212 protein-coding genes, 2 tRNA genes, 1 other RNA gene and 4 pseudogenes (1 of these 219 running past the window's edge) are annotated in these 227,999 nt (G+C 61.4%); 121 read left to right on the forward strand and 98 right to left on the reverse strand.

Annotated elements, in window-relative coordinates; genetic code table 11:
• Positions 1 to 204: 204 nt before the first annotated feature.
• Positions 205 to 1,086: a helix-turn-helix domain-containing protein gene (locus ASD31_RS22885; protein WP_156392774.1), complete on the reverse strand. Its 882-nt coding sequence runs from the start codon at positions 1,084 to 1,086 to the stop codon at positions 205 to 207.
• A gap of 83 nt (positions 1,087 to 1,169) precedes the next feature.
• Here ASD31_RS22885 and ASD31_RS22890 point away from each other — a divergent pair, with 83 nt between their 5' ends.
• Both ASD31_RS22890 and ASD31_RS22895 read left to right on the forward strand, forming a co-directional pair.
• A complete protein-coding gene (locus ASD31_RS22890; RefSeq protein WP_056339504.1) occupies positions 1,170 to 1,421 on the forward strand; it encodes a hypothetical protein in 252 nt (83 codons plus the stop codon).
• Positions 1,422 to 1,463: 42 nt separating this feature from the next.
• Positions 1,464 to 2,741: an ArgE/DapE family deacylase gene (locus ASD31_RS22895; protein WP_056339507.1), complete on the forward strand. Its 1,278-nt coding sequence runs from the start codon at positions 1,464 to 1,466 to the stop codon at positions 2,739 to 2,741.
• A gap of 698 nt (positions 2,742 to 3,439) precedes the next feature.
• Here ASD31_RS22895 and ASD31_RS25635 read toward each other — a convergent pair.
• Complete coding sequence (locus ASD31_RS25635; RefSeq protein WP_082520675.1) at positions 3,440 to 3,733, reverse strand: type II toxin-antitoxin system mRNA interferase toxin, RelE/StbE family; 294 nt, start codon at positions 3,731 to 3,733, stop codon at positions 3,440 to 3,442.
• Positions 3,730 to 4,038 carry a type II toxin-antitoxin system RelB/DinJ family antitoxin gene (locus ASD31_RS22905; protein ID WP_056339513.1) on the reverse strand — a complete coding sequence of 103 codons (309 nt, stop codon included), beginning with the start codon at positions 4,036 to 4,038 and terminating at the stop codon, positions 3,730 to 3,732. Before ASD31_RS22905 ends, ASD31_RS25635 begins: the two co-directional genes overlap by 4 nt.
• A gap of 388 nt (positions 4,039 to 4,426) precedes the next feature.
• On the opposite strand from ASD31_RS22905, the gene ASD31_RS22910 reads away from it, so the two are divergent.
• From ASD31_RS22910 to ASD31_RS22955, 10 genes are all read left to right on the forward strand, one after another.
• Positions 4,427 to 4,723: a hypothetical protein gene (locus tag ASD31_RS22910; protein ID WP_156392775.1), complete on the forward strand. Its 297-nt coding sequence runs from the start codon at positions 4,427 to 4,429 to the stop codon at positions 4,721 to 4,723.
• A gap of 2 nt (positions 4,724 to 4,725) precedes the next feature.
• Positions 4,726 to 5,859 carry a JmjC domain-containing protein gene (locus ASD31_RS22915; RefSeq protein ID WP_056339521.1) on the forward strand — a complete coding sequence of 378 codons (1,134 nt, stop codon included), beginning with the start codon at positions 4,726 to 4,728 and terminating at the stop codon, positions 5,857 to 5,859.
• 112 nt (positions 5,860 to 5,971) lie between these two features.
• A complete protein-coding gene (locus tag ASD31_RS22920) occupies positions 5,972 to 7,249 on the forward strand; it encodes a DUF4135 domain-containing protein (protein WP_156392776.1) in 1,278 nt (425 codons plus the stop codon).
• 109 nt (positions 7,250 to 7,358) lie between these two features.
• On the forward strand, positions 7,359 to 7,802 hold the full coding sequence (locus ASD31_RS22925; RefSeq protein WP_056339531.1) for a RusA family crossover junction endodeoxyribonuclease: 444 nt from the start codon (positions 7,359 to 7,361) through the stop codon (positions 7,800 to 7,802).
• Complete coding sequence (locus ASD31_RS22930) at positions 7,802 to 8,455, forward strand: HepT-like ribonuclease domain-containing protein (RefSeq protein ID WP_056339534.1); 654 nt, start codon at positions 7,802 to 7,804, stop codon at positions 8,453 to 8,455. Before ASD31_RS22925 ends, ASD31_RS22930 begins: the two co-directional genes overlap by 1 nt.
• Before the next feature lie 412 nt (positions 8,456 to 8,867).
• Positions 8,868 to 10,493: an anti-phage dCTP deaminase gene (locus ASD31_RS22935; RefSeq protein WP_056339537.1), complete on the forward strand. Its 1,626-nt coding sequence runs from the start codon at positions 8,868 to 8,870 to the stop codon at positions 10,491 to 10,493.
• Complete coding sequence (locus tag ASD31_RS22940; RefSeq protein WP_156392777.1) at positions 10,490 to 11,029, forward strand: hypothetical protein; 540 nt, start codon at positions 10,490 to 10,492, stop codon at positions 11,027 to 11,029. Before ASD31_RS22935 ends, ASD31_RS22940 begins: the two co-directional genes overlap by 4 nt.
• 725 nt (positions 11,030 to 11,754) lie before the next feature.
• Complete coding sequence (locus ASD31_RS22945) at positions 11,755 to 12,336, forward strand: hypothetical protein (protein ID WP_156392778.1); 582 nt, start codon at positions 11,755 to 11,757, stop codon at positions 12,334 to 12,336.
• Positions 12,326 to 12,673 (forward strand): hypothetical protein, encoded by a 348-nt coding sequence (locus ASD31_RS22950; protein WP_056339544.1) that lies wholly within the window; start codon positions 12,326 to 12,328, stop codon positions 12,671 to 12,673. The genes ASD31_RS22945 and ASD31_RS22950 overlap by 11 nt, the downstream gene beginning before the upstream one ends.
• 2 nt (positions 12,674 to 12,675) lie before the next feature.
• The gene (locus ASD31_RS22955; RefSeq protein ID WP_156392779.1) at positions 12,676 to 13,785 is read left to right on the forward strand and encodes a DUF4417 domain-containing protein; all 1,110 of its coding nucleotides are present in this window, start codon (positions 12,676 to 12,678) and stop codon (positions 13,783 to 13,785) included.
• Positions 13,786 to 14,652: 867 nt separating this feature from the next.
• Here ASD31_RS22955 and ASD31_RS22965 read toward each other — a convergent pair.
• Genes ASD31_RS22965 through ASD31_RS22975 form a run of 3 tightly spaced genes read right to left on the reverse strand, consistent with a single transcriptional unit; the run spans position 14,653 to position 20,545 of the window.
• Positions 14,653 to 18,270: a DEAD/DEAH box helicase gene (locus ASD31_RS22965; protein ID WP_056339553.1), complete on the reverse strand. Its 3,618-nt coding sequence runs from the start codon at positions 18,268 to 18,270 to the stop codon at positions 14,653 to 14,655.
• A gap of 2 nt (positions 18,271 to 18,272) precedes the next feature.
• Positions 18,273 to 19,409, reverse strand: coding sequence for an aminotransferase (locus ASD31_RS22970; protein WP_320409414.1), 1,137 nt, complete (start codon positions 19,407 to 19,409; stop codon positions 18,273 to 18,275).
• Positions 19,394 to 20,545 carry an RHE_PE00001 family protein gene (locus ASD31_RS22975; protein ID WP_056339556.1) on the reverse strand — a complete coding sequence of 384 codons (1,152 nt, stop codon included), beginning with the start codon at positions 20,543 to 20,545 and terminating at the stop codon, positions 19,394 to 19,396. The genes ASD31_RS22970 and ASD31_RS22975 overlap by 16 nt, the downstream gene beginning before the upstream one ends.
• A 422-nt stretch (positions 20,546 to 20,967) precedes the next feature.
• Here ASD31_RS22975 and ASD31_RS22980 point away from each other — a divergent pair.
• Both ASD31_RS22980 and ASD31_RS26865 read left to right on the forward strand, forming a co-directional pair.
• Positions 20,968 to 23,104, forward strand: a pseudogene (locus tag ASD31_RS22980) (hypothetical protein); the annotation flags it as partial.
• A gap of 1 nt (position 23,105) precedes the next feature.
• Positions 23,106 to 23,382, forward strand: a pseudogene (locus ASD31_RS26865) (hypothetical protein); the annotation flags it as partial.
• A 254-nt stretch (positions 23,383 to 23,636) separates the two neighbouring features.
• Here ASD31_RS26865 and ASD31_RS22990 read toward each other — a convergent pair.
• Entirely contained in the window at positions 23,637 to 23,840 is a 204-nt protein-coding gene (locus tag ASD31_RS22990; protein WP_210168920.1) for a hypothetical protein, read from the reverse strand.
• 336 nt (positions 23,841 to 24,176) lie between these two features.
• Here ASD31_RS22990 and ASD31_RS22995 point away from each other — a divergent pair, with 336 nt between their 5' ends.
• On the forward strand, positions 24,177 to 25,022 hold the full coding sequence (locus ASD31_RS22995; protein ID WP_056339563.1) for a hypothetical protein: 846 nt from the start codon (positions 24,177 to 24,179) through the stop codon (positions 25,020 to 25,022).
• A gap of 417 nt (positions 25,023 to 25,439) precedes the next feature.
• Positions 25,440 to 25,904, forward strand: coding sequence for a hypothetical protein (locus ASD31_RS23000; RefSeq protein WP_156392782.1), 465 nt, complete (start codon positions 25,440 to 25,442; stop codon positions 25,902 to 25,904).
• Positions 25,905 to 25,914: 10 nt separating this feature from the next.
• Here ASD31_RS23000 and ASD31_RS23005 read toward each other — a convergent pair whose 3' ends face one another.
• On the reverse strand, positions 25,915 to 26,313 hold the full coding sequence (locus tag ASD31_RS23005; protein ID WP_056339569.1) for a helix-turn-helix transcriptional regulator: 399 nt from the start codon (positions 26,311 to 26,313) through the stop codon (positions 25,915 to 25,917).
• 135 nt (positions 26,314 to 26,448) lie between these two features.
• Between ASD31_RS23005 and ASD31_RS23010 the strand changes: the two genes are divergently transcribed.
• On the forward strand, positions 26,449 to 27,807 hold the full coding sequence (locus tag ASD31_RS23010; protein ID WP_056339578.1) for a hypothetical protein: 1,359 nt from the start codon (positions 26,449 to 26,451) through the stop codon (positions 27,805 to 27,807).
• 2 nt (positions 27,808 to 27,809) lie between these two features.
• The gene (locus ASD31_RS23015; RefSeq protein ID WP_156392783.1) at positions 27,810 to 28,040 is read left to right on the forward strand and encodes a hypothetical protein; all 231 of its coding nucleotides are present in this window, start codon (positions 27,810 to 27,812) and stop codon (positions 28,038 to 28,040) included.
• Between the two features lie 45 nt (positions 28,041 to 28,085).
• On the opposite strand, the gene terL is transcribed toward ASD31_RS23015, so the two are convergent.
• From terL to ASD31_RS23030, 3 genes are read right to left on the reverse strand one after another with little or no spacing between them, the layout of a single operon-like run.
• A complete protein-coding gene (gene terL / locus ASD31_RS23020; RefSeq protein WP_056339588.1) occupies positions 28,086 to 29,552 on the reverse strand; it encodes a phage terminase large subunit in 1,467 nt (488 codons plus the stop codon).
• Between the two features lies 1 nt (position 29,553).
• Positions 29,554 to 30,330, reverse strand: a complete 777-nt coding sequence (locus ASD31_RS23025) for a DUF5681 domain-containing protein (protein WP_056339590.1) — start codon at positions 30,328 to 30,330, stop codon at positions 29,554 to 29,556.
• The gene (locus ASD31_RS23030) at positions 30,323 to 31,921 is read right to left on the reverse strand and encodes a site-specific DNA-methyltransferase (protein WP_200952252.1); all 1,599 of its coding nucleotides are present in this window, start codon (positions 31,919 to 31,921) and stop codon (positions 30,323 to 30,325) included. The genes ASD31_RS23025 and ASD31_RS23030 overlap by 8 nt, the downstream gene beginning before the upstream one ends.
• Positions 31,922 to 32,343: 422 nt before the next feature.
• Here ASD31_RS23030 and ASD31_RS26870 point away from each other — a divergent pair, with 422 nt between their 5' ends.
• Genes ASD31_RS26870 through ASD31_RS23045 form a run of 3 tightly spaced genes read left to right on the forward strand, consistent with a single transcriptional unit; the run spans position 32,344 to position 35,177 of the window.
• A complete protein-coding gene (locus tag ASD31_RS26870) occupies positions 32,344 to 32,958 on the forward strand; it encodes a DUF3489 domain-containing protein (RefSeq protein WP_056339593.1) in 615 nt (204 codons plus the stop codon).
• A gap of 3 nt (positions 32,959 to 32,961) precedes the next feature.
• Entirely contained in the window at positions 32,962 to 33,465 is a 504-nt protein-coding gene (locus tag ASD31_RS23040) for a DUF2924 domain-containing protein (RefSeq protein WP_056340654.1), read from the forward strand.
• Positions 33,462 to 35,177 carry a recombinase family protein gene (locus ASD31_RS23045; RefSeq protein ID WP_056339596.1) on the forward strand — a complete coding sequence of 572 codons (1,716 nt, stop codon included), beginning with the start codon at positions 33,462 to 33,464 and terminating at the stop codon, positions 35,175 to 35,177. Before ASD31_RS23040 ends, ASD31_RS23045 begins: the two co-directional genes overlap by 4 nt.
• A gap of 335 nt (positions 35,178 to 35,512) precedes the next feature.
• Here ASD31_RS23045 and ASD31_RS23050 read toward each other — a convergent pair.
• The 3 genes from ASD31_RS23050 to ASD31_RS23060 form a co-directional block, all read right to left on the reverse strand.
• Positions 35,513 to 35,589 (reverse strand) — tRNA-Met (locus tag ASD31_RS23050).
• Positions 35,590 to 35,743: 154 nt separating this feature from the next.
• On the reverse strand, positions 35,744 to 36,940 hold the full coding sequence (gene mnmA / locus ASD31_RS23055) for a tRNA 2-thiouridine(34) synthase MnmA (RefSeq protein WP_056340657.1): 1,197 nt from the start codon (positions 36,938 to 36,940) through the stop codon (positions 35,744 to 35,746).
• Positions 36,941 to 37,084: 144 nt separating this feature from the next.
• Positions 37,085 to 37,828, reverse strand: coding sequence for a helix-turn-helix transcriptional regulator (locus tag ASD31_RS23060; RefSeq protein WP_056340660.1), 744 nt, complete (start codon positions 37,826 to 37,828; stop codon positions 37,085 to 37,087).
• Positions 37,829 to 38,337: 509 nt separating this feature from the next.
• Here ASD31_RS23060 and ASD31_RS23065 point away from each other — a divergent pair.
• Entirely contained in the window at positions 38,338 to 38,613 is a 276-nt protein-coding gene (locus ASD31_RS23065) for a DUF1153 domain-containing protein (RefSeq protein WP_037099805.1), read from the forward strand.
• A gap of 321 nt (positions 38,614 to 38,934) precedes the next feature.
• Here ASD31_RS23065 and ASD31_RS23070 read toward each other — a convergent pair whose 3' ends face one another.
• The gene (locus tag ASD31_RS23070; RefSeq protein ID WP_056339599.1) at positions 38,935 to 39,285 is read right to left on the reverse strand and encodes a hypothetical protein; all 351 of its coding nucleotides are present in this window, start codon (positions 39,283 to 39,285) and stop codon (positions 38,935 to 38,937) included.
• A 442-nt stretch (positions 39,286 to 39,727) separates the two neighbouring features.
• Between ASD31_RS23070 and ctrA the strand changes: the two genes are divergently transcribed.
• The gene (gene ctrA / locus ASD31_RS23075) at positions 39,728 to 40,426 is read left to right on the forward strand and encodes a response regulator transcription factor CtrA (protein ID WP_056339603.1); all 699 of its coding nucleotides are present in this window, start codon (positions 39,728 to 39,730) and stop codon (positions 40,424 to 40,426) included.
• 210 nt (positions 40,427 to 40,636) lie between these two features.
• On the opposite strand, the gene ASD31_RS23080 is transcribed toward ctrA, so the two are convergent.
• Positions 40,637 to 40,999 carry a response regulator gene (locus tag ASD31_RS23080; RefSeq protein ID WP_056340663.1) on the reverse strand — a complete coding sequence of 121 codons (363 nt, stop codon included), beginning with the start codon at positions 40,997 to 40,999 and terminating at the stop codon, positions 40,637 to 40,639.
• 99 nt (positions 41,000 to 41,098) lie between these two features.
• Positions 41,099 to 41,758, reverse strand: a complete 660-nt coding sequence (gene chpT, locus ASD31_RS23085; RefSeq protein ID WP_056339606.1) for a histidine phosphotransferase ChpT — start codon at positions 41,756 to 41,758, stop codon at positions 41,099 to 41,101.
• A 326-nt stretch (positions 41,759 to 42,084) separates the two neighbouring features.
• Between chpT and ASD31_RS23090 the strand changes: the two genes are divergently transcribed.
• Positions 42,085 to 42,630, forward strand: a complete 546-nt coding sequence (locus ASD31_RS23090) for a DUF1134 domain-containing protein (RefSeq protein WP_244483960.1) — start codon at positions 42,085 to 42,087, stop codon at positions 42,628 to 42,630.
• A 152-nt stretch (positions 42,631 to 42,782) separates the two neighbouring features.
• Positions 42,783 to 43,970 carry a hypothetical protein gene (locus ASD31_RS23095; RefSeq protein WP_056339608.1) on the forward strand — a complete coding sequence of 396 codons (1,188 nt, stop codon included), beginning with the start codon at positions 42,783 to 42,785 and terminating at the stop codon, positions 43,968 to 43,970.
• A 19-nt stretch (positions 43,971 to 43,989) separates the two neighbouring features.
• Here ASD31_RS23095 and ASD31_RS23100 read toward each other — a convergent pair whose 3' ends face one another.
• Complete coding sequence (locus ASD31_RS23100; protein ID WP_056339610.1) at positions 43,990 to 44,817, reverse strand: TrmH family RNA methyltransferase; 828 nt, start codon at positions 44,815 to 44,817, stop codon at positions 43,990 to 43,992.
• A gap of 12 nt (positions 44,818 to 44,829) precedes the next feature.
• Positions 44,830 to 45,213, reverse strand: coding sequence for a DUF6476 family protein (locus ASD31_RS23105; RefSeq protein ID WP_056339613.1), 384 nt, complete (start codon positions 45,211 to 45,213; stop codon positions 44,830 to 44,832).
• 30 nt (positions 45,214 to 45,243) lie between these two features.
• Between ASD31_RS23105 and ASD31_RS23110 the strand changes: the two genes are divergently transcribed.
• From ASD31_RS23110 to rpoH, 3 genes are all read left to right on the forward strand, one after another.
• Positions 45,244 to 46,272, forward strand: a complete 1,029-nt coding sequence (locus ASD31_RS23110; RefSeq protein ID WP_056339616.1) for an RluA family pseudouridine synthase — start codon at positions 45,244 to 45,246, stop codon at positions 46,270 to 46,272.
• A 92-nt stretch (positions 46,273 to 46,364) separates the two neighbouring features.
• Entirely contained in the window at positions 46,365 to 46,622 is a 258-nt protein-coding gene (locus ASD31_RS23115) for a DUF2171 domain-containing protein (RefSeq protein ID WP_056339619.1), read from the forward strand.
• 225 nt (positions 46,623 to 46,847) lie between these two features.
• Positions 46,848 to 47,753: an RNA polymerase sigma factor RpoH gene (gene rpoH / locus ASD31_RS23120; RefSeq protein ID WP_056339622.1), complete on the forward strand. Its 906-nt coding sequence runs from the start codon at positions 46,848 to 46,850 to the stop codon at positions 47,751 to 47,753.
• 68 nt (positions 47,754 to 47,821) lie between these two features.
• Here rpoH and ASD31_RS23125 read toward each other — a convergent pair whose 3' ends face one another.
• Together ASD31_RS23125 and ASD31_RS23130 are read right to left on the reverse strand one after the other, a co-directional pair.
• Positions 47,822 to 50,107, reverse strand: a complete 2,286-nt coding sequence (locus tag ASD31_RS23125; RefSeq protein WP_056339625.1) for a hypothetical protein — start codon at positions 50,105 to 50,107, stop codon at positions 47,822 to 47,824.
• A 62-nt stretch (positions 50,108 to 50,169) separates the two neighbouring features.
• Positions 50,170 to 51,468: an adenylosuccinate synthase gene (locus ASD31_RS23130; RefSeq protein WP_056339633.1), complete on the reverse strand. Its 1,299-nt coding sequence runs from the start codon at positions 51,466 to 51,468 to the stop codon at positions 50,170 to 50,172.
• Between the two features lie 206 nt (positions 51,469 to 51,674).
• Between ASD31_RS23130 and ASD31_RS23135 the strand changes: the two genes are divergently transcribed.
• Positions 51,675 to 52,571, forward strand: a complete 897-nt coding sequence (locus ASD31_RS23135) for a DMT family transporter (RefSeq protein ID WP_156392784.1) — start codon at positions 51,675 to 51,677, stop codon at positions 52,569 to 52,571.
• A 103-nt stretch (positions 52,572 to 52,674) separates the two neighbouring features.
• On the opposite strand, the gene ASD31_RS23140 is transcribed toward ASD31_RS23135, so the two are convergent.
• From ASD31_RS23140 to tolQ, 14 genes are all read right to left on the reverse strand, one after another.
• Complete coding sequence (locus ASD31_RS23140; protein ID WP_056339640.1) at positions 52,675 to 53,175, reverse strand: GNAT family N-acetyltransferase; 501 nt, start codon at positions 53,173 to 53,175, stop codon at positions 52,675 to 52,677.
• 73 nt (positions 53,176 to 53,248) lie between these two features.
• The gene (gene serA / locus ASD31_RS23145) at positions 53,249 to 54,844 is read right to left on the reverse strand and encodes a phosphoglycerate dehydrogenase (protein ID WP_056339643.1); all 1,596 of its coding nucleotides are present in this window, start codon (positions 54,842 to 54,844) and stop codon (positions 53,249 to 53,251) included.
• A gap of 70 nt (positions 54,845 to 54,914) precedes the next feature.
• Positions 54,915 to 56,093 (reverse strand): phosphoserine transaminase, encoded by a 1,179-nt coding sequence (locus ASD31_RS23150; protein ID WP_156392801.1) that lies wholly within the window; start codon positions 56,091 to 56,093, stop codon positions 54,915 to 54,917.
• Positions 56,094 to 56,232: 139 nt separating this feature from the next.
• Positions 56,233 to 57,039 (reverse strand): outer membrane protein, encoded by an 807-nt coding sequence (locus tag ASD31_RS23155; protein ID WP_082520680.1) that lies wholly within the window; start codon positions 57,037 to 57,039, stop codon positions 56,233 to 56,235.
• 191 nt (positions 57,040 to 57,230) lie between these two features.
• A complete protein-coding gene (locus tag ASD31_RS23160; RefSeq protein WP_056339648.1) occupies positions 57,231 to 58,052 on the reverse strand; it encodes an outer membrane protein in 822 nt (273 codons plus the stop codon).
• A 215-nt stretch (positions 58,053 to 58,267) separates the two neighbouring features.
• Entirely contained in the window at positions 58,268 to 59,620 is a 1,353-nt protein-coding gene (gene glmM / locus ASD31_RS23165) for a phosphoglucosamine mutase (protein WP_056339652.1), read from the reverse strand.
• Positions 59,621 to 59,930: 310 nt separating this feature from the next.
• Positions 59,931 to 61,871, reverse strand: coding sequence for an ATP-dependent zinc metalloprotease FtsH (gene ftsH, locus ASD31_RS23170; RefSeq protein ID WP_056339655.1), 1,941 nt, complete (start codon positions 61,869 to 61,871; stop codon positions 59,931 to 59,933).
• Between the two features lie 116 nt (positions 61,872 to 61,987).
• On the reverse strand, positions 61,988 to 63,328 hold the full coding sequence (gene tilS / locus ASD31_RS23175; RefSeq protein ID WP_056339659.1) for a tRNA lysidine(34) synthetase TilS: 1,341 nt from the start codon (positions 63,326 to 63,328) through the stop codon (positions 61,988 to 61,990).
• Positions 63,318 to 64,343 (reverse strand): tol-pal system protein YbgF, encoded by a 1,026-nt coding sequence (gene ybgF / locus ASD31_RS23180; protein ID WP_056339662.1) that lies wholly within the window; start codon positions 64,341 to 64,343, stop codon positions 63,318 to 63,320. The genes tilS and ybgF overlap by 11 nt, the downstream gene beginning before the upstream one ends.
• A gap of 183 nt (positions 64,344 to 64,526) precedes the next feature.
• A complete protein-coding gene (gene pal, locus ASD31_RS23185) occupies positions 64,527 to 65,051 on the reverse strand; it encodes a peptidoglycan-associated lipoprotein Pal (protein ID WP_056339665.1) in 525 nt (174 codons plus the stop codon).
• A 176-nt stretch (positions 65,052 to 65,227) separates the two neighbouring features.
• A complete protein-coding gene (gene tolB / locus ASD31_RS23190) occupies positions 65,228 to 66,532 on the reverse strand; it encodes a Tol-Pal system beta propeller repeat protein TolB (protein ID WP_056339668.1) in 1,305 nt (434 codons plus the stop codon).
• A gap of 38 nt (positions 66,533 to 66,570) precedes the next feature.
• Positions 66,571 to 67,644, reverse strand: coding sequence for a hypothetical protein (locus ASD31_RS23195; protein ID WP_056339672.1), 1,074 nt, complete (start codon positions 67,642 to 67,644; stop codon positions 66,571 to 66,573).
• A gap of 10 nt (positions 67,645 to 67,654) precedes the next feature.
• Positions 67,655 to 68,107, reverse strand: coding sequence for a protein TolR (tolR, locus tag ASD31_RS23200; RefSeq protein ID WP_056339676.1), 453 nt, complete (start codon positions 68,105 to 68,107; stop codon positions 67,655 to 67,657).
• Positions 68,108 to 68,134: 27 nt separating this feature from the next.
• On the reverse strand, positions 68,135 to 68,851 hold the full coding sequence (gene tolQ, locus ASD31_RS23205; RefSeq protein WP_056339679.1) for a protein TolQ: 717 nt from the start codon (positions 68,849 to 68,851) through the stop codon (positions 68,135 to 68,137).
• A 309-nt stretch (positions 68,852 to 69,160) separates the two neighbouring features.
• On the opposite strand from tolQ, the gene ASD31_RS23210 reads away from it, so the two are divergent.
• From ASD31_RS23210 to ligD, 3 genes are read left to right on the forward strand one after another with little or no spacing between them, the layout of a single operon-like run.
• Entirely contained in the window at positions 69,161 to 69,433 is a 273-nt protein-coding gene (locus tag ASD31_RS23210) for a hypothetical protein (protein WP_056339682.1), read from the forward strand.
• A 27-nt stretch (positions 69,434 to 69,460) separates the two neighbouring features.
• Positions 69,461 to 70,303 (forward strand): Ku protein, encoded by an 843-nt coding sequence (locus tag ASD31_RS23215; protein WP_056339686.1) that lies wholly within the window; start codon positions 69,461 to 69,463, stop codon positions 70,301 to 70,303.
• Positions 70,304 to 70,312: 9 nt separating this feature from the next.
• On the forward strand, positions 70,313 to 72,934 hold the full coding sequence (gene ligD / locus ASD31_RS23220; protein ID WP_056339688.1) for a DNA ligase D: 2,622 nt from the start codon (positions 70,313 to 70,315) through the stop codon (positions 72,932 to 72,934).
• A 2-nt stretch (positions 72,935 to 72,936) separates the two neighbouring features.
• On the opposite strand, the gene ybgC is transcribed toward ligD, so the two are convergent.
• On the reverse strand, positions 72,937 to 73,380 hold the full coding sequence (ybgC, locus tag ASD31_RS23225; protein ID WP_056340671.1) for a tol-pal system-associated acyl-CoA thioesterase: 444 nt from the start codon (positions 73,378 to 73,380) through the stop codon (positions 72,937 to 72,939).
• 122 nt (positions 73,381 to 73,502) lie between these two features.
• Between ybgC and ASD31_RS23230 the strand changes: the two genes are divergently transcribed.
• The 3 genes from ASD31_RS23230 to ASD31_RS23240 are packed head-to-tail and all read left to right on the forward strand — an operon-like array spanning position 73,503 to position 76,488.
• Positions 73,503 to 74,723, forward strand: a complete 1,221-nt coding sequence (locus ASD31_RS23230) for an NAD-dependent epimerase/dehydratase family protein (RefSeq protein WP_056339691.1) — start codon at positions 73,503 to 73,505, stop codon at positions 74,721 to 74,723.
• Positions 74,720 to 75,592, forward strand: a complete 873-nt coding sequence (locus ASD31_RS23235) for a glycosyltransferase (protein ID WP_056339694.1) — start codon at positions 74,720 to 74,722, stop codon at positions 75,590 to 75,592. Before ASD31_RS23230 ends, ASD31_RS23235 begins: the two co-directional genes overlap by 4 nt.
• Positions 75,589 to 76,488: an NAD-dependent epimerase/dehydratase family protein gene (locus tag ASD31_RS23240; RefSeq protein ID WP_056339697.1), complete on the forward strand. Its 900-nt coding sequence runs from the start codon at positions 75,589 to 75,591 to the stop codon at positions 76,486 to 76,488. Before ASD31_RS23235 ends, ASD31_RS23240 begins: the two co-directional genes overlap by 4 nt.
• Before the next feature lie 3 nt (positions 76,489 to 76,491).
• Here ASD31_RS23240 and ruvB read toward each other — a convergent pair whose 3' ends face one another.
• The 5 genes from ruvB to ruvC are packed head-to-tail and all read right to left on the reverse strand — an operon-like array spanning position 76,492 to position 79,433.
• Positions 76,492 to 77,532 carry a Holliday junction branch migration DNA helicase RuvB gene (ruvB, locus tag ASD31_RS23245; protein ID WP_056339700.1) on the reverse strand — a complete coding sequence of 347 codons (1,041 nt, stop codon included), beginning with the start codon at positions 77,530 to 77,532 and terminating at the stop codon, positions 76,492 to 76,494.
• 40 nt (positions 77,533 to 77,572) lie between these two features.
• On the reverse strand, positions 77,573 to 78,190 hold the full coding sequence (gene ruvA, locus ASD31_RS23250) for a Holliday junction branch migration protein RuvA (RefSeq protein WP_056339704.1): 618 nt from the start codon (positions 78,188 to 78,190) through the stop codon (positions 77,573 to 77,575).
• Positions 78,191 to 78,203: 13 nt separating this feature from the next.
• Complete coding sequence (locus tag ASD31_RS23255; protein WP_056339706.1) at positions 78,204 to 78,617, reverse strand: type II toxin-antitoxin system VapC family toxin; 414 nt, start codon at positions 78,615 to 78,617, stop codon at positions 78,204 to 78,206.
• A complete protein-coding gene (locus ASD31_RS23260; RefSeq protein WP_056339710.1) occupies positions 78,617 to 78,865 on the reverse strand; it encodes an AbrB/MazE/SpoVT family DNA-binding domain-containing protein in 249 nt (82 codons plus the stop codon). Before ASD31_RS23260 ends, ASD31_RS23255 begins: the two co-directional genes overlap by 1 nt.
• Before the next feature lie 55 nt (positions 78,866 to 78,920).
• The gene (gene ruvC / locus ASD31_RS23265; RefSeq protein WP_056339712.1) at positions 78,921 to 79,433 is read right to left on the reverse strand and encodes a crossover junction endodeoxyribonuclease RuvC; all 513 of its coding nucleotides are present in this window, start codon (positions 79,431 to 79,433) and stop codon (positions 78,921 to 78,923) included.
• Positions 79,434 to 79,601: 168 nt separating this feature from the next.
• On the opposite strand from ruvC, the gene ASD31_RS23270 reads away from it, so the two are divergent.
• On the forward strand, positions 79,602 to 80,603 hold the full coding sequence (locus ASD31_RS23270; protein ID WP_056339715.1) for an LLM class flavin-dependent oxidoreductase: 1,002 nt from the start codon (positions 79,602 to 79,604) through the stop codon (positions 80,601 to 80,603).
• 48 nt (positions 80,604 to 80,651) lie between these two features.
• Here ASD31_RS23270 and ASD31_RS23275 read toward each other — a convergent pair whose 3' ends face one another.
• The 3 genes from ASD31_RS23275 to ASD31_RS23285 all read right to left on the reverse strand — a co-directional run bounded on the left by ASD31_RS23275 (position 80,652) and on the right by ASD31_RS23285 (position 82,964).
• Positions 80,652 to 81,398: a YebC/PmpR family DNA-binding transcriptional regulator gene (locus ASD31_RS23275; protein WP_056339718.1), complete on the reverse strand. Its 747-nt coding sequence runs from the start codon at positions 81,396 to 81,398 to the stop codon at positions 80,652 to 80,654.
• A gap of 152 nt (positions 81,399 to 81,550) precedes the next feature.
• Positions 81,551 to 82,375 (reverse strand): TIGR00282 family metallophosphoesterase, encoded by an 825-nt coding sequence (locus ASD31_RS23280; protein WP_056339721.1) that lies wholly within the window; start codon positions 82,373 to 82,375, stop codon positions 81,551 to 81,553.
• Positions 82,353 to 82,964: a 5-formyltetrahydrofolate cyclo-ligase gene (locus tag ASD31_RS23285; RefSeq protein WP_056339724.1), complete on the reverse strand. Its 612-nt coding sequence runs from the start codon at positions 82,962 to 82,964 to the stop codon at positions 82,353 to 82,355. The genes ASD31_RS23280 and ASD31_RS23285 overlap by 23 nt, the downstream gene beginning before the upstream one ends.
• 390 nt (positions 82,965 to 83,354) lie before the next feature.
• Between ASD31_RS23285 and ASD31_RS23290 the strand changes: the two genes are divergently transcribed.
• On the forward strand, positions 83,355 to 83,567 hold the full coding sequence (locus ASD31_RS23290) for a LuxR C-terminal-related transcriptional regulator (protein WP_056339727.1): 213 nt from the start codon (positions 83,355 to 83,357) through the stop codon (positions 83,565 to 83,567).
• Here ASD31_RS23290 and ASD31_RS26140 read toward each other — a convergent pair.
• Complete coding sequence (locus ASD31_RS26140) at positions 83,562 to 83,861, reverse strand: hypothetical protein (RefSeq protein ID WP_156392786.1); 300 nt, start codon at positions 83,859 to 83,861, stop codon at positions 83,562 to 83,564. The two genes, ASD31_RS23290 and ASD31_RS26140, sit on opposite strands and share 6 nt — an antisense overlap.
• A 24-nt stretch (positions 83,862 to 83,885) precedes the next feature.
• On the opposite strand from ASD31_RS26140, the gene ASD31_RS23295 reads away from it, so the two are divergent.
• Entirely contained in the window at positions 83,886 to 84,764 is an 879-nt protein-coding gene (locus ASD31_RS23295; protein ID WP_056340674.1) for a LysR family transcriptional regulator, read from the forward strand.
• A gap of 20 nt (positions 84,765 to 84,784) precedes the next feature.
• On the opposite strand, the gene ssrS is transcribed toward ASD31_RS23295, so the two are convergent.
• The 3 genes from ssrS to ASD31_RS23305 form a co-directional block, all read right to left on the reverse strand.
• A non-coding RNA gene (gene ssrS / locus ASD31_RS25640) (6S RNA) lies at positions 84,785 to 84,942 on the reverse strand.
• Positions 84,943 to 85,001: 59 nt separating this feature from the next.
• A complete protein-coding gene (locus ASD31_RS23300) occupies positions 85,002 to 85,379 on the reverse strand; it encodes a cell division protein ZapA (protein WP_056339730.1) in 378 nt (125 codons plus the stop codon).
• A gap of 30 nt (positions 85,380 to 85,409) precedes the next feature.
• Positions 85,410 to 85,682 carry a DUF4164 domain-containing protein gene (locus tag ASD31_RS23305; protein WP_056339733.1) on the reverse strand — a complete coding sequence of 91 codons (273 nt, stop codon included), beginning with the start codon at positions 85,680 to 85,682 and terminating at the stop codon, positions 85,410 to 85,412.
• 353 nt (positions 85,683 to 86,035) lie between these two features.
• Here ASD31_RS23305 and tkt point away from each other — a divergent pair, with 353 nt between their 5' ends.
• The 4 genes from tkt to ASD31_RS23325 all read left to right on the forward strand — a co-directional run bounded on the left by tkt (position 86,036) and on the right by ASD31_RS23325 (position 91,562).
• Positions 86,036 to 88,018, forward strand: a complete 1,983-nt coding sequence (gene tkt / locus ASD31_RS23310; protein WP_056339735.1) for a transketolase — start codon at positions 86,036 to 86,038, stop codon at positions 88,016 to 88,018.
• Between the two features lie 76 nt (positions 88,019 to 88,094).
• The gene (gene gap / locus ASD31_RS23315) at positions 88,095 to 89,105 is read left to right on the forward strand and encodes a type I glyceraldehyde-3-phosphate dehydrogenase (RefSeq protein ID WP_056339738.1); all 1,011 of its coding nucleotides are present in this window, start codon (positions 88,095 to 88,097) and stop codon (positions 89,103 to 89,105) included.
• 210 nt (positions 89,106 to 89,315) lie between these two features.
• The gene (locus ASD31_RS23320) at positions 89,316 to 90,515 is read left to right on the forward strand and encodes a phosphoglycerate kinase (RefSeq protein WP_056339742.1); all 1,200 of its coding nucleotides are present in this window, start codon (positions 89,316 to 89,318) and stop codon (positions 90,513 to 90,515) included.
• Between the two features lie 126 nt (positions 90,516 to 90,641).
• Complete coding sequence (locus ASD31_RS23325) at positions 90,642 to 91,562, forward strand: PhzF family phenazine biosynthesis protein (protein ID WP_056339744.1); 921 nt, start codon at positions 90,642 to 90,644, stop codon at positions 91,560 to 91,562.
• A 30-nt stretch (positions 91,563 to 91,592) separates the two neighbouring features.
• Here ASD31_RS23325 and ASD31_RS26400 read toward each other — a convergent pair whose 3' ends face one another.
• Entirely contained in the window at positions 91,593 to 91,748 is a 156-nt protein-coding gene (locus ASD31_RS26400; RefSeq protein ID WP_156392787.1) for a hypothetical protein, read from the reverse strand.
• A 190-nt stretch (positions 91,749 to 91,938) separates the two neighbouring features.
• On the opposite strand from ASD31_RS26400, the gene ASD31_RS23330 reads away from it, so the two are divergent.
• The 3 genes from ASD31_RS23330 (at position 91,939) to ASD31_RS23340 (ending at position 94,301) form a co-directional block, all read left to right on the forward strand.
• The gene (locus tag ASD31_RS23330; protein ID WP_056339748.1) at positions 91,939 to 93,210 is read left to right on the forward strand and encodes an MFS transporter; all 1,272 of its coding nucleotides are present in this window, start codon (positions 91,939 to 91,941) and stop codon (positions 93,208 to 93,210) included.
• Positions 93,207 to 93,395, forward strand: coding sequence for a DUF1192 domain-containing protein (locus ASD31_RS23335; RefSeq protein ID WP_056339751.1), 189 nt, complete (start codon positions 93,207 to 93,209; stop codon positions 93,393 to 93,395). Before ASD31_RS23330 ends, ASD31_RS23335 begins: the two co-directional genes overlap by 4 nt.
• A 387-nt stretch (positions 93,396 to 93,782) precedes the next feature.
• Positions 93,783 to 94,301 carry a DUF1465 family protein gene (locus ASD31_RS23340; protein WP_056339755.1) on the forward strand — a complete coding sequence of 173 codons (519 nt, stop codon included), beginning with the start codon at positions 93,783 to 93,785 and terminating at the stop codon, positions 94,299 to 94,301.
• Between the two features lie 89 nt (positions 94,302 to 94,390).
• Here the strand turns inward: ASD31_RS23340 and ASD31_RS23345 are convergent, their stop codons facing one another.
• Entirely contained in the window at positions 94,391 to 95,752 is a 1,362-nt protein-coding gene (locus ASD31_RS23345; RefSeq protein WP_320409415.1) for a PLP-dependent aminotransferase family protein, read from the reverse strand.
• Between the two features lie 154 nt (positions 95,753 to 95,906).
• On the opposite strand from ASD31_RS23345, the gene ASD31_RS23350 reads away from it, so the two are divergent.
• Positions 95,907 to 96,770, forward strand: coding sequence for a DMT family transporter (locus ASD31_RS23350; protein ID WP_056339761.1), 864 nt, complete (start codon positions 95,907 to 95,909; stop codon positions 96,768 to 96,770).
• A gap of 127 nt (positions 96,771 to 96,897) precedes the next feature.
• On the opposite strand, the gene rpmE is transcribed toward ASD31_RS23350, so the two are convergent.
• Positions 96,898 to 97,119, reverse strand: coding sequence for a 50S ribosomal protein L31 (gene rpmE / locus ASD31_RS23355; protein ID WP_056339764.1), 222 nt, complete (start codon positions 97,117 to 97,119; stop codon positions 96,898 to 96,900).
• 215 nt (positions 97,120 to 97,334) lie between these two features.
• On the opposite strand from rpmE, the gene ASD31_RS23360 reads away from it, so the two are divergent.
• Complete coding sequence (locus ASD31_RS23360; protein WP_413813831.1) at positions 97,335 to 99,134, forward strand: ABC transporter transmembrane domain-containing protein; 1,800 nt, start codon at positions 97,335 to 97,337, stop codon at positions 99,132 to 99,134.
• A gap of 90 nt (positions 99,135 to 99,224) precedes the next feature.
• Here the strand turns inward: ASD31_RS23360 and ASD31_RS23365 are convergent, their stop codons facing one another.
• The 7 genes from ASD31_RS23365 to ASD31_RS23395 form a co-directional block, all read right to left on the reverse strand.
• Positions 99,225 to 100,868, reverse strand: a complete 1,644-nt coding sequence (locus ASD31_RS23365) for an FAD-binding dehydrogenase (RefSeq protein WP_056339767.1) — start codon at positions 100,866 to 100,868, stop codon at positions 99,225 to 99,227.
• A gap of 113 nt (positions 100,869 to 100,981) precedes the next feature.
• Entirely contained in the window at positions 100,982 to 102,013 is a 1,032-nt protein-coding gene (locus ASD31_RS23370) for a peptidoglycan -binding protein (RefSeq protein WP_056339771.1), read from the reverse strand.
• Positions 102,014 to 102,016: 3 nt separating this feature from the next.
• Positions 102,017 to 103,114: a MotA/TolQ/ExbB proton channel family protein gene (locus tag ASD31_RS23375; protein ID WP_056339774.1), complete on the reverse strand. Its 1,098-nt coding sequence runs from the start codon at positions 103,112 to 103,114 to the stop codon at positions 102,017 to 102,019.
• A 158-nt stretch (positions 103,115 to 103,272) separates the two neighbouring features.
• Entirely contained in the window at positions 103,273 to 104,073 is an 801-nt protein-coding gene (locus tag ASD31_RS23380; RefSeq protein WP_056339777.1) for an inositol monophosphatase family protein, read from the reverse strand.
• A gap of 69 nt (positions 104,074 to 104,142) precedes the next feature.
• Positions 104,143 to 104,706, reverse strand: a complete 564-nt coding sequence (gene efp, locus ASD31_RS23385) for an elongation factor P (RefSeq protein ID WP_056339780.1) — start codon at positions 104,704 to 104,706, stop codon at positions 104,143 to 104,145.
• 103 nt (positions 104,707 to 104,809) lie between these two features.
• On the reverse strand, positions 104,810 to 106,072 hold the full coding sequence (locus ASD31_RS23390; protein ID WP_156392788.1) for a tetratricopeptide repeat protein: 1,263 nt from the start codon (positions 106,070 to 106,072) through the stop codon (positions 104,810 to 104,812).
• A gap of 9 nt (positions 106,073 to 106,081) precedes the next feature.
• Positions 106,082 to 106,735, reverse strand: a complete 654-nt coding sequence (locus ASD31_RS23395) for a thiamine phosphate synthase (protein ID WP_056339783.1) — start codon at positions 106,733 to 106,735, stop codon at positions 106,082 to 106,084.
• Positions 106,736 to 106,838: 103 nt separating this feature from the next.
• On the opposite strand from ASD31_RS23395, the gene ASD31_RS23400 reads away from it, so the two are divergent.
• Positions 106,839 to 107,633, forward strand: coding sequence for a sulfite exporter TauE/SafE family protein (locus ASD31_RS23400; protein ID WP_056339785.1), 795 nt, complete (start codon positions 106,839 to 106,841; stop codon positions 107,631 to 107,633).
• Between the two features lie 130 nt (positions 107,634 to 107,763).
• Positions 107,764 to 108,024, forward strand: a complete 261-nt coding sequence (locus tag ASD31_RS23405) for an ArsR/SmtB family transcription factor (protein ID WP_056339788.1) — start codon at positions 107,764 to 107,766, stop codon at positions 108,022 to 108,024.
• A gap of 187 nt (positions 108,025 to 108,211) precedes the next feature.
• Here ASD31_RS23405 and ASD31_RS23410 read toward each other — a convergent pair whose 3' ends face one another.
• Positions 108,212 to 108,385: a YdcH family protein gene (locus ASD31_RS23410; RefSeq protein WP_082520697.1), complete on the reverse strand. Its 174-nt coding sequence runs from the start codon at positions 108,383 to 108,385 to the stop codon at positions 108,212 to 108,214.
• Between the two features lie 212 nt (positions 108,386 to 108,597).
• Between ASD31_RS23410 and ASD31_RS23415 the strand changes: the two genes are divergently transcribed.
• From ASD31_RS23415 to ASD31_RS23440, 6 genes are all read left to right on the forward strand, one after another.
• On the forward strand, positions 108,598 to 108,801 hold the full coding sequence (locus ASD31_RS23415) for a YdcH family protein (RefSeq protein ID WP_037099988.1): 204 nt from the start codon (positions 108,598 to 108,600) through the stop codon (positions 108,799 to 108,801).
• A 79-nt stretch (positions 108,802 to 108,880) separates the two neighbouring features.
• A complete protein-coding gene (purE, locus tag ASD31_RS23420; protein ID WP_056340685.1) occupies positions 108,881 to 109,345 on the forward strand; it encodes a 5-(carboxyamino)imidazole ribonucleotide mutase in 465 nt (154 codons plus the stop codon).
• Complete coding sequence (locus ASD31_RS23425; RefSeq protein WP_056339793.1) at positions 109,342 to 110,391, forward strand: 5-(carboxyamino)imidazole ribonucleotide synthase; 1,050 nt, start codon at positions 109,342 to 109,344, stop codon at positions 110,389 to 110,391. Before purE ends, ASD31_RS23425 begins: the two co-directional genes overlap by 4 nt.
• 184 nt (positions 110,392 to 110,575) lie before the next feature.
• Positions 110,576 to 110,701 carry a type B 50S ribosomal protein L36 gene (ykgO, locus tag ASD31_RS23430; protein WP_034855034.1) on the forward strand — a complete coding sequence of 42 codons (126 nt, stop codon included), beginning with the start codon at positions 110,576 to 110,578 and terminating at the stop codon, positions 110,699 to 110,701.
• A 161-nt stretch (positions 110,702 to 110,862) separates the two neighbouring features.
• Positions 110,863 to 111,474 carry a hypothetical protein gene (locus tag ASD31_RS23435; protein ID WP_056339796.1) on the forward strand — a complete coding sequence of 204 codons (612 nt, stop codon included), beginning with the start codon at positions 110,863 to 110,865 and terminating at the stop codon, positions 111,472 to 111,474.
• A gap of 83 nt (positions 111,475 to 111,557) precedes the next feature.
• A complete protein-coding gene (locus tag ASD31_RS23440; protein WP_320409416.1) occupies positions 111,558 to 112,586 on the forward strand; it encodes an alpha/beta hydrolase in 1,029 nt (342 codons plus the stop codon).
• Between the two features lie 116 nt (positions 112,587 to 112,702).
• Here the strand turns inward: ASD31_RS23440 and pyk are convergent, their stop codons facing one another.
• Positions 112,703 to 114,142: a pyruvate kinase gene (gene pyk / locus ASD31_RS23445; RefSeq protein ID WP_056339803.1), complete on the reverse strand. Its 1,440-nt coding sequence runs from the start codon at positions 114,140 to 114,142 to the stop codon at positions 112,703 to 112,705.
• Positions 114,139 to 114,552: a DUF1036 domain-containing protein gene (locus ASD31_RS23450; RefSeq protein WP_056340688.1), complete on the reverse strand. Its 414-nt coding sequence runs from the start codon at positions 114,550 to 114,552 to the stop codon at positions 114,139 to 114,141. The genes pyk and ASD31_RS23450 overlap by 4 nt, the downstream gene beginning before the upstream one ends.
• 258 nt (positions 114,553 to 114,810) lie before the next feature.
• Between ASD31_RS23450 and ASD31_RS23455 the strand changes: the two genes are divergently transcribed.
• From ASD31_RS23455 to cueR, 5 genes are all read left to right on the forward strand, one after another.
• Positions 114,811 to 115,605 carry an N-formylglutamate amidohydrolase gene (locus tag ASD31_RS23455; protein WP_056339806.1) on the forward strand — a complete coding sequence of 265 codons (795 nt, stop codon included), beginning with the start codon at positions 114,811 to 114,813 and terminating at the stop codon, positions 115,603 to 115,605.
• Between the two features lie 21 nt (positions 115,606 to 115,626).
• Positions 115,627 to 115,932 (forward strand): DUF1244 domain-containing protein, encoded by a 306-nt coding sequence (locus ASD31_RS23460; protein WP_056339808.1) that lies wholly within the window; start codon positions 115,627 to 115,629, stop codon positions 115,930 to 115,932.
• Between the two features lie 131 nt (positions 115,933 to 116,063).
• Positions 116,064 to 116,327 (forward strand): DUF2312 domain-containing protein, encoded by a 264-nt coding sequence (locus ASD31_RS23465; RefSeq protein ID WP_056339810.1) that lies wholly within the window; start codon positions 116,064 to 116,066, stop codon positions 116,325 to 116,327.
• Between the two features lie 243 nt (positions 116,328 to 116,570).
• Positions 116,571 to 119,066, forward strand: a complete 2,496-nt coding sequence (locus tag ASD31_RS23470; protein WP_056339814.1) for a heavy metal translocating P-type ATPase — start codon at positions 116,571 to 116,573, stop codon at positions 119,064 to 119,066.
• A 12-nt stretch (positions 119,067 to 119,078) separates the two neighbouring features.
• Positions 119,079 to 119,522: a Cu(I)-responsive transcriptional regulator gene (gene cueR, locus ASD31_RS23475; RefSeq protein ID WP_056339817.1), complete on the forward strand. Its 444-nt coding sequence runs from the start codon at positions 119,079 to 119,081 to the stop codon at positions 119,520 to 119,522.
• Between the two features lie 339 nt (positions 119,523 to 119,861).
• On the opposite strand, the gene ASD31_RS23480 is transcribed toward cueR, so the two are convergent.
• Together ASD31_RS23480 and ASD31_RS23485 are read right to left on the reverse strand one after the other, a co-directional pair.
• Positions 119,862 to 121,703: a DUF882 domain-containing protein gene (locus ASD31_RS23480; protein ID WP_056339820.1), complete on the reverse strand. Its 1,842-nt coding sequence runs from the start codon at positions 121,701 to 121,703 to the stop codon at positions 119,862 to 119,864.
• A 182-nt stretch (positions 121,704 to 121,885) separates the two neighbouring features.
• Complete coding sequence (locus tag ASD31_RS23485) at positions 121,886 to 123,424, reverse strand: sigma-54-dependent transcriptional regulator (RefSeq protein ID WP_056339823.1); 1,539 nt, start codon at positions 123,422 to 123,424, stop codon at positions 121,886 to 121,888.
• A gap of 200 nt (positions 123,425 to 123,624) precedes the next feature.
• Here ASD31_RS23485 and ASD31_RS23490 point away from each other — a divergent pair, with 200 nt between their 5' ends.
• From ASD31_RS23490 to ASD31_RS23505, 4 genes and pseudogenes are all read left to right on the forward strand, one after another.
• The gene (locus tag ASD31_RS23490) at positions 123,625 to 125,487 is read left to right on the forward strand and encodes a M3 family oligoendopeptidase (RefSeq protein ID WP_056339826.1); all 1,863 of its coding nucleotides are present in this window, start codon (positions 123,625 to 123,627) and stop codon (positions 125,485 to 125,487) included.
• Positions 125,488 to 125,815: 328 nt separating this feature from the next.
• Complete coding sequence (locus ASD31_RS23495) at positions 125,816 to 126,973, forward strand: aminodeoxychorismate synthase component I (protein WP_056339829.1); 1,158 nt, start codon at positions 125,816 to 125,818, stop codon at positions 126,971 to 126,973.
• A gap of 440 nt (positions 126,974 to 127,413) precedes the next feature.
• A pseudogene (locus tag ASD31_RS23500) lies at positions 127,414 to 127,875 on the forward strand (aminotransferase class IV family protein); the annotation flags it as partial.
• Complete coding sequence (locus ASD31_RS23505; protein ID WP_056339834.1) at positions 127,876 to 128,172, forward strand: YciI family protein; 297 nt, start codon at positions 127,876 to 127,878, stop codon at positions 128,170 to 128,172.
• Between the two features lie 68 nt (positions 128,173 to 128,240).
• Here the strand turns inward: ASD31_RS23505 and hppD are convergent, their stop codons facing one another.
• A complete protein-coding gene (hppD, locus tag ASD31_RS23510) occupies positions 128,241 to 129,356 on the reverse strand; it encodes a 4-hydroxyphenylpyruvate dioxygenase (protein ID WP_056339837.1) in 1,116 nt (371 codons plus the stop codon).
• A gap of 123 nt (positions 129,357 to 129,479) precedes the next feature.
• Between hppD and ASD31_RS23515 the strand changes: the two genes are divergently transcribed.
• Entirely contained in the window at positions 129,480 to 129,956 is a 477-nt protein-coding gene (locus tag ASD31_RS23515; RefSeq protein ID WP_056339841.1) for an Lrp/AsnC family transcriptional regulator, read from the forward strand.
• Positions 129,957 to 129,964: 8 nt separating this feature from the next.
• On the opposite strand, the gene ASD31_RS23520 is transcribed toward ASD31_RS23515, so the two are convergent.
• A complete protein-coding gene (locus ASD31_RS23520; protein ID WP_056339844.1) occupies positions 129,965 to 130,414 on the reverse strand; it encodes a MarR family winged helix-turn-helix transcriptional regulator in 450 nt (149 codons plus the stop codon).
• A 71-nt stretch (positions 130,415 to 130,485) separates the two neighbouring features.
• Here ASD31_RS23520 and hmgA point away from each other — a divergent pair, with 71 nt between their 5' ends.
• The 5 genes from hmgA to omp10 all read left to right on the forward strand — a co-directional run bounded on the left by hmgA (position 130,486) and on the right by omp10 (position 135,937).
• The gene (hmgA, locus tag ASD31_RS23525; RefSeq protein WP_156392790.1) at positions 130,486 to 131,841 is read left to right on the forward strand and encodes a homogentisate 1,2-dioxygenase; all 1,356 of its coding nucleotides are present in this window, start codon (positions 130,486 to 130,488) and stop codon (positions 131,839 to 131,841) included.
• Between the two features lie 230 nt (positions 131,842 to 132,071).
• A complete protein-coding gene (locus ASD31_RS23530) occupies positions 132,072 to 133,088 on the forward strand; it encodes a fumarylacetoacetate hydrolase family protein (RefSeq protein ID WP_056339846.1) in 1,017 nt (338 codons plus the stop codon).
• 10 nt (positions 133,089 to 133,098) lie between these two features.
• Positions 133,099 to 133,755, forward strand: a complete 657-nt coding sequence (maiA, locus tag ASD31_RS23535) for a maleylacetoacetate isomerase (protein WP_056339849.1) — start codon at positions 133,099 to 133,101, stop codon at positions 133,753 to 133,755.
• Positions 133,756 to 133,946: 191 nt separating this feature from the next.
• Positions 133,947 to 135,398 carry a homospermidine synthase gene (locus ASD31_RS23540; protein ID WP_056339852.1) on the forward strand — a complete coding sequence of 484 codons (1,452 nt, stop codon included), beginning with the start codon at positions 133,947 to 133,949 and terminating at the stop codon, positions 135,396 to 135,398.
• 167 nt (positions 135,399 to 135,565) lie between these two features.
• Complete coding sequence (gene omp10, locus ASD31_RS23545; protein ID WP_056339855.1) at positions 135,566 to 135,937, forward strand: outer membrane lipoprotein Omp10; 372 nt, start codon at positions 135,566 to 135,568, stop codon at positions 135,935 to 135,937.
• 45 nt (positions 135,938 to 135,982) lie between these two features.
• Here the strand turns inward: omp10 and ASD31_RS23550 are convergent, their stop codons facing one another.
• On the reverse strand, positions 135,983 to 136,804 hold the full coding sequence (locus tag ASD31_RS23550; RefSeq protein WP_056339858.1) for a helix-turn-helix domain-containing protein: 822 nt from the start codon (positions 136,802 to 136,804) through the stop codon (positions 135,983 to 135,985).
• 134 nt (positions 136,805 to 136,938) lie between these two features.
• Between ASD31_RS23550 and ASD31_RS23555 the strand changes: the two genes are divergently transcribed.
• From ASD31_RS23555 to ASD31_RS23580, 6 genes are all read left to right on the forward strand, one after another.
• A complete protein-coding gene (locus ASD31_RS23555) occupies positions 136,939 to 137,337 on the forward strand; it encodes a hypothetical protein (RefSeq protein ID WP_056340694.1) in 399 nt (132 codons plus the stop codon).
• Between the two features lie 218 nt (positions 137,338 to 137,555).
• On the forward strand, positions 137,556 to 139,499 hold the full coding sequence (locus tag ASD31_RS23560; RefSeq protein ID WP_056339861.1) for a 5'-nucleotidase C-terminal domain-containing protein: 1,944 nt from the start codon (positions 137,556 to 137,558) through the stop codon (positions 139,497 to 139,499).
• A 127-nt stretch (positions 139,500 to 139,626) separates the two neighbouring features.
• Positions 139,627 to 140,658 carry a ferrochelatase gene (hemH, locus tag ASD31_RS23565; protein WP_056339865.1) on the forward strand — a complete coding sequence of 344 codons (1,032 nt, stop codon included), beginning with the start codon at positions 139,627 to 139,629 and terminating at the stop codon, positions 140,656 to 140,658.
• Between the two features lie 131 nt (positions 140,659 to 140,789).
• Entirely contained in the window at positions 140,790 to 141,797 is a 1,008-nt protein-coding gene (locus tag ASD31_RS23570) for an SPFH domain-containing protein (RefSeq protein ID WP_056339868.1), read from the forward strand.
• 3 nt (positions 141,798 to 141,800) lie between these two features.
• Positions 141,801 to 142,262: an NfeD family protein gene (locus tag ASD31_RS23575; RefSeq protein ID WP_056339870.1), complete on the forward strand. Its 462-nt coding sequence runs from the start codon at positions 141,801 to 141,803 to the stop codon at positions 142,260 to 142,262.
• Between the two features lie 90 nt (positions 142,263 to 142,352).
• Positions 142,353 to 143,864 carry an outer membrane beta-barrel protein gene (locus ASD31_RS23580; RefSeq protein ID WP_056339873.1) on the forward strand — a complete coding sequence of 504 codons (1,512 nt, stop codon included), beginning with the start codon at positions 142,353 to 142,355 and terminating at the stop codon, positions 143,862 to 143,864.
• Positions 143,865 to 143,900: 36 nt separating this feature from the next.
• On the opposite strand, the gene galU is transcribed toward ASD31_RS23580, so the two are convergent.
• On the reverse strand, positions 143,901 to 144,788 hold the full coding sequence (galU, locus tag ASD31_RS23585) for a UTP--glucose-1-phosphate uridylyltransferase GalU (RefSeq protein WP_056339876.1): 888 nt from the start codon (positions 144,786 to 144,788) through the stop codon (positions 143,901 to 143,903).
• Between the two features lie 301 nt (positions 144,789 to 145,089).
• Between galU and ASD31_RS23590 the strand changes: the two genes are divergently transcribed.
• Both ASD31_RS23590 and ASD31_RS23595 read left to right on the forward strand, forming a co-directional pair.
• Complete coding sequence (locus ASD31_RS23590; protein WP_056339879.1) at positions 145,090 to 146,310, forward strand: lytic murein transglycosylase; 1,221 nt, start codon at positions 145,090 to 145,092, stop codon at positions 146,308 to 146,310.
• Between the two features lie 133 nt (positions 146,311 to 146,443).
• On the forward strand, positions 146,444 to 147,652 hold the full coding sequence (locus ASD31_RS23595; RefSeq protein ID WP_056340697.1) for a DUF459 domain-containing protein: 1,209 nt from the start codon (positions 146,444 to 146,446) through the stop codon (positions 147,650 to 147,652).
• A gap of 39 nt (positions 147,653 to 147,691) precedes the next feature.
• Here ASD31_RS23595 and ASD31_RS23600 read toward each other — a convergent pair whose 3' ends face one another.
• From ASD31_RS23600 to gltB, 3 genes are read right to left on the reverse strand one after another with little or no spacing between them, the layout of a single operon-like run.
• The gene (locus ASD31_RS23600) at positions 147,692 to 149,146 is read right to left on the reverse strand and encodes a glutamate synthase subunit beta (protein ID WP_056339882.1); all 1,455 of its coding nucleotides are present in this window, start codon (positions 149,144 to 149,146) and stop codon (positions 147,692 to 147,694) included.
• Between the two features lie 28 nt (positions 149,147 to 149,174).
• Entirely contained in the window at positions 149,175 to 149,420 is a 246-nt protein-coding gene (locus ASD31_RS23605; RefSeq protein ID WP_156392791.1) for a hypothetical protein, read from the reverse strand.
• Between the two features lie 50 nt (positions 149,421 to 149,470).
• The gene (gene gltB, locus ASD31_RS23610) at positions 149,471 to 154,192 is read right to left on the reverse strand and encodes a glutamate synthase large subunit (RefSeq protein ID WP_056339889.1); all 4,722 of its coding nucleotides are present in this window, start codon (positions 154,190 to 154,192) and stop codon (positions 149,471 to 149,473) included.
• 509 nt (positions 154,193 to 154,701) lie between these two features.
• Between gltB and ASD31_RS23615 the strand changes: the two genes are divergently transcribed.
• Positions 154,702 to 155,748 carry a threonine aldolase family protein gene (locus ASD31_RS23615; protein ID WP_056339891.1) on the forward strand — a complete coding sequence of 349 codons (1,047 nt, stop codon included), beginning with the start codon at positions 154,702 to 154,704 and terminating at the stop codon, positions 155,746 to 155,748.
• A gap of 72 nt (positions 155,749 to 155,820) precedes the next feature.
• Here ASD31_RS23615 and ASD31_RS23620 read toward each other — a convergent pair whose 3' ends face one another.
• Positions 155,821 to 156,312: an Hsp20 family protein gene (locus tag ASD31_RS23620; protein WP_056339893.1), complete on the reverse strand. Its 492-nt coding sequence runs from the start codon at positions 156,310 to 156,312 to the stop codon at positions 155,821 to 155,823.
• 501 nt (positions 156,313 to 156,813) lie between these two features.
• Between ASD31_RS23620 and ASD31_RS23630 the strand changes: the two genes are divergently transcribed.
• Together ASD31_RS23630 and ASD31_RS23635 are read left to right on the forward strand one after the other, a co-directional pair.
• Positions 156,814 to 157,794 carry an alpha/beta fold hydrolase gene (locus ASD31_RS23630; protein WP_056339899.1) on the forward strand — a complete coding sequence of 327 codons (981 nt, stop codon included), beginning with the start codon at positions 156,814 to 156,816 and terminating at the stop codon, positions 157,792 to 157,794.
• 119 nt (positions 157,795 to 157,913) lie between these two features.
• Positions 157,914 to 158,750 carry a CatB-related O-acetyltransferase gene (locus ASD31_RS23635; protein WP_056339902.1) on the forward strand — a complete coding sequence of 279 codons (837 nt, stop codon included), beginning with the start codon at positions 157,914 to 157,916 and terminating at the stop codon, positions 158,748 to 158,750.
• Between the two features lie 33 nt (positions 158,751 to 158,783).
• On the opposite strand, the gene hisN is transcribed toward ASD31_RS23635, so the two are convergent.
• Positions 158,784 to 159,557 carry a histidinol-phosphatase gene (hisN, locus tag ASD31_RS23640; protein WP_056339905.1) on the reverse strand — a complete coding sequence of 258 codons (774 nt, stop codon included), beginning with the start codon at positions 159,555 to 159,557 and terminating at the stop codon, positions 158,784 to 158,786.
• A gap of 93 nt (positions 159,558 to 159,650) precedes the next feature.
• The gene (locus tag ASD31_RS23645; RefSeq protein WP_056339909.1) at positions 159,651 to 160,535 is read right to left on the reverse strand and encodes an N-formylglutamate amidohydrolase; all 885 of its coding nucleotides are present in this window, start codon (positions 160,533 to 160,535) and stop codon (positions 159,651 to 159,653) included.
• A 194-nt stretch (positions 160,536 to 160,729) separates the two neighbouring features.
• On the opposite strand from ASD31_RS23645, the gene cpdR1 reads away from it, so the two are divergent.
• The 5 genes from cpdR1 (at position 160,730) to ilvD (ending at position 164,244) form a co-directional block, all read left to right on the forward strand.
• Positions 160,730 to 161,092: a response regulator CpdR1 gene (gene cpdR1, locus ASD31_RS23650; RefSeq protein ID WP_018327941.1), complete on the forward strand. Its 363-nt coding sequence runs from the start codon at positions 160,730 to 160,732 to the stop codon at positions 161,090 to 161,092.
• 106 nt (positions 161,093 to 161,198) lie between these two features.
• Positions 161,199 to 161,273 (forward strand) — tRNA-Val (locus tag ASD31_RS23655).
• 288 nt (positions 161,274 to 161,561) lie between these two features.
• Entirely contained in the window at positions 161,562 to 161,900 is a 339-nt protein-coding gene (locus tag ASD31_RS23660) for a tudor domain-containing protein (protein ID WP_244483947.1), read from the forward strand.
• Positions 161,901 to 162,057: 157 nt separating this feature from the next.
• Positions 162,058 to 162,210, forward strand: coding sequence for a hypothetical protein (locus ASD31_RS26405; RefSeq protein WP_200952253.1), 153 nt, complete (start codon positions 162,058 to 162,060; stop codon positions 162,208 to 162,210).
• Between the two features lie 192 nt (positions 162,211 to 162,402).
• Positions 162,403 to 164,244: a dihydroxy-acid dehydratase gene (gene ilvD, locus ASD31_RS23665; protein ID WP_056339916.1), complete on the forward strand. Its 1,842-nt coding sequence runs from the start codon at positions 162,403 to 162,405 to the stop codon at positions 164,242 to 164,244.
• 193 nt (positions 164,245 to 164,437) lie between these two features.
• On the opposite strand, the gene ASD31_RS23670 is transcribed toward ilvD, so the two are convergent.
• Both ASD31_RS23670 and ASD31_RS23675 read right to left on the reverse strand, forming a co-directional pair.
• Complete coding sequence (locus ASD31_RS23670; RefSeq protein ID WP_056339920.1) at positions 164,438 to 164,836, reverse strand: VOC family protein; 399 nt, start codon at positions 164,834 to 164,836, stop codon at positions 164,438 to 164,440.
• 45 nt (positions 164,837 to 164,881) lie between these two features.
• Positions 164,882 to 165,328, reverse strand: a complete 447-nt coding sequence (locus tag ASD31_RS23675; RefSeq protein WP_056339924.1) for a MarR family winged helix-turn-helix transcriptional regulator — start codon at positions 165,326 to 165,328, stop codon at positions 164,882 to 164,884.
• Positions 165,329 to 165,399: 71 nt separating this feature from the next.
• On the opposite strand from ASD31_RS23675, the gene ASD31_RS23680 reads away from it, so the two are divergent.
• The 18 genes and pseudogenes from ASD31_RS23680 (at position 165,400) to ASD31_RS23765 (ending at position 190,658) form a co-directional block, all read left to right on the forward strand.
• Complete coding sequence (locus ASD31_RS23680) at positions 165,400 to 166,131, forward strand: DUF899 domain-containing protein (RefSeq protein ID WP_056339926.1); 732 nt, start codon at positions 165,400 to 165,402, stop codon at positions 166,129 to 166,131.
• 41 nt (positions 166,132 to 166,172) lie between these two features.
• On the forward strand, positions 166,173 to 166,661 hold the full coding sequence (locus ASD31_RS23685) for a DUF1579 domain-containing protein (protein ID WP_056339929.1): 489 nt from the start codon (positions 166,173 to 166,175) through the stop codon (positions 166,659 to 166,661).
• Between the two features lie 58 nt (positions 166,662 to 166,719).
• Positions 166,720 to 167,493, forward strand: a complete 774-nt coding sequence (locus tag ASD31_RS23690) for a VOC family protein (protein ID WP_056339932.1) — start codon at positions 166,720 to 166,722, stop codon at positions 167,491 to 167,493.
• 93 nt (positions 167,494 to 167,586) lie between these two features.
• A complete protein-coding gene (locus tag ASD31_RS23695; protein WP_056339935.1) occupies positions 167,587 to 167,973 on the forward strand; it encodes a VOC family protein in 387 nt (128 codons plus the stop codon).
• Between the two features lie 122 nt (positions 167,974 to 168,095).
• On the forward strand, positions 168,096 to 171,425 hold the full coding sequence (locus ASD31_RS23700) for a DUF2126 domain-containing protein (protein ID WP_056339938.1): 3,330 nt from the start codon (positions 168,096 to 168,098) through the stop codon (positions 171,423 to 171,425).
• 6 nt (positions 171,426 to 171,431) lie between these two features.
• Positions 171,432 to 173,837, forward strand: a complete 2,406-nt coding sequence (locus ASD31_RS23705) for a circularly permuted type 2 ATP-grasp protein (protein ID WP_056339941.1) — start codon at positions 171,432 to 171,434, stop codon at positions 173,835 to 173,837.
• A 140-nt stretch (positions 173,838 to 173,977) separates the two neighbouring features.
• Positions 173,978 to 174,856: a transglutaminase family protein gene (locus tag ASD31_RS23710; RefSeq protein WP_056339943.1), complete on the forward strand. Its 879-nt coding sequence runs from the start codon at positions 173,978 to 173,980 to the stop codon at positions 174,854 to 174,856.
• Between the two features lie 247 nt (positions 174,857 to 175,103).
• Positions 175,104 to 175,534, forward strand: a 431-nt coding sequence (locus tag ASD31_RS27135) for a pilus assembly protein TadG-related protein (RefSeq protein ID WP_413813835.1), incomplete at its 3' end; no start/stop codon positions are given.
• Between the two features lies 1 nt (position 175,535).
• Positions 175,536 to 176,379: pseudogene (locus tag ASD31_RS23720) on the forward strand (vWA domain-containing protein); the annotation flags it as partial.
• Positions 176,380 to 176,640: 261 nt separating this feature from the next.
• Positions 176,641 to 179,106: a glycogen/starch/alpha-glucan phosphorylase gene (locus ASD31_RS23725; RefSeq protein WP_056339954.1), complete on the forward strand. Its 2,466-nt coding sequence runs from the start codon at positions 176,641 to 176,643 to the stop codon at positions 179,104 to 179,106.
• Positions 179,103 to 181,313: a 1,4-alpha-glucan branching protein GlgB gene (gene glgB / locus ASD31_RS23730; RefSeq protein ID WP_056339957.1), complete on the forward strand. Its 2,211-nt coding sequence runs from the start codon at positions 179,103 to 179,105 to the stop codon at positions 181,311 to 181,313. The genes ASD31_RS23725 and glgB overlap by 4 nt, the downstream gene beginning before the upstream one ends.
• A gap of 115 nt (positions 181,314 to 181,428) precedes the next feature.
• The gene (gene glgC, locus ASD31_RS23735; protein ID WP_082520682.1) at positions 181,429 to 182,688 is read left to right on the forward strand and encodes a glucose-1-phosphate adenylyltransferase; all 1,260 of its coding nucleotides are present in this window, start codon (positions 181,429 to 181,431) and stop codon (positions 182,686 to 182,688) included.
• Between the two features lie 3 nt (positions 182,689 to 182,691).
• Complete coding sequence (glgA, locus tag ASD31_RS23740; protein ID WP_056339965.1) at positions 182,692 to 184,131, forward strand: glycogen synthase GlgA; 1,440 nt, start codon at positions 182,692 to 182,694, stop codon at positions 184,129 to 184,131.
• Positions 184,132 to 184,135: 4 nt separating this feature from the next.
• Complete coding sequence (locus ASD31_RS23745; RefSeq protein ID WP_056339970.1) at positions 184,136 to 185,764, forward strand: alpha-D-glucose phosphate-specific phosphoglucomutase; 1,629 nt, start codon at positions 184,136 to 184,138, stop codon at positions 185,762 to 185,764.
• Between the two features lie 767 nt (positions 185,765 to 186,531).
• A complete protein-coding gene (locus tag ASD31_RS23750; protein ID WP_056339974.1) occupies positions 186,532 to 186,768 on the forward strand; it encodes a hypothetical protein in 237 nt (78 codons plus the stop codon).
• A 244-nt stretch (positions 186,769 to 187,012) separates the two neighbouring features.
• On the forward strand, positions 187,013 to 189,019 hold the full coding sequence (gene glgX, locus ASD31_RS23755; protein ID WP_056339977.1) for a glycogen debranching protein GlgX: 2,007 nt from the start codon (positions 187,013 to 187,015) through the stop codon (positions 189,017 to 189,019).
• 78 nt (positions 189,020 to 189,097) lie between these two features.
• The gene (locus ASD31_RS23760) at positions 189,098 to 189,586 is read left to right on the forward strand and encodes a MaoC family dehydratase (protein ID WP_056339980.1); all 489 of its coding nucleotides are present in this window, start codon (positions 189,098 to 189,100) and stop codon (positions 189,584 to 189,586) included.
• Positions 189,579 to 190,658 carry a DUF2332 domain-containing protein gene (locus ASD31_RS23765; RefSeq protein WP_056339983.1) on the forward strand — a complete coding sequence of 360 codons (1,080 nt, stop codon included), beginning with the start codon at positions 189,579 to 189,581 and terminating at the stop codon, positions 190,656 to 190,658. Before ASD31_RS23760 ends, ASD31_RS23765 begins: the two co-directional genes overlap by 8 nt.
• A 268-nt stretch (positions 190,659 to 190,926) precedes the next feature.
• On the opposite strand, the gene ASD31_RS23770 is transcribed toward ASD31_RS23765, so the two are convergent.
• Genes ASD31_RS23770 through ASD31_RS23785 form a run of 4 tightly spaced genes read right to left on the reverse strand, consistent with a single transcriptional unit; the run spans position 190,927 to position 196,095 of the window.
• The gene (locus ASD31_RS23770) at positions 190,927 to 191,502 is read right to left on the reverse strand and encodes a sarcosine oxidase subunit gamma (protein WP_056339985.1); all 576 of its coding nucleotides are present in this window, start codon (positions 191,500 to 191,502) and stop codon (positions 190,927 to 190,929) included.
• Entirely contained in the window at positions 191,495 to 194,488 is a 2,994-nt protein-coding gene (locus ASD31_RS23775; protein WP_056339987.1) for a sarcosine oxidase subunit alpha, read from the reverse strand. The genes ASD31_RS23770 and ASD31_RS23775 overlap by 8 nt, the downstream gene beginning before the upstream one ends.
• Entirely contained in the window at positions 194,485 to 194,829 is a 345-nt protein-coding gene (locus tag ASD31_RS23780) for a sarcosine oxidase subunit delta (RefSeq protein WP_056339990.1), read from the reverse strand. The genes ASD31_RS23775 and ASD31_RS23780 overlap by 4 nt, the downstream gene beginning before the upstream one ends.
• A 12-nt stretch (positions 194,830 to 194,841) precedes the next feature.
• Positions 194,842 to 196,095, reverse strand: coding sequence for a sarcosine oxidase subunit beta (locus ASD31_RS23785; RefSeq protein WP_056339993.1), 1,254 nt, complete (start codon positions 196,093 to 196,095; stop codon positions 194,842 to 194,844).
• Positions 196,096 to 196,504: 409 nt separating this feature from the next.
• Here ASD31_RS23785 and rpsU point away from each other — a divergent pair, with 409 nt between their 5' ends.
• Together rpsU and ASD31_RS23795 are read left to right on the forward strand one after the other, a co-directional pair.
• Positions 196,505 to 196,756: a 30S ribosomal protein S21 gene (gene rpsU, locus ASD31_RS23790; protein WP_320409418.1), complete on the forward strand. Its 252-nt coding sequence runs from the start codon at positions 196,505 to 196,507 to the stop codon at positions 196,754 to 196,756.
• Between the two features lie 299 nt (positions 196,757 to 197,055).
• Complete coding sequence (locus tag ASD31_RS23795) at positions 197,056 to 197,943, forward strand: tetratricopeptide repeat protein (RefSeq protein ID WP_056340700.1); 888 nt, start codon at positions 197,056 to 197,058, stop codon at positions 197,941 to 197,943.
• Between the two features lie 21 nt (positions 197,944 to 197,964).
• Here ASD31_RS23795 and ASD31_RS23800 read toward each other — a convergent pair whose 3' ends face one another.
• The 5 genes from ASD31_RS23800 to ASD31_RS23820 all read right to left on the reverse strand — a co-directional run bounded on the left by ASD31_RS23800 (position 197,965) and on the right by ASD31_RS23820 (position 202,778).
• A complete protein-coding gene (locus tag ASD31_RS23800; protein WP_056339997.1) occupies positions 197,965 to 199,170 on the reverse strand; it encodes a sensor domain-containing diguanylate cyclase in 1,206 nt (401 codons plus the stop codon).
• Positions 199,171 to 199,319: 149 nt separating this feature from the next.
• Complete coding sequence (locus ASD31_RS23805) at positions 199,320 to 200,720, reverse strand: NAD(P)(+) transhydrogenase (Re/Si-specific) subunit beta (protein WP_056340000.1); 1,401 nt, start codon at positions 200,718 to 200,720, stop codon at positions 199,320 to 199,322.
• Positions 200,721 to 200,730: 10 nt separating this feature from the next.
• Positions 200,731 to 201,141 (reverse strand): proton-translocating transhydrogenase family protein, encoded by a 411-nt coding sequence (locus tag ASD31_RS23810; RefSeq protein WP_056340003.1) that lies wholly within the window; start codon positions 201,139 to 201,141, stop codon positions 200,731 to 200,733.
• Positions 201,142 to 201,202: 61 nt separating this feature from the next.
• Entirely contained in the window at positions 201,203 to 202,360 is a 1,158-nt protein-coding gene (locus ASD31_RS23815) for a Re/Si-specific NAD(P)(+) transhydrogenase subunit alpha (RefSeq protein WP_056340007.1), read from the reverse strand.
• Between the two features lie 193 nt (positions 202,361 to 202,553).
• Complete coding sequence (locus tag ASD31_RS23820) at positions 202,554 to 202,778, reverse strand: aa3-type cytochrome c oxidase subunit IV (RefSeq protein ID WP_056340010.1); 225 nt, start codon at positions 202,776 to 202,778, stop codon at positions 202,554 to 202,556.
• A gap of 358 nt (positions 202,779 to 203,136) precedes the next feature.
• Between ASD31_RS23820 and ASD31_RS23825 the strand changes: the two genes are divergently transcribed.
• Entirely contained in the window at positions 203,137 to 203,895 is a 759-nt protein-coding gene (locus ASD31_RS23825) for a gamma-glutamyl-gamma-aminobutyrate hydrolase family protein (protein WP_056340012.1), read from the forward strand.
• Here ASD31_RS23825 and ASD31_RS23830 read toward each other — a convergent pair.
• The 3 genes from ASD31_RS23830 to ASD31_RS23840 all read right to left on the reverse strand — a co-directional run bounded on the left by ASD31_RS23830 (position 203,892) and on the right by ASD31_RS23840 (position 206,510).
• Positions 203,892 to 204,863 carry a 2-hydroxyacid dehydrogenase gene (locus ASD31_RS23830; RefSeq protein ID WP_056340015.1) on the reverse strand — a complete coding sequence of 324 codons (972 nt, stop codon included), beginning with the start codon at positions 204,861 to 204,863 and terminating at the stop codon, positions 203,892 to 203,894. The genes ASD31_RS23825 and ASD31_RS23830 overlap by 4 nt on opposite strands.
• A gap of 25 nt (positions 204,864 to 204,888) precedes the next feature.
• The gene (locus ASD31_RS23835) at positions 204,889 to 205,917 is read right to left on the reverse strand and encodes a LacI family DNA-binding transcriptional regulator (protein ID WP_056340017.1); all 1,029 of its coding nucleotides are present in this window, start codon (positions 205,915 to 205,917) and stop codon (positions 204,889 to 204,891) included.
• Positions 205,918 to 206,015: 98 nt separating this feature from the next.
• Positions 206,016 to 206,510 carry a MarR family winged helix-turn-helix transcriptional regulator gene (locus ASD31_RS23840; RefSeq protein WP_056340019.1) on the reverse strand — a complete coding sequence of 165 codons (495 nt, stop codon included), beginning with the start codon at positions 206,508 to 206,510 and terminating at the stop codon, positions 206,016 to 206,018.
• A gap of 92 nt (positions 206,511 to 206,602) precedes the next feature.
• Here ASD31_RS23840 and ASD31_RS23845 point away from each other — a divergent pair, with 92 nt between their 5' ends.
• From ASD31_RS23845 to ASD31_RS23865, 5 genes are all read left to right on the forward strand, one after another.
• Positions 206,603 to 207,394 (forward strand): creatininase family protein, encoded by a 792-nt coding sequence (locus ASD31_RS23845; protein WP_056340703.1) that lies wholly within the window; start codon positions 206,603 to 206,605, stop codon positions 207,392 to 207,394.
• Positions 207,395 to 207,457: 63 nt separating this feature from the next.
• A complete protein-coding gene (locus ASD31_RS23850) occupies positions 207,458 to 207,754 on the forward strand; it encodes a type II toxin-antitoxin system Phd/YefM family antitoxin (protein ID WP_056340706.1) in 297 nt (98 codons plus the stop codon).
• On the forward strand, positions 207,751 to 208,143 hold the full coding sequence (locus tag ASD31_RS23855) for a type II toxin-antitoxin system VapC family toxin (protein ID WP_056340022.1): 393 nt from the start codon (positions 207,751 to 207,753) through the stop codon (positions 208,141 to 208,143). Before ASD31_RS23850 ends, ASD31_RS23855 begins: the two co-directional genes overlap by 4 nt.
• 83 nt (positions 208,144 to 208,226) lie before the next feature.
• Positions 208,227 to 209,354: a CobW family GTP-binding protein gene (locus tag ASD31_RS23860; protein WP_056340025.1), complete on the forward strand. Its 1,128-nt coding sequence runs from the start codon at positions 208,227 to 208,229 to the stop codon at positions 209,352 to 209,354.
• Positions 209,354 to 210,343 carry a WD40 repeat domain-containing protein gene (locus ASD31_RS23865; protein WP_056340029.1) on the forward strand — a complete coding sequence of 330 codons (990 nt, stop codon included), beginning with the start codon at positions 209,354 to 209,356 and terminating at the stop codon, positions 210,341 to 210,343. The genes ASD31_RS23860 and ASD31_RS23865 overlap by 1 nt, the downstream gene beginning before the upstream one ends.
• 78 nt (positions 210,344 to 210,421) lie before the next feature.
• Here the strand turns inward: ASD31_RS23865 and ASD31_RS23870 are convergent, their stop codons facing one another.
• The 3 genes from ASD31_RS23870 to odc2 form a co-directional block, all read right to left on the reverse strand.
• Positions 210,422 to 210,865, reverse strand: a complete 444-nt coding sequence (locus tag ASD31_RS23870) for a glyoxalase superfamily protein (RefSeq protein ID WP_056340032.1) — start codon at positions 210,863 to 210,865, stop codon at positions 210,422 to 210,424.
• Positions 210,866 to 211,322: 457 nt separating this feature from the next.
• On the reverse strand, positions 211,323 to 211,913 hold the full coding sequence (locus tag ASD31_RS23875; RefSeq protein ID WP_056340035.1) for a GNAT family N-acetyltransferase: 591 nt from the start codon (positions 211,911 to 211,913) through the stop codon (positions 211,323 to 211,325).
• 86 nt (positions 211,914 to 211,999) lie between these two features.
• Positions 212,000 to 213,133, reverse strand: coding sequence for an ornithine/lysine decarboxylase (gene odc2, locus ASD31_RS23880; protein ID WP_056340038.1), 1,134 nt, complete (start codon positions 213,131 to 213,133; stop codon positions 212,000 to 212,002).
• Between the two features lie 539 nt (positions 213,134 to 213,672).
• On the opposite strand from odc2, the gene ASD31_RS23885 reads away from it, so the two are divergent.
• The 5 genes from ASD31_RS23885 to ASD31_RS23905 all read left to right on the forward strand — a co-directional run bounded on the left by ASD31_RS23885 (position 213,673) and on the right by ASD31_RS23905 (position 216,889).
• Positions 213,673 to 213,891, forward strand: coding sequence for an antitoxin MazE-like protein (locus ASD31_RS23885; protein ID WP_244483949.1), 219 nt, complete (start codon positions 213,673 to 213,675; stop codon positions 213,889 to 213,891).
• A complete protein-coding gene (locus tag ASD31_RS23890) occupies positions 213,888 to 214,220 on the forward strand; it encodes a type II toxin-antitoxin system PemK/MazF family toxin (protein ID WP_056340042.1) in 333 nt (110 codons plus the stop codon). Before ASD31_RS23885 ends, ASD31_RS23890 begins: the two co-directional genes overlap by 4 nt.
• 18 nt (positions 214,221 to 214,238) lie before the next feature.
• Entirely contained in the window at positions 214,239 to 215,138 is a 900-nt protein-coding gene (locus ASD31_RS23895) for a LysR family transcriptional regulator (RefSeq protein WP_056340045.1), read from the forward strand.
• A 96-nt stretch (positions 215,139 to 215,234) separates the two neighbouring features.
• On the forward strand, positions 215,235 to 215,876 hold the full coding sequence (locus ASD31_RS23900) for a DUF1007 family protein (protein WP_056340048.1): 642 nt from the start codon (positions 215,235 to 215,237) through the stop codon (positions 215,874 to 215,876).
• Positions 215,870 to 216,889: a nickel/cobalt transporter gene (locus tag ASD31_RS23905; RefSeq protein WP_056340052.1), complete on the forward strand. Its 1,020-nt coding sequence runs from the start codon at positions 215,870 to 215,872 to the stop codon at positions 216,887 to 216,889. The genes ASD31_RS23900 and ASD31_RS23905 overlap by 7 nt, the downstream gene beginning before the upstream one ends.
• A 12-nt stretch (positions 216,890 to 216,901) precedes the next feature.
• Here the strand turns inward: ASD31_RS23905 and ASD31_RS23910 are convergent, their stop codons facing one another.
• From ASD31_RS23910 to ASD31_RS23925, 4 genes are all read right to left on the reverse strand, one after another.
• Complete coding sequence (locus ASD31_RS23910; protein ID WP_056340055.1) at positions 216,902 to 217,117, reverse strand: hypothetical protein; 216 nt, start codon at positions 217,115 to 217,117, stop codon at positions 216,902 to 216,904.
• Positions 217,114 to 217,806: a GNAT family N-acetyltransferase gene (locus ASD31_RS23915; RefSeq protein WP_056340058.1), complete on the reverse strand. Its 693-nt coding sequence runs from the start codon at positions 217,804 to 217,806 to the stop codon at positions 217,114 to 217,116. The genes ASD31_RS23910 and ASD31_RS23915 overlap by 4 nt, the downstream gene beginning before the upstream one ends.
• A gap of 125 nt (positions 217,807 to 217,931) precedes the next feature.
• Positions 217,932 to 218,711 carry a tellurite resistance TerB family protein gene (locus ASD31_RS23920; RefSeq protein ID WP_056340061.1) on the reverse strand — a complete coding sequence of 260 codons (780 nt, stop codon included), beginning with the start codon at positions 218,709 to 218,711 and terminating at the stop codon, positions 217,932 to 217,934.
• A 149-nt stretch (positions 218,712 to 218,860) separates the two neighbouring features.
• Positions 218,861 to 219,499, reverse strand: coding sequence for a 2-dehydro-3-deoxy-phosphogluconate aldolase (locus ASD31_RS23925; protein ID WP_056340064.1), 639 nt, complete (start codon positions 219,497 to 219,499; stop codon positions 218,861 to 218,863).
• Between the two features lie 178 nt (positions 219,500 to 219,677).
• Here ASD31_RS23925 and ASD31_RS23930 point away from each other — a divergent pair, with 178 nt between their 5' ends.
• The 4 genes from ASD31_RS23930 (at position 219,678) to ASD31_RS23945 (ending at position 222,338) form a co-directional block, all read left to right on the forward strand.
• A complete protein-coding gene (locus ASD31_RS23930) occupies positions 219,678 to 220,145 on the forward strand; it encodes a CYTH domain-containing protein (protein ID WP_056340066.1) in 468 nt (155 codons plus the stop codon).
• A gap of 57 nt (positions 220,146 to 220,202) precedes the next feature.
• Positions 220,203 to 220,895, forward strand: coding sequence for a helix-turn-helix transcriptional regulator (locus ASD31_RS23935; RefSeq protein ID WP_056340069.1), 693 nt, complete (start codon positions 220,203 to 220,205; stop codon positions 220,893 to 220,895).
• Between the two features lie 68 nt (positions 220,896 to 220,963).
• A complete protein-coding gene (locus ASD31_RS23940; RefSeq protein ID WP_056340072.1) occupies positions 220,964 to 221,320 on the forward strand; it encodes a VOC family protein in 357 nt (118 codons plus the stop codon).
• 73 nt (positions 221,321 to 221,393) lie between these two features.
• Positions 221,394 to 222,338 carry a rhodanese-related sulfurtransferase gene (locus tag ASD31_RS23945; RefSeq protein ID WP_056340075.1) on the forward strand — a complete coding sequence of 315 codons (945 nt, stop codon included), beginning with the start codon at positions 221,394 to 221,396 and terminating at the stop codon, positions 222,336 to 222,338.
• A gap of 46 nt (positions 222,339 to 222,384) precedes the next feature.
• Here the strand turns inward: ASD31_RS23945 and ASD31_RS23950 are convergent, their stop codons facing one another.
• The 4 genes from ASD31_RS23950 to ASD31_RS23965 form a co-directional block, all read right to left on the reverse strand.
• Entirely contained in the window at positions 222,385 to 224,586 is a 2,202-nt protein-coding gene (locus ASD31_RS23950; protein WP_056340078.1) for a putative bifunctional diguanylate cyclase/phosphodiesterase, read from the reverse strand.
• A gap of 121 nt (positions 224,587 to 224,707) precedes the next feature.
• Positions 224,708 to 225,265 (reverse strand): NADPH-dependent FMN reductase, encoded by a 558-nt coding sequence (locus ASD31_RS23955; RefSeq protein ID WP_056340712.1) that lies wholly within the window; start codon positions 225,263 to 225,265, stop codon positions 224,708 to 224,710.
• A 64-nt stretch (positions 225,266 to 225,329) separates the two neighbouring features.
• Positions 225,330 to 226,703 (reverse strand): GH1 family beta-glucosidase, encoded by a 1,374-nt coding sequence (locus ASD31_RS23960; RefSeq protein WP_056340081.1) that lies wholly within the window; start codon positions 226,701 to 226,703, stop codon positions 225,330 to 225,332.
• Between the two features lie 217 nt (positions 226,704 to 226,920).
• A protein-coding gene (locus ASD31_RS23965; protein ID WP_056340084.1) for a Gfo/Idh/MocA family protein crosses the window boundary here: on the reverse strand, positions 226,921 to 227,999 show its 3' portion. Its footprint extends 103 nt past the window's final position; the window shows 1,079 of its 1,182 coding nt (coding positions 104-1,182); the start codon falls outside the window, past its right edge — the gene reads right to left on this strand; it ends in the stop codon at positions 226,921 to 226,923.

Raw genomic sequence — 227,999 nt, forward strand, 5'->3', positions numbered from 1 at the left:
GGGGTTCGCTAAATCTGCTCGTCTTCATCAAAATCTCCTCGTTCATAAAGCCCGAGAAAATTCTACTTTTGAAGCCCGTTAATTTGCGGGGGGATTACCGAAGAGGCGAATGTTCCATGCCTCAACGAGCATTTCGCATCGCTTTTATACCCCTCGCCCGAATGGGCCCCAGGATGCTGGGTAAATGAGTCTGCCATTCAAGGGTCAGACTTCTTCCGTCTCAAGCACGAAATTGCCTTCGGGGATACGGTTGCGTATCATCGAGCGAATGTTCGCGTCGATCGCCGGGTCTTCTCGATCGAAAAGGCCACACGCGCGAAGCGCCTTGCGCCGGTCGATGGAGCGGCCGAGATATTCGAAAAGTACGATGGAAGCGGCTGGTTTGCGTCCACGCAGCAGGGGCATACCAGTCTGAACGCCAATCAGATAGTGCAGACTCGATTGATAACTGGGATATAAAATGATCTCCGTTACGCTGCTTCGGACGACCGTCTCATATTCGAGTGCAAAAATGCGATCCCCAAGAAAAAGCAGAGCGGCGGAGTATCTTGACGTCTTGACACCTTGACGGCCCGGAATTTGAAGCCGCTCAATGCTTTTCCAGTAATACCGGCCATTGCTTTCGTAGAGCGCAACGAGACATTTGATAATCTTTCCGGCATGTCCGAAGGAATAGAAATATCTGAAATAATAGCCCACATACCGTCCGAGATCACCGGAGCGTTGATAGAGTTGCTCGATATGAAACATCAGATCTGTCGAAGCATGCTCAATGGGAGGACGACGGCGCAGGCCGACAATTTCGGCGAAACGCTGATGGTCCATTAGAAGCTCGGCCTCGCTCACGCCAAAGAAGTCGCAAATGCGTCTCAGATTTCGCCTCGACGGCAGAGACTGTCCGCTCAGATATTTGTTGAACTGCTGGCGATTGATTTGCAGGCGCCGGCATACCGATGCGATGGAAGGATGATAGCTACAGAGGAAAGCGAGATTTTGCGTGAAAGATTCTGGCTGCATTGCAAAAATACATACCCGTGGGCCAGCGATGTCAACTCGCGCTCGGTTTCTCGCTTTTAGATCGGTCATTCACGCATATGAAATATGTCTCAATGGTTTAAGCGCGCCTGAGACCAGTTTCGCTCGCTCACTCTGATGGCGGCCTCGATACGATGCTCGGCTGGAATCACTACCGTACGAAGCCGGCCTTCATCGCCATGGCCAAGAGCCTCACCTCAAGCACACGCGCCGCCCTCCGGCACCAGCGGGCACGGCTGGACCTGCTCCTCGCACCCGATCTGCGCCGCCCTGACCTGACGAAGACCATCGTCAAGGCAACCGCCGATACCGTGAAGCCCGTTCCGGTTGAGCCCGTCGATGATAAACGTGATAGCGGCCGAGCATTTCCTGCAAAAGTGTTCTAGGTTATACCGCGCGCCATCAGAGAACTCCAGATCAGGACTGCCATGACATCCGCGACCGATCGCATCCTCGCCGCCGTTGACCACCTCTTCGAGCGTGAAGTGGAATTTCTCGAAGAACTGGTTCGCTTTCGCTCCCTGCGCAATGAGGAAGCGGCTGCGCAGGATTTTCTTGCGAGAGAGCTGGAAAACCGCGGTTTCACCGTCAATCGCTTCCGCACCGATGCCTCCAGAATTGGAGAGCATCCCGCCTTCTCTCCCGCCACCGTTGCCTATGATGAGAGCTGGAACATCGTCGCCTGTAAGGCCGCGGCAGGCGGCGGACGCTCGCTCGCCTTTAACTCCCATGTCGATGTGGTGCCAGCAGGAAGCCCCCAACGGTGGCGCACTCCGCCTTTCGAGCCCAACCGCCGGGGCGACTGGCTGTATGGCCGTGGCGCGGGTGACATGAAAGCCGGACTCGTTGCCTCGATTTTTGCGATTGATGCCATCGCCGAGGCGGGGCTCACCGTGTGCGGCGACGTACAGGTGCAATCCGTCGTGGAGGAGGAAATCACCGGCAATGGCGCGGCGACGGCCTTTGCACTCGGTTTCACCGCCGATGCCGTCCTCAGCCCCGAGCCGACCGACGAGCAACTCGTGCGGGCCAATGCGGGCGTGATCAAATTCCGGTTGGAAACGAAAGGTCGCCCGGCCCATCCACGCGAGCCGGACTCGGGTCAGAGCGCTATCGACCTGATGATACGCCTGATCGGCCGTCTAAGAGAACTGGAATGCCGCTGGATCGCCGAACGGGAGAATAAGCCCCTGTTCCACAATATTGCCAACCCGGTGGCCCTGACGATCGGCACCATCAACGGCGGCGACTGGATCGCCTCTATCCCGAGCGACTGCGTTGCGGACGGTCGGATCGGTTTTTATCCCGGCGACGACCCAAAGGACCGCATTGCCGAATTCGAGGCATTCGTCAAACATGTTCAAGCGGAGGACCCGGCCTTTGACGGCGAGCCGCTGGTTACGCTCACCTGGGTCGGCGTCACGCATGCCGGCTACGAACTGGCTGAAGGAACGATGGCCGAGGCGGGCCTAAGAACCGCACACGCGATTACCCATTCCGGCGATGCTCTGCCCGCATATGTCATGGCCTGCTATCTCGATGCAGCCATCTTCTCCGTACACGGAAATATTCCGTCACTTGTCTATGGCCCAATTGCAGAAAACATCCACGGCATCGACGAACGGGTCAGCCTGCCGTCTCTGCGCCGCGTCACCAAAACCTTGGCGCTCTTTGCTGCAGACTGGTGCGGCGTGATGGAGGCTTGAGCTGGCGAGAGGAACATGAGTCCGCGCATCGTCCCATTTGCCTCGATGGAATGCGGATCGAAGACCACTCCAAACCTTATCCAACGATCGCTAGTTGTGAGCTTTCAGGAGGTTGTCCATTCGGCACGGATTTAGGAGACTGGAGTTATCACACCTCAGCTTTTAAGAATCGCTCCGAATGAACATTGACTAGATGCCCGGCTGACGCCTTTGCGCCGAGAATGGCCGTGGCTGCCATGAGCGGCCGGTTGCCCCAGGCACAAGCTACCCGCATCTACAGCGTTTCGCCAAAGTTCGTGTCGCGCCGGGTCGGGCGGTTTAGGATACAAGGGCGCGCCGGGATGATGGATCTTTCATTCGGCTCAAAACCAGTCCGCGACAGACGGAACAGGTGCTAGTCGAGCGCATGGTCGGAATTGGTCGCCAACGCCTGACTGGATAGAAGGATCGCCGCAGGAGCTTTTAACACAGCGCCGGTGGAAAACCGAAAAACCGTGGCCGACAGCCCCGGCGCACGAGTCCACTCATAAACCGGCGATCGCCGCACGGGCGCTTTTGGGCGGTTGGATGTGAAGCTCGTGAAGGATCCGAACTGCCGGTAGCTCTGACGCCCTAACGCGCTGAGAAATCAAGATTCTTGCTCGGATCGAACGTATCCTAAAGTTGTCACAAGAAATGACGAATTGATGAGCCGCATGTCAATCTTCCGGAAGAGCATCCGGCCATCGCTGCGCCCCATGGAGGACACGCAGTACTCGGACTGTCGTCTCCGTCACTTCGTAGGCGACGACATACGGCGTACGAGGAATGACCAGTTCGCGTGTCCCCGGGATCCGGCCAGGACGCCCGCTTTCGGGAAAGTCCTGAAGCCGACTGGCTGCGGCCACAATCCGTTCATCGACTGTGATGGCGGCGGTCGGATTATCGGCCTCAATATGCGTGAATAGACCGTCGCGATCAGAGAGCGCGAAGGCGGACCAAAAGAGTTTCACGTTTTCAGGTCGCCTGCCCTGCACTTGGCCGCTGCTCGGCGCTGGGCGAAATGCGCTTCCGCCTCATGGTCTGGAACGTCGGGCCGAGTATCGTTCAGCGCTTCCAACACCTTCGACCGGAACCAGGCGTCATGTCCCTCGCTGCTGGTCACGAGCTCAAGCGGGAGAGAGCCTTCGTTTGCAGTTCGGGTCAGCAAGATCCGCACGGCATCCGACACCGTCAGCCCCATGCTTTCGAGCACGGCAGATGCGCGGTCGCGGACTTCGGCATCAATACGGGTCTGAACGAGTGCATTTGCGGCCATAAAGCGATTCCTCTGCTTAGTACAATGTAATGCAAACGAACGACAAATGCTAGCACTCGCCATAGGATTTGAGATGCTCTCATAAGGCCCCCTGATCGAACAGTCGGCGGATGAACCGATCTGAGCAACCTCTCGCCTTGAAAGGATACGAACCAGCGTCTCCTCCTCGAATTCTCGTAAGTAGCTGATTTACTTGATTTTCGTGGCGGAGCGTTAATTTGCAACAGACTTTCGCGCATAACCAAATTTCTTCGATCAGTTATGACAAATATATGCGCTGTAAACTGATGCGCTTCAAAGCGCGGTGTTGCGCGCGCAGCGCAATTTTTTCTTGTATATTTTGCAATTCCGGTCAAAAGTATCTTTGCAGCTATTGGGGAGATTATCTGTGACAAATCCGACAATCGACGAAGCAAAATTGAGAATGGCTAAGCTTATCGTTCGTACATGGAGGGATGAGAAGTTCCGGGAGCTGCTGGAGACAGATCCGAAAGCCGCTTTCGATGAAATGGGCGTGCCGACACCCGCTGACAACGTTACCTTCAATGTGCACTTTGCTAGTGCCGACAACTATCATCTCGTGATTCCTGCAGCGCCAAAGGTGCTCACACTCGACGACGCCGATCTTATTGCAATTGCAAGGTCGGGCGAGCAGTTGGTATTTCCGAGCGTACTTGCCTGCTAAAAATGCAAGCGCGCTGGGAGGATCGGGACAACTTTCTCGACGAAACTGCCGCTTTGGTCACAGGCTTTCCTGGGGTTACCTCGGAACTACCGCAAGGTTGGTTCTTCGACCTAATTTGGCAAGTCCGTGACCGCATTGAAGACTTTCTCCAGGTGTCTAAGGACGGCGAGCAACTCTTCAAGACGGCCTCCGTTTCACATTCAGATTCCTTCGCCTGGGTGCAGGATGCTTACCAGCGTGGCTATTCTATAGTCATCGCGCATCTCGATCGGATATCACCTGCGGTGTCCAGAATCTGTCACGACCTTTCCATTCAACTCAACGGAAGGGTCGCTGCTTCGGCATTCTTGACGCCGCCCGGAAATGTGTGTTTTCCGGTTCACTTCGACACCGCAGACGTTTTCATGCAGCAGCTCAACGGGCGGAAGCATTGGAAGATTGGCTCTCCCATCGTTGAATATCCGCTTGAGGAGATGAAGCAGAGGGTGCCTGACACCTACGACGCCTTTTATCTACAACATCAGCTGACCGCAGGAGAAACGTTATATATGCCCCGTGGACACTGCCATGAGGGCAAGGCTTACGCTGACGCGCCATCACTGCACATTTCGTTCACTTACACACCTCCTTTGTTGGTTGATTTTGTAAAAAGCCTCGTAGACAGCGTAGCCACGACCGAGCCAGTTCTTAGACGAAGGCTGACGGATCACAGCACGATCAACGCCCTAGAAGTCTTGCAACGTCTCAGTGCGAAGCCTCCGAGGCTAGCTTTTCAACGCCCGTCCGCTATTGCTGCCAAAAGGCGGCATGTGGATCAGGTTGTTGCGCCACTCTCAGTTCGAGAGACTGAGAAGTCAGCTGGAACGTTTAGACTTCTATCACGTCCAATATTCTATGAGGTCGACAACTTCGAGCAGACGCTCTTGATATACGCGCCTAGTTTCGACAATCCGCACGGCCGATCTTATCGTGGTCCAACTCTCAGCATTAGCGCGTTGTTCGAGCCACTTATCTCGGCCCTTAACGCCTGTAGCGGATCTTTCAATTCTGAAGCTTTCGGAGACGGTTATTCTACCAATGCAGTGGAAAGGATTCTGCAGTCTTTAGTAGACTGCGGTTGGCTTTCACGTGTTTAGCGAAATTGATGACGCATTGTACTCAGAGACTGCTGCCAACTTAAACGCCAAGATTGGCGGCGAACGGCTCCCCCCGCTCCTGAAGTTCAACGCAGTGGAACTGAGCTCCTGCTTGGCTGATGAACTTAAGTCGACATTCTCCGTTCTCGGCACGATGGTCGATGGAGGGCTGGCAATTCCACATAGCACTTTTACCGCGCTAGTAAGTTCCAAAATGAAGACACGTTTCGTTCAGGATTATCTCGACGACCTGGAGCGCCTAAACGCGGCTATTTGCGACTTTGGATACTTTAGAGATCGACGGCGGCTTCAGCACTTGCAAGCAGCAGCCGAGGCTCATGACGGAGGGAAACGGACAACATTATTGCGCATTGCCGGGGATGAATTCTATTACAAGCCAAGAGGTTCAGGCGTAAAGAGGTTATGCGAGCAAGCTATAGCTTCAGATGCTCGTCTATCAAAATGTTTGGCAACGCCGCGTGTGGTCGAGTATGGGTCTAGGGATGATTACATTGAGCGAGCTGTTGCTCATACGAAGCAAATTAGTGCCGTAAAGTGGGACGATGTTGGATATACCTTTAGTAGGCTTGTGGCGGTTGGCTCGTCCGACCTCCATATAGAGAACATAATCGTCGGAGAACAAAAACTCCACCTCGTTGATGTCGAAACTTTCGTGGGACGAAATACGATCATCAATCCTGAAGACGAGGCTTTCTTTGTGTCTGGGGGAACATACGAAGGGCTCCTAAAGCACCTCATCCTCAGAACATTGTTCCTTCCCAGGATTTCGTTTGACGGCTCCTCAAGAATAGGCTTCATCAACGGCTCGACGACAGCTGAGCTTCGCCCCACATTCCATCGGCATAGGGACTTGGTCAATCTCAGTGAGGCCCGTTCGATAGCAGCACCGAACCGCGGAACCCTGTCAGATGTCGATCCTGACGCATTCCTGTCGGGGGTGGCCGATGGTTTCAATACATCTGCACACTGGGTTGACGCAGTTGCAAGTTTGGTAAACCCGACGAACGTTGCGGTCAGGTTGGTATTGCGACCGACGAGGCTGTACGCAACGCTGCTTGCAATGCTTCACGTTGGTAGCTTCGATACCCGGGCAACTCGTTACAGCTTCATCTCGTCAAAACTGACGGGGATTTTCCCTGCGGTTAATGCGCGGCAACGCACCATCCTGGACTACGAAGCAACGTGTTTATCATGTGGTTACGTGCCAACGTTCTTTCAAACAACTGGCGACCTATCACTGATTTTGGGGTCCGGACAGATGATTGATAATTACTTTTCCACCTATCTTTCAGAGGACCTCGTCAGCCGTGGCAAATTTATGGAAGCTAATTCAAAAGCAGCCGTGTCGTTCATCAAGCAGCAGTTGTAGTTTATGGTCGTTATTATTCCCTCTCGGATATTTTCCAACGTTTATTGATGCCCGCCTGCCGTTGCGTACTTGGCATGCTAGGAATCGTATTTGACCCCAGGACCTCAGCTTGGAAGACGAACGACTGTTTCCATTTGAATTCCATCTCGAAGGAACCCCTGTTTCGCTTCAAGGGCGACCCGCATCGAAAGAGCGATGGAAGGGTGAAGTTGCAGCCGCCGCTCAGTCTAGACGTGATGAGACCGTGGAGTGGGCATATCTCGAACCGGAGCCGCTTGCTCTCACAATTTACTATTTTCCTATCGCGCCGATGGGCGGTGATGTCGACAACATAATTAAGCCTATCCTAGATGGATTGATCGGAATTCTCTATCTCGATGACAAGTCGATCGAGAGAGTAAGCATCCAGAAATTTGAACCCGCCGGCGGTTGGCAATTCCTGGATCCAAGCGAGCAGCTCACTGTTGCATTGGATATAGTGACAGCTTCCGAAGTCCCCACGCCAGTTGTATACGTACATGTTACCAACGATTTAAGTTGGAGGAGTATCTAATGACCCTGAGCTCACAGTCAGCAATCGAATTCGAGCGGAAAGCGCTGGAGAAACTTCGTGATCAGTACGAGGCGAAGGGCTTCGAGTTCGTGATGCATCCGGGTAAGGAACTCACCCCACCTTTCCTGGGCTCCTATCAGCCGGACGCGATTGCATTGAAAGACAACTGCAAAATTGCGATCGAGGTAAAACAGCAATACAGCCCATCGGCCGAGCGGAGTTTAAGCCAGATACGCAAGCTCTTCGAAGCGCACCCCGAGTGGGAGTTCGTCATCAGCTATGGCGGAAATGATCCTCAAACGACAGTAGTGATGCCACAGGCTTCGCCAGCATTGATCGCCCAGCGCCTTTTGGAGGTGAAAGCTCTCTCCGAACAGGGAAATCATCGGGCAGCGTTCGTGTTAGGATGGGCGCTGCTGGAAGCATCGTTGCACCGTCTTCAAGGTGAGGAGGGCAAGCGGCCGCGTTCGCCTGGCACGGTTGTCGAGACGCTCGCCAGTTTGGGCTACCTCACACCCAAGACCGAGCGCCAGTTGCGCCCGTTGATCGCGCTCCGCAACCGTATCGTCCATGGCGATCTGGAGATCGAACCGACCGGCGACGACGTCTCAGCAATTCTGGACGCTCTCAGACAGGCACTCGCGGACGAGTAGCGGCTCTGCGCGATGTCAATGCCGCGTGGATTCCCTCCGAAGTGCCGAAGTAAAATTCCCCATTTATGCCGACGTGGACGCTGGGTCGGACTCTAATCAATTCTGGATGAAATTCTCAGTGGCAGGTCAAAGTAAGGATAACTGACAAACGCGGCGAGCGACACATCTTCCTCTTCGAGTCGTTTTCAAACACATATGATTGTCTCACCTTAGCCACATACAAGCGGCCTCATGCGAGGGTTCTCGGGTTTTAAAAACATGGTCTAGAGCTGCTGCTTCGTGTGCATGGTAGCCGAGCCAAGTACGAAACTCTGGCAGTATTTCCAAAGCAACAACTTCTACGGGATGACATTTTTCTTCCAGCGTGCAAACTTCGCTAGAACGAAACTATGCTGGTAGGCGGAGCAGTTGGATGGGTAATGTCGAGGCGATTCTTTTCGGAGACAGGGATACAGCGGACGGGCTTGCGATCGATATCGTCGGCCGGTCTCGGTCTCGCGAATTGTTCTTCGCCGTTGTCGGCCCTGTGGGAGCGGGGGGATCGCGTGTCGTCAACTCACTTAAAAGAAGTGGAGAGGAAGCTGGCTATCAATGTGAGGTCATAAAGGCCAGCGAGCTAATAAAGGGTTGGGCCGCTGACAATCGCCCAACCGAAACCATCCCTTCCTCGAGGACACTTTCCGTCGTCGAGCAGATGCAAGACTTGGGTGACGAAATGCGGCGGCGCGACACCGCAGCGGTCGCTCGAGATGTTATGCGCGAAATTGCCAAGAAACGAGCGGACGCTCAGAAAGTTAAGTACGTTCGCGGCGAAGCCGTCATACCGAATGATGTAAAGCGAATATACTTGATTGACTCCATTCGCCATCCCGCCGAAGTAAATGTCTTGCGACGGACGTATGGAAATTCATTTGCGCTTGTTGCTGTCGTCTGCGAGGAAAACGAACGAAAGAAGCGCATACTAGGGAAATATTTTACAATCCCAGAAAGTAGCATTCCGGAGAATGTTAAAAGAGTGGAGGAATTCGTCAAGCGAGACGCGGATGATGTGAGTAAGAAGCATGGACAGCACGTAACTGAAGCCTTTCACGAAGCCGATTTCTTCATTGATAATACAGCGCACGACGTTAATGATGATCACCATCTCCTAGATGAGAAGTGCGGCCGCCTTATCGACATTATCTCGCATTCCAAAGTCGTTCGCCCGACGATCGAAGAAACCGCAATGCATCACGCCCATTCTGCACGTGTCCGTAGCGCCTGCATGTCGCGGCAAGTTGGGGCGGCCGTTCTTGATGATGGCGGCACAGTAGTGGCCACAGGCGCTAACGAGGTGCCCGCTGCTGGCGGGGGAGTCTACGGGGAAGCGGGGGGTGCCGCTAACCGGCTCCACGACGACCGGTGTGTTTTCCGCTCATCTAGCCCATATTGCAGCAGCAACCGCGAGCAAAACAGAATAATTGAGGAATTGATTTCAGCGATCCCGGAACTTGCCGCTGTCACTGATCGTGCAAAACTCGCCGCAAATCTCCGCCAAACGTCTGTCGGTGGACTTATAGAGTTTTCGCGGGCGGTACACGCCGAAATGGACGCGCTATTATCGGCTGGCCGCGAGGGAGTATCGACTGTCGGAACGCGCCTGTTTGTCACCACGTTTCCGTGTCACTATTGTGCCCGCCATATCATTAGTGCAGGCGTTTACGAAGTGCAGTACATTGAACCTTATCCAAAAAGTTTGGCGACGACACTTCACAGCGACGCGATAGAGGTCGATGAGGCCAAATGGATACCTCCGCGCCGGCAATCCATGGCGGAGGAACGTGACAAGAGCCGTAAAGAGGAGGCCATCCTTGGAAAAGTTCTCTTTAAACCATTTGTAGGTGTTGCGCCTCGGCTATATCTTAGAGCTTTCGAGAAGACTTGGCGCTTGAAGGACAAACAAACTGGGGAATTCAAGATGGAGCCGCCGGAGTGGGGCGACGAGTGGTCGTCACTGACTGTTGGCTATCCCGAGCTCGAGGCGGCGTTGACGAAGTGAAGAAAATACTGTCGCATCTCAGATTGGTCGCCTCTGACCCCGCGCTCACGCGCGCAGTCCAGGAAAGAGTGACTGTCGGGAAGCGCAAGCTAAAATTTGAAGAGCAGCTTAGCTTTAACCTCGAGGGAGAGGTTCAGGAAAAGCGAGTGATCCTCATTGCCATGGCTCCGCTTCATGGAAGACGGTTCATGGAATTGATTGCCTCCATTAAGCCCAAGGTTGTCCTGGACACGAGACATGCAATCAGATTCGATTTGCCTGGTACAAGCCGATCTTACGTATTTGCGAGGTTTGCCAGCATCCACGCTTACTACGCGAAAGCGCATATCCCATGGCACGAGCTCCGAGCGGCGGACTTCATGCTGGAGCGCGGCCCACTCTCGAATAGACTGCACCATGAAATTCTCGAAAGGGAGGAGGACTGTATCATGGTGCTCCTACCCGATGCAGAGCATCTGGGGCTGTTTCGATCTTATCTTAATCGACAGCTCTCGACTTCATCAAAGATGGATTGGAGGATCGAGGAGGCTGTTTAAGGCTGCCTCGTATTGATTTCACGGTCTACGCGCCACGCAGGGCTCTTTCGTACTGGATAATTGGTCCGTAACCATACGCACGCTTTGAAACGATGAATCGTGGGACAGTTGACCGGTACATAGCAAGTCGCGGAAATTACGATCAATTGTCACCCTCGTCCTCGCAGCCAGCGACTGCCTTCCGCAAAGGCTTGCCGTCCTAGATATCTTCGGCCGAAAAGGTCGTCTCCACAGTCAACATGACTGCCGCCGGCAACGATCGGCGTAAGAGGATCCATCTCTCTTCCTAATCCAAAAACAATGCTATCTTCGCGGGAAACGAAGGGTTGCATGTTCTGGAAGAAAAGGCAGGAGCAAGATGTGGAGGCGCCCGAACCTGTCATGCCACTGGAGCCGATCGAACCGCCACCTCAGTCAACGCAAGCTGAGCTGGGGAAAGCCGCGAAGGAACTGGCGGCCTCGCTCCGTGCTTATCCGCGGCGACCAACTACGCTTGCCCTTCACCAAGCACCATACCGTGGCAAATTGTGTCGCGATCGTCATCATCTATGTGCCTCCAGAGACAATCTTTTTCCTACTGGTGGATGAAGACACGAAGCCTCGGGGACACCGTGTTAGCTCAAGTCCCCAGTTTTGGCTAGCAAAGAGAAGCACCATCCCGTCCTTGACTTCCGCGAAGCATACCTCATATATCTCACGTGCAATACGTGAGAAGGATGAGTAGAATGAGAATTTCCCTGATGCAAATTTCCGATGACGCTGTGCTTGCGGGCGCGATGAACGGGAAAGTGGCTTTTGCGGAGATGATAAAGACCATCCCCGACGAGGCTGTCGCCCCCCAGCCTCTGTTTCTGGACTTCGGCTCGGTACAAGTGGCTACCGCGAGCTATCTTCGTGAGTCAGTTTTCGCGTTGAAGTCTTATCTGCGATCGAAGAATTCGTCATTCTACCCTGTGATTGCCAACGCAAATCCCGAGGTTTGGGACGAGCTTTCCGTAATCGCGAGCGCAAAGAACGATGCAATTGTCACGTGTTCACTATCGGATGAGGGGGTTGCGACAAGTATCGATCTCCTCGGAAACCTAGACCCGAAGCAACAGATGACGTTCGAACTTGTATTGAAGTTCGATGAGGTAGACGCCAACTCCTTGATGGAACAATTCGGAGAGAGCGAGAAAACTAAAGGCACGACAGCTTGGAACAATCGGTTGGCCAGCCTGGCGTCGCGAGGAATCATTCGAGAATTCTCGAAGGGAAGATCTAAGTTCTACCGGCCTCTTTTGATGGAGAGCATTCATGGGAATTGAATTTCTTACTCGTACACGCAAGACCATTACAAAGCATATCGATCGGATGCGAGTAGAGCTGGCGACGCCCGATTTGTTCACACAACAGCCTGCCGAATTGCCGCGTTGCGCGATGCTGACCCTGAGAAAGGGCGCCATTGTAGAGATAGGTGATCAGCTAGTGTTGGAAGCGACGAGGTCGTCGGTCACCGCTCATCGGAACAACGTCGCCGTTGGCAACTACGATAACCCGAGTGCCGACATACTGGAATCACTTGCAAAGACCGGTGGCACCGCAGGGGGCGTCGTTCGCCGCGTGATGAAAATTTCAGGTAAAGCAGAGGTGTCCCTTTGCTAGATATGCGCAGCAATGAGGTCTTGCTTCGAGCCCTGACTGATGACCCATATCGCTACTCGCTGGCACTCGGATGCAGTGGCTGCCCGAACTTCGAACTCTGTGGCGGCTTGTCCGTCCGCGATCCCATTCTGGATTGCATGGATTTATGTTGCGGACGGCCTGACGAATGCACAAATGTCTGCGCTAAAAGTCCGGCTCGCTACGTCGATCAGAAGCGAGAGGTGCTTGGGTTCAGTCTTTCCAACATCACGCGCGTGCCTGGACACTATCAGCCCTTAGTTCACGATGTCGTTCCACTAATATACCATGGCACCGGCCGAGATCGGGCGGCAACCGGAGCGATTTTTGCGTTGCGACTCCGCGATTTGGTCAGATTCTCAAATGCGACACTCAGGTATCAGACCCGCGAGGAATTATGCGCCGCGTTCAAGATTGATCATTCCGCCTCCATCATACTTTCCGGCGTTGATCACGATGATGACATAGAACCTTGGTGGACGCTCGGCGCGCTGCGTACCTCGCTGATCCGGCAACTTTGCGATCTACAAATCCAGCTCGTGACATCGCCGAACTTTAGCTTAGTCCTTGATAAGCCACGAACCGATGACCTTCACGCAATGAAGCGAATTGCAATTTTGTGGAGCGAGTTTGAAGAGAACGGGATCGCTTGTGCTCTACATGTAAATTCAAGAACTTTCCAGGACTTTGATCGCTGGGCCACCTTCGTTAGCGAAAGGCCCGAGATACAGATTATTTCATACGAATTCATCACCGGGGGCGGCAGGAAAGATAGGCGTGATTTCCACATTCGCGGTCTTCGTCAGATTGCCCAGGCCGCTGATAGGCCGATCGATATTGTGGTCCGCGGTGATCCGGACGTCGTCGCGCAACTGCGGCCGCATTTCAGAAGCGTTATTTATATAGATACCACTGCCTACATGAAAACGATCAAGCGACAACGCGCAGCACGCTCGAACAATAACGCGCTGGACTGGGTGTCGACAACAACCACCCACCCTAGCCAGGTCGACAACATGTTGCAGCACAACATCAGTGAGAGCGCGCTATTCTTAAGGGGTCGCTTCTACGATCAAGCCGATTGCAGCCAATAGGTGATCCATAGAGACTCTGAACATCGATCTGCTTGAAGATATCTCGTTAGCGCTTCAAACTGGTTCTATCGGGCCGCAAGACCTTCCACCGACGGCGGCGCGGTCACTGGGTGCATTTCTCGAGCTCACTCACCTGTTTCCCGACCACGTCCAGGCCAACGCGATCTCAAGCTGGCTTGACCGCCGTCATTTTTGGCGGTTTGCGGAACGCGAGCAGGCTTGGTTTTTCGAAGAAGGACCGCAATTGGGTTTCGTGCCCATGACGGCCTTAAGCGCGAGCAGCACAGTTTGGATTGACGCGGCAAACCGAATCAAGCGGCTCAGCGTAGCTGCGGGCTTCTCTGTCGATCACAGCGGAAAATTCGTGGCCGCCTTGTCGGAACTGATCGGAAACATTATTGATCATAGCCAACGGCCAGAGACTGGCTATATCGCCTTCCATATCGAGCCACGCAGGCTCGAGCTCATTGTCGCGGATCGCGGAGTAGGTATCCTTACAAGTCTAAATTCTAATCCAGAGTATGCAAAGCTGTCTGACCACGGTCGAGCTATCGAGCTGGCTCTTTCCGAAGGGATCTCCAGGTATCCGAAGGAGGACGGGCACGGGTTCGGCTTTCGACCACTATTCGTTGGTCTTGCGAACATCGCACGCTCGTTGCGATTTAGATCGGGCGATCATTGCCGGGAGGTGGCGCGCGATAGTGACGGCCCTCCGCTATCGAGAACCTATGAACTCGCAGTTTTAGACGGCTTCTTCTGTGCGGTTACATGCGAAGTCTGATTTGTATGGCCGTCACTGGAGGAAAGGCTATACTCGAGCCGTTGGCGGAGAGGTGAAGCCCGGCGTAGCTGTCCTCAGTGGCGCTGTCACTGACGGGCTGTAAAAACTCGAGAAACCGTGACATCTCGATCACCGACAAAAAGTTCGAAATCATCCTTTTGAACATGTGTCACCAGATCGAAATCGTCAGTTTCCGTGCGCGCCAGCCTGAAGCCGGCCGGATCGAGCCAATCCACGCCTCCCTCTGTGTCGACAGGGATAACGGGGTAGCGACGCTTGCGACCATCGGTTCCGACCAAGATCGCGGAATCCGGCAATTCGTCGAAAAAATCCTCAAAACCTGCAGGGAGGCTTCCCTCCCATTTCAAGAACAGTTGCGGGTCGATTTTGCTTTCGGCGTCGTCAACATATCCTTCTGTCGAAAGCCAAGCATCGAATTCCGCTCGTCTATTCGCGGCTTGCTCTCGCGTCTTGGCGAGGCCTTGGGCAAGACAAAAAGCCACGAACGGGTCGAGGGTACCCCATCTCAGGAGTTCGCGCGCCCAAAACGCAAACCACGGCAAGCCGGTCGTTTCGCGCCAGTCCTCAAGCGCCGGAACTTCTGCGTCATCGTCCGCAGCGCTGGACCATCCCTGGGCAACCACTGCCCCGATAACCGTGCCGAGCCGGAACTCGAGATTATCAGAGACGAACCGTTGCCAGGCACGGAGCGAATCGGCACCAGGTGCAACCGCGCCGGCTGATCTCATCCACCAGGCCAGGACATCGTTCCAGTTTTCGAGCAACCTCTGATCCGTCTGCGTTTGTCGCACACGGAAGCCGAAACCCCGGTCATCTTCGATCAGCTGCCCTATATCTTTGAGCACCTGAAGTCGGGCTTCATCGCTGGAATCTCCGTAGTCCGTCGCGTCTGATAGGATGGTCTCGATGTCATCGGCGACAGCCGCAAAACGGCGGCCAACGTATGGTGTGAACCCGTACTGGTAGAGGCGCTTTCGTTCTTCAGCGTCGGGATAAATCGTCTCCACGATCGCTCTACCCCGCCGGATGAAGGCATCCTCCATCCATTGCTCCTGAGCGGCAGCAACCTTGGTAAACGTGCGTTGCCAGAGACTGACCAGAAAGGCTTCCGCGGCAGCGCCGTCTAGTTCCTGTCCATCTGCAAGCTCGAGTTCCTCGAGTGCGGTCAAAAGGAAGCCGTCCAGCTCATCCAGACTATCAGCCAGTCGGGCTGCCGGCGTCGTCGCCGCCACGCCGGCGTTTGGACTGATCGCTGCGGGCGTTATCCGATCAAGCCAATCCAGGAAGTTGGACTGCCGAACGCCAATCGATGCCGCGCGTTGGGCAATTGCATCGAGCAAAAGTGCCAGTGGGCTTTGTACCGCACCGTCTTGCCGCTCTTCTCGTACAACCTTCAGCAACAGATTGTCGTAGTCTCTCTGCATTTGTCGTCGCTGCCGGTCCTGCGTCGACCGGGCGGACGCCCTTTGACTTGAATTCGCTTGCGGTACAGCGACAAGCGTCATGCCTTCAAGGCCACTCGATGCGCCCGGGCGCCCGGCGCGCCCAGCAAGATTGCGAAATTCGGAGACTGAGAGAGGGGTGATCTCGCGCGTATCATTGACGACATCGAACGACTCTCTCCGCAGAGACGTTAGAAAAATAATGTCGAACGGGAGATTGACCCCCTCCGTGAGGGTCGCTGTCGCCACGGTGATTGGGCAAATGCGCTTGTCGATCAGCTCGACCATGAGGCGTCGGAGGCGCTGCGGCATCTGTCCGTGGTTTGTCGCGATACCGCGATCGAGCAGGGCTAGTTCGTGAGAGTCTTCGCCACAATAATCTATCGTTGCATCCCGCGCCTCTTGGAAAATGTCACCTAAGCGTCCGTCCGGGACCCTGAAGGGTGGAATGCCAGACCACTCATCAAGCTCCAACGCTTTCCGATACCATCGCATCGTCTGTTCCGGTTCTTGCAGAACCGAAATCAAGATGCGCCGCTCGGTCTCAAGAAGGTGCAGTGCCGTCCAAAGGACTGACAACTCATTGAAACGAAAGAGACTTTGTTGCCATTGGTTTGGTAGATAAGGCATGACTGGCGTGCGCAACGGGAGATAGACCGGCTGGTCTCGGTCCCGCACGAACAGCCTTCGGCCATTCAGGATTTCGAGCGACACGCGGTCGGACGCCCTTGGGGTCGTTTCCAAGACTCCTATCAGCTGGCGTGTGCTGCGGTACCGCGTGCCGATCGCCACGGCGTCCTCTCGATTTTCGATCCATTTTGCGACCGGTGGTGCCGCACCGCCGGCGACCGCCGTCAACGCGATGCGGACAATGTCAGGGGCTCGCGCCAGCAACCGAGACACAAAGCTTTCGAGGCGAATTGCGCGGTTGCCGTGTTCTGCGAGGTCAGCTTTGGTTCGAGCATCATCCACGGCAACCACTTGATGAGCTTCATCGATGATCAAAAGCCGCAAGCGTGCAAGGAGAAGAGGGCCGACGTATCGCATAAGTGCCTCTGCCTTTTCGACGGTGGCAATCAGGACAGTCGGAGTTTCAGCTTGCAGCCAGTAGTCGGTAATTCCCCAATCCGTTCCGCCGTAAAGGCCGGTGATCGTTAAATCTTCACCAAGCTCGCTCTTCAGCTTCGCTTCGACTTCACCTGCGAGCGCGCGCGACGGAACGAGATAAAGCGCAAGAGGTGACGTTTCCAGACCTGTCGGGAGCAGCAGCTCCTTGACGAGGGCCAGGTTGGCAACAAGCGTTTTGCCGGAACCCGTAGGCGTGCAGAGAGCAAAAGATGTTTCCTTCAAGAGACGATCAAGCCCGGCGCGTTGCGACGTCCACAAAATGCCGCGCCCGCGGCTGAATTGTCCCCGTGCAAATCGGCTGAGACGTTGACGTCTGCCCGGGTTGAGCGCCGACAATTCGACGATCGGCCTATGGATCGAGGCCTGCATGTAGCCGTTCGCCACCGCACGAAGAAGCGTAATCAGAAGCGAGCTGTCCTCACTGAAGGTGCGAGTTGCCATCTGCTCCATAGCATCGAGCTTGCGCATCGCCCGATCCAGTCTTTCGGTCTGCCCTCGTCGAAGCGTATCGGCGAAGAGGCCGAGAACCCGAACCAGTTCGACCGTGAAATACCATGACATTCCACCTTCACTCCCGGCGTCCAGGAGACGTCGCGGAGCAGCGTCGTCGGTCAGGTCTGGATGACGTGCCCAGAACGCTGCGACGCCTTCAAGGACGCCATCGAAGTCAGCTCTCAGAAAAGCCCCATACAACCGCGTTCCATCGTCCAGCATTTCGACTTCGCCTATGACACCGCTTGCCATCGCTGGAAGACCGCCGAGCTGATAAGCGGCCGCAGCGAACAGCTCGACAGGTGCGGTCGTCGTGGTTCGGTCATTGGCTCTTGAAAGCCATTCCAGAAGCTCACCGGCCCGCCTGTAACACTCGATCGCGCCAGCGGATTCCTGCCCCTCGACTTCGCGATAGATCTCCGCGACGTGTAGAAGACGCCGCGCATCGGCGAGTTCGAGCAGCGACTCATTGGTGCCCCATTGGATCAGCGGCACCTCCCAAGCGGTCTGCAGGCATCGGACGAAGGAGCGAGCCTGCCGGGCAGATAGAACATTCTCGATGCCGATTTCTGTTCGAACGGTGTTTGCGACTTCCAATCGCTCTTGATCGCGTTCAGCCATGATCACACCTTCCAGAGAAGATCGTAAATTTCATCGATGAGGTCTTCGCCATCCTTCAGGATGACTTCGACGACCTGGAGGTCGTGCGGAGACGTATATTCTTCCGGGATGGTTTCCCACGTAAGCAACGCCTCACCCTCTCCTCGTTTCGCTTTGCCGTTCCCAACGATCATGATGAGATTTGTGCGAGCAATTGGGACGGGATTTCTCAACACCAAGGCCTTGTCCATGGAAACGATGGCTGCGGCGTGGCCATCTCGGTCACGCTCCCTCAAAAGCCTCTGCAGCTGCCGCACCCCGTGCGGGACATCGATATCACGGTTGATCTCAGCCCATATTCCGCCTCTACGCGTCCGCTGACCGTTACGCTTGTTCGTCTTCCACTTTCCCAGCATCAGCGTTTCGACCTCGGCGTCGCTCAGTTCGCCTCTCCACTTTGCTTCCCCGACAATCAATCGAACAACCGCGCCACGGTCGTCGAGTTTGAGGCCAATAAAATCTGACCCTAACCGCCCAAAAACTGCACGTTCGCGCTCAGCGTCTCGAGCCAGATCAAACAGGTATTTTTCAACGTCAGCGTGATATCGAAACAAGAAAATCGGGACCGACCATTCGTGGCCGCCTACGAACTCATAGTTTTCTGTGACCAAGCCGGCCATCACCTCTCCAAACAGCCCGCGTTTAGCAGTATCGGGGAGGCACCCGGGATAAAGGAGAGACGCGTCGTCATCTTCATCAGCGTCCGGGTGAAGGGATATCCCGATCTCCCCAGCGAAAAACTCACGGGCATCGCGGTGGGCCGACTCGAAGTAAGGCCTGAGTTGGTTACCGAGATCGCTGTCCCTCGCTGGTTTTTCAACGAGGAGCAAATGCCCGTATCTGCCGTCAACTGGATCAGACTCGAAGTTTTGAAGCCATCGGCTCAATGCACGCGATGGCGGTCTGCAGTCATGCATAGGCTTGAGGCCTCTCCCAATACAATCTATACGATAGGCAATAATGAGGTTTGCTTGTCTTTTGAAGAGCAAATTAATCTTGTCGCACGCTGGGATTTTTTCGCATTGGTCAGGAAAGTCCGCCAAGACGAAGCAACGTTCGCTTGCTGCCGCAAAGTCCGAAAAATTCAAATGATACCCCACGCCCGAAACCTCCCCCTCCCCGTCATCTCTCTGAGGCCGAGCTCCGCAACAATCCGCCGCGCCGCCTGCGGCGTGACCCCGAGGGTTTTCGTGACCGTCCCGGCATGAACGAGCGGAGTCGCCATCACGAGATCGATAAGCTCCGGCAACTTCGATGAAACCCGCCTCCCCTGCAGTTTCCGCTCTATCATTTTTCGCGCCAGCGCCAGCCGGTCATGTTCCTTCAGCCCAATCTCGGCGGCCGCGATCAGCCCATCGGCGATGGCCAACAGCCGGACCTCTCGACTGTGGTGCCGGCGCCGATCGACGGGGATGGTTTTGAGGCCAACGTTGATGGCAGCTAAATGCGCGCCGGTCGTGACGCCGGCCTGGCGCAGGATCGAGGCTGCGAGGTGCCGGCCAAGCCAGGGCGCATGCTGCAGAACGTCGAGCGTGTTCCAGGCATCGAGAGCGACGACGGCTTGCAGCGCCGGCGGCAGATTTTCGGCGTGGCGCAGCACGGCGCGCCATTCCTCTAGCCGCGCGTCCTCGTCCCAGTCGAGATCGTAGACGAGCGGGTCACGATCCCGCGACCGATTTGTTGGTGCGATCGCCTCCTGCAGTACGGCTTCCGAGCGCGCCAGGACCACATCGATGGCGGCCAGCTCGGCGTCGAGGACGCTGGCGTCGTCGCCGTGCTCCCCCTCCCCTTCTCCAGCCAGATCGACTTGTACCGCGGCGCCTTGGCTCTCGACGGTGCCATCACCAAATGATGCTGCAGGCCATGCCTGCCCGGCAACGACGTTGTGCCTGCGCAGGCTATGAAGACCTTCGGGGCTGAGCGCCCAGCCGGGCGGCTGCGCGGCGATGCGCCGGCGGGTGCGCATGACGTCGCGGGCGATGGTCAGCTCGTGTGTCGGCGTACGGATATCGTGGTTGGCGTCGTGCAGGACGAGGTCCTCGAGATGGACAAGCTCACCGTCGATCCACAGCGAGGCGCAAGCGTCAGCGAAATTTTGCCGCTCGAGAAAGCCGGCGCCGACCGGCGAGCGAGCAATGCGCTCGTCGAGCCGCGTCTGGGCAATACCCGCGTCAAAAGCGGGCCGAACCAAGTTTAAAATGGGCAATTTCGCGAGATCGTAAGCCATTGAATTCATAGTAAATGATTTGCTAAAGGAACGCTATCTCAATATTAAGGTTCCTCACATGGTATGATTGACGGTTGATGGTATAACCATCGATAAGTATAGATTATCGATGTTTATACGGCCTATTTTCGAGGTAACGATTGACGCCCGTGCGCGAACATACAGAACTATTCAGTCTCCTATGTCGGAACGAGAATTTTGGAATCAAAATGTACTCACATCAGTCGGTTTAGAACTTCCGCGCATTCAAAAGGGACCGGCAAGAGGCATCATCATGACCACCTGCCGCACGATCACCTCAAGGGACTGAACCTCTCCGCAATTCCCCGGCCCCGCTTCGCCGTCCCCCGTGATCGAGTAATCCTTTTTTAAACGACAGCTCCTATTCCCGCTCGCCCTCGGCACTGGTGCCGAGAGAATGGAATGAGAGCATGCCAAAACCCGATCTGTCATCACGTCATTTTCAGCGAAGAATTTCGAACTTTTGCGAAGTGCGCATTGCGCCGATCGCGTCAAAGCGGGCGCTGGAGAATATCAGGCCCTACCTCGTCAGTCTCGTCGTCTACCGCAAGTCACCGCCACTGGTGAACGGCCGCATCGCCTGGATGACGATCGCAGCTGCCTGTGGGATCGAAGATGAATTGACGCCGGATCTGAAAAAGCAGTTCCGCATCGCCCTGGACGCGATCATCCGGTGGCTCGGCGCGCCACGTATTGCGGAGGACGATCAGCCGATGAAGCAAGCCCCACGATCAAAACAAACTGATCAACGTCGGTCCGCGACGACGGCGCCCTCCACCCGAACGCCGCGGCGGATCGGCGGCGACGAACCTGATGCTCGGCTCGGGTCGGCGCAGAAGGGACCTGAGGCCAAGCCGATCTTGCCTTTTCCTGATCCGCTATTCGAAGCGACCAAAGATCCCGCCGATTTTCAGGAGTCGCTTGTTTATCATATGCGCAGGTTCGGTGAGAGCTACTGGCAACTCTATCGCGCCGTCATTCGTCTGGGCGAAACCTTCGACGACAAGACCCTCCTGTCGTGGGTCGAGGGCGATCGCGTGCCACGATCCGTTACGAGTTTCGGGATCCTGTCGCGCATCGAGCAACGATACCGGCTGCCGGCCGGATATTTCAAGGGGAAGCTGCCGCACCAATCCCGTTCACTTCACGGTCATGATCTGGGCGACATCAGCCCGGCCGAGCGTCGGCGCCTCGCATGGCATCTGCCGGACGATTTCAGCAGCCTGCCCTTCGCCAGGCGGGAGGAAATCCTCGAATGGGTGCGCCGGGTCATCATCTCCGGTTCGACAGACTATCGGCGCTACCAGGCCGCAGCGGTCAAGCAGCGTTACGCCATCCGCTTTCCAGGCATCACCTATGGCGGGGGATCGCTGTCGCCTCGATCGCAAAGCCTGACAATCAGCACCAACCAGAATGCTGCGGAAACCTTCGAAGATCCCGATCTCCTGTCAGGCGTCGTCGATGCACCGCCGCGGTTGGCCATGGAAATGGCTGACCTGATCCGCTTCAAGACCTCGACGCTGACGGCGATCGGGTTTCAGAGGAACGGCGTATGGGGAGAGGAAACGGCGTCGCAGAAGATCGAGCATCTCGGTCTGATGTTCGGCGCCCTCGCCGCCTCGCCTGCCGGCGCCGTAAAAGGACGCGGCGTTCCCCTCGGTCAACTCACCTTCGGCCTGCTGATCTTCCCGGGCGTCTGGGACTGGTATCTGCAGTGGCGCGAACAAAGGCGTGGCTTCTATACCAAGTGGGAAGAGGATATGCTGATGGTGGCTCAAGCCCTGACCCGTTCAGAGGTTGGCTGGATCCGCCAGCATCCGGAGCTGTTGAAGACTGTCCAGCCGATCGAAGGCCTGGTCGCGCCCGAGGAGATCGAGTTCGCGGCGCGCGACTGGCATGGCGCCTGCGATGCGTTTCATCGCCATGCCGCGAACCGATCCAAGGAGGTCCAACGGGTCATGCGTGTGCACCGCGATCCCTTCGAGCCGATACGAAATACTGATGCGCATGCCTGACGAGGATCGCTATCCACGACCTGCCGCAGAGGCCGTTCGCTCCTTCCTGATGCTTCGCCTGGGCCTGCATCTAGGGCTTCGACAAAAGAATCTGCGCCAGCTTCGCGTTTGCCCGCGCGGCCATTTCCCGACATCTGAGCGACGGCTCGAAGATATGAAGTGCGGCGAGTTGCGGTGGATCGACCGAGAGCACGGCTGGGAGGTGCTTATCCCCTCAGTTGCCTTCAAGAATTCCGGCTCGTCCTTTTTTGGGCAAAAGCCATTCCGGCTCATCTTGCCGGATCTGCTTGATCTCTACAAATATCTTGAAGCCTATATCGATCGCCATCGCGGGGTGCTGCTCGGCCCGGCAAAGGATCCCGGCACACTGTTCGTCAAGACAGTCAAAACGACCAGCCTCGACGCGGCCTACGATTCCACCAAATTCTACGAAGCCTGGCGAACCGTGATCCAGCGCTATGGGATCTACAATCCCTATACCGGTCGCGGCGCCATCAAGGGTTTGCTGCCGCACGGACCACATAATGTTCGGNGTTCTACGAAGCCTGGCGAACCGTGATCCAGCGCTATGGGATCTACAATCCCTATACCGGTCGCGGCGCCATCAAGGGTTTGCTGCCGCACGGACCACATAATGTTCGAGATATCCTGGCGACCCATATCCTCAAGCAGACGGGATCCTACGAGCAGGCAAGCTACGCCATCCAGGATACGCCGGATGTCGTGCAGCAGCACTATGGTCGGTTCCTGCCGCAGGACAAGGCGGCACTGGCCGCGAAGATTCTGAACCAGGTCTGGGAGGCTGCTTGACATCAGAAACCAGGTGGNGTCCTACGAGCAGGCAAGCTACGCCATCCAGGATACGCCGGATGTCGTGCAGCAGCACTATGGTCGGTTCCTGCCGCAGGACAAGGCGGCACTGGCCGCGAAGATCCTCAACCAGGTCTGGGAGGCTGCGTAGTCACAATGGGATGCGTGCGGCTCGCGGCCCGCATCCGCCGCCCAGGAACCGACCTTCGATATGCGGCAGGCAGTGTTTTAGGTGTCGAATGACGCGGCAACCGCTAGACTTCGATCCCGGTGAGCAAAGGCAATGCCGGCGTCGTGGCACTATCGGCCGGCTGCGTCTTGGGCCTGCGCACATGGGACTTACTCTTCTTCGCTTTCGGCGGCGGGCCTTCCGGCGCCGTCAGTTCGAGTTGCTCGACGCGAGGCAACAAGGTCTCGGCAGCCGGGTCCGACCTGTCGGTGTTACGAGATGTAGGCACCAGCTCCGTCGCGGCGTGCTCCGTTGACACGACAACAGTCCGTGGTTTTGGGCTCGTGGATTTTGGGGCTGCCCGTTGCTGCGGGGCGTCGGGCTCGACATAGCGGGAATAGCGAATCATCGGCGGTGAGCCTCCATAATGTTCTCTAATCGTTCTCATTTGAAGAGGAAGGTGTCAACGCGAGAAGTTAGCTCTATGACCGGCGAGCAATCGATCCTGCGGTATCTCTCGACAGCGGGAGGGAACGACTCCAAGCCCCCGGTCAAACAAGCGCACTGGCGTCTCCCAACCTGTTAGACCACTATGAACGCAGACACTTAATCGTTAGGGGCCAGCATGTCGTCACGTTTCATTCGCCAGCGCCGGCTATTTTCTGCGCTTGCTGCTGCATCGGCCATGGTTGCCATTACGGTTCCGAATGTTCCTGCGGCCGACAGCGAGTGTAGCGCTCGAGGCGCCGACATCGTCAGGCAAGCCTACCCCGAGGCTGAGCAAGTTTCCGAACGGGAATTCAAGGTTGGAGGCCAGACCATCACGCTGACGAAAGATCCGGACGACAATCCACATCAGCTGATCTGCAAGACGTGGCCTGCCCGCCCCGAGTTCACGCTCGTCGCGGTCCCTCTCATGACCAGCCAAACGGCGGATGGAAACGAAGGAGATATCGAACTCCTGGTTGTCGACAGCGACAGTCTCAAGCTGAAGCACCGGCTGCGCCTTCCAGACCTTCTCACCGACGATGCCGTCTTCGTCTCAGGCGTGGCTTTTGACACCGCATACTATCGCATCTCGGAAAGCGAGATCGCCTTCGGCGTGCGTATTGAACGGCGCGGAAGCTCAAGGCCCAATCCATTTGGCGAAACCACCTTGTGGCTCTTTACCATCGACAACAAGGAACTGAGACCTGTGCTCGATAACATTGTGGTCGCTGCGCACCAGGGCGAATGGGATACTAATTGCGCAGGGGAATTCCAGACGATCGAGCGCAGGCTGGCCATGGGGCGCCCGCAACCAAACCGCTATTCCGACATCCTCGTCTCAGAGCGGAAAATAAAGACTATAAGCACGTTGGGCCAGGACGGAGAGTGTGTGGATGATAAAGACGCGATCACAACTTCCCGTCGTCTGCGCTTCGAAGGCGGCGCCTATCAGGTGCCGGAAAACATCAAAGGGATAGACTAAATGCACCGCGGGATCGCAAGTGACCGAGCCAACATGTGCGGTTCACCGTCAATAATTGCTCTAAACCGCACGCCCCGTCTGTATTTCATAATGATTGATAAGATTGCAGTATCAACCTATTACCAAGTCCAATCCATACATTCCGACCATTTTTCATCAGCGCCAGTGGTGCAAGATCGAATGTCTTCCGTCGTTTCAAATCGTACGACGTATTGTTTGATCAAAGGACATCATAACGGTCACTGCATGATTTTCCCGAGCGGAGCGCCGACAAGTAGTCGTTGCCTCCGCTGGATACCCCAAGAGCTCTTGGACGCCAGTGACGCTGCCCGCAGCTCGCGATGACGTCAAATCACTATCAACTTGACCATGAAGCAGACTTCGTCATTGCTGTCGAAAGAAATAACGGAGTTCGACATGAAGAACCTGCGCAAATGGCCCTGGGGTATTCTGCCCGCCTATAACGGCTTCTCCCACGAGGAACGCGTGCGAGGATGGCAACTGGTCGGTTGGTTCATTGATAACGGCTGGAAGCCGAAAGCGGCGGTATGCGCAATTTCTGGATCGACAGAGCGCGTTCAGTATCACAGCGAGAACTATTACGGCTGGACACCTTATGCGCTGAACCAGCAGGTGCACTTCGCGCTTCACCAAAGGTTCAACCGTCCGAAGCGATGGCTGGAGATTGTCGAGCGGTATGCAGTGACCGGCGAGGAATGGTTTGCAAAGCTCGCGCTTGAGCCGATTGATCTGGCTGGAAACTTGCGTGCTGAGCATGGGCCGGACGTAGCCGATATCTGGACGAGAGCGCCCCTACCCCCGAATGTAAGCATCCCACGCCATCAGATTTATACGATGCCCGAAACGGCGCCCGTCACGTGACCTCGCCTTGTTATTTTACCTTTGCCAGCGCCTCGATCTGCTGAGCAGCGATCGCAACGCCGTTGTCGCTCAATGCACGGACCGATAGAGCGATCTTCGCTTCGTTGTCGGCACGCTCGCGCGAGATTTTGCGTGTGTCCTGCGACGCGTCGATGATCTCCAAAACGGAGAGATCAAGAACCCGGGCGAGTTCGAGCAGCGTATCGAGCGCCGGCAGTTGTTTTGCCCGCTCGATATTGGAGACGCTCTCAGGCGTTTTAGCGATCTTTGCGGCAAGCTGCTCCTGGGACCAGTTCAGAGCGGCCCGGGCCGTCCTCACCTTGATTGCGATCGACTGTCTTAGCAACTCTGTCATGGCGCCGAAGATGACTTCGGCAAGAGGACTTGACCATGAAGGCGACTTGAGCATTGGTCACAACCATGAAATCGACTTCGGATATCCAGAGCTTACCGAAGTCGCCATGGAGGGACACATGATGATGCGAGACATTTGCCTCAGGTTTTTTGCCGCCGAACGGGTCTGCACCTCGTTGGAGGCGATCTGATGCAGGCTCTGCTTATTCCCGCCAGCGTCGATGCTGATCTGTCGCCCAACCTAGAACACCAACCGCAGACCGGCGTCACGCCCCTGCCTCTTGTCGCTGCTCTCGCAAGTGCTCCAACAGCGCTGCCCTTCCGCCGCCAGGCAATGACGGCGATGCCAGGCGGCTATGACGAGAAATGGCTGCAGGAATTATTGTTCGCCCATCCGGCGCTCATTCCGCTCGACCGGATCGAAATCGGTGCTGGCGGTGCGGGCGAGGTAGTGCCCTTGTGCAGGGAACTGACGCTCAGCCGCGAAGGGGGCGTCGTCTATCTTGATCTGCTCTGCGTGACCCGTGCCGGCCGCCTCATGCTGATCGAATGCAAGCTCTGGCGCAATCCGCAGGCACGGCGCGAGGTGGTCGCGCAGATCCTTGAATATGCCTCGCTCCTAAAAGGCTGGAGCTATGGTGATCTGACGGCGCGGCTGAAACAGCAACGCAAATGGCAAGGCGCCAATCCGATCTTCGACCACGCCGCAAAAACATGGGCTGATCTCGATGAAGCTCGCTTTGTCGATGCTGTCTCACACTCTCTGGCGAGCGGTGACTTCCACCTCGTGATTGCCGGTGACGGCATTCGCTCGGATGTGGAAGCATTGGCCAATCACATCAACAGCGGCCATATGGGACCGGCGCGTCTTAGCCTTGTCGAAATCCAGCTTTGGCGATCGCAGTCCGGCGAGACCATGGTGGTGCCTTTTGTCCCGACACGCACTGAAGTCATCGAAAGCCGGGTAATCGTCACCGAAGATGGCCGAGCCCTGCCCGTCAAGGATGTCCGCGTCGATGGCATGCTGGTCGGCAAGGCGGCAGACAGGGATCGGGCATCCTCCGATGCCGATGCGGTGGTTGATCCTGACCGTGCGGCACAGCGGGATCGCAACAAGGCCTTCTGGGATCACTTTATCGACACCACGCGCTTTGATCATCCCGATCAGCTGCCAGCTTCCCATGGCGGCAACAACTGGGTGCGCATTCCGCTCGAAGCGCCGATCCGGTGGCTGACCGCCTACCGCGCCAGCAACAATGTCATGGGCATCTTTGCCCGGCTGACGGATGAACCGGGCCGGCAGCTCGCCGCGATGATCGAAGATCAACTTCGCGGCATGCGCGCCGAAAGTGGCCTCGATCTGCAGGTGAAGATACAAACGGAAGAACCGTTCAAGGCGGAGCTTGGGGTCACAACGCCGATGACCGACAGGACGGAAGAGCAGCAGCTTGGCTGGCTGGCGGAAACGGCCAACCGGATGGTGACGCTGCTACGGCCGAAGCTCTCCGCATGGAATGCGCTACGGGATGGGGACACGGTGGGAGCTTGATGATGCCGCGGGAGGTGGAAGGCGGCAGAACCGCGAGGCAGCTGACTATCGAGATCGAGCCGGACCTGCGCCTCCTCAAAGGGCTGCTGACTGTGCTGCGCTATCTCGGGGAACGGGACGCCTCGGACATGATTGATCCGGCGGCCATCGCTGCCATTACCATCCCGGCGGAAGAGGCTGTGGATCGGATAATGGCGATGCGCCGGGATATCTGTCTCGGCCGGGGAACATAACCGCGCCGGCGCCCCGGTCTTGCCCCGCTGTCCGCGGCATCCTCTTCAATATCCGTTTCTGGCCTTCGGCATGAGATAGCGACGCTCGCCCAGGAATTTTAGGAACTGCGTCATGCTATCGACCATGTCGTCGTATTTGCCGACGGGGAACGTGCGGCACTCGTGTTCGAACTCGGCAAGCCATGGCGCTTCTTGCGGAAGCAGGAAGGGCTCGGCCTCAAGCCGATGGATATTGCTGTCGAAACGCAGCGTCTTGCTATCCTTCGGTGTCATCGAAACGATGTGCTGACGCATTTTATGTTCCCGCATCAGCTGCGTGTAGAGTGGCCTGCCGCTGGCGGCGTATTCCACCAGTACCTTGTCGGCTTTCCAACGGTTGCGCATAAAGATGACGCGGCTGAGCAAGGGCCCGAAATCAAGACGCTCGCGAAACACATTGAGTAGGTACCATTCCCCCGCCATCCGCCCCCAGGTGGTACAGGCGCTGTAGTCGCTTCCAACCTTCTCGGAATCCGCCGTATCCCAACTTTGCACGATCAGGTCGAGATCATCGAGGTTGGGCATCTCCTCATAGGTACCCCAGACCTCCCAGTCGATGCGGCCACCGCCATCCGGCGTCGGGTTCTGCAGATACTGTGCCGAGAAGTGATAATTGCCCAACTCGCGGCGCATCTCTTCAAGGAGAGAAAGCGACTGGCTCTGCGGATACAAAGCCTCCCCCTTGCGCCGCTGGTAGACACGACCGTTGCCGATCTCGATCGTCTCGTCCTCGGCCGCAATTGCCGGCAGGTTGAGATGGAGATAATTGCCGGTCGCCATCAGATTGGCCGCGACGTCATCTTCATGCAGCCGCTGCTGGATGGCGATGACGCGGCCGGACCGCTGGTCGTCGAAGCGGGACAGCAGCGAATTGCGGATATAGTCCTTGGCCTTGTCGCGCTCGGTCTCTGACGTCGCGTCTCCCGCCTTCATCAGGTCATCGATGATGATGACGTCGGCGCCGTGGCCGGTGATGGCCCCTTGAACTGAGGTGAACTTGACGCTCCCGCCCTTGGTGGTTCTGAGCTCTCCGCCGGCAACGGCAAACTGCGTCTGCGGAAACAGTCCGCGATAGAAGGGCGATTCCATCACCCGGCGAAGCTGATTGAGGATCTCCACTGTCAAAATCTGACCGTAGCAGGCGATGACGATCTTGGTCGCCGGACTATGCCCGAGCAGAAAGGCCGGGAGTGCCACGGACGAGCAGATGGTCTTCAGGTGCCGGGGCGGGATGGTGATGAGTAGACGGCGGGTATCGCCACGCACGACCTTGGTCAGCGCATGGCAGATCGCCTCGACATGGAAGTTCGGGATAAAGGCGATACCGCGATGGTCATGCAGGACGTCGAAGGCACCCCAGGTGAATCCGAACAGATCGTCGCGCTGATGGTCGAGGACCTGCTGGCGATGAAGCTTCGCCAGCAGGTCCTGATTGTCTTGCCGTGTGAGGGCGCGTTCGACGAGCGCGTTCATCTCAGATGATCTCGTCGTCGTTGTCGAGACGGTCGTCATCGACGGTATCGGGACCGGACTGTTCTGTTGCCGGCGTGGAAGGCGGTGTGGACTCTTCAGCGTTCGCAGGCAAGACCGCGGGGCCGAAATCAAGCTTCAGGAGATCATCGATATCCTCGTCCGAGAAGCCCATCTCCTGATACTGCATACGCCGCATATGACTGAGCAGGCGCGTCTGGCCATCGGTTAGCACGACCGCACGACCTTCGGCCGTCTCGGCAGCCGAGCCTTTTTGCAAGGAAGCGTCGTCGAAACCCATAAGCTTGAGTAGGTCGTTGCGGACACGCATGATCGCTTTCGCTTCGCCAGAGGCGGCCTTCATGGCGTCCTGCTCCAGTATGACCTGGAACAGCGGCATCTTCACGGTTTTGCCATTGCGCCGGATCTCGGTCGTACGGTGGTAGATATCCTCCATGACCGAACGAAGATTACGGGACTGTTTGGGGCGGCCTTTTTTGTTTCCGGACTGGCCCGGCTGGAACTGTCCCGACTTCGGCGGCAGGCCGTAACCGGTCTGATAGTTCACTTCCTTCTTGCCGTGCTTCGTCTTGATGACGCGGCGTTCCGGACCACCACCATTAACCGGCATGGGATCAGTGTCAGCAGCCGGGGGCTGTTCAATCTCGGGCTTCGAGATGACGGTGTTTGCAGGAACCGACCGCGTCCGTTTGCGGACATGCGAGAGATCGATCTCGTCCTGGTTGATCAGTGTGTGAAGTTTGCTGCTGTCGTTACGCATGGAGTGTCTCCTGCTGATCGTTGGGCAGAGTGTCGGAGGGAAGGGTCGGCTCGGCACCAGGGCGCTGACGTGTGCGGACGCGGACAGTCTCGAGAGGCGTCAACGTTTCCGCGTCAGTGGCAGCGGCCGGACTGGCTGTGGCCAGGCTCGCAGTCGCTGTATCGGCGGCAAGTTCCGCTGCTTGCTGTGCACGGATCGCGGCCATCTCGGCAAAGGTCTTGCCCGTATCGGCATGTATTGCCTCAATACCCGCATAAGCTTCGAAGCGGCGGACGATGGTATCGACATAGAGCGGATCGATCTCGACGCCGTAGCAGACGCGTTTGCACTTCTGTGCTGCTATCAACGTCGAGCCGGAACCGAGAAACGTATCGAGGACTATGTCGTTGTGATGCGTTGCATCCTTGATTGCCTCCGCCAGCAGATTAACGGGCTTGACCGTCGGATGCAGCTTCAACTCCTCGTTGCGGCCACGGCCGAACGATGCCATGCCGGGATGATCCCAGACATTGGTGCGGTAGCGGCCATGTCTGCCAAGCTCGACATTGTTGATGTGCGCTGCTGTGCCCTTCTTGTAGACGACGCACAGCTCGTGCTGGCTGCGATAGAAGCTGCCCATGCCGCCCGTGCCCTTGTTCCAGACGCAAAGATTGATCTGGGTAAGGCCAGCAGCTTCGAGTGCGTTCATGTAGGCGCCGAGACTGCGCCAGTCCATGAAGCCGTCGAACAAGCCGCCGTCGACAAGATGACTTGCGGCGATGGTGGAGGCTTGGGTCAGGAATTCCAGAAACTCCGCCTTTGTCATCTCGCCGGAGGCCATGGCGAACTCGCGATGCTTGACCTTGCCAAGACCACCGACAAAACCGCCGATGGCAACATTGAACGGTACGTCGGTCATAATCATGCGGGCTTTACGGCCACCCATCAGGGTCTGCAGAACCTGAGGATCCAGCGCACTGCCGCAGACGACCCTGTGAAGACCGAGCTGCCAGACATCGCCGAGACGAGACGTTGCCGGACCGGGCTGCGCGTCCGGCAGTGTATCGGCGGGATCCGGCTCGTTGGCGGCTTCGGTCGCGGCCTCGGACATCACGAGATCGATCATCGGAGCATCGAAGCCGATGGCATCCATGTTGAAGTCGATCTCGATCAATTCGTTGAGTTCGATGCTGAGTTCCGGCAGATCCCAGCCGGCAAGTTCCGCAATACGGTTGTCGGCGATCTTGTAGGCGCGCTTCTCGGCCTCGTTTAAATGCTCGACACGCACGGCCGGCAGTGTCGCGATACCGAGGCGACGCGCCGCTTCGACGCGGGCATCGCCGGCGAGCACGACATTGTCTTCATCGATGATGAGGGGATTGAGAAAGCCGAATTCGTTGAACGCACCCATGATCGTGACGATCTGGCGCTCATCATGGGTGCGAGTGCGGCGCGGATGCGCCTTCAAGCTGTTGACCGAAACCATCTCGATACGGTCGACGATCGTCTTCTTGAATGTGGTAACATCCGCCGGCAGCGACGGACACGTTCCTGTGGGTGTTTTGGATTTGCTGTTCAGCGATTTGAACAACGGGTCTTTCGTCTTGGGCATGGGGATACTCCATAGCCAGCCATGCTCTGGACGGAGTCCGGCTGGAAAGTTGCTTTGTTGGAAAATCTTTGGGGCTGCTCCGTCTTGACGCTTCAAGCGCCCGACCATGCAACTCAGGATACCGCGCTGCGGGGTCCTATCGCCAGTTCAACCGGCTTGACGAATCTATGGCAGATCCGGGGACTGAGCGCAACAATTTTTTAAGAACAAGCAATTGAAAATTAACGACAAACCGATCCTTTGCCATATCCGGGTATACAGCTGAAACGACTGGACTTGGTGGCCAAAGCAAGCATTGCTGTGGTCATCGAAGACGCCGCCGCAGGCTCAAAAAGGCCGCGATTGATCAGCCCGCCAACCCGCGGGCTTCCGTCAGTACAAGGACCGGATCGGCCGGTTCTTTCGAACAACGGAGCCTGACGATGACAATGATTCTGGAAACCCTGAAGACCGGCACCACTGTGACGAACGATGCATCTGCCGCTCAGCCGGCAAAACGCGGTCGCCAGAGCCGCAAGGTAGAAACACTGGATGCCGCGGCACTCACCGATATCTCCAGCACCTCGGACGCTTCCCAGCCTGAAACACAAGACCAGCAAGCCGGCTGCGCGCCAGCTCCCCTAGCGGCCGACCTGCAGCCGGAGGCTAAGTCTTCCCCGGCGCCGGCTCAGGCACCCGCCTCCCCCAGGATGACGAAGGCCGCAATGGTGATCGCGGCACTGCGCAGCGCCGATGGCGCGACCCTCGAGACTATCATGGCGACGACCGACTGGCAGGCCCATTCGGTGCGCGGCTTCATCTCCGGAACGGTCAAGAAAAAGCTCGGCCTGACCGTTACCCGCACTACGGACGCACACGGAATGCATCGTTACCGGATCGTCAACGCCGATGGCAACACGGAAGCCGCGGAAGAGCTGACAGCGGGTCTGGAGACTGACATCAAGCTTGTCGATGACGGCACGAGCGCCGATCTTTCCGAGGGCAACGACCCCATCTCAGAGGTCGCCGAGACCGCTACCCAGCCTGCGGAGGCCTGATTGATGGCCGCAAGAAGGGAAACTATCGAAGACAAGGTCGCCGCTCTCGGCGACCTTCCCCGCGCAGAACTGGTCGCGCTCTGGCGCAAGAACTTTGGATCCGCACCGCCCAAGGGCGTCCACAAGGAGCTGCTGATCCGGGCCGCCGCCTTCCATCTGCAACAGAAGCATTTTGGCGGCTTATCCGGCGAGGCCAAACGGATGCTGAAAGCGGCGATGCGGGAGGTTGCCAAGGCCAAGGCGCCTGGCCGAAAGGGTGACGGCGCAACGGCCATCGATGTCTCAGGGTTGAACCCGGAGCAAACCGCTGCGGCGCCAACGCCTGTCGAGCGCCGCCCGGCCCTTCCCGGAGCCCGCCTGATCCGTGACTGGAACGGCAACAGCCATGTCGTCGATGTGGTCGACGGTGGATTCCTCTATGCCGGCAGTCGCTACCGGTCGCTGTCGAAGATCGCCCGTGAGATCACCGGTACCAACTGGTCAGGACCGAGGTTTTTTGGACTATGAGCATCATCCCGAAACTGCGCTGCGCCATTTACACCCGCAAATCTTCCGAGGAGGGTTTGGATCAAGCCTTCAACTCGCTCGACGCCCAGCGCGAAGCCTGCGAAGCTTACATCGTCTCGCAAGCGTCCCTCGGCTGGAAGGTTCTGCCCGACCTCTACGACGATGGCGGCATCTCCGGCGGCACCATGGAGCGCCCCGCCCTGCAACGCCTCCTGAGCGACATCAAGGAGAAGAAGATCGATGTTGTGGTCGTCTACAAGATCGACAGGTTGACCCGCGCCCTGATGGATTTTTCCAGGATCGTCGAGATCTTCGACGGCTATGGCGTCTCCTTCGTTTCCATCACGCAGCAGTTCAACACAACAACATCGATGGGACGGCTGACGCTTAACGTTCTTCTGTCCTTCGCCCAGTTCGAGCGCGAGGTCACGGCCGAGCGCATCCGCGACAAGGTCGCTGCCTCCAAGAAGAAAGGCATGTGGATGGGCGGCAATGTCCCGCTCGGCTATGAAGTTATCAATCGCAAGCTGTTGGTCGATGAGGAAGAGGCGAATACCGTGCGCTGGTTATTTGAGCGTTATCTCGATCTTGGATCGATCCGCGACCTGTCGATCGAGGCCCGCGCCGCCGGTCTCTATCGTCGCGCCACCCGGCGAACCAGCCGATCGGCCTACGGGCGTGGCAATCTACATCATCTCCTGACCAGCCCGATCTATGTCGGTAGGATCCGGCACAAGGATGCGATCTACGAGGGGGAGCATCCTGCCATCATCGACAGACAAGTCTTCGATCGGGTTCAGCTGATGCTGACGGAGCAAAGCCCAAAGCGCCGCTCGGCACGCAGCCATCGCGACGTTCATCTGCTCTATGGCCTGCTTCAAGACGAACAGGGCCGAGCGCTTGTCTCGACACACGCCAACAATCACGGCAAGCGCTACCGCTATTATGTCTCGCGCAGCGGTGACAGGAAATCCGAAGCGCAAGTCGATCAGCCGAAATCGCAAACCGTCTGGCGACTGTCGTCGGCAATGATCGAGCCGCTGGTCGAGCAGCAGCTTCATGCGATCCTGACGGACAAGCGGCGGCTGGCAACATGGTGCGAAGACAGTGGAGCACCGGTGCGGCTTGCCGACGCGCTGATCGGAGCCGCCAATCTGCGCGCCCGGTATAGCGAGCTTGAGGATCACGTCGAAAAGCAGAATATCCTGCGGACAATCTTCTCCGGCATCAGTCTGCGGACCGATGCGATGGTGTTCGACATTGCACGCGACAAACTGATCTCGATGCTTCTCGGTGGCTCGGCAGATCAGCGGGAATCTTCCCAAATCACGGAAGACGATATTGAGACCGTCTCCATCACGGCCCCCATTACCCTCAAGCGCCGCGGTGCCGAAGCCAGGATCATCTTGGACGATGCTCCGGTGGCGCAACAGCAGAAGGATCCCATGCTGATCGCCATGATCGCAAAGGCGCATCTTTACCTCGAAGCCCTGACAGACGGATCCGGCGCAAGTCACACCGGCGTTGCCGCTCGACTTGGTATCCATGGGCCCGACATCAGCCGCATCCTGCCCATCGCTTTCCTGGCACCGAAGATCACCGAAGCTATCCTGACCGGAAGGCAACGGGCCGATCTCACCATCGCCAAGCTCACACGCTTGCTCGACCTTCCGGTGAGCTGGACCGATCAGGCGAAACTGCTGACAGCCTGAACCAAGAGACGAACAACCATAAAACAATGCGGCCCGGCTCTTTGGAGACGGGCCGTATACCGTTGCGCCCGAGCGCCGTCGATGAATGGGTTTCTGAAGAAGCTAAAGACCAAACCGACAGAGACTGGCGAACCTTTCTCCGCAAACTGGCAGCCAAGAAATCAAAACTTTTGGCTGCTGGGAATGGCACTTTGAGACGCGGGGCGGAATTGGCGTAAAATGACGCGGTGAGACTGAGAAATCGGCAAGACTATAGCAGCGACAGTCATCTAAGCCTTTGAAAATAAAAGGATATTGCCGATATTTGGGATTGCGTCAGGTTTCGACTGACTGTGTGGTAGCGGGAGAGGGACTCGAACCCCCGACACGCGGATTATGATTCCGCTGCTCTAACCACCTGAGCTACCCCGCCGCCGGGACGCGTGCAGGGCCTTGGCCGCTGTCGTCGCCGTCAATGGGCGGCTTATAAGGTGCGGTTCATGCCGGTGTCAAGCCGCGCAGTTTCAAAAAACCGGAAGTTTTTCAAGGCCTGTGGAAGGGCGTGGGACACGCCCCGTGCCCCATGCTCAGGCGGCTGCCGGGCTTTGTAGCAACTCCTTCAGCGCCGCCTCCGCCGCGGCCTCCCGTTCCGAGCGCAGGATGAAGCCGCCGCCATAGACGCGGGCGTCCTCGCCGGCGCCGGAATAGAGCGCGCAGGCCTGACCGGGAGCGACGCCGGCCTCGCCTTCCAACAGTTCGACGGAGATGCCGTCGGCATCGGCATGCAGGATCGCCGGCGTCGGCTGCCGGGTGGAGCGCACCTTGGCAAAGCAGGCAAAGCCTTTCGCCGCCACCGCGTTGATATCGCCGTCGCCCAGCCAGTTGACGTCGCGCAGATAGACCCGGCGCGTTTCGAGCGCCTCCCTCGGCCCGACGATGACGCGCCGCGAGCGCGCATCAAGATGGACGACATAAAGCGGCTCGCCGGTGGCGACGCCGATGCCGCGGCGCTGGCCGATCGTATAATGCAGGATGCCCTCATGGCTGCCGAGCAGGCGGCCGTCGAGATGGACGATATCGCCGGACAGGGCCGCATTCGGCTTCAGCTTGGCGACGATATCGGAATATTTGCCCTGCGGGACGAAGCAAATGTCCTGGCTGTCGGCCTTCTTGGCGACGACAAGCCCCATGTCCTCGGCCAGCGCCCGGGTTTCGGCCTTGGTGAGATGGCCCAGCGGAAAGCGCAGATAGTCGATCTGTTCCTGGGTCGTGGCAAACAGGAAATAGCTCTGGTCGCGATCGGCATCCGTCGGGCGGAAAAGCGCCCGCCGGCCGGGCGCGTCCGGCTGCGGGTTCGCCTTCGAGCGGATATAATGGCCGGTTGCAAGCGCATCGGCGCCGAGATCGCGGGCGGTTGCCAACAGGTCGGCGAATTTTACCGTCTGGTTGCAGGCGACGCAGGGGATCGGCGTTTCGCCGGCGACATAGCTTTCGGCGAAGGGATTGATCACAGTCTCGCGAAAACGCTGTTCGTAGTCGAGCACATAATGCGGAATGCCGAGAACCTCGCAGACACGACGGGCATCATCGATATCCTGGCCGGCGCAGCAGGAGCCAGCCCGATGCACGGCGGCGCCATGATCATAGAGTTGCAGGGTAATGCCGAGGACGTCATAGCCGTCGCGCTTGAGGATGCCGGCAACCACCGAACTGTCGACGCCGCCCGACATGGCAACGACGACACGCGTATCCTGGGGCTTGCGATCAAAATCGAGACTGTTCACGGCATCCAATCCGGTATCCGGCCCATCGGTTCCCCGGGCCAATTCGCCCGACCATAGCCTGTTTCCACAAAACGGCCAACGCCGTCCCGCAAGGCCGCTATATAGAAACTCGGCGGGAATTGAACAAGAGCGGCAGCTGCCCGCTCAAATCAGCTTCATCCGCATGGCGCGGGCGATCGCCTGCATGCGGTTGACGGAATCCAGCTTGCGCGTCGCCGTCTTGAAATAGCTCGACACCGTATAGACGGAAATGCCGAGGATGATGGCGATCTCGTCGCTGCTCTTGCCGGCCGCCGCCCAGCGCAGGCATTCGATCTCGCGCACGGAAAGCTTTTCGCGCGTCGATGCGCCGGTCTCGAAGGTCCGCTCCAGTGTCTGAAACAGTTGCAGCAGCGCAAGATAGAGATCGGCCGTCTCCCGCCGGTCGGGTTCGGCCCGGTCTCCGGACAAAAGGACGGCGAAGGCCTCGCCGTAGGTGGTATGCAGCATGACGGCGAATGTCCGGCACATGGTTTCGCCGCCAAGCAGCCTTCCGGCACAGCCGGTCGCCGTGGAATCCGCAGCGAGCAGCGAGGCCGTGTCACCGAAAATCGGCAGCTTGGTCTGGCGCAGCTGCTCGATAAGCGCGCTTGAATGAAAAACAGTGGCGGCGTCATAATCCCGCACCAGTTCGGACGGCCAGCTGCTGAGGACAAGGCGCTCGGCAAAACGCTGCTCCTCGCCGAAGGGAATGCGGGCGATCATGAAATGCTGGAAACCGAACTGTGCGGTGCACTGGCGCATCAGATGAAGCACCTCATATTCGGTTTGGACTGTGGAACTGCTCATGCCTGAAAGAAAATCAGCATAGGCCTCGCTTCGCAAGGCCAGCTTGTCGCCATCTCTCATGATTTCGGTCACCATCCCTGCGGGCCGGGCGTGCCGGCTCTCGAAACTTCTTTCCGGACTGCCATGGCGGTAAAGTTAAATCGAAACCGGCGAAAATCCGAAAGTGCCCGTATCGGCACGATCGAAGCAACAGTCGCAGGTTCGGAAATAAAGTCACGCAGAGGGAGTATTCCGGAGCGTCCATAAAGGCGCTTATGCTCTACTCGGGAGGGTAATAACAATAATCCCGTAAAAATTAAACTGCCATATCTGCATAGCTCCCATGCGGCTGCTCGATCGGCACGGATATCGTCGGATGGTCGGGACAGTACAGCGATTTCAGCCCTTTGACAGGAAGCGGCGCCGGCTTCTGCCGGGAAGGATCAAAGGCGGGCATCGGGCCGCAGACATTCGCGCGCTGCCTGAAGTCTCTCAAATTATTAGCAAATTGTTACCTGCCGCTTAGGCAAATATTAAATGTGGCACGCTAGGTTGAGCGCATATGGTCTTGAGTATGTGTAGAGAGTCCAATGACCGAAATGATACGACCCCGCGTGAAATATGTCATCGGACCCGATGGCAGCCCCCTGACGATTGCCGACCTGCCGCCTGCCAATACCCGTCGCTGGGTGATCCGCCGCAAGGCAGAGGTTGTCGCCGCCGTGCGCGGCGGACTGCTGAGCCTGGAAGAAGCCTGCGACCGCTATACCCTGACCGTCGAAGAATTTCTTTCCTGGCAATCCTCGATCAGCGACCACGGGCTTGCAGGCCTGCGTACCACCCGCATCCAGCAATATCGTCACTGACATAGTTTCACATCGATCTTTTCGGGCGGCTGCCATGACCGGCAGCCGCCCGAACTGTTTGCATTCGGCGCAACATGCCGCTTTGCCGTGCACCGTATCGGCCGGATATCCGTCCCGGCCGCCGCCACGCCTCATCCTTCCCATTCTGTCGCCACGCCGAAATCCATGCCGCCGACCCTGCGCGGCGCATGTAGATCCGTGCGGAGAGAAAAAGGCCGAAGTCGGTTCTGGCTCCGACAAGTCCGGCATGCAAAAGGCCCTTCTCACGGGCCTGGGTCAGTCCGTGAGAAGGGCCTTTTGGCCAGATGCGTCAGACGAAACTCAAGCCCGCATGCGCTGGCCGTTATCTCGCTCTTCCAGCGCCGCAGCCTTGGCATGTTCCGCCTGGACCTCTTCGAGCGCCAGTTCGGCTGCATCCTGCTGCACCTTCAATTCCCGGATCGAGACCTGAAGATTGTCCGCCCTTTGGCGGGCGGCCTTGGCAAAGGTCGGATAGGCGAAATGCGCGGGATCGGAGATCCCCGATTTCTTTTCCTCGAAGATGATCTGGTTTTCCAATTCCTTGGTCATCCGTTCAAATTCGGACATCATCAATTGAAGCTGGCTCAATTGACGCTGTTTCTCCTTCACCTGAAATTCCTTCAGGCGAACAAGGCTCTCACGTGACTTCATACGCAATACTCCCGTGATGCAAGACCCCGGTTACTGGATTTTGGCCCGATCAACCGACCCTACGGTGTCGGAAATGAAAAAAATTACAGCGATCTTAACAAAATCCTACCGCTGGTAACCTTTCGTTTACGGGCATCGTTAATCATAGGGACGATCATTTAAGGGTCAGTAAATGCCGCACGTTAAATTTGAGGTTCGGTAGAGATTGAGTCAGATGAATCGGATAGCAGGCTTTCTTAAGGTTACACATTAAGGATGTCATGCTGGATTCACATGCAAAAACAGGGGGCTGCAAAAAATATTTAACATTTTCGATACACCTTGCCAGAGTGAATCAGAATTTGTTAACCATTTGCTGGCAGCCTCCAAATCAGGCAACGACTGGATCCGTATCGCGTAAGGGGGCCACAACGACCTTTCGGCGGCGGAAAAGGGGACAATTATGCGGGTTCTACTTATTGAAGACGACAGCGCGACAGCGCAGAGCATCGAATTGATGCTCAAGTCGGAAAGTTTCAACGTTTACACCACCGATCTCGGTGAAGAAGGCGTCGATCTCGGCAAGCTTTATGATTACGACATCATCCTGCTTGATCTCAACCTGCCGGACATGTCCGGATACGAGGTCCTGCGGACGCTGCGCCTTTCCAAGGTCAAGACGCCGATCCTCATCCTCTCCGGCATGGCCGGCATCGAGGACAAGGTTCGCGGCCTGGGCTTCGGCGCCGACGACTACATGACCAAGCCTTTCCACAAGGACGAACTGGTTGCCCGCATTCATGCGATCGTGCGCCGTTCCAAGGGTCATGCCCAGTCGGTCATTTCCACCGGCGAGCTGATCGTCAATCTGGATGCCAAGACCGTCGAGGTCGGCGGCCAGCGCGTTCACCTGACCGGCAAGGAATACCAGATGCTGGAGCTGCTTTCGCTCCGCAAGGGCACGACCCTCACCAAGGAAATGTTCCTCAACCATCTCTATGGCGGCATGGACGAGCCTGAACTGAAGATCATCGACGTCTTCATCTGCAAGCTGCGCAAGAAGCTGGCCAATGCCGCCGGCGGCGCCAATTATATCGAGACCGTCTGGGGCCGCGGCTATGTGCTGCGCGAACCGGAAGGTGATCTCGCCGAAAGCGCCTGATCCGCCCATTCTCACCTCATCAGCCGGCGCCCTCCGCATCCCGCATATGCGGCCCCGTCCGGCCCGATAGACCGAGACGCTATAGAACCCGCCTTTTACCGGCGGGTTTTTCGTGTCCACCGGAAGTGGCGCCATTCCTTGCGGTAGGCATGAAAAAAGCCGCGTCCCGGCAGGCAGCGGCTTTCCGACGACTTATGTTGTTTCAGCCCGTCAGGCGGCGATCGCCAGGTTGCCGAAGACGCTGGTCAGGATTTTCCGGTCGAACGGCTTCAGCAGGAAATCGTCCGCGCCGGCGCGCTTGCCAGCCATCATCTTCTTTAGATCCGCCTCGACCACGCAATAATAGATGCGCACGGTCTTGCCGTTCGGCAGGTTGCGGATATTGGCGATGAGGTCCAGCGCGCCGTCGAGCGCGGCATCGACGATGATGATATTCGGGAGCTCGGCTTCGCAGCGCACCAACGCCTCCAGGCCATTGGCCGCTTCGGACACCAGAAAATTCAACCCGGAGAGAATGCGCTTTCCGACCTTGCGTACGACGTCTGAATCATCGGCGATCATCAAGCGCTGCATTTCCGGTTCCTTCTCTGCACCCATGCGGGAATTCAATCCCTCGGAACAACCCTAGTCCGGTTTGGCAAAGATTCGGTTACCGCGAGCGCCGAAAGCGAATTATACGGCCTCTTCGATGGCCGCCATTTTCGCGGAGAAGACGATCTCCTCGCTGGTCGAGTCGACCGCGATCTCCATGCCGGCCTCATCCGCCAGCAGCACCGTATAATAGGGCTGGATCGTGTGGGCATCGACGGCTTCTTCGAGCGTGCCCGACAGAAGCTCGACCAGTTTCGGTGGGACGCGCATCATCCGGCCCTTGGCGATCAGCTTGAACACTGCGTCATATTCCGGGTTTTCCAGCACTACCTCGATGGAGCCGCCGCGCGGAATGGCACCATAGGCGATCAGGAACAGGTTGAGCAGGAGCTTGACCCGGTTCTTGGCAATGATGACGCGCGGGCCGGTCCAGACGACTTCGGTCTTCTTCTCGACGGAGGCGAAATCCTTGGCCACCTTTTCCGCCTCGCCCGTATCGATCGAGGCGCCCACGGAGCCGGAGGCACCGAATGCCAGCCGCGCGAATTTCAGGCGGACCGATGCGTTCAGCGCGCTGGTGCGGATCAGGTCCATGGCATCCGCATCCGCCCCGCCCTCGTCGAGAAGCTCGAGGCCGTTGTTGATGGCGCCGACGGGGGAGATGATGTCATGGCAGACCCGGCTGCACAGAAGCGCTGCAAGATCGGGACCGGTCAAGGTCAGGTTCGGGTTCTTTCCCATGGTCGTTTCCTTAATGCCTCTATTCGGACGTCCGGCTTGATGCATGATCGGGCGGCCCGCCGCGATCCTCATCTTTACAGTCTAGGCCCATAGTCTAGGCCATGAAGGTTGCGTGGACATAGCGTCGGAGTGAAGATCATAAAGACACCACATTTGGTAAACCGATTATTAAGCTCATCGGTTCAAATTGCTGCGATCAGCCCGGTTTGACGCGTCACCGGCGACGGAACAGGCGACGGCCAGCAAATATCACGCGGCCTCCCTATGGTACGGAGAAAATTATGCAGCGGATCTTCATTGCCGTGAGAGCGACTTGGCTACGGGCCATGGTGCTGTTTCTGGCTGCGGTCGGCCTCACAACGGCAGCGCACGCGCAAAGCACCGGCGGCAGCCAGTACACGATGCAGGAAATCGTCGATGCCGGCCACGGCTTTTTCGGATCGGCATCGGGCGGTCTTGCCAAGGTCGTCGAAAGAGCATTCCAGAACTACGGGCTGCCGAACGGCTACATCCTCGGACAGGAAGGCTCCGGCGCCTTCATTGCCGGCCTCACCTATGGCGAAGGCGACCTCTATACCAAGAATGCCGGCCAGCACGATGTCTTCTGGCAGGGACCTTCGCTCGGCATAGACTGGGGCGGCCAGGGCAGCCGGACGATGATGCTAGTCTACAATCTGCCGGCTGTCCCTTCGCTCTATAAGCGCTTCGGCGGCGTGACCGGTTCGGCCTATGTGGTCGCCGGCGTCGGCATGACGGTGCTGACCGATGAAAATATCGTGCTGGTTCCCATCCGCACCGGGCTCGGCGCGCGGCTCGGCATCAATGTCGGCTATCTGAAGCTGACGCAGCAGCCGACCTGGAACCCCTTCTAAGGCAGGCTGGTGCCGGCTTACGCCTGACGGACACCTTGCATAAAAGGCACGATCGCGAATATTTGAAGCATGGCTCTCGTCAAACTGTCGCAACCCGCTACAAAGTACGGAATGGACCTTTTGCCGCCGCTTCAAATCGAGATGACTGACCTGTGATTGAATTTGCTCTTCTGTTTGCGCTGGGTTTCCTGACCGCGGCCATTCTCGGCCTCCTGGCGGCGCCGGTCGTTCACAGGCGCATTGTGCGCTTTGCAGAAGACCGGCTGAAAGCGACGATGCCGCTGTCGCCGCAGGAGGTGCGCGCCCAGAAGGATGCCGCCCGCGCCGGCTATGCGGCGGAGAACGCCCGCATCAGCCAGACCTTGAAGCGCGAGCGCGACAGGACCGTCGCGCTGATGGTGGAGAACGGCACGGTCCTGCAGGACCTCCAACGCCTTGCCGGCGAAAATGCCGATCTCAGCGCCCAGATCGCCGACATGAATGTGGAGGCCGCCGACCTGCGCTCGGCCGCCCGCCAGCGGGAGCAGAATATTGAGCGGCTGAAGGCGACGCTTGCGGATCTAGAGCGAGACAACAGCCAGAAATCGGAAGAAATCAGCCTGTTGACCCATCAGGTGGACAGCATTTCTGCCGATGCGGACAGCTTGAAGATCGACGTTGCCGCCTATGGCACCGAGGCGGAAAACCTGAAGACCCGTATTGCCGGATTGCGGGACGAGCGCGAGCGGCTGCGCAACGAACTGAAGACCGAAAGCAATCGGGGGCGCGAACTGGAGGCCCGGCTGGCGCGTGACGATATCCGCATTCGCCAGTTCGAAGCCAAGCTCGCCCGGGAAATCGCCATCAATGCCGACAAGGATAATTTCCTCGAGCGGCGGGCCGCCGAGATCGGACGACTGAAGGCCAAGCTGAAGGATGCGACGGCCGAATTGCGCGACGCCAGCCGCGCCTTGCGTGCGGCAGGCATTGCACTGCCGGTCCCAAAGGAAAACCGCGAGCCGGTCGCCAACCTCCCATCCGACGGCCAGGCGGCGCAGGCGGTACCCACACTCGAGCAGGCCGCCGCCCCGGCAACCGGCAATCAGTCCGCCGAACAGGTCCGCGAGCGGGCAGCGGCGCTGTCGGAGCAACTGGTCCTTTCGAAGACGACGGCACAGGACGACATATTCCGCGAGGAAATCGCCGGGATCGCCGCCGCCATGGTGGCGCTGACGGCAACCCGCGAAGGCGAGGCGTCGCCGATCCCTGCTCTCCTTGCCGTCGAAAATGCCACGCCGACCGACGGCGGTAAAAACCTTGCCAGCCGGGCGAGCGCCCTGCTTTCGCCGGAAGGCATTTGATCCTGGAACATCGCCCGGATCATATCAGCCCGTTGATCATCGCCACCTGATGCAGGGCAATGCCCGTTGCCGTCGCGACATTCAGGCTGTCGAGCCCGGGACGCTGGCGGATACACGCCGTGCGGATCGAGGCAAGGACGGAAGCCGGCAGCCCCTCCCCTTCGGTTCCCATCAGAAGTGCCGTGCGCGGACATGCGGGAATATCGCAGAGATCGGTCTCGCCGCGTGGCGACAGTCCCCAGATAGAGAACTCTTCCCGCTGCAGGCGCTCGATTAGCGCCGCCACCGAGCCCTCGCGGGCAAAAGGCATGGTCAGCACCGACCCCACGGAGACCCGGATCGCCTTGCGGTACATCGGATCGCAACTGGTTTCGTCCATCAGCACCGCATCGGCCCCGAAAGCCGCGGCATTGCGAAACATCGAGCCCATATTATCATGATTGGAAATGCCGCAGGCCGCCAGCACCAGGCTTTTTTCCGGAAGCCCGCCCAGAAGTGCCTCCATATCCGGCGCATGGTCGCGCTTTCCCAGTGCCAGCACGCCACGGTGCATGTTGAAGCCGGCAATGGCGTCGAAGACGGCGGCACTGGCGACATAGACCGGAATATGCGCCGGGAAATCGGCGAGGATAGCAGAGACGCCTTCAACCCGGCTTTCCAGCAGCAGGATCGCCTCCGCCCCGATGCCCTGGCCGGCCCGATGGGCCGCTGCGAGCATGCGCAGCACGACCGTCCCCTCGGCGATGAAGCGCCCATGCCGCCCGGTGAGATCGCGCTCCCGGATCGAGACGAAGCCGGCAATACGCGGGTCGTCAGGGGTCTCTATGCGAACCGGAGCCGGGTGCACGGACGTTCTTCCTCAATTGGCCGTGACGGAAATATCGGCAACGATGCGGCCAGCGGCGATATCGAAGACGATCGCCTTGCTCTCGCCGCCCGTATCGGCGCCGTAGAACAGAATCTGGCCACCTGAAAGCGCCACGTCGGACACCACGAAGCCGGCCGGCAAGACGGCGATGGCGGCAAGCGGGGCATCGCTCGGTACAGCGATCGCCGCCGGCTGGGGCTGATCCCTGTCGCTAGGGCGCGTTAGCTTGTAGACAATTGCTCCCAGCACGACCATAAGCATCACCACCATGACACCGGCCGAGACGAGCTGCAGGCGGATCATCTTGCGGCGCACATTCTCCATGACCGGATCGAGCGGCTTTTCTTCCTGTTCGTCTGGTTTGCGAGTAGACATGGCTGGCCCTAGCTGCGGAATGGAACGACAATGACCGACCCCTTTAAACAAGCCCCGGCGATTAGGAAAGTCCTCACCGCAAATGAAGAGGCGGCCGGCCGCATGGATGCCTTCCTGACCGAAGCCCTGGCTGGCGAATTTTCCCGCAACCGCATCAAGAGCCTGATCGAGCAGGGTGAAGTCTCGGTCAACGGCAAGATCGTCAAGGAACCGAAGAGGAAGGTGCAGCCTGGCGATATCTTCGAGATCGGCCTGCCGGAGCCTGAAGACCCGGAGCCAAAGGGCGAGGATATTCCGCTCGATGTGCTTTACGAGGACGACGACCTGATCGTGCTGGTCAAGCCGGCCGGCCTCGTCGTGCATCCGGGAGCTGGAAATTGGACCGGCACGCTGGTGAATGCGCTGATCCATCATTGCGGCAACAGCCTTTCCGGCATCGGCGGCGTCAAGCGGCCGGGCATCGTCCACCGGCTCGACAAGGAGACCAGCGGCGTCATGGTCGTCGCCAAGAACGACATCGCCCATCGCCATCTCTCCGACCAGTTCGCCGACCATGGCCGCACCGGCCCGCTGGAGCGCGCCTATATGGCGGTGGTCTGGGGCAGGCCGCGCGGCCTGAAGGGAACGATCGACGCGCCGCTCGGGCGCGCCGGCGACCGCATCAAGCGCGCCGTCAAGCGCGAGGGCGACGATGACGCGCGCGAGGCGATCACCCATTACGAGGTCATCGAGCGCTATCTCGAAAAACCGGATGCGACGGCGCTCGCCGCGATGGTCAAATGCAATCTCGAAACCGGACGCACCCATCAGATTCGCGTGCACATGGCCCATATCGGCCATCCGCTGATCGGTGATCCCGATTACGGCGCCGCCTTCAGGACCAAGGCCAATCTTCTGCCGGATGCTGCAAAAGCTGTCGTCAATCGCTTCCCCCGCCAGGCGCTGCATGCCTTCATGCTGGCCTTCGAGCATCCGACGACCGGAGAAACCCTGCATTTCGAATCCCCCGTCCCCGAGGATATGCGCGAACTGGTCGAAGCGCTGAAAACTGGCGCCTGAGGCCGGCTCCTCCCTCTCTGCCGAAAAACTTCGGTGCCGGGGCATCCTTTGCCGGTCTCGCGCGTTGTAGGATCAGCAGAAGGAGAAACCAGATGGTCGATGCAGCGCAAATCAGGGAACATGCCGAAATCATCAGTGCCGATGGCATCCATGTCGGAACGGTCGATCGCGTCGAAGGCGACCGCATCAAGCTGACCAAGAAGGACAGCGGCGCCGGCCACGAAGGCCATCACCATTTCATCTCGCTTGCCCTGGTCGCCGGCGTCGAAAACAACCGTGTGCGGCTGAGCGCTAATGGCGATGTCGCCGTTTCCTTCGAGGAAGAAGGCGACGCGTCCTCCGTCCATTGATCCGCAAGCTGTTCCGCCCTTGATATTTCACGACTGGATATTTCACGGGCGAACCCGATCTACAGGCGAAGACTGATCTGGCCTGTGGTTTCCGGTATCGCATGCAAGCGATACCGGCATTCTTGAATCATGCTTTCGCCGCACTTATCTACGAACATGTGGGGTCGGACTGACCCACATGCCGGCTTGCCAAAAGGAGGCCGGAACGCGAAAGGGGGGTGCATCATGGCCCGCAGCACATTGCCGTCAATTACCGCCGGAGAAGGCGGCCTCAACCGCTACCTGGACGAAATCCGCAAATTCCCCATGCTCGAGCCGCAGGAAGAGTACATGCTCGCCAAGCGCTATCAGGAGCATGACGACCGCAAAGCCGCCCATCGGCTCGTGACCAGCCATCTCCGACTGGTGGCGAAGATCGCCATGGGCTATCGCGGCTATGGCCTGCCGATCGGTGAAGTCGTTTCCGAAGGCAATGTCGGCCTGATGCAGGCGGTCAAGAAATTCGATCCCGAGCGCGGCTTCCGCCTTGCGACCTACGCCATGTGGTGGATCAAGGCCTCGATCCAGGAATATATCCTGCGCTCTTGGTCTCTGGTGAAAATGGGCACGACCGCCAACCAGAAGCGGCTGTTCTTCAACCTGCGCCGCCTGAAGGGCAAGATCCAGGCACTCGACGAAGGCGACCTGAAACCAGAACAGGTGGCGCATATCGCCACGACGCTGAATGTTTCGGAAGCTGAAGTCATCTCCATGAACCAGCGTCTTTCCGGAGACGCATCGCTGAATGCGCCGATCAAGGCCGGCGAAGGCGAATCCGGACAATGGCAGGACTGGCTGGTCGATGACCACGACAACCAGGAAGACATATTGATCGAGCAGGACGAGCTGGAAAGCCGCCGCAGTCTGCTGTCGAGCGCCATGAAGGTGCTGAACGACCGCGAGCGTCGCATCTTCCAGGCGCGTCGGCTTGCCGAAGACCCGATCACCCTCGAGGATCTGTCGACCGAATTCGACATCAGCCGCGAACGTGTCCGCCAGATCGAGGTTCGCGCCTTCGAAAAGGTGCAGGATGCCGTCCGCAAGGCGGCACAGGAGCGGCAGAACGCGCTGCGGGTCGTCGAAGACGCCTGACATCGGCGAGTAGAACAGAAAAGCCGGCTGGTCGCCCAGCCGGCTTTTTCATGCGTATATGCCAGGGATTATTGCACGGCCGGATTCGGCTTTGCGGCAAGGCTCCAGGCCTGCAGGGCCTTGGTAAAGGCTTCCGTTCCGGTAGTTCCCTTTTCCAGCGTCAGCAGGGCGCGGCGGCCGTTGCGATAGGTCAGCGGAATATCCAGCCAGGTGCGGTTGCGCAGCAGTTCCAGATTGGTCGCCGTCGCCTCCGGGAAATCGTTGAGCGCGATCATGTGGAAATCGTCGGTGATCTTGGCAGCCACGCCGATCAGCGGATCGCCGCGGTCCTGTTCGTTCCGCTTCATCGCCACGCGCTGCACCGACTCGATGGCGCCCCCTTCGAAATTCTCGGGCAGCGAGAAGACGATCTCGATCACATGACTTGCCGGCAGCGAGCGGTCGGCATTGCGCTTGATCGTCATGATCGCCGTCAGGCCGCGATCGGGAACACTGATCTGCGCCTGGATGGTCGGCTCCGGCCGGGCATCCGCGCCCGGAGATTCTTCCTTGACCGACCAGACGACATTGCCCTCGATCGCCGTCGGCGCGGATTGCCCGAGCCGCTCCTCATAGAGAAACATCTTCTGGGCGCCGGCGGGCACGACTGCCGCTTCGCTCGTCGATTGTCCCGCGGGGGCGCCCTGCCCATCCGCCGCCGGCGTGCCCGGTGTCGCCTGGGCGCTCTCCTGCGGCTTTCCGGCCTCGGTCTGGGCAGCGACCGACTTGCCCTCCTCGGTGGCCGCTTCGCCGGCCGGTGCCGCTGCCGGCCCCTGATCGATCTCCGTCCCGTCGGTCTGGAGTTGCTGGGTGAATTTGGTAGCGGGTGCTGCCGTATCCGTTTGAGCCGGTGTCTGCGCGCCCGTTCCCGGCGTTGACAGTTCGGTCGTCCCGTCGTCTGGCGCAGACGTATCGGTGCTCGTCTGCTCCGGCGCTTGCGAGGTCACCGATGCAACCATGCCTGAAACCCAGCCGTTCACCTGGGCCTGGTTCTGCCAATACGCATAGCCGGCGCCACCGAGAACAAGCACCAGTCCGGCCGCGAGCGCGATCCTCTTCACGTTGAAAGCGGATCGCTTCGGCTCGGTGCGATAGGAAACCGGTCGTGCCGGCGCCTCCATGGCACCGTCTTCGGTCGTGGCGCCATCCTGCGCCAGCGACGGTGCCGCCGCAGCGCCCGCAGCCGCTCCGGCGCCGCCCTGCGTGAGAAGGTCTTCTATATCCGTCCATGTACCGGATTGCGCCGGGGAATCCGGCTCGGCGGGCTTTTCTACCGGCCATGACCAATCCGAAATCGCCGGCTCGGAGCTTTCAGCAGCGGCGGGAGACGTATTCTGCGCGAAAGGATCGCTGTCGTCCCAGGCCCAGGAATGCGAAGGCTCGTCGGGATGGCGCTCCTTGTCATCCGCCTCCGCGCCGATCGGCACGACGGTTTCGACCGGCTCATAGTCCGAAAGGTCGGGTATCTCGTCCGCGGTCGATACCGCTTCGTCGGACTCTGTCGATACAGGTTCGCTGTCGACGGCAAGCGGCGGCGTGTCGGTCCACTCCGGCAGTTCCCATTCGGACGGCGGCGCCGGCTTCTCGTCGGCCACGGCTTCGCCAGATTGCTCGAAATGAGGCGGCTCCGGAGCGTCATCGCCGCGCTCGTCGGCAAGATTGGTGTCTTCGGTCGTGGAAGGCTCGGCCTCGAATTCTGTCGCCGGCTCCGCCTGCACGACCACATCGACATCTTCCGCTTCCGGGTCGATGGAGCCCGGATCTTCGGCGACGTCCGGCTCGCCCTGCAGCGGCTCGTCCGCCGTTGGTTCAGGCTCGACCGCTTCCGCCTCCGGCGGGTAATCGGCTTCCTCCGACTGGGACTGTTCAGCCGGCTCGTTCTCGGCCGGGGCATCGGAAACGGGATGGTCTTCGCGAGGAGCCTCGTCGGAAGCCTCCTCCAGCTCTGTCGCTGCAGGCTGGTCGTCGGCGTCATCGTCCGCCGGATGCGCGTCTTCCGCTTCCGCCGAGGCCGGCGGCTCTTCAACCTCGGTCACGGTGCCCACGACGGGCAGATCGACGGACTGAGGACTTTCCAGACTCGGCTCGTCCAGAGCCGGCAGGGCCTCGGCATGGTCGTTTTCGACCTCACCGATCGCCGCTTCCAGCTTGCTCATCTGGCGTTCGATCATCTCGTCCGAAGGACGAGGTTTCATGTTTTCCAGCTGACGGCGGACGGCGCCGCGGGCCTTTTCATAGACCTTGGCCCGCATCTCGGGAACATTGTCCGACAGACCATCGACGGTCCTTCGAATAACTGCAACAAAATCCGCCATCAGAACTTTCTCATACCATCGGCTTCTTCACGCCAAATTCCGCCTTGTCGTCGCCGGGAAGACTAGTCCTCAAACGGGTCCGTCACAAGTATCGTGTCATCACGCTCGGGGCTGGTCGAAAGCAGAGCCACCGGAGCGCCGATCAGTTCCTCCACCTGGCGGACATATTTGATCGCCTGTGCCGGAAGATCGGCCCAGCTGCGGGCGCCGACGGTGGAGCCTTTCCAGCCTTCAAGGGTGATGTAGATCGGCTTTGCCTGGGCCTGCTGCGCCTGGCTAGCCGGCAGGTGATCGATCTCGACGCCGTCAAGCGTATAGCCGACGCAGATCTTCAACTCGTCCAGGCCATCGAGAACGTCGAGCTTGGTCAGCGCGATACCGGTGATGCCGTTGGTCGCCACCGACTGGCGCACAAGTGCCGCATCGAACCAGCCGCAACGACGCTTGCGGCCCGTCACCGTGCCGAATTCATGCCCCTTTTCCCCAAGGAACTGACCGATCTCGTCGTTCAGCTCGGTCGGGAAAGGTCCCTCCCCGACGCGGGTCGTATAGGCCTTGGTAATACCAAGGATATAGCCGAGCGCGCCTGGCCCCATGCCGGAGCCCGCCGCCGCCTGCCCGGAGACCGTGTTGGACGAGGTGACGAAGGGATAGGTGCCGTGGTCGATGTCGAGCAGCGTACCCTGCGCGCCCTCGAACAGGATGCGCGCGCCCTTGCGGCGCTGGCGGTCGAGCAGAAGCCAGACCGTCTCCATGAACGGCAGCACACGGGCGGCCACCGAAGACAGCTCCTCCATGATCGCCTCATGGCTGACTTCGGCTTCGCCCAGCCCGCGCCGCAACGCGTTGTGATGCGTGAGCAGGCGATCGACCTTGGCCGGCAGCGTATCGAGGTCTGCCAGATCCATGACGCGGATGGCCCGGCGGCCGACCTTGTCCTCATAGGCCGGACCGATGCCACGGCGGGTGGTGCCGATCTTCGTGCCGCTGTTGGAGGCGGCATCCTCGCGAATCCCGTCAAGCTCGCGGTGCAGCGACAGGATCAGCGTGGCATTGTCGGCGATGCGCAGATTTTCCGGGGTGATAGTCACGCCCTGCTTGTCGAGCTTCTCGATCTCGGCGATCAGCGCATGCGGATCGATGACCACGCCATTGCCGATGACGGCAAGCTTGCCCGGACGCACGACGCCCGAAGGCAGAAGCGACAGCTTGTAGCTGGTTCCGTCGATCACCAGCGTATGACCGGCATTGTGGCCGCCCTGGAAGCGTACGACGATATCGGCACGCTCGGAAAGCCAGTCGACAATCTTGCCCTTGCCTTCGTCACCCCATTGCGATCCGACCACCACGACATTCGTCATTTCAGATTTCCTGTTTCCTTGGCGCCTGCGATGCGCTGTCTTCAAACCCGCGCATCTATACTGTTTTGTTTTTTGGAAAGCGACCCTGTTTCACCGTGGATTTGGGCTTTTTGCATGGCATCCGCACTGTTTAGCCTATATCAGGAGCCTTTCGAAAGCTTCGGGTCATGCCCCCGGCTTCATTGCAGACTGGGGAATCATTGCCTGTGAACCTTCAAGCCTACGTCATTCTGTGCATCACGACCCTGCTCTGGGGCGGCAATTCGGTTGCCGGGAAACTGGCGGTCGGGCATGTGAGCCCGATGATGCTGACCGGCCTACGCTGGGTGGCCGCCGCCCTGGTAATCCTGGTTTTCACGGCACCGCAGGTCAAGCGCGACTGGCCGAAGATCCGCAAGAACTGGTTGATCCTGCTTGGCTACGGCGCCCTGGGCTTTACCGGCTTCAATGCCTTTCTCTACTCGGCCCTGCAATATACCAGCGCGATCAATGCCGTCATCGAGCAGGCCGGCATCCCCATGGTGATCTTCGTCGTGAATTACCTGCTCTTTCGCACCGCCTTCTCGATGGCGCAGATCGCCGGCTTCACGCTGACCCTGTTCGGCGTCGCACTGACGGCATCGCATGGGGACCTGTCGACGCTCCTGTCGCTCGAGCTCAACCGCGGCGACGCGCTGATGATGGCCGCCGGACTCGTCTATGCCGGCTACACTGTGGCGCTGCGCTGGAAACCGGATATCCACTGGAAAAGCCTGATCGCCATCACGGTGCTTGGTGCCGTCGTCAGCAGCCTGCCGCTGGTGGCCTGGGAATTTGCCGCCGGCCAGGTCATCATGCCCGATGCGCGAGGCTGGGCCATCGTCGCCTATGCCGCCCTCCTGCCATCGCTGCTGGCGCAGATCCTCTATGTCCGCGGCGTCGAACTGATCGGCCCTAACCGGGCCGGCCTGTTCATCAACACAGTACCAATCTTCGGCACGATACTGTCGATCGCGATTATCGGCGAAGCCCTGCAGATATTCCACATCGTCGCCATGGCACTGGTGCTCGGCGGCATCGCGGTTGCCGAGCGCGGGCGGCCGAAGACCGCAGACGAGGCTTAAAGAAACGAACTGAGCGTGCGGAAAGAACGGAAACGCTGCGCGCGTCCTGCGGCTGCATTGATCAGTCTGTCACAAATGGAGCGCGCCGGTTGCAAATGCGGAGTTACAGCACCGCCTCCATATAGACCGAGCCGGGCCCATAGGCCGAAAGCAACGGCGCCAGACGAGCCTCCTCGACCTCTACGAACCCATGCCGGCACCAGAACACCGCGGAGCCGCCGACGGCGGTCAGTGCCATGGCCGCAAATCCCGCGCCTTTCGCATGGTCCTTCAATCTTCCGATTAGAATATCGGACAGGCCGAGACCGCGCGCGACCGGCAGCAGCGACAGGTCGTGGATATAATAGATGTCCGCATTCCCCGGCAAGGCGCCGATCAACGCATTGATGGCGGGCGGGCCAAGGCGTAGCCAGGGATGACTGATGACATAGCCGCAGAGTTCATCCTCAAGCGTCGCGACCAGAAAACCCTCCGGATAAAGCGCCAGCCTCTCCTCGAAGACAGCACGATCCTCCTGGGAATTCGGGTGGGCGAGAGCCTGGATTGCAAGGATCGCATCCATGTCGCCGGCGACCGCCGGCCGCAGGGAAAAGTCTGCAGTCATAAAAGTCTCCCGACCGGGAGGCACGCCGGCGTTGAGGCGCGGCGTGCCTTTCCGTCTGTCACAGGTATCGCCGTCAATCGACGTTGAAGGCCAAAAGCTTGGCTTGTCGGATGGCGGCATTGGCCCTCAGCTTGTCGAGAACCTCTTCCGACACCGGACCATCGACATAGAGCAGCGCAATAGCATCCGAGCCCGCATCCTTGCGACCGAGCTGGAAATTGGCAATGTTGACGCCGGCATCACCCAGCGTCGAGCCGATGAAGCCGATCATGCCGGGTACGTCGGTATTGGTGATGTAGACCATGTGGTTGCCGACATCGGCATCGAGATTGATGTCCTTGATCTGGATGAAGCGCGGCTTGCCGTCGGAGAATACCGTTCCGGCAACCGAGCGCGTCTGGTTCGCCGTCGTCACCGTCAGCTTGATATAGCCATCGAAGACACCGGTCTTGTCGCGCTTGACCTCTGAGAGGATGATGCCCTTCTCCTTGATCATCACCGGCGCCGAAACCATGTTGACATCGGCAACCTGGCTACGGATGAGACCGGCAAGGGCGGCACTCGTCAACGCCCTGGTGTTCATCCCGGCCGTCGAGCCGTCATAGAGGATCTCGATTTCCTTGATCGCGCTTTCCGTGACCTGCCCGACAAAGGCGCCGAGCACGTCGGCAAGCCGGATGAAGGGCTTCAGGATCGGCGCTTCCTCGGCCGTGATCGACGGCATGTTGATGGCATTGGAGACGGCACCCTTGACCAGATAATCGGACATCTGCTCGGCCACCTGCAGCGCCACATTTTCCTGCGCTTCCGTGGTGGAGGCGCCGAGATGCGGCGTGCAGACGACATTCGGCAGGCCGAACAGCGGGCTTTCCGTTGCCGGTTCGACCTCGAACACATCGAAGCCGGCGCCGGCGACATGGCCGGACCGGATGGCATCGGCAAGCGCCTGCTCCACAACCAGCCCGCCGCGGGCGCAATTGACGATGCGCACGCCCTTCTTCATCTTGGCAAGCGCCGCTGCGTCGATGATATTGCGGGTCTTGTCGGTCAGCGGCACATGCAACGTGATGAAATCGGCCTTTGCGAACAGTTCGTCGAGCTCGACCTTGGTGACGCCCATTTCCTCGGCCCGCTCCTTGGAGAGGAAAGGATCGTAGGCCAGCACATGCATCTTCAGGCCGATGGCGCGCGCGCAGACGATGCCGCCAATATTGCCGGCACCGATGACGCCCAGCGTCTTGCCGGTGATCTCGACGCCCATGAATTTCGATTTTTCCCATTTGCCCGCCTGCGTCGAGCTATCGGCGCTCGGCAATTGCCGGGCTACCGCGAACATCAGGGCAATCGCATGCTCCGCCGTGGTGATCGAATTGCCGAAAGGCGTGTTCATGACGATGATGCCGCGGCGCGAGGCGGCGGGAATATCGACATTGTCGACGCCGATACCGGCACGACCGATGACCTTGAGATTGGTGGCGGCGGCAATCAGCTTTTCCGTCGCCTTGGTGGCGGAGCGGATGGCGAGACCATCGTAGTTGCCGATGATCTCGGCGAGCTTTTCCTTGTCCTTGCCGAGCTTCGGCTGGAAATCCACCTCCACGCCGCGATCGCGGAAAATCTGGACGGCGGTTTCCGACAGTTCATCGGATACGAGTACGCGAGGTGCCATGAGAGGCCTCCATGAGTTGCGTCAAAATAGGGAAAAATGGTGACCGCGCCTCCGGCGCGGTCGGAGCCGCTCAGGCAGCGGCTTTTGAAAGCGCCGCCTTCTGGGTCTGGAATGCCCAATCGAACCAGGGCATCAAGGCCTTGATATCGGCGGTCTCGATCGTCGCGCCGGCCCAGATGCGGAAACCGGAGGGCGCATCGCGATAGGCGCCGATATCCAGGGCAACGCCCTGTTTTTCAAGGAGCGTCACCATGCCCTTGGCAAAGGCCGCCTGCGCGTCCGCGTCAAGTGCCGCGATCTCCTTGTCGACGATCTTCAGGCAGACTGAGGTATTGGACCGCGTCGCCGGGTCTTCTGCCAGATTGGCGATCCAGTCGGTCCTTTCGACGAAATCATGGATCGCCTGCGCATTGGCATCAGCCCGCGCGACCAGCGCCTTCAGGCCACCGAGCGACTTTGACCAGAGGAGCGCATCGATATAATCCTCGACGCAGAGCATCGACGGCGTGTTGATCGTCTCGCCCTGGAAAATGCCCTCGATGAGCTTGCCGCCCTTGGTCATGCGGAAGATCTTCGGCAATGGCCAGGCCGGCACATAGCTTTCCAGCCGCTCGACGGCGCGCGGCGAGAGGATGAGCATGCCATGCGCGCCCTCGCCGCCCAGCACCTTCTGCCAGGAGAAAGTGACGACATCGAGCTTGGAAAAGTCCAGTTCCTGCGCGAAAGCCGCCGACGTGGCGTCGCAGATCGTCAGGCCCTTGCGGTCTGCCGGAATGAAATCGGCATTGGGGACGCGAACGCCGGAGGTCGTACCGTTCCAGGTGAAGACCACGTCGCGGTCGAAGTCGATAGTCGAAAGATCCGGCAACAGGCCGTAATCGGCGACGATCTTGCGGGTATCGGGAAGTTTCAGTTCTTTGACGACATCGGAAACCCAGCCGGAGCCGAAGCTTTCCCAGGCGACCATATCGACGCCGCGGGCGCCGAGCAGCGACCAGAGGGCCATTTCGACGGCGCCGGTGTCGGAAGCCGGAACGATGCCGATGCGGTAATCCGCCGGCACTTCAAGAATTTCGCGGGTGAGATCGATCGCCTGCTTGAGCTTGCTCTTGCCGACCTTGGCACGATGCGAGCGACCGAGCGGCGCATCGGAGAGAGCATCAAGCGACCAACCGGGGCGCTTGGAGCAGGGACCAGAAGAAAAACGGGTATTGACCGGACGCAGGTCCGGTGTGGCAGGGGTCTTCATCATGCTATCCTTCCAGATAGAAGCCTCTCGTTAGGGAGAGGTGGCCTGCCGCCGTGGATATGGCGGGCCGTGAAGGAAGTCAACAGGCTTTGTCGCTTTCGGAAAGATTTTTGCCGCTGCCGCGCTCAGGTCGTGCCGGCTACCAGAGCGACAGCCTCAGGCCGGCACGGATTTCGTGGCGGGAGAGGCCGTCGTCTTTTGCCTGGAACGTGGAACCGCCGAACATATCACCCTTGCCGATCTGCGAGTAGCGGTAGCCGACATCGAACTTCAGGCGGTCCGTCAGGTCATAGGAGGCGCCGGCCATCAATGCATAGGTAAACCGCCAGCTGCTCTCCCCACCAGGCGATGTCCTGCTCTCGGCCCCGACGCAGCCGGCCGGGAGCGCGGCGCATTCCGCTTGCGAAATATCGTTCCAGCGCAGATGGGTGACGCCGAGGCCGGCGCCGAGATAGGGCGTAAAGCCGGCAAGCGTGCCGAGATCGACATAGCCGTTGGCCATGATCCCGAGAGCGGAAAACCGAGCGGTCGTCTCATATCGGCAACCGGTCGGCGGCAAGGCGCCGGCACAGGGTTCGGCGGTAAAACTGTCCGCATCGAACCGGCCTTCGAAGTAATCGACCGTCACGTCGGTGCGTACCATGTCGCTGATCTGGTAGCCGACCCCCAATGATCCTGACAACGGGTTGCCGAACCGCGTTGCATCGAAAGCATGGCCGTTAGTGGTGCCGGTGGCCGGGTTGAAGACGTCGAAGGAAGGATTGCCCTCATCCGCCCAGCCGGAATAACCGAGATCGCCGCGCAGGTAGAAGCGTTGCGCAGCGGTTTCAGCAGCCGAAATCGTCACTTCCGGCGCGTCGAGCAGGGTGTCGTCCGCCATTGCCTGGCTGCCACTGAACGACAGTGAAAGCATGAGCAGATTCACGGAAATATGGCGCCAGTTCATCATCGCATCCCTGGGAAAGGTCACCGGACGGCGGGAATCACCCTCCCACCACGGCGTTTACATGCGTTAACTATTGCAGCCGGCGGTTAATCGATGGTTAACCATGCCTGTCAACGATGGTGATGACGGACATGCGAAAAGGCCGCCCGTGAAAACGGACGACCTTTTGAAGACCATGAATATGAGCTGGCTTACTTGTAGATGATCGGCTCGGCCGGGGGCTCATAGGCAACAGGGCAGCCGCCGAACGAATAGCGCAGGCCGGCGCGGGCCTCGTGTACATAGATGCCTTCATCCGAACCCGGACCGCTGCCGGCGTTGAAGCCGAACATGTCGCCGCCCAGAACATGGCGGAAGCGATAGCCGACATCGGCCTTGAGATTGCAGGTGAGGTCGATCGCGGTACCGGCCATCAGACCGTAGGTGAAGCGCCATTTGCTGTAGCCGTCATGATCGAACGACGGGTCGCAGTTCGCCGGATTGCCGGTTTCGCAGCTCGTATTACGCAGCTTGTCCCAACGAACCTGCGTGCCACCGATGCCAGCGCCGACATAGGGTGTGAACGAGCCATAAGTGCCGATATCGACATAGGCATTGGCCATCAGGCTCCAGGCCGCAAGCGCCGAGACGTCACGCGAGGTGCAGGCGACGGCAACGCCACAGCCACCGGTGGTCGATCCCTCGAAATCGGCCTTGCCGAGATAGTCGAGCGTCACATCGGTGCGCAGGTAATTGTTGATCTGGTAGCCGACGCCGACACCGATCGAGTAGGTGTCGTCGAGATCGGCGTCGTCGAAGTCGCGCTCGAAACGGCCCGGTCCCTGGTAGAAATGGGCGCCGCGAAGATTGGTGAAGGCATAGCCGACATCGCCGCGCAGATACCAGCCGCTGGCCTCGGCGATCTGCACAGGCTCGGAAATCGGCTGTTCCATGGGCGGTTCGTAGAAATCCGCAGCGAAGGTCGCGGTGCCGCCCAGCATAGCTGCAACAACGCCAATCAAAATAGTCTTCATGGCCTCACTCCAATACATTTGTTGCTTGGTCAGCCGTCAGACCGGCCTCCAATAGTGTCAGGAAGGATCATGAAGAAGAAAGGTTAAGGTCCAATTAACTACAAAAATTTACCGTAACCGTTAAGTACTGTTGGGCTGCGAAACCGTGGGCGTCAGTCACCGGTCGATAAAAAGGCCGGGCAACGCCCAGCCTTTTCCCTTCATCTCAGCCAAGATCAGGCGACGTTGCGCACGGCGCCGATCACGCTCACCAGCTCATCGACGATACGCTCGACCTGCGCGTGATCGTCGCCTTCGGCCATTACGCGGATTAGCGGTTCCGTGCCGGAGGGGCGGATGAGCAGACGGCCATTCCCTGCGAGCTCGGCCTCCGCATCGGCGATCGCCTGGCGTACCGCGGCATTTTCGAGCGGCATGCCGGCCGAGACCCGGACATTCTTGAGAACCTGCGGCACCGGCTCGAAACTGTGGCAAACCTCGCTGACCGTCTTGTCCTGCCGCTTGACGCAGGCAAGCACCTGCAATGCGGCAACGAGGCCGTCGCCCGTGGTGCCGAAATCAGACAGCACGATATGGCCGGATTGTTCGCCGCCGACATTGAAGCCGTGCTGGCGCATATGCTCGACCACATAGCGGTCGCCCACCTTGGTGCGGTGCAGATCAAGTCCCTGCCGGTTGAGATAGCGCTCAAGGCCGAGATTGGACATGACGGTCGCGACGACGCCGTTGCCCTTGAGCAGTCCGTCGCTTGCCCAGCTATTGGCAATCACCGCCATCAGCTGGTCGCCGTCGATGACGGTCCCGTTCTCATCGACGATCAGAACCCGGTCGGCGTCGCCGTCGAGCGCGATGCCGATATCGGCGCGCACCTCATGCACTTTGCGTGACAGCGCCGCCGGATGGGTGGAACCGCATTCCAGGTTGATGTTCAGGCCGTTCGGCTCGTTGCCGATCGTCACCACATCGGCACCCAGTTCCCAGAGCGCGAGCGGCGCGACCTTGTAGGCGGCGCCATTGGCGCAGTCGATCGCCACCCTCAGCCCCTGCAGCGTCACGTCGCGCGGCAGCGTGCGCTTGGCATGTTCGATGTAGCGATAGATATCGCCCTCAACTCGCTTGGCCCGACCGATTTCCTGGGACTTGGCCAGTTGCGCCGTCATGTCCTTGTCGAGCAGGTCCTCGATCTGGCCTTCCATCTCGTCGGAAAGCTTGTAGCCGTCCGGGCCGAACAGCTTGATGCCGTTGTCCTCGAAGGGATTGTGGGAGGCGGAGATCATCACGCCGATATCGGCGCGCAGGGATCTTGTCAGCATGGCAACGCCCGGCGTCGGGATCGGGCCGAGCAGGAACACGTCGAGGCCCGCAGCCGTGAAGCCGGCCACCAGCGCGTTTTCAAGCATATAGCCCGAGAGCCGGGTATCCTTGCCGATCACCACCCGGTGACGATGGGCACCATTGCGAAAGATCGTGCCGACCGCGATGCCGACGCGCATCGCAAGGTCCGGCGTCATCGGAAACAGGTTCGATTGACCGCGGATGCCATCCGTGCCGAAATATTTTCGCTTCATAAAAACTCCAGATCCTATCAAAAATCAGGCGCGGCCTTGCGCGGCGCTTGGCAGAGGCGTCTGCTGCGGGGAGCGTGCCGGCCCGACCGGTTGACGGCCAGCATCAAGCCAGCCTGTCGCGATCGCGTGGAAATTGCGCATTCCCGCTGTCTTGCCACAAAATCGACCGAACGGCATCCCGTTGCTTCATCAGAATTCGTTACAATACGTTACAAGCTCTAACAGACAGGAAAGACCGGAGGCCAAGACGGAAAAACCGCCGCGCCTTTCAGCGCAGCGGTTTTTTATCAATTTCGACGGTCGCACAAGCCTATTGCGGCTGCGGTTCGAAACCGCCCTCGGGCTCCTCGCCCTTGTTACCGACCGAGCCGTCCTTCTTGGTGCCGGCAGACGGAACGGCGGACCCGCGATGCGGCGTGTCGTCGCCAAGATCGCGCGCTGGCTTTTCGCCGCGGATCAGGGCCTTGATCTCGTCGCCCGTCAGCGTCTCGTATTCGAGCAGGCCTTCGGCAATGGCGACGAATTCGGAGTGCATCTCGGTGATGATGCGGGTTGCCTCGACGTAGGCTTCGTCGATCAAACGACGCACCTCGGTGTCGATTTTTTGCGCCGTCGATTCCGAGACATTCTTGGACTGCGAAACCGAATGGCCAAGGAACACTTCCTGCTGGTTTTCACCGTAGGCGACATGGCCCAGCACGTCGGAGAACCCCCACTGCGTCACCATCGCGCGCGCAAGCTTGGTGGCCTGTTCGATATCGGACGATGCGCCGGAGGTGATGTTTTCCTTGCCGAAGGTGATTTCCTCGGCAACGCGGCCGCCCATCATGATGACGAGGCGCGACACCATCCACTTGTAGCTCATGGAATAACGGTCGCCCTCCGGCAACTGCATGACCATGCCGAGTGCGCGTCCGCGCGGAATGATCGTCGCCTTGTGCAGCGGATCGGCGACGGGAACCTTGAGCGCGGTGATGGCGTGACCGGCTTCGTGATAGGCGGTCAGTTTCTTTTCGGCCTCGGTCATGGCGGAGGAGCGGCGTTCCGCGCCCATCATGATCTTGTCCTTGGCGTCTTCGAATTCCTGCATGGTGACGACGCGCTTGTTGCGCCTTGCCGCCATCAGGGCAGCCTCATTGACGAGGTTCATCAGATCGGCGCCCGAGAAGCCGGGTGTACCGCGCGCCAGCACCTTCAGATCGACATTCGGTGCCAGCGGCACATTGCGAATATGGACCTTGAGGATGCGTTCGCGGCCGTTGATATCCGGGTTCGGCACGACGACCTGGCGGTCGAAACGGCCCGGACGCAAAAGCGCCGGGTCGAGAACGTCGGGACGGTTGGTTGCGGCAATCAGGATGACGCCCTCATTGGCCTCGAAACCGTCCATTTCCACAAGCAACTGGTTGAGCGTCTGTTCGCGCTCGTCATTGCCGCCGCCAAGGCCGGCGCCGCGATGGCGGCCGACAGCATCGATTTCATCGATGAAGATGATGCAGGGCGCATTCTTCTTGGCCTGCTCGAACATATCGCGGACGCGCGACGCGCCGACGCCGACGAACATTTCCACGAAATCCGAACCGGAAATCGTGAAGAACGGCACATTGGCTTCGCCGGCAACGGAGCGGGCAAGCAGGGTCTTGCCCGTACCCGGAGGGCCGACCAGAAGGACGCCGCGGGGAATACGGCCACCGAGCCGCTGGAATTTCTGCGGGTCGCGCAGGAATTCGACGATTTCTTCCAGATCCTGCTTTGCCTCATCGACGCCCGCGACGTCGTCGAAGGTGACGCGGCCATGCGCTTCCGTCAGGAGCTTGGCCTTGGACTTGCCAAAACCCATGGCACCGCGGGAACCGCCCTGCATCTGCCGCATGAAGAACAGCCAGACGCCGAGGATGAGCAGCATAGGCAGAAGCGTGCCGACGAAGCTCAGGAAGCCGGAGGAACCATCGGTTTCGGGGCGAACCGTCACGGTTACATTCTTGGCTTCCAGCCGCTCGGTGAGCGTCGTATCGATTGCGGGCGCATAGGTCTGGAAGGTCGCGCCGCTTTCGGCATAGGAGCCGACCACCTTGTTGCCGGTGATCACCACTTCCTTGACACGGCTGCCATCAACCTCCTTCAGGAACTGGGAAAAGGGCACTTCCTTCGATCCGGTACGCTCGGTCGGCTGCTGGAACATGCTGAACAGCGCGATCAGCAGCAAGGCAATGATTGCCCAGAGGGCAAAATTTCTGAAATTAGGGTTCATCGAACTCCCCGGAACCTGTCGCAACCCGCAATGATTTGTGGCTGCATTCTTGTGCATAACATAGGGTTGCGTGACCGGCTTGCCAAGGTGAAGTCAAGTCTGCCCCGCCATTTCCGTCAAACATCGTGAACCGGAGGAGCAAGATACCGATCCCGACCGAAGAGCGCGGCGATACGATCGGCTATCATCCGGTCGAAACACGGCAAAAAGGTGTCGTAGAGGCCTATATGTGGCTCCAGACGAACATCCGGCGGCACCGGCCCGGAACTCGCTGGGAAGATGCCCGGTGCGGATTTCAGCGCCCGTTTGGCGACCGCCTCGGGCAGGCCTGCGGCAATCAGTCCCGCATCCATATTCCGCGCCTCGCCTGCCGGCCGCACGATGACCGGCTCCGGCCCGGAATTGACAAGGTTGAACCGTCCATCCCAGATCGCCCGCTGTCCGGGCTCGACGGCAATCTCCGGCAGCCCCCTCGCCTCGCGATAGAGATAAAGCCCGTTCCGGCGGTGATCGAACACGACGCGCGCTGCCGTCATGCGGTCACAGGCGCCCGAGGCCAGAAAAGTGGCAAGCCGCGAAGCGGTTTCCCGGCCGGGCAGGTTTTCACGTCCGCCGATGACGGCTGCGAGGCAAAGAAGAGCGCGCCGGGTGTCCGGATCAGCCGTCTGCGCCGCCAGTTCCGGCGTGACCCGCGCGGCGAGCCCGGAAAAAAGAGCGGCATTCTCCGCCAGCAGCGCCGCCATACGCTCGCTCGAATGCCGACGCGCCTTTGCGGCCGCCTGTTGCGACAGCGTCAGACCGGCATCGCCGCCCAGAGACTGACGGATCCTGACCCGCTCGAAACCGCTATCGGTATTACTCGGATCGTCGATCCACCCCTCCCCGATCGACGCGAGATAGTCGCGGATCGTGGAGCGTTGGAGACCAAGAAACGGCCGCAGTACCCAGACGCGGCGATCGACAAGCACCCCTGCGGCCATTCCGGCAAGGCCAGGCGCGTCGGGCAGCGAGCGGCTTTGTCTCATGGCAATGGTCTCAGCCTGATCATCGGCGGTATGTCCGGCAAGGATGCAGGTCGCGCCCATCTCCTGCGCGGCATCGGCCAGGAGCCGGTAGCGCGCGACGCGGGCCGCGGCCTGGATGCCCGTTTTCGGCTTTTCACCCCGCCAGGCGCAGGTGACATGCGGGATGCCGCGCTCGGCGCAGAGGGCAGCGACACTGCGCGCCTCATCGGCGGCCTGCGCTCTCAACCCATGATCGACGGTGCAGGCGGCAAGCGAAAAGCCGGAAAAACCGCCCTTCGTCATCGCATCGTTAAAGGCAAGCATCAGTCCCTTGGAATCGCTGCCGCCGGAAATGGCGACGAGGAGCCTGCCGGTAATCTTGAAGGTGGAGAGAAATTGCTTTGCCGTATCGACGGCGGCGTGCGGCGCTACGCGGTCCGCCTCAGCAGGCAAGACGGCCCTGCTCGCTCGTGACCTTGGCTTTCACAGCCGGTGAGGCCTTGGGATATCGCTTGCTGACCTCGCGCAGCGTGGCACAGGCCGTGTCCTTGTTGTCGAGAGCCGCAAGCGACATGCCGAGCTTCAGCAGCATTTCCGGCGCCTTGAGAGACTTGCCGTAGGCCTGGTGGGCATTGAGGAAGGTCTTGGCGGATTCGTTGAACTTGCCTTGGGAATATTGCGCCTCACCCATCCAGAAGCTCGCATCCGCCGCCTTCTCGCCCTCCGGGAAGGCTTCCAGATAGTCGCGGAATTCGTTTTCGGCCAGCCCGTAGTCGCCGGTCAGCACATGGCCATAGGCCGACTGGTAGAGATCGCCGGGATTGTCGAGGGCGGCGGTCTGCTGCTGGCTGTCGGGCGTGGCGTTGAGGCCGGGGTCGACGCCGGGAAGCGTGGTGTCGAGGCTTGCCGCATCATTGTTGGCCGCATCATTGTTGGCGCGATCAGTATTGGCCGCGACCGGATTGCCGGCATCGTCGAAGATGATCTGCCCGAGCGTCGTCGGCGGGGCACCCGTGGTGCCGCTTGCAGCGGTATCCGATCCCAAACCTGCGTTGGGATCGGTTGCGATCGCCTGATCGTTCGTCGCCGGCGCGGTGCCGGCGGCCTGATCGTTCGTCCGTGGTGTTTCCAGCTGGCTCTTCTTGGTGGAGCCCGATTTGCCGCTTTCCAGGTCTTGGAAGCGGAACTCGTTGTCCTCCTGGAATTTGCGGATCTGTTCCTGCATCTGCAGGAGCTGGAAACTCATTTCCTCGATACGCCCGTTGAGCGAGCGGATCTGTTCCTCGAGCTGGCCGATCCGTCCGACGTCGTTCGACTGGACCTTCAGCAGCGGCGCCCTGTCAGGCGATTGCGTCTCGCCTTGGACTGCGCGGTTAAACCATGCGGAGAGCGGCATGGCGGTTGCCGTCTGCGCCAGCCCCGTAAAGGCGGTCAGACCGATCATTCCCGCCACGACAAAATGTTTCATGTCATGTGTCCTGTTGTAGATTCCACGCTCCCCCGAAGCCGGTCTCAAATCCGCCTTCGGGCGATCGCCGCACAGTTTTTCCAATTGCCGCCAAAAAGCAACGGAGTTCGGTCAAAGTGTGACAAAAAAGAAAAGGCGACCCGACCGGCCGCCTTTTCGTGACGCGTTCGGCCGGTCCGACGCTTACATGCCGGCGCCGCCGAGAACGGTGACGGCACGGCGGTTCTGCGACCAGCAGGAAATATCGTCGCAGACGGCGACCGGCTTTTCCTTGCCATAGGAGATCGTCTTGATCTTGGCAGCGGGAATGCCCCGCGAAGCGAGGTAATCGCGGGTTGATGCGGCACGGCGTGCACCGAGCGCCAGGTTATATTCTCGGGTGCCGCGCTCGTCGGCATGGCCTTCGACAGTGATCGCGTAGTTCGGGTACTTCGCCAACCACTGGGCCTGGCGGTCGAGCGTTGCCTGCGCATCGGCGCGGATCGAGGTGGAATCCGTGTCGAAGAAGATGCGGTCGCCGACATTGACCGTGAAGTCCTGGGTCGAGCCCGGGGTCGCGGCATTCAGACCGAGCTCGCCGGCGCTGTTGGGCAGGTTCTTCTTGGACGCGCAGCCGGCGATGGCGAGCGTCAGGAACAGGGCAACCATCACGGGGTTGCGGGCGATGGTCTGCATGCGGCCTTCGGCCTGGGCGTGAATGCGGCTCATGGGCCGGTCTCCTTGGATGTGTAAGTCAGGGTTGCCAGACTGTAACCGGAAGCGGTTAATCCACTTTCAACGACTATGGTTAACGCTTCGTCAAATCAGCGCGTAAGGCTTGCTAATCAGCACTTTGCGGCAGGAAAGCGGCAGGCTTGCCACATTCCTGTCCGCATCGCGCAATGCTATTCGAGCAGTGGCGACCAAGCCGGATCGGAAGCGAAGCCCTGGGTCGGGACCAGTTGTTCGTTATAGCCCGTAAGGTCGATCGAATAGAGCTGCGGGCCGCCTGCGCCGGCATTCTGGCGGAAGAACATCAGGACGCGGCCGTTCGGCGCCCAGGTCGGGCCCTCATTGTGGAACCCCGTCGTCAGGATGCGCTCTCCCGAACCGTCCGGCTTCATCACGCCGATCGAGAACTTGCCGCCCGATTGCTTGGTGAAGGCGATGAGATCGCCGCGCGGCGACCAGACCGGCGTCGAATAGGAACCGTCGCCGAAGGAGATGCGGGTCTGCCCGGCACCGGAGGCGCTCATGACATAAAGCTGCTGCCTGCCGCCGCGGTCGCTTTCGAACACGACCTGGCTACCGTCGGGCGAATAGGAGGGCGAAGTATCGATGGCAGCCGTCGAGGTCAGGCGGGTCGTCGTGCGCGAGCGCAGGTCCATCGTATAGATATTGGCATTGCCGTCCTGTTGCAGGCTCATGATCACCCGCTGGCCGTCCGGAGAGAAGCGCGGCGCAAAGGTCATGCCCGGAAAATTGCCGACGACTTCGCGCTGCCCGGTTTCGAGCTGCAGCAGGAAGACGCGCGGCTCATTGCCTTCGAACGACATATAGGTGATTTCCTGCTTGTTCGGCGAGAAGCGCGGCGTCAGCACGATATCGTTGGAATTGGTGATCGCCCGGGCGTTGGCGCCGTCCTGGTCCATGATCGCCAACTGCCGCTTGCGCGCCGTCTTCGGGCCGCTTTCGGCGACATAGACGATGCGGGTATCGAAATAGCCCTTTTCGCCGGTGATCCGTTCATAGATCGCATCGGCGATGATATGGGCGACACGGCGCCAGTTTTCCGGTTGGGTGAAGAATTGCTGGCCGGTCATCTGCTGCCCGGCAAAGCTGTCCCACAGGCGGAATTCCGCCTTCAGGCGACCGTCGGCCTCCTGGGTGACGCGGCCCGTGACCAGTGCCTGGGCGTTGATCACCTTCCAATCCTCGAAGCGCGGTGCCGCATCGGGATTGGTGATCTTCTCGATGAAGGCACCCTTGTCGATCGGCGCAAACAGGCCGGAACGCTTCAGGTCAGCCGCCACCACGTCGGAGATCTTCTGCCCCAGTTCGCCCTGCAGGAAGTCGGTAACGGCGATCGGCAGGGGCTCGACATTGCCCTTGTTGATGTTGATTTCCACCAGCGCATGGGCCGGCGCGGTCAAAAGCGTGACCATTGCGGCAAGCGCGAGGAGAAAACGGAAGGGGTTGCGTTTCAGCATGATACCAAAGCCTTTCAGCCGTTCATTCGTTTTGTTGCTTAAAAGAGCATCGAACTCGGGTCGAAATTGACGACCACTTCGCTCCAGGAATCGTATTTCTCGGCGGGAAGCCCCTTGAAGGGCACGGATTTGCGGATGGCGCGCGATGCGCCGCTGGCCAGCGCCCGGCGCGCGGCTTCCGATCCGCCCGTCGCCTCGACCTCCGGCGAACCGACGAGATTGCCGTCGCGGTCGAGCTGCATCGTTACCCTGATGCGGACTTCGCTCGCATCCGCCATGCCGGGGATGATAGACCAGTTGTTCTGGATCTGGCCGCGCAGGGCATCCATCTCGCTCTGCGACAGGGTATTGCCGACCGTTGTCTTCTTGCCGCCGAAGGCCGTCGGATCCTTTGCCCGCTTGGCGCCGCCGCCGGACGAATCCTGCTTGTTGAGAAGGGCCGCCACCTCGTCGGCATTGAAATCGCTCTCCTTGGCGGTCGACGACTTCTTCTTTTCCTTCTTGTTCTCTTCGTTCTTGCGATCCGGGGTCTTGGCGGTCTGCGCCTGCTGCTCGACCTTCGGCTTCATCACCGGCGTCGGGATCCTGTCGGGCAGCGCTTCGGCTTCCGGGTTCTCGGCAGGCTGTTCCTCGGCGGGCTGCTCCTCCGGCTTCGGATCGGGCTTCACCTCTTCCTTCGGCTCGGGCAGGGAGGCGACTTCGGTCGCCGGCTCGGAAGCCGGCTTTTCCTCGGTCACTTCCGGGGCATCCTCTTCCACGGGCTCCGGCGTCGGAACGGGCTTTTCCTCGGCCTTGATGGCGCCGGTCGATTCCTTCTCGATCGGTTTTGCTTCCGGCTTCGGCAAGGTTTTCAGGTCGACATCGTTGTCGCCGATATTCTGGGCGTCGGCCACTTCGGTCGGCTTCTTGGTCGGCACGGGCGAGGATTTCTCGGCCTTCGGTGCCTGCTTGTCGCCTTGCTGGATCTGGGTGAACTCGTCGATCGGAACGATATCGACCGGCATCGACTCGAGACTGGAGACTTCGAAGTCTTCCGGGCTGCCGAGCGAAACCAGCGCCCAGGTGAGCACCAGGGCATGCAGGACCGCGGATGTGATGAGACTGGTCTTCATCGTCTGCGCTCTACTGGCCCTTTTTGGGTTGGGTCACGAGGCCGATATTCTTGAAGCCGGCTTCCTGGATACGGGCCATCACATCGGCAATGACGCCGTAGGGAGCAATGGCATCGCCGCGCACGAAAATGCGTTCGCTATAGCCGGTGGTGGCAATCGCCTCCAGCTTGGCCGCAACCTCCTCGACCGGGATCGCCGTTTCCTGCAGGAAGACCTCGCCGCTGTTCTTGACGGAGATGGTGATCGGCTGGGTTTCGGAATTGAGTGCCTTGGCCTGCGTTTCCGGCAGGTCGATCGGCACGCCCACGGTCATCATCGGCGCGGCGACCATGAAGATGATCAGGAGCACCAGCATCACGTCGACGAACGGCGTGACGTTGATTTCGCTCATGATGGCCTTGCCGCGTCCACGACGACGGCGCCCGCCACCCGAACTCTTCGATCCGCCTACTGCCATACCCATAGCGTCTACTCCGTCTCTGCTGGCGGTTTACTGCGCGGCCTGGCGCGGCTGCAGCTTCTCGTCGATCTGGCGCGAGAGAATGGCCGAGAATTCGTCGGCGAACCCCTCCATGCGGGCCGTCAGCTTGCCGGCATCGGCGGAGAATTTGTTATAGGCGATGACCGCGGGAATGGCGGCGAGAAGGCCGATGGCTGTGGCCAGCAGCGCCTCGGCGATACCAGGGGCCACAACCGCAAGATTGGTCGATTTCGATCCCGCGATCGCCTGGAACGAGGTCATGATGCCGACAACCGTTCCGAACAGGCCGACAAAGGGACCGGCCGAGCCGATGGTGGCCAGCGAACCCAGCCGCGCCTCGAGCGCTTCTGCCTCGCGAGACAGCGTCACGTCCATCGCCCGGTCGATCCGCATCTGCAGGCCGATCGGCGAACGGGCGCCGCGCTCGAAGCTCTTCTTCCATTCGCGCATCGCCGACACGAAGATCGCGCCCATGCCCGACGTCGCCCGGTCGGACAGTGTCCGGTAGAGTTCTTCCAGCGACTGGCCGGACCAGAACACCTGTTCGAAGGCATCCAGTTGCCGGCGCGCCTTACCGAATTTCAACGTCTTGTCGACGACGATCGCCCAGGTCCAGACCGAGGCCGCGATCAGCCCCAGCATCACCAGCTTCACCACGAAGCCGGCTTCCATGAATAGCGACCAGAGCGTCACGTCCGCGGTTGCGGCCAAACCAACCTGTTCCATCGTTCCTAAATCCCCGAATCCAAACGCCCGGCAAGAGCAGTCTCATGCTCACGGCCGGGTAGCTCAAACGCCATTGTTGCAAGATTGCCCCGGCAGCTGCCACTGACCGGCCTGATGCCGATCCTTTAAGCTTCCTGTGTGCCTTCTTGCGGCCAATCTTGGTGAAAGGATGACGTGCATTGCACAAAACCCTAATACACCCATTAAGACATCATTATGGTTAAGGGAGTGTTACCTTTCCGCACCCGGACACAGCGAACCGACAAGCCTTGCTCAGGAACCTTCGGCCTTTCCCCGCGTTATAAGCCCATGAGCATCATCGCGCGAAAAACACCCTCCAAGCGTGCCGCCGGACGGCATCTCGACCACCGCGACCGCCTGATACTGGCGCTCTATGCGCAGTTGCGGGCCGAGCGTGAGACCCGCGAGGCGCTGGAATGGGCGATCGAGAACGAGGCACTCTCGCCGCAGGTCCTGCAGGCAATGGCCTCCGACCCGGTTCCCGCCATCACCAGCGAGGATGTCGCGGCGCTGGAACGGCTCCTTGCCCGCGATACGAATGGCGGAACTCCCAGGCACTGACGAACGAACGCAACAGAAGGTGGAGACATGGTATCGCGTGCATTATGGAAGGGGCAGCTTCGCCTTTCCCTGGTTTCCATTCCCGTCGAGGTCTTCAGCGCCACCAAGACCGGCGCGCGCTTTTCCTTTCGCCAGATCCACGAGCCCTCCGGCAAGCCGGTCCATTACGACAAGGTCGTGGAGGGCGTCGGGCCTGTCGAGATGGACGAGATCGTCAAGGGCTATGAATATGAGGACGGCAAATATGTCCTGCTCGAGCCGGCGGAAATAGACGCCGTCAAGCTGGAAACGAAGAAGACGCTGGAACTCGTGCAGTTCGTCGATGCAACCGAGATTTCACCGATCTATTTCGACAAGCCCTATTATCTTGTGCCCGCCGACGACCTTGCCGAGGAAGCCTATCGTGTGGTGCGTGACGCGCTTCGCAAATCCTCCAAGGTGGGGCTCGGTCAATTGACCCTGCGTGGACGCGAATATATCGCCGCCATCAAGCCCTGCGGCGACGGGCTCCTGCTCGAAACGCTTCATTATGCCGACGAACTGCGCAAGGCGGATCCGATGTTCTCCGGCCTCTCCGGCAAGACTTCCGACAAGGACTTGCTGGATGTGGCGACGGCGCTGATCGACAAGAAGACGGCACCTTTCGATGCCACCAGCTTCAAGGACAATTATTCCACCGCTCTCAAGGCACTGGTCCAGAGAAAACTGAAGGGCAAGAAGGCCAAGATCGAGGTCGAGGAGGAAGACGACAAGAGCAAGCGCGGCGACAATGTCGTCGATCTGATGTCGGCCCTGAAGAAGAGTCTCGAGGGCGGCAGCGCCAAGACCTCTGCATCGAAGAAATCCACAGCCAAGAAGAAATCCGCTTGAGGCCGACCAATGGTTCAGCAGCACGATCCACTCGCCGAATATAACCGCAAGCGCGACTTTACGCTGACGGCCGAGCCGAAGGGCGCGAGGAAAGCCGGCAAGGCAGGCGCCCTGTTCCTCATCCAGAAGCACGACGCGACGCGGCTGCATTACGATTTTCGCCTGGAATGGAAGGGTGTCTTAAAAAGCTGGGCAGTGACGCGTGGCCCGAGCATCAACCCAGATGACAAGCGCCTGGCGGTGCGCACCGAGGATCACCCCCTCGCCTATGGCGACTTCGAAGGGACCATTCCGAAGAAGCAATATGGCGGCGGCACGGTAATGCTCTGGGACACCGGCTGGTGGGAGCCGATCAACGATCCCGACGAAGGCCTGAAGGAAGGCAAGCTCAAATTCCATGTCCACGGCCAGCGCATCAAGGGCGGCTGGACGCTGGTGCGCATGAAACCACGCGATGGCGAGAAGCGCGAAAACTGGCTGCTGATCAAGGAAGACGATGAGGAAGCCGGCGCCGATGGCGAAAGCCTGATCGAGAAAAACCTGACCAGCATCAAGACCGGTCGTCCGATGGAGGACATCGCCGCCGGCAAGGGCGAGACCAAGGCCCATATCTGGAACTCGGACAAGAGTGTCGCCGCCAATGTGAAAGCCGGTGCGGTCGACGACCAGATGCCCGCCTCGGCTCCCAAGGCGAAAAAACACGCCGGCAAATCGCCGGCCTTTGAGGAGCCGCAACTCGCCACGCTCGTTTCCGACGCGCCCAAAGGCGACGGCTGGCTCAACGAAGCGAAATTCGACGGCTACCGGCTGCTGATCTCGATCGGCAAGTCCGGCGTGACCTGCTTCACCCGAACCGGTCTGGACTGGACGAAGAAATTCCCCGACATCGCCAAAGGGCTTGCTGCCCTTGATTGTGACAGCGCCCTGATCGATGGCGAGGCCGTCGCGCCCTCGCAGAAGGGCTCGAAATTCTCCGCCCTGCAGAAAGCCCTGAAAAGCGGCGGCGAAACCCGCTTCTATGCCTTCGATCTCCTCCACCTTGACGGCAAGGACCTGCGCGGGAAACCTTTGATCGAACGCAAGCAAATGCTGAAATCCCTTTTGGATAGTTTGGGTGTCACGCAATCGATCCAGTACAGCGAGCATGTCCAAGGCAATGGCGACAAGGTTTTCCAGGCGATGTGCAAGGCGGGACAGGAAGGCATCATCGCCAAGCAGGCGGACGCGCCCTATCGCAAAGGCCGCGTCGGGAGCTGGCTGAAGATCAAGTGCACCAGGCGGCAGGAATTCGTCATCGGCGGTTACTCCCCTTCCGACAAACGGGGCCGCCTCTTCGCCTCGCTTCTGATGGGCGCCTATGAAAACGGCAAGCTCGTCTACCAGGGCCGCGTCGGCACCGGCTTCGACGAGGAGATGATGGAGGAGCTTGGCAAGCGGTTTTCCCAATTGAAACGCGAAACCTCACCTTTCGACAAGGTCCCGAGGGAATTTGCCCGCCATGCCGTGTGGCTGGAGCCGAAACTGGTCGCCGAGGTCGATTTTGCCGAATTCACCGATGATGGTCATATCCGCCATGGGGCCTTCGAGGGCCTGCGCGAGGACAAGGAGGCATCCGCCGTGGTTCCGGAAAGCAAGAAGACCCCGCCGCCCGCCGAAGCGGTGGCAAAAAGCACCGAGGGAAGTGCTGAAAAGCCCGCCTCGAAGAGCCGCCGTCCGCGCAAGGAAACCGATGCCGAGGGCGATGTTCTGGGTATCCGCATCACCCATGCCGACCGGCTTCTATTTTCGGAGCCCGATATTACCAAGATGGACCTCGCTCGCTATTACGGCGTCATCGCCGACCGCATGCTGCCCTTTGCCGCCGATCATCCCGCCTCCATCCTGCGCTGCCCGCAGGGGCCGGATCATCAATGCTTCTACCAGAAACATGCCAGCGACGGCTTTCCCGACGAAATCCACCAGATACCGATCACGGAAAACGATGGCGACGTCGCCAACTATCTCTATGTTAAGGATGCCAAAGGGCTGGTCGCGGCGGTGCAGATGGGAACGATCGAGTTTCACATCTGGGGTTCGAGCGTCGACAGGCTGGATGCCGCCGACCGGCTCGTCTTCGACCTAGACCCCGATCCGAGCGTAACCTTCGAGACGGTCAAGCAGGCCGCCATTGCCCTTCGCGGCGCACTGGAAACGATCGGACTGAAATCCGTCGCCATGGTCTCGGGCGGCAAGGGCATCCATGTGATCGTGCCGCTGTCGCGCCGGGCGCCCTGGCCGCAGGCAAAGGCCTTTGCCAAGGGGCTTTCGGCAAGGATCGCCGAGCACGATCCCGACAATTATGTCGCCACCATGTCGAAGGCCAAGCGCAAGGGCCGCATCTTCATCGATTGGCTGCGCAATGAGCGCGGCTCCACCGCCGTCGCCCCCTATTCGGTGCGCGCCCGCGCCTCAGGGCCTGTCGCGACGCCGGTCGCCTGGGACGAGCTTGACGGTTTGGACGCCGCCAACGGCTTCCATATTCCGGATATCCTGGAGCGTCTGGAAAACGGCGCCGACCCCTGGGCAGAAGCGAAGGACTGGAAGCAGAGCCTGACCAAGCCGATGCTGAAATCGGTCGGGGCCGACGACTGAGATCAGCCCTCTCCGCGGAATTTTTGGCCGAGCGCTTCCGGCAGCCGCCGGGGGCGCCCCTGCGCGTTGATGACGGCAATAATGACCTTGGCGGCGATCAGCAGCGTGCCCTCGCGACGGATTTCCTGGAGCAGCACCATCTTGGCCCCGCCCGCCTTCTCCGTCGTCGTGACGACCGTAAGGACATCGTCCATGCGCGCCGGGGCCTTGAAATCGATCTCCATGCGATGAACGACGAAGACCAGGCCTTCGCTGTCGCCAGCGATCGCCAGCGTCGCCTGTTCCACGCCCAGCAGCCGAAGATAATCCGTCCGGGCGCGCTCCATGAAATGCAGATAGCGGGCATGATAGACGACGCCGGAAAAATCCGTATCCTCGTAATAAACCCTCTGCACCAGCCGATGCCCGGCATCCGTCAACTCACCGGAAAGCGCGATCAACGTCATATTCATCCTCGAGTTTTCTTTTCCTGTGACGGAACGAACGCCATTTGGCAAGCATTGTCGTCCTGTCATAGTCTGGCCTTATCACGTGACGATGCTTTCGCGGATAAAGAGGAGAATCCCGCATGAAAATTGCTGTCCTTGGCGGCGATGGTTTCGTTGGCTGGCCGACCGCCCTGCATCTGTCCGACGCCGGTCACGATATTCATATTCTCGATAACCTGTCCCGGCGCTGGATCGATACCGAACTCGGCGTCCAGTCGCTGACGCCGATGGACAGCATCCAGGAACGCACCCGCATCTGGCACGCCGAAACTGGCCGCCGCATCCATTTCCACCTGATCGATCTTGCCCGCGACTATGAGCTCTTGAAGAACTGGCTGCGGGAGAACCGCCCCGACGCCGTCATTCACTTCGCCGAGCAGCGCGCCGCGCCCTATTCGATGAAGAGCGACCGACACAAGAACTATACGGTCAACAACAATGTCAACGCCACGCATAACCTTCTGAACGCGCTGGTCGAGATCGGTCTCGATGCCCATCTCGTTCATCTCGGCACCATGGGTGTCTACGGCTATTCGACGGTGGGCGCCGCCATTCCCGAAGGCTATCTGCCCGTCGGCATCGAGACGGAAAGCGGCGAGACGGCACGTCAGGACATCCTCTACCCGGCCAATCCCGGCTCGATCTACCATATGACGAAATGCCTCGATCAGTTGCTATTCCAGTTCTATGCCCGGAACGACGGATTGCGGATCACCGATCTCCACCAGGGCATCGTCTGGGGCACCCATACCGAGCAGACCCGCCGCCACGAGCAGTTGATCAACCGCTTCGACTATGACGGCGACTACGGTACCGTGCTCAACCGCTTCCTCATCCAGGCGGCGATCGGCTATCCGCTGACCGTGCACGGCACCGGCGGCCAGACGCGCGCTTTCATCCATATCCAGGATTCCGTGCGCTGCATTGAACTGGCCCTGAAGAACCCGCCCGAGCGCGGCGCGCGCGTCGAAATCTTCAACCAGATGACCGAGACGCACCGCGTTCGCGATCTTGCCGAGATGATTTCCGGCCTGACGGGCGCCGAGATCGCCTGGCTACCCAATCCACGCAAGGAGGCGCCGGAAAACGATCTCGTCGTACGCAACGAGAAATTCCGCGCGCTGGGCCTCGATCCAGTGACGCTTGAGACCGGACTGCTGGCCGAAATCGTCGATGTCGGCCGCAAATATGCCTACCGCGTCGATCGTAGCCGCGTTCCTGCCGTCTCGGCCTGGACAAAGGACATCGCCGCCAAGATCAACCATGATCCGGAAGGAAAAAGGTTGAAATCCGTATCATGACGCAGTCCGGTTTGGGCGTTGAAGGAATTGCGCTTTCCGGCACCGCCGGATCGCATCAGGCATTCGTCACGCTGGTGACGAATGCCGATTATGCGATGGGCGCAACAGCGCTCGCCCGGTCTCTCAGGCGCACCGACACCACGGCTGACCTTGTGGTGCTTCATACGGGCGGCGTTGAAAGCCCAGCACTCGAACCGCTTGCGGCACTCGGCTGCCGGCTGGTCGCCTGCGATCTCTTGCCGCTGTCGGAGAGCTTCAACAACCGCCACAGCCGCGCGAACGTTCATGGAGCCGCGCCCTTCACGAAGGGACGCAAACCCGCCTTCCATTCGCCGCTCGACAATTTCTGCAAGCTGCGGCTTTGGCAGTTGACCGACTATGAGCGCTGCATCTTCATCGATGCCGATGCGCTGGTTCTCAGGAACATCGATCGCTATTTCGCCTATCCGGAATTTTCAGCCGCACCCAATGTCTATGAAAGCCTTGCCGATTTTCACCGGTTGAATTCCGGTGTCTTCGTCGCCCGGCCGACCCTTGAGACATTCGACGCGATGCTGGCGCGGCTGGATGAGCCCGACGCCTTCTGGCCGCGCACCGACCAGACTTTCCTGCAGACCTTCTTCCCCGACTGGCACGGCCTGCCGGTGACGATGAACATGCTGCAATATGTCTGGTTCAACATGCCGGCGCTGTGGAACTGGGCCTCGATCGGCGTGCTGCACTATCAATATGAGAAACCCTGGGAAAAGGACCATCCGAAGACCGCGCAACTGCAGCCTTTGAACGATCTCTGGCACGCCTTCTTCACCGGCGAAAACATCCCGGAGATCGCCAATCTGCCGAATCCACCGGCATCGTCTCCCCTATGAGCCGCGTCCTCGTCTCCGGCGGCACCGGCTATGCCGGTCGTTTCATCGTCGAGCACTTGCTTGCTAAAGGCGACGAGATAACGGTCGGCAGCCGCGCCGCACCCGAACCCGGCTTCTTTTCAACCAGTGTCCGCCATGTTCCACTATGGCTCGATCCGGATATCGACCAGACCGGGGCCTTCAATGGCATCCATGCCTTCGTCCATGCCGCCTTCGATCATATTCCCGGCAAATACCGTGGCGGCGAGGGAAATGATCCGCACGGGTTCCGCCGCGCCAATCTGGACGGCAGCATACGGCTGTTCGAGACAGCCCGCGCGGCCGGCGTGCGGCGCTGCATCTTCCTGTCCAGCCGCGCCGGCTACGGCCACCAGCCGCCCGGCACGATTCTCACCGAAGAGATGCAGTGCGAACCCGAAACGCTTTACGGCGAGGTGAAGCTTGAAGCCGAGCGCAGCCTGGCTCTGCCAAACGGCCAGGATTTCGTTACGGCAAGCCTGAGGGCAACCGGCATCTACGGGCCTGCCGGACCGGGCCGGACGCACAAATGGGCCGGTCTGTTTGCCGATTATCTGGCAGGTAGTCCGGTTTTGCCGCGCATCGGAACGGAAGTGCATGGTGACGATGTCGCTGGCGCGGTGGGGCTAATGCTCGAGGCGGACGCAGCGCTCATCAATGGCCAGACATTCAATGTCTCGGACATCCTGACCGGGCACCACGAAATCCTGGCGATCGTCAAGCAACAGACGGGATGTCCGCATCCGCTGCCGGACACCCTCGACCAATCCGGCTACAACCGGATGAGCAGCAAAAAGATGCAGGCACTCGGATGGCGGCCCGGCGGCGCAGAGCTGTTGCGACGGACGATCACCCAACTGGTCAAGGACACCGCCTAAACCTCAGTCATCCTCCTGGAACAGACGGAATTGAGAGGCCTCGAGATCCTTCGGCACCTGAAGTCCCAGATGTTTCCAGGCATTGGCGGTTAACACGCGTCCGCGCGGTGTGCGCTGGATAAAACCCTGCTGGATCATATAGGGCTCGATAATGTCCTCGATCGCGTCGCGCGGCTCGGAAAGGCCGGCGGCGATCGTCTCGATGCCGACCGGTCCGCCGCCGAAATTGAGCGCGATCATGGTGAGGTAACGCTTGTCGAGCTGGTCGAGCCCCATATTGTCGACCAGAAGCCGCGTCAGTGCCTCATCGGCGATCTGCCTGGTGACCGCCTCGGCCTTTGCGACTTCGGCAAAATCGCGCACCCGGCGCAAAAGCCGGCCGGCGATGCGCGGCGTGCCGCGGGCGCGGCGGGCGATCTCGCGGGCGCCGTCGTCGGTGATCCCCAGCCCCATCAGCCGCGCGCCGCGACGTACGATCAGTTCCAGTTCCTCGACCGTATAGAAGCTGAGACGCACCGGAATGCCGAAGCGATCGCGCAGCGGCGTGGTCAGAAGACCAAGCCGCGTGGTGGCGGCGACCAGCGTGAATTTCGACAGATCGATCTTGACGGAACGCGCCGCCGGCCCTTCGCCGATGATCAGGTCGAGCTGGAAATCCTCCATGGCCGGATAGAGGATTTCCTCGACCGCCGGGTTCAACCGGTGGATTTCGTCGATGAACAGGACGTCGCGATCTTCCAGATTGGTGAGAAGCGCCGCAAGATCGCCCGCCTTTGCGATGACCGGCCCCGAGGTCGAACGGAAATTGACGCCCAGTTCCTTGGCCATGATCTGCGCCAACGTCGTCTTGCCAAGGCCGGGCGGCCCCACGAACAGCACGTGATCGAGCGCCTCGCCCCGGTTTTTCGCCGCCTCGATGAACACTTTCAGATTGGCGCGCGCCTCGGCCTGGCCGGTGAATTCGTCCAGCGACTGCGGACGCAAGGTCGTATCGAGATCCTCGCCGCGTTTTTCCGGTGTTATCAGTCTATGTTCTTCACTCATCGAAACTCAATCTCATGCTGCGGGCACAATTAGCAACAAACTATCGCGCCAGTTCTTTCAGCCCCAGCCGGATGAGCTTGGCACTATCCAGGCCCTCGCCGCCATTCTTCAGCGCCGCCGCCACGGCATTTGCCGCCTGGTCGCGCGAATAGCCGAGATTGCTGAGCGCCGACACCGCATCGGAGACCGGAGCGGAGGCGACGCCTTCGCCAAGCTCCTGCTTGAGGCCGATATTGGCACCCGCCTCGCCGGCAAAGGCCGGTGCCTTGTTCTTCAATTCGGTGACGATCCGCACCGCAACCTTGGGGCCGACGCCCGGCGCCCGCGATACCGCCGTCTTGTCCTGCAGCGCAATGGCATTGGCCAGTTCCCCGGGGGTCAGCACCGACAGGACAGCCAGCGCCACCTTCGAGCCGACGCCCTGCACGCTTTGCAGCAGCCGAAACCATTCCCGCTCCAGCGCGGACAGGAAACCGAACAGCCGCAACTGATCTTCGCGCACATAGGTCTCGATGAACAGCACCGCCGCCTCGCCCGGCGAACCGAGCCTCGACAGAGTGCGCGCAGAACAATGGGCGACATAGCCGACCCCGTGCACGTCGACGACCACGTGATCGTCGCCAATTTCGTCGATCGTTCCCTTGAGCTTGCCGATCATCGTGCGCAGTCCTTCATGGATGGGTTTCCGGCGTGATCAGTTCGACGGAAGGGAAATACTGTCTGTATCGGACGGGATCCCGGGTCAAAATACGGTATCCCCGGACCGCTGCATGGGCACCGATATAAAAGTCCGGCAGGGGGGATCGTTTGTCTCCGCCCGTTTTTCTGTATCTCAGGAATGCTTGCCCGGCTGCATGCGCCGCCTCCCAGGGTAGGTCTTCCCGTTGGAAAGCGGACGGGGAAAGCACCGCGTCGAGCGTCGACGAGAGTACGAAGCCAGCCGCCATTTCTGCATAGATCAACGGATTGATAACGAGAGCGCCCTCACGCTTGGCATCGGCCAGACGCGACACCGACCAGCCCTCAAACGGGCTGCCCAGATGGAAGACATCGATCAGCACATTGGTGTCGACCAGTGTCGCCATCAGTCCCTCAACAGTCGATAAAATTCGTCGCCGCCCATGCCGCCGAGATTCATCGATCCCTTATGGCGGTTCAGATGATCCGTGAACTCCTGAACCGAACGTTCCACAAGTGCCTGAGCAGGCTCGACGCGACGCAGCACCGCTTCACGCCCCTTAAGAAGAAATTCCACCTCCGAGCCCGGTTCGATACCCAGGTTCGAGCGGACATTTTTCGGGATGGTCACCTGGCCTTTTTCCGTAACACGCATAGTAATACCTCTTGGGTATTACTTACAACGCCAATCGGAACAAGTCAAGAACAGATCAACCCATAAGCGCGGCCATCCGCATTCTTGCAGCGCCCCGGTTATGGGCGTGGCAAATGGCGATCGCCAGCGCATCGGCGGCGTCATTGCCCTTGAATTCAGCCTTCGGCATCAGGATTTTCAGCATCATGTGAATCTGCTGCTTCTCACCATGGCCGACGCCGATGACCGCCTTTTTCACCGCATTCGGCGCATATTCCGCCACCGGCAGGCCAGCGCGCGCCGGCACCAGCATCGCGATGCCGCGCGCCTGCCCCAGCTTCAGCGTTGCCACCGCATCCTTGTTGACGAAGGTCTGCTCAACAGCGGCCTCATCAGGCGTGTGGATATGAATGACCTCGGCCAATCCGTCATGCAATTGGCAAAGCCTCGAGGCGAGATCCATGTCGCCATCCGACGTCACGGTGCCGGACGCGACGAACCGCAGTGAATTTCCCAGTGTGTCGATAACGCCCCAGCCAGTACGGCGCAGGCCCGGATCGATGCCGATGATGCGAATCGTGTTTTGCATGCGAAACCCTATTCCCGATCCCGGGACGCTGCCAGCAAAATGTGAACAAAACAAAAACATCCGAAACATTTGGGAAGGCACTCTGACCTCACAGATACGCATCCATCTTGGATTTGCGAAATTCGGTCTTACATAGTCGCAAAGAAACGCTGACCGAAGGCCTTCCCCATGGTCCCCTTTTCCATTCTCGACCTCTCCCCCATCACGCAGGGCTCCACCGTCGGCGAGGCGCTGCAAAATTCCCGCCGGCTGGCCCAGGAGGCCGAAGACAGCGGTTACAAGCGCTTCTGGCTTGCAGAGCATCACGGCATGAAGGGCATTGCCAGTGCCGCCACTTCGATCGTGATTTCCCATGTCGCGGCCGGCACAAAAACCATCCGCGTCGGCTCGGGCGGCATCATGCTGCCCAATCATTCGCCCCTGGTGATCGCCGAGCAGTTCGGCACGCTGGCGGCGCTCTATCCCGGCCGCATCGATCTCGCTCTCGGCCGGGCGCCCGGAACCGATATGCGCACGGCCGCCGCCCTTCGCCGCAATATGGAGGCGAGCGCCAACCGCTTTCCCGACGATGTGGTCGAATTGCAGGCGCTGCTCGGCCCTGTCGCAGAGGACCAGGACCTGATCGCCGTGCCCGGTGGCGACAGCAATGTGCCGATCTGGCTGCTCGGATCGAGCCATTACAGCGCCCATCTGGCCGGCATGCTCGGCCTGCCTTTCGCCTTTGCCTCGCATTTCGCGCCCGACATGCTTTTCTCGGCGCTGGAGATCTATCGCGAGCGCTTCGAACCATCGCGCTATCTCGACCGGCCCCATGCCATGGTCGGCATCATGGGGGTGGCCGCCGAAGGCGATGCGCAGGCACAGCACCTGTTCACCTCGATGCAGCAATCCTTCGTGGCGCTGCGGCGCAATGCGCGCGGCCAGTTCCCGCCGCCGGTTGCCTCCATGGATGGCCTGTGGAGCGAAACCGAAAAGATCTTCGTCGATCACGCCATGACCTATGCGGTCGTCGGCGGACCCGAGACGATCAGGAGGAAGCTCGACCAATTCCTTGGCCAGACCCAGGCCGACGAGCTGATCATTTCCATGCCGGTCTTCGACGTGGAGGCGCGGCTGAAATCCGTGCGGTTGTTTGCCGACGCGCAACAGGAACTGGCCAGGGCCGCATAACGAAAAAGCCCGGAGCGATCCGGGCTTTTTCGATCGAACAGGACTTGCTCAGGCCGAAAGCTTGGCCATGACTTCGTCGGAAACCTCGAAATTGGTATAGACGTTCTGCACGTCGTCATCGTCTTCCAGCGTGTCGATCAGCTTCATCAGCGACTGGGCGCGCTCCTCGTCGACGGGCACGGTATTCTGCGGCTTCCAGATGGCCTTGACCGTGTCGGCTTCGCCGAGCGTGGTTTCGAGCGCCTTGGAAACCTCGCCGATATCCTCGAAACCGCAGATGATGTAATGGCCGTCCTCGTCGCTGGTCACATCTTCGGCGCCGGCCTCGATCGCCGCGTCCATCACCTTGTCGGCATCGCCAACCGTCGGCTTGTAGCCGATCTCGCCGACCCGGTCGAAGGAGAAGGAGACAGAGCCGGTTTCGCCAAGCGCCCCGCCGGCCTTGGTGAAGGTCGAGCGGACATTGGAGGCGGTGCGGTTACGGTTGTCGGTCAGAGCCTCGACGATGACGGCGACGCCGCCCGGGCCGTAGCCTTCGTAGCGGACTTCCTCGTAATTCTCGCCGTCGGCGCCCGAGCCCTTCTTGATGGCGCGCTCGATATTGTCCTTGGGCATGGACTGTGCCTTGGCATTCTGGATCGCCAGGCGCAGGCGTGCATTCATCGATGGGTCCGGCAGGCCGCCCTTGACCGCGACGGTGATTTCACGCGCCAGCTTGGAAAACATTTTCGACCGCACGGCGTCCTGACGACCCTTGCGGTGCATGATATTCTTGAACTGTGAATGGCCGGCCATGGCGCCCTCTTCGCATGCTTGTCATGTTTGGAATTGGCTGCCTTATAGTTTCATTGACGCTTTGCGTCCAGCAGGCCCGGCAGTTTTTCAGTCGGTGCTAACGCGCATGTTGCGGCACCTGAAGTCCGGTCCGGCATCATTGCCGGCCCGCCTCAATCCCAGAAGGCCGGTATGGTTTCCGAGAGCCTTGGCCCGATCCGCAGCGGCGCGATGTTTTCGGCAAGTCCGGTGCGATCGGAAATCTCCACGCCGACGCCGCAGATCGTCGCCGGTCCGGAAGCCGCCTCGAAACGGCCCTTCGGCATCTTGGAGATGAAGCGGTTGAGCGGCTCCTCCTTTTCCATGCCGAGCGAAGAATCATAATCGCCGCACATGCCGGCATCCGACAGATAGGCGGTGCCACCATTGAGGATCTGGTGATCGGCTGTGGGAACATGGGTGTGCGTGCCGACGACGAAGCTGGCACGGCCATCGACGAAATGGCCAAAACATTGTTTTTCGCTGGTCGCCTCCGCGTGGAAGTCGAAGACGATGGCGTCCGCCTGCTCCTTCAGCGGACAGGCAGAAAGGATGCTCTCGGCCGCCTTGAAGGGATCGTCCAGTTCCGGGTGCATGAAGACGCGGCCCATCACATTGGCGACGAGGACGCGGGCGCCGTTGCGGGCGAAATAGAGGTTCGAGCCGCGCCCGGGCGTGCCGGCCGGATAATTGGCGGGTCGCAGGAACTGGTCATGCCGCTGGCAGAAGCTGACGGCTTCCTTCTGGTCCCAGACATGATTGCCTGTGGTGACGACATCGGCGCCGGCATTGATAGTCTCGAGAAAAATATCTTCGGTGATACCGAAGCCGCCGGCCGCATTCTCGCCGTTGACGATGACGAAATCCAGTTTCAGGTCGCTGATCAGGCCTGGCAACCGATCCCAGACCGCCGTCCGGCCCGTCTTGCCCACCATGTCACCGAGAAACAAAAGTCTCATATCTGCTCGTTCCTAGCCCGAATGTCCGAAGCCCGCTTTCCGTCAGCATGGCATCCAGCGCCACGTCATGCGGCTCCGCCGGCACTGATGCCACTTCCTGGCAGTCGAAAGCAATCCCGATCAGCCTGGGCGCATGGCCTTTCCGGCGCAACCGCTCGATGGCCCGGTCGTAATATCCGCCGCCATAACCGATCCGATGGCCGGTATCGTCGAAGGCGGAAAGCGGCAGCAACATGATGTCCGGATCGAGCACGGCGGCGTCTTCGTCCGGTCCGAAAGTGCCGAAACCGGTCTCGACAAGCGGAGCGCACGGCACGATCTCGCGAAAGAGGATGGTTTGCCTGTCGATGACCGCCGGCACGCAGATCCGGGCGCCGCGCTCGCGCAGCCGTGCCATCAGCGGCCGGATATCGGCCTCCGAGCGAATGGGAGAGAAGCCCGAGATCACCTCGCCGGGCTCAAACGCAATCGTGTCGCCGGCATGGTCGAGCATGGCAAGGCTCGCTTCGAGACGGGCCTGCGGCAACATCGAATCACGCAAAGCGAGGCGTTCCTTGCGCAATACCGCCTTCAGTTCCCTGGGTGTCATCACCAAACGCTCCCGCCTGTCATCATCCGGTTCTAAAGCATGCCGCGCAAAAATGTGCAGCGGTTTTGCGACGAGGTCATGCGTAAAACAACGACCTGAAATGCGAAAGGCAATCCGCGAGACCACGCGCACTTTCATATATCACGCAGCGGCCGGGAGACCGGGCCGGCCGCCTTTCCAGCAGTTTTGACCGGTATTTTCCAATTAAAACCGCAGTATTCCCGGAATGGCACAGGGTTAGGATTCCGTTCAGGCTGCAGGGGAGTTCCGCTTTCACACCCTGTTTTCGCCGTGCAAAAGACACATGCAATGAAATGAGGAGAGACGGCTCGGTGCCCGCCTGCGGCGATGTGGGGAGTTGTTCCAGCCAGACACGGAGGCCGACGGTCCATGAAGGACAAGATGTTGCAGGAACTCGATCCATTGGAATTGCGCTGCCTGTCGCTGGCGGCGCGCGGCCGCAGCCGGGAAGACATCACCCGCGAAACCGACATTTCCCATGAGCGTATCGACGAGGCCTTCAACACCGCCATGCGCAAGCTCCAGGCCGGCAATGTCGCGGAGGCGATCTTCCGTGCCGCCCGCATGGATCTGATTTCATAACATCCAGAAGCGATGCCGCTCGCCGCCAAACGTCGATTGCGCGCCACCGCCGGTTTCCGCCCCCTCAAGCCCGACATCGTCAAGCAGGTGCCGGTCATGGCGCAGACGCATGGCGGCCAGCGCCCGACGCGCCCTACGCTCGCTGCGCAGGCGGAAAATCCAACATGCAACATGCAGGACAGTTGAAGGCAACGAACGTTGTACCGGTTTCGCCATGCCGAAGCCTCCCTTGATCACGCCAAGTATCGGCTCTGCGTTGACATCTGGCCAACGAATTGCGAGCATGGCTATCATCAGAAAATTTTATGGAAGACCGTGATGCTGCCTCCGCTCGAAAGCGATCTTTTGCGCACCTTTGTTGCCGTGGCGGAAAGCGGCAATGTGACGAGGGCGGCGGAAACGGTCGGGCGAACGCAATCGGCCGTCAGCATGCAGATCAGGAAGCTAGAGGACATTCTCGGCGAAACGCTGTTCGAGCGCGGATCGCGCGGCGTCACGATAACCCATCAAGGTAGCCGCCTTCTCGACAATGCGCGCCGCGTCATTGCGCTTCTCGATGATACGGCGGCCTCGATCCGGCTCCCTGCACTCGACGGTTCGGTCAGGATTGGAATCTCCGAGGAATATATCAATTCGACGCTGCCCAGGGCGCTCGGCGTTTTCGCGGCCGCGCATCCCGGCGTCGAGGTCACCGTGCACCAGGGCGTTTCCATGGCCAATCTCGCCGCCCTCGACGCCGGCGAAATCGATATCGCCGTGGTTTTCGAGCGTGGCGGCCATACGCGGAACGAGGTGCTGATGGTGGATCCGACCGTGTGGGTAACGTCCGAGCAGCATGACACGCATGAGCGCCGGCCGCTGCCGATTGCCGCCTATACCTATCTCAAGGGTGGATGGTGTGATGACCTGGCGCTCAAGAGCCTGAAGAAACGCAGGATCGAAAGCCGCACCGCCTATGTCAGCCGCACCAGCAGCGGCCTGATCGCGGCCGTGACATCGGGCCTTGCGGTCGCCCCCCTCAGCCGCAGCAGCATTCCCGCCGGATGCCGTGAACTGACGGCGGCGGACGGATATGACGTCATCGATTTTTCCAACGTGATCCTGAGGACAAGAAGCAAGGGCCCGAACCGGATCATCGACAGCATGTCGGATGCTATCCGCGAAGCCTTTCGCGCTCCGCAGGCGGGATCGGGCTGACCGGCGCAAAAAGAGAAAAAGTGCGATCCACACGACCGATGGAGGTTTACGATCCTGGGTGCCTACAAACGTAGGTGGGCGCCATATGTCCAGGCCCACGAGCCTGGTCAGGGACAGCTCCCGTTGGATCGAGTATGGCCCCAGGGATTGTGGTTCCTGTCGGGAAGCGCAGACCGCACTCTGATTATAGTGCGCCTCGATACCTGGCGCCAGTGCCGACCGTCGATTTATGAAAATTCAGTTGGGTGCCGGATTGTCCTTGCCGGAGAGCTTTATCGCGATACCCTGTATCTGCGAGGTGACCTCCGAAAGGGCAAGTGCCAGGGCTTCCTCGGCCTTGGCATTGTCCGACAGGCTGGCATCGCGCCCTTGCCTGAGATTGTCGGCCTCGGTCTGCAGGCTTTTCAGCTTGCGGTTCACTTCGCTGAGCTCGTCCATCACCATGATGCCGGCCATCACGGTCAGCCGCAGATCGCCGATCTCGCCGAACTGGCCCTTCAGGTGGCTGACATATTGATCGAAACGATTGGCAAGCTCGGTGAGATGATCCTCCTGCCCCTCCTCGCAGGCCATGCGATAGGCCTTGCCGTCGATCATCACCGTTACTTGCGCCATTCCCGTCACCTCAGCCGCAGGCGGACCGCCTCAACGGTCCAGCACTGCCCTTATCGTTTCCATGGCCGTCACCAAACGGCGCGAGACTTCACGGTTGACTTCCTCAAGACGGTTTGCCCGGAACTGCGACTGGTCGAGTTCCTGCGCCAGCCGCGACCGGTCGGTGTTGATGCGGCGAACCTCGCCCTCGATCTCGCCGTGGTCGCGCTCCAGGTCGAAACGTCCGTCAATGGCATTCTCGAGCTGGCCGACTGCGTTGCGCAATTCCTCGATCGCCGCCTTGACTGTGTTTCCTGCCGCCATCAATGCTTTCCCGATACGCACCGGCCCGATCCCGCGCTTGCGCTCGAATCGTTGCCTGGCCTTTGTATTTCAAGCTGGCCCTATTCTTAGACCCAATCGGCAGGCCTTCACAACGCCAACCGCCGGAACGGCTTGCAGAAGCTGTGGATCGTGCGTTTTTAAATCGATTAGTATGATCTGCTGGCATTTTGACGCAGGATCGCCGAAACCCCGCGTAAAAAAGCCCGCCAGCGCCCTTGGAAAGGCCGTATTTATTGACTCCATCGGAGCAGGTGCTATGTGTCACCCGCTTCCCCTACGGTCTTTGAGGATAGAGACCGTACCCTGTCCACCGAACTCAAGCGGAACAGTCAATGATCTCTCGCGAAAAACACGACCGGATGGCAAATGCGATCCGTTTCCTCTCCATGGATGCCGTGGAAAAGGCCAATTCCGGCCATCCGGGCCTGCCCATGGGTGCCGCCGACGTCGCGACGGTCCTGTTTTCCCGTTACCTGAAGTTCGATCCCAAGAATCCTCTCTGGGCAGACCGGGACCGGTTCGTGCTGTCGGCCGGCCATGGCTCCATGCTCATCTATTCGCTGCTCTACCTGACGGGCTATGAAGACATGACCATGGAGGACATCAAGCAGTTCCGCCAGCTTGGCTCCAAGACCGCCGGACATCCGGAATATGGCCATGCCTCCGGCATCGAGACCACCACCGGGCCGCTTGGCCAGGGCATTGCCAATGGCGTCGGCATGGCGATCGCCGAGCGCAAGCTCGCCGAGGAATTCGGCGCCGACCTGCAGAACCATTATACCTATGTGCTCTGCGGCGACGGCTGCCTGATGGAAGGCATCAGCCACGAAGCCATCGCGCTTGCCGGCCATCTGAAGCTCAACAAGCTCATCCTGTTCTGGGACGACAACAACATTACCATCGACGGCGCCGTCTCGCTGTCGGACTCGACCGACCAGATCGCCCGCTTCAAGGCGGTGCACTGGAATACGATCAGGGTCGATGGCCATAATCCCGAGGAAATCTCCGCCGCCATCGAGGCTGCGCAATCCTCAGACCGTCCGACCTTCATCGCCTGCAAGACCACCATCGGCTTCGGCGCCCCCAACAAGGCCGGAACCCACAAGGTTCACGGCTCGCCGCTTGGCGCCGAGGAAATCGCCGCCACCCGCAAGGCCCTCCACTGGGATGCCGAAGCCTTCGTTGTTCCCGCCGACGTTCTCGATGCCTGGCGCGAAGCCGGCACCCGGTCGATCGGCGAACGCAAGGCCTGGGAAGGCCGCCTGGCTGCCACCGAAACCACCAGTAAATCCGAGTTCACCCGCCGTTTCGCCGGCGAGCTGCCCGCCAATATCGATGCTGCCATCGACGCATTCAAGAAGAAGCTGGTGGAAGCCCCGCCGACGGTCGCCACTCGCAAGGCCTCCGAGGATGCGCTCGAGGTCATCAACGGCACCCTGCCGGAAACGCTGGGCGGCTCCGCCGACCTGACACCGTCCAACAATACCAAGACCAGCCAGATGAAATCGATCACGCCTGACGATTTCTCCGGCCGCTACATGCATTGGGGTATCCGCGAGCACGGCATGGCCGCCGCCATGAACGGCATCGCGCTGCACGGCGGCCTCATCCCCTATTCCGGCGGGTTCATGATCTTCTCGGATTATTGCCGCCCCTCCATTCGCCTCGCCGCCCTCATGGGCATCCGCGTCATCCATGTCCTCACCCATGATTCGATCGGCGTCGGCGAAGACGGCCCGACGCATGAGCCGGTTGAGCATATGGCGGCGCTCCGCGCCATTCCGAACCTGCTGATGTTCCGCCCGGCCGACGCGATGGAAACCGCCGAATGCTGGCAACTGGCGCTGAAGGAGCGTCAGCGCCCCTCCGGCCTGGCGCTCACCCGCCAGAATCTCGCACCGTCGCGCCTGACCTATGCGCAGGAAAATCTCTGCGCCCGCGGCGCCTATGAACTCATCGCCGCCGACAATGCCAAGGTTTCGATCTTCGCATCCGGCTCGGAAGTGGAGCTTGCGGTCAAGGCCGCCGCCGACCTGAAGGGCAAGGGCATCGCCGCCCGCGTCGTTTCCGTACCCTGCTTCGAGCTTTTTGCCGAGCAGCCGGACGATTATCGCCGCCGGATCATCGGCGATGCGCCGGTGAAGATCGCCGCGGAAGCGGCCGTTCGCCAGGGCTGGGACTATTTCATCGGCAACGATGGCGATTTCGTCGGCATGCACTCGTTCGGCGCCTCCGGTCCGGCCAAGGACCTGTTCAAGCATTTCGGCATCACCTCCGACGCCATCGTCGCAGCCGCCGAAAAGAAGCTCGCCTGATTTTCTTGCTGAGCGCGCGCTGTCAGGGCGCGCGCTTTCGCCTCCATCCACGAATTTTGACAGGGAGAGACCCGAAATGACTGTAAAGGTTGCCATCAACGGCTTCGGCCGCATCGGCCGCAACATCCTTCGCGCCATCGTCGAATCCGGCCGCACGGATATCGAAGTCGTTGCCATCAACGATCTCGGCCCGGTGGAAACCAACGCCCATCTGCTGCGCTACGATTCAATTCATGGCCGCTTTCCGGCAGAGGTGAAGGTCGAGGGCGACACGATCATCGTTGGCGGCGGCAAGCCGATCAAGGTGACGGCGATCAAGGATCCGGCGACCCTTCCGCATGGCGAACTCGGCGTCGATATCGCCATGGAGTGCACCGGCATCTTCACCGCTCGCGACAAGGCCGCAGCCCATCTGGCCGCCGGCGCCAAGCGCGTCATCATCTCGGCTCCGGCCGAAGGGGCCGACCTGACGGTCGTCTTCGGCGTCAACCACGACCAGCTGACCAAGGACCACCTGGTCATCTCCAACGCCTCCTGCACGACCAACTGCCTGGTTCCGGTCGTCAAGACGCTCGACGATGCCGTCGGCATCGATCACGGCTTCATGACGACGATCCACTCCTATACCGGCGACCAGCCGACGCTCGACACGATGCACAAGGACCTGTACCGGGCCCGCGCTGCCGCGCTGTCGATGATCCCGACCTCGACCGGTGCCGCAAAGGCCGTCGGCCTCGTCCTGCCGCACCTCAAGGGCAAGCTCGACGGCACCTCGATCCGCGTGCCGACCCCCAATGTTTCGGTCGTCGACTTCAAGTTCGTCGCCAAGCGCGACACGACGGTTGCCGAAATCAATCAGGCCATCAAGGCAGCCTCCGATGGCGCCCTGAAGGGTATCCTCGGCAATACCGACGAGCCGCTGGTCTCGCGCGACTTCAACCATGACAGCCATTCGTCGATCTTCGCCAATGACCAGACCAAGGTCATGGAAGGCAGGTTCGTTCGCATCCTCTCCTGGTACGACAACGAATGGGGCTTCTCCAACCGCATGGCCGACACGGCCGTTGCCATGGCAAAGCTGATCTGACGATTGAGTTTGCGGAGGGTACCCCCCCTCTGTCACTAACGTGACATCTCCCCCTCAAGGGGGGAGATTTGCCGCAACAGATTTGCCAATCTTACATGAAGCATTCAGGGCTTAGGTAATCTCCCCCCTTGAGGGGGAGATGTCCCGGAGGGACAGAGGGGGGTAAGTCCGCCTCATATTCCGAGCGCTGACGCGATCCGGAGACGACCCATGACCTTCAAGACACTCGACGACCTCACCAATATCGCCGGCAGCCGCGTGCTCGTGCGCGTCGATCTCAATGTCCCGGTCAAGGATGGCGAAGTGACCGATGCCACGCGGATCGAGCGCGTCGTCCCGACGATCCGCGAACTTTCCGAGAAGGGCGCCAAGGTAATCCTGCTTGCTCATTTCGGCCGCCCCAAGGGTGAGCCGGTCGCCGACATGTCGCTCGCGCCGATCGCGACTGCCGTGGAGGATATTCTCGACCAGCGCGTCCATTTCGCCGCCGATTGCATCGGCGAGAAGGCTCAAGCAGCCATTGCCGGCATGAGCGACGGCGACGTGCTGCTCCTGGAAAACACCCGCTTCCACAAGGGCGAGGAAAAGAACGATGCCGATTTCGCCAGGGCGCTCGCCGCCAATGGCGATCTCTATGTCAATGATGCCTTCTCCGCCGCGCACCGCGCCCATGCCTCCACCGAAGGGCTTGCCCGGCTGCTCCCCGCCTATGCCGGCCGCACCATGCAGGCCGAACTGGAAGCCCTGGAGAAGGGTCTGGGCAATCCGAAGCGTCCGGTCGTCGCAATCGTCGGCGGCGCCAAGGTTTCGACCAAGATCGACCTTTTGATGAATCTGGTAAAGAAGGTCGATGCGCTGGTCATCGGCGGCGGCATGGCCAATACCTTCCTCGCTGCACGCGGCACCAATGTCGGCAAGTCGCTCTGCGAGCATGATCTTGCCGAGACCGCCAAGCAGATCATGATCGAGGCGGCAACCGCCGGCTGCGCCATCGTGCTTCCTGTGGATGGCGTCGTCGCCCGCGAGTTCAAGGCCGGCGCGGCAAACGAGGTCGTGGATATCGAAGCCATTCCGGCCGATGCCATGGTGCTCGATGTCGGCCCGAAATCCGTCGCTGCCGTCAATGATTGGGTGAGCCGAGCCGAAACACTGGTCTGGAACGGCCCGCTCGGTGCCTTCGAGATCGCCCCCTTCGACAAGGCGACAGTGGCTGTCGCCAGGCATGCGGCCGCCCGCACGAAAAGCGGCGCGCTCGTTTCCGTCGCCGGCGGCGGCGATACGGTTTCGGCAATGAACCACGCCGAGGTCGCCGACGATCTCACCTATGTCTCCACCGCCGGCGGCGCCTTCCTCGAATGGATGGAAGGCAAGCCGCTGCCGGGCGTCGATATCCTGCATCAGCAGAAATAGCATTCAGTATAGCGCACGCCATCGGCGGCAAGCCGGAGGCGGCCGATTGTCAGGGTGACAAGAATGCTGTTCGCGAAGGACGTCTCCTGCGTTATCTCACGGAAGAGAAACACGCAGGAGAGCGGCATGGACCGAATTGCCTATGTCACGGTGGACGTCTTCACCACCGAACGCTTTTGCGGCAACCAGCTGGCGGTGATCCACGACGCCCGTGGCCTGTCCGATGCGCAGATGCTGCAGATCGCCTCCGAATTCCGCTATTCCGAAACCACCTTCGTGTTGCCGCCTGAAGACCCGGCCAACGACGCCTGCGTGAGGATTTTCACGCCGACAATGGAGATCCCCTTTGCCGGGCATCCGAACGTCGGTACCGCATTCATCCTTGGCGGTCAGCCGGATATTTTCGGCAAGCCACCAAGTGATGTCCTGCGCTTCGAGGAAAAGGCGGGCATCGTCGAGACGGTCCTGCGCCGCGACGACGAAGGGCGGGTCACCGGCGCTGGCATATTTGCGCCGCAGTCCCTCTCCCTTGGGCCGCAGATCGATCCCGAGATCATTGCCGGCTGTGCGTCGATCGGCGCGGAATCGATCCTCACGCAAACCCATGCGCCGATCATCGCCTCGATCGGCCTGCCCTTTGCGGTCGCCGAGCTTGCCGATCTTGAAACCCTGGCGCACACCTGCCCCAATACGGCTGCTTTCGCCGCCGCCGGCCGGCAGTTCTCAGCCGGTGACGACCAGTTTTCGCTGTTTCTCTATGTCCGCCAACCGGCAAACCCTTGGGCGATCCGTGCCCGAATGTTCGCGCCGCTCGACAATGTCATCGAAGATCCGGCGACCGGAAGCGCCTCGGGCGCCCTGGCAGCACTGCTGGTTTCGAAAGAAGGCGAGGACGACCAGACGACCGCGATCACCATAGAACAGGGTGTCGAGATGGGTCGTCGCAGCCTGATCGAACTGAATGTCCGCAAATCCGGCGCCCGGGTGGAAAGCATCGAGATCGCCGGCCATTGCATCGCGGTCATGCGCGGCTCGATCAGCCTTTAGAGTATCGCTGGTTGAACGATACTCCACCCTCTACGGCCGCACCAGCACCGTGAGCATCATCACCGCAATGGCAAAGACCGCGATCTTCCAGAAGTCGCGGCGCTGGCGCAGTCCCGGCAGGTTGAGCGGCTTCAGAAGCTGGATCACCATGGCCAGGAGAAGCAGGACCGCGAGCGCTTTGGACATCAGGTTTTCCCGGTTGTGAAAAGAAACGGAGCCGGGCGGCGGACCGCCACATGCGCGTCACTTTTGCGCGCGATCAGGGCTAGGCCGTCGCGCCGTCTTTTGCAATCTCCCGACCGTGAAAAGTTCAAGCTGGCAATTGCGGCAGCATGGCCCTAGTTTTCGGTTGCAGTCTGGAACCAGCGGATTCCCCATGAGAAAAAACCTTCTGCCCGTCGCCGCACTCCTGCTTGGAACGCTGTTTCTTTTCCTCGGAAACGGACTGCACAGCCTGCTCCTGCCGGTGCGCGGTACGACGGAAGGCTATTCGACGACGCTGCTCGGCCTGCTCGGCACATCCTGGGCGAGCGGCTTCGTGCTCGGCTGCCTGCTGGCGCCGACGGTCGTAAAGCGCGTCGGCCATGTCCGCGCCTTCAGCGGTTTTGCCGCCCTCCTCGCCATCATCGCGCTGCTGACCGGCCTTCTGGTCGATCCGATCTGGTGGGTGGCGCTGCGCGCCTTTACCGGCTTTTCGACGGCTGGCTGCTCGATGATCATCGAAAGCTGGCTGAACGAGCGCGCCACCAATGAGAGCCGCGGCGCGATCTTCTCGCTCTATATCGCCATCACCCTGATGGGCGTCGTCGGCGGGCAGATGATGATCCCGTTCGGCGATACCTCGACCACTTTGTTCTTCATGATCTGCGGCATCGTCTATTGCCTCGCCATGCTGCCGACGCTGCTGTCGACCGCTGCCTCGCCGCAGCCCCTGAGCCAGATCAGCCTCGACCTGCGCGGCCTCTATAGAAATTCCCCGGTCTCCTTCATCGGCATTCTCCTCGTCGGCATTGCCAACGGCGCCTATGGGACGCTCGGCGCCGTCTTCGGCCGCCAGGCGGGGCTGACCGACAGCAATGTGGCGCTGATGATGAGTACGACGATTTTCGTCGGTGCGATCATGCAGTTTCCGGCCGGGCGGCTGTCGGACCGGATCGACCGGCGCTATGTGCTGGCCGCCCTTGCCGCCGTTGCCGCCTTCGCCGGCCTTATGGTCGTCCTGATCGCGCCGACCGGCGTCATCCTGCTGATCACGCTTGTCGGCATCTATGGTGCAGCAGCCAATGCGCTCTATCCGATTGCCGTGTCGCATGCCAACGACTTCGCGACGGCCGAGGATTTCGTCAAGATTTCCGGCGGCCTGCTTTTGCTCTACGGCATCGGCACGATCATCGGCCCGACCATCGGCGGCCCGATCATGACCGTGACCGGCCCCTACGGCCTGTTCATGATCACCGCCGTCGCGCATCTGTTGATCACGGCCTATGCGCTCTTCCGCAGCCGCCGCCGCGCGCCGGTGCCGGTATCGGAGCGCGATGCGTTCTCGACCATCAATCCTGGTACGCTGACCACGCCGGAGAGCCTGCAACTGTCGCCGCGGGCAACGCCTTTCGAAGAAGAAGAGCCTGACATCAGGAGATCGGCATGAGCATTTTCGACGAGGAGCAACCGAAAAAGCGGCGGGAACACGAGATCGGCTGTGACCTGTCGCTTCTGTCCGCCGACGAATTGTCCAGCCGAATCACCCTTCTGAAGCAGGAACTCGCGCGGCTGGAGGAAGAACGGCAAAACAAAACCGCCAGCCGGTCTGCAGCCGAGAGCTTCTTCCGGTAGTTTTGACGGTGCGGAAGGCTTAAGAACGTGGCTGGACTTGGAAAACAAGGCATCACATCCTTGTGAGTCTCTGCCGGCTAACGCTTCATTAAGCCTTATAAGATATTACTAACGCATCCAGATCGCTCTGGACTCAGGCAGTTCCCCGATCGGCGAATGGTCTGATTTTTCTCCCTGTTTTACCTTGAGAGCCGCTTTTGCGGCTCTTTTTTTGTCTTTTTTTTGCAAGGCCCAAAGAATTGTGGAGATTAACCCTTTCTTAAGAATAGGCTTGCGCGAAATGGGCTATGGGATCATGTTCAAACTATAAGACGAGCGGTTGGAAACTTTCTGTTAACCTGTTCGTTACCTGACCGAGTTGATGCGTTTAACCAGGGAATCTAGGCCATGTCCGAACGGGGATTGAATACTGTGAGCTTCGCGGGACATGCTGCGTCCTCGGCGCAGTTCAAGGCGCTCTACGGCGAAGGCATGGGCCTGGTCGAGGAAACCGCAAGCTATCTCGATGGTCCCGGCCGGGCCGCTTCCAAGGTTCTGCCTCGCATGGCCTCGGTGCTCTATGCGGCCGAATCCATGCGCCTCACCACCCGCCTGATGCAGATGGCTTCCTGGCTGCTGCTCCAGCGCGCCGTCAACAATGGCGAGATGAATCGCGACCAGGTTCTGTCGGAAAAGAACAAGGTTCGCCTCGACAGCTTCAACGTCGATCGCACCGCTCCGGGCTGGGGCGACCTGCCGGAAGGTTTTCGTGATTTGATCGACCGTTCCTTGCGTCTGCAAAACCGTGTCGCTCTGCTCGACCGCGAAATCTATCGCCCGCAGGAAGCCTCCAATTTCCAGCCCGACAACCAGAACGGCGTCAAGGCGCAGCTCAGCCTGCTGCAGACCGCCTTTGGAACGAACTGACAGGGTTGCCGCCAGACGCTATGATTTCGAGCCCGGCCATCGCGCCGGGCTTTTCATTTTCTGTACTGACGGATGCACATCCCGCAGCATCAATCAGCCGATCCCAGTAACTCCGCAAGAACCTGCTCGACATACGGATCAAGCGTATGGGCGACATTGAACCGCATGAAATGCTGGGCGTTCTGCGACAGGCTGAAGACATTGCCGGGCGCAAGCACGACACCTTTAGCGAGCGCGGCTTGCGCCAGCTGTGTCGAATCCAGCGCCCCGGGAAGCCTGCACCAGAGATAGAAGCCGCCGCGCGGCATGAGCCAGGGCTCGATACCGAGCCTTTGTAGCCGCTCCGCCACCTCTCGGCGCGCCCTCACGAGTTTGCGCCGCAGGTCCTCCATATGTTTTCGGTAGCGGCCGCCCATCAGCACATGGGTGATCAGTTCGACGGAAACAGGGCTCGGTCCGCCGAAATTCGTGGCGACCTGCAGGTCCACCAGCCCGTCGATCCAGTCGGCCCGCGCCGCGATATAGCCGCAGCGGATCGATGCCGACAGGGTTTTGGAAAAGCTGCCGATGCGAATGACGCGATTGAGACCATCCAGTGCCGCCAGGCGCATCGACGGCTCGGGTTCGAAATCGGCGAAGATGTCGTCCTCGACAATCGTCATGTCATATCGCGCCGCCGCGTTCAGCACCCTATGGGCGGCCTGCGACGAAAGCGTCGCGCCCGTCGGATTATGGAGCGCCGAATTGGTGATGTAGAGGCGCGGGCGCTCGTCCTCCAATACGCTTTCAAAAGCCGCCATATCGGGACCGGTCGGTGTATAGGGAACGCCGACGAGCCTGACCTGATGCGTCTTCAGGAGAGCATGGAAGTTGAAATAGCAGGGATCGTCGATCAGCACCGTATCGCCTGGACGAAGCAGGAAGCGGCAGATCAGGTCGAGCGCCTGGGTTCCCGTGCTTGTCAACATCAACTGGTCGGGCGCGGCCTGGATATCCTCATCGAGAAAGCGGGCAAGCAGCAGGCGCCGCAGCGCAAGCGACCCGCGCGTGCTCCCATAATAGGAGAGAAGGCCGTCGTCCGTCCGCGCCAGGCTTCGAATGGCCTGCCTCAGCGCCTCGTTCGGCATCCAGTCGGAGGGAAGCCAGCCGCATCCGGGCTTGGGCACCGCATCCTCGGAATCCAGCGACTGGCGCGATACCCAGAAAGGATCGACCGCCCTTGCGCGCGGCGTATCCGTTTCCGCCAGCCTGAGCGGCGCAAGGGCGGTGGTGGAGACATAGAAGCCCGACCCCCGCTGCGCCCGGATCAACCCTTCTGCCGCAAGCCGATCATAGGCCTCGACGACCGTGGTGGCCGATACGCCCATCGTGGCGGCAAAACTGCGAATCGAGGGAAGCCGATCCCCCGGCGCGGCCAAGCGTCTGGCGATCCTGTCCCGGATCGCCGCCATGATTATCGCCGTGCGTGTACCGGCATCGCTGCGCGCCATAAAATTCCTCGATTGTGCGGCCTGTCCGACCATTACAGTTCAGCGCAATTGTATTTGATCTGTGCCTGTTTACACCAGCTTTTCAAGCGTAACGATGCTCTAAAAGCGAGGAACCATGAAAACATCTATGGAAGGCTGGGGCAGCGGGTTGCTCGGTGTCGTCATATTCAGCGGCTCGCTGCCGGCGACGCGCGTCGCGGTCGCGGATTTTTCTCCGCTGTTCCTCACATCGGCGCGCGCCGTCATTGCAGCCATCCTCGCCACGGCGATGCTCGTCGTGCTCCGCCAGCCAAGGCCCGCCCGGAGCGATCTCCTTTCGCTGGTGCTCGTCGCACTCGGCGTCGTCGTCGGCTTCCCGCTGCTCACGGCTCTTGCGTTGCAATATATCACCTCCGCCCATTCGATCGTCTTCATCGGCATGCTTCCGCTCGCCACCGCCATTTTCGGCGTGCTGAGGGGTGGGGAGCGCCCAAGGCCGCTCTTCTGGGTTTTCTCCGGCTTGGGCAGCGCAATGGTGGTTGGTTTCGCCCTGTCCTTCGGCGCGGATATGTCCGTCACCGGCGATCTCCTGATGATCGCCGCAATTATCGCTTGCGGATTTGGCTATGCCGAGGGCGCGAAGCTTTCACGCACGCTGGGCGGATGGCAGGTGATCTCATGGGCGCTTCTGCTCTCCCTGCCCCCGATGGCCATTCTCTCGCTGGTCACGCTTCCAGCCACCTGGCAAGGCATCGCCGGCGCGTCCTGGGTCGGGCTCGCCTATGTGTCGGTTTTCAGCATGCTCATCGGCTTCGTGTTCTGGTATCGCGGCCTTGCGCTGGGCGGCATCGCGGCAGTGGGACAGTTGCAGCTTCTCCAGCCCTTTCTCGGTCTCTTGCTGGCCGCCGGACTTCTGCACGAGGAGATAAGCGGCATGATGCTCGCCACCACGCTCTGCGTGGTTCTGTGCGTTGCCGGCGCACGCCGATTTGCGCGTTGACGTCACGCGCAGGCACCGATGCGGAATTTCAGCAAGGCTGAAACCCCTCCATCCACTTCCATTCCTTGAACGCAAAAAAGCCCGGACGAACCGGGCTTTTCGAAACATTCCCGCCAGCGGCGGAAGCTTAGAGGCCGAGGCCTTCGAAGCGCTTCTTGAACTTGGACACGCGGCCGCCGCGATCCAGCAACTGCTGGTTGCCGCCGGTCCAGGCCGGGTGCGAGGTCGGGTCGATTTCGAGGTTCATGGTCTGGCCTTCCGAACCCCAGGTGGAACGGGTTTCGTATTCGGTGCCGTCGGTCATGACGACTTTGATCATGTGGTAAGCGGGATGGATATCAGCCTTCATAACACTCTTCCTGCAGGTTCCCGGGTCCATTTGTCGCAAGCCGTTACGGGCCATTGCGGCGGGGGGACCGAACACGTAAATGAAGCCGCAGACCACGCACGGGACGACGGCTTCCCAATTTGATGCCGTGCCTATACATGATGGTCTACAGGATAACAAGTACCGCCGGACAAGACTTATGCGAGAATCGCCGCGTCGCCGGTATTGGAGGTAACGTGTCGAACAAGGTTCAACCGGCCGCGCGCAGGTCCATCCGCCCGCTGACAAGCCTGCTGCCCTATCTCAAGCGCTATCGCCTCCTCGTCATCGGCGCCGGCATCTCGCTTGTTGCCGCCGCCGTCACCACATTGGCGCTGCCCATGGCGGTGCGCCGGATGATCGACCACGGCTTCTCCCTGTCCGATTCCGGCTTCATCAACACCTATTTCGCCATGCTGATGATTCTCGCCGTCGTGCTCGCGCTGGCCAGCGCCAGCCGCTATTATTTCGTCATCACGCTCGGCGAGCGCATTGTCTCGGATCTTCGCCGCAATGTGTTCGACCACGTCACCCGGCTGTCGCCCTCCTTCTTCGACGTCAACCAGTCGGGCGAGATCGTCTCGCGGCTGACGGCCGATACCACGCAGATCAAATCCGCCGTCGGTGCCACGGCCTCCGTCGCCCTTCGCAACATCATCCTGTGCCTCGGCGCCATCGGCATGATGGTCTATACCAGCCCCAAGCTGTCGAGCCTGGTGCTTCTCGCCATTCCGGTCATCGTCTTTCCGCTTGTCGGCTTCGGCCGTTCGGTGCGCCGCCGCTCCCGCCAGGCGCAGGACACGTTGGCCTCCGCTTCCGCCTTTGCCGGTGAGGCGATCTCGGCGGCGCGAACCGTCCAGGCTTTCAATGGCGAAGCGGCAGCGCAGGCGCGCTACGGCAACGCCGTCGAAAGCGCCTTCGAGGCAGCCCGCTCGGCCATCACCGCCCGCTCGATCCTGACGGCGTTTGCCATCACCATGATCTTCGGCAGCGTCGTCGCCGTCCTGTGGTTCGGGGCGCAGGACGTCCTGTCCGGGGCGCTGACGGCCGGCACGCTCGGCCAGTTCCTGCTCTATTCGGTCTTTGCCGCGGGCAGCCTCGGGTCGCTCTCGGAGGTCTGGGGCGAACTCGCCCAGGCCTCGGGTGCGGCCGAACGCCTGAACGAATTGCTGGCGGAAGAGCCCGGCATCGAGGCGCCTGCCGAGCCGCTTGCCATGCCGCAGCCTGCATCGGGCGCGATCGGCTTTGATGGCGTCCACTTCGCCTATCCTTCGCGGCCGGACTATAAAAGCGTCAAGGGCCTCAGCTTTTCGGTCAAGCCGGGCGAAACCGTTGCCGTCGTCGGCCCCTCCGGTGCCGGCAAGAGCACGCTTTTCTCTCTGCTCCTGCGGTTCTACGATCCGGTCAAGGGCATGATCAGCCTCGATGGCGTCGATATCCGCGCCGTCGATCCGCAGGACCTGCGCCGCCAGATCGCCATCGTGCCGCAGGACGTGACGATCTTTGCCGCGTCTATCCACGACAATATCGCCTTCGGCATGCCGTCTGCCCCGCGCCAGGCGGTGCAGGCTGCAGCGATTGCCGCACAGGCCGACGAGTTCATCGCACGGCTCGACCGGGGCTATGACACCGATGTCGGCGAGCGCGGCATCACGCTGTCCGGCGGCCAGCGCCAGCGTATCGCGATTGCACGCGCGATCCTCAAGGATGCGCCCATCCTGCTGCTCGACGAGGCAACCTCGGCGCTCGATGCGGAAAGCGAAACGCTGGTCCAGAAGGCGCTGGAAGGTTTGATGCACAACCGCACTACGCTGGTCATCGCCCACCGTTTGGCCACCGTGCTCAAGGCCGACCGCATTCTCGTCATGGATCAGGGCCGGATCGTCGAGGAAGGCACGCATGCCGCGCTCGTCCGCCAGGGCGGCCTCTATGCCAAGCTTGCCCGCCTGCAGTTCGACGACGAGGCTGCCCGCCAGCCCGGCATCGCCAGCGCCTGACAAATTGCCTCGAGGGGTATTTCGAGGAATCGGCCGTCATCGGCCAATCAAACGATACGGTCTCCGGGAAACCGGACACCCCTCGTCTCTTCAGCTGCCGACGCTGCGGCCAACGACGCGGCCCGAAAACAGGCAGCCGCCGAGGAATGTCCCCTCGAGCGCATTATAGCCATGCATGCCGCCGCCGCCGAAACCGGCTACTTCGCCGGCCGCGTAGAGACCCGGGACAGGCTCGCCGGACAATTCCAGAACCCGGCCATCGAGATCGGTCTGGATGCCGCCGAGCGTCTTGCGCGTCAGGATATTGAGGCGCACGGCAATCAGCGGCCCGGCCTTCGGATCGAGCAGCCGGTGCGGCCGTGCAGTCCGCATCAACCGGTCGCCGAGATAATTTCGCGCTCCGCGGATGGCGGTGATCTGCGCGTCCTTGGAGAAAGCATTGGCGATCTCGCGGTCGCGCGCCTCGATCTGCGGCCGCAGGCGATCCACCGACAAACGCCCCTCGCCGCTCAGCGCATTCATACCATCGACGAGATCCTCCAGCCGATCACGAATGACGAAATCCTCGCCCTTCTCCATGAAGGCCTGCACCGGCCCCGGCGGGTTCTTTCCCAACCGCTTGAGAAGCAGCGGAATGTCCCTGTCCGTGAGATCGGGGTTCTGCTCGGAGCCGGAAAGCGCGAATTCCTTCTTGATGATCGCCTTGGTCAGGATGAACCAGCTGTAGTCGGCACCGCTTTTGCCGATCGCCTTCAACGTGGAGAGCGTGTCGAAACCCGGCATGGCCGGCGCGGCAAACCGGTTGCCGTCGGCATCGCACCAGAACGAAGACGGGCCCGGCAGGATGCGGATACCATGGTTCGGCCAGACCGGATCGAAATTGCGCAATCCCTCGGTATAGTGCCACATCCGGTCTCGGTTGATCACCGAACCATGCGCCTGCTCGACGATCGCCACCATTCGCCCATCGACATAGGACGGTACGCCGCTGACCATGAATTTTGGTGCTGGCCCGAGCCGATCGACCGGCCATTGCCTGCGCACCAGATCATGATTGCCGCCGATGCCTCCGGAAGCAACCACGACGGCGCCTGCCTCGAACCAGAACTCATCCACGCTCTCGCGCGAACTGCTTTCGCCGCGGGCGCACGCGTCCTCCTTGAGCACGGAGCCGCGGGCGCCGGTCACCGCGCCATTGGCGACGATCAGTTCGTCCACCTGGTGGCGAAAGCGAAAGCGGATGCGCCCCTTGCTTTCGGCTGCCCGTGTCCGGGCGATGAACGGCGCCAGCACACCGGGGCCGGTTCCCCAGGTCACATGAAAGCGCGGCACGGAATTTCCGTGGCCGTCCGCAAGACCACCACCCCGCTCCGCCCAGCCGACCACCGGAAACCAGCGCATGCCCTGGCCGTGCAGCCAGGCGCGTTTCTCGCCGGCGGCGAAATCGAGATAGGCCTCCGCCCAGCGGCGCGGCCAGAAATCTTCGGGCCGGTCGAACTGCGCCGAACCCATCCAGTCCTGCCGGGCGAGATCGAGGCTGTCGCGGATGCGCATGCGCCGCTGTTCCGGGCTGTCGATGAAAAGCAATCCGCCGAGTGACCAGAAGGCCTGCCCGCCGAGATTCTGCTCGCCTTCCTGGTCGAGCACGATCACCCTCAAGCCCCGGTCGGCGGCCTCCACCGCCGCGACGAGGCCGGCAAGCCCGGCGCCGATCACCAGCACGTCGCAATCCATGGCTTTTCCCTCCCGAAAATCCGCCTGCCAGACATTACGCACACGTAAACGTCAGGACAACGCCGAATCCAGGGAAATGAAATCCACGCGGGGACCAATCCGGCTATACGTGCTTATTTCTCGGTCAGCTTCAGCTCGATCCGCCGGTTCTGCGACCGGGCCTCGGGACTGTCGCCTTCGGCGATCGGCTGGAATTCGCCGAAGCCGGCCGCAACCAGCCTGTTTGCCGGAACGCCCCTGGAGATCAAGAATTTGACGACCGATGTCGCACGGCTGGAGGAAAGCTCCCAATTGTCGGCAAAACGTCCCGTGCCCGACAACGGGACATTGTCCGTATGCCCATCGACCCGCAGGACCCAATCGATTTCGGAGGGAATTTCCTTGGCAAGGTCGAGAAGCGCGGAGGCGAGTTTGGCCATTTCCTCTTGGCCTTCCGGATTGAGGTCGTTGCCGCCGGATGGAAACAGCACTTCCGACTGGAAGACGAAGCGATCGCCGACGATGCGGATATTCTCCCGGTCGGAGAGGATTTCGCGCAGACGCCCGAAGAAGTCGGACCGATAGCGATTGAGCTCCTGCACACGCTGCGCCAGCGCCACGTTCAGCCTTCGCCCAAGATCGGCGATCTTGGTTTGCGATGCGTCATCCTTGGCCTCGGAGGCCTGGAGTGCGCCTTCAATGGCGGCGATCTGGCTGCGCAGCGCGGCGATCTGCTGGTTGAGCAGTTCGATCTGGCTCATCGCCCGGGCGCTGATCTGCTTTTCGGATTCGAGCTTGCCGGAAAGCTCGCCAAGCTGCTGGCTGGCGGCGTCCGAACTCCCGGCGCCCTGCTCCAGAAGCGCCTGCAGCCGCGAGCGCTCGTCTTCGGAGGTGGCCAGCGAAGCCTGGAGATTGGCCAGCGAATCCTCGAGGTCCTGCTTGCCGCCCTTTTCAAGCGCAAGAAGCTGGGTCAGTTCGTTGATCTGGCTGTTCAGCCGGTTGAGCACGTCGTCCTTGCCGCTGATTTCGCGGCTGAGCAGGAACTGCGCCAGCACGAAGACGCAGAGCAGGAACATGATCGACAGAAGCAGGGTGGAGAGAGCATCGACGAAGCCCGGCCAGTAATCGATCGTTCTCTGGCTGCGGCCCTTGCGCGCAAGTGCCATGCGTCACTCCCCCCCGGCGTCTTCGACGTGCGCGAGCTTGGGAGGCGCTTTTTCGGGATGGACGGCAATCTTGTCGGAATGGCCGATGCGGGCCGAGAGCTTGTCGAGCGTCTTGCGCATCGATTTTGCCTCCTCCTGCTGCGCCTCGATCCAGTCGCGCAGCATCTGCTGCTCGCCGCGCATGTTCTTCACCAGACCCTGGATGCCCTCGGCAAGGCTTGCCATGGCCGCGGTGGTGCGCTGGTTCATGCCGCCGTCCTGGTTGAGGCGCGCCAGCTGCTCCGTCAGCAGCCGCAGTTCGTCGCCGGCCGCCGGCACCGGCTTGCCGGTGGCGACCGACAGGTCGGAACTGACATCGGTGACCGAAGACAGCCAGTTTTCAAGCTCCGTATAGAAACGATTCTGCGCCCGCCCGGCCTGGAGGTCGAGAAAGCCGAGGACGAGCGAGCCGGACAGGCCGAAAAGCGAAGTGGAAAAGGCGGTGCCCATGCCGGTCAACGGCGCCGAAAGCCCCGTCTTCAAGGCCGAGAGCACATCCTGGGTGCTGCCCGTTCCGGCATCCAGCGATTGAATGACCGTATTGATCGAGCCGATCGTGCCAAGCAGGCCCCAGAACGTTCCCAAAAGGCCGAGAAAGACCAGGAGGCCGATGAGATAGCGGGAGGTATCACGCGATTCGTCGAGCCGGGTGGCGATCGAATCGAGAATCGAGCGCAGCGCCGTCGTCGAGATCGTCATCGAATGACGCTGGCCGATCAGGGCGCGCATCGGCGACAGCAGCACTGGATCGCGGCCGACCTTGTCGGCGCTGCCGGCGGCGCGGAAGGAATTGAACCAGCGAACCTCCGGACGCAATCCCAGCACATGGTTGAACACCAGAAGAATGCCGATCAGGAGCACGCCGAGAATAAGGCCGTTCAGGCCCGGATTGCTGAGAAAAGCCGCCTGCGCCTGGCGAAACAGGATCGCTCCGACAAAACCGACGATGATCAGGAAAATCACCATGGTCCAGAAAAAGACCATCGGGCTCGACAGCTTGTTGGGATTATACCCCTCGTTCAATCCGTCGGCATCCCATCCCGACAGTTCCAGTTTCGCCATGAGGCTCTGTTCTCCGGTTTTTCAATGCGTGCGCCATCTTCGCCCGGCTGGGCGTGACGATGCTGGCCGGAGACTAGAGGAACTTTGCGCCGAATTGAAGGGGAAACAACGGGCCAAAACGACAGGATGCCGCAATGACCCACAGCCCAGAGACGGCGTTACTTGCCCGGAACGGGCCGATGCAGCACTTCGTGCAGCGTCTTGCGGATATATTCGTTGCCCGCCACGATGGAACCGTCCTCCATCGGCCGGTTGCCGCCGTCGATATCGGCGACCCATCCGCCCGCCTCGCGGATGAGCAGCATGCCGGCTGCCAGATCCCATGGAAACAGGCCGCGCTCCCAGTAGCCGTCGAAACGGCCGGCAGCCACATAGGCAAGGTCCAGTGATGCGGCACCCATGCGGCGCACGCCGGCGACTTCGCCCATCACATGGCGCAATTCCACGAGATAGGTGCCGTGATTGGCCACGCCCAGATGCGGCGTGCCGGTGGCAATCACCGCATCCGACAGGTTCTTGCGGGCGGCAACGCGCAGGCGGCGATCGTTGAGAAAGGCGCCGCCGCCCCGCTCGGCCGTATAGAGTTCGTCCGTCGCCGGGTTGAGGATAACGGCGGCAACCACTTCGCCCTGGCGCTCCAGGGCGATCGAGATCGCGAAATGCGGAATGCCATGCAGGAAATTCGTCGTGCCGTCGAGCGGATCGACGATCCAGCGATGCGCGCCATCCGTGCCGATGATCTCCTCGCTTTCCTCACCGAGGAAGCCATAGGTCGGGCGGGATTTCAGCAGTTCCTCCCGGACCAGCTTCTCTGCCTTGCGGTCCGCCTGCGACACGTAATCGCCCGGCCCCTTCAGCGAGACCTGCAGGTTCTGCACTTCGCCGAAATCGCGCGCCAGGCCCTTGCCGGCCTTGAACGCGGCCTGAACCATGACATTGAGAAGAGCTGAGCGTGCCATCTTTGGCTTTCCTTCGAAACAGAAAATCGGCCGCGGGAACAGCCGGAGAATTAAACATGCCGCTGCGGATCAGTCCGCGCGACGAAGATAGGCGATTTCATTGGTATCGACCAGAATGCGTTCGCCGGTCTCGACAAAAGGCGGGACCATGACGCGGACGCCATTTTCCATGATCGCCGGCTTATAGGAAGAGGCCGCCGTCTGGCCCTTCACGACCGGATCGGCCTGCGCGATCGTCAGGACAACCTGGTCGGGCAGGGAAATGCCGATCGGTTTCTCGTCATAGAGCTTCACCGTCACCATCATGCCGTCCTGGAGAAAGGTGGCGCGGTCACCGACGAAATCCTTCTGCAGTTCCAGCTGTTCGTAACTCTCATTGTCCATGAACACCAGCGCATCGCCCTGCTCATAGAGGAACTGGAAGTCCTTCAGTTCGAGGCTGACGAGTTCGACGGTTTCGGAGGAACGGAAACGCTCGTTGAGCTTGGTGCCGTCGATCAGGTTCTTCAGCTCGACCTGGTTGAAGGCGCCGCCCTTGCCGGGCTTGACCGTGTTGCACTTCACCGCAGCCCAGAGACCGCCATTGTGCTCGATCACGCCGCCGGGGCGAATTTCGTTGCCGTTGATTTTCATGGGGACATTCCCTGGAGACCCTAAAGCCGCCCTGCGGCCAGCCAATCCGGCGCCTCAAGACCACAAAACCCCGCAAAGTTCAAGTGTAGCGGCGAAATCTCGCTCAGGATGGCCGGTATTTATTGGCCGCGCTTAGGGCCGCTTTCTGTTTCTCCTCGGTCAACCCGAGATAGAAATCCTCCAGTGCCGGATCCTTCAATCCTGCCCGGCGCGACAGCACATACCATTTGGCCGCCTCGACAGGATCGGGCCGCGTGCCGATCGCATTGATATAGAGATGCGACAGCTTGTTCTGTGCAACGACATTGCCGCCGCCCGCGGCCCGCTGCATCCACTTGAAGCCCTCTTCGAGATTGCGCCCGCCGCCGATCCCATCGACCAGCCAGATGGCGAGATCGAGCTGGGCCGTGTCGAAGCCGGCCCGGGCGGCTCTCAGCAGCCAGCCGCGCGCCTTTGCCCGCTTGTCGTCGTCGATCCCATCAACATTCAGGTAGATCTGCGACAGCGCATATTGCGCATCGGCAATCCCCTGCTCCGCCGACTTCTCGTAATAGGGCAGCGCCGCCTTCAGGCCCTTCTCACCGGGCATGTCGGCAACCAGCAGCTGGCCATAGTTGAACTGGGCGGAAGAATTGCCGAGATCGGCGGCCTTCTTCATCAGCTCTTCGGATCTCTTCCTGTCCCTTGGAACATCGCGCCCCTCCATCAACAGAAGCGCATATTTGAACATGGCGCTCGGATCGCCGGCATTGGCGGCCTGGCCGTACCAGAAGGCGGCATCCTTGCTGTTGCGGGCAACGCCGAGCCCTTGCGAAAAAATCTCCGCCACTAGCGTCTGCGCCGCCGCGTCGCCAAGCTGCGCGCGCGGCAGGGCAAGCTCCATCGCCGTCAGGTAGTAGCCGCGCTGATAGGCGCCATAGGCCAGATCGGCCTTGCCGGCGAACGGCTTTTCCTCAGGCAATTCCGGCAGCGCCGCCCCCATCCGCTCGAGCACATTGGTGCCGGTCGAGGGCTCCAGTTTTTCCGCATCCGCCTTCTTCGCATCTTCCGGCGATTGCAGCGGCGGCACGGCGCCTTCCGGCAGCACGGCGCCGTTGAACGGCGTGATGCGACCGCGCTTTTCAAAAGCGCCATCGTCACTCTCTTCCGCGCCGTCGGCAATCCCGGCGTCACCAGTTTTGCCCGTACCAGACTTGTCCACGCCAGACTTGTCCACGCCAGCCTTGCCGACGCCTGCCGCAGCAGGCACGTCCTGCACGCCCGGCAAGGCATCCTCGGCATGAAGTCCCACCGGCAGACCGAAAAGGACCGCGCAGGACAGGGCAAGCAGGAATTGGCGCAGAGGGGGAGACGGAAGGTTCAGCATGAAAACGTCTTAATCTTCAAACCGTGGCGCTTTTTCGTCAAGCAGCGCGTTGACGCGCGCAACCACCACGGGCGCCTGTTCCGGATCGCCGAACACCGCCAGGCGCAGGGCGACGAATTCGGCGCCGCTTTCGGCCGCGGCCAGGACGCCGTCCGGATCGGTGCCGCCCATGACGATGCAGGGAATCTCGATCATCGAGGCCCACCATTCGGCAAGCGCCAGGTTCTTCGGATGCGCCTCCGGCTTGATATCGCCGTCGAGCTTGCCGAAGAAGATATAGTCGGGCCGCACTTCGCCCATTTCCAGGGCATGGTGACGATCAGTGGCATTGCCGCCGCCGACGATGAGCTTGGGAGCGAATTTCTCCATTGCCTCGGCAAGATCGGCGACATTGCCGGTCACATGCAGGCCATCGGCCTTGGCCCGGCCGGCGACGCGGGTATCGCCGGCAATCAGCGCGGCGCCGCCCGCCTCCTGGATCAGCGGAACCAGCCTTTCCGCGTGTTTCTGGAAGGCGTGGTCGTCCAGCCCGTATTGCGGCACGATCACCGAGGCCACGTCGCCACCACGCAGCGCGCCGGCAAGGATGTCCGCACGGCTGTCGATATCCTCGATGTCAGGCGCGATGAGGACGAGGCGGCAGCGATTGTCTGTCTTGCTCATAATGTCTCTGTTCCGGGTAAAAGGCAGATATGCCCCTGTTCCCTACTCGATTCCGGTCCGCAAAAGCGATAGACCCTGCAGGCCAAAGGATCAACCGATACCCATGCTCGCCGATTTTCATTTTCCGGACCTTCAATTCTATGCCATCGCCATTCCGGCGGTTCTGCTCGTCGGCCTCAGCAAGGGTGGCATGGGCGAGGCATTGTCCCTGATGGGCGTGCCGCTCCTGTCGCTGGCGGTCCCGCCGGTGCAGGCGGCGGCGCTGCTGCTGCCGATCCTGATCGCCATGGACATGGTCTCGCTGTGGATGTGGCGCCAGCATGGCGACAGGCGGACCCTGACGATCCTCCTGCCCGGCGCCCTTGCCGGCATCGCCATCGGCTGGGCGACGTCGGCCTTCGTGCCGCGCGACGCACTGCGGCTGATCATCGGCCTGATCACCGTTCTTTTCGTCCTTCGCTATGTCCATATGAGCTGGCGGATGCGCAGCGGCGCCGTCATTGCCGCCAGGCCGCACAAACCGATGCTGGCGCATCTCCTCGGCGCCCTTGCCGGCTACGGCAGTTTCGTCGCCCATGCCGGCGGCCCGCCTTTCCAGATCTATGCCCTGCCGCTCAAACTGCCGCCGCGCGATTATATCGGCACGATCGTCCGGTTCTTCGCCATCCTCAATGCCGTCAAGCTCGTGCCCTATTTCGCGCTCGGCCAGCTGGATTTCAGCAATTTGTCGATATCGCTGACCCTCTTCCCGCTCGCCATGCTGGCAACCGTCGCCGGCGCCTTCATCGTGCGCCGCATCCAGCCGCAGATCTTCTATCCGTTCATGTATCTGATGGCCTTCCTGGCCGGGCTGAAACTCATCTATGACGGGATCACGGTTCTTGCCGGCGGAGCGTGAACGGCCCGCCGGCACCGACCCTAATCCTTGCGGATAAGCACCACGCATGGTTCATGCTGCAACGCAGCGGATATCATTGCGCCGCGCCATCCGCTTGCCGGTAAGAGCGAATTCACCTAGTTTTCCGGTCATGACCAATGTCGATCCCTTCGTTGCGATCTCGGATCCGAACCGGCGATATCTGCTGGAGGAATTGCGGCGCGCGCCGCGCACGGTCAACGAACTGGCGCAAGGACTACCGATAAGCCGCCCCGCCGTGTCTCAACATCTGAAGGCTTTGCTGGAGGCCGGGCTCGTCTCGGTGTCGGCAAGCGGCACGAAGCGGATCTATGCGATCAACAGGCCCGGTTTCGACAGGGTCAATCTCTGGCTGGATCAGTTCTGGTCGTAGCTGAGGCCGGGAAGGCCAGACATCGGGAAACTTGATACTGCGGCACTGGCGGACCTCATGTCCGCGCTCGACACTTCCGCCTATCGAAAAGGCTGGAGCAGGCCTGCGAATGTCATATCCGGCTTTTCGGCCATGCAGTCCAGCGTTCGGACAAAAGTCTCCCGATGAATGAGATTGCTTTACCTAATCAGTGAGTTGAAGAGCGAATCTTCTGGATTTCGTCCTTCAAGCGCAGCTTCCGACGCTTGATGTCGGCAATGTGTACGTCTTGGGCAGACGGCTGGGTGAGAGCCGAATGGAGCTCCTGCTCCAGAACACCATGTTTTTTCTCAAGCGTTGCAAGATGAGCCTCAATGGTCATGTGGCAGTCCCTTCCTTTTGCTTGCATCCGATCAATAGATGCCGGATGTTCCACGTCGTAACACAGCGAGTGTGCCATGCTATCTTTCATTTGTCGAAGGCGAAATCGTGACCAAGGATAACTTCCCGTTACCGACAATTCTGTGCTAGAGCGACGCTCGATTTGATGCGGATAGCAGACTATCTGCTGCCGGCGCCGACGGGGAACCATCCATGCCAGACCAGGATCAGGCCGAACTCAGACTAAGCGTAGCGCGGCTGAGACAGGAGCACGAAGACTATGATGTCGCAATCAACGCCATGATCCAGACGGGTTGCGACGCCCTGCGCATCCAGCGGATGAAGAAGAAGAAACTGGTCATCAAGGACAAGATCACCAAGATCGAGGACCTGATCATCCCCGATATCATCGCCTGACGGCGGCCCGGATCTCGCCCTGCAAACAAGCGGAACGAACAATTTGACGAATGCATCAAACCCGCCCGTCGCCATTATCATGGGCAGCCAGTCCGATTGGGAAACCATGAAGAATGCGGCCGATACGCTCGATGCGCTCGATATCGCCTATGACGCCCGTATCGTTTCGGCGCACCGCACCCCCGATCGGTTGGTGAGCTTTGCCAAGGGCGCCCGCGACGAGGGTTTCAAGGTGATCATCGCCGGTGCCGGCGGTGCCGCCCATCTGCCGGGAATGGCAGCTTCGATGACGCCCCTGCCGGTCTTCGGCGTTCCCGTCCAGTCCAAGGCGCTTTCGGGCCAGGACAGCCTTTTGTCGATTGTCCAGATGCCGGCCGGCATTCCCGTCGGCACGCTGGCGATCGGCCGCGCCGGCGCCGTCAATGCCGCCTTGCTTGCGGCAGCCGTCCTGGCGCTCAGCGACCCGGACCTCGCCGACAGGCTCGACGACTGGCGCGAACAGCAAACGGCGACCGTTGCCGAATATCCCGTGGACCAGGCATGAGAACGATCGGCATTATCGGCGGTGGCCAGCTTGGCCGCATGCTGGCGATGGCGGCCGCCCGGCTGAATTTTCGCACCGTGATCCTCGAGCCGCAGGCCGACTGTCCCGCCGCACAGGTGGCCAATAGCCAGATCATTGCCGCCTATGATGACGAAGAGGCGCTTGCACGGCTTGCGCAGGCCTGCGATCTCGTCACCTATGAATTCGAGAATGTTCCGGTCGATGCGGCCGAACGGCTAGCCCGCTCGCTGCCGGTCTATCCGCCGCCGAAGGCGTTGGAAGTGGCCCAGGACCGGGTCACCGAAAAACGCTTCCTCAATGGCTGCGGCATTGCCACGGCCGGCTTCCATACCGTCGACGACCAGCAGCAGCTGGAACGGGCGCTTGCCGATTTTTCCGGCCAGGGCGTGCTGAAGACCCGCCGCCTTGGCTATGACGGCAAGGGCCAGCGAGTGTTCCGGCAGGCCAGCGACGATGCTGCCGGCGCTTATGAGGCGCTTGGCGGCGTTCCGCTCGTGCTCGAAAGCTTCGTTGCCTTCGAGCGGGAAATCTCGATCATCGCCGCCCGCGGCATCGATGGTGCAATCGCCTGTTTCGATCCGGCGGAGAATGTCCATCGCAACGGCATCCTCCATACTTCGACCGTGCCGGCCGCGATCAATGAGACCACTGCACAGGCCGCCCGGCATGCTGTGGGTTCCGTCCTGTCGGCGCTCGGCTATGTCGGTGTCATCGGCATGGAATTCTTCGTGCTTGCCGACGGAACGCTGATCGCCAATGAAATTGCCCCGCGCGTCCATAATTCCGGCCACTGGACGGAGGCGGCTTGCGTGGTCTCCCAGTTCGAGCAGCATATCCGCGCCGTTGCCGGCCTGCCCCTGTCGGACGGCGCCAGACATTCCGACTGCGTCATGCAAAACCTGATCGGCGACGATATCGATACTCTGCCCGCCTGGCTTTCGAAGCCAAACGCGCTGGTGCATCTCTATGGCAAGGCCGAAGCGCGACCAGGGCGCAAGATGGGCCATGTCACCTGGCTGACCTGAGGCTTCAACCCACAGAAAAGCCCGGTACCGGCGCGAAAACCGGCGCACTATGGTTGACACATTTGCGATGCCGGGTTATTTGCCTGCCACCCTAAGAGCGCGCTCGGCCTTACCGGTCTGCAGGCGCGCTTTTGATTGTTAAAGACCGGCGAATTCAAGTTCGCCGAAACTGCGGATCAGAAAAATGAAGATCAAAAATTCGCTCAAGTCGCTGAAGGCACGCCACCGCGAAAACCGCCTGGTGCGCCGCAAGGGCCGCGTCTACATCATCAACAAGCTGAACCCGCGCTTCAAGGCTCGCCAGGGCTGAGCCCTTGCATCTGCTTGCCGCCGGAAACCAGTTTCGCTCGCCTGAGGCTCTGACGGCCTTCGGCGCGATGGGTTTCTGCGCGACTGCAGTGCCTGCAGGCCATCGGCTTGATGTCCTAAATTTGATTTGATCTTCGGCCGTGGTGGACTAATTTATCTGCCATGGCAAAACGCGTGTCTTCCTTTCTGATCGCCGGTGTGCTGCTGGCCGCCTCGATTACCGCCGGCCCCTCTCTCCAAGCCGCCGAGCCCGCCGCGCCGCAGGAAAATGCCGCGCCGGATCTGTCCACGCCCCGCCAGCGGCTGGACACGCTGTTTTCCGAACTGAAGCGCGAAAGCGACGCCGACAAGGCCCGCGATATTTCCGATCGCATCCGCATCGAATGGCAGGAATCCGGCAGCGCCACGATCAATCTCCTGATGCTATGGGCGACAAAGGCGATGGAAACGAATCGCCAGGCGGCGGCCCTCGATATGTTCGACCAGGTCGTGGCGCTTTCCCCTGATTATGTGGAGGGCTGGAACCAGCGCGCCACGCTGCATTTCCAGATGGGTAATTTCCGCAAGTCGATGTCGGACATCAACCGGGTTCTGGCGATCGAGCCGCGCCATTTCGGCGCCCTGGCCGGCATGGCAACAATCCTCACCTCGGCCGGCGAGGACGAACTGGCGCTGCGCGCCTGGGAACAGTTCCTTGCCGTCTATCCCGCCGAGCGGAAGGCCCAGGAACAGCTTGGAGAGCTACAGGAAAAGCTCGCCGGCAATCGCACATGATCTCTCCCGGCCGCGAAACCGGCGGCCGTTTCCACTCGTATCGGTTCCAGTGATCCGCCCCGCGCGCCGGGATATGCGAAAGGATGACGATGCGCCCTGCTACCCGGAACGCCATGCTGCTTCTTGCCTCTTTCTGTCTCCTCGCGCTTGCCGCCGCATTTGCCTTCAGCGCCTATCAGGCGGCGGCCTTCGAAAGAAACAATCCAAACCGGGGCGAGCGCATCGATATCGGCGGCTACCGGATGAACAGCGTGTACATGCCCCGTTCGGAGGGCGCCGACCTGCCGGCCATCGTCTTCATCCACGGCGCCAGCGCCAATCTTCTCGATCCGATGATCGCCTTCGGCGACAAGCTCAAGGGCCGCGCCGACCTGCTTTTCCTCGACCGGCCCGGCTTTGGATTCTCTGATCGCGGCGGGCCGCAAAATGCCTATCCGGACGGCCAGGCCGATGCCATTGCCGCCCTGATGCGCAAGCGCGGCATCGACCGGGCAATCATCGTCAGCCATTCCTTCGGCGGCGCCATCGCCGCCAGCTTCGCCTTGAACTACAAGGAGATGGTGGCAGGCCTGCTGTTTCTGTCGCCGGCCACCCATCCCTGGCCGGGCGGTATCGAATGGTATTACGACGCCGCCAGACTGCCGGTCCTTGGCTGGCTGTTTTCGACGCTCGTCGCGCCGCCCGTCGGTCTTGCCGCCATAAACAAGGCCACCCAGGTGGTATTCGCGCCCAATCCCCGACCCGACGACTATATCGAACGGACCTCCGCCTATCTGGCGCTGAGGCCTCACGCCTTTCGCAACAATGCCGTGGATATCGCCAATCTGCTCGACTATGTGAAACGCGTGTCGCCACGGTATCGGGAGATCAAGGCGCCCACCGTGATCATCACCGGCGACGCCGATCGCATCGTCTTTCCGGAAATCCATTCCCGCCAGCTGCACGCCGATATCGCCGGATCGAAACTGCTGCGCGTCCACAATCTCGGCCACAAACCGGATTACATCGTCACCGATCTGGCCATCGCCGCCATCGAAAGCCTGGCTGCTAAATCACGCGACCTGGACGGCTTGGCAAGGCAAGCGGAAGCACAAATCATCGTGGAAGATTAAGTTTACGCGCTTTTGCACCAACCCGCCCGCCCATCGGGACAGCGCCCTTGGTCATCATGCGGGCAACAAAAAGCCGCCGGATCGCTCCGGCGGCTTCCTGGTTTTAAACGAGGAATTCAGACGCCGCTCTGACCATCGGCACCGATATAGGCGATCCTCAGCATATTGGTGGCGCCAGGCGTTCCGAGCGGCACGCCGGCCGAAATGATGATCCGGTCGCCCGGCTTGCCGAAGCCTTCCGAGACGACGATGCGACAGGCGCGGTTCACCATGTCGTCGAGGTCGGTCGCATCGCTTGTAACGACACAGTGCAGACCCCAGACGACGGCCAGGCGGCGTGCCGTCTGGATCACCGGAGATAGCGCAAGGATCGGCACCTGCGGGCGCTCGCGCGCCGCGCGCAGGCCCGTCGTGCCCGAAGAGGTGTAACAGACGATGGCCGACAGTTTCAGCGTCTCGGCGATCTGGTGGGCGGCAAGCGAGATCGCGTCGGCGCCGGTCGCCTCCGGCGGCGTGCGCTGGGCATAGATGATGCCGGAATAATGTGGATCGGTTTCGATCTTGCTGGCAATCGAAGCCATCGTGGCGACGGCTTCGAGCGGATAGTCGCCCGATGCCGATTCGGCCGAGAGCATGATCGCATCGGCGCCCTCGAAAACGGCGGTGGCGACATCGGACACTTCGGCGCGGGTCGGCACCGGCGCCGAGATCATCGATTCCAGCATCTGCGTGGCGACCACGACCGGCTTGCCGGCGCGCCGGGCCGCGCGGATCAGTTGCTTCTGCAGGCCGGGCACGGCCTCAAGCGGCATTTCCACGCCGAGATCGCCGCGCGCCACCATCAGCGCATCGGACAATTCGATGATCTCGTCGATCCGCTCGATCGCCTGCGGCTTTTCGATCTTCGACATCAGCCCGACCCGACCGCGCGAGACCTTGCGGACCTCGGAAAGGTCTTCCGGTCGCTGGATGAACGACAGCGCCACCCAGTCGATATCGTCGGTTTCGAGCACGGCATCGAGGTCGGCGCGGTCCTTTTCGGTGAGGGCACCGACGCTCAGCAGCGTATCGGGCAGGCTGACGCCCTTGCGATCGGAGATCTTCGTGCCGGAAATGACGGTGCAGACGATGCTCTTGCCGTCGCATTTTTCGGCCCGCAGATGCAGCTTGCCGTCATCGATCAAAAGGCGATGGCCGGGTTTGACGGATTCGAGGATTTCCGGATGCGGCAGGAAGACGCGCTTGGCATCGCCCGGCTCGTCCCTGTTGTCCAGCGTAAAACTCTGGCCTGGGACGAGATCCACCTTGCCGGCGGCAAACTTGCCGACGCGCAGTTTCGGTCCTTGGAGATCGGCGAGGATGCCGATCGGCCGGCCGCAGCGCGCCTCGACATTGCGGATCCGCTTGACGAGCATGCGCATCATCTCATGGCTGGCATGACTCATATTGATACGGAAAAGATCAGCCCCCGCCTCATGCAGTTTCTGGATCATCTCTTCTTCGCTGGACACGGGTCCGAGCGTCGCGAGGATTTTGACTTTTCTGTTCCGCTTCATCGATTCTGGCTTTCTTCAGTCCCTGGGGTATCGGACAACTGAACCATCCAGCTTCCCTGACGTCCCGTATCATATTCCTTGAATCCCATGCGCTGGAAACCGCGCGCGAAACAATCCTGCACGCCGACGATCTTGAACTCGTTTTCGGCCACGCACATATTGACATTGCCCGTCCAGCGCCCGCCCCGGGCAGCATCCTCGGCATAGAGATAATAATAGCGGGATTGCAGTTCGCCCTCGATCAGCGTCGCACAGGTGGTTGCGGGAACCTGCCACCAGCCCTCCGATATCCAGCCTTCCTTGGCCCGGTAGCCGATGGCCACACCGACGAGATTCTGCGTGCCGTTGCAGACGCGGAACTCGGCCCGCGCCTCGCCTGCCGCCAGGAAAGGCGCAAGGGTAGCCAGCATGAACAACACGATGGCGCCGAAGAACCGGTTTTTTACGTTCAGCCTGGAAAGGGGATATCTGGACACGGTTTCCAATGGGTCTCCATTGTGATTTGTCGTGGCACTTTCTTGCGACGGTGAGGCAGGAATGTCAACGCGACTCTAATCGATTGCATCCGGGATTCTGTTGACCGAAAGCGCACATAGCCGCCATTGTCTTGCTCTCGCCTCGACTGCATGCCATCAAATTTCGTCAAGCCCGAAAGGAGTTGATACTGTATGCCGCAAACACCGCCTTTCGAGATCATAGAGGGAAATGCGAAAGCCGGCCTCGTGCTGCTCGCCGACCATGCCACCAATCGGCTGCCGCCGGAATATGGCCGGCTTGGCCTGCCGGAAAGCGCCTTCGGCCGGCATATCGCCTATGATATCGGCGTCGAGCCGCTGGTGCGCAGGCTGGCCAGCCGGCTTAACGTGCCGGCGGTGCTCAGCTGCTTTTCACGGCTTCTGATCGATCCCAATAGGGGCGAGGACGATCCGACGCTGATCATGAAGATCTCCGATGGCGCCATCATCCCGGGAAATCACCCGATCAGCGCGCAGGAATGGGAAAACCGGCTCAACCGCTTCCACCGGCCCTATCACCGCGCCGTCTCGCAAACCATCGCCGCCGTCGCTGCGGCCAGCGGCAAGGCGCCGCTGATCGTCTCGCTCCATTCCTATACGCCCGCCTGGAAGGGCGTTGCGCGCCCCTGGCATGCCGCGGTCCTGTGGGACAGCGATCCGCGCGCCGTCCGCCCGCTGATCGAGGCGCTGGAAGCGCCGGGCGACATTCTGGTCGGCGACAACGAGCCCTATGACGGCGCGCTGCGTGGCGACACGATGTTCCGACACTGCATGGAGACAGGCCTTGCCCATGCGCTGATCGAAGTGCGCCAGGACCTGATCGGCGACGAGTTGGGGGTGGCCGAGTGGGACGCGCGGCTGGGGCCGATCCTTGCCCAGTTGAACGAACGGCCGGACCTGCACGAGATCAGGCGCACTCCCTCGCGCACCGGCCCTTATGATTTTTGACCAGAATGGAAAGCAGGAACGATGAGCGAGCCCACACCGCAGCAACAACTTGAATTCGAGGCGGCCGCCTTTCGCCGCCTTGCCGCTCATTTACGCGAGCGCAGCGATGTCCAGAACATCGACCTGATGAACCTTGCCGGTTTCTGCCGCAACTGCCTGGCCAACTGGTACAGTGAAGCCGCCAATGACGCCGGCGTGACGATGGACAAGGCGCGCGCCCGCGAGATCGTCTACGGCATGCCCTATGAGGAATGGCAAAGGCTGAACCAGCGCGAGGCGTCCGACGCCCAGAAGGCCGCCTTCGAGCGAAACGGGCCCAAGGAATAGGCCGAGAAATAAGATGAAGGCGGCGGCAGGGGAAATTGCCGCGATGTTGCGCAATGTCACTTGACCTTCGGGCGACTTCGCGGCAGGTCACAGCCTCACAATTTCACTCCCCAACCTGTTAGGAGAAGACCATGTCGGATGCCCATGGCGTCGCCCGCGACCAGCTCCGTTCTTTCATCGAACGGATCGAGCGTCTGGAAGAAGAAAAGAAGACCATCGCCGACGACATCAAGGATGTCTATGGCGAGGCAAAGGGAACCGGCTTCGATACGAAGATCCTCAAGAAGGTCATCGCCATCCGCAAGCAGGACAAGGACGAGCGCATGGAGCAGGAAGCCATTCTCGATACCTATCTCGCCGCCCTTGGCATGATCGAGGCGCCGGAAGCCGAATAAGGCCAACCGCTCCGTCGGCGCCGGATTGCCGGTGTGGGTCTTTCCACATTCGCGGCATTCCTTCAAAACCCGCCTTCCGGCGGGTTTTTTGCGACCTGTCCCATCGCCCCTATCCTGAATTCCTCGGCGCCAACGGCATGTCACGGGCGCTGGGCGCAATCCGCCTGACGACGGCGGACAAGGCCTTGACCTTCCCATGATTGGAAGGCTTATCTACCCTGGTAGTAACGAAGGAATCCCCTCATGACTGCCATCGCCAGGATAGAAACTCCAAGCCTCCCGCATGAAACGATCGTCATGCCCATAGAGGGTATGAACTGCGCCTCTTGCGTCTCTCGCGTCGAGAAGGCAGTTGCCGCCGTTTCCGGCGTCGCTTCAGTGGCGGTCAACCTTGCGACCGGCAAGGCGACGATCGGGCTCGAGCGCGGCGTGCCGATGCAGCCCCTTCTCCAGGCGGTCGAAAAGGCCGGCTACACGGCTACGATCGAAACTCGCGAATTGGACATCGAGGGCATGAATTGCGCCTCCTGTGTGTCCCGCGTCGAAAAGGCCCTCCGCACCGTTCCGGGCGTCGCGGAGGCATCGGTCAATCTCGCGACGGAAAAAGCAACCGTCCGTGCTCTGCCCGGCACGGGGCAACACCGGCTGGAAGAGGCAGTGCGCGCGGCGGGATATCGTCTGCGCCCGGCGACTGCGAAGGCTTCCGGCGACAACGCCGAGAATCGGCGCCGTCACGAAATGGCCGGGCTGAAGCTGTCGCTTGCCCTGTCGGCGGCGTTGACGCTGCCGCTTTTCCTTTTTGAAATGGGCTCGCATGCCGTGCCTGCCATTCATGACCGGATCATGGCTGGGATCGGCATGGACAATTACCGGCTCCTCCAGTTCGTCCTCGCCACGCTGGTCCTGTTCGGGCCGGGTTTTCGCTTCTTCAGGAAAGGCATTCCCAACCTCTTTCGCCTGGCGCCCGACATGAATTCGCTGGTCGTGCTCGGCACTTCGGCCGCCTGGGCCTATTCGGTGGCCGCCACATTTGCGCCGGGCCTGTTTCCGCCGGGTGCCGCCCATGTCTATTACGAGGCTGCCGCCGTCATCGTCACCCTGATCCTTCTTGGCCGCTATCTCGAAGCGCGCGCCAAAGGAAGGACCAGCCAGGCGATCAGGCGACTGATCGGCCTGCAGCCGAGAACCGCCCATGTGAAGCGCGGCGACCGGTTCACCGAGATCGAGATCGCCGATGTCGGCCTTGGCGATATCGTCCGCATTCGCCCGGGCGAAGCCATTCCCGTCGATGGCAGGGTGATCGACGGTTCATCCTATGTCGATCAGTCGATGATCACCGGCGAACCCGTTCCGGTGAGGAAATCGGCCGGCGGCGACGTGGTCGGCGGCACGATCAACGGAACAGGCTCCTTTACCTTCGAGGCGACGAAGATCGGCGCCGACACCCTGCTTGCCCGGATCATCGGGATGGTCGAGGCGGCGCAAGGTGCGAAACTGCCGATCCAGGCGCTCGTCGATCGGGTAACGGGCTGGTTCGTGCCTGCGGTGATCCTGGCCGCCACCCTCACCTTTGCCGCCTGGCTGCTGCTCGGCCCGGCGCCGGCCCTTTCCCATGCCCTGGTCAACGCGGTGGCCGTCCTGATCATCGCCTGCCCCTGCGCCATGGGGCTGGCCACCCCGACCTCGATCATGGTCGCCACCGGCCGCGCCGCCGAACTCGGCATCCTCTTTCGCAAGGGCGAGGCGCTGCAGATCATTCGCGACATCGATATCGTGGCGCTGGACAAGACTGGTACGCTGACCCGCGGCAAGCCGGAACTGACCGACCTCGTGATGGCCGATGGCTTCGACCGGGCCATGGTCCTGCGGCTGGTCGCCAGTCTCGAATCACGCTCGGAGCATCCCATCGCCGAGGCCATCCTCGCAGCAGCACGAACGGAAGGCCTTCCTCTTGCCGATGTCGCCGGCTTCCAGGCCGCACCGGGATACGGCATCGGCGGCAGGATCGAAGGGCACGAGGTCATCGTCGGCGCCGACCGCGCCATGGTCAGGAAGGGCATCGATGTGACGCCCTTCGCCGACCGGGCCGCCGAGCTCGGCAATGCCGGGCGAACGCCGATCTATGCGGCCGTCGACGGAAAGCTCGCGGCTCTTCTCGCCGTAGCCGATCCGCTGAAGGAGACAACGGCAGAGGCTGTTCACGCCTTGCACGAGCTCGGCCTGAAAGTGGCGATGATAACCGGCGACAACAGGCGCACGGCGCAAGCCATCGCCCGCCAGCTGGGCATCGACCATGTGATCGCCGAGGTCCTGCCGGAGGGCAAGGTGGAGGCGGTTAAGGCGCTGCAGGCAGGCGGGCGTCGTGTCGCCTTTGTCGGTGACGGGATCAACGACGCGCCGGCCCTGTCTCAGGCCGATATCGGGCTTGCCGTGGGAACCGGCACCGATATCGCCATCGAAAGCGCCGATGTCGTCTTGATGTCGGGTGACCTCACGGCAGTTCCGAAGGCGATCGCCATCGGCAAGGCGACGATCCGCAATATCCGGCAGAACCTGTTCTGGGCCTTCGCTTACAATGCCAGCCTTATCCCGGTTGCCGCCGGCCTGCTTTATCCGTTGAACGGCATGCTGCTGTCGCCGGTCCTTGCCGCCGCCGCCATGGCGCTTTCGAGCGTCTTCGTGCTTGCCAACGCACTGCGTCTGCGCCGCTTCCAGATCGAAGCCGGCACTTCCGCATGAAAGGAGATCGACATGAATATCGGTGAAGCAGCCAGGACGTCCGGCGTTTCGGCCAAGATGATCCGCTACTATGAGCAGATCAAGCTGATCGACCCGCCGCAACGGACGGAAACCAGCTACCGGACCTATGGCGAGAACGACATCCATACGCTGCGCTTCATCCGCCGCGCCCGCGATCTCGGTTTCTCGGTCGAGCAGATGAAGACGCTGCTGGCGCTGTGGCGCGACCGCTCGCGGGCGAGCGCCGATGTCAAGGCGATCGCCCTCGACCATATCGCGCAACTGGAGCACAAGGCGGCCGCGATCGCCGCCATGATGAAAACGCTGAAACATCTCGCCGGCCATTGCCATGGCGACGATCGGCCGGATTGCCCCATCCTCGACGATTTTGCCGAAGCGCCAGACGAGAACAGCCCACACCTTCCGCCCAGGTTCGGCCTGTCCGGGCTTGCCTGACAATGTCCAGGTAACAGACCGCGCTACCGGACACGAAAAACCGCCATGTGGCGGTTCAGACCGCTGACAAAGCCAGGCTTATCATTCATGGGGCGGTGCGGCTTGGCGAGAGATACCCCTTCTTTCCGCCATCCCTGTGCTTGTCACAGGGATCCAGCCAGCCCAAGTCTTGGGCTGAAAGGCCTCTTGACCCGACAGACGTCGGGTCGCTGGATCCCCGCCACAAGGGCGAGGAAGACGGAAATCGTGGGTCCGATCTCATCCACCAAGGGAGCTGAGCCTTGTCATCAGCCTGCCCCCCGTCGCCGGCGGGTTTTCTAACGGGTTGAATGTCTGAGATCAGTTGGTGCTGAACTTCTTGACTTCGAGGAAATTCACCGCGTTGCCGGTGAAGCGGGCCGTATCGACGGAGACGGCAGTGTTCGAGAAGCCTGCCGAATAGACGGTGGTCGGCGAGGCCCGCAGCGTCTTGCTGACGAAGCGCGGTGCCTTGACCGGCTTGGACAGCGTCGCCATCCGTCCATTCGACAGCGCCCATTCCGAAATGATCTGCCGCGTCAGTTTAGGCTCGGTGCGAACCGAGGAGCGAGCAGCCGCATCGGCCTCTTCCTTCTTCGGACGCTTGCCCTTGGCCGGAATATCGCTGGTGTTGAAGACGTCTTCGAACACGGCAGCGCGCGCATCGTCGCTGGACTGCGGTGCGAAGGCGGCCATCTCCACCGGCCGCTGGGTCGGCGCTGCCAGGGCGACGCGGGTCTCCGCCTGCGCAATGGTGTCGGCAGGTTGCTGTGCCAGTGCCACCGCCTGCGTCTCGCTACGCTCGGCAAAGGACGGCACGACCACATTGGCATCGGCAACCGCCATCAGGGCTGCCTCGCCCGCCGGCCTCATTGCCGGGACCGGCACGAAGCCCAGCGCCGCAACATCCTCGTCGAGGACGGCCGCATTCGGATCCGTCGAGGCCATCAGCGTGCCGCTGCCGGCATCGCCGTTCAATCCGCGCTTGCCCAGCATCTGCGGCACCGGAATCTGGTAACCTGCAAGATCGGCAAATTCGCCTTCGCCCGTCGCCGGATCGCTCGTTGCGGCGGCCAGCGCATCCGCGGCCGCATTGCGCGGCGGCGCGACGAGCGCCACTTCGACGCCGTCGTCAGCCGGCATTTCCTTGAAAGCTGGACGCACGCCCGGCACCGGCGCCGCGACCGATGCCTGCTCGATCGCATTCTCCACGCCCGGCAGCGATGACGGCGCAGCGGCGACTTCCGTCACCTTGGCGCTTGCGGCCGGCTGCTCGTCAGCGACTTCCATTTTGCCGCTGGCAATGGCATCGGGTTCTTCATCCTCGTCGCCACCGCCGCCGAACAGCATGGCGAACAGATTGCCCTTGCGCTTGCTGTCGTCCTTGTCGCCAGAGCCCTTGGCTCCGCCGCCGGCCACCTCGATGGCGCTTGCGCCGACGCGACGCTTGTAGTCGGCAACCGCGACCTGATAGCCCGGCAGGGGCTTACCGTCGGCCGGCAGGTGCATGGTCTTGCCATCCGGGAACAGGCGCACCAGTTCGTTGCGGTTCATGCGCGGCCAGGCGCGAACCCCGCCGACGTCCAGATGAATGAAAGGGGAACCGGAGGTCGGATAATAGCCGACGCCGCCGACCTGGAACTTCATGCCGATTTCCCGCACGGTTTTCAGCTTGACGTCGGGCAGGTAGAAATCCATCGCCTTGCCGAGCATGTGCTGGCTCTTCTTGGCCACGCCCTTGGAGCGCGACCGTAGCATGCCGTTGGTGGCTGGGGAACGATAGGCGGAGACGACGTGGATATAATCGCGCGAGCCGCTCTTCTGATAGACTTCCCAGACGAGATCGAGAAGACGCGGGTCCATCTTCGTCGGCTCGTTGCGACGCCAGTCGCGCAGGAAACGGTTGATCTGCTGCAAGCCCTTGGCATCATAGCGGCCATTGCGCTTGAAGGTGATCGACGCCTTCTCCTTGGTATGGATGAAATAGAGCTTGAGCGTACGCGTCTGGCCGGCGGCCTCGACGGGAGGCGCCATGCCGGGGATGACCATGGAAGCGGCGATCAGAAGCGATGCAAGAACGCGCGGCATCTTGACGGCAACCGCGGCGCAAAAGCGGTTTATCACGGAGCCGCGAGGCTTCTTGAATCCGAACAAATTTTGCAAACTCAATCCCCGTCGACGGACAAAGCGTCCCGTGGCAGCTCAGATGACTGTCAATTGCGGTGACAGCATGGCAATTATGCCACAGTCATCGGTTATCCTTATAATATAGTGAATGGACCACTAACAAGGTCTAAACGACGACAGCCGAATACAACGGTTTGGCGCGGATTGTTATCCCTAGCTTAAGCGGCCTCACTGAAGGGATCGTCTGGATTTATGCCATAATCCTTGAGTTTGCGATAAAGCGTCGAGCGTCCTATCCCGAGCTTTCGCGCCACTTGGCTCATCTGCCCGCGATAGAATTTGAGCGCGAAGCGAATCAGTTCTTCCTCGACATCGGCCAGCTTTCGCACATTGCCGCCGTCATCGACGCTGGCAATGGCATTTTCGGGCTGGTGTTCGGCCGCTTGCGAAGCCGACCTGTCCACTCCGAAATGTGGATAGACGGGCGGAAGGCGATCGGCCTCGACGACGGGCATTTTCGAAGGCCCGGTTTCTTCCCAGGTGAAACCCGTCTTCTCCGCAACCACATAGCCCGGGATCTGGGTGGCGATCTGCGGGAAATCCTTGACCGTCAGTTCCGGTCCCTCGGCCAGCACCACGGCCCGGAAGATCGCATTCTCCAGCTGCCGGATATTGCCCGGCCAGTCATAGGCGGTCAGAAGCGCCATGGCTCCGCTTGAAACAGATAAAGGTTCCGCCAGCCGCTGTTCCAGCGCAAAACGCTCGACGAAGCTGCGCACCAGCACCGGAATATCCTCCTTGCGCCGCCGCAGCGCCGGCATGGCGATCGGAAAGACGTTCAGCCGGTAATAGAGATCCTCGCGGAAGCGGCCTTCGCGCACCTCGTTGATCAGGTCCTTGTTGGTGGCCGAAATCAGCCGGACATTGACCTTTTGCGGATGGCGGGCGCCGATCGTCTCGATCTCGCCCTGCTGCACGGCGCGCAGGAGCTTCACCTGGACATCGAGCGGCAGATCGCCGATCTCGTCGAGAAACAGCGTGCCGCCATCCGCATCGGCGAATTTCCCGACATGTTTTTCGGCGGCGCCGGTAAAGGCGCCCTTCTCGTGGCCGAAGAGAATGCTCTCGACCAGATTATGCGGAATGGCACCGCAGTTGACGGTGATGAACGGCTTGCTCGCCCGTTCGCTGGCATGCTGGATGGCGCGGGCGACCATTTCCTTGCCGACGCCGGATTCCCCTTCGAGCACGATCGGGATATTCGATTGCGCCGCGCGGCGCGCGAGATCGAGCACCCGAATCATCGCCGGGCTTGCCGAAACCACGTCGTCGAACCCGACCGAGCCGCCACGCGAGCGCTTGGCCGGCCGTCCTTTGCCTTCGCGGTGATCGAGTTTCAGCGCATTGGTAAGCGCGACGGAAAGCCGCTCGGGCGAAACCGGCTTGACGACGAAATCGAAGGCACCCGCCTGCATGGCCAGCACCACCGTCTCGATACCGCCCTGCCCGGTCTGGACGATCACCGGCGTATCGATGCCGCGTTCGGCGACCGCTTCGAGGAAGCCGTGCCCGTTCATCTCTGGCATCATCAGGTCGAGCAGGATGACGCTGATCAGGCCCCGCTTGCGCTCCAGGATTTCCAGCCCGCTTCGGCCGTTTTCGGCCAGGTGGGCCACATGTCCCAGGCGTTCGATCATGTTGGTCAGCAGGCGGCGCTGAACCGGATCATCGTCGATCACGAGAATTTGGGATGTCATGAAGCCTCCTGCTCGCTGCCTGGAACGCCGAACGTCACGTCATGTGCCGCATCGTGAGAAGCATTCCTTTCACAAAGGCCTGAAAATCCTCTTTTGAGAAAGGCTTGCATTTTATCCATTGCCGACGTTAGGTCTCGGGCCCATATCCGCGATCAGATCCGCCGCCGGTCCACGGCGGCACCGGCAAAGAGTGTAGGTTCATGCAGCATCTTCCGTCTTCCCAGTCCTCCCCGCTCATTGCCCGGGCGACCGCTTCCGCAGCGGCCCATCCGAACGGCCTCGGCGACCTGCCATCCTGGAAACTGGAAGATCTCTACGCCTCCCCCACTTCGCCCGATTACCTGGAAGACCTTGCAAAGGCGCAGGCACTGGCACTGACATTCGAGGCCAAATGGAAGGGTCGGCTGGCAGAGGCGGCGGCACTCTCCGGCGATGAGGGCATCGGTGCCGCCGTGCGGGAATTCGAGGAACTGGAAGACCTGATGGGCAAGATCGGTTCCTTTGCCGGGCTCACTTATTTCTCCGATACCTCCGACCCGGCCAATGGCAAACTCTATGGCGATGCCCAGTCGAAGCTCACCGACATGGCAGGCCATCTCCTGTTCTTCTCGCTGGAACTGAACCGCATCGACGATACCGTCATCGATGCAGCCCTTCGGAACGATCCGCTGGCCGCGCATTACAAGCCCTGGATCGTCGATCTGCGCATGGACAAGCCCTACCAGCTCGACGACCGGATCGAGCAGCTCTTCCTCGAAAAATCCATGACCGGCGCCAGCGCCTTCAACCGGCTGTTCGACGAAACCATGGCGGCCCTGAAATTCAATATCGACGGCGAGGAATTGCCACTCGAAGTGACGCTTTCCATGCTGCAGGAAGCCGATCCCGCCATCCGCAGGAAGGCGGCCGAAGCGCTGGCGACGACCTTTAAGGCCAATATCCGCACCTTTACCCTGATCACCAATACGCTCGCCAAGGACAAGGAAATTTCCGACCGCTGGCGCGGCTTCACCGATATCGCCGACAGCCGCCATCTGGCCAACCGGGTCGAGCGAGACGTGGTCGATGCCCTGGCCTCCGCCGTGCGCGAAGCCTATCCGCGCCTGTCGCATCGCTATTATGCGATGAAGGCCAGATGGCTCGGCATGGAACAGATGGAGTTCTGGGACCGCAATGCGCCGCTGCCGGAAACGCCGACCGCGCTCATCCCCTGGAGCGAGGCCAAGGAGACGGTGCTTTCAGCCTATCATGGCTTTGAGCCGGAAATGGCCGCCATCGCCCGCCGCTTCTTCGATGGCGGCTGGATCGATGCGCCGGTACGGCCCGGCAAGGCGCCCGGCGCCTTTGCGCATCCGACCGTACCATCAGCCCATCCTTACGTGCTCGTCAATTATATGGGCAAGCCGCGCGATGTGATGACGCTTGCCCACGAGCTGGGCCATGGCGTGCACCAGGTGCTCGCCGGCGGACAGGGTGCGTTGATGGCCTCGACGCCGCTGACGCTCGCCGAAACCGCCTCCGTCTTCGGCGAGATGCTGACCTTCCGCGCGCTGCTCGACAAGACGAAGGACAAGCGCGAACGCAAGGCCATGCTCGCCCAAAAGGTCGAGGACATGATCAACACGGTGGTACGCCAGATCGCCTTCTACGAATTCGAGCGCAAGGTTCATACCGCCCGCAAGGACGGCGAACTGACAGCCGAGGATATCGGCGAACTCTGGCTGTCGGTACAGGCCGAAAGCCTCGGGCCGGCGATCCGGATTTCCGAAGGATACGAGACCTATTGGGCCTATATCCCGCACTTCATCCACTCGCCCTTCTATGTCTATGCCTATGCCTTCGGCGATTGCCTGGTCAATTCGCTCTATGCCGTCTACCAAAAGGCCGAGACCGGCTTTCAGCAGAAATATTTCGAGCTTCTGAAGGCCGGCGGCACCAAGCACCATTCCGAACTGCTCGCCCCCTTCGGGCTGGATGCCACCGATCCGTCGTTCTGGGCACAGGGCCTGTCGATGCTGGAAGGGCTGATCGATGAGCTGGAAGCGCTTGATAAGCAGGTATGATGTCCTGGGCAGGTAAGGCATATGGAAGCGAGCTTTGCGGATGGCGGCATGGATCCTCGGGTCAAGCCCGACGATGACGGTTCGTGGAGCTGGCTGCGTGTTCCCTCTTCTCCCCAGCGGGGAGAAGTGCCGAGCGAAGGCGAGGCGATGAGGGGGCGCCGGCTGGGCCGGCGCGCGCGGCGATACCACAAGTGGCCTTCGCCCCCCTCATCCGGCCTTTCGGGCCACCTTCTCCCCGCTGGGGAGAAGAGGCAGCCAGACGCCGCCCCCATCCTCCGTCATCCTCGGGCCTGCCCCGAGTATCCAGACAGCCACAGACGCAAACGGCATGACTGACACCGGCCCCTATGTTCTCTTCCGCGACGACAGCGAAGACAGGACCACCGTCTTTGCCGAGCCCTCCCGCGTCATCAGTGCACGCACACAGGCCGAATTCTGGCGCGCGCTGGCGGACATGGAAGCGGCTCAGAGGGCCGGAAAATGGCTGGCCGGCTATATGAGCTACGAAGCGGGCCATCTGTTTGAAAGAAAGCTGGCGCCCTTTGCCGAGGAAAACCGCCGCACGCCGCTCCTGTCCTTCGGCGTCTTCGACGGGCCTTCGGAAGGCCATCCGCTTTCCAGGCCCCGCCGCCGCGCCGAAAACGAGCCCTTCATCACCGAGCCGCGCGCCGCCTGGGACTTCGAGGCTTACCGCCAGCGTTTCGACCGGCTGCACCGGCATCTGCGCGAGGGCGATTGCTACCAGGCCAACCTCACCATGCCAATCCGGGCGCGCTGGAGCGGCGATCCGGCATCCGCCTTCTGGTCACTGATCGAGCGGCAGCCGGTGAAATACGGTGCGCTGGTTGCGCTCGACGGGCCTATTCTCCTATCACGCTCGCCCGAACTGTTCTTCCGCATCGACAGGGATGGCTGGATCGAGACCCATCCGATGAAGGGCACGGCGCGGCGCGGCGCGACGCCGGCCGAGGACGAGGCGCTGATCCGCGAAATGCGGGAAGACCCGAAATCGCAGGCCGAAAACCGGATGATCGTCGATCTGCTGCGCAACGATATATCCCGCATCTGCGAGGTGGGGACGCTCGACGTGCCCAGGCTGTTCGACATCGAGACCTATCCGACCGTGCACCAGATGGTCAGCCATGTCAGGGCAAAACTTTTGCCGGACATCGGCATCACCCGCATCTTCGAAGCGCTGTTTCCCTGCGGCTCGATCACCGGGGCGCCCAAAATGCGGGCGATGGAAATCCTCCACGCTCTGGAAGACGGCCCGCGCGACGCCTATTGCGGATCGATCGGCTTCATCGCACCGGATGGCACGATGCGCTTCAACGTCGCCATCCGCACCCTGTCGCTGTTTCCCGGCGGCGAGACCGTCTTCAATGTCGGTGGCGGCATCGTCTTTGATTCCACGGCCGAAGCCGAATATGAGGAATGCCTGCTGAAGGCTCGTTTCGCCGTCGGCGATACGAGGATCGAGCGATGAGCGCTTTCCTGCTGATCGAGACCATGCGCTGGGAGCCCGGCATCGGCATCGTCCGCCTGCCGCTGCACATGGCAAGACTGAAAAAATCGGCCCGGCAACTGGGATTTGCGGGCGCGGATAAGGCGGAGGAAAAACTGGCGCAAGCACTCGCCGAGGTTTTACCCCCCTCTGCCCTATCGGGCATCTCCCCCTCAAGGGGGGAGATTGCTGGAGCCGCTCCTTCCGCGAAAGCCCGCCCCGACTTGATCTCCCCCCTCAAGCTGACCAAGGCGAATGCCGAGAGTTCACCCCCCTCTGTCCTGTCGGGCATCTCCCCCTCAAAGGGGGAGAACGCTGGAGGCGATTCTTCCGCGAAAGCCTGTTCCAGCTTGATCTCCCCCCTTGAGGGGGAGATGTCGGCCCGGCCGACAGAGGGGGGTGACGCCGCACGGACGAGCACCCTTCGCATCCGCCTCACCCTCAGCCCCGCCGGCGAGATCGCCGTCACCACCGTGCCCTATTCAGTTCTTCCCGAAAAAACCGTCTGGCGCCTCGCCATCGCCTCGACGCGGCTGTCCTCGCGAAACATCCTGCTGCGCCACAAGACCAGCCGGCGGGACATCTACGAGGCGGCCCGCAGCGAATACACGACCGCCGACGCCGACGAGGTCCTCCTCCTCAACGAAAACGGCGACCCCTGCGAAGGCACCATCACCTCGCTCTTCCTCGATGAAGGCTCCGGCATCCTGAAGACGCCGCCGATTTCGAACGGCCTGCTCGCCGGCGTCCTGCGCACGGAACTGATCTGCCAGCGCCGCGCCCGCGTCCAGCGCCTGACCCGCGAAGACCTCGGCAAGGGCACCATCTATATGGGCAATTCCCTGCGCGGCCTGATCAGGGCTCAACTCAGGAAGGAAGATTGAATGTTCATCCTGTCGCTCACCTACAAGGTCGATCTGGCCGAAGTCGATCGTCACCTGGAGGCGCATATCGCCTGGCTGAAATCCTTCTATGAGGAAGGCCTGTTCCTTGCCTCGGGGCGAAAGAACCCGCGCACCGGCGGCATTATCCTGGCGCGCGGCAACCGCCAGCGCATCGATGCCGCCATCGCCTCCGACCCGTTCAGCCTCCACGCCGTCGCGAACTACGCGGTCACCGAATTCTCGGCGACCATGACCATTCCGGGCCTCGAAATGCTGAAGGACCAGCCCCACGCCTGACGCGGCATCCACACACGAAAAGCCCGCCGGCGTGACCGGCGGGTCGTGAACTTCCTCAGGATGCCTGTCTATTCCGCAGCAGTCGCCGGCGCCAATACGCCGCGGCGAATCTGGTCGGCTTCGATCGATTCGAACAGGGCGCGGAAATTACCCTCGCCGAACCCCTCGTCGCCCTTGCGCTGGATGAATTCGAAGAAGATCGGGCCGATCACGGTCTTCGAGAATATCTGCAGCAGGATGCGGGTCATGCCGCCATCGACCACGCCCTCGCCGTCGATCAGGATGCCGTGCTGCTTCATCCGCTCGATCGGCTCGTCATGGCCGTTCACCCGCTCATGCGACAAGTCGTAATAGGTCTCCGGCGGACCCGGCATGAATTTCAGGCCGTTGCCGGCCAGCCGGTCGGTCGCCTCATAAATGCCGTCGGTCCCGACGGCGATATGCTGGATGCCCTCGCCCTTGTACTTGCGCAGATATTCCTCGATTTGGCTGGTATCGTCCTTGGATTCGTTCAGCGGAATACGGATCTTGCCACAGGGCGAGGTGATCGCCCGGCTCATCAGCCCGGTGATGCGCCCATCGATATTGAAGAAATGGATCTGCTTGAAGCCGAACAATTCGCGGTAGAAATCCCACCATTTGTCCATATTGCCGCGATAGACATTGTGCGTGAGGTGATCGAGATAATAGAAGCCGACACCTTCCGGCTTCGGGTCGCGCTCGCCCAGCCATTCGAATTCGGCCTCATAGGGCGAGCCCTTGTCGCCATAGGTCTCGACGAAATAGAGCAGCGAGCCGCCAATGCCGACGATCGCCGGAATATCGAGCGCCTTGTCCTTGCCTTCATAGGGCGTGGCGCCTTTCGAGACGGCATGGTGGAAGGCATGGCGGGCATCGACGACGCGCCAGGCCATCGACGGCGCACAGGGGCCGTGTTCATCGACAAAATGCATGGCATGGCTGCCAGGCTCGGCATTGAGAAGATAGTTGATGTCGCCCTGGCGCCAGACGGTGATGTCCTTTGCCCGGTGCTTGGCGACGCATTCATAGCCCATGCGAGTAAAAAGCTCGCGCAGTTTTTCCGGCTCCGGATGGGAGAACTCGACAAATTCGAAGCCATCGGTACCGGCCGGATTATCGGCGGTCACCCCGGTCGGCGGTGCATCATGCGGGAAAGGGCCCATTTCAATTCCTCCTGGATCTCCAGCACATCATGACGCAGAGAGCCCGCATTGTGCTTGCATTTTGTCAAGTTTTGACGAGAATCACGCAAGGAACATGCATCGATTTGAGGTAAGGCGCACGAAATGGAGCAACTCGATCGGTATGACCTGAAGATCCTCGCCGAACTGCAGCGCGACGGCCGTTTGACCAATAATGAACTATCGGAACTGATCGCCCTGTCGCCCTCACAATGCTCGCGCCGCCGGGCGCGGCTGGAAACGGAAGGCCTCATCCACGGCTACCGGGCCGTGCTCGACCGCGCCAGGCTCGGGCTAGATCTCATGGTGGTCGTCGCCGTCACGCTCGCCACCCACAATCGTGACAATGCCAAGCGTTTCGCCGCCCTGATCGCCGACCTGCCGGAAGTGCTGGAATGCTACGCGCTCACCGGCGAGATGGACTATCACCTCAAGGTCGTGACACCAGACCTCGCGGGCCTTGCCCATTTCGTCAACGACATCCTGTTGCCGCATGAAAGCGTTCAGCATGTGAAGACATCGATCGTGCTGACGACGTTGAAGGATTTTCAGGGCCTGCCGGTGCGCCAGCGACCAAGATAGACAGGATATCAGGCGCGCCGGCTCGCTATCGCCCGTTCGACGGCGGAAAGGCCGAGCGAAAGCGCCTCGATGCCTTCCTCTCCCAGCAACTCTGCCAGTTCCGCGTCATAGGCGCGGGCAAGGCCGGCAACTTCGCCATAGGCGGCCACGCCTGCCGGCGTCAGTTCCAGCTGCTCCACCCGGCGGTCCCCGCCGTTCCGGCTGCGCTTCAGCCAGCGGCGCTCCTCGAGCGCGAACACCGCCCGGCTGACCTTGGTCTTGTGCATGGTCGAATGAACGCCGATTTCGGTCGCCGTCATCCGCCCGCTGCTTCCAAGCGCCGCAAGCGTGCGCCATTCCGGTCGCGTCAGCCCATATTGCGCCCTGTAGCTGGCAGCAAAACGCAGCGCGATGAATTCCGCAGCACGGTTGAGCCGGAACGGTAGGAATTGCTCAAGATCGAATCCGTCCGCATCCATAGTGCCGCTCCTTGATAGTTACAAAATAGACAGTTACGTTTGAAACCATATTGAGGCAGGAGGTGCAAGCCATGCTGGAAAAAACCGCGACCACGGCCGCCAATGTCACGACGAATAGCCCGGGCTACATGCCTGGCTTCGGAAATGATTTCGAAACGGAATCGCTTCCGGGTGCCCTGCCGCAGGGCCAGAACAGCCCGCAAAAATGCAATTACGGCCTCTATGCCGAGCAGCTTTCGGGCTCGCCCTTCACGGCACCGCGCGGCACCAACGAGCGCTCCTGGCTCTACCGCATCCGCCCAAGCGTCCGCCATACCCGCCGCTTCTCCCATGCGAGCTACCCCTTGTGGAAATCGGCGCCCTGCATCGACGATCATTCCCTGCCGCTTGGCCAGCTGCGCTGGAACCCGCTTCCCGCGCCGGTGGAAAAACTGAATTTTCTTGACGGCATCCGCACCATGACGGCGGCCGGTGACGTCATGACCCAGGTCGGCATGGCCGCCCATGCCTATGTCTTCAACGACGACATGATCGACGACTATTTCTTCGATGCCGATGGCGAGCTGTTGGTCGTGCCGCAGCTCGGCACGATCCGCGTCTTTACCGAAATGGGCATCATGGATGTCGAGCCCTCGGAGATCTGCCTCGTCCCGCGCGGCATGATGTTCAAGGTCTCCCGGCTCGGCGAGAGTTCCGATTGGCGCGGCTATATCTGCGAGAACTACGGCGCCAAGTTCACCCTGCCGGATCGCGGCCCGATCGGCGCCAACTGCCTGGCCAATCCGCGCGATTTCAAGACGCCGGTCGCCGCCTATGAGGACAAGGAAACGCCCTGCCGCGTGCATGTCAAATGGTGCGGCAAGTTCTATGTCACCGAAATCGGCCATTCGCCGCTCGATGTGGTGGCTTGGCACGGCAATTACGCGCCGTTCAAATATGACCTTCGCACGTTCTCGCCGGTCGGGGCCATCCTGTTCGATCACCCGGACCCGTCGATCTTCACCGTGCTGACGGCGCCGACGGAGGAATCGGGAACGGCCAACGTCGATTTCGTCATCTTCCCGCCGCGCTGGCTGGTCGCCGAACATACGTTCCGCCCGCCCTGGTACCATCGCAACATCATGAGCGAATTCATGGGCCTGATCCACGGCCAGTATGATGCCAAGGAGGAAGGTTTCGTGCCGGGCGGCATGAGCCTGCACAATATGATGCTACCGCACGGACCGGATGCCACCGGCTACGACAAGGCCTCCCATGCCGATCTCAAGCCGGTCAAGCTCGACCACACCATGGCCTTCATGTTCGAGACCCGCTACCCCCAGCAATTGACACGCTACGCCGCCGAACTCGAAACGTTGCAGGACAATTATCTCGACTGCTGGGACGGACTGGAGCGCAAGTTCGATGGGACGCCCGGGATCAGGTAGAGAATTGAAGGGGCTAATCTTTGGTGGCTTCACAAGTCTCTGCCTATGAAGGCAACAGCCCCTCATCCGCCCTGTCGGGCACCTTCTCCCCGTTTTGACGGGGAGAAGGACAAGCGGCACACTCTGTCGTCCCCTCTCCCCGCTTGCGGGGAGAGGGCTAGGGTGAGGGGCAAGCCGGCACAGGAATAATGTTGTCGATCGTATATCGTGAATAAAACGGAACCCAAGACATGAAACTCGCCACCCTCAAGGACTCCACCCGCGACGGCCGCCTCGTTGTCGTCTCCAGGGACCTGACCCGCTGCTCCGAAGTCGGCCATATCGCCCGAACCCTGCAGGCGGCGCTCGACGACTGGCAACATGTCAGCCCACGCCTCGCGGAAGTGGCGGACGGCCTTGAGACCGGCGCCCAGCCGTCAGCCCGCTTTCACGAACATGACGCCGCCTCGCCGCTGCCGCGCGCCTATCAGTGGGCGGATGGTTCGGCCTATGTCAATCATGTCGAACTGGTCCGCAAAGCTCGCAATGCCGCAATGCCGGAAAGCTTCTGGACCGAACCGCTGATCTACCAGGGCGGCTCGGACAGTTTTCTCGGCCCCCGCGACCCGATCGTGATGGCCGAGGAATCCTACGGCATCGATATGGAGGCCGAGATCGCCGTCATCGTCGATGATGTGCCGATGGGCGCGTCACCGGAGGAAGCACGCGCCGCGATCCGGCTCATCATGCTCGTCAACGATGTGTCTCTGCGCGGCCTCATCCCGGCCGAACTCGCCAAGGGCTTCGGCTTCTTCCAGTCGAAACCCTCCTCGGCCTTCTCGCCGGTTGCCGTGACGCCCGATGAACTCGGTGAAGCCTTCGACGGCGGCAAGCTCAGCCTACCGCTGCTGGTCGATCTCAACGGCAAGCCTTTCGGTCGCGCCGATGCCGGCACCGACATGACCTTCGATTTCGGCCAGCTGATTTCCCATGCCGCGAAAACCCGGCCGCTCTGCGCCGGCACCATCATCGGCTCGGGCACCGTCTCCAACAAGCTTGACAGCGGCCCGGGAAAGCCGGTCTCCGCCGGCGGCGCGGGCTATTCCTGCATCGCGGAAATCCGCATGATCGAGACCATCGAAACCGGTACCGCTGCCACCCCCTTCATGCGCTTCGGCGATACCGTCCGCATCGAAATGAAGGACAGGACCGGGCATTCCATCTTCGGCGCCATCGAGCAGACCGTCACCCGATATGAAAAACCCTGAGGACATCGCCATGGACGAGACGATCCTGTTCGATTACTGGCGCTCGTCGGCAAGCTACCGGGTGCGGATCGCCCTCAACCTGCTGGAGATTCCTTATCGCTCCGTTCCGGTCGATCTGCTTCAAGGCGCCCACCGGCAGCCGGAGCATCTTGCCCGCAACCCGCAGGGCCTCGTACCGGCACTTTCGATCGACGGGCAATTGCTGACGCAATCGCTCGCCATCATCGAATATCTGGCCGAAACCCGCGAGAATTCCCGGCTTCTGCCCAGCACGCCCCTAGAGCGCCAGCGCGTGCGGGCGCTGTCTCACGCGATCGCCATGGATATCCACCCGGTCTGCAATCTGGGCGTCGTCTCCCATGTGATGCGGCAATCGGCAAATCCGGAAGTGGCAAGGCTCGCCTGGATGCACAAATTCATCGGCGAAGGCCTGAAGGCGATCGAAACAATGCTCGGCTGCCCCGAAACCGGAAAATTCTGCCACGGCGACCAACCGACAATGGCCGATCTCTGCCTGGTGCCGCAAATCTACAATGCGCGAAGATGGGGCGTCGATCTGTCCGCCTGCCCCCGCACGACGGCCATCGCCGACAGATGCCTCGACCTGCCGGCCTTCGCCAAGGCTCATCCGGATCGCCTCGCACCCGCTATAGACGCCGGACGATAAACAGTGCGGCCCCTGATGACGGCCTCGGAGAAACCATGATCGGCAGAGCGTCACCGCAGCCGGGATGCGGTGCGGTCGCGCCTCCAGCCCCTTTATTGTAACAGAAATCTGTGCTCTAGGAGGCAGTTGAAGGCCTGACAGGGCAAGCTCGCCCGTGAAAAGTCAGACCCCGTCGCAGGAGAAAAGCGAAAATGGCAGAAACAACCCATCCGGTTCACGGCGAAATCACCGGTCCGATCGTGATGATCGGCTTTGGCTCCATCGGCCGCGGCGCCCTGCCGCTGATCGAGCGCCATTTCAAATTCGACAAGAGCCGCCTGGTTGTCATCGAACCCCGCGAAGATGCGGGCGATATGGAAATCATGGCCCGCCATGGCGCCCGCCATATCAAGACGCATATCACCAAGGACAATTACAAGGAAATCCTGAAGCCGCTTCTCACGGAGGGTGACGGCCAGGGCTTCTGCGTCAACCTGTCGGTCGATACGGGCTCGGTCGATCTGATGCGGTTCTGCCGCAAGATCGATACGCTCTATATCGACACGGTCATCGAGCCCTGGCTCGGCTTCTATTTCGACAAGAATATGAAGAATTCCGAGCGCACCAATTATGCGCTACGCGAAACGCTGCGCAAGGAAAAGGAAAAGAACCCCGGCGGCACCACTGCCGTTTCCACCTGCGGCGCCAATCCGGGCATGGTCTCCTGGTTCGTCAAGCAGGCGCTGGTCAACCTTTCCAGGGATCTCGGGCTGAAATTCGACGAGCCGGCGCAGGACGACCGCGAAGGCTGGGCCAAGCTGATGAAGAAGGCCGGCGTCAAGGGCATCCACATTGCCGAGCGCGACACGCAGCTGACCAAGAACCCGAAGCCGCTCAACGTCTTCTGGAACACCTGGTCGGTCGAGGGCTTCATCTCCGAAGGCCTGCAGCCCGCCGAACTCGGCTGGGGCACGCACGAGAACTGGATGCCGAAGAACGGCAAGAAGCACAAGAAGGGATGCCAGGCCGGCATCTATTTGGAGCAGCCGGGCGCCAATACCCGCGTGCGCACCTGGTGCCCGACGCCGGGGCCGCAATATGGCTTCCTCGTCACCCACAACGAGGCGATCTCGATCGCCGACTTCTTCACCGTCCGCGACAAGGACGGCGAGGTCAGCTACCGCCCGACCTGCCACTATGCCTATCATCCGGCCAATGATGCCGTGCTGTCGATGCACGAAATGTTCGGCAATGGCGGCAATGCGCAGCCAGTCCTGCACGTGCTCGACGAGAACGAGCTGGTGGACGGGATCGACGAGCTCGGCGTGCTGCTCTATGGCCACGACAAGAACGCCTATTGGTTCGGTTCGCGCCTGTCGCTCGAAGAAACCCGCCGTATCGCGCCCTACCAGAACGCGACCGGCCTGCAGGTAACCTCCGCCGTGCTCGCCGGCATGGTCTGGGCGCTGGAAAACCCGAAGGCCGGCATCGTCGAGGCCGACGAGGTCGATTACAAGCGCTGCCTGGAAGTGCAATTGCCCTATCTCGGCCCGGTCGAAGGCCACTACACCGACTGGACACCGCTCGAGGGGCGCCCAGGCCTGTTCCCGGAAGACATCGACACGAAGGACCCCTGGCAGTTCAAGAACGTCCTCGTTCGCTGACACGGCCTGCGCACGGCAATATTTACCGCCCGGGGAACGATCCCCGGGCGTTCGTCGTTGAGACGGATAACGTCGTCATGCCCCACCCCCCGCTCTTGCATTCAAACTCCGATCGCGGCATGGTTTTTTCAACCAGACAGCTTTCCGCGCCTCTCCGGGAGATATTCATGAAGCCCATCGCCATTCTCACCATCCTGTCGGCCGCAACAGCGCTTGCCGCCTGCCAGGGGCCGCGCGAGGTGCGCGAACTGCCGACGAGCCGCCAGATGGCGCCGGTCGGCGTCGAGGGATCATGGGTCGATCCGAACGGGGTGGTTTCCACCTTCTCAGGCGGAACCTTCAGCACCCGCACCACCGACACGAACCAGGAACTGGCCTCCGGCACCTATACCAATCTTTCGCCCAGCCTGGTCGAGATCAACATGTATTCGGTGCTGCGCAAGACCCAGTCCAAGGTCAATTGCGCCATGGTCACGACCTCGCAGCTCAACTGCACCACGGATTCGGCGGCGCAATTCACGCTCACCCGCCGCGTCTGACTGGGCGAGCCCGGCGCGTTGGTGGCCGGCCGGTGCCGGCCTGCATCACACGTTCGGCGGCCCCGCCTGGCCGGCAAGCTCGGCCATTGCCCTCGCCGTCTGCGCATCGGCCGGGAAGAAGGCTTCGATCGTCACCTCCGAAAGCGTCACATCGACGGCCGTCCCGAAAACCGTCGTCGTGCTGAGAAATGACAAAGGCCCTGCCGGGCTGGTCAGCATCAGCGGAACGGCGATCGCGCCGGCTTCCACGGGCGCCGGCCGACGCGGACCGGCCTCCGGCGGCGCCGGATAGGTTTTCAGCTCTTCGAGCAAGGCTGCCAGCCGTGGATCGGCGGAGACGTCGATCTCATGCGCGAGCCGCTTGAAGACATGGCTGCGCCATTCCCTAAAATTGACGATCCGGCTCGCCAGTCCCTCCGGATGCAGGCTGATCCGCAGCACATTGACCGGCCCTTCGAGCAGGTGGCCGGCAACATCGGCGAGCAACGCCCCCACCGCCCTGTTGGAGGCAAGCAGGGTCCAGTGCCTGTCGACCGCCAGCGCCGGATGCGGATCATGGCCGTCGAGAATGCGCTCGATGACAGCGCGGGCACCGGCAAGCTCGGGCGCATCGAGTGGCCGGTCGCGATAGATCGGCGCGAACCCGGCCGCGACCAGGATCGCATTGCGCTCCCGAAGCGGCACATCCAGATGCTCCGTCAGTCGCAGTACCATGTCCCGGCTCGGCAGGGATCGTCCCGATTCCACGAAACTGAGATGGCGCTGCGAGATCTCGGCATCGACGGCAAGCGCCAGTTGGCTGAGGCGTCGCCTCTGGCGCCAGTCGCGCAATAGGTCTCCGGCGGAGGTGGATGATTCCTTGAGCATGTCGTGACTATGACGAAACCGGATAATCGGTGCAATTACCTGAGGCGTAATCGACGCACCGTCAAAATGTCCTCATCCTGGCTGCAAGGTCGGCAATGGATGCCGCCCTGCCGCTCAAGGACGAGGATCGATCCATGACCAGAACCACCCCATTTGCCATGAAAACCCTGCTCTCGCTCGATGCCCTGACCTGCGCTGTCATGGGCGGCGCGCTCATCGCTGGCTCCGGCTTGGTCAGCGCGATCACGGATATCCCCGCAGCGCTTCTCCATTGGGCCGGGCTGTCGCTCCTGCCGATCGCGGCCTTCATGGTCATTGCCGCTCTTGCCTCCGCTCCGCGCTGGATGGTGACCTTCGTCATCCTCGGCAATGGCCTGTGGGTTGCAGCAAGTCTTCTACTACCGGCCGGCGGCTTCATCGTCCCCAACGCGCTCGGCTGGACCTTCCTGATCGGCCAGGCGGCCGTCGTGGCGGTGCTCGCCAAGCTGGAATTCGAGGCTTCCCGCGATCCTTTGGCGCTGTCGGCCTCGTGAGTAGACAGGCTCGAGCATCAGGGAAACGTTCACGAATGCCGCTGGTCCCCCGGCGGCATTTTCGCGGGGCCGGCGATTTTAACCTTGCCGGATAAGCCCGCGAATTCCCTCTTGATGTTGGCGCGCTCAAATGAAACCATCCGCCTCGATCCGAGCCTTGCGGCTTGAGCGCAGCCGTGGTCCGCCCTGCCGGACACATTCGCCAACAGGAGACATCCATGATCAGACATTTGCGAGCCGGGCTGATGACAGCCTCGATCCTTGTGCTTTCCTCGGGCGCCGCCTTCGCCGATTATGAATTGAACATCCTGCACATCAACGATCTCCACTCCCGCATAGAATCGATCAACAAATATGATTCGACCTGCTCGGCCGAAGAGGAGAGCAAGGACGAATGCTTCGGCGGCGTCGCGCGCCTGAAGGCCGCCATCGACGCCCGGCGCGAGGAGCTGGTCGGCAAGAACACGTTGCTTCTGAATGCCGGCGATAATTTCCAGGGCTCGCTGTTCTTCTCCACCTACAAGGGCGAGGCCGAGGCCGAATTCCTCAACCTGATGAAATTCGATGCCATGACCGTCGGCAATCACGAATTCGACGAGGGCGATGACGGGCTTGCCGCCTTCCTCGACAAGGTCACCTTCCCGGTCATCTCTTCCAATGTACTGGCCGGCTATAAATCCAAACTCGGCGACCGGATCAAGCCGTCGCTGGTGCTCGACATCGGCGGCCAGAAGATCGGCATCGTCGGCGCCGTGGCCAATGACACGCCGGAACTCTCCTCGCCGGGCGATGGCGTGCTGATCGCCAAGGATATCGATACGATCACCGCCGCCGTCGAGGAGTTGAAGAAGCAGGGCATCGACAAGATCATCGCGCTCACCCATGTCGGCTATCCCCGCGATCTTGCCGTCATTGCCAAGATACCGGATGTCGACGTCGTGGTCGGCGGCCATTCGCACAGCCTGTTGTCGAACACCGACGAGAAGGCGGAAGGCCCCTACCCGACGATGGTAGACAATCCCGGCGGCTACAAGGTGCCCGTCGTCCAGGCCGGGTCCTACAGCAAATATCTCGGCGACCTCGTCGTGAATTTCGACGATGCCGGTGTCGTTAAGTCCGCCAAGGGTGATCCAATCCTGATCGATGCCAAGATCAAGCCGGACGAGGCGGTCCTCGCCCGCATCGCGGAACTGGCAAAGCCGATCGAGGAACTGAAGACGAAGATCATCGGCCAGACCGAAGCTCCCGTCGATGGCTCGCGGGAAAGCTGCCGGGCCAAGGAATGCGAGATGGGCAATCTCGTCGCCGATGCCATGCTCGACCGCGTCAAGGATCAGGGCATGACTATCGCCATCACCAATGGCGGCGGCCTGCGTGCTTCGATCGATGCCGGCGATGTCTCGATGGGCGAGGCGATCACCGTCCTGCCGTTCCAGAACACGCTCGCGACCTTCCAGTTGAAGGGCGCCGACATCAAGGCGGCGCTCGAAAACGGCCTCAGCCAGATCGAGGAAGGCGGCGGCCGTTTCCCGCAGGTGGCCGGCCTGAAGCTCTCCTTCGACAAGTCCAGGCCCGCCGGCAGCCGCGTCGCCAACATCGAGGTCAGGGAAGGCGATAGCTTCGTTGCCCTCGATCCGGCCAAGACCTATGGCCTCGTATCCAACAATTTCATGCGCAATGGCGGCGATGGCTATGCGATCTTCAAGACCAATGCCGAAAACGCCTATGACTACGGTCCGGGACTGGAAACGGTCCTGGCCGATTACCTGGCCGCCCATAATCCCTACAAGCCGATGATCGATGGCCGCATCACCGAAGTCGCCGCGGCAACGGCAACCGAGCCTGCGACGCAGCCGGCCGCCGATACCGCAGCCGAAACAGCGACGCCCGAGGAGAAGCCCGCCGATGGGGCGACACCAGCGGCCGAAACCGCAACGCCTGAAACCAAGCCGGCCGATACGGCCGCGACCGAGAGCAAACCTGCTGTGGATGCGTCGGCATCCGAAACCAGCCATGTCGTCGTGCGCGGCGATACGCTCTGGGATCTTGCCAAGGCCACCTACGGAGATGGCGCGCTCTGGGAAATGATCGCCAGGGCCAATGGCAATCCGGCGCCGAAGAGGCTGGAAATCGGCACTGAGCTTCACATTCCCGCGAGATAGGACATTATGTCTCTCGCAAGTGACCGGTCCGGGCTTTCCCGGGCCGGTTTTTCTTTTTAAGAACAGCGTGAACCGCAGGCGGCCTGACCTATATGGAAGGCACGCCCCGCCATGCAGGATATGCTCGATGATCGCCAAAGACCCGACCGCCCCGAACCACCCGCCTGTCCGCTTCGGAAAGATCGGCGTGCTACTGGTCAATCTCGGAACGCCCGACGGCACCGACAAAGTATCGATGCGGCGTTATCTCAAGCAGTTTCTGATGGATCGGCGCGTCATCGAATGGTCGCCGTTGTTCTGGTATCCGATCCTGTTCGGCATCGTCCTCAACACCAGGCCCGCCAAGGTCGGCAAGGCCTATGAGACGATCTGGAACAAGGAACTGAACGAGAGCTATCTGCGGACCTATACCCGAAACCAGGCAGATCTCATGGCAAGATCCTTCGACGATCTGCCGAATGTGCGGGTGGACTGGGCGATGCGCTACGGCCAGCCGTCGATCCATTCGAAGCTGGACGAACTGCAGAAGGACGGCTGCGAGAAAATTCTCGTCTTCCCGCTCTATCCGCAATATGCGGCGGCAACGACGGCGACCGTCAATGACGAGGCCTTCAAGGCGCTTTTGAAGATGCGCTGGCAGCCGGCGCTGCGCACCGTGGCGCCATATCACGATGATCCCGTCTATATCGATGCGCTGGCGAATTCCATCACCAGCCATCTCGCGACGCTGGACTGGGAGCCAGAAGTGGTGCTTGCCTCGTTCCACGGCATTCCCAAATCCTATTTCGAGAAGGGCGATCCCTATTATTGCCACTGTCAGAAGACCGCCCGGCTGCTGCGCGAAAAACTCGGATGGACGAAGGAAAAATTGCAAGTCACCTTCCAGTCGCGCTTCGGGCCGGAGGAATGGCTGCAGCCCTATACCGACAAGACGGTCGAGAAACTCGGCCAGGAAGGCGTCAAGCGCATCGCTGTCATCAATCCCGGCTTCGTGTCCGACTGTCTGGAGACGCTGGAAGAGATCGGCGACCAGGCGGCCGAAAGCTTCCACCATGCCGGCGGCGAGAAATTCACCCATATCCCCTGCCTCAACGATGGCGAAGATGGAATGCGTGTGCTGGAAAACGTGGTGCGGCGGGAATTGATGGGCTGGGTATAAGGCCTCTGTTCTGAAGGAAATCCCAGGCATTGTCGTCGAGCAAACACGGCAAGCTTGCAAATATTCCTATCAACTGCCACGTCTTGTCCTAGAGTGCGCCCATCAAAGACGCATCCAACAGGAGACGCCCCATGCCCTTCGCCGGTCTCGATATCGTCGTCATCGCTTTCGTCGTGCTTGTCATCCTGGTGCTGTTTGCCGGCATCAAGACGGTGCCGCAGGGATATCGATATACGGTCGAGCGCTTCGGCCGCTACACCCGCACGCTGGAACCCGGCCTCAACATCATCATCCCCTTCATCGACCGCATCGGCGCGAAGATGAACGTCATGGAACAGGTGCTCGACGTGCCGACGCAGGAGGTGATCACCCGCGACAATGCCAGTTGCGCTGCCGATGCCGTCGCCTTCTACCAGATACTGAACGCCGCCGAAGCCGCGTACCAGGTCTCCGACCTTCAGAGCGCCATCCTCAATCTGACCATGACCAATATCCGCTCGGTGATGGGCTCGATGGATCTCGACGAATTGCTGTCGAACCGCGAGATCATCAACGACAAGCTGCTGCGCGTCGTCGATGAGGCCGTCGGCCCCTGGGGGATCAAGGTCACCCGCGTCGAGATCAAGGATATCCAGCCGCCCAAGGATCTGGTCGATGCCATGGCGCGGCAGATGAAGGCCGAGCGCGAGAAGCGCGCCCAGGTGCTGGAGGCCGAAGGCTCGCGCAATGCGCAAATCCTGCGGGCCGAAGGCGCCAAGCAATCGGCGATCCTGCAGGCCGAAGGCCAGCGCGAGGCAGCCTTCCGCGATGCCGAGGCCCGCGAGCGCTTGGCCGAAGCCGAGGCAAAAGCGACACAGATGGTCTCCGAAGCCATCGCCGCCGGCGACGTGCAGGCGATCAACTATTTCGTCGCGCAGAAATACACAGAAGCCATGGCCGCGATCGGCACCGCTCCGAATTCCAAGATCGTGCTGATGCCGATGGAGGCGTCGTCGCTGATCGGCTCGCTCGGCGGCATCGGCGCCATCGCCCGCGACGTCTTCGGTGACGGCGGCAATCCGCAGTCCCCGGCCCGGCAGGCGACGCCGCGCACCGCGCCTGTCCGCAATCCGTTCGATACGGCAAAACAGGAAGGCTGATCGATGATCGAGCGCGTCGTTCTCGAGCTCGGCCCTTGGAGCTGGTGGGTCCTGGGCCTGGTGCTGCTGGCGGCCGAAGTCGTCGCTCCCGGCGTCTTTCTCGTCTGGATCGGCATTGCCGCCATCCTGACTGGCGCCGTTTCCCTCCTTTTGTGGGATGCCGGTTTCTGGGTCTGGCAGGCGCAGCTGGTGTTCTTTGCGCTTTTGTCTATCGCCGCGGTCCTCATGGGGCGCCGCCTGCTCGCCCGTTCGGCCGATGTGTCCGACGAGCCGCTGCTCAACCAGCGCGGCGCCCGCCTGATCGGCCGCACGGCTGTTCTCGAACAGCCGATCGTCGAGGGGCGCGGCCGCATCCGCCTGGACGACACCACCTGGACCGTCGACGGCCCCGACCTGCCCGCCGGAACCCGCGTCAGGGTCACCGGCAGCAATAGCGGAAGGCTGAGCGTCGAAAGCGCCCTCTGATCGGCCAGTAAACCGTTTTGGAAAGAAACGGTTAACCACATCCGTTTACAATTGCTCAACACTTGTAAACGGGTTGCGGGCATTCGGCAGATGAGGCCATTCTTTCCACGCATAAAGAGGACCGGCAGCGCGCGTCCGGCAACAGGCGCAGCCTGGCTTGCGGCCGGCTGCCTCCTGCTTTCGTGTGGGCCGGTGTTTGCCCAGGCGTTTTCTCCCCTGCCCGGAGATGACGACACGACATTGTCCGGCGATCCCGTGCGCACCGAGAGGACAGGTGCGACCACTGCGACCGCCGCCGGCACGAGCCCTGCAACGCCTGCGGACGGCAGGACCGCGACGCCGGAAACCACCGGCTCGATCAGCACCGGCAGCGGCGAACCGCTGCTGAACGACCCGATTATCGATGAAGACCTTGCCCGCACCAATCTGCGCGAAAATACCGTCGATGGCCTGCGGTCGCAGCTCAGCCTCGACCGCAATGATGCACCCGGCGTCCGTTTCGGAAGCTTCGTCCTGAAGCCGACGCTCGGCCAGACCTTCAATCACGAGACGACGAAGACGGGCGAAACGAGAGAAAGCCGCTCCTATATGGAAACCGGGCTGAGGGGGGTCCTCACCTCCGACTGGTCGCGCCATCAGCTGATGGTGACCGGCGAAGGCACATGGCAGCGAAACCTCTCCGGCACCGGCGAAACCGAGCCGACCGCCGACATCAATGCAGCCCTCAGGCTCGACATCGGCCATGCGACGACCGCGACGCTGAGGGCCGGCTATCATTTCGAACGGGAGGATTCGACCGATCCGAACGCCGTCAGCAATGCAAGCGTCCAGTCCGGCATCGACCAATATACGCTGGGCGCCGGCGTCGAACATGATTTCGGCATTCTGCGCGGCTCCGCCAGGGTCGATTTCGACCGCTATGTCTATGGCGATGCGGAACTCGAAGGCGGCGGCACGCTTTCGCTTGAAGACCGGAATCGCAATGCCGGCGCCGTCACGGTTCGCCTTGGCTACGAGCTTTCGCCCGCCCTCATCCCCTTCATCGAGGCTTCCGCCGGCAAGTCGATCTACGACCTGCGGATGGATACGCTCGGCTTCGAGCGCTCCTATAAAAGCTACGGCGGCCGCGCCGGCATCGAGGCCGATCTTGGCGAGAAGCTGAGTGGCGAACTGGCGCTCGGCTATCAGACCTACCGCTTCGACGACGCCCGCCTCGAGGATCTGAGCGGCTTTACCATCGACGGCCTGATCAACTGGTCGCCGCGGCGCGGCACCGACATCACCTACGGCATTTCCACCGGCCTCGAACCCTCGACCACCGCCGGCGAAAGCGGCGCCATGATCTATACATTGAGCAGCCGGGCGACCCATGAACTGCGCACCGCCCTCGTGGCACGCCTGTCCAACAGCCTGACCTTCCGCAACTATCCGAGCGGCAGCTCATCTGACGAAAAAGTCTGGCTGACCGGCGCCGGACTGACCTGGGACATGAACCGCTATCTCGCGCTGACGGGCGATGTCAGCTACGAACACACGACGCGCGACAGCGGCCCGGCCAGCAATACCGCGCGCGTCGGCGTGGGGCTGACGCTGCGGCGCTGACGGCCGGGCCTGATCGCATTTGCTCCGTGGTAGGGCCTATTTCAGCCCCTGCACCAGCGCCTTGAATTGCGCTTCGACATGCGGACGAATATCGTCCCGCTCAAGTGCAAAGGCGACGTTCGCGAGGATGAAGCCGTCCTTTGCGCCGCAGTCATAGGTTTCGCCGCGGAAGACATAGCCGGCAAAATCCTGGCTTTTCAGCAGCTTCAGCATGGCATCCGTCAGCTGAATCTCATTGCCGGCGCCGCGCTCCTGGTCTTCCAGGATGGAGAAGATTTCCGGCTGCAGGATATAGCGTCCGTTGATGAAGAAATTCGACGGCGCCGTGCCCCTGGCAGGCTTCTCCACCATACTGGTAATGCGGAAGCCGTCGCCGACCGTCTCGCCGACGCCGACGATGCCGTATTTATGGGCCTGGTCCGGCGCGCATTCCTCCACCGCGATGATATTGCCGCCGCTTTGGGCATACAGGTCGATCATGCCCCTCATGCAGCCCGGCTCGCCGCGCATGATCATGTCTGGCAGAAGCAGCGCGAAAGGTTCGTTGCCGACGATTTCGCGGGCACACCAGACCGCATGACCAAGTCCCAGCGGTTCCTGCTGGCGGGTAAAGCTGACCGTGCCGGCCTTGGGCAGCTGTTCGGCGAGAATGGTCATCTCGGCCTTCTTGCTGCGCTCACGCAAGGTCTGCTGGAGCTCGAAATGAATGTCGAAATAATCCTCGATTACATGCTTGTTGCGCCCGGTCACGAAGACGAAATGCTCGATGCCCGCTTCCAGCGCTTCATCGACCACATATTGGATGATCGGCTTGTCGACGACGGTCAGCATTTCCTTGGGAACGGATTTGGTGGCGGGCAGAAATCTGGTTCCAAGGCCGGCGACGGGGAATACGGCTTTGCGAACTTTACGCTTGTCAGTCATTGACATCTCCAGGATCACGACACTGTGATTTACGATGCTACGGTTAGCTATCAATATGGACTAAATGAAGAATTGCTATTTTTTACGAAGGAAGACGACACCGCCCATTCATGGTAAAGAATTTGTTGACTTCATTTTCGTAAGATTCCGGTTCTGGCGATCACCTTCGGGCCAATCGCCCTCGAACACGGAACCACATGCGTAGATTTATGCGTGAAGCTGGCTCTAAGACTGTAAATTTGCGTGCCGGCGGCCCATCGATGAGGCCCGCGGGAACGCCGACCAACGGAAACGACAGCTGATGACAAAGACCCGCAACATTCTCCTTTGCCGCGCCGCCGCCGCGTTCATGACCGCAGCCGCCCTGTTTTCGACCACGCCGGCCTTCGCTGATGCCGGCTTCCAGACCTGGATCAACAGTTTCTATGCCACAGCGGCTAAGAGCGGGATCACCAAGGCGACCTATCGCAAGGCCTTTGACGGCGTCAAGACACCCGATCCGGACGTGCTGGAGAAAGCACGCTACCAGCCCGAATTCAAGCACAAGATCTGGGAATATATCGACAGCCGCGTAAACCCCTATACGCGCAAGGTCGGACAGGAGATGGCGGCCAAGCACGCCCGCACGCTGGCGGCGCTGGAGCGCCATTTCGGCGTCGACAAGACCGTGCTTCTGGCCATCTGGTCGATGGAATCCAACTATGGCGCCGTGCTCGAGAAGGACGAGCGCCTGCACTATGTGCCGCGCGCGCTTGCCACGCTCGCCTATGCCGATCCCAAGCGCGCGAAATTCGCCCGCACCCAGTTGATCGCCGCATTGAAGATCCTGCAGAGCGGTGATGTCAGCGCCCGTGAGCTCAACGGTTCCTGGGCGGGTGCCATGGGGCATACGCAGTTCATTCCCACGAGCTATCTTCTCTATGCGGTCGATGCCGACGGCAACGGCCACCGCGATATCTGGAACTCGATACCCGACGCACTGGCGACCGCCGCCAACCTCCTGAAGAAGAACGGCTGGCAGCCGGGCCAGACCTGGGGTTACGAGGTGGCGCCGCCGCGCAATGCCGGCCAATATGCCGGCCAGACCAAGACGCTTTCCCAATGGGCGGCGCTGGGCTTTTCCCGGCCGAACGGCAAGGGCTTCCGCAATGGCAGCCAGCGGGCGGAACTGAAGATGCCGGGCGGCAGCAATGGCCCTGGCTTCCTGATGACCAAGAACTTCTTCGTCATCAAGCGCTACAATGCCTCCGATTCCTACGCGCTCGGCGTCGGCCTGCTTGCCGACGAGATCGCCGGCTATGGCGGCATGGAACAGGCGTGGAACCGCCCGGACGGCTCGCTGGACATCAAGCAGAAATTCGAGCTGCAGTCGCGCCTCAAGGAACTCGGCTATTACGACGGCGAGGTCGACGGCAATTTCGGCTCCGGCTCCAAGGCTGCCATCCAGGCCTTCCAGAACCGCAACGGCCTGGCACCCGATGGGGAGCCGACCCAGCACCTGCTGAAGGTTTTGCGTAAATAGGGCGATCGACTGCCGCGCACTCAATAAGGGCGCAATCTAGCCGCAGAATTGTTATCGGCGCCGCCCCGATGGGCGGCGTTGCCTTTGGAAGAAACCGCTATAGATTTCGGCCATGACAGTGCGGAACATTTTCATGAAGACAGGATCGGCGGGCAGACAAAAGCACCAATGGGCCCTGCGCCTGCTGATGATCCTTGCCATCGGCATTTCAGCCTTTGCCGCCCAACCGGCCGAGGCGCAGGAACGCCGCACGCTGTTCAACCTCCTGTTCGGCAGGCGCGAGCCGCCGCCCGTTTATGACGATACCCCGATCTACGAACCGCGCCAGCGCAGACAGCCGCAACAGCGCGATAAACCGCGAAAGGCGCGGCAGAAGGCAAAGCCGGTGCCCGCCGAACCTGCCCCGGTCGTGGTCGAAAAGCTGGATACCGCCAAGAAGGTACTCGTTGTCGGCGATTTCGTCGGCGACAGCCTGGGTGACGGGCTGAAGACCGCCTTCGAGACGACGCCGGGCATCGTCATCGAAACCAGGGCGAATGGTTCCTCGGGCCTCGTCCGCGACGATTATTTCGACTGGCCGGCCAATCTTCCGGGTTATGTCGCCGAGGTGAAACCCTCCCTGATCATCGTCAGCCTCGGAGCCAACGAGCGCCAGCCGATGTCGATCGGCGGGGAAATGGAGAAATTCCGCACCGATCGCTGGTTCACCGAATATACACGCCGCGTCGCGGCCTTTGCGACCCTTGCCCACGGCCAGCAATTGCCGCTGCTCTGGGTCGGCATGCCCCCCTTCCAGTCGTCCTCGATGACAGCCGACATGGTGACCCTCAACGGAATTTTCCGCGCCGAGGCGGAAAAGGCCGGCGGTACCTTCATCGATATCTGGGAGGGTTTTGTCGACGAGAGCGGAAAATTCGTCATGACCGGCTCGGACATCAATGGCCAGCAGGTCCGTCTGCGTGGTTCGGACGGCATCAACCTGACCAAGGCCGGCAAGCGCAAGCTTGCCTTCTACGTTGAAAAGGACATTCGAAAGCTGCTCGGCGCCACGGCCGCCGGCGGGGAGATGCCCGGCAAGGACGGATTGAAGGATCTGGTCACGGCACCGCCGATTGCCATCGAGGATATCGTCCAGACCCAGCCGATCAGCCTGATCGACCCCGATCTGGATGGCGGCGCAGCGCTCCTGGGTGGAGAGGCGACACTTGCCGGCAACGGCAAGAGCGCCCGCGACCGGCTGGTCGAAAAGGGCGAGATCGCCGCGGCCCCGGCCGGCCGGGTCGATGATTTCCGCCTGGCAAAACCGGAAACGGTGATCAGCAACCCGGTGATCCGCAACTGACCCACCCTTGAGCCGCCCGAGAACCGGCCGTCAGGCCTCCTAGCGCGGCAGGACCGTCGCGCCCATCAGTGCCTCGTCGATCGCGCGTGCGGCCTGGCGGCCCTCACGGATCGCCCAGACCACCAGCGACTGGCCGCGGCGCACGTCGCCGGCGGCCCATAGCTTGTCGAGCGAGGTCCGGTAATCCTTGTCGTCGGCAACGACATTGCTGGAGCCGCGCCGGTCGGTGTGGATCACCAGCTTGTCGCCGAGATCCTTGAGGACGCTGCCGGTGAACGGGCCGCTGAAGCCGATGGCGATGAAGGCGAGATCGGCCTTGATGACGAACTCCGTGCCGGCGATCGGCTTGCGGCGCTCATCGACCTGGCAGCACTTGACGCCGGTAAGCACCCCGTCCTCGCCGACGAATTCGAGCGTCGCCACCTGGAACTCGCGCACGGCGCCTTCTGCCTGGCTGGAGGAGGTACGCATCTTGGTTGCCCAGAACGGCCAGACGGCGAGCTTGTCTTCCTTTTCCGGCGGCTGCGGACGGATGTCGAGTTGGGTCACCTTGACGGCACCCTGACGAAACGCCGTGCCGACGCAGTCGGATGCGGTATCGCCGCCGCCGACGACGACGATATGCTTGCCGCCCGCCAGGATCGGATCGGACGGCCAGCCGACACTGTCGATATTCTCGCGGCCGACACGACGGTTCTGCTGAACGAGATAGGGCATCGCATCATGAACGCCGGCAAAATCGACGCCGGGAATTCCGGCATCGCGCGGCGTTTCCGAGCCGCCGCAATAGAGCACCGCGTCATGGCTTTCGATCAGGCTATCGACGGTCTGATCGACGCCGACATTGACGCCGCAGTGAAAGCTGACGCCCTCGCCACGCATCTGGTCGACGCGACGATCGATGAAGTTCTTCTCCATCTTGAAATCCGGAATGCCGTAGCGCAGCAGGCCGCCGGGCTTGCTCTCGCGCTCATAGACATGAACCTCGTGGCCGGCTCGGGCAAGCTGCTGGGCGGCCGCCATGCCGGCCGGTCCCGAGCCGATGATCGCGACCTTCTTGCCGGTCTTGATGACGGCCGGCTGTGGCACGATATAGCCCATTTCATAGGCCTTGTCGGCGATCGCCTGCTCGACCGTCTTGATCGCCACGGGCGCGTCCTCGAGATTGAGCGTGCAGGCCTCCTCGCAGGGCGCCGGGCAGATGCGGCCGGTGAATTCGGGGAAATTATTGGTCGAGTGCAGATTGCGGATCGCCTCGTCCCAATTGCCCGTATAGACGAGATCGTTCCAGTCGGGGATCTGGTTGTGCACCGGACAGCCGGTCGGACCGTGGCAATAGGGAATGCCGCAATCCATGCAGCGCGCCGCCTGCTTCTGCACCTCCGGCTCCGACATCGGAATGGTGAATTCGCGGAAATGCCGAATGCGGTCGGAGGCCGGCTGATACTTGGCCAGCTGCCGGTCGATTTCCAGAAATCCAGTTACCTTGCCCATGTCTTCACCCCTGCTCCGCTGTCTCCAGCTAATATTTCGAAAGGCTCGCCAAGCTGGATTGGGTTTCTTCGCCCCATTCAGAAAATGGGTTAAACCTGTTCCACATAGCCTCCCGTGCAGCTTCTTCCGCAGGATGGACCGTGATGATCCCATCTCTTTCCTGACGGAGGATGATTTCAGTTCCTTCAAGGAAGAAGTCATCCGGAATTGCCACGAGACGGCGCTTGCCCTCTCTAATGATACTGATCTTGCATTCTTTCGATTGTGGTCCCATCGGCGCCTCCATTATGAGCTGAACTCATAACATAAGGCGCCGACAAGAAACTATTCTGCCGCCACGCCCATCCGCATGCGCTCCATCTCTTCCAGTGCCCGCCGGTATTCGACCGGCATGACCTTGCGGAATTTCGGCCGGAACTCGACCCAATGGTCGAGGATTTCCTTGGCGCGCGGCGAGCCGGTATAGTGCAGATGGTTGGAGATCAGCTGGTAGAGCCGCTCGTCGTCGTGGCGGGTCATGTCGCCCGACACGTCCACCCTGCCCTTGTGCATCAGGTCGCCGCCGTGATGATGCAGCTTCTCCAGCATGTCGTCCTCTTCCGGAACCGGCTCGAGTTCGACCATCGCCATATTGCAGCGCTTCGGGAAATCGTCGCTTTCGTCGAGCACATAGGCGACGCCGCCCGACATGCCGGCCGCGAAATTGCGGCCGGTTTCGCCGAGCACCACGACCACGCCGCCGGTCATGTATTCGCAACCATGATCGCCGACGCCCTCGACCACCGCGACGGCGCCGGAATTGCGCACCGCGAACCGCTCGCCGGCGACACCGTTGAAATAGCATTCCCCGGAGATCGCCCCGTAAAGCACCGTATTGCCGACGATGATCGATTTTGCCGCGACGATCTTCGAATTTTCCGGCGGGCGCACGACGATACGGCCGCCCGAAAGCCCCTTGCCGACATAGTCATTGCCGTCGCCGGTCAGTTCGAACGTGATGCCCCGCGCCAGAAACGCGCCGAAGGACTGGCCGGCCGTGCCGCGCAGTTTTACCGTGATCGTGTCGTCCTTCAGCCCCTTGTAGCGATAGCGTCGCGCGACTTCGCCCGACAGCATGGCACCGGCCGATCGGTCGACATTGCGGATATCGACCGCGATGGAAACCGGCGTCTTCTGTTCGAGCGCCGGCATTGCCTTTTCGATCAGCTTGCGGTCGAGAATATCGTCGATCGGGTGGTTCTGGCGCTCGGTCCAGTAGGTCTTTTCCTTCGGCGCATCGACCTTGTGGAAGATACGGCTGAAATCGAGTCCGTTGGCTTTCCAGTGCGAAATCATCGCGTCCTTTTCCAGGAGTTCGGAAAGGCCGATAATGTCGTCGAACTTCGCGAAGCCCAGCGACGCCATGATTTCGCGCACTTCCTCGGCGACGAAGAAGAAATAATTGACCACATGCTCGGGCGCGCCCTTGAAGCGCTTGCGCAGAACCGGGTCCTGCGTCGCCACGCCCACCGGGCAGGTGTTCAAATGGCATTTGCGCATCATGATGCAACCGGCGGCAATCAACGGCGCCGTCGAGAAGCCGAATTCGTCGGCTCCCAGCAGCGCGCCGATGATCACGTCGCGACCGGTCTTCAACCCGCCGTCCACCTGCAGCGCGATGCGCGAACGCAGCCCGTTCAGCACCAAGGTCTGATGGGTCTCGGCAAGGCCAATTTCCCAAGGGCTGCCCGCATGCTTCAGCGAGGTCAGCGGCGAGGCGCCGGTGCCGCCGTCATAGCCGGAAACGGTGATATGATCGGCGCGCGCCTTGGCGACGCCGGCGGCAACGGTGCCGACGCCGACTTCGGAGACGAGCTTGACGGATATATCCGCCTGCGGATTGACGTTCTTCAGGTCGTAGATCAGCTGTGCCAGATCCTCGATCGAATAGATGTCGTGATGCGGTGGCGGCGAGATCAGCCCGACGCCGGGCGTCGAATGACGCGTCTTGGCAACGGTCGCATCCACCTTGTGGCCGGGCAGCTGGCCGCCCTCGCCGGGCTTTGCGCCCTGCGCCACCTTGATCTGCAGCATGTCGGCATTGACCAGATATTCCGTCGTCACGCCAAAGCGGCCGGAGGCCACCTGCTTGATCGCCGAGCGCTCCGGATTGCGCGAACCGTCAGAGAGCGGCAGGTAGCGGTCGGCTTCCTCGCCGCCCTCGCCGGTGTTGGATTTGCCACCGATGCTGTTCATGGCGACGGCCAGCGTCGTATGCGCCTCGCGGCTGATCGAACCGAATGACATGGCGCCGGTCGAGAAGCGCCTGACGATATCGGCAGCGGGCTCCACCTCGTCGATGGAAATCGGCTTGCGGCCGATGGTCTCCGCGCCTTTGATCGAGAACAGGCCGCGGATCGTGTTCATGCGCAGCGCGGCGCCATTGACCAGGTCGGCAAATTCCCGGTAGCGGTCCTGCGCATTGCCACGCACGGCATGCTGTAGCGAGGCGACCGCATCCGGCGACCAGGCATGGCCCTCGCCGCGCATCCGGTAGGCATATTCGCCGCCGATATCGAGCGTGCGGTTGAGCAGCGGATCCGAACCGAAGGCCGCCTGGTGGCGGGCAAAGGTCTCCTCCGCGATGGTTTCGAGACCGATGCCTTCGATCTGGGTTGCCGTGCCGAAGAAATAGCGATCGATCAGATCTCTGGAAAGCCCGACCGCATCGAAGATCTGGCCACCGCAATAGGACTGGTAGGTCGAGATGCCCATCTTCGACATGACCTTGAGGATGCCCTTGCCCACAGCCTTGATGTAGCGATAGACGACTTCGCTGCCATCGACTTCCCTGGGAAATTCGCCGCGCTTGTGCATGTCGGTCAGCGTGTCGAAGGCGAGATAGGGATTGATCGCCTCGGCGCCATAGCCGGCCAGAAGACAGAAATGATGCACTTCGCGCGGCTCGCCGGTCTCGACGACGAGGCCGACCGAGGTGCGAAGGCCCTTGCGGATCAGATGGTGGTGGACGGCGGCCGTCGCCAAGAGCGCCGGGATCGCCACCCGATCCGGGCCGATCTGCCGGTCGGAGAGCACGATGATATTGTAGCCGCCCTTGACGGCGGCCTCCGCCCGTTCGCAGAGCCGGTCGAGGATTTCGAGCATGCCCTCGGCGCCACGCGTCACATCATAGGTGAAATCCAGCGTCTTGGTGTCGAACCGGTCTTCCGTATGGCCGATGGAGCGGATCTTCTCGAGATCGGCATTGGTCAAAATCGGCTGGCGCACCTCAAGCCGCTTGGCATGGGCGGCGCCGACATGATCGAGGATATTCGGGCGCGGGCCGATGAAGGAGACGAGGCTCATCACCAGTTCCTCGCGGATCGGGTCGATCGGCGGATTGGTGACCTGCGCGAAATTCTGCTTGAAATAGGTATAGAGCAGCTTGGTCTTGTCCGACATGGCCGAGATCGGCGTATCGGTGCCCATCGAGCCGATCGCTTCCTGCCCAGTGGTCGCCATCGGCGACATCAGGATCCGCGTATCTTCCTGGGTATAGCCGAAAGCCTGCTGACGATCGAGCAGCGACACGTCGCGGCGCAAGGCCCTCGGTTCCACCGGCTTCAGGTCCTCCAGGATCAGCTGGGTATTGTCGAGCCATTGGCGATAGGGATGCCGGGTGGCGAGCGAGGATTTTACCTCCTCGTCGGAAATGATGCGCCCCTCTTCCATGTCGATCAGAAGCATCTTGCCCGGCTGCAGGCGCCATTTCTTGACGATATTCTCTTCCGGCACCGGCAGCACGCCGGCTTCGGAGGCCATGACGATGCGGTCGTCGTCGGTGACGAAATAGCGTGCCGGGCGCAGGCCGTTGCGGTCGAGCGTCGCGCCAATCTGCTGGCCGTCGGTAAAGGCGACGGCGGCCGGCCCGTCCCAGGGCTCCATCAGGGCGGCGTGATATTCGTAGAAGGCCTTGCGTTCCGGGCTCATCAACTGGTTGCCAGCCCAGGCTTCCGGGATCAGCATCATCACCGCATGGGCGAGCGAATAGCCCCCCTGCACCAGGAATTCGAGCGCATTGTCGAAACAGGCCGTGTCGGACTGACCCTCGTAGGAAATCGGCCAGAGCTTGGAAATATCGGCGCCGAACAATGGCGAGGACACGGACGCCTGGCGCGCCGCCATCCAGTTGACATTGGAGCGCAGCGTGTTGATCTCGCCGTTATGGGCGACCATGCGGTAGGGATGCGCGAGCTTCCACGAAGGGAAAGTATTGGTCGAGAAGCGCTGATGCACAAGCGCCACGGCGGTCTCGAAGCGGGGATCGGACAGATCCTTGAAATAGGCGGCCACCTGATAGGCAAGAAACATGCCCTTGTAGACGATGGTCTTCGACGACAGCGACACCGGGTAGAAGCCGGTATCGGCGCCTTCGAAGGCGTCGTAGATGCGGTTGGAAATCACCTTGCGCAGGGTGAACAGCCGGCGCTCGAACTCGGCATTGGTGGCGGCGTCACGGCCGGCGCCGATAAACACCTGCAGATGATAGGGTTCGGTCGCCGCGATATGCGGCGCCTTGGAAAGCGAGGAATTGTCCACCGGCACTTCGCGATAGCCGAGCAGCACCTGGCCTTCCTCGGCGACGACCTCTCCGATCACCTGCTTGAAATGGGTGATCTGCGCCTCGTCCTGCGGCATGAACAGATAGCCGACGGCATAGTTTCCGGCCTTGGGCAGGGTAACGCCCTGAAGCGCCATCTCCTCGCGGAAGAACCGATCGGGGATCTGCACTAGGATACCCGCACCGTCGCCCATCAGGGGATCGGCGCCGACGGCGCCGCGATGCGTCAGGTTTTCAAGGATGAACAATCCGTCCTTGACGATCTGGTGCGATTTCTTGCCCTTCATATGGGCGACGAAGCCGACGCCGCAGGCATCATGCTCGTTTCTCGGGTCATAGAGACCCTGTTTTTGCGGCAGGCCGGGAAACGTGCTGGCTTTCCCGACCGACGCCGTCCCGCGTGTGCTGTCGGTTCCATTCACGGCAGATGGCGTAAACTCCGTCATCGTCTTCCCTCCTGTTGATCCGAAGTCCGGCCAGCATTGGCGGATAGACTACCCACCTTCACCGGCACAATCGTGACATGGTCCTGAACAGTCGCAAAAAGGCGCGCACCGCGTCAGGCAAAGAAATCCCTAACCGTCGCGATTGCCGTGGCTGCGCCGCTCTCCGCTCGCGCCCGCCTGCAATAGTGCCCGCGCCGCTATGGCGGCGCCCGGCTTTCCGGTCTGTGGACCGAAATAGGACAGCAAGACTGTCCTATTTCATAGGCTCTATGCCAGAAACCGCGATCCATCGCAAGAGTATCATATTAAAAAAATCAGGAAGATTTTGCCGAACATTACGAAAAATTGCGTGTTTTGGTAATTTTGTTTCGATATCGACGCAATTTCTTCGTTTAGCTTTCAAACGGCCAGGGCAGCGAGGATGGCCTCCCAGCAGACTTGATTGCCGCTCCCACATGCTTATGGTCTTACGCGGACCGCATCCCTTTCCATCCCAGACAGGACTTCCGATGATTTTTTCCTCCGACAACTGGGCGGGCGCCCATCCCGTGATCGCCGAGAGCCTGGTCAAGGCCGCCGGCGGCTTTGCCTCCGCCTATGGCACCAGCGACCTCGACAGGAAGGTGGAGAAAAAACTGTCCGAACTGTTCGAGCGCGATGTTGCCGTGTTCTTCGTGGGGACGGGCACCGCCGCCAATTCTCTGGCGCTCGCCAGCGCCAACCGGCCCGGCGGCCATGTCTATTGCCATCGCGAGGCACATGTGAATGTCGATGAATGCGGCGCACCGGAATTCTTTTCCCACGGCAGCCGCATGGCGCCGGTCGATGGCCCCTTCGGCAAGATGGACCCCGCTAGGCTGGAGGCCGACATCGGCCGTCTCCTTCACGGCGGCGTCCATGGCGGACAGCCCATGGCCGTCACGCTGACCCAGGCGACCGAGGCCGGCACCGTCTACAGCCTTGCGGAAATCGACGCGATCGCCGCCATCGCCCGGAATTTCGCCGTGCCCCTGCACATGGACGGCGCCCGTTTTGCCAATGCACTGATGGCGCTCGATGCGACGCCCGCCGAAATGACGTGGAAGCGCGGCGTCGATCTCCTCTCCTTCGGCGGCACCAAGAACGGTTGCTGGTGCGCCGAAGCCCTGATCCTGTTCGATACCGCCAAGGCCGATCAGATGGCCTATATGCGCAAGCGCTCCGCCCAGCTCTTCTCCAAATCCCGCTTCATCGCCGCCCAGTTCGACGCCTATCTCGAAAACGGCCTCTGGCTCGATCTGGCGCGCCACGCCAATGCCATGGCGGCAAGGCTTGCCGAGGGCATTCAGGCATCGACCAGCGCACGCCTTGCCTGGCCGGGCGGCGCCAACGAGGTTTTCGTGATCCTGAAGAAGTCCGTGGCGGGAAAACTCAAAGCCGAGGGCGCCGTCTTCTATGACTGGCCGATCCCGCAGGCCCTGTCCGGCGCAATCGCCGCCGACGAGGGCCTCCATCGCCTGGTCACGAGCTTTGCGACGACAGCGGACGACGTCGAGCGGTTCATTGCCGCCTGCTGAGCGACGCGGCCGCAACAAAAAGGCGGCGCCCATCCGGACGCCGCCTCATCAAGCCTGGATCATGCCGAACGCTTAGTTGGCGCTGGCTTCGATCTGGGGTGCCTCGACCTGCGTGGTCTCGATCTGCTTGGCATTTGCCTTTGCAGCGACGATCTCGATGCGGCGCGGCTTGGCCGCTTCCGGGATTTCGCGCAGGAGATCGATGTGAAGCAGGCCGTTCTTCAGCGAAGCCGACTGGATTTCCACGTGATCGGCAAGCTGGAAACGGCGTTCGAAGGCACGCTTGGCGATGCCACGGTAGAGGAACTGGTTCTCCGTGGTCTTTTCCTCGCCCTTCTCACCCTTGACGGTCAGCGTGTGCTCGCGTGCTTCGATCGAAAGTTCGCTTTCGTCAAAGCCGGCGACGGCCATGGTGATCCGGTAGGTGCTGTCGCCCGTCCGCTCGATATTGTAGGGCGGATAGGTCTGCGACTGGTCCGGCTGGCCGAGACTGTCGAGCATGGTGAAGAGGCGGTCGAAACCGACGGTGGAACGGTAGAGTGGGGAAAAATCAACGTGACGCATGATGTCCTCTTTTGAGCAACTGCTGTGCGATCTTGGTCTTGCTACCCCGAATGCGGCGGCGGCAGGACCGGTGAACGGGCCCGTCTTCGGCGCCCGTGAGGATGAGATGGGAATTGCTTTTGGGCTGTTCAAGACCCCAGCGAAACAGCGCTGCCAAGCGATCCGGCGAAAGCATAGGCCGCATCGCCCATCCTAAATGCAGGATGAACGGCCGGTTCCATCTCGGTTCAGCTTCATTCGCCTAAAACGGTCTTATCGGACGAAGCAGGCATTGGCGGTGAACGTCCCTTCTCCCGCCTGTGCCGGCCAACCGGCCGAACCTCTGGCCGGAAGCGACACCAGTCCCGTCGTTTCCGGCCTTTTTCCTTTGACCGTCCACCGCGCCTTGCCTATGTGTCGATGAGGCACCTTTCCTTAATCCATATGGGGCAAGGATTGGTTCTCCGTCAGCCTGCCTTTGCCTGCGTGGCTGCGCAATGATCCGCCGGACAAGACCCTGCCATGACGCCCAGCCTTCACGCCACACCGGACAATCCGATCCCCGGCAATCACAAGACCGGCTATTTTCAAGGCGTCGGAAACCGCAATATCCGCTATGCGATCTTCAAGTCGGAGAGCACGATCGCCAAGGGCACGGTGGTGCTTCTGCAGGGGCGCAACGAATCGATCGAGAAATATGCCGAGACCATCGGTGAACTCACCGCCCGTGGCCTCTGGGTGGCGACGTTCGACTGGCGCGGCCAAGGCGGCTCCGACCGGTTTCTCAAAAATCCCCGCCGCGGCCATGTCCGTCGCTTCCGTGACTATGAGCGCGACCTATCGACCTTCCTGGAACAGATCGTCCTGCCCGATACCCGCCTGCCCTTCTTCATGCTGGCCCATTCCATGGGCGCCCTGATCGCGCTGTCGCAGGCGCCGCTTCTGGCAAGTCGCATCGAGCGGCTGGCAATCTGTGCCCCCTTCGTGGCGCTGGGCGGCCAGAAGATCGGCCACGGCATGATCGGCTTTCTCGCCGCTCTCTTCAGCCTCTGCGGCCTCGGCTCCCTGCCGCTGATGCGCGACAGGGGCTCGCTGCCCTTCTCGCAGAACCTCCTGACTTCGGATGCCAAACGCTTTTCCCGCAACAGGCGGCTGACAGACGCCCATCCTGAACTCGCGCTCGGGCCACCAACCGCCCGCTGGCTGCACGAAACCTTCAAGGCGATCCGGCGCGTATCGAGCCCGGAGCATCTGACCCGCATCCGCGTGCCGACGATCCTTCTGGCGCCGACCATGGACAGCCTGGTGCCGCATCTCGCCGTCGAGGCGCTCGCCCGCAATTTCCGCGCCTGCCACATGATCCCCATCGACGGCGCCCGCCACGAATTGCTGCAGGAAGCCGATCACTACCGCGCCCAGGCCATCGCCGCCATCGAGGCCTTCATTCCCGGAAGCGAGGGCGAGAGCCTTGGGGCTACGCAGGACGCGAAGGCCTCCAATTGACGAAAAGACCGAGGCCTGAAAGATACTCCGACGCCTGCCGCCTTTGCTCGAGGATTTGCCCTTTCCCGGCCGAATTTCAAGCATCCGCCGGTAGCGAGCGATTTTCACGAGACGGATAGATGGAAAAAAAGACACAGCCGTTCAAACTTGCTCTTCCGGCGCGGTCGCTAACCTATCCCAAGGCGAACGTCTTCATCGAAGCGCCGGCGAAGATCGGCGCCCATCTCAGCATGAACGGATTTATCGGCGCCTATACCTACATCCGTACCGGAGCGAGCATCGGCGGCCACACAAAATCGATCGGGCGATATTGTTCGATCGCTCCGGGCGTACGTGTGGGCGATGGCCACCATCCTCTCGACTGGCTGTCCTCCCACCCCTTCCAGAGAGGCGATGCCTTCTGGTTTACGGACGAACCGGAAAAGGCGCAGCCACTGAAATTCCCGCCGAAGCGCAGGATCGTCATCGGCAACGATGTCTGGATCGGGGCAGCAGCCCTGGTCATGCCGGGGGTGAGGGTCGGCGACGGGGCGGTGCTGGCGGCCGGATGCGTGGTGACGAAGGATGTTCCGCCCTATGCGATCGTTGCCGGCGTTCCGGCCCGCATCCTCAGATACCGGTTTGAGCCCGCCATCATCGAGCGGCTGCACGCGGCGCAATGGTGGCGCTACACGGCCTCCTCGCTGGCCGGCCTGCCGTTCAAGGATATCGAAAGGGCATTGACGGAACTGGAGGCGCGCAAACGCAGCGACCGGCTTCGAAGGATCGATGCCGATCTATACCATGTGACAAGGCGGTCCTCCGCCATCGTCACTGACCCGTCCGAGCGCCGCCGCATCCTCGACGAATTCGCCGCGCATTGCGATCTCACGGCAAGCGGTAACAGGCCGCTGCCGCAACAGGCCCTCCATGCCACGCGCCGCCTCGGGCGGATCGTCGGCAAGCTGCTGCCCTGAAGGCATTGGATTCCTCGGATCGCATTCCGCGTTTCAGCCCTTCAGCAGCGCCAGCGCCTGGGCATGGATTTCGCGGCTGCCGGCGGCGATGATTTCGCCGCCCATCTCGGCAGGACCGCCGTTCCAGTCGGTAATGATGCCGCCAGCCTGCTCGATCAGCGGAATGAGCCCGCCGACATCATAGGGCTTGAGGCCCGCCTCGATGACGATGTCGATATGGCCGGACGCAAGCAGCGCGAAGGCGTAGCAGTCGCAGCCATAGCGCGCCAGTTGCACCCGGCTTTGAACCGCCTCGAAGCGTGTCTTGATGTCGCCGCCGTAGAGATGCGGCGAGGTGGTGAACAGCGTCGCCTGCGAAAGATCGGCGCAAGCGCGCGTCGCAATCCTCCGGTCGCCGCCGGGACCCTGGTAGAAGGCAGCCGTGCCATCTGCGAAATAGCGCTCGCCGGTAAAGGGCTGGTCCATCAGCCCCATCACCGCCTCGCCCTTGTGGTAGAGGCCGATCAGCGTGCCCCAGACCGGCAGTCCAGAAATGAAGGCGCGCGTGCCGTCGATCGGGTCGATCACCCAGACATGGTCGCGGTCGAGCCCGACATTGCCGAATTCCTCGCCGAGAATCCCGTGGTCGGGAAAATGCTCCTCGATCAGCGCGCGGATCGCCGCCTCGGCGGCACGGTCGCCCTCGGTCACCGGGTCGAACCCCGCAGCCTCCTTGTTGGCGACGCTGATGCCGGTGCGAAAGCGCGGCAGGGTTTCGGCCTTGGCTGCATCCGCAAGGCGGTCGAAGAATTCACGGTCCGGCTGCATGGAACCTCACGATCTGAGCGGGAAAGCTGGTTGTGCTTAGGGCAGTTTTTCGCGCAAAGGAAGCCCACGGCGAACATTCGGCGCGCGCCCCGCCTATTCGGCGGCGAGCGCCGGGTTGACGGCATATTTCTCCGCATGGAAGGCAAGACCGCCTAGAAAGGCGCGGATGGCATCGGCAAGCTTTGAAAATCCCGGTTTCTTGCGCAGGGTCACCTCGTCGATATAGAGGCTGCGGTTGATCTCGATCTGCAGCGCATGCAGGCCGCGCGCCGGGCGGCCGTAGTGTTCGGTGATGAAGCCGCCGGCATAGGGCTTGTTGCGAGCGACCGAAAAGCCGAGATCCTCGAGCACGGACACGGCCATCTGCGACAGGTCGGCCGGAGCGCTTGTGCCGTAGCGATCACCGATGATGAAATCCGGCCGCCGGCCGCTGCCCGCCAGGCGGATATTGCCGGGCATGGAGTGACAGTCGATCAGGATGGCAAGTCCGAACTGCACATGCGTGCGGGCGATCAGCCGGCGCAGGCAGGCGTGATAGGGCTTGTAGATCGTCTCGATCCGCTCGAGCGCATCCGCAATCGGCAGGCGGCCGCGATAGATCTCCATGTTCTCGGCCACCAGCCGCGGCACGGTGCCCAGCCCGCCGGCGACCCGCATCGAGCCGATATTGGCATAAGGCGGCAAGGGCCCGTCGAACATGCGTGGGTCCAGTTCGTAAGGCTCGCGATTGACGTCGAGAAAGGCGCGCGGGAAATGGGCGAGCAGCAGAGGGGCGCCGAGATCTGTCACACAATGGAACAGCTCATCGACGAAATGATCCTCGGAACGGCGTATGGAAAGCGCATCGAGACGCGACTGCTCGAGAAAGGAAGGAGCGTAGGCCCGGCCGCTATGGGGGGAATTGAAGACAAAGGGAATGCGCTGCATTTCCGGCTCGCGAACTTCGAACTGTTCGGTCTCGCTGACGTTATGCGCCATCGCAGCCCTTTTTTACCATGTCAGTGTCTCCATGCTTCGCGCATGTTGCCAGTTGGGGGCATCTGTGTCCATAGTCCCGCCTGCCGGTGGCGGGGGCTTGATCTGTGCTCTTCACCGGATATTTACTCAAACGCGGTTTGATCGTTCGACCGCAATTCCCGACATCGACATGCAAGGTGCAACGGCTTTAATCCATGAGTCCAAAAATTCTCCTCGCCGAAGACGATAACGACATGCGCCGCTTCCTGGTGAAAGCCCTGGAAAAAGCCGGCTACAAGGTCCTCTCCTTCGACAATGGCGCAAGCGCCTACGACCGGCTGCGTGAAGAACCCTTCTCGCTACTTCTGACCGATATCGTCATGCCGGAAATGGACGGCATCGAGCTTGCCCGCCGGGCGACCGAGCTCGACCCGGACTTGAAGGTCATGTTCATCACCGGTTTCGCCGCCGTGGCGCTGAACCCCGATTCGAAGGCCCCGAAGGACGCGAAAGTGCTTTCCAAGCCTTTCCACCTGCGCGATCTCGTCGATGAAGTGAACAAGATGCTGGCCGCCTGAGGCCCGCATCCAAGGCGTCCGAAGGGTCACGAAACTTCCTGTCAAAAAGCCGGTGAAAGCCTATTGACGCGATTGGATGTTTTGTGATCTATGCGCCGCATCGGATGGGCGTGTAGCTCAGCGGGAGAGCACTACGTTGACATCGTAGGGGTCACAGGTTCAATCCCTGTCACGCCCACCATCCGATCTTCTCGACTGATGAATGGGCTCCTTCGGGAGCTTTTTTCATATGTGGCCCAACAAGGTCATCGCCTTATGAAGGATTGCTGCGCTCAGCACATCCGGCAGGCATCGCATGGTGCGAAAATCCGATCCCCCCAAAATTGGCTCACCGAATCATGCACGCGATAATTCGGGTTCACAATGCGTTCAGCTTCCCGGGAATAATCCCGTATCCGGCCTCGACCAGGGGCTGCTACCGGGAGATAAGATTTTGAAAAATTATAGATCCATATTGATTGCAGCCGGCATGTTGGCCATCAGCGGCGGGGCGGCAGGCGCGCAGACCGTCGGCGATTGGGTGCTCGGCAACTACAAGGGCGCGGGCTACTGGTTTCCGGGCGTTGCCGAGAAGGTCCAGGGCGGGAAGGTCACGATCCGATATGACGACGGTGATCGCGAAACCGTGAGCGTGGATGACGTCCGCCCCTACAACTGGACGATCGGCATGAAGGTGGAGTGCAACTACAAGAATGCCGGTGACTGGTATGGCGGCACCATCACGTCGCTGGGCGGCGAGAAGATCGGCATCGCCTATGACGATGGCGACAAGGAAGTGACCAAGACGGGCCGTTGCCGTTCGCGGTGATCGATTCTCGGATGGTCCGTAGGTTCACGGATTTGCCCGTCGCTTCACTGCGGCGGGCTTTTGCGTTTCGGACGCCGTCCGACCAGGATGCCATACGTCCCGCGTCAATGGAACATTTCTCCCTTGTTTCGGTTCACTCCGTGAAAGGAGACATGGCATGGAAAACTATCTCTGGCTTTTCGCCACCGCCGGCGGCGCCGCCATCCTGGGCCTTGCCATCGCCTATGCGATGATGCGGCAGAAGCGTCTTGATCCGGTGGAAAAGCAAATGCAGGACGACAAGGTCAAGCATCTCTATCACAAGCACTGAGCGCAAACGCGCATCGCCGGCGGCAGGGCCTTGGGCGGGCGGCCGCTCTCTCGGCCATCACGCTTTCAAAAAACGCGACATATTGTTACGAAAATCGTGACGTCGGCGCAGTTTTGCGCTAGGAACCGCTGCAATTGCGATCTGCGATCGCCATATAAGCCGCATCTCCGGCCGCAGCTCAAGGATATGTCCATGCCCGCCTATCGTTCCCGCACCACCACCCATGGCCGCAATATGGCCGGCGCCCGCGGTTTGTGGCGCGCAACGGGCATGAAGGATTCGGATTTCGGCAAGCCCATCATCGCGGTGGTCAATTCCTTCACGCAGTTCGTGCCCGGCCATGTGCACCTGAAGGATCTCGGCCAGCTTGTCGCGCGCGAGATCGAGGCGTCCGGCGGCGTCGCCAAGGAATTCAACACCATTGCAGTGGACGACGGCATCGCCATGGGCCATGACGGCATGCTCTATTCGCTGCCTTCGCGCGAACTGATCGCCGACTCGGTCGAATACATGGTCAATGCCCATTGCGCCGATGCCATGGTCTGCATTTCCAATTGCGACAAGATCACCCCCGGCATGCTGATGGCCTCTCTGCGCCTCAATATCCCGACGATCTTCGTGTCCGGCGGGCCGATGGAGGCCGGCAAGGTCGTACTGTCCGACGGCAAGATCCATGCGCTCGACCTGGTCGATGCCATGGTCGCCGCTGCCGACGAGAGCATGTCGGACGAGGATGTCCAGACCATCGAACGCTCCGCCTGCCCCACCTGCGGCTCCTGCTCGGGCATGTTCACCGCCAATTCGATGAACTGTCTGACGGAGGCGCTCGGCCTGTCGCTGCCCGGCAACGGCTCGACGCTTGCCACCCATTCCGACCGCGAAAAACTGTTCCTGCAGGCCGGCCGCACCATCGTGGGGCTCGCCAAGCGCTATTACGAGCAGGACGACGACACCGCCTTGCCGCGCACGATCGCCTCCAAGGGGGCTTTCGAAAACGCCATGGCGCTCGATATCGCCATGGGCGGCTCGACCAATACCGTGCTGCATATCCTGGCCGCCGCCCATGAGGCGGAACTGGATTTCACCATGGACGACATCGACCGGCTGTCGCGCCGGGTTCCCTGCCTCTCCAAGGTCGCTCCGGCGAAGGCCGACGTCCATATGGAGGACGTGCACCGCGCCGGCGGCATCATGGCGATCCTCGGCGAACTGAACCGCGCCGGCCTCCTGAACGCCGACCTGCCGACCGTGCATGCAAAAACGCTGGGCGATGCCCTGTCGCAATGGGATATCGCCGTTACCGACAATCCCGCGGCGCTCGAACTGTTCAGCGCGGCCCCTGGTGGCATCCCGACCCAGGTCGCCTTCAGCCAGAGCGCCCGCTGGAAGGAACTCGATTTCGACCGCGAAAACGGCGTCATCCGCGATGCCCAGCACCCCTTCTCCAAGGATGGCGGGCTTGCCGTGCTGAAGGGCAATATCGCGCTCAACGGCTGCATCGTTAAGACCGCCGGCGTGGACGAATCGATCCTGAAATTCTCCGGCCCCGCCCGCGTCTTCGAAAGCCAGGATTCTTCGGTCAAGGCGATCCTTGCCAACCAGGTCAAGGCCGGCGATGTCGTGGTCATCCGCTATGAAGGCCCCAAGGGCGGTCCGGGCATGCAGGAAATGCTCTATCCCACCAGCTATCTGAAGTCGAAGGGACTGGGCAAGGCCTGCGCGCTGATCACCGACGGCCGCTTTTCCGGCGGCACGTCGGGCCTCTCGATCGGCCATGTCTCGCCGGAAGCCGCCAATGGCGGCCTGATCGGCATCGTGCGCGAAGGCGACATGATCGATATCGACATTCCCAACCGGACGATCTCGCTACGCGTCGACGAAACCGAAATCGCCGCCCGCCGGGCCGAACAGGATGCCAAAGGCTGGAAGCCGACCGAGCAGCGCAAGCGCAAGGTAACGACGGCGCTGAAGGCCTATGCCGCCTTCGCCACCTCCGCCGACCGCGGCGCCGTGCGCGATCTCGGAGAACACTGAGGATCAGGGGCTCCTTCGGGAGCCCTTTGACAATCAACTAAGCCGAACCGCCGCCGCATTGGCAATGGCGCGTTCCTTCCGGCTCTCTCTGCCAGCAGTCGCGTCACCCCGCCCGCAATCCCCTTACTGTCGCACAAAACAAAAAAGGCGCCCAGCCGGAGCGGACGCCCTTTTGTCGTCGATCTCTTCCGGCCTATGCCGCCTGTTGCGACTCCATATAGGCCAGTTCCCAGACATGGCCGTCGGGATCCTGGAAGCTGCAGCCATACATGAAGCCATAGTCCATCACCGGCCGCCAGGGCTTGGCCCCGAGCGCAAGCGCTTTTGCCAGCGTCTCGTCGACCTCCGCCCGGCTACCGGCCGAAAGGCAGGTCAGCACTTCCGTTCCCCGGGCCGGATCGCTGATCTCGCCCGTCAAAAATTCCTTGAAGCGCTTTTCTTCCAGCAACATGACGAAGATATTCTCCTCGACGATCATGCAGCCCGTATCCTCGCTTGAAAAATCCGGATTGAAGCTGAAGCCCAGCCCGCCGAAGAAGGTCCTCGATTTCTGAATGTCCTTCACCGGCAAATTCACGAAAATCATGCGCATATCGGTTCTCTCCTTTTGTGTTGAATTGTCCGCCGCATGCGGTGCCTACGCAAGCGCCAGAAGATCGACGCGCAACCGGCCGGGCCGGCCCTCGCCCAGCGCCTCGTCGATCTCGGCATGGGTCTTCGTCCAGATCGGCATGGCGCTCGCCAGGAGGGTCTGGCCGGCCGGCGTCAACTTCATTCGCCGCAGGCGGCGATCGCGGTGATCGGTGATGATTTCCAGCAGCCCGCGCTTTTCCAGCGGCTTCAGTGCCGCCGTCAGCGTCGTGCGGTCCATGGCGAGAAGTGCGGCGACCGGCGCCATCGCCGGCGGCTCCGGCCGGTTGAGCGACATCAGCAGCGAAAACTGCCCATTGGTCAGGTCCACCGGCCGCAGCGCCTCGTCGAATTTGCGCGCCAAAGCCCGCGCCGCGCGCTGAACATGAAGGCACAGGCAGGTATCGCGAACATGAAGGGTCGTCTCGAAGGGAATCACGGCAGGCTTTGACATGGCGGTATAATGTTGATATCAACCTATCTAGTCAAGCGGAACGAAACGCGATTTCTGGAGGAGAAAGACCGATGTCGGACAATTCGATTGTATCCCGCGACGAATGGCTGGAGGCCCGCAAGACCCTCCTCACCCTGGAAAAGGAAGAGACGAAGCTGCGCGACAAGATTCGCGCCGAACGCCTGAAGCTTCCCTGGGTCCGGGTCGACAAGACCTATCTGTTCGATACGCCGCAGGGCAAAAAGTCACTGGCGGACCTGTTCGACGGTCGCAGCCAGCTGATGATCTACCATTTCATGTTCGGACCCGATTGGGACGCCGGCTGCCCCGGCTGCTCCTTCCTTTCCGATCATATCGACGGCACGCTCCCCCATCTCAACAATCACGACGTGACCTATGTCGCCGTCTCGCGCGCGCCGCTCGAAAAGATCGAGGCCTATAAGAAGCGCATGGGCTGGAAATTCCCCTGGGTTTCCTCTTTCGGCAGCGATTTCAATTTCGATTATCACGTCTCCTTCACCGCCGAGGAACTGGAGAGCGGCAAAATCTACTACAATTTCGGGCCCTTGCCACGCGACCAGGCCCATGACGAACTGCCCGGCATGAGCGTCTTTTTTCGCGACGATGCCGGCAATGTCTACCATACCTATTCGGACTATGCCCGTGGCGGCGAGGAGGTCCTGTCGACGCTGATGATCCTCGACCGGGCGCCGAAGGGCCGCAACGAAACGGGGACTCTGAGCTTCGTCAAGCGCCATGACGAATATGAGGAGCAAGCCTCCGGGCAGTCCTGCTGCGCCTGATACCTGCCAATGAAAGAAGCGCCGAAGAGGAGAGCGACGCGATGAAAGCAGACCTTGTCGAGGAGCACCGCTGGCTCGAGCAACTGGTGGGAACATGGCGGGTGACCTTCGGCCCGCCGCCCGAAGCTGGCAAGCAGAAACCTTCCCCTGCATGGCAGGACGAGGCCCGCCTGCTCGGCGGTGCCTGGATCATTTCCGAAATGACCGGCACGATGCCGGATGGCAGCACGGCCACCAATATCCTCGCGCTTGGCTATGATCCCGCCCGTAAACGCTATGTCGGCTCGTTCGTGTCTTCCGCGATGACCCATCTCTGGGTCTATGAAGGCACGCTCGACGAGACCGGCAAGATCCTGACGCTCGATTGCGAAGGCCCGGATTTCGAGGCCGGCGGGAAAACGACACACTATCAGGACATCATCACCATCGAGGATGCGGATAGCCGCATTTTTTCCTCCCGCATGCGGGCATCGGACGGATCCTGGAAACAGGTCATGTCGTGCCGATACACACGCCTGCCCGCACCCTGATCGCCTTTCGGCCCCTGGTCGCCTTTCGGCCAATGGCCGGCAAATCACGGAGATTGCAATGAGCATGACACACGGAAAATTCGTCTGGTATGAACTCATGACCACCGACATGAAGGCGGCGGAGGCCTTCTATACTGACGTCGTCGGCTGGACATCGACAGATTCCGGCAACACGGACATGGATTACACGCTGTTCCTCGCCGAGGGAGTCCGCGTTGCCGGCCTGATGACAATGCCGGCCGAGGCCTTGAAAATGAACGTGCCCCCGGCATGGCTCGGCTATATCGGCGTCGATGACGTCGATGCGTCGGCAAAAAAGCTGGCCGAACTCGGCGGAACCGTGCACCGCGCGCCGGACGACATCCCCGGCATCGGCCGCTTTGCCATCGTCACCGATCCGCATGGCGCCGCCTTCGCGTTGTTCAGGGGGAACGACGGCGACATGCCGGACATCGCCCAACAGGCCAATGGCAATATCGGCTGGCATGAGTTGATGGCCGGCGATCTCGCCACCGAATATCCCTTCTACGAAAAACTGTTCGGCTGGACCAAGGACCAGACCATGCCGATGGGCGAAATGGGTGATTACCAGCTTTTCGCCCATGCCGGCGTTCCGATCGGCGGCATGATGACCAAGCCGGCGAACATGCCGGCACCACCCCATTGGGGCTTCTATTTCAACGTCGAAGCGCTGGACGCCGCAACCGGACGAGCGGAGGCACGCGGCGGAAAAATCCTCAATGGCCCGATGGAAGTGCCCGGCGGCGCCTGGGTGGTCAATTGCGTCGATCCGCAGGGCGCCCATTTCAATCTCGTGTCGATGAAACGCTGAGACAGGCGCATCGCGCGAAAGGCAGGCACCGGCAGGTCCGCGCCGGTGCCTGCCGCCACGTTTGCCAAGCCCTCTTACCGGACAGGAAATCCCATGCGTCTCGACACTATCGAGGTCGTCACCCTCTTCGTCGACGACATCGAAGCGGCAAACATCTTTTACAGCAAGGTTTTTGCGCCTGAAATCCTCTATCGGGACGAGGTCTCCACGGTCCTGAAATTCGCGGGCGTGATGATCAATCTGTTGCAGGCGACACAAGCCCCGCAACTGGTTGAGCCGCTTGTCGTGGCGGCCTCCGGCGCCGGAGCACGGTCGCTTCTCACGATCCGGGTGGACAATGTCGACGCGGCCTGCGCCCATCTCGATACGATTGGCATAAAGCTGCTAAACGGCCCCGTGAACCGCCCCTGGGGCCGCCGCACCGCCGCCTTTGCCGATCCTTCCGGCCATGCCTGGGAATTTGCCGAGCAACTGGCCTGAGCCATCAGGCGGACGATTCTGGCCCCTCTGCACGACCGCTCGCTTTGCGCCTTGCAATCCGTCTTCGCCTTGCACACACTTCTCTCCGGCGGCCTTGAGCCGCGGCAGGGAAGCGGAACCGCATGGCGATCAAGGCAGGCATCTACCACCGGACGCACTACCGCTATGACAGGCCGGTGCGGCTTGGACCCCAGACGATCCGTTTGAAACCGGCGGCCCATTCGAAGACAAGGGTGATCAGCCATGCGCTGAAGGTAACGCCGGCCAATCATTTCGTCACGCTCCAGCAGGACCCCTACGGCAATTACCTCGCCCGCTATGTCTTCCCCGATCCGGTCACCGAACTGAAGATCGAGGTCGATCTCGTCGCCGACATGAGCGTCTACAACCCCTTCGATTTCTTCGTCGAGGAGGACGCCGAGACCTTTCCCTTCGATTATCCGCAGGAGTTTCGTGACGATCTGCAGATTTACCAGAAGCCCGAACCCATGGGGCCGGCGCTTGCCGCCTATGTCGAGGCCATCGACCGTTCACCAACGCCGATCGTGGATTTCATCGTCGGCCTCAATGCGCGGCTGCGCCAGATGGTCGACTACGTCATCCGCATGGAGCCGGGCGTTCAGACGCCGGAGGAGACCTTGCGCCTCGGCCTCGGCTCCTGCCGCGATTCAAGCTGGCTGCTCGTCCAGATCCTGCGCAATCTGGGGCTGGCTGCCCGTTTCGTCTCCGGCTATCTCATCCAGTTGACACCCGACCTGAAGGCGCTCGATGGCCCCTCCGGCACCGAGGTGGATTTCACCGACCTGCATGCCTGGTGCGAGGTCTATATTCCCGGCGCCGGCTGGATCGGCCTTGATCCGACCTCAGGCCTGCTGACCGGCGAAAGCCATATTCCCCTTGCCGCCGCCCCGCATTTCCACAACGCCGCCCCGATCTCGGGCGCGGTCTACGGCGATGCAGGAACCGACTTCGATTTTTCGATGACCGTGACGCGCGTCGCCGAACATCCGCGCATTACGAAACCCTTTTCCGAGGAAAGCTGGCAGGCACTGAACGCGCTCGGGGAACAGGTGGACACGGTGCTCGCCGAGAGCGACGTGCGGCTGACCATGGGCGGCGAGCCGACCTTCGTGTCCATCGACGATGTCGAGGCGGAGGAATGGAACACCAGTGCCGTCGGCCCCACCAAGCGCGACAAGGCCGATAGACTGATCCGCCGTCTGCGCGAACGTTTCGCGCCGGGCGGCTTCCTCCATTACGGCCAGGGCAAATGGTATCCCGGCGAAAGCCTGCCGCGCTGGACCTTCTCCCTCTATTGGCGGCGTGATGGCAAGCCGATCTGGCACGAACCGGCATTGATCGCCACGGAAGGCAGCAAGTCCGGAGCGACCGAAGAACAGGCGGGAGCGCTCCTCACCGGCATTGCCAGGGAACTCGACATAGAGCCTGAAATGGTTCTTCCCGCCTTCGAGGATCCGGCCGAATGGATCGTCAAGGAAGGCAATCTGCCGGAAAATGTCGATCCGTCCAATTCCAGGCTGAACGACCCGGAGGAGCGCGCCCGCATCGCCCGCGTCTTCGAGCGCGGCCTGACGAAGCCGACGGGCTATATCCTGCCGGTCCAGGCCTGGAATGCCGAGGCCAAGGGGCGGAGATGGCGCAGCGAGAAATGGCACACCCGACGCGGCAATATCTTCCTCGTTCCCGGCGATAGTCCCCTCGGTTTCCGCATGCCGCTCGGCTCCCTGCCCCATCTGCCGCCGTCGCTCTATCCGCATATCCATGAGGCAGACCCGTCGATCCCCCGCGACCCGCTGCCGGACTATGGCCCGTCCGAACGCATGCTCCCCGAAGCCTCGCGCACGGTGGCCGATGCCGGCCAGCAACGCATCGAGCAGGTGCTGGAAAAGAACGAGGGTGATATCCTCGGCGCGGTGCGCACCGCCATGAGCGTCGAGCCGCGCGATGGCCGGCTTTGCGTCTTCATGCCGCCTGTCGAGCGCGTCGAGGACTATCTGGAACTGGTCGCCGCTGCCGAGAAGGCCGCCGCCGATCTCGGCCTGCCCGTCCATATCGAAGGCTATCCGCCACCGGGTGACGAGCGCGTCAATGTCCTGCGTGTCGCGCCCGATCCCGGTGTGATCGAGGTCAATGTCCATCCGGCCGCAAGCTGGGCCGAATGCGTCGAGATCACCACGGCGGTCTATGAGGAAGCCCGACTGACGAGGCTCGGTGCCGAGAAATTCATGATCGACGGCCGCCATACCGGCACCGGCGGCGGCAATCATGTGGTGGTCGGCGGCCGCAATCCGGGTGACAGCCCCTTTCTCCGCCGGCCGGACCTGTTGAAAAGCCTGATCCTGCATTGGCAGCGGCATCCCTCGCTTTCCTATCTCTTCTCCGGCTTGTTCATCGGCCCCACCAGCCAGGCGCCACGCATCGACGAGGCCCGCCATGACAGCCTCTACGAGCTGGAAATCGCCATGGCGCAAGTGCCCTCGCCCGGCAGTGGTCAGCCGCCCCTGCCCTGGATGGTCGATCGCCTGTTCCGCAACCTGTTGACCGACGTCACCGGCAATACCCACCGGGCGGAAATCTGCATCGACAAGCTGTTCTCGCCGGACGGCCCGACCGGGCGGCTTGGCCTGGTCGAATTCCGCGGCTTCGAAATGCCGCCCAATGCCCGCATGAGCCTTGCCCAGCAATTGCTGGTGCGCGCCCTGATCGCCCGTTTCTGGAAACATCCGGTTGAAGGCAAACTGGTACGCTGGGGCACGACCCTGCATGATCGCTTCATGCTGCCGCATTATATCTGGCAGGATTTCCTCGACGTGCTCGGCGATCTCCGCGCCCACGACTTCGATCTGAGGCCCGAATGGTTTGCCGCCCAGCTCGAATTCCGTTTTCCCTTCTGCGGCGAGGTCGAATATGAGGGCGCCAAGCTCGAACTGCGCCAGGCGCTGGAGCCCTGGCATGTGATGGGTGAACAGGGCACGCCGGGCGGCACGGTGCGCTATGTCGACAGTTCCATCGAGCGCCTGCAAGTGAAGCTCGAAACGGCCGATCCGGAGCGTTATACGATCGCCTGCAATGGGCGACCCCTGCCCCTTGCCGCCGCCGGCGTCAGCGGCGTCTCTGTCGCGGGCCTGCGCTACAAGGCCTGGAAGCCCGCCTCCGGCCTGCATCCAACGCTGCCGGTGGATGCGCCCCTCACATTCGATATCCATGACCGGTGGTCGCAGCGTGCGATCGGCGGCTGCATCTATCACGTTGCCCATCCGGGCGGGCGCAACTACGACACATTTCCGGTGAACGGCAACGAGGCGGAAGCCCGCCGGCTGGCGCGTTTCGAACCATTCGGCCATACGGCAGGCGCCTATCCGCTGGCCTTCGAAACGCCGTCGGCCGAATTTCCCCTGACGCTCGATTTGCGGCGTCCGGCAGGAGCATAGGATTTGATGTCGAAAAAGCAGGCGACAGGCAAAGGGAACCGGCACGCGGACGATCCGTTGCTGGGCTATCATTCGCTTCCCGGCATTGCCGATGAAATGCTCGATATAGACGGCCAGGTCCGGCCCGTCTGGCGGCATCTTCTCTCGGCCATCGGCCGGATGGACGAAGCCGATCTCGCCAACCGCTTTGCCCGCGCCGACCGCTATCTGCGCGATGCCGGCGTCTTTTACCGCGCCTATGGCACCAAGGAAACGACGGAGCGCAACTGGCCGCTTTCGCATGTGCCGGTGCTGATCGACGAGGCCGAATGGCAGGAACTCTCGAAGGGCCTCGTCCAGCGCGCCGAACTTCTCGAACGGATTGCCGCCGATATCTACGGGACGAACCGGCTCGTCGCCGATGGTTTCCTGCCACCTTCGCTGGTAGCCTCCAGCCCCGAATTCCTGCGGCCGATGGTGGGCATCGTGCCTGCCCATGGCCATTTCCTGCATTTCTGTTCCTTCGAGATCGGACGCGGACCGGATGGCGGCTGGTGGGTCCTGTCGGACCGGACGGAAGCGCCCTCCGGCGCCGGTTTTGCCATCGAGAACCGGGTGGCCACCGCGCGGGCCTTTTCCGATGTCTATGCCGAAACCCATGTGCACCGGCTGGCCGGCTTCTTCGGCGCCTTTCGCGATACGCTGCAAGCGCGCAAGGAACACCCGGACGACCGGATCGCGGTGCTGACGCCGGGGCTCGCCAACGAGACCTATTTCGAGCATGCCTATATTGCCCGCTATCTCGGCTTCATGCTGCTGGAAGGCGAGGACCTCGCCGTCGTCAACGACCGCGTCATGGTCCGCACAGTCGCGGGCCTGAAACCGGTCAGCGTTCTCTGGCGCCGCCTCGATGCCGCCTTCGCCGATCCGCTGGAACTCAACGGGGCCTCGCGCATCGGCACGCCCGGCATGGTCGAGGCGCTGCGCGCGGGCTCCGTTTCGTTCGTCAATGCGCTCGGCTCGGGCATATTGGAAACCCGCGCACTGCTTTCCTTCCTGCCGCGCATCTGCCGGCATCTTCTCGGCGAAAAACTGGTGCTGCCCAGCACCGCCACCTGGTGGTGCGGCCAGAAGGCGGAGCGCGACCATGTGCTGCGCAATATCGAGAAAATGGTGATCGGCCCGGCCTTTTCGACGCGGCCCTTCTTCGACGACAATGGCCAGTCGGTGCTCGGCGCCTCGCTGCGCGACACCGCCAGGACGACGATCGCCGACTGGCTCCTCACCGACGGAACCAAGCTCGTCGGCCAGGAAGCGGTGACGCTGTCGACCACGCCGGCCTGGGTCGATGGCAGGCTGACGCCGCGACCGATGAGCCTGCGCGTCTATGTGGCGCGCATCGGCGACGGCTGGCGGGTCATGCCCGGCGGTTTCGCGCGCATCGGCGCCGGCGTCGATGCCACCGCCATCGCCATGCAGGCCGGCGGCTCGGCCGCCGATGTCTGGATCGTCAGCGATAGGCCGGTGGAACGCACCTCGCTTCTTTCGGCCGAGGAGAACTTTACCCGCAACCTGCCCGGAAGCCTGCCGAGCCGGGCCGCCGACAACCTGTTCTGGCTTGGCCGCTATATCGAAAGGGCGGAGGGCGCGCTGCGCATCCTGCGCGCTTGGCATGGCCGCTTCGCCGAGCAGGCCAACAGCGAAATGCCGCTCCTGAAGGACATTACCGATTATCTGGCCGATCTCGAGGTGGACACGAAACAGCCCGTGCCCGACAGCCTGATCGTCAATATCAACAGCGCGCTCTATTCCGCCGGCAATATTCGCGACCGGTTTTCGGCAGATGGCTGGCTGGCGCTCAACGATCTCGCAAGAACCGCCCGCAAGCTACAGGCGACCGTCGAGGCAGGCGACGACACCACGCGAGCCATGACCATCCTGTTGCGCAAGCTTGCCGGCTTTGCCGGCCTGGTGCATGAAAACATGTACCGGTTCACCGGGTGGCGCTTCCTGTCGATCGGCCGCTACCTTGAGCGCGGCCTGCACATGACCAGCCTGTTCCGCCATTTCTCCGGCGAGGATGCCCCTGATGGAGCCTACGACATGCTGCTTGAAATCGGCGACAGCGTCATGACCCATCGCCGCCGCTACAACGTCAACACCGCCGCCCTCACCGTCACCGACCTTCTCGTCCTCGACCCGCTCAATCCGCGTTCGATCCTCTACCAGCTGAACGAGATCAAGACGGAGGTCGAGCAACTGCCGGACGCCATCGTCAACGGCCAGATGTCGCCGCTCTACCGCGAGGCCATGCGCCTCCATGCCGGACTTGCGGTGATGACCCCGGAAATGATGAACGCCGAGGTCTATGTCCGCCTCGAAGGCGACCTCGGGGAAATCTCCAACCTGCTCGCCGTGACCTATCTGGGATAGGGAGGATCGGAATATTCTATGTCGTTCTACAGGAAGCTGTTTACGTTCTTCATGTTCTGAAGACCGGCCGACTAAGCGAAAGCCGCCGTTCCCCCCGGGCGATCGCTGTGGCATACCGAAACTGCGCCGGGATCGATGCCATGCTCTACGATATCAAATTGCGGATGACCTATACCTATGAGATCCCGGTTTCCGGGGGGCGGCATATCATTCGGGTGCTTCCTCTTTTCTTGCCTGGGCGCCAAACAATGGTGAAAGGCACGCTCACCTGCGCGCCGGTGCCGCGGGAGCGCAGGGACGGCATCGATTTCTTCGGCAATTCCTCGACCTCGATCCTGTTTCGCGAGGCCCATGAAAACCTGGTCATCGACATGCGGGCGCGTGTCGAGTTGGACGCACAGCCGCTGGCCGCCGATTTTTCCCCCGACCTCGCCGGCCTCTCCGCTGAGATTGCCGATGTCTGGTCGCTCAACGCCAATTCGCCGCATCACTTTCTCGGCGCAAGCCCACGCCTGCCGCAGGATACGGCAATCGGCATCTATGCGCAGGAGCTTGTCGGCCCGGACATGACCATCCGTCAGATCGCCACCGCCATGTGCGCGCGGATCCACCGCGATTTCACCTATGATCCCGACGCAACGGAAGTCGAGACCACACCCCGCCAGGCCTTCGACCTCAAGCGCGGCGTCTGCCAGGATTTCACCCATGTGATGATCACCGCGTTGCGCAGCCTCGGCATCCCGGCCGGCTATGTCAGCGGCTTTTTGAGAACCATTCCGCCGCCGGGCAAGGAGCGCCTAGAAGGCGCCGATGCCATGCATGCCTGGGTGCGGTTCTGGGGCGGAACCGCCTGCGGATGGCTGGAACTCGACCCCACCAACAATATTCCGGCCGGCCTCGATCATATCGTCGTCGGCTACGGACGCGATTACGACGACGTCGCGCCCGTCATTGGTGTGCTGAAAAGCTACGGATCGCACGAAACCGAGCAGGCGGTGGATGTCATCGTCGTGCAGTGATCCGTATCGGGATGCCCCGGCGTCCCCTTTTCGTACAGCGTTTCGGCGCCGCGAGCCCGCATTTGCAGGGTCGGTAAAATTCTATTCAATTTTGACCGCGCCGGTGAACCCGGCCGAAAGACTTCCCCGGTAAGGTCGCCCAATCGAAGCGTATAACCGTGTCCGAGTGGGGAAAATGGCAAAGCGATCAACTCTCCTGCAGTCCTGTTCAGCCCTGGTCGGCGACCGCCAGGGAAATTTCGGCCTGATGGCCGCGCTCCTGCTTCCGGTGCTGCTCGCCTCTGGCGGCGTCGCGATCGACGTCACCAATATGATGATGGCCAAGAACCATCTGCAGGACGCGACGGACTCGGCGGCACTGGCCGCTTCCTCGGCCCTGGCCAATGAGGCCGCCACGCAGGCACAGGCCAAGCTGATGGCGATGGAATTCGTCAAGACCCAGATGCAGAACTGGAAGTCCTCCGGCATGAGCCCGGAAGAACTGACCGCCTTCAACGAAGCCTTCTCCAAGGGCACGTCCATCGAGATCATCGAGCAGAAGGCAGCGCTTGGAAACGCAAAAAGCTACGATGTCACCGTCAAGTCGAAATTCAGCCTGCCGCTCAACGGCATGACCCGACTGCTCGGCCGCGATACAGCCGAGGTCGCGGCCGTCAGCAAGTCGTTCGGCTCCGCCGANTGTCACCGTCAAGTCGAAATTCAGCCTGCCGCTCAACGGCATGACCCGACTGCTCGGCCGCGATACAGCCGAGGTCGCGGCCGTCAGCAAGTCGTTCGGCTCGGCCGAGGCGAAGAACGCGCTTTCCATGTTCCTCGTTCTGGATCGCTCCGGCTCCATGGCATGGAAGACAAATGCCATCGACAGCACCAAGACGTCCTGCAATGTCTATGAAGAATCCTATTGGCCCAATGCCAAGTGGAAGACGCCCTGCTATGTATCCAAGATCGCCTCGCTGAAACTGGCCGTCGCCAACCTGCTGACCCAGCTGAAGGTCGCCGATCCGACCTCCTTCTATGTGCGCACGGCCGGCGTTTCCTACAACGACAAGCAGGATTCGGCAGGCTCGCTCGATTGGGGCACGACGAAGTCCCTGGATTACGTGAATGCCCTGGCCGCCACCGGCGGCACCGATTCAAGCGGCGCCTTCAAGGCTGCGGTAACCGCACTGCTGAAGACCGGCAAGAATTCGGAAGAAAAAATACACACGGCGAAAAATGGCCAGACCGCGCCGAAGAAATACATCGTGTTCATGACGGATGGCGAGAACAACTACTATCAGGGAAGGTCGGACGACAAGACGTCCGACGCGCAAACCAAGGAATCCTGCCGGGAAGCAAAAGATAACGGTATCGAGGTCTTTGCCGTCGCCTTCATGGCGCCCACCCGTGGCCAGAACCTTCTCAAGGACTGCGCCACCGACAAGAGCCATTATTTCCAGGCGGAAGACAGCGCTGCCCTCGTCGCGGCGTTCAAGACGATCGGCGAGAAGGCATCCGAACTGAGCGTTCGCCTGACGCAATAGCGAGAACGAACACGGTTTTGGACATTGGCCCGCCCGGCGCAATCCCGGCGGGCTTTTCCATGCCCTCGCCAAACCCTGGAAATCCCGCAACTCGCCATGGATTGCCGTCGGCAAACCACTCGAAAAGTGCCGCCGGATGAAGGACCCACTTATGAAAACCCTGTTGCAAGCGCTTCATAACGGTGCATAAATCGTTTCATATGCCCCGTTGGTGTTCGGCCTCCGGTCTCCCAAACCGTCAAAGAGGGTCAGCCTGTTTCAATGATCGAGCGTTTGTCCAACGAAAAAATCCCCAACGCCGCGCCGCGGGCCTCCAGTGCCGAGGTGCTGGCCCAGGAAATCATCGAACGCCTCACCTATCGCATCGGCAAGGACCCCAAGGTCGCCAAGCCGCATGACTGGCTGACGGCTGCCATTCTGGTGGTGCGTGACCGGATCACCGACAACTGGATGGAATCGACCCGCAAGACCTATGCGACCGACGCCAAGCGGGTCTATTACCTGTCGCTCGAATTCCTGATCGGCCGGCTGATGCGCGACGCGGTCACCAATATTGGCCTGATGGACGAATTGCGTGAGGCGCTTGCCTCCTTCGGTGTCGATATCGACGTCATCGCTGCGCTCGAGCCGGACGCGGCGCTCGGCAATGGCGGTCTCGGGCGCCTTGCCGCCTGCTTCATGGAATCGATGGCGACGGTCGATATCCCCGCCTATGGCTACGGCATCCGCTATGTACACGGCCTCTTCCGCCAGCAAATGGCCGATGGCTGGCAGGTGGAACTGCCGGAAACCTGGCTCGCCCACGGCAACCCATGGGAATTCGAGCGGCGCGAAAGCTCCTACGAGATCGGCTTCGGCGGCTCGGTCGAAACCGTCAATCTCGATGAGGAACTGACCCGCTATGTCTGGAAGCCGGCCGAGCGCGTGATCGCCACGGCCTGCGATACGCCGGTTGTGGGCTGGCGCGGCAAGCGCGTCAACACGCTGCGCCTGTGGACCGCCCATCCGATCGACCCGATCCTGCTCGATGCCTTCAATGCCGGCGACCATATCGGCGCGCTGAGGGAGAGCAACAAGGCCGAAAGCCTCGCCCGCGTGCTCTACCCTGCCGATGCGACCCCCGCCGGCCAGGAATTGCGGCTGCGCCAGGAATTCTTCTTCTCGTCGGCTTCCCTGCAGGACATCCTGCGCCGCCACCTGCAGCAATATCCGGATTTCACCTCGCTTGCCGACAAGGTCGCGATCCAGCTCAACGATACCCATCCGGCCGTTTCCGTGGCCGAGCTTGTTCGCCTCCTGACCGATGTGCATGGCCTCGATTTCGAGGCTGCCTGGGACATTGCCCGCCGCACCTTCTCCTATACCAACCACACGCTCCTGCCCGAGGCGCTGGAAACCTGGCCGGTGCCGCTGTTCGAGCGGCTTTTGCCGCGCCACATGCAGATCGTCTATGCGATCAATGCCAATATCCTCATGGAAGCGCGCAAGCAGAAGGCCCATACGGACGAGGAGGTCCGCAACATCTCGCTGATCGACGAAAGCGGCGGGCGGCGGGTGCGCATGGGCAATCTGGCCTTTGTCGGCTCCCATTCGATCAACGGCGTCTCTGCCCTTCATACCGAACTGATGAAGGAAACGGTCTTTGCCGACCTGCACCGGCTCTACCCCACCCGCATCAACAACAAGACCAACGGCATCACCCCGCGCCGCTGGCTGATGCAGTGCAACCCTGATCTCTTCGGCCTGATCCGCGAGGCGATCGGCGACGATTTCATGGACGATGCCGAGGCCCTGCAGGCGCTCGACGGCTTTGCCGACAAGCCGGATTTCCAGGAGAAATTCGCCGCCATCAAGCGGGCCAACAAATCGAAGCTGGCGCAACTGGTCCAGAGCCGCATGGGCATCAGGCTCGATCCCTCGGCCATGTTCGATATCCAGATCAAGCGCATCCACGAATACAAGCGCCAGCTTCTCAACATCATCGAGGCGATTTCGCTCTACGACCAGATCCGCTCGCATCCGGAACTGGACTGGGTGCCGCGGGTCAAACTGTTCGCCGGCAAGGCGGCGCCGAGCTATCACAATGCCAAGCTGATCATCAAGCTCGCCAATGACGTTGCGCGGGTGATCAACAACGACCCTTCAGTGCACGGTCTCCTGAAGATCGTTTTCATCCCCAATTACAACGTCTCGCTCGCCGAGATCATGGTGCCCGCCGCCGATCTTTCCGAGCAGATTTCCACCGCCGGCATGGAAGCATCGGGAACCGGGAACATGAAGTTCGCGTTGAACGGGGCATTGACGATCGGGACACTCGATGGCGCCAATGTCGAAATGCGCGATTGGGTGGGGGAGGAAAACATCAAGATTTTCGGAATGACCGCAGACGAGGTCGCCAAGGTCCGCGCCGAGGGCCACAATCCGCGCGCCATCATCGAAAGCTCGCGGGAATTGTCGCAGGCCCTGCTCGCCATTTCATCCGGCGTTTTCTCGCCGGATGACCGCAACCGCTTCACCGGCCTGGTCGATGGCATCTACAATCACGACTGGTTCATGGTCGCCGCCGATTTCGACGCCTATTCGAAAGCCCAGCGCGAGGTGGACGCGATCTTTACCGACAGGCCCGGCTGGTACTCGAAAACCATCCGCAATACGGCGCGCATGGGCTGGTTCTCCTCCGACCGCACGATCCGGCAATATGCCGATGAAATCTGGAGAGCCGGATGACCTCAGTGCCGAAAGCCGCCACGCCTGCCGTTCCGACAGCACGGCTGCCGGCGGAAGAGATCGCGGCGATCCTCGCCGGCACCCATTCCGACCCTTTCGCCGTTCTCGGCGTCCACCCGGCCGCCAGCGGCTTCATCGCCCGCTGCTTCATCCCCGGCGCCGAAACCGTCATCGCCGAAACGCTTGCCGGCAAGGAGATCGGCACGCTTGAACGGCGCGACGATGCCGGCATCTTCGAAGGCCCGGTCGCTGTCACCCGGATCCAGCCCGTCCGCTACAAGGCCAGCAATGGCGGCGGCGAATGGACCGTCATCGATCCCTACAGCTTCGGCCCCGTGCTCGGGCCTATGGACGATTATTATATTCGCGAAGGTTCGCATCTGCGCCTCTTCGACAGGATGGGCGCGCATCCGGTCACCCATGATGGAGCGGAAGGCTTCCATTTCGCCGTCTGGGCGCCGAATGCACGGCGCGTCTCGGTCGTCGGCGATTTCAACGCCTGGGACGGCCGCCGCCACGTCATGCGGTTGCGCCAGGACACCGGCATCTGGGAAATCTTCTTGCCGGGCATTCCCACGGGGGCGATCTACAAGTACGAGATCGTCGGCAAGAGCGGCGAGGTCCTGCCGCTGAAGGCCGACCCCTTCGCCCGCCGTTCCGAACTGCGCCCGAACAATGCCTCGATGACGACGGGCGAGATCGACCAGGACTGGCAGGACGACGCCCACCGCGCCCATTGGGCGAAGGTCGATGCGCGCCGCCAGCCGATCTCGATCTACGAGGTCCATGCAGCCTCCTGGCAATTGCGCGACGATGGCACCATGCTGTCCTGGGACGAAATGGCGGACCGGCTGATCCCCTATTGCGTCGACATGGGCTTCACCCATATCGAATTCCTGCCGATCAGCGAATATCCCTTCGATCCCTCCTGGGGTTACCAGACAACCGGGCTTTATGCGCCGACCGCCCGCTTCGGCGAGCCCCAAGGCTTTGCCCGCTTCGTCAACGGCGCCCACAAGGTCGGTCTTGGCGTCATCCTCGATTGGGTGCCGGCCCATTTTCCGACCGATGCCCATGGCCTGCGCTGGTTCGACGGCACCGCCCTTTACGAGCACGAGGACCCGCGCCAGGGCTATCACCCGGACTGGAACACCGCGATCTACAATTTCGGCCGCGCCGAGGTCTTCTCCTATCTCGTCAACAATGCGCTCTACTGGGCTGAGAAATTCCATCTCGACGGCCTGCGCGTCGATGCCGTCGCCTCGATGCTCTATCTCGATTATTCGCGCGAACATGGCGAATGGGTGCCGAACGAATATGGCGGCAACGAAAACCTCGATGCGGTCCGCTTCCTGCAGACGATGAACAAGGAGGTTTACGGCAGCCATCCGGGCATCATCACGATTGCCGAGGAATCCACCTCCTGGCCCAAGGTTTCCGCCCCTGTCCATACGGGCGGCCTCGGCTTCGGCTTCAAGTGGAACATGGGCTTCATGCACGACACGCTGCAATATCTGCAGCGCGAGCCGATCCACCGCAAGCACCACCACAACGACATGACCTTCGGGCTGATCTATGCCTTCAGCGAGAATTTCGTGCTGCCGCTCTCCCATGACGAAGTGGTGCACGGCAAGGGATCGCTGATCGCCAAGATGACCGGCGACGACTGGCAGAAATTCGCCAATCTGCGCGCTTATTACAGTTTCATGTGGGGCTATCCCGGCAAGAAGCTTTTGTTCATGGGCCAGGAATTCGCCCAGTGGCGCGAATGGTCGGAAGAGCGCTCGCTCGATTGGAACCTGCTCGAATATCCCCTGCACGAGGGCATGCGCCGGCTGGTGCGAGACCTCAACGGCACCTATCGCAACAAGGCGGCGCTGCATGCGCGCGACTGCGAGGGCGACGGTTTCGAATGGCTGATCGCCGACGACAGCGACAATTCGGTCTTTGCCTGGCTGCGCAAGGCGCCCGGCGAAAAGACCATCGCCGTCATCAGCAATTTCACCCCGGTCTACCGGGAAGCTTACGTCATCCCCTTGCCGACGGAAGGCCGCTGGCGGGAAATTCTCAACAGCGATGCCGAGATCTACGGCGGCGGCGGCAAGGGCAACGGCGGCGCCATCCAGGCGACGAAAAACGCCTCGGGCGCCATCACCGCATCGATCACCCTGCCGCCTCTGGCAACGGTGATGTTCGAACAGGACTGAAGCGGCGAACGGGGCCGGAGGGGCCTGTCGAACGGCGCGAAAAGAAGAGTAGAAGCGGTAGCCATCCGAAAGGACGGGCGCCGCTCCGGGGAACCATCAATCGGGAGGAACATCAGTGGAAAAACGCATACAGCCGCTTGCCCGTGACGCCATGGCCTATGTTCTTGCCGGCGGTCGCGGCAGCCGTTTGAAGGAATTGACCGATCGTCGCGCCAAGCCCGCCGTTTATTTCGGCGGCAAGGCGCGCATCATCGATTTTGCCCTGTCCAACGCCATGAATTCCGGCATCCGCCGCATCGGCGTCGCCACCCAGTACAAGGCCCATTCGCTGATCCGCCACCTCCAGAACGGCTGGAACTTCTTCCGCCCGGAAAGAAACGAGAGTTTCGACATCCTGCCGGCCTCGCAGCGTGTTTCCGAGACGCAATGGTATGAAGGCACCGCCGACGCGGTCTATCAGAACATCGACATCATCGAGGACCACGGCGTCGAATATATGGTGATCCTCGCCGGCGACCATATCTACAAGATGGACTACGAACTCATGCTCCAGCAGCATGTGGATTCCGGCGCCGACGTCACCATCGGTTGCCTGGAAGTGCCGCGCATGGAAGCGACCGGCTTCGGCGTCATGCATGTCGACGACAAGGACCAGATCATCGCCTTCGTCGAGAAGCCGGCCGATCCGCCGGGCATTCCCGGCAATCCGGACATGGCGCTCGCCTCCATGGGCATCTATGTTTTCCACACCAAATTCCTGATGGACGTGCTGCGCCGCGATGCCGCCGATCCCGCCTCCTCGCGCGATTTCGGCAAGGACATCATCCCCTATATCGTCGAGCACGGCAAAGCCGTCGCCCACCGCTTCAACCAGTCCTGCGTAAGGTCGGATTTCGAGCGCCAGGCCTATTGGCGCGACGTCGGCACGATCGACGCCTATTGGCAGGCCAATATCGACCTCACCCATGTCACCCCGGAACTCGACATCTATGACGGCACCTGGCCGATCTGGACCTTTGCCGAAATCAAGCCGCCGGCCAAATTCGTCCACGACGACGAAAACCGCCGCGGCTCGGCAACCTCTTCGCTCGTTTCCGGAGACTGCATCATTTCCGGTGCCAGCCTCAACCGCTCGATGCTGTTTACCGGCGTGCGGGTGAATTCCTTCTCCCGCCTTGACGGCGCCGTGATCCTGCCCAATGTCAGGATCGGCCGGCATACGCAGTTGAGCAATGTCGTCATCGACAGCCGCGTCGTCATTCCCGAAGGCCTGGTGGTGGGCGAGGATCCGGAACTGGACGCCCGGCGCTTCCGCCGCTCGGAAAACGGCATCTGCCTGATCACGCAGAAGATGATCGACAGACTGGATATGTGAGACATGCAGGTTCTATCCGTCGCATCGGAAGTCTTTCCGCTGGTCAAGACAGGGGGTCTCGCCGATGTGGTGGGCGCCCTGCCGGCGGCGCTCGCGCCGCATGGCATCCGCACGCGCACGCTGGTGCCCGGCTATCCCGCAGTGATGGCAAAGGCCAGGAAGCCGCTGAAACGCGCCGGCTTCGATGATCTTTTCGGAGGGCCTGCCTCCATCCTCACCGTGGATCACCAAGGGCTCGACCTGCTGGTCCTCGACGCGCCCCATCTGTTCGACCGTGACGGCGGCCCCTATGTCGATGGCAACGGCCGCGATTATCCCGACAATTTCCGCCGTTTCGCCGCCCTGTCCCTGGCCGCTGCCGAGATCGCCGGCGGCTTGCTTGCCGATTGGACGCCGGATCTCGTTCATGCCCATGACTGGCAATCGGCGCTGGCGCCCGTCTATATGCGCTTCGGCGCGGCCCGGGCGGTGCCCTCGATCCTCACCATCCACAATATCGCCTTCCAGGGCCAGTTCGGGGCGGAGATCTTTTCCGAACTCGCGCTGCCGCCGGAGGCTTTTTCGATCGACTATGTCGAATATTTCGGCGATGTCGGCTTTCTCAAGGGTGGGCTGCAGGCGGCAAGTGCCATCACCACGGTCAGCCCCTCCTATGCCGGGGAAATCCTCGAGCCGGAATTCGGCATGGGTTTCGAGGGCCTTTTGACGGCGCGCGCCTCCAGCCTCTACGGCATCGTCAACGGCATCGACACCGATGTCTGGAACCCGCAGACCGATCCCCATATCGCCGGCACCTATGGCTCCGCATCCCTGAAGAAGCGCCATGCCAACCGCAAGGCGCTCTCGGCCCGCTTCGACTTCGACGACGCGCCCGGCCCGATCTTCTGCGTCGTCAGCCGGCTGACCTGGCAGAAGGGCATGGATGTCCTGATCGAGGTGATCGACGACATCGTCGGCAACGGCGGCAAGCTGGCCGTGCTCGGCTCCGGCGATCCGGTGATCGAGGTCGCCTTCAAGGCGGCCGCGGCCCGCCATCCGCGCCGCGTCGGCATCGTCGTCGGCTATGACGAACCGCTGTCGCATCTGATGCAGGCCGGCGCCGATGCGATCCTAATTCCCTCGCGCTTCGAGCCCTGCGGGCTGACCCAGCTTTACGGGCTGCGCTATGGTTGCGTACCCGTCGTGGCGCGCACCGGCGGCCTTGCCGATACGATCGTCGATGCCAATGCGGCCGCGCTTGGCGCCGGCTGCGCCACCGGCTTCCAGTTTTCGCCCGTTTCGGCCGCTAGCCTGCGCCGGACCCTGCGACGCGTCTTTACCGCCTATGGGCAACCCAAGGTCTGGAGCAGACTGCAGACCCAGGGCATGAAATCGGATGTTTCCTGGAATGGAAGCGCACAGGCCTATGCCGACCTCTATTCCAGTCTTCTTGCGAAAGGCTAAGACCATGACCAGAACCGTTGCCACCACCCCCTATATGGACCAGAAGCCGGGAACCTCCGGCCTGCGCAAGAAGGTGCCGGTCTTCCAGCAGAACAACTATGCGGAGAGTTTCATCCAGTCGATCTTCGATGCGCTGGAGGGCTTTCAGGGCCAGACGCTGGTGATCGGCGGCGACGGCCGCTACTACAATCGCGAGGTCATCCAGATCGCCATCAAGATGGCGGCGGCAAATGGCTTCGGCCGGGTGCTGGTCGGCCGCGGCGGCATCCTGTCGACGCCGGCCGCCTCCAACATCATCCGTAAATACAAGGCCTTCGGCGGCATCGTGCTGTCTGCCAGCCACAATCCCGGCGGGCCGACCGAGGATTTCGGCATCAAGTACAATATCGGCAATGGCGGCCCGGCCACCGAAAAGGTCACCGACGCCATCTATGCCCGCAGCCGTTCGATCGAGACCTACAGGATCGCCGAGGTCGCCGATATCAATCTCGACGTGGAAGGCAACCAGGATGTCGCTGGCATGGAGGTCGTGGTCATCGATCCGGTCGCGGACTATGCCGAACTGATGGAAAAGCTGTTCGATTTCGGCGCCATCCGCAACCTGATTTCCGGCGGGTTCCGCATCGTCTTCGATGCGATGAGCGCGGTAACCGGCCCTTATGCCAAGGAAATCCTCGAAAACCGGCTGGGCGCCGCCAAGGGCTCCGTGCTGAATTTCATTCCCCTGCCCGATTTCGGCGGCCACCATCCCGACCCCAATCTCGTCCATGCCCGCGCCCTCTATGAGGAGATGATGGGCGAGAACGCCCCGGATTTCGGGGCCGCTTCCGATGGCGACGGCGACCGCAACCTGATCGTCGGCAGGGGCATCTTCGTCACACCCTCCGACAGCCTGGCCATGCTGGCGGCCAATGCCCATCTGGCGCCCGGCTATGCCAAGGGCCTGGCCGGCATTGCCCGCTCCATGCCGACAAGCGCCGCCGCCGACCGGGTCGCCGAAAAGCTCGGCATCGGCATGTACGAAACGCCCACCGGCTGGAAATTCTTCGGCAACCTCATGGATGCCGGCCTGGTGACGATCTGCGGCGAGGAAAGCGCCGGTACCGGCTCCGATCACGTGCGCGAGAAGGACGGGCTTTGGGCGGTGCTGCTCTGGCTCAACATCCTCGCGGTGCGCATGGAAAGCGTCATCGACATCGCTCGCCAGCACTGGACCACCTATGGCCGCAACTATTATTCCCGCCACGACTACGAGGAGGTCGATGCGGACGCCGCCAATGGCCTGGTGAACGCCTTGCGCGATCAGCTCGCCACCCTGCCAGGCAAGAGCTTCGGCAAACTGAAGGTCGCGACATCGGACGATTTCTCCTATCACGATCCGGTGGACAAATCCGTCAGCAACAACCAGGGCATCCGCATCCTGTTCGAGGGCGGCTCGCGCATCGTCTTCCGCCTGTCGGGCACCGGCACGTCGGGAGCGACCTTGCGCGTCTATATCGAGCGCTACGAGCCTGATGCCTCCCGCCACCATTTCGACACCCAGGAAGCCCTCGCCGACCTGATCGCCGTCGCCGACGAGATCGCCGGCATCAAGGAGCGCACCGGCCGCGCCGAGCCGACGGTCATCACCTGACCCTCGGCCGTGCTGGTCTGGCCGGCAAGGCAGGGCTAGCCTTCCGGCGCGCCCTTTCCACCGTCATCCTCGTCCCCCTCCCTTTCCGTCATCCTTGCCTCCTCTCCCTCCGTCCTCCTCGGGCTTGACCCGAGGATCCACACCACAGGCACGGAAAATGGGAATGACCGCAGATCCTCGGGTCAAGCCCGAGGATGACGGAGGGGAGGAAAGTGCGGCGGGAAAAGCACCTTTGAATGGCGCTGCGACCCGCAAACAGCCCACGAGAGCGGCCTTTGAGGAAGCCGGAGCGATCCGGTCGCGACGAGCGTCACCCTGTGCCAGAAAAGGTGCCGCCAACCCCGCAGAGAAGCCGGAATTGTTCATCCACCAATACCGAACGGAGCGCTGGAAGGCGTCATATAGTTTAACTTAGTCACGGCACTTGCAGCGCCCGGGCCAAGTGACTGAAAGCAAACCCACGACGGATTTTCCGGGCGTGGCTGGAGGTCGTTGGGGAGCTGGCATTCTCCGAACCTACCTTCTCCCCGGCGGGGAGAAGGTGGCCCGCAGGGCCGGATGAGGGGGGCGAAGCCGCGTCACACCAAGCGGCCTGACGAACAGAGACTTTGAAAACATGGCAACGAAAACGATGTCTCACCGATATTGTGCTACCCCCTCATCCGTCCTTCGGGCACCTTCTCCCCGAGGGGAGAAGGAAAGTCGCCGCGCCAGAAGAACGTCTCTGCGGATGCCATGCCGCTCTCCCGCAGGCGGGGAGAGGGACGATGGAGATCGATCATGACGACCAACCATGCGGCACATCCCTTCTCCACAAGGATGGACGGATGAGCAGCAAGCAGGCCGCATCAAATTTTGCGATAGGCCTCCAGCCTCAGGCGCTGCTTGTGGCGCTCGGCATAGTCTTCGGCATCGGATTGCGCCCGAAAATTTGCAATGTCGTGGCGACCGTTTTCCGCCACGTGAACGAGCCACTCGTCGCCGAGTTCGATGATATCAACTGATTTAGAGGGTTCGAAGAGCGCTTCCAAAAGCTTCCTTCCATTGGGGCGGAAGCTTGTGCGCTCACGGCCAACAGCGCCCTTGGCATTTGCTGTCGATGTCATGAAGATAGGCCTCTTCGCGGTGGAAGTCCAGCTATGAAGCAGGTATCGACCCGGCCTTGAGACAAAACGCTTGCAACGCGGGTCAAAGCGAAGACAAATCACCCTGGACCCGTCCGAATGCCGCAATCTCTCCAGGTGCCCGATGCCGAACCCGCATTATCCCCCTCCCCTCGGCGCCACGCACGGAAACCAGGGCACGAGCTTCGCCGTCTGGTCCACCTCCGCATCCGGCATCGAGCTCTGCCTTTTCGACGAAACCGGCACCACCGAATTGCGGCGCCAGCCGATGCAGCGCGGCGAGGATGGCGTTCACAGCCTGACCGTCACCGACGCCCCGCCCGGCACGCGCTACGGTTTTCGTGCCTGGGGCACCTATGCGCCGGATGAGGGCCTGTGGTTCGATCCCGCCAAACTTCTGGTCGATCCCTATGCCCGCGAGCTCGACCGCCCCTTCCGCCACGATCCGCGACTGTCCGTGCTCGGCGACGACACCGCCGACCTCGTGCCGAAGGCGATCGTCACATCTTACTCGGAAAGAGTGGGACACCCGGAAAGCGTGGAGCAGCTTGAACACCCCTCGGCGCCGCGCTTCCGCCCAGGAGGGCTGATCTATGAAATCGCCGTGCGCGCCTTCACCAGGCTGCATCCCGACGTGCCGGAGCACCAGCGCGGCACGGTGGCGGCCCTTGCCCATCCCGCCATCATCGCTCATCTGAAGCGCATCGGTGTTTCGGCCGTGGAACTGATGCCGATCACCGCTTGGATCGACGAGCGACATCTGCCGCCGCTCGGGCTCTCCAACAGCTGGGGCTACAACCCGATCGCACTGATGGCGCTCGACCCGCGCCTCGTTCCCGGCGGCGTGGCCGAACTGCGCGACACGGTGGCGGCACTGCATGCCGAGGGCATCGGCACCATCCTCGACCTGGTGTTCAACCATTCCGGCGAAAGCGACCGGCTGGGCGCCACCCTATCGATGCGCGGCCTCGACAACCTCACCTATTATCGCCATGCCGCTGGTCGGCCGGGAGACCTGATCAACGACACCGGCTGCGGCAATACCATTGCCTGCGATCATCCGGTGGTGCGCCGGCTCATCCTCGATAGCCTGCGCCATTTCGTGCTCGCCGCCGGCATCGACGGCTTCCGCTTCGATCTCGGCTCCATCCTTGGCCGCGACGAAAACGGCTTCAGCCGCGATGCGGCACTTCTGGCGGAAATGCGCGCCGATCCGGTATTGAAAGACCGCGGGCTGATCGCCGAGCCTTGGGATATCGGCCCCGGCGGCTACCAGCTCGGCAATTTCCCCGAACCCTTCCTCGAATGGAACGACCGATCCCGCGACGACCTGCGCCGCGCCTTTCGCGGCGACCGCCCCATCATCGGCGCCCTGGCGACGGCGCTCGCCGGCTCCTCCGACATATTTTCTCGCCATGGCGGCGCCCACACCCGCAGCGTCAATTTCATCGCCGCCCATGACGGTTTTACCCTGATGGACCTCGTTTCCCATGCCTTTAAACACAACGAGGCCAATGGCGAGGACAACCGCGACGGCCACAACGACAATCACTCCTGGAACAACGGCGTCGAGGGGGCAACCGATGATCCGGTGATACTTGCCAGGCGCCGCGTCGATGTGATGGCGCTTCTCTCGACCCTCTTTGCGACACGCGGCACGATCATGCTGACGGCCGGCGATGAAGGCGGCCGCAGCCAGCACGGCAACAACAATGCCTATTGCCAGGACAATGCGATCACCTGGCTCGACTGGACGACGCTCGACGAGGAACTGGTCGCCCATACCGCGGCTCTGTCCGCCATCCGCGCCCGCTTCGATGTCTTTGCGAACACGGCCTTCCTGACCGGTGACGGCGATGTCGAATGGCTGCGGCTCGACGGGCAGCCGATGACCGTCGCCGACTGGGAGGATGCCGCCACCGACACGCTGGCAATGGTGCTTGAGACGGGAGACGCCGTGCAGAACCGGGCGACCCGCCTGGCGGTGGTTTTCAATCTGGGCCATGTGCCGCGCCCGGTCCATCTGCCGGAGCGCCCGGGCGCCGGCTGGCAAAGCCTCCTGCCGGTAGCCGATGCGGGTAACGGCATGATTGCCGCCCGCGCCATCGGTTTTTACGTCGAAATAATGTGAGAGCCGCCGCTTGATCGATTGCCGTTTTCCGCCGGGACGGCATATAGACGAAGAGAATAATTTTGGATCGGGAAAACCATGCCGCGTGAAATTTCGCTCTCCGACGTCAGGGCTCTGATCGGCACCCAGATGGGCGTGTCCGACTGGATCATCGTATCGCAACAGATGATCGACGGTTTCGCCGATGCGACCGACGACCACCAGTTCATCCACACGGACCCAGCGCGCGCCGCCGCCGAGACACCCTTCGGCGGCACGATCGCCCATGGCTTCCTGTCGCTCTCGCTCCTGTCAGCGATGAACTTCAACTGCCTGCCCAAGGTGCGCGAGCAGACCATGGGCATCAATTACGGCTTCGACAAAATTCGTTTCATGAACCCGGTGAAGAGCGGCACCCGGGTGCGCGGCCATTTCACCATGGCCGACGCCCGCTTTCGCGGCGCCGGCATGCTGATGGTCACCTATGAAGTCAGCGTCGAGATCGAGAACGAACGCAAACCGGCCCTGACCGCCACCTGGCTGACCATCATCCAGTTCGACCCGAAGGACCGGCCGGAGGATGGGTGAGGCCGCGCAAGGGCAGGAAGTTGTTCGTCGTGCCTTTGCCGCGCAGGCAAAAGCCTGCCTTGAGCTCGGCTCGCCCTTTACCGCCCGTCTTTGCGAACTGGCTGCAGAAAATCTCTCGGCGGATCACCCTGTCGGCCAAATCGTGCTTGGCTGGAAAGGCGATCCCTCGCCCGGCGGCGATTCCGTGCCGCTCCGCCTGGCAGGCGCCTTGCATGCGCTGGTGCTGTCGAACAGGGATCCCGCACTCGCGGCTGTCTACCCTCCGCAGGTTGCGGATCGGGACGCCGATCTCTGGGCAGCGGTGCGCGGAGCCTGCCGCATCCATGCCGGTTTCATCCTCGACCGTCTGGCCTCGGCGCCGCAGACCAACGAAGTGCGCCGATCGGCAGCACTCCTGCCCGGCTTCCTGACCATTGCGAGCCTGTTCCAGAAACCCCTTGTCCTGTCGGAGATCGGCGCCAGCGCCGGGCTCAACCTGCAATGGGACCGCTATGGCTACCGGCTTGGCGGCCTTGCCTGCGGGGCGCCGTCTTCGCCCGTGGAGATCGCGCCCGACTGGACCGGCCCGCCGCCGCCGGAAAACGCCGTCGATGTCAGTGAAAGAGCCGGATGCGATCTCAATCCGCTCGATCCGGCCTCATACGAGGACCGACTGCGGCTTCTTTCCTATATCTGGGCCGACCAGGCCGACCGGCTGGAGCGCACCCGCCAAGCCCTGTCGATCGCGGCCGCCAGGCGCCAGACGGTGGAACGGGCGGATGCGCTGGACTGGCTGACGCACCGCCTGCAGCCAGTCCATGCCGATCGCGTCCATGTGGTCTATCATACGATCGCCTGGCAATATCTGCCGGCCGCCGCGCAGAAAAAAGGCGAGACACTCATCGCAGCCGCCGGCGAGCGGGCCACATCCGCCGCACCGTTCGCACGCCTGCAGATGGAGGCCGACGAGCACAAACACGACGGCGCCGCGTTGACATTGCAAATCTGGCCCACCGGCAAAAAACACCTGATCGGCCGCGCCGATTTCCACGGCCGCTGGATAAAATGGACCGGCTGGCCGGCCCTGAGTTGATTGCCGCCGGAGCTGTCAACGATGAGCATAGCGCTTGGCATGGCCCCTCACCCTGGCCCTCTCCCCGCAAGCGGGGAGAGGGGACGACCGAGCGCGACGCCCGTCCCAACATTTGGCAGAAATAGCCGCAGATACACTGATTGAAGTGGAACGACGGAACCGCCGCATATCCCTTCTCCCCGTCCAACGGGGAGAAGGTGCCCGATAGGGCGGATGAGGGGCAGCACTCCGTTCGTCTAAAGCAGTTTAACGGAAGCCCCCACCTCCCTCAGTTCCCCGCATCCTCGGCAGCCTCGGTGAGAAGCCCCGACACATAGGGCGCGAACGAGCGCCAGCATTCGACGCGGAAGGCATCTTCCGCCGTGCGCAAAAGCACGATCTCGGCCTTGGCGAGCACGGTGCGCGAGCAGGCGCCGACCGGGAAGGCGGTGAGCGACAGGTCCTGCGGGCAGCCGCCGTTGATGGCGGCAGCGGCGCTGCGGCCCTTGACGAGGATGGCGGTGTTGCGATGGGATATATCGGTCGCCGAATGCAGGGCGCCGCTTGCGGAAACCGCCGCCATCAGGTCGGCCTCGTTTTCGTCGATCACCAGCCATTCGTCCGGCCCCAGCCAGAGCGCATGGCGGCCGTCTGCAAAAGCCGAAGTCTTCGGCTGGACGGGAAGCGAGAGTCCAAGGGCACCGGAGAGCGCCTGAACGGCATCCGGTCCGGCGCGCAGGGAAAGGCGGGTCGCGGGCACGGCCGCGGACAAGACCGCTGCCGCCGAACCGCCGTGGAAGCCGGCAAGCGGCAGGGTACGGGTTGCCGGAACAATGCCGGTCGCATCTGCTCCAAGATCAGCCATGGATACGGCCTCCTTCCTTGTCAAAGAACACCATCTCGCTCACCTCGACGGCGATCGTGGCGTCGGGCATCGGCACATAAAGCGTTTCGCCGAGCCGCGCCTTGCCGCCGGCCACCAGCGCCAGCGCAATCGAGCGGCCACAATTTTCCGACCAGTAGGACGAAGTGACATGGCCGATCATCGTCATCGGCACGGCCTGGTTGGGATCGGCGACGACCTGCGCGCCCTCCTCCAGAACGACCTTCGGGTCCTTGGTAAGCAGCCCGACGAGTTGCTTGCGTCCGTCGGCCACCAGATCGGAACGCTTGAGGCCGCGAATGCCGACGAAATCCGGCTTCTTCTTGCCGACCGCCCAGCTCAGCGAGGCATCGTCCGGCGTCACCGTGCCGTCGGTATCCTGGCCGACGATGATATAGCCTTTCTCGGCGCGCAGGATGTGCATGGCCTCGGTCCCATAGGCGCAGGCCCCGACTTTTTCGCCTTCCGCGCTGATCGCCGCCCAGACGGCGGGGCCGAAATCGGCGGGCACATTGACCTCGAAGCCGGTTTCGCCGGTGAAGGACATGCGGAACAGCCTAGTCGGCACGCCGCAGATCCTGCCTTCGCGCACGCTCATATGCGGGAAGGCCTCGCTCGAAAGGTCGATGCCCTCCACCAGCGGCGCGATGATCTCGCGCGCCTTCGGACCCTGCACGGCAATGACAGCCCATTGCTCGGTGGCCGATGTCAGCCAGACCTTCAGATGCGGAAACTCGGTCTGCAGATAGTCTTCCATATGGTTCATGACGCGGGCAGCACCGCCGGTCGTCGTCGTCACATGGAAACGGTCTTCTGCCATGCGCCCGACGACGCCGTCGTCATAGACGAAACCATCCTCGCGCAGCATGATGCCGTAGCGGCAGCGGCCGGGCTTCAGCGTGTCCCAGCTGTTGGTATAGATGAGATTGAGGAACTGGGCCGCATCCGGGCCGACAACCTCGATCTTGCCGAGCGTCGAGGCATCGAAAATACCGGCGGTTTCGCGCACGGTCCGGCATTCGCGGTTGACCGCCTGGTGCATGTCCTCGCCGGCGCGCGGATAATACCAGGCGCGCTTCCACTGGCCGACATCCTCGAACACGGCGCCTTCCGCTTCCTCGAGCGCGTGCATCGGCGTCTTGCGGGTGGGGTCGAACAGATCGCCGCGCGAATGGTTGATCAGCGTACCGAAGCTGACCGGCGTATAGGGCGCGCGGAAGGTGGTGAGGCCGACCTTGGGGATTTCCCGGCCGAGCGTCTCTGCGGCGATGGCCAGACCATGGATGTTGGAAAGCTTGCCCTGGTCGGTCGCCATGCCATTGGTGGTGAAGCGCTTGATATGCTCGATCGAGTGCATGCCCTCGCGCACCGCCAGGCGGATGTCCTTGGCACAGACATCGTTCTGGAAATCGATGAAGGCCTTCACCGTCGTATCGGGGCCTGCCCCTTCGGCGCTACCTGCCATGCCGCCGGTCCAGGCAAAGGCGTTGCTGCCCTGAAGCTCCAGTTTCTCAGGTGCGGAAAAGCCGGTGGCATTGGCCATCAGCTCGCCGGCGGCAAGCGCCTCCTCGATCGTCGCCTGCAGGTCGTTGGTGCCGTTGCAGGCGCCGACCGACAGGCAATCCTGCGCATAGGTGCCGGGCAGGAAGCGCTGCGTGTCGAAATCATAGGCGACCTTGCCGCGCGACTGCGAGAACATGTGCACCGACGGCGTCCAGCCGGCCGACATCAACAGCGCATCGATGGGGATCTTGCGGGCCGAGCCGCCGCCATTGCGGGCGACCGACATGGACGCGACCCTGAGCTTGCCCGAAGTATCGACGACCCCGTGGCCGGCAAGAACCTCGATGCCCAGCGCCCGCGCCTCGGCAAGAACCTCCTCGCTCGGCTGCTCGCGGCTGTCGACGATGGCGGCGATAGTGACGCCGGCGCGCTTCAGGTCGAAGGCGGCCTCATAGGCCGAATCATTCGCCGTATAGACGCCGACCCGCCTGCCGACAGCGACGCCGAAATGATTGAGGAAGGTGCGTGCGGCAGAGGCCAGCATGATGCCCGGACGATCATTATTGGCAAAGACCATATGCCGCTCGATGGCGCCGGTGGCGATGACCACCCGCTTGGCGCGGACCTGCCAGAGCCGCTCGCGCGGCAGCCGCCGGTCGGGTCTCGCCAAGTGCTCGGTGACTCGCTCGGACAGGCCGACGAAGTTCTGCGCGTAATAGCCGAAGGCGGTGGTACGCGTGAGCACGGTGACATTGTCCATCCGTGCGAGACGGGCAGCCGTGGCCTGCGCCCAGGCGAAGCCGTCCTCGCCATCCACGGTGACGCTCGTGTCGAAATGCAGCGCGCCGCCGACTTCCGGCTGCTCGTCGCAGAGGATGACGCGCGCGCCGGTCTTGGCTGCTGCGAGTGCTGCCGAAAGTCCGGCAATGCCAGCGCCGATCACCAGCACGTCGCAATGGGCGTAGCGGTTGGCGTAGTGGTCGGTATCACCTTCGGTCGGCGAGACGCCAAGGCCGGCGGCGGCGCGGATGCGCGGCTCGTAGACATGCTTCCAGGCCTGCTTCGGCCACATGAAGGTCTTGTAGTAGAAGCCGGCGGCGAAGAACGGCGCAAGCAGATTGTTGACCGCCCCGACATCGAAGGAAAGCGACGGCCAGCGGTTCTGGGAGACGATCTTCGCGCCGTCGAATACTTCCTGCACGGTGGCGCGCACATTCGGCTGCTGGCGGGCGACATCGCGCTCGACGCCGATCAACGCGTTCGGCTCCTCGGCACCGGCCGAGACGATGCCGCGCGGGCGGTGATATTTGAACGAACGGCCGACGAGGTGGACGCCGTTGGCGAGAAGCGCCGAGGCCACCGTATCGCCTTCAAGCGCTAGATAGCTCCTGCCGTCGAAGACAAAACGCGCGGTCTTTGCAGGGGTAAGACGGCCTGCACCGGAAATACGATTGGCGCCGCTCATTTCGCGTTCGACTCCGTGGCTTCATAGGTTTCGACGGTGGCTTCCGTTGCCGGGCGCAGCGTGCTGACATCCGGTCTCGGCAGGCCGGCCTTGTAGGTGGTCAGGAACTTGTCGCTGACGGTGTCGCGGGCGGCATTGAAGAAACGGCCGCAACCGTTCAGGTGGCGCCAGCGCTCGAAGGTCAGGCCCTTGATATTGTCGCGCAAAAAGAAGAAGGCCTCGAAATCCTCGTCGGACATCTCGGTCATGTTCGTCGGCCTGGCAATATGGGCGTCGCCGGCCTGGCGGAATTCGAGCTCGGACCGCTCTTCCTCGCAATAGGGGCAATAGATCAGAAGCATTTTTTGTTCCCCTTAATGCGCCACGGCGGCGGCGGCCGCTTCGTCGATCAGGCGGCCCGAACGGAAGCGTTCCAGCGTGAACGGCGCGTTGATTTTGTGCGGCGCGTCGTTGGCGATGGTGTGGGCAAAGACGTTGGCCGAGCCGGGCGTTGCCTTGAAACCGCCGGTGCCCCAGCCGCAATTGACGTAGAGGCCCTGAACGGGAGTCTTGGCGAGGATCGGCGAGCGATCCGGCGTCACATCGACGATACCGCCCCAGGAGCGCATCATCTTCATCCGCCGGAAGATCGGGAAGAGCTCGCAGATCGCATCCAGGGTATGGGTGATGATCTGCAGACCGCCTGTCTGGGAATAGGAGGAATACTGGTCAGTGCCGGCGCCGATGACAAGCTCGCCCTTGTCGGACTGCGAGATATAGGCATGCACGGTGTTGGACATGACGACGCAGGGGAAGATCGGCTTGACCGGTTCCGACACCAGCGCCTGCAGCGGATAGCTCACCAGCGGCATGCGCACGCCGGCCATTTCCATCAGCACCGATGTATGGCCGGCGGCAACGACGCCGACCTTTTTGGCATTGATCGCGCCGCGATTGGTATCGACCCCGGCAACGGAACCATCGGGATTGCGCCGGATACCGGTGACTTCGCAGTTCTGAATGATATGCACGCCGCGATCGGCGGCGGCGCGGGCATAGCCCCAGGCGACAGCGTCGTGGCGGGCGGTGCCGCCCCGACGCTGCAGGGCGGCGCCGTTGATCGGGTAGCGGGCCGAGCGCGAAATATCGAGCGGCGGGCAGAATTCCTGCGCCTGCTCCGGCGTCAGCCATTCATTGTCGATGCCGTTCAGCCGGTTGGCATGGATATGGCGCTTGAACACCTGTTGGTCATGAACATTGTGCGACAGCATCATCACGCCGCGCGCCGAATACATGACATTATAGTTGAGATCCTGGCTCAGCCCATCCCACAGCTTCAGCGAATGGTCGTAAATCCCCGCGCTCTCGTCATAGAGATAGTTGGAGCGGATGATGGTGGTGTTGCGGCCGGTATTACCACCGCCGAGCCAGCCCTTTTCCAGCACGGCGATATTGGTGATGCCGTGCTCCTTGGCGAGATAATAGGCGGTGCCCAGCCCATGGCCGCCGGCGCCGATGATGATGACATCATAGTCCTTGCGCGGCTCGGGCGAGGTCCATTGCGCCTCCCAACCCCTGTGGCCACGCATCGCTTCTCGAGCGACAGCAAAAACCGAATATTTGCGCATCCGCCTTCATTCTCCGTGGATCCTGCCAAAAGGCCGGTGAATTTCGTTCCCGCCGTTAGAAATCGCAAATCCCGGCTTTCCGCAACGTTTCTTTTGCGACGCGCAAGGGCGCTGTTCGCTCGGCTTGCGACATGACCCACTTGGCCTTGCCGCGAACTGCCCTTGCGGGAAGTTGTAGAACGGCATAGAGAAGGAACACGCCCGTCCATGCATGAGAGCCACCCATGCGATCAGGGCAGGAAACAGGAAAACCCGGCAATTTTCAGTCGTCGCTCTCAACTCGCGACTGGACTTTCGACACGCAATCTGGTATCCGCACCTCCAATCGTAAAGCCTACGGGCTCCGCGAACCTGATTTTTTTGCCTCGTGACCAACTTCCGAGGCGTACCACTCTAACGAAGGAACGGGATTCACGTGCAGGTACTAGTCCGCGACAACAACGTCGATCAAGCGCTTCGCGCACTCAAGAAGAAGATGCAGCGCGAAGGCATTTTCCGCGAAATGAAGATGCGTGATTACTACGAAAAGCCGTCCCAGAAGCGCGCCCGCGAAAAGGCCGAAGCCGTTCGCCGCGTTCGCAAGCTGGCCCGCAAGCGCGCACAGCGCGAAGCTGGCATCGTCACCGGCGGCGGTCGCCCTGCTGCGGCTCCGGCACGCTGAACCGCGCTTCTGACGCCTCAGGCAAGACATCGGGCGGGGACGACATGGTCGTCACCGCTTTTTCTGTTTGAACGCGATGCCGAAGATATCGACGTTCATGGCATGGCGGCCGATATCCACCCCATGCGACCGGCGCGCCCGTGTGGACGGCCCGCATGCCGTGTTATATTTGTCCAGGGAGCGCAGCGCCTTTTGGCATGATTGCCTTGCTCCTCGACCTGAAACTGCGCATGTTCGTCCGATCTGCCGCTTACGGTCGGCACGTGCGCCCGAAGCTTCGCTTAATTGAGGAATCAATCTTGACATCGACTGCCAGGACTGCGGATTTTTCCGATCACACCGGCCGGACGGCCGGACGTTCCAATCGGCGCTTCTTCGCCTTTGCCTGTCTGTCGGCCGCAGCGGTGCTGACACTGTCGGGCTGCACGACCGGCGACACGACGAGCGACATGATGCGCGTCGAGCGGGCGCAGGGGTCGGATGAGAACATCGCCTCGCTTTCGGGCGTCATCGCCGCCAATCCGGGAGATCCGGAAGGCTATAATGTCCGTGGCTCCGCCTATGGCCGGGCCGGAGAGTTCCGCCGGGCGCTTGCCGATTTCAACAAGGCGATCGAACTCAATCCGCGCTTCTACCAGGCCTATGCCAACCGGGCGCTGGTCGAGCGCAACATGGGCGACCAGGCGGCGGCGCAGAACGATTACAATGCGGCGCTGCAGCTCAATCCGCGCTACGATGTCGCCTTCATCGGCCGCGGCAATCTCTACCGGCAGGCCGGTCAGCTCGACCAGGCCTTCAACGACTTCAACAAGGCGATCGAACTCGACACGACCGACCCGCGCGCCTACCACAATCGCGGCCTGATCTATCAGGCCCGCAAGCAGCATGCCCAGGCGATCGAGGATTTCTCCACCGCCATCTCGCTGTCGCCGAGCTCGCCCGAGCCCTATAACGGCCGCGGCATCTCCTATGTCGCCATGAACGACGACGACAATGCCTTTGCGGATTTCAACACGGCGATCAACCTCAACGGCAAGATCGCCGAATCCTGGGCCAACCAGGCGCTGGTCTATGAACGCCGCGGCGACAAGGCAAAGGCCGCGAAATCCTATTCGCACGCACTTTCGCTCGATACCAAATACGAGCCGGCACGGGCGGGACTGGCAAGGGTCAAGGCCGGGGTCTGACGAGAAAAGGCGCCGCGCCGGTCATGCGACCGCAGCGGCGGGCAGCAGACGCTCGACGGAGGTGCGATTACGTCCCTCCCGTTTGGCCTCGTAAAGCAATTGGTCCGCCCGATCGAGAGCGGACCAGGCTGTTTCCTGCGGCAGCAGCAAGGAACCTCCGATACTGATCGTCACGAAGGCGCAGATATCGGAAGTGGCATGATCGATACGGAGCTCCCTCGCCTCGGCGCAAAGCTCATCCGCACGGTCCTTCAGCGACGCGGCCCCGCAATCGTAGAGGACAAGCGCGAACTCTTCTCCCCCCATCCGGCAGGCCATGTCGAGCGGGTGGCGTGCAAAGGCGTCCAGACACGCCGCCAAACGCTGCAATGCCAGGTCGCCGGCCTGATGCCCGTAGCGATCGTTATAACGCTTGAAAAAATCGACATCGAGCAACAGCAAGCCGATCGACACGTTTTCCCGCCGGGCTTGCTGACGGATCATCTCGAGTTGCTCGTCAAAACCACGCCGATTGGCAAGCCCTGTCAGCGGATCGCGCGACGCCTGCTCCTTGAGAACGCCACGCAACAGGAATTGCTCCCGGTGCGCACGCTCCCGGAGATAACCGCCGACTGCCGAGAAGATCAATGTCAGAAGCAGCATGGCGTTGAATTGCTGTCCATGCAGTTCCATCGGCAGCAGCCAGTATCGCAATGCGAAGGTCATGGCCACAACGCCGGCTGCCAGCACGATGCTGTGACGAAAGCGGAGCCCCAGCGGCGAGAAGGCTCCCATGACAAACAGAAGCTGGGCGAACTCGGCATGGCCGAGATGGTTGCGCTTGTAAAGGCAGACCGACACGGCCCCACACACCGCAAGCGTCAGCACCGCAGCTACCGACAAAGGCGCCACCCGCGACGCCCCTTGCCGTCGATGGCAAATATACAGGCAGCCAAGCAGAACGAGGACTGTCACCAACCGGCTTGCCGGAATACCCCACATATCGGCGGTAAGATCGGGAAAACGCTCCACCAGCGGCAGTCGCACGAAATCGGAGATCCCGAACAGAATGATGAAGGCCAGGGAGAAAACCCCACTAACCATTGCGGGCCGGCGCTCATCCCGGTCGACCTGCAACGCGTATTCGCGCTCCATCTCGCCGTGGAACCGCAACCACCCGATCCCCGCATCAAGCTGCCGGGCGTAGCACCCGATCCGGGAGCAACCGAATTGCGAAGATGAATTCATGATCCTCTTTCGTAACACCGGCGCCAACCATTGCGGTTGGCAATCAATGATTATGCGAGGACAGTTGAATTTCGATTAAACCATCGTACGGGAAGGAAAATCGGAGACGAAATCAGTGTAATGCCGCTCGAATGAGCGGCATTACAGGTTCAGTGTGCCATGGCCTTGACGATGTCGTCGGTCATTTTCTTGGCGTCGCCGAGCAGCATCATCGTACCGTCCTTGTAGAACAGCGTATTGTCGATGCCGGCATAGCCGGAGCCGAGCGAGCGTTTGACGAAGAGGCAGGTCTTGGCCTTGTCGACATCGAGGATCGGCATGCCGTAGATCGGCGAGGTCTTGTCGTCGCGGGCCGCCGGATTGGTGACGTCGTTGGCGCCGATCACATAGGCGACATCGGCCTGGGCGAATTCGGAATTGATGTCTTCCAGCTCGAACACCTCGTCATAGGGCACATTGGCCTCCGCGAGCAGAACGTTCATATGGCCGGGCATGCGGCCGGCGACCGGATGAATGGCGTATTTCACTTCGACGCCGTTTTCCTTCAGCTTGTCGGCAAGCTCGCGCACGGCGTGCTGCGCCTGCGCCACCGCCATGCCGTAGCCGGGCACGATGATCACCTTGGAGGCGTTCATCATCAGGAAGGCGGCATCGTCGGCCGAGCCCTGCTTGACGCTGCGCTGCACGCCATCATCACTGGCGGCAGACGCGCTGTCACCGCCGAAGCCGCCGAGAATGACCGAGATGAAGGAGCGGTTCATGCCCTTGCACATGATGTAGGAGAGGATCGCGCCCGAGGACCCAACCAGCGCGCCGGTGATGATCAGCGCCAGGTTGCCGAGCGTGAAGCCGATGCCAGCCGCAGCCCAGCCGGAATAGGAATTCAGCATCGAGACGACCACCGGCATGTCGGCGCCGCCGATCGGCACGATCAGGAGCACGCCCAGGGCCAGCGACAGGACGACGATCGCCCAGAAATCGAAATGGCTTTCGGTCGCGGCAAGGCTGATGATGAAGAAGACGATCAGCGCCAGGAGCACGATATTGATGGCATGCCGGAAGGGCAGCATGATCGGCTTGCCCGACATGCGCCCGTCGAGCTTCAGGAAGGCGATGATCGAGCCGGTGAAGGTGATGGCGCCGATGGCGACGCCGAGCGCCATTTCCACTAGTGCCGAGCCGTGGATCTCGCCGATCTCGCCGATGCCGAAGGAGGATGGCGTATAGAGCGCGGACGCCGCCACCAGCACGGCGGCAAGGCCGACCAGCGAATGGAAGCCGGCAACCAGCTGCGGCATCGAGGTCATGGCGATCGAGCGGGCGATATAGGCGCCGGCGCCGCCGCCGATGGCAAGACCGAGAAGGATCAGCAGCAGGCCGCCGAAGGAGGGCGTGGCAAGCAGAAGCGTGGTGGCGATGGCGATGCCCATGCCCACCATACCGAGGATATTGCCGCGGCGCGAGGTTGTGGGATGCGACAGGCCGCGCAGCGCCATGATGAACAGGACGCCGGAGACGAGATAGAGGAAGGCTGCGATATTGGCACTCATCTGGACAGCCTCACTTGTCTTTTTTCTTGTACATGGCGAGCATGCGCTGCGTCACCAGGAAGCCGCCGAAGATGTTCACCGAGGCAAGCACCAGCGCCACGAAGCCGAAGCCGGTGGCGAGGCCGCTGGCCGAAATGCCGACGGCAAGCAGCGCGCCGACGACGATGACCGAGGAAATCGCGTTGGTGACGGCCATCAGCGGCGTGTGCAGGGCGGGCGTGACCGACCAGACGACGTAATAGCCGACGAAGATCGCCAGGACGAAGATCGCCAGCTGGAAGACGAAGGGATCGATCGCGCCTCCGCTCAATCCGTGCACGGCGGCCCCCGCCGCTTCCGGTACATATTCGGCTGCCGCATGCACCGCTTCGACCGCCCGGTCGAGCTCGCCTATCGCCTTGTCGAGAAGGTCATTGGCCATCAAACATCTCCCTTCGGGCGGCAGCGCTTCTCCCCGAAGCACCGGCGCGCCTTTGCAATTTTCAGGCTGTCGCTGCCGACGCCTCCGGCGCCGCGGCGAAATTCGGATGAACGACCGCGCCGCCATGGGTCAGCATCGTCGCCTTGACCAGTTCATCCTCGACATTCAGCGCAAGCGCCTTCTTCTCCTTGTCGACCATGGTCTCGAGGAAGGTGACGAGGTTCTTGGCGTAGAGCGTCGAGGCGGAAGCGGCGATGCGGCCGGGCATGTTGAGATAGCCGACGACCTTGACGCCCTCGACCTCGACCACCGCATCGGCACTGGCGCCTTCGACATTGCCGCCGCGCTCGACCGCCAGGTCGACGACGACCGAGCCGGGCTTCATCGCCTTCAGCATATCGCGGGTAATGAGCCGGGGGGCCGGACGGCCTGGAATGAGCGCCGTGGTGATGACGATATCCTGCTTGGCCAGGTGCTCGGCGGTCAGCGCCGCCTGCTTGGCCTTGTAATCGGCCGACATTTCCTTGGCATAGCCGCCGGCGGTTTCAGCCGCCTTGAATTCCTCGTCCTCGACAGCGATGAACTTGGCGCCGAGCGAGGCGACCTGTTCCTTCGAGGCGGGCCGCACATCGGTGGCTGAAACCACCGCGCCTAGCCGCCGCGCCGTGGCGATCGCCTGCAGGCCGGCAACGCCGGCGCCCATGACGAACACCTTGGCAGCCGGGACCGTGCCCGCCGCCGTCATCATCATCGGCATGGCACGGTCGAATTCGGACGCCGCGTCGATCACCGCCTGGTAGCCGGCGAGATTGGCCTGGCTGGAGAGCACGTCCATCGACTGCGCGCGGGTGATGCGCGGCATCAGTTCCATCGCAAACGACGACAGGCCGGCTTTCGCCATGTCGGCCAACGCGTCCTCATTGCCATGCGGGTCCATGACCGCCAGGACGACGGCGCCGGCCTTGTAACCGGAAATCTCGGCCGACGAGGGCCGCCGCACCTTCAGAACGACATCGGCGCTCGCGGCGTCCGTGGCCGAGCCGATGCGGGCGCCCGCCTTTTCGAAATCGGCATCCTGGATGCGCGACAGGGAACCGGCGCCCGTCTCGACGACGACGTCGAAACCGAGTGCGACCAGCTTCTTGACGCTATCGGGGGAGCCGCCGACCCGTCCCTCGCCGGGGAAAGTCTCACGCGGTATGAATACGGTCTCTGCCACAGGCTTCCTCCCTGGTGCGGTTTCGATATGGCAAACCACACGATCTGCGGGTTCGTCGGAACCCGTCTTCTCCGCCCGATCTCCTTGCGGAAGATCGGCACATGGTCCTTGACGGCCTGGCGGAAACCGGCGGGCCGTCAAAAGCCGGCGCCCACTCCCTGGCGCCCGCTTTCACGAGAATGGGGATGGCCGCTCAGCGCAGAAGCACGAAACCGGCGATGTTGAGAAGGATGAAGAGCACCAGTGCCGTGAAGAAGCCCGCGCTGGTAAAGAAGGCAGCCGCCATGGCGATCAAAAGGGTGACGCAGAAAAGCGTGCTGTATTTTGTTGCCGAAATGAAAAAGTCGTAGGTCTTTTCATGCTCGGCATAATCCATCGGCGCACCTGTTTCCACCGGTCCGGAATGATGTTCAGCCATCGTCGATATCTCCCTGAAATGCCGCGGCACTCCGCCTGCCCTTGGGCGGCCGCCCGCGCTTCGTCCTAAAGCCACAAGATACGCATCCGCATGCCTTGCGGCACCGCTTGCACATAGGTGCCCTTACACAAAGACGCAGTCAAGCGCAACGATAACCGCAATCGCGACCTGCGGCATAAGGGTTTGCTTCACCGGAAAAACGCCGATTGCCACCGCCAGACAGGGCGGCGTGCATTATCGCACCGCCTGCCGCGCAGACCCCGTTGACTTCTGCCTGCCGCGGCGGCAATGGCTTGAGGATGCGAATTCAGCCACGACTCTGCCCGTGACCCCGGGGGAGCCGCCAGCGGAGATCCCGATGCCCAAACCCGTTGTGGCCATACCGGCCGATTTCAGGACCTTCGACGGCAATGTCTGGCATGCGACGCCGCATCAATATGTCCGCGCCGCCCTGGACGGCTCCGGCGTGATGGCATTCCTCGTCCCGGCGCTCGAAAGCGGCAACGAGGCGGACGATATCCTCGACCGGGTGGACGGCCTGCTTGTCAGCGGATCGCGCACCAATGTCCATCCGTCGCTCTATGGCCAGGAAGCGAGCGAGACCGACGGCCCCTTCGATCCGGGCCGCGACGCAACCAGCCTGCCTTTGATCCGCCGGGCGCTGGAGCGCGGCATACCGATGCTCGCCATCTGCCGGGGCATCCAGGAACTCAACGTCGTGCTCGGCGGAACGCTGGCGAGCGAGATCCAGGACATGCCCGGCATGTGGGACCACCGCAAGCCGGACGTGCCGGAACTCGACATGGCCTATGGCATCCGCCAGTCGGTGATCGTCAAGGAGGGAAGCTGTCTTGCCGCCGTGCTCGGTGCCGGCGAGGTACAGGTGAATTCCCTGCACCGGCAGGCGATTTCCAAGGCTGCCCCGCGCCTCGCCATCGAGGCCATCGCCGAGGACGGGACGATCGAGGCCGTCTCGGTGATCGGCGCCAAGGCCTTCGCCGTCGGCGTACAGTGGCATCCGGAATATTGGGTCGGCCGCGACGGCCCGTCCTCGACCCTGTTCAAGGCCTTTGGCGATGCCGTGCGGACCTATGCCGCCGAGAGGGCGAAAGCCTAGACGGGCTTGCGCCTCCTGAAGGGCGTTTCCGCCACCGGCGTCAGCGCCGCGCCGGTTTTAAACCACGAAACAAGATTATCAACGACCAGATCGCCCATGGCCTTGCGGGTTGCCCGCGAGGCCGAACCGACATGCGGCAGCAGCGAAACATTGGGAAGCGCCAGCAACGCATCGGGCACATAGGGCTCGTTCTCGAAGACATCGAGGCCGGCGGCGGCAATGACGCCGCGCTGCAACGCATCGGCAAGCGCCGCCTCGTCCACCGTCGTGCCACGCCCGACGCTGATCAGCACGCCCTCGTCTCCGAGCGCCGCCAAAACCTCCGCATTGACTGTTCTGCGGGTCTCTTCCGTGCCCGGCACAATGACGATGAGCGTATCCACGGCCCCGGCCATTTCCACCAGCGTCGGATAATAGGCATAGGCAAGGTCATCGCGCGGCTGGCGGGTGTGATAGGCGATGGAGACGCCGAAGCTTTCGAGACGGCGGGCAATCGCCCGGCCGATCCGCCCCAGCCCGTAAAGACCGACCGTGCGGCCGCGCAATGTCAGCGGCGAGAGCGCAAAAGGTCCCTCCTTCGCCCAGCGCCCCTGCCGCAGCCATTGCTCGGCGGCGGGCAGCCGGCGCAACGTATTGATGAGCAGGCCGATCGTGGTATCGGCCACCTCCTCGCTCAGGACATCCGACGTATTGGTCACGACGATGCCCCGGCCCGCCGCATGGGCGGCATCGACGCCATCATAGCCGACGCCGAAACTGGCGATAATCTCGAGATTGGGAAAGGCGTCTACGAAGCCCGAGGGAAGCTTGCCCTGGATGGCAATGCCGGAAACCGAGGCGGCCAGATCCGCCGTGACCAGCGCCGGATCGGCAGCATCGAGAAACACCGGCTGGAAATGATCCGGCAGGCGCTCGCGCACGAATTCGCTCATCCTGCCGGGCACGACGATGGTGGGGCGGCCTTGCATTCTGTTTCTCCTGCGGTCCGTGGGTCTATTCGGTCGAAGGCGGCCGCAAGGGGCCGGTCGACTGGCGGATGCGCATTTCCGGCTTGATCAGGTGGATGCCGTCCGGCTCATGGCTGCCATTGAGCTTGTCGAGCAGGGCGCGGGCGGCACTGCGGCCGACATCCGACTGGCCGTTCCAGACGGTGGTCAGCGCCGGCATCGCGATCGAGGCTTCCTCGAGATCGTCATAACCGGTGACCGAGACATCGCGGCCGGGAACCAGGCCGGCGCGGGCAATGCCGTTCATCATGCCGATGGCGACGAGGTCGTTCCAGCAGACGACGGCGGTCGGCTTCTGCGGCAGGGAGAGAAGATGGACCGCCGCCTCGAAACCGCCCTGCATGGTGCGCGGCCCGGGAATGCGCAGGTCCGGATCGACCTCGATATTGGCCTTGCGCAGCGCATGCACATAGCCCTGATAGCGGTCGCGACCGGTGGAGGTCTGGTCGGTGCCGCCGACCATGGCGATGACCCGGTGGCCGAGGCTGATCAAATGGTTGGTGGCAAGCGAAATGCCATAGGCATCGTCGCCGCGAAAGATCGGCACGTCGAGCCCCTCGATCGAGCGGGCAATCAGGATGGCCGGCATGCCATTGTCCTCGGCCAGCTGGATATCTTCGGGCGGCGTGCCGATGGCCGGCGACATGATGACCCCGTCGCCGCCCAGTTGCAGCAGCGTTTCGATGAAGGCGCGCTGCTTTTCGACCGAGTCGTAATGGTTGGAGAGGATGAAGGTCTGCCGGTCGCGGTCGAGTTCGGCCTCGATGGCTTTCAGGATTTCGCCGTAGAAGGGGTTCATGATGTCGTGCACGACGACGCCGATGATGCCCGAGCGCGATGTGCGCAGACTGGCGGCGCGGCGATTGTAGATATAGCCGAGTGCGCGGGCCTGCTCCTTGATCTTGTCGCGGGTCATGGCGGCAACCAGCGGGCTGTCGCGCAGGGCAAGGGAAACGGTGGCGGTGGACACGCCGAGCGTCTCGGCAATGGTCGAAAGCTTGATCTTCTGCGCCACGTTTCCCTCTTGAGGTCCTGCTAATATCGTTCTTTTAAACCCTCATTAAACTGTTTAAATTGCCGCCGCAATCGACAAATCAAGGGCGGAGGGCAGGCTTATTCGGGCGTTGCGGAGCCCTGCAGATTGCCGTCGACGGCGCGTAGGAGTTTCATCAAGGTCCTGACCTGCTTTTCGCTGAGGCCGCGGGTCGCCATTTCCTCGGACATTCGGCCGGCAGCGGCGATGGTTTCCAGACGGTCGCGGCCGCTGGTCGTCAGATAGACCTTCGTCAACCGGGCATCCTCCTCGTCGGCCCGGCGTTCCAGAAATCCCTGCGCCTCCATGCGACCGATGGTTCTTGTCATTGTGGGCGCCTTGACGCCGAGTTTGGCCGCCAGCATGCCGGCCGTCAGCCCGTCATTGTTCGAAAGGGCCAGCATGACGCCGTCCTGGCCGGCGTAGAGACCGCTTTCAAGCAGGTTGCGCGACAGGACGGTGCGCATCGAGCGCGCGGCCTGCGCCAGCACGGAAGCGAAATCCTGCGTCTCGGCGAGGGCATCGTGCTTCTTCTTGCCCTTCGATTTCTTTTCGGCCTTGCTCTTCTTTCCCATCGGTCCTCCGCCAAATTCCTTGCACGGCGAGCGCTCCCCTGTATGACAGGTAGAAGGCTCCAACCGCAAGCACAACCGAATTCGAGATGAACATGGCATTGCCGGCACGTCGTTGGAAAGACAATGTTTCCAGTCTCACGCCCGCCAACCGGCGGGACTGGATCGTCGTGCTGCCACTCGGCGCGCATGAGCAGCACGGACCGCACCTGCCCTTCGAGACGGATACGCTGATCGCCGAGGGGCTGGTCGAGCGGATCATCCCCTGCCTGCCGCCTGCCCTGCCCGTCACTTTCCTGCCGGTGGAGCCGGTTGGCTATTCGATCGAGCACATGGATGTGGAGGGCACGCGGTCGCTGTCCTATTCCGACGCCATCGACCGCTGGCTCGGCATCGCACAGGAACTTCACGATCAGGGCATTCGCAAATTCGTCATGCTGAACGCCCATGGCGGCAATTCGCCGCTGATGACGATCGTCGCCACCGAGGCGCGGATACGCTTCGGCATGCTGGCGGTAGCGACGAGCTGGACGCGCTTCGGGCAACCGGAGGGCTGGATCGACCCCAAGGACAAGGCGACCGACATCCACGGCGGCGACATCGAGACCTCGGTGATGCTGGCGCTCCATCCCGAGCGGGTGGAAATGGAAAAAGCCGAGAACTTCGCCTCCCGCCAGAGCGAATTTGCAGCCCGCTTCAAGCATCTGCGCGCCTACGGCCCGCATGCCTTCGGCTGGAAGATGTCCGACCTCAACCAAGCCGGCGTCGCAGGCAATGCAGCCGCCGCGACCGCTGAAAAAGGCGAACGGCTGATCGCGCATGCGGTAACGGGGATCATCGAACTGCTGGAGGATGTGGCGGGGTTCGATGTGGAAATGCTGGCTTGAAAATGCTTGTCCGTGCGGCTTCCCGATATCATAATACGGGAAGGAAAGATGCTGGAGATAGCCATGCGCATATCCATTGCCGACGCAGAAGGGCAATTGACCGATCTCGTTCGGCTCGCCTCCGAAGGACAGGAGATCGTGTTGACGGTGAATGGCCGTGAAACGGTACGGCTGGAACCAGTCCATCGCCTTGACGGAAGCACCGAGAAAGTGACGACCTTCATCGAAGACCCTGTCGCACGCGATAAGTTCATCCAGGAACTGCAGGAAGAAATTCGACGGAAGAACCTGCCGCCTGGTCCGGATGCGGCGAGAAGCCAGGATTTCCTCTATGATGACGAGACGGGTCTGCCGGCGTGATCGTCGTCGATACGTCCGCCTTGGTCGCAATCCTTCAACACGAACCATCCGCACCGGCTTGCCAGAAAATTCTGGAACATGAAAGCCGGGTACTGATATCGGCAGGCACGTTCGTGGAGGCGATGATCGTTTCCAGGAGGCGTGGGTTCGCCAGCACGATGGAGCAGTTTTTGCACGCCAGCATATCCGAAATCGTCCCCGTGACGGCTGAACGCGCCCTGCTGGTGGCCGAAGCCAATGCGATGTGGGGAAAGAGCATTCATCCCGCCGGACTGAATTTCGGCGACTGCTTTGCCTATGCGACCGCCAAGGAATTCGGTTGCCCGCTGCTCTATATCGGCAATGATTTTTCCCGCACCGATGTTGTCTCCGCAATTGCGCGCGTCTGAAACAAAACAGTTGGAACTGGCCGTTCTCCTTCTTATATGAAGGCCATCATCCTTTGCCCCGCGCTCCCTTTCCCGAGGTTCCCATGACCGAAGCATCCGCACCCAAGCCTATTCCCGTGACCGTGCTCACCGGCTATCTCGGCGCCGGCAAGACGACGCTGCTCAACCGCATCCTGTCGGAAAACCATGGGCGGAAATATGCCGTCATCGTCAATGAGTTCGGCGAGATCGGCATCGACAACGACCTGATCGTCGAGTCCGACGAGGAAATCTACGAGATGAACAATGGCTGCGTCTGCTGCACGGTGCGCGGCGACCTGATCCGCGTCGTCGAAGGCCTGATGCGCCGCCCCGGCCGTTTCGACGCCATCATCGTCGAGACCACCGGCCTTGCCGATCCGGTGCCGGTCGCCCAGACCTTCTTCATGGACGACGATGTACGCGCCAAGACCGAGCTCGATGCCGTCGTGGCACTAGTCGATGCCAAGCACCTGCCGCTGCGCCTGAAAGACAGCCGCGAAGCCGAAGACCAGATCGCCTTTGCCGATGTCGTGCTTTTGAACAAGACCGACCTGGTGACGCCGGAAGAACTGGCAAAAGTCGAGGCGACCGTGCGCGCCATCAACCCGTCGGCCCGCATCCACCGCACCGAACGTTCCCAGATCGACCTGACCAAGGTGCTGGACCAGGGCGCCTTCAACCTGGAGCGGGCACTCGAGAACGAGCCGCATTTCCTCGACCAGGATCACCACGACCACGATCATGCCTGCGGCCCGGACTGCGACCACGATCATCATCACCATCATGATCACGATCACCACGGCCATGACCATCACGATCATGAGCACCATGATCATGCCCATCATGACCATGCCCCCTCGCCGATCCATGATGTGACGGTGCAGTCCGTTTCGCTGCGCGGCGGCGAGATGAACCCGGACCGGTTCTTCCCCTGGATCCAGAAGATCACCCAGTCGGAAGGACCCAACATCCTGCGGCTGAAGGGCATCATCGCCTTCAAGGGCGATGCCGAGCGCTATGTCGTCCAGGGCGTCCACATGATCATCGAGGGTGACCACCAGCGCCCCTGGAAGGACGGCGAAAAGCACGAAAGCCGCCTGGTGTTCATCGGCCGTGAACTCGACCGCGAAAAGCTGGAGCGCACCTTCAAGGCCTGCGAGGCCACTCCCGCCGAGGCTGCAGCCCACTGATGCCGACAGTCGCTCCTCTTGATCTCGACGGTCATGTCGCCGGCGTGGCCTTTCTCGGCGACGTGCCGTTCTTTGCCGAATCCTCCGGCCTGATCCATCGCCTAGACCACGGGCACAAGACCGTGGAAGCGCATGAGGGGCTGCTCTCCTCTATTCGCGACGACGCGACCGACACGCTTTTGACCGGTGGCGAGGACGGCAAGGTACTGCGCATCCGAGGAGATGGGGCGGTCGAGGAGATTGCCAGCGTCCCGCGCAAATGGATCTCGCAGGTCGCGGCCGGACCGCAAGGATCGGTTGCCTACGCCTATGGCAAGACGGCGCATGTGCGGCTTGCCGATGGCAGCGTCAAGGATTTCACCGAGGAGCGCACCGTCGAGGGCATCGCCTTTGCGCCCAAGGGCCTGCGCATCGCGCTGTCGCGCTACAACGGCGTTTCGCTGCATTGGGTGGCGATGGCCGGGCAGCCGGTCGATTTGGAATGGAAGGGCGCCCATACCGGCGTCACCTTCTCGCCCGACGGCCGTTTCGTGGTCACCTCCATGCAGGAAAATGCCCTGCATGGCTGGAAGCTGGACACCAAGCCCGGCGGCGAAACCCGGCATATGCGCATGACCGGCTATCCGGCCAAGATCAAATCGGTTTCCTGGTCGGCCAAGGGCAAATGGCTCGCCTCGTCCGGCGCGCCGGCCGCCATCGTCTGGCCTTTCCAGGCCAAGGACGGACCTATGGGCAAGGCGCCGCTCGAACTCGGCACCCGCGCCAATATCATGGTCACCCAGGTTTGCTGCCATCCTGTCGAGGACATTGTCGCGATCGGCTATGCCGACGGCATGATCATGGTGGTACGCTTCGCCGATTCCAAGGAAGTGCTGCTGCGCCGTCCCGGCAAGGGCGCCATTACCGCCATGGCCTGGAACAGGAACGGCCGCCAGCTGGCCTTCGGCAGTGAAGCGGGCGATTGCGGCGTGGTCGATATCGCCGGATGATCCGCAAGACAAAGGAACAGTCCGACGCCGCGAGGATAAGCATTCCCGCGGTGTCGGATCGCGTTTCCAAGGCTCTCCCTACCAGGCAAGTTCCACATGCGGCCGGCCGTTCGAGGTTTTCTCCACCGTGCGGCCGGTCTCGTCGATCGTGCAATGGACGCGTTTACGGAAGGCCGAAAAACTGTCGAAGGTGACGACGTCGACCGGCTCGTCGAGATCCAGCGTCAACCGGTAGCGGCCGGGCTGGGCGGTGACCGCCTGGACGCCGAGGATTTTCGCCTCGAAGGGCTGGCCGAGATAATGACCCCTGACCTTGGAGCCGAGCATCCATGGATCGAGCGGCGGGCGGTTGCCGACCTTGGCGTGGAGCGTGTTCCAGTCGCGAAAGCCGTATTGCACCGCCAGAAGCTCCAGCGATTTCGAATGGGTGATTTCCTGCCCGGCAAGGGAGAGGCCGGCGCGAAGCCGTTTCGCCTGGTCCTTGAGGGCATCGAGTGACGGAAGCGGAATCTGTCCGCGCATCTGAGGTCTCCAAACATGGAGCGTGCCGTTTGTGGAGGGAGCCCGCCTTGCCGCCGTTCGCACGCCATGGGGATGGACGACCGGATGGAAGAAGAGAGACTTCACCAAAGCTTGACGCTTGCGGGCGGCCGGGGCTCTCACCCGTTGGCGCAGCCTGTAGGCCATTCCGCCGAGCCTGTCAATTTCACGCATACCGAAACCCCGCTCCGGAGACAGTCGGGACTCCGGAGCGGCGCTCGTGCAAGGCAGGCAGGCAGCGGCAATGTCTTGGTCGTCTATGTCAGGCTTTGCTGCCTGCCCGGCGCCGGATCGGCGGGTTTTTCCCGTTTTTCCCACGCCATCTCCAGGACCGGACCGCACCGGCGGCGAAGACCGGTTCGCGAACCCGGTTTGCGCCTGAAGACCATTACAGACTGCCATGGTTTCGGGTAGCGGGGATAAACGGGGACGAAAAAAATCACGCCGCGCGGCGAAAACGCGGCTGCGAGAGCTTTCTTCCGCTGGCAACCAGCAGGCCGGCAGCGCCGTCCAGCCAGCCCTGCTTGAGCTCCAGGCCGAGAAAACGCGCACGCTCGAACGGGCCGGGCATGACCAGATGGGCGGCTTTTTCGGCAAAGAAGCCGAACCGCTCGTAATAGGCGGCATCGCCGACCAGAAGAATGGCGCCGTGGCCGCGCACCTTGGCTTCGCCGATGGCGGCGCGCATCAGGGCGGCGCCGATGCCCCTGCCCTCATGGCCGGCATCGACGGCGAGCGGCCCGAGCAGCAGCGCATCCACGGGCGCGCCGTCGCGACCGACGCCCGCCTCGACATTCCACAGGCGAACCGTACCGACGACATGACCGTCGGCATCGCGGGCAACCAGAGCCAGGCCCTCGGCCGGCACGCGGCCACGGCGCAGGGTTTCGGACGACTTGCGGCGGCGGCCGGGCCCCATGGCACGGTCGAGCAGGTTTTCACGCGCGACGACATCGCCCGGATTTTCCATGTCGATGGTAAAGGCATTCTGCGCGAAGAACGCGCGGACAGAATCAAGAACAGCGGCCATCCCGGCCTCCCGTACCCAATACCGTTATGAGCGGCGATGAAGGAAAATTGTGAGTTGGCCGCCCCGGCCGAAACCGGAGCAAACCGTTAGATGACGTAGGCCTTCAGCGGCTCGAAACCGTTGAAGGCGACGGCCGAATAGGTCGTCGTATAGGCGCCGGTGCCCTCGATCAGGACCTCGTCGCCGATGGTGAGCGAGACCGGCAACGGATACATGTTCTTCTCATACATGACATCGGCCGAATCGCAGGTCGGGCCGGCCAGGACGCAAGGCTCCATCTCGTCGGCATCATGCGCGGTGCGGATCGGATAGCGGATCGCCTCGTCCATGGTTTCGGCAAGTCCACCGAACTTGCCGATGTCGAGGAACACCCAGCGATGGTTGTCATTGTCCGACTTCTTCGAAATCAGCACGACTTCCGACTTGATCACGCCTGCATTGCCGACCATGCCGCGGCCCGGCTCGATGATCGTTTCGGGCAGGTTGTTGCCGAAATGCTTGCGCAGCGAGGCGAAGATCGCCTGGCCATAGGCTTCCGCCGAAGGCACGTCGCGCAGATATTTGGTCGGGAAACCGCCGCCCATATTGACCATCTTCAGTTCGATGCCCTGCTTGGCAAGCTGCACGAAGACGCGCTTGGCATCGGCAAGGGCCGAATCCCAGGCATCGACCTTGGTCATCTGCGAACCGACATGGAACGAGACGCCATGGGAGGCAAGGCCAAGCTGATGGGCATAGACGAGCACATCGACGGCCATCTGCGGCACGCAGCCGAACTTGCGCGAAAGCGGCCATTCGGCGCCTTCACCATCGGTGAGCACGCGGCAGAACACGCGCGCGCCGGGAGCCGCACGGGAAATCTTCTCGACTTCCTCGTGGCTGTCGACGGCGAACAGCGAAACGCCGAGCGCATGCGCCTTGGCGACATCGCGCTCCTTCTTGATCGTGTTGCCGAACGAGATGCGCGAGGCGGTCGCGCCGGCCTTGAGCGCCATTTCGATCTCGGCGACGGAGGCGCAATCGAAATTGGAACCCATGGACGCAAGCAGACGCAGCACTTCCGGCGCCGGGTTGGCCTTGACGGCATAATAGATCGCGCTGTCCGGCAGGGCATGACGGAAAGCCTTGAAATTGTCGCTGATGACGTCGAGATCGACCACGAGGCACGGACCTTCGGGACGTCGGGTGTTCAGGAAGTCGATGATGCGTGCAGTCGCCATGGTTCAATCCTCAATCAGGTAGGCTCCGCGAAACGCGGAGGACAAAGGACATACGAGAACACGTCCCGGAACCAGCCGGTGGAGACCCCGGATCCAGACATGCGCACGATGCGCGAATGATGGACCAACGCCCTGCCAGGAGCTTTGGTCCGCTTTGTCTGCCATTGATTGGAAGGAGAACCCTACCGCACGTCCGGCAATGAAGGTGTGCCTCTTCAGTAACCCCGGCTGATGGAAAGCCGGCAGAGAACAAAAAGGCCCGCACCGTCGTTGCTTCGAATGTCCTCGCATTTCCCGGTTGGCCGGAATAGCGACTGGAGGGGTTAGTTCCAGGTACCTTACCGATTTCCTCACCACATCGAGGATCGGCGGACACCCACGGGCACGTGCGACTTTGGGCAAGAAGGTAGGTAAGAAAAAACCTTGTCGTAATCAAGACCTTTTTTGCGGGTTTGGGAAAAATCTGAGACGAATGTTTTCCTTGAAAATCCATCCGTCACGCGTTACGCTCTTCGTTCGTGAACAAAAGAGGCATTGCGATGACGCCAGCTGCCGAACGAATGAAGGCCATGCGTGAAAGACGCCGCACGAGTGGGCTGCGTGAAATCCGCCTCGTCACATTGGATGCCCGTTCTCCCGATGTACGTGAACGCATTGCGCGGCAAATTGCCAGCCTTGATCCCAAGCATGAGGCCGAGGCGATGGATTGGATCGAAGCCGTATCGATTTTCAACGAAAAGGGCAGCTCCGCCCTATGAGGCGCGGCGACATCATCACCGTTGCCGTATCCGGTGATTACGGCAAGCCACGCCCGGCTGTTGTCGTTCAGACGAATGCCATGAACGACAAGCACGATTCCGTCATTGTCTGCATGATGACTTCCCATGACACGCCTCTCGTCGATTTCCGCCTGGCGCTACAGCCGACACCAACCAACGGGTTGAAGCTTCCGTCCTACATCATGGTAGATAAGCCGGTAACGGTGCGCCAAGATCGGGCAGGAAGCGTCATTGGAAAACTCGAGCCCGACGAAGTCAGAATGCTCGATTCGATTCTCAGTTTTGTTTTGGGTTTTTCCGACACCTGATAGAAGTGGTAAGATGTGATGGACACCCTGACCCGCATTCGCGCCTTTATCGATGTCGTCGATGCCGAGGGGTTTTCGGCGGCGGCGCGGCGGATCGGGCGGTCCAAGGCGCTTTTGTCGAAATATGTGCGCGAACTCGAGGACGAGCTTGGCGCCCTGCTTCTCAACCGCACCACCCGGCAATTCTCGCTCACCGAAGCCGGCCATGTCTATTACCGCACGGCCTCCGAGATCCTGAAGGAAATCGACAATCTCGCCGACCTGGTACGGGCCGGCAATGCAGATCTCAAGGGCCGGCTGCGGGTTTCCGCGCCGCGCACCTTCATCGATGCCGAGATCGGCCAATCGCTGATCGATTTCGCCAAGGCTCATCCGGAAGTGTCGCTGGAGATCATTTCGGACGACCGTTTCGTCGATCTGATCGAGGAAGGCTTCGACATGGCGATCCGAATCACCAAGCTCGAAGATTCGACGCTGATCGCCCGCAAGCTCGACGATTTCCGGTTGCATATCTGCGCTTCGCCGGCATTCCTGGAGAAAAGCGGGCCGATCGGCCATCCGTCCGAGCTGTCGCGGCATGCCTGCATCATCGATACCAATGGCCGCTCCTACAGCAATTGGCGGTTTGTCGAGAAGGACGGCAGCGGCTTCAGTGTTCCCGTCGGCGGCCCGATCGAGGTCAACAGTCCTCTTGCCGCCGTGCGTGCGGCGGTCTCGGGCCTCGGTATTGCCGCCGTGCCGGATTTCATCGCCCGGCCGAAGATCGCCGCGGGCACGCTGGTTCCGATCCTGGAGGACTATCTCACCACGGATCGCGGCATCTACGCAATCTATCCGCATCGCCGCTACCTGCCGACCAAGGTGCGCACGCTGGTGGATTTCCTGCATGCCTGGTTTCGCAGGAACGCGGAAAATTGACGGGCGGACTTGTGGGCAAAAGTCCCAATTCCGTCCCATTTGCCCTACATTGCAGGGGCGCCGGAATGTCCGGTCTCGCCAAAGGATAACCTCGGCATGAAACCATCATCCCTGATCCTGGCTGCAGTGGCAGGCCTTGCTCCCTGCGCGGCTCTTGCCCATCCGCATATCTATGCCGAGGCGCGGCTGGAGATTGTTGCGGACGAGACCAACCAGATCACCGAACTGCGCAATGTCTGGCGGTTCGACGAACTGTTTTCGGCAAGCGTGGTGATGGATTACGACGATAATTCCAATGCGCAGCTCGATGCCGACGAATTGCAGGAGGTCGGCCAGACCGTTCTCGATTCGCTGCAGGAATATAATTATTACACGACGATCGTCGACAACGGGAAGAGCATCAAGGTGACGAAGCCCGATGCGATTACCGCCGATTACAAGGACGGGCAGTTGCTGCTGATGTTTGCCGTCAAGCCGGCCGAACCCATGCCGCTCAAGGGAAACCTCTCCTTCGGCGTCTACGACCCCACAATGTACACGGCCATGGATTTCCCGACGGACGCGGACCTCGCCCCGATCGGTACGCAGCTTGCCGCCTGCGAGCACAAGGTGGTTCGTCCGGACCCGGACGAGGTGCTCGCCCAGAACCAGGACAACCTGACCGAAGCCTTCTTCAACGATCCGGCCGGCACCGACATGTCGAAGATGTTCGCAACCCGGATCGAGTTCAAATGCTGAGAGTTCAAAAGCCCGGGCGGCTGCTCGCCCTTGCCCTGATGCTTGCCGTCACCGGCGCCGGCCTGGCCTGGGCGCAATCGCCGCTCGGCATCGGCACGGCGGAGCCGTCCATTCCCACGACCGGCCTGTTCGGCGGGTTCTTCGCCTATGTCAACATGGAGCAGCAACGCTTCTACCAGACGCTGACCGGCGCGATCAAAGCCATGCGCGACAATCCATGGCAGCTCTGGTCGCTGATCGGCCTCTCCTTCGCCTATGGAGTTTTCCACGCCGCCGGCCCCGGCCATGGCAAGGCGGTGATCTCTTCCTACATGATCGCCAACGAGATCGAACTGAAGCGCGGCGTCGCCCTGTCCTTCCTCTCCTCCCTGCTGCAGGGCCTGGTTGCCATCCTCCTGGTGGGCGCCGCCTATCTGGTGCTGCGCGGCACCTCGATCTCGATGACCCAGGCGACGCGGTTCCTCGAAATGACCAGCTACGGGCTGATCGCGGCCTTCGGCTTCTGGCTTCTGTTTCGCAAGCTGCGGGCAATGCGCGCGCCTCGCCTGGCGCCGGCGATGGCGCATGGCCACGAAGACCAGCACCGGCACGGCCATCATTCCCATGACCACGGGCACAGCCATGGCGGGGGCGAGATCTGCAGCACCTGCGGGCATGCGCATGCGCCCGATCCGGCGCTTTTGAGAGGGGATCGTTTCGCATTGCGGGAAGCCTGGTCGGCGGTGATCGCGGTTGGGCTTCGCCCCTGCTCCGGCGCCCTGATCGTGCTCAGTTTCGCGCTCCTGAACGGACTTTATCTCGGTGGCGTACTCTCGGTCCTTGCCATGTCGATCGGCACCGCCATCACGGTTTCCGCGCTGGCGACGCTGGCGGTGACCGCCAAGGGCCTGGCGGTCCGCTACGCCGGAAACGGCGCATCGGCAATGAGGATCGTCAACGGCATCGAGATCTTCGGCGCCCTGACCGTGCTGGTTCTCGGCCTCGTCCTGCTGGCGGCCGCGCTCCAGGCGTAAAGCATCGTGATATCAGCGGTCGCGCCGGCTCTGAAAGCGGGCGCGCAGCCAGAAGATCAGGAAGAAGCCGAGCACGCAGAGAATGCCGAAGGCAGCCGCCAGCCACGGCGAGATGGTGCCGAGGCGAAGCATGATATCCGGCAGGAAGAAGAAACCGAGCCCGACGACCACCAGAATGATCGCGGCGGGGATCGCGGCCGACCGGTCCTTCCGTTCCGGCCCGCTCATGCCGTCACCGTCGGTGTCAACTCGGCGCGGATATCCTCGAGCCTGCGTTTCTGGCTGCCATCGGCGGAGAAATTCCCTGGCGACAGCCAGGCTTCGAAAGCAGCCTTCAGGATCGGCCATTCACCATCGATCATCGAGAACCAGGCCGTGTCGCGATTGGCGCGCTTGGAGAGCATATGCTGGCGGAACACGCCCTCGAAGGTGAAGCCGAGGCGCCGCGCCGTCTTCTTGCTCGCCTCGTTGTTATTGTCGCATTTCCACTCATAGCGGCGGTAGCCCAGATCCTCGAAGGCATGCCTTGCCATCAGGTAATGCACTTCGGTCGAGAGCGGTGAGCGGGCCATGGCGAAGGAATGTGCCACTCCCCCAACCTCGACCACGCCGTTCGCGGGATCGGGCCGCATGTAATTGGCAAGCCCGACGACATTTCCACTTGCCTTGTCGGCGAAGACTTCAGTGATCCAACCGGATTTCTGCACCGCCGTCAGCCAGCGGTCGAAATCCTCGATCCCGCCGAAATTATCCTGCGAAAAATATTCCAGCCGGGCATTGATATCGAGCCCGCCGAAAGCCTGCCAGAGCGCATCCAGATGCCGTTCCCGGTCATAGGGCTCGATACGGACGGTGCGCCCTTCCAGGGTCACCGGCCGCGGCGCCGGACAGCCGGCCCAATTCGTCAGATCACGCATGTCAAAGCTCCAGAAGACATCACAACACTAAGCGCGGGCCAGTTCGTCGAACCGGCCCGATCAGGCTTTCTACTGGAATAAGACGGCGTGGCCGCCGGCGCAAATGCAATCTGGTGATGGATCGATCACCAGGGCGATTTGATCGGCGGCTGGCCGATCGTCGGAACCGATGTCTGGCGCTCGGTGGCGGATGTGTCGCCGGCCGGTGTCTTCACCGAGGAGACGGTCGCTTCGATATGATCGACAAGCGCATCGGCAAGGCCAAGGCGTCCGGCAAGCTGGTCGAGATAGCCGCGCTCGGCCCGGTTGTCGGCATCGATCGCCAGTCGCGAGGCGGTATAGAGTTCGACGCGCTCTTCCTCGGTGCGCGCCGCCGCGACCATGCCGTCGAGATCGACCGGCTTGCTCAATTCGTCGTTAAGAAACTGTTCCGCCTCCGAATCCAGACCGGAAAGCTTCACCTTGTCCATGATGCGGGCGCGTTCGGTCTCGTCGATATGGCCATCGGCACGGGCAGCGGCGATCATGGCGCGCACCAACACGAGCACGAAATCATTGCGCATAACGGCGGGTTCGGTGCTGAAGCCGGAATCGGACGGCGGCGGCAGAAGTTCCGGCTGGGCCTGCACCTGCGGTTCGGCGGCAGGTTCCTTGCCGGCCTGGTAGTTCTTGTAGGCCTGGTAACCGAGACCGGCGATGGCGGCGAGACCGCCGAGCTTCAGCGCGGAGCCGGCAACCTGCCTGCCGGTGCCTGTCCCCAGCAGGACAGCGGCGATTGCACCTGCAGCCAGCGGATTGTCCTTGGCCATCTGCGTGGCCTGGCCGGCGCGGTCTCGCACCGTGCCGCCGGCGCCGGGAATCTGCGAGCCCAGGAACTGATCCAGCAATTTCTTCGCGTCAAACATTCGGTCTCACTCCCTTGGCCGATTGAACGTAGTCGGTTGAACTTGGATTGAGACATAGGAATGCGACGAAGGGAATACAAATGAAAGATCGTTGTCGGAGGCGAAGGCCGTGCGAAAACGCGCCGGCCCTTCGCCCATCCGGCCAATGCTCAGCCCTGCAGCGCGAAAGCCTCGGCCGCCAGTTTGGTGATGCCGGCCCAATCGCCCCTCGCGACCAGATCCTTCGGCGCGACCCAGGAACCGCCGACGCAGACGACATTGGGAAGCGAGAGGTAGTCTTTCGCGTTCGACAGCGAAATTCCGCCGGTGGGGCAGAACAGCGTGCCGGCAAGCGGCGAGGACAGCGATTTCAGATAGGCGGCACCGCCCGCCTGTTCGGCCGGGAAGAACTTCATCACCTTGTAGCCTTCCTCGCGCAGGCCCATGACCTCGCTGGCGGTGGCAGCACCCGGAAGCAGCGGGATGTCGGAATCATTGGCCGCGTCGATCAGTTCCTGCGTCGTGCCGGGGCTGACGATGAACTGCGAGCCGGCCTCGACCGCCGCCTCATACTGGGCCGCATTGAGGATGGTGCCGGCACCGGCAACGGCCCCTTCCACTTCGTTTGCAACCGCGCGAATGGCTTCGAGCGCCGCCGTGGTGCGCAGCGTGATCTCGATCGCCTTCAAGCCGCCGGCGACCAGCGCCCGGGCAAGCGGTACGGCGGTAGCGAGGTCGTCGATCACCAGCACCGGCACCACCGGCTGCAATTTGAGGACGGTCAGAAGTCTTTCGGTTTTATCGCTCATGCCGGTAGCCTTTTAAAACGATTGAAGTGAGGGTCAGATACTCTTAAAGGCGGAAAATGTCGAGAGCCGGGCACATCAAGCACGCTTGCGGATCTCGATCGAAAACGCACCATCCGGGCTTGTGACGGAGGCTCAACCCTGTAGTCTGCCCGGCCAATGCAACAGCGCAGGAGAACCGATGGCCAAGGAAATCGAACGCAAATTCCTAGTCTCCTCCGGCAACTGGCGCGACGATGCCGATGCTGGCACGGATTTGCGACAGGCCTATGTCGTGACGATGGAAGACCGGTCGGTGCGGGTGCGCATCCTTGCCGGCGAGCGGGCAAAGCTGACGGTCAAGATCGGCAAGAGCGCTCTGGTGCGCGACGAATTCGAATATGACCTGCCGCTTGCCGACGCGCTGGACCTGCTTTCGCAGGCGGTCGGCCTGGTGATCGAGAAGACCCGCTACCGCGTGCCGGTCGGCGACTTCCTCTGGGAAATCGACGTCTATCGGGGCGAACTTTCAGGACTGGTGGTCGCCGAGGTGGAAATGGCATCGGTCGATGACGACCCTGCGCCCCCCTCCTGGATCGGCCGCGAGGTCACCGGCGACCGGCGCTATTCCAACCAGTTCCTGGCGCTCGACGGAATCCCGCGGGCATGAGCCTTTGTCGTTGATGCCAGTGTTGATGCTGCCAATTCCCGGCAGTAAGGTGGCGGTATGTCCCGCTCCACACGGCTCCTCGACCTGATCCAACTGCTGCGCACCTACCGGCGCCCCGTGAGCGGCGCCAGTCTTGCGCAGCGCATGGGCGTCAGCATCCGTACGCTTTACCGCGACATCGCCACGCTGCAGGCCCAGGGCGCCGATATCGAGGGCGCACCCGGCTTCGGCTATGTGCTCAAGCCCGGCTTCCTGATGCCGCCGATGATGTTCAGCGAAGAGGAGATCGAGGCGCTGGTGCTCGGGGCACGATGGGTGGCGGCCCGAACGGACGACGAACTGAAGGACGCGGCCCATAATGCGCTGGCGAAGATCGCTGCCGTTCTGCCGACGGACCTGCGCCATGAGTTGGAGACGAACTCGCTACTCGTCTACAACACGAGAGAACTGCATCCGGGAACCACTGACTTCCCCGCCATGCGCGAGGCAATCCGGCAGGGCATGAAGATCGACATCGACTATGCCGACGTCAACGGGCAACCGACGACCCGACGCATCTGGCCCTTCGCACTTGCCTATTTCGAAGAAACCCGCGTGCTTGCGGCATGGTGCGAGTTGCGCAACGCCTTTCGTCATTTCCGCACGGATCGGCTAAGCACGATGACCGTGACCGATATCCGCATTCCACGCCGGCGCGACCGGCTGCTGGCCGAATGGCGGCGCACCCACAATGTCACGCAGGACATGTGACCCTACTGCCATAAATTGACAGCAGAACAGAATAGAAACGTCTCCGCACCTACCCGGAGGAGACTGCCATGAAAACCGATTTTGTCCTGCCTGTCGAAAGCCCGGCCGAGAGCGCCGTTTTCTACATGGCAATGTTTGGCGCCTTGCCTCTGGAATTGTCGCCGAGCTATGCCGTCGTGCTGATGAACGATGCATTGAAACTTGGTTTGGCGAGGAGAAAAAAGCGTCCCGCCACCGTGAACGACAATGCGGAGCTTCCGATCTTTGTCGCCGGTCGTGAAGGCGTCGACGCCCTTCATGACGAATGGCGCAAGAAAGGCGTCCCTATCCTGCAGGAGCCTGTCTCTTCGGCCTCGGATTACACCTTCACCTGCACCGACCCCGATGGTCATCGCCTGCGGGTCTTCACGCCGGAAAGTGCCTGACCGCCTGCGGCCCGGTGACGCCGGGCCGCAAAGACAATTGCGCGAAAGGGCCGAAGCCTGTATTTCACGCCACATGACAGACATGCCGAAAATCCCGCGTCCCCATGCCGACGGCCCCTTTCTGGTGGCCGCGCTCTATCATTTCGCCGCCTTCGAGCGCTTCGCCGATTTTCGGCAGCCGTTGCAGGAGGTTTGCGACGAAAACGGCGTGAAGGGGACGCTGCTGATTGCCCGCGAGGGCATCAACGGCACGATTGCCGGAACCGAAGAGGGCATCGGCGCGGTGCTGGCCTTCCTGCGCGGCCAGCCGGAATTTGCAAGCCTCGAGCACAAGGAAAGCCGCGCCTCCTCCATGCCTTTCCTGCGCATGAAGGTACGGCTGAAGAAGGAAATCGTCACCATGGGCGTCGAGGACATCGATCCCCGGCGGATCGTCGGCACCTATGTGGCGCCGCAGGACTGGAACGCGCTGATTTCCGATCCCGATACGCTGGTGATCGACACCCGCAACGACTACGAGACGGCGATCGGCATGTTTCGCGGCGCCGTCGATCCGAAGACGAAAAGCTTTCGCGATTTTCCCGAATGGGTGAAGAACAATTCCGGCCTTTCCGAAAAGCCGAAGATCGCCATGTATTGCACCGGCGGCATCCGCTGCGAGAAGGCAACGGCCTACATGAAGGAGCAGGGCTTCGACGAGGTCTATCACCTCAAGGGCGGCATTCTCAAATACTTGGAGGAAATGCCGAGCGAGGAGAGCCTGTGGGACGGAGCCTGCTTCGTCTTCGACGACCGGGTTTCGGTGACCCATGGCCTCAAGGAAGGCGAACACACGCTCTGCCACGCCTGCCGCCAGCCGCTGACGCCGCAGGACCTGACATCGCCGCTGCATGAGGAGGGCGTGTCCTGCATACATTGCCACGACGCCCGCACCGACGAGGACCGCGCGCGCTACCGCCAGCGCCAGCAGCAGATCACGCTGGCCAGAAAGCGCGGCGAGCGGCACCTGGGAAGCTAAGGGTCAAGGCCGTCAGGCCAAGCCCAAAGAGGTCAGGCCTAAGAGGTCAGGCCATAAGCCTGGCTGGCGCGGCACTGGCATTGCCTGACAGAAGCGCCGGCAGCGCCTCCTCGCCGACCGGACGCGAGAAGAAATAGCCCTGCAACTGATCGCAGCCGCAAAGCCGCAGGAAGATCGCGTCCTCCTCCGTCTCGATGCCTTCGGCGGTGACCGGGATTTCCAGCGCGGCTGCGAGCGCCAGCGTCGCCTGCAGCATTTCCCGGCCGCGCGGCATGTCCTCGAGCGCGAGGATCATCGACCGGTCGAGCTTCAACCGGCCGAACTGGAACTGCCGGAGATAGCCGATGCTGGAGAAGCCGGCACCGAAATCGTCGAGCGCGATGCGCAGGCCCAGCGCATTCAGCGCCTGGAGGGTTTCACGCGCATGGGCGGGATTGTGAATAAAATATCCCTCGGTCACCTCCAGCGTCACCCTGGAGGGGCCGACACCACTTTTCTCAAGCAGGCCGGCAACGCCGGGAATGAACGACGGATTGCGGAACTGGGCGGGCGAGACATTGATCGAAATGCCGATTCCGGGCCACATGCTCGCGACCCTCAAGGCCTCCGCCATCACGAACAGGCCCAGCCTGTCGATCAGGCCGGTGGACTCGGCGACCGGTATGAAAACCTCGGGCGAAACCATACCCAGCCGCGCCGATTTCCAGCGCAGCAGCGCTTCGATCCCCGTGATGACATGCGTACGGGCATCGACGACCGGCTGGTAGACGACGAAAAACTCGCCGCTGGCAATGCCGGCGCGCAGGGCCGCCTCCATCGCCGTGCGCTCGGCCAGCGCGGCGTCCATGCCGGCATCATAGGCGATGGCCCGGCCGCGGCCCTCCGCCTTTGCCTTGTACAGGGCGATATCGGCGCGCCGGAGAAGCTCATCGGCATCGACCGAGCCAAGCGCGGAAAGCGCGATGCCAATGCTGGCACCGATCACGACATTGCGCTCGCCGATCGGGAACGGATCGCTGAAGAAATCCAGGATCAGGGCATCGACGGCATGGGCCGGTTGCCGGCCGCGCTCCAGCGGGCAGGCGATGGCGAATTCATCGCCGCCCAGCCGCGCAAGGACGCCCCCTTCCGGCACGAGATATTTGAGGCCCGCCGCCACGCTCCTGATCAGGAGATCGCCGGTCGCATGTCCATAGACGTCGTTGACCTCCTTGAAGCCGTCCATGTCGAGATAGAACAACATGACGTCGCCACGGCTTTGCCCCGCCCGAAGGATCATGTCCTTCAAACTTCTGGAAAGGCCGGTGCGATTTGAAAGTCCGCTCAGCCGGTCGGTCAGCGCCATCCGGCGGGCGGCGGCCTCGTCGCTGCGCAGCTTGCCGATGACGAAGAAGCCGGCAAGGACCAGCGCGAAGATGAACGCCCCAACAAGGGCGATCGCGGCGATGACCTGCGGCCGAGCCTCGTTATAGCTGATATCGCCCGGCGATTGCGTGGCCCAGGTGAGGCCGGCGATCACACGCCCGTCCGGATCCCTGATCAATGTCGCCTCGGGCGGCATCTGCCGCGCCTCGACAAGCGCCAGCCCAGGGATCACATAGGTTTGCGCGATCTCGTCGATCTTTTCCTGGTTCAATTGGCGCACGAAGACCAGTTGTTGCAACTGGTCGGGCGGCACCTGCACCCGTGGTGAAACACCGCGAATAGTCGATAGGCCGACGAGCGCAATACCTTCATCCGTCGTGACAAAGCCAGCCGTGGTTGCGTCGTCGCCCAGGCCGGCATCACGCACCGCCTTCATCATGCCGGCAAAGGCGGGAGACAGGAAAACCGCCGGCGGAACGTCGAAAGGCTTTCCGCGCTGGAACGCCATCAGCACTTTTTCATCGGGGCCGATGAGATAGGCAGTATCGAAAATATCGGAGTCCTCGTTGGCGAGGTCGAAATTCTCCAGCACCCATTCGTCCGCGCCCGGGGCATAGACCGCTTCGGCGGCGGTGTCCCAGACGGTGTAATCGACCATGAAGGCGGCCATCTGGTTCTGCAGCGTAGTGAGCGCACCGGAGACGGCCTGGTGCGAGCGGTTCTCGTCCAGTGCATTGGCGGTGACGGCGACCGTGCGCAGGGCCGTCAGCACCACGATCATGACAGCGACGACGACGACCGCAAAGGACGCCAGCAGCAGCAATGCCACATGCTGCCGCTTCAACCGGATCGAACTTGGAAAATTGACGAAGAACGTGCGCATATGCAAACATGCTGTCAGCAAAAACATTCCAAAATCTTTACGCGGAACACCAGAAAACCTGTAATTGCACCAGAATGTCCACAGCGCCAGACGGATTTTGTACGGACGGCAAGACCGGCGGTTACAGGGCGGATATATCTTCCTGCCCTATCTCCTGCGCGAACCGGCGCAGCTTTACCTGCAGCGTCGCCTGCGTCCCTGTGTCCGTCAGGATCGCCCGAAGCTGATCGGGCGTCTTGCCGAGAAGATCGACGCGCAGGAAAGCCGACCCGACCAGACGCACGGACATGGTTTTCAAAACTTCCGTCAGCGCATCGAGCGCATGATCGCCCCGCTGGGAGGCGTGCGCCTGCATGACCGGCTTGTGCGGAATTTCCGCACGCGAAACCAGCCAGTCCAGCGCATTCTTCAATCCGCCGGGAATGCCATGGGCATATTCGGGTGAGGCGATGATCAGCCCGTCGGCGGCGGCGATCTTCGCCGCGAAGGCCGTGACCGAGGCCGGCGTCGCCTCGCCCTCGAGGTCGGGATTGAAGATCGGCAGCTGGCCGAGGAGATCGCAGATTTCGATGGCGACGTCCGCCGGCGCAGCCTCTAGCAGCGCTTCGAGCAGGGCGCGGTTTTTCGAACTTTCCCGCAGGCTGCCGCAGAGCGCATAAAGGACAAGCGGACCAGCCATCATCTTCTCCGCTTTCCAGGCAACAGAATCGGTTGCGGCCATGATGCAGCTTCCCGCATCGCTGTCACCCCGCCTTGTGATTACCTTTCGGAAATTCCGCCGCCAATTGCCGGTACCAGTGGCCGCTCTTCTTGATGGTACGGACCTGCGTCGCATAATCGACATGGACGATGCCGAAGCGCATTTTATAGCCTTCGGCCCATTCGAAATTATCCATCAGGCTCCAGGCGAAATAGCCTTTCATCGGATAGCCCTCGGCAATCAGGTCGGCGGTGACGGACAGATGTTCGGCGATATAATCGAGGCGCGGCTGGTCGTCGACCGCGCCGTTTTCGACAGCCATATTATAGGCGGCGCCGTTCTCGGTGATGTAGCAATCCGGCAGCGCATAGCGCGCATTGACGGTGCGGATCAGATCACCAAGCGCTTGCGGGAAAACCTCCCAGCCGATATCCGTCTTCACGTCGCTCACCGGCGCGGCACTGACGGTCGCGGGGAATTCGGCGCCTTCGGCCGGATCATGGCCCACCCGCATCGGCGTGTAATAATTGACGCCCCACCAGTCGAGCGGCTGGCTGATCGTCGCCATGTCGCCGTCCTCGATCTCGGGCATGCGGCCGCCGAGCGCCGACAGGAAATTCTCCGGATACTCGCCCTTGAAGACCGGGCCGAAGAAGACGCCGTTGTGGAAATCGAAGGCGCGCTCCGCGGCAGCCTGGTCGTCGACGCTGTCGCTACCGGCATAGATATGCATGGGATTGATGACGATACCTACCGGCAGGTTCGGGCACTCCTCCCGGATGGCGGCGACGCCGAGGCCATGGGCGAGATTGGTGACATGCAGCGCATGCAGCGCCGCATCCATGCTGCGCTCGCCCGGCGCGTGGATGCCGTAGAGATGGCTGAGCCAGACGGAGCACCAGGGCTCGTTGAAGGTCGCCACCGCATCGAGCCGATCGCCGAGCCGGGCCATCACCGTCTTGGCATAGCGCTGATAAGCATAGGCGGTCCTGCGCGCCGTCCAGCCGCCATCGCCCATCAGGGCCAGCGGCAGGTCCCAGTGATAGAGCGTGGCAAAGGCCTTGATATCGCGCCGCTTCAGGCCGTCTACGAGGCGATCGTAGAAATCCAGGCCCTTCTCGTTCACCGCGCCGGTGCCTTCGGGAATGATGCGCGGCCAGGCGATCGAGAACCGATAGGCCTGGACGCCGAGGCTTTTTATCAGGTCGAGATCGTCCTCCAGCCGATGATAGTGATCGCAGGCGATATCGCCATTGTCGCGATTATGGACACGGCCCGGCATGTTCGAAAAGGCATCCCAGATCGACGGCTTGCGCCCATCTTCCTTGGTGGCGCCTTCGATCTGGAAAGAGGCCGTGGCCACGCCGAACAGGAAGTCGCCCGGAAAGCGCGCGGCAAGGATTTTTGGGTCGGTCATGGGAGGCTCCAGACAACAAGGGAACTGCAACGTTGCAGTAAAGATGTGGACGTGGATGTCAACGGGATTACATTCGATGTCGCGGCATTTCACTTCTCCCCAGCGGGGAGAAGTGCCGAGCGCAGGCGAGGCGATGAGGGGGTGTCTCCGCCCATTCCGGGCGCCCCCTCATCCGACCCTTCGGGCCACCTTCTCCCCAAGGGGAGAAGGGAATTTCCTACACCTTCACCCAGGCGCCGTTCTTCTTCGAAGACTGCACGCATGCATCGACGAAGACCATGCCCTTCATGCCGTCGTCGATTGTCGGATAGACGACAGCCGGATCGACGGCTTCGCCCTTGCGCCTGGCAAAGATGGCGCGGGCGGCTTCGGAGTAGATATTGGCGAAGCCTTCGAGATAGCCTTCCGGATGGCCGGAGGGGATGCGGCTGACGCGGGCGGCGGCCGGGCCGGCACCGGCGCCATTGCGGGTGATCAGGCGCTTGGGCTCGCCGAACGGCGTGTACCAGAGATAGTTCGGATCCTTCTGCGCCCATTCAAGGCCGCCCTTGGTGCCATAGACGCGGACCATCAGACCGTTCTCGTTGCCGGGCGCCACCTGGCTGCACCAGAGCATGCCCTTGGCGCGCTGGCCGCCCTTCTCCTTGAAGCGCATCATCACATGAGCATTGTCATCGAGCGTGCGACCGGACACGAAACTGTCGAGATCGGCGGCAAGCTCTTCCAGTTCGAGGCCGGAGACGAAAGCGCCGAGATTATAGGCATGGGTGCCTATATCGCCGGTGGAGCCGCCCGCGCCGGAGCGCGCCGGATCGGTGCGCCATGAAGCCTGTTTCTGGCCGCTGCTCTCGATATCCTCGGTCAGCCAATCCTGCGGATATTCCATCTGCACCAGCCGCACAGCGCCGATCTCACCATTGGCGATCATCTCGCGCGCCTGGCGCACCATCGGATAGCCGGTATAATTATGGGTGAGCACGAACAGCGCATCGCTTTCGTCGGCCAGCTTTTTCAGTTTTCTGGCATCGGCAAGCGTCGAGGTCAGCGGCTTGTCGCAGATCACATGGATGCCGCGCTTGAGGAATTCCTTTGCGGCTTCGTAATGCACGTGGTTGGGCGTGACGATGGCCACGGCCTCGATGCCGTTCTTCAGCTTGGCCTCGCGAATGGCCATTTCCTTGAAATCGGAATAGCTGCGCTGCGGATCGAGACCAAGCTCGGCGCCCGATGTCTTGGCCTTTTCCGGGGTCGAGGACAGCGCTCCGGCAACCAGCTCGAAATGATCGTCAAGCCGGG

It is taken from the genome of Rhizobium sp. Root482 (assembly GCF_001426565.1).
Taxonomy (GTDB): Bacteria; Pseudomonadota; Alphaproteobacteria; order Rhizobiales; family Rhizobiaceae; genus Pararhizobium.

Coding starts and splice junctions, on each gene's coding strand:
- ASD31_RS22885 (WP_156392774.1), bottom strand. CDS start 1,086: ATGACCGATCTAAAAGCGAGAAACCGAGCGCGAGTTGACATCGCTGGC.
- ASD31_RS22890 (WP_056339504.1), top strand. CDS start 1,170: ATGCTCGGCTGGAATCACTACCGTACGAAGCCGGCCTTCATCGCCATG.
- ASD31_RS22895 (WP_056339507.1), top strand. CDS start 1,464: ATGACATCCGCGACCGATCGCATCCTCGCCGCCGTTGACCACCTCTTC.
- ASD31_RS22905 (WP_056339513.1), bottom strand. CDS start 4,038: ATGGCCGCAAATGCACTCGTTCAGACCCGTATTGATGCCGAAGTCCGC.
- ASD31_RS22915 (WP_056339521.1), top strand. CDS start 4,726: ATGCAAGCGCGCTGGGAGGATCGGGACAACTTTCTCGACGAAACTGCC.
- ASD31_RS22930 (WP_056339534.1), top strand. CDS start 7,802: ATGACCCTGAGCTCACAGTCAGCAATCGAATTCGAGCGGAAAGCGCTG.
- ASD31_RS22935 (WP_056339537.1), top strand. CDS start 8,868: ATGGGTAATGTCGAGGCGATTCTTTTCGGAGACAGGGATACAGCGGAC.
- ASD31_RS22945 (WP_156392778.1), top strand. CDS start 11,755: ATGAGAATTTCCCTGATGCAAATTTCCGATGACGCTGTGCTTGCGGGC.
- ASD31_RS22950 (WP_056339544.1), top strand. CDS start 12,326: ATGGGAATTGAATTTCTTACTCGTACACGCAAGACCATTACAAAGCAT.
- ASD31_RS22955 (WP_156392779.1), top strand. CDS start 12,676: ATGCGCAGCAATGAGGTCTTGCTTCGAGCCCTGACTGATGACCCATAT.
- ASD31_RS22965 (WP_056339553.1), bottom strand. CDS start 18,270: ATGGCTGAACGCGATCAAGAGCGATTGGAAGTCGCAAACACCGTTCGA.
- ASD31_RS22975 (WP_056339556.1), bottom strand. CDS start 20,545: ATGAATTCAATGGCTTACGATCTCGCGAAATTGCCCATTTTAAACTTG.
- ASD31_RS22995 (WP_056339563.1), top strand. CDS start 24,177: ATGTCGTCACGTTTCATTCGCCAGCGCCGGCTATTTTCTGCGCTTGCT.
- ASD31_RS23000 (WP_156392782.1), top strand. CDS start 25,440: ATGAAGAACCTGCGCAAATGGCCCTGGGGTATTCTGCCCGCCTATAAC.
- ASD31_RS23005 (WP_056339569.1), bottom strand. CDS start 26,313: ATGCTCAAGTCGCCTTCATGGTCAAGTCCTCTTGCCGAAGTCATCTTC.
- ASD31_RS23010 (WP_056339578.1), top strand. CDS start 26,449: ATGCAGGCTCTGCTTATTCCCGCCAGCGTCGATGCTGATCTGTCGCCC.
- ASD31_RS23015 (WP_156392783.1), top strand. CDS start 27,810: ATGCCGCGGGAGGTGGAAGGCGGCAGAACCGCGAGGCAGCTGACTATC.
- terL (WP_056339588.1), bottom strand. CDS start 29,552: ATGAACGCGCTCGTCGAACGCGCCCTCACACGGCAAGACAATCAGGAC.
- ASD31_RS23025 (WP_056339590.1), bottom strand. CDS start 30,330: ATGCGTAACGACAGCAGCAAACTTCACACACTGATCAACCAGGACGAG.
- ASD31_RS23030 (WP_200952252.1), bottom strand. CDS start 31,921: ATGCCCAAGACGAAAGACCCGTTGTTCAAATCGCTGAACAGCAAATCC.
- ASD31_RS26870 (WP_056339593.1), top strand. CDS start 32,344: ATGACAATGATTCTGGAAACCCTGAAGACCGGCACCACTGTGACGAAC.
- ASD31_RS23040 (WP_056340654.1), top strand. CDS start 32,962: ATGGCCGCAAGAAGGGAAACTATCGAAGACAAGGTCGCCGCTCTCGGC.
- ASD31_RS23045 (WP_056339596.1), top strand. CDS start 33,462: ATGAGCATCATCCCGAAACTGCGCTGCGCCATTTACACCCGCAAATCT.
- ASD31_RS23060 (WP_056340660.1), bottom strand. CDS start 37,828: ATGAGAGATGGCGACAAGCTGGCCTTGCGAAGCGAGGCCTATGCTGAT.
- ASD31_RS23065 (WP_037099805.1), top strand. CDS start 38,338: ATGACCGAAATGATACGACCCCGCGTGAAATATGTCATCGGACCCGAT.
- ASD31_RS23070 (WP_056339599.1), bottom strand. CDS start 39,285: ATGAAGTCACGTGAGAGCCTTGTTCGCCTGAAGGAATTTCAGGTGAAG.
- ctrA (WP_056339603.1), top strand. CDS start 39,728: ATGCGGGTTCTACTTATTGAAGACGACAGCGCGACAGCGCAGAGCATC.
- ASD31_RS23080 (WP_056340663.1), bottom strand. CDS start 40,999: ATGCAGCGCTTGATGATCGCCGATGATTCAGACGTCGTACGCAAGGTC.
- chpT (WP_056339606.1), bottom strand. CDS start 41,758: ATGGGAAAGAACCCGAACCTGACCTTGACCGGTCCCGATCTTGCAGCG.
- ASD31_RS23090 (WP_244483960.1), top strand. CDS start 42,085: ATGGTGCTGTTTCTGGCTGCGGTCGGCCTCACAACGGCAGCGCACGCG.
- ASD31_RS23105 (WP_056339613.1), bottom strand. CDS start 45,213: ATGTCTACTCGCAAACCAGACGAACAGGAAGAAAAGCCGCTCGATCCG.
- ASD31_RS23110 (WP_056339616.1), top strand. CDS start 45,244: ATGACCGACCCCTTTAAACAAGCCCCGGCGATTAGGAAAGTCCTCACC.
- ASD31_RS23115 (WP_056339619.1), top strand. CDS start 46,365: ATGGTCGATGCAGCGCAAATCAGGGAACATGCCGAAATCATCAGTGCC.
- rpoH (WP_056339622.1), top strand. CDS start 46,848: ATGGCCCGCAGCACATTGCCGTCAATTACCGCCGGAGAAGGCGGCCTC.
- ASD31_RS23125 (WP_056339625.1), bottom strand. CDS start 50,107: ATGGCGGATTTTGTTGCAGTTATTCGAAGGACCGTCGATGGTCTGTCG.
- ASD31_RS23130 (WP_056339633.1), bottom strand. CDS start 51,468: ATGACGAATGTCGTGGTGGTCGGATCGCAATGGGGTGACGAAGGCAAG.
- ASD31_RS23140 (WP_056339640.1), bottom strand. CDS start 53,175: ATGACTGCAGACTTTTCCCTGCGGCCGGCGGTCGCCGGCGACATGGAT.
- serA (WP_056339643.1), bottom strand. CDS start 54,844: ATGGCACCTCGCGTACTCGTATCCGATGAACTGTCGGAAACCGCCGTC.
- ASD31_RS23150 (WP_156392801.1), bottom strand. CDS start 56,093: ATGAAGACCCCTGCCACACCGGACCTGCGTCCGGTCAATACCCGTTTT.
- ASD31_RS23155 (WP_082520680.1), bottom strand. CDS start 57,039: ATGAACTGGCGCCATATTTCCGTGAATCTGCTCATGCTTTCACTGTCG.
- ASD31_RS23160 (WP_056339648.1), bottom strand. CDS start 58,052: ATGAAGACTATTTTGATTGGCGTTGTTGCAGCTATGCTGGGCGGCACC.
- glmM (WP_056339652.1), bottom strand. CDS start 59,620: ATGAAGCGAAAATATTTCGGCACGGATGGCATCCGCGGTCAATCGAAC.
- ftsH (WP_056339655.1), bottom strand. CDS start 61,871: ATGAACCCTAATTTCAGAAATTTTGCCCTCTGGGCAATCATTGCCTTG.
- ybgF (WP_056339662.1), bottom strand. CDS start 64,343: ATGAAACATTTTGTCGTGGCGGGAATGATCGGTCTGACCGCCTTTACG.
- pal (WP_056339665.1), bottom strand. CDS start 65,051: ATGAGCCGCATTCACGCCCAGGCCGAAGGCCGCATGCAGACCATCGCC.
- tolB (WP_056339668.1), bottom strand. CDS start 66,532: ATGCTGAAACGCAACCCCTTCCGTTTTCTCCTCGCGCTTGCCGCAATG.
- ASD31_RS23195 (WP_056339672.1), bottom strand. CDS start 67,644: ATGAAGACCAGTCTCATCACATCCGCGGTCCTGCATGCCCTGGTGCTC.
- tolR (WP_056339676.1), bottom strand. CDS start 68,107: ATGGGTATGGCAGTAGGCGGATCGAAGAGTTCGGGTGGCGGGCGCCGT.
- tolQ (WP_056339679.1), bottom strand. CDS start 68,851: ATGGAACAGGTTGGTTTGGCCGCAACCGCGGACGTGACGCTCTGGTCG.
- ASD31_RS23210 (WP_056339682.1), top strand. CDS start 69,161: ATGAGCATCATCGCGCGAAAAACACCCTCCAAGCGTGCCGCCGGACGG.
- ASD31_RS23215 (WP_056339686.1), top strand. CDS start 69,461: ATGGTATCGCGTGCATTATGGAAGGGGCAGCTTCGCCTTTCCCTGGTT.
- ligD (WP_056339688.1), top strand. CDS start 70,313: ATGGTTCAGCAGCACGATCCACTCGCCGAATATAACCGCAAGCGCGAC.
- ybgC (WP_056340671.1), bottom strand. CDS start 73,380: ATGACGTTGATCGCGCTTTCCGGTGAGTTGACGGATGCCGGGCATCGG.
- ASD31_RS23230 (WP_056339691.1), top strand. CDS start 73,503: ATGAAAATTGCTGTCCTTGGCGGCGATGGTTTCGTTGGCTGGCCGACC.
- ASD31_RS23235 (WP_056339694.1), top strand. CDS start 74,720: ATGACGCAGTCCGGTTTGGGCGTTGAAGGAATTGCGCTTTCCGGCACC.
- ASD31_RS23240 (WP_056339697.1), top strand. CDS start 75,589: ATGAGCCGCGTCCTCGTCTCCGGCGGCACCGGCTATGCCGGTCGTTTC.
- ruvB (WP_056339700.1), bottom strand. CDS start 77,532: ATGAGTGAAGAACATAGACTGATAACACCGGAAAAACGCGGCGAGGAT.
- ruvA (WP_056339704.1), bottom strand. CDS start 78,190: ATGATCGGCAAGCTCAAGGGAACGATCGACGAAATTGGCGACGATCAC.
- ASD31_RS23255 (WP_056339706.1), bottom strand. CDS start 78,617: ATGGCGACACTGGTCGACACCAATGTGCTGATCGATGTCTTCCATCTG.
- ASD31_RS23260 (WP_056339710.1), bottom strand. CDS start 78,865: ATGCGTGTTACGGAAAAAGGCCAGGTGACCATCCCGAAAAATGTCCGC.
- ruvC (WP_056339712.1), bottom strand. CDS start 79,433: ATGCAAAACACGATTCGCATCATCGGCATCGATCCGGGCCTGCGCCGT.
- ASD31_RS23270 (WP_056339715.1), top strand. CDS start 79,602: ATGGTCCCCTTTTCCATTCTCGACCTCTCCCCCATCACGCAGGGCTCC.
- ASD31_RS23275 (WP_056339718.1), bottom strand. CDS start 81,398: ATGGCCGGCCATTCACAGTTCAAGAATATCATGCACCGCAAGGGTCGT.
- ASD31_RS23280 (WP_056339721.1), bottom strand. CDS start 82,375: ATGAGACTTTTGTTTCTCGGTGACATGGTGGGCAAGACGGGCCGGACG.
- ASD31_RS23285 (WP_056339724.1), bottom strand. CDS start 82,964: ATGACACCCAGGGAACTGAAGGCGGTATTGCGCAAGGAACGCCTCGCT.
- ASD31_RS23290 (WP_056339727.1), top strand. CDS start 83,355: ATGAAGGACAAGATGTTGCAGGAACTCGATCCATTGGAATTGCGCTGC.
- ASD31_RS26140 (WP_156392786.1), bottom strand. CDS start 83,861: ATGATAGCCATGCTCGCAATTCGTTGGCCAGATGTCAACGCAGAGCCG.
- ASD31_RS23295 (WP_056340674.1), top strand. CDS start 83,886: ATGCTGCCTCCGCTCGAAAGCGATCTTTTGCGCACCTTTGTTGCCGTG.
- ASD31_RS23300 (WP_056339730.1), bottom strand. CDS start 85,379: ATGGCGCAAGTAACGGTGATGATCGACGGCAAGGCCTATCGCATGGCC.
- ASD31_RS23305 (WP_056339733.1), bottom strand. CDS start 85,682: ATGGCGGCAGGAAACACAGTCAAGGCGGCGATCGAGGAATTGCGCAAC.
- tkt (WP_056339735.1), top strand. CDS start 86,036: ATGATCTCTCGCGAAAAACACGACCGGATGGCAAATGCGATCCGTTTC.
- gap (WP_056339738.1), top strand. CDS start 88,095: ATGACTGTAAAGGTTGCCATCAACGGCTTCGGCCGCATCGGCCGCAAC.
- ASD31_RS23320 (WP_056339742.1), top strand. CDS start 89,316: ATGACCTTCAAGACACTCGACGACCTCACCAATATCGCCGGCAGCCGC.
- ASD31_RS23325 (WP_056339744.1), top strand. CDS start 90,642: ATGGACCGAATTGCCTATGTCACGGTGGACGTCTTCACCACCGAACGC.
- ASD31_RS26400 (WP_156392787.1), bottom strand. CDS start 91,748: ATGTCCAAAGCGCTCGCGGTCCTGCTTCTCCTGGCCATGGTGATCCAG.
- ASD31_RS23330 (WP_056339748.1), top strand. CDS start 91,939: ATGAGAAAAAACCTTCTGCCCGTCGCCGCACTCCTGCTTGGAACGCTG.
- ASD31_RS23335 (WP_056339751.1), top strand. CDS start 93,207: ATGAGCATTTTCGACGAGGAGCAACCGAAAAAGCGGCGGGAACACGAG.
- ASD31_RS23340 (WP_056339755.1), top strand. CDS start 93,783: ATGTCCGAACGGGGATTGAATACTGTGAGCTTCGCGGGACATGCTGCG.
- ASD31_RS23345 (WP_320409415.1), bottom strand. CDS start 95,752: ATGGCGGCGATCCGGGACAGGATCGCCAGACGCTTGGCCGCGCCGGGG.
- ASD31_RS23350 (WP_056339761.1), top strand. CDS start 95,907: ATGAAAACATCTATGGAAGGCTGGGGCAGCGGGTTGCTCGGTGTCGTC.
- rpmE (WP_056339764.1), bottom strand. CDS start 97,119: ATGAAGGCTGATATCCATCCCGCTTACCACATGATCAAAGTCGTCATG.
- ASD31_RS23365 (WP_056339767.1), bottom strand. CDS start 100,868: ATGGATTGCGACGTGCTGGTGATCGGCGCCGGGCTTGCCGGCCTCGTC.
- ASD31_RS23370 (WP_056339771.1), bottom strand. CDS start 102,013: ATGGCACTTGCGCGCAAGGGCCGCAGCCAGAGAACGATCGATTACTGG.
- ASD31_RS23375 (WP_056339774.1), bottom strand. CDS start 103,114: ATGGCGAAACTGGAACTGTCGGGATGGGATGCCGACGGATTGAACGAG.
- ASD31_RS23380 (WP_056339777.1), bottom strand. CDS start 104,073: ATGGCACGCTCAGCTCTTCTCAATGTCATGGTTCAGGCCGCGTTCAAG.
- efp (WP_056339780.1), bottom strand. CDS start 104,706: ATGAAAATCAACGGCAACGAAATTCGCCCCGGCGGCGTGATCGAGCAC.
- ASD31_RS23390 (WP_156392788.1), bottom strand. CDS start 106,072: ATGCTGAACCTTCCGTCTCCCCCTCTGCGCCAATTCCTGCTTGCCCTG.
- ASD31_RS23395 (WP_056339783.1), bottom strand. CDS start 106,735: ATGAGCAAGACAGACAATCGCTGCCGCCTCGTCCTCATCGCGCCTGAC.
- ASD31_RS23400 (WP_056339785.1), top strand. CDS start 106,839: ATGCTCGCCGATTTTCATTTTCCGGACCTTCAATTCTATGCCATCGCC.
- ASD31_RS23405 (WP_056339788.1), top strand. CDS start 107,764: ATGACCAATGTCGATCCCTTCGTTGCGATCTCGGATCCGAACCGGCGA.
- ASD31_RS23410 (WP_082520697.1), bottom strand. CDS start 108,385: ATGACCATTGAGGCTCATCTTGCAACGCTTGAGAAAAAACATGGTGTT.
- ASD31_RS23415 (WP_037099988.1), top strand. CDS start 108,598: ATGCCAGACCAGGATCAGGCCGAACTCAGACTAAGCGTAGCGCGGCTG.
- purE (WP_056340685.1), top strand. CDS start 108,881: ATGGGCAGCCAGTCCGATTGGGAAACCATGAAGAATGCGGCCGATACG.
- ASD31_RS23425 (WP_056339793.1), top strand. CDS start 109,342: ATGAGAACGATCGGCATTATCGGCGGTGGCCAGCTTGGCCGCATGCTG.
- ykgO (WP_034855034.1), top strand. CDS start 110,576: ATGAAGATCAAAAATTCGCTCAAGTCGCTGAAGGCACGCCACCGCGAA.
- ASD31_RS23435 (WP_056339796.1), top strand. CDS start 110,863: ATGGCAAAACGCGTGTCTTCCTTTCTGATCGCCGGTGTGCTGCTGGCC.
- ASD31_RS23440 (WP_320409416.1), top strand. CDS start 111,558: ATGACGATGCGCCCTGCTACCCGGAACGCCATGCTGCTTCTTGCCTCT.
- pyk (WP_056339803.1), bottom strand. CDS start 114,142: ATGAAGCGGAACAGAAAAGTCAAAATCCTCGCGACGCTCGGACCCGTG.
- ASD31_RS23450 (WP_056340688.1), bottom strand. CDS start 114,552: ATGCTGGCTACCCTTGCGCCTTTCCTGGCGGCAGGCGAGGCGCGGGCC.
- ASD31_RS23455 (WP_056339806.1), top strand. CDS start 114,811: ATGCCGCAAACACCGCCTTTCGAGATCATAGAGGGAAATGCGAAAGCC.
- ASD31_RS23460 (WP_056339808.1), top strand. CDS start 115,627: ATGAGCGAGCCCACACCGCAGCAACAACTTGAATTCGAGGCGGCCGCC.
- ASD31_RS23465 (WP_056339810.1), top strand. CDS start 116,064: ATGTCGGATGCCCATGGCGTCGCCCGCGACCAGCTCCGTTCTTTCATC.
- ASD31_RS23470 (WP_056339814.1), top strand. CDS start 116,571: ATGACTGCCATCGCCAGGATAGAAACTCCAAGCCTCCCGCATGAAACG.
- cueR (WP_056339817.1), top strand. CDS start 119,079: ATGAATATCGGTGAAGCAGCCAGGACGTCCGGCGTTTCGGCCAAGATG.
- ASD31_RS23485 (WP_056339823.1), bottom strand. CDS start 123,424: ATGACATCCCAAATTCTCGTGATCGACGATGATCCGGTTCAGCGCCGC.
- ASD31_RS23490 (WP_056339826.1), top strand. CDS start 123,625: ATGCAGCATCTTCCGTCTTCCCAGTCCTCCCCGCTCATTGCCCGGGCG.
- ASD31_RS23495 (WP_056339829.1), top strand. CDS start 125,816: ATGACTGACACCGGCCCCTATGTTCTCTTCCGCGACGACAGCGAAGAC.
- ASD31_RS23505 (WP_056339834.1), top strand. CDS start 127,876: ATGTTCATCCTGTCGCTCACCTACAAGGTCGATCTGGCCGAAGTCGAT.
- hppD (WP_056339837.1), bottom strand. CDS start 129,356: ATGGGCCCTTTCCCGCATGATGCACCGCCGACCGGGGTGACCGCCGAT.
- ASD31_RS23515 (WP_056339841.1), top strand. CDS start 129,480: ATGGAGCAACTCGATCGGTATGACCTGAAGATCCTCGCCGAACTGCAG.
- ASD31_RS23520 (WP_056339844.1), bottom strand. CDS start 130,414: ATGGATGCGGACGGATTCGATCTTGAGCAATTCCTACCGTTCCGGCTC.
- hmgA (WP_156392790.1), top strand. CDS start 130,486: ATGCTGGAAAAAACCGCGACCACGGCCGCCAATGTCACGACGAATAGC.
- ASD31_RS23530 (WP_056339846.1), top strand. CDS start 132,072: ATGAAACTCGCCACCCTCAAGGACTCCACCCGCGACGGCCGCCTCGTT.
- maiA (WP_056339849.1), top strand. CDS start 133,099: ATGGACGAGACGATCCTGTTCGATTACTGGCGCTCGTCGGCAAGCTAC.
- ASD31_RS23540 (WP_056339852.1), top strand. CDS start 133,947: ATGGCAGAAACAACCCATCCGGTTCACGGCGAAATCACCGGTCCGATC.
- omp10 (WP_056339855.1), top strand. CDS start 135,566: ATGAAGCCCATCGCCATTCTCACCATCCTGTCGGCCGCAACAGCGCTT.
- ASD31_RS23550 (WP_056339858.1), bottom strand. CDS start 136,804: ATGCTCAAGGAATCATCCACCTCCGCCGGAGACCTATTGCGCGACTGG.
- ASD31_RS23555 (WP_056340694.1), top strand. CDS start 136,939: ATGACCAGAACCACCCCATTTGCCATGAAAACCCTGCTCTCGCTCGAT.
- ASD31_RS23560 (WP_056339861.1), top strand. CDS start 137,556: ATGATCAGACATTTGCGAGCCGGGCTGATGACAGCCTCGATCCTTGTG.
- hemH (WP_056339865.1), top strand. CDS start 139,627: ATGATCGCCAAAGACCCGACCGCCCCGAACCACCCGCCTGTCCGCTTC.
- ASD31_RS23570 (WP_056339868.1), top strand. CDS start 140,790: ATGCCCTTCGCCGGTCTCGATATCGTCGTCATCGCTTTCGTCGTGCTT.
- ASD31_RS23575 (WP_056339870.1), top strand. CDS start 141,801: ATGATCGAGCGCGTCGTTCTCGAGCTCGGCCCTTGGAGCTGGTGGGTC.
- ASD31_RS23580 (WP_056339873.1), top strand. CDS start 142,353: ATGAGGCCATTCTTTCCACGCATAAAGAGGACCGGCAGCGCGCGTCCG.
- galU (WP_056339876.1), bottom strand. CDS start 144,788: ATGACTGACAAGCGTAAAGTTCGCAAAGCCGTATTCCCCGTCGCCGGC.
- ASD31_RS23590 (WP_056339879.1), top strand. CDS start 145,090: ATGACAAAGACCCGCAACATTCTCCTTTGCCGCGCCGCCGCCGCGTTC.
- ASD31_RS23595 (WP_056340697.1), top strand. CDS start 146,444: ATGAAGACAGGATCGGCGGGCAGACAAAAGCACCAATGGGCCCTGCGC.
- ASD31_RS23600 (WP_056339882.1), bottom strand. CDS start 149,146: ATGGGCAAGGTAACTGGATTTCTGGAAATCGACCGGCAGCTGGCCAAG.
- ASD31_RS23605 (WP_156392791.1), bottom strand. CDS start 149,420: ATGGGACCACAATCGAAAGAATGCAAGATCAGTATCATTAGAGAGGGC.
- gltB (WP_056339889.1), bottom strand. CDS start 154,192: ATGACGGAGTTTACGCCATCTGCCGTGAATGGAACCGACAGCACACGC.
- ASD31_RS23615 (WP_056339891.1), top strand. CDS start 154,702: ATGATTTTTTCCTCCGACAACTGGGCGGGCGCCCATCCCGTGATCGCC.
- ASD31_RS23620 (WP_056339893.1), bottom strand. CDS start 156,312: ATGCGTCACGTTGATTTTTCCCCACTCTACCGTTCCACCGTCGGTTTC.
- ASD31_RS23630 (WP_056339899.1), top strand. CDS start 156,814: ATGACGCCCAGCCTTCACGCCACACCGGACAATCCGATCCCCGGCAAT.
- ASD31_RS23635 (WP_056339902.1), top strand. CDS start 157,914: ATGGAAAAAAAGACACAGCCGTTCAAACTTGCTCTTCCGGCGCGGTCG.
- hisN (WP_056339905.1), bottom strand. CDS start 159,557: ATGCAGCCGGACCGTGAATTCTTCGACCGCCTTGCGGATGCAGCCAAG.
- ASD31_RS23645 (WP_056339909.1), bottom strand. CDS start 160,535: ATGGCGCATAACGTCAGCGAGACCGAACAGTTCGAAGTTCGCGAGCCG.
- cpdR1 (WP_018327941.1), top strand. CDS start 160,730: ATGAGTCCAAAAATTCTCCTCGCCGAAGACGATAACGACATGCGCCGC.
- ASD31_RS23660 (WP_244483947.1), top strand. CDS start 161,562: ATGTTGGCCATCAGCGGCGGGGCGGCAGGCGCGCAGACCGTCGGCGAT.
- ASD31_RS26405 (WP_200952253.1), top strand. CDS start 162,058: ATGGAAAACTATCTCTGGCTTTTCGCCACCGCCGGCGGCGCCGCCATC.
- ilvD (WP_056339916.1), top strand. CDS start 162,403: ATGCCCGCCTATCGTTCCCGCACCACCACCCATGGCCGCAATATGGCC.
- ASD31_RS23670 (WP_056339920.1), bottom strand. CDS start 164,836: ATGCGCATGATTTTCGTGAATTTGCCGGTGAAGGACATTCAGAAATCG.
- ASD31_RS23675 (WP_056339924.1), bottom strand. CDS start 165,328: ATGTCAAAGCCTGCCGTGATTCCCTTCGAGACGACCCTTCATGTTCGC.
- ASD31_RS23680 (WP_056339926.1), top strand. CDS start 165,400: ATGTCGGACAATTCGATTGTATCCCGCGACGAATGGCTGGAGGCCCGC.
- ASD31_RS23685 (WP_056339929.1), top strand. CDS start 166,173: ATGAAAGCAGACCTTGTCGAGGAGCACCGCTGGCTCGAGCAACTGGTG.
- ASD31_RS23690 (WP_056339932.1), top strand. CDS start 166,720: ATGAGCATGACACACGGAAAATTCGTCTGGTATGAACTCATGACCACC.
- ASD31_RS23695 (WP_056339935.1), top strand. CDS start 167,587: ATGCGTCTCGACACTATCGAGGTCGTCACCCTCTTCGTCGACGACATC.
- ASD31_RS23700 (WP_056339938.1), top strand. CDS start 168,096: ATGGCGATCAAGGCAGGCATCTACCACCGGACGCACTACCGCTATGAC.
- ASD31_RS23705 (WP_056339941.1), top strand. CDS start 171,432: ATGTCGAAAAAGCAGGCGACAGGCAAAGGGAACCGGCACGCGGACGAT.
- ASD31_RS23710 (WP_056339943.1), top strand. CDS start 173,978: ATGCTCTACGATATCAAATTGCGGATGACCTATACCTATGAGATCCCG.
- ASD31_RS23725 (WP_056339954.1), top strand. CDS start 176,641: ATGATCGAGCGTTTGTCCAACGAAAAAATCCCCAACGCCGCGCCGCGG.
- glgB (WP_056339957.1), top strand. CDS start 179,103: ATGACCTCAGTGCCGAAAGCCGCCACGCCTGCCGTTCCGACAGCACGG.
- glgA (WP_056339965.1), top strand. CDS start 182,692: ATGCAGGTTCTATCCGTCGCATCGGAAGTCTTTCCGCTGGTCAAGACA.
- ASD31_RS23745 (WP_056339970.1), top strand. CDS start 184,136: ATGACCAGAACCGTTGCCACCACCCCCTATATGGACCAGAAGCCGGGA.
- ASD31_RS23750 (WP_056339974.1), top strand. CDS start 186,532: ATGGAGATCGATCATGACGACCAACCATGCGGCACATCCCTTCTCCAC.
- glgX (WP_056339977.1), top strand. CDS start 187,013: ATGCCGAACCCGCATTATCCCCCTCCCCTCGGCGCCACGCACGGAAAC.
- ASD31_RS23760 (WP_056339980.1), top strand. CDS start 189,098: ATGCCGCGTGAAATTTCGCTCTCCGACGTCAGGGCTCTGATCGGCACC.
- ASD31_RS23765 (WP_056339983.1), top strand. CDS start 189,579: ATGGGTGAGGCCGCGCAAGGGCAGGAAGTTGTTCGTCGTGCCTTTGCC.
- ASD31_RS23770 (WP_056339985.1), bottom strand. CDS start 191,502: ATGGCTGATCTTGGAGCAGATGCGACCGGCATTGTTCCGGCAACCCGT.
- ASD31_RS23775 (WP_056339987.1), bottom strand. CDS start 194,488: ATGAGCGGCGCCAATCGTATTTCCGGTGCAGGCCGTCTTACCCCTGCA.
- ASD31_RS23780 (WP_056339990.1), bottom strand. CDS start 194,829: ATGCTTCTGATCTATTGCCCCTATTGCGAGGAAGAGCGGTCCGAGCTC.
- ASD31_RS23785 (WP_056339993.1), bottom strand. CDS start 196,095: ATGCGCAAATATTCGGTTTTTGCTGTCGCTCGAGAAGCGATGCGTGGC.
- ASD31_RS23800 (WP_056339997.1), bottom strand. CDS start 199,170: ATGAATTCATCTTCGCAATTCGGTTGCTCCCGGATCGGGTGCTACGCC.
- ASD31_RS23805 (WP_056340000.1), bottom strand. CDS start 200,720: ATGAGTGCCAATATCGCAGCCTTCCTCTATCTCGTCTCCGGCGTCCTG.
- ASD31_RS23810 (WP_056340003.1), bottom strand. CDS start 201,141: ATGGCCAATGACCTTCTCGACAAGGCGATAGGCGAGCTCGACCGGGCG.
- ASD31_RS23820 (WP_056340010.1), bottom strand. CDS start 202,778: ATGGCTGAACATCATTCCGGACCGGTGGAAACAGGTGCGCCGATGGAT.
- ASD31_RS23825 (WP_056340012.1), top strand. CDS start 203,137: ATGCCCAAACCCGTTGTGGCCATACCGGCCGATTTCAGGACCTTCGAC.
- ASD31_RS23830 (WP_056340015.1), bottom strand. CDS start 204,863: ATGCAAGGCCGCCCCACCATCGTCGTGCCCGGCAGGATGAGCGAATTC.
- ASD31_RS23840 (WP_056340019.1), bottom strand. CDS start 206,510: ATGGGAAAGAAGAGCAAGGCCGAAAAGAAATCGAAGGGCAAGAAGAAG.
- ASD31_RS23845 (WP_056340703.1), top strand. CDS start 206,603: ATGGCATTGCCGGCACGTCGTTGGAAAGACAATGTTTCCAGTCTCACG.
- ASD31_RS23850 (WP_056340706.1), top strand. CDS start 207,458: ATGCGCATATCCATTGCCGACGCAGAAGGGCAATTGACCGATCTCGTT.
- ASD31_RS23860 (WP_056340025.1), top strand. CDS start 208,227: ATGACCGAAGCATCCGCACCCAAGCCTATTCCCGTGACCGTGCTCACC.
- ASD31_RS23865 (WP_056340029.1), top strand. CDS start 209,354: ATGCCGACAGTCGCTCCTCTTGATCTCGACGGTCATGTCGCCGGCGTG.
- ASD31_RS23870 (WP_056340032.1), bottom strand. CDS start 210,865: ATGCGCGGACAGATTCCGCTTCCGTCACTCGATGCCCTCAAGGACCAG.
- ASD31_RS23875 (WP_056340035.1), bottom strand. CDS start 211,913: ATGGCCGCTGTTCTTGATTCTGTCCGCGCGTTCTTCGCGCAGAATGCC.
- odc2 (WP_056340038.1), bottom strand. CDS start 213,133: ATGGCGACTGCACGCATCATCGACTTCCTGAACACCCGACGTCCCGAA.
- ASD31_RS23885 (WP_244483949.1), top strand. CDS start 213,673: ATGACGCCAGCTGCCGAACGAATGAAGGCCATGCGTGAAAGACGCCGC.
- ASD31_RS23890 (WP_056340042.1), top strand. CDS start 213,888: ATGAGGCGCGGCGACATCATCACCGTTGCCGTATCCGGTGATTACGGC.
- ASD31_RS23895 (WP_056340045.1), top strand. CDS start 214,239: ATGGACACCCTGACCCGCATTCGCGCCTTTATCGATGTCGTCGATGCC.
- ASD31_RS23900 (WP_056340048.1), top strand. CDS start 215,235: ATGAAACCATCATCCCTGATCCTGGCTGCAGTGGCAGGCCTTGCTCCC.
- ASD31_RS23905 (WP_056340052.1), top strand. CDS start 215,870: ATGCTGAGAGTTCAAAAGCCCGGGCGGCTGCTCGCCCTTGCCCTGATG.
- ASD31_RS23910 (WP_056340055.1), bottom strand. CDS start 217,117: ATGAGCGGGCCGGAACGGAAGGACCGGTCGGCCGCGATCCCCGCCGCG.
- ASD31_RS23915 (WP_056340058.1), bottom strand. CDS start 217,806: ATGCGTGATCTGACGAATTGGGCCGGCTGTCCGGCGCCGCGGCCGGTG.
- ASD31_RS23920 (WP_056340061.1), bottom strand. CDS start 218,711: ATGTTTGACGCGAAGAAATTGCTGGATCAGTTCCTGGGCTCGCAGATT.
- ASD31_RS23925 (WP_056340064.1), bottom strand. CDS start 219,499: ATGAGCGATAAAACCGAAAGACTTCTGACCGTCCTCAAATTGCAGCCG.
- ASD31_RS23930 (WP_056340066.1), top strand. CDS start 219,678: ATGGCCAAGGAAATCGAACGCAAATTCCTAGTCTCCTCCGGCAACTGG.
- ASD31_RS23935 (WP_056340069.1), top strand. CDS start 220,203: ATGTCCCGCTCCACACGGCTCCTCGACCTGATCCAACTGCTGCGCACC.
- ASD31_RS23940 (WP_056340072.1), top strand. CDS start 220,964: ATGAAAACCGATTTTGTCCTGCCTGTCGAAAGCCCGGCCGAGAGCGCC.
- ASD31_RS23945 (WP_056340075.1), top strand. CDS start 221,394: ATGACAGACATGCCGAAAATCCCGCGTCCCCATGCCGACGGCCCCTTT.
- ASD31_RS23950 (WP_056340078.1), bottom strand. CDS start 224,586: ATGCGCACGTTCTTCGTCAATTTTCCAAGTTCGATCCGGTTGAAGCGG.
- ASD31_RS23955 (WP_056340712.1), bottom strand. CDS start 225,265: ATGGCTGGTCCGCTTGTCCTTTATGCGCTCTGCGGCAGCCTGCGGGAA.
- ASD31_RS23960 (WP_056340081.1), bottom strand. CDS start 226,703: ATGACCGACCCAAAAATCCTTGCCGCGCGCTTTCCGGGCGACTTCCTG.